At 68.4% G+C, this 222,647-nt stretch carries 216 protein-coding genes, 3 tRNA genes and 4 pseudogenes (1 of these 223 running past the window's edge); 130 read left to right on the forward strand and 93 right to left on the reverse strand.

Annotation, left to right across the window (positions count from 1 at the left end; translation table 11 throughout):
* Positions 1-6 precede the first annotated feature (6 nt).
* The 9 genes and pseudogenes from ASE43_RS22420 to ASE43_RS00035 all read left to right on the forward strand — a co-directional run.
* Positions 7-716, forward strand: a pseudogene (locus ASE43_RS22420) (hypothetical protein); the annotation flags it as partial.
* Positions 717-758: 42 nt separating this feature from the next.
* Positions 759-1,607, forward strand: a pseudogene (locus tag ASE43_RS22425) (hypothetical protein); the annotation flags it as partial.
* A 124-nt stretch (positions 1,608-1,731) separates the two neighbouring features.
* A pseudogene (locus tag ASE43_RS22050) lies at positions 1,732-2,220 on the forward strand (hypothetical protein); the annotation flags it as partial.
* A gap of 1 nt (position 2,221) precedes the next feature.
* Positions 2,222-2,647 (forward strand): annotated as a pseudogene (locus tag ASE43_RS22430) (RHS repeat-associated core domain-containing protein); the annotation flags it as partial.
* A 560-nt stretch (positions 2,648-3,207) separates the two neighbouring features.
* Positions 3,208-3,555, forward strand: coding sequence for a hypothetical protein (locus ASE43_RS22055; RefSeq protein WP_162258731.1), 348 nt, complete (start codon positions 3,208-3,210; stop codon positions 3,553-3,555).
* Between the two features lie 191 nt (positions 3,556-3,746).
* Positions 3,747-4,859, forward strand: coding sequence for a lysozyme inhibitor LprI family protein (locus tag ASE43_RS00020; protein WP_157499589.1), 1,113 nt, complete (start codon positions 3,747-3,749; stop codon positions 4,857-4,859).
* A 66-nt stretch (positions 4,860-4,925) separates the two neighbouring features.
* The gene (locus ASE43_RS00025) at positions 4,926-6,569 is read left to right on the forward strand and encodes a peptidoglycan-binding protein (RefSeq protein WP_082607011.1); all 1,644 of its coding nucleotides are present in this window, start codon (positions 4,926-4,928) and stop codon (positions 6,567-6,569) included.
* Positions 6,570-6,722: 153 nt separating this feature from the next.
* Positions 6,723-7,289, forward strand: coding sequence for a hypothetical protein (locus ASE43_RS00030; RefSeq protein ID WP_057159045.1), 567 nt, complete (start codon positions 6,723-6,725; stop codon positions 7,287-7,289).
* A 100-nt stretch (positions 7,290-7,389) separates the two neighbouring features.
* Positions 7,390-7,782 (forward strand): GFA family protein, encoded by a 393-nt coding sequence (locus ASE43_RS00035; protein WP_057159047.1) that lies wholly within the window; start codon positions 7,390-7,392, stop codon positions 7,780-7,782.
* Between the two features lie 60 nt (positions 7,783-7,842).
* Here ASE43_RS00035 and ASE43_RS00040 read toward each other — a convergent pair whose 3' ends face one another.
* From ASE43_RS00040 to ASE43_RS00050, 3 genes are all read right to left on the reverse strand, one after another.
* Entirely contained in the window at positions 7,843-8,520 is a 678-nt protein-coding gene (locus ASE43_RS00040) for a DUF2306 domain-containing protein (RefSeq protein WP_162258732.1), read from the reverse strand.
* 266 nt (positions 8,521-8,786) lie between these two features.
* The gene (locus tag ASE43_RS00045; RefSeq protein WP_057159050.1) at positions 8,787-9,407 is read right to left on the reverse strand and encodes an FMN-binding negative transcriptional regulator; all 621 of its coding nucleotides are present in this window, start codon (positions 9,405-9,407) and stop codon (positions 8,787-8,789) included.
* A 60-nt stretch (positions 9,408-9,467) separates the two neighbouring features.
* A complete protein-coding gene (locus ASE43_RS00050) occupies positions 9,468-9,824 on the reverse strand; it encodes a hypothetical protein (RefSeq protein WP_056173983.1) in 357 nt (118 codons plus the stop codon).
* Between the two features lie 207 nt (positions 9,825-10,031).
* Between ASE43_RS00050 and ASE43_RS00055 the strand changes: the two genes are divergently transcribed.
* Together ASE43_RS00055 and ASE43_RS00060 are read left to right on the forward strand one after the other, a co-directional pair.
* Positions 10,032-10,280 carry a hypothetical protein gene (locus tag ASE43_RS00055; RefSeq protein WP_157499590.1) on the forward strand — a complete coding sequence of 83 codons (249 nt, stop codon included), beginning with the start codon at positions 10,032-10,034 and terminating at the stop codon, positions 10,278-10,280.
* A 153-nt stretch (positions 10,281-10,433) separates the two neighbouring features.
* The gene (locus tag ASE43_RS00060) at positions 10,434-10,622 is read left to right on the forward strand and encodes a hypothetical protein (RefSeq protein WP_056173991.1); all 189 of its coding nucleotides are present in this window, start codon (positions 10,434-10,436) and stop codon (positions 10,620-10,622) included.
* Positions 10,623-10,683: 61 nt separating this feature from the next.
* Here ASE43_RS00060 and ASE43_RS00065 read toward each other — a convergent pair whose 3' ends face one another.
* Genes ASE43_RS00065 through ASE43_RS00075 form a run of 3 tightly spaced genes read right to left on the reverse strand, consistent with a single transcriptional unit; the run spans position 10,684 to position 11,879 of the window.
* The gene (locus ASE43_RS00065; protein WP_057159053.1) at positions 10,684-11,139 is read right to left on the reverse strand and encodes a hypothetical protein; all 456 of its coding nucleotides are present in this window, start codon (positions 11,137-11,139) and stop codon (positions 10,684-10,686) included.
* Positions 11,140-11,143: 4 nt separating this feature from the next.
* Positions 11,144-11,365: a helix-turn-helix transcriptional regulator gene (locus ASE43_RS00070; RefSeq protein WP_056173998.1), complete on the reverse strand. Its 222-nt coding sequence runs from the start codon at positions 11,363-11,365 to the stop codon at positions 11,144-11,146.
* Position 11,366: 1 nt separating this feature from the next.
* Positions 11,367-11,879 carry a DUF2975 domain-containing protein gene (locus tag ASE43_RS00075; RefSeq protein WP_057159054.1) on the reverse strand — a complete coding sequence of 171 codons (513 nt, stop codon included), beginning with the start codon at positions 11,877-11,879 and terminating at the stop codon, positions 11,367-11,369.
* Between the two features lie 369 nt (positions 11,880-12,248).
* Here ASE43_RS00075 and ASE43_RS00080 point away from each other — a divergent pair, with 369 nt between their 5' ends.
* From ASE43_RS00080 to ASE43_RS00095, 4 genes are read left to right on the forward strand one after another with little or no spacing between them, the layout of a single operon-like run.
* On the forward strand, positions 12,249-13,436 hold the full coding sequence (locus ASE43_RS00080; protein WP_057159784.1) for an efflux RND transporter periplasmic adaptor subunit: 1,188 nt from the start codon (positions 12,249-12,251) through the stop codon (positions 13,434-13,436).
* A gap of 12 nt (positions 13,437-13,448) precedes the next feature.
* Positions 13,449-16,643, forward strand: coding sequence for an efflux RND transporter permease subunit (locus ASE43_RS00085; protein WP_056174002.1), 3,195 nt, complete (start codon positions 13,449-13,451; stop codon positions 16,641-16,643).
* Positions 16,636-18,075 carry an efflux transporter outer membrane subunit gene (locus tag ASE43_RS00090; protein ID WP_057159056.1) on the forward strand — a complete coding sequence of 480 codons (1,440 nt, stop codon included), beginning with the start codon at positions 16,636-16,638 and terminating at the stop codon, positions 18,073-18,075. Before ASE43_RS00085 ends, ASE43_RS00090 begins: the two co-directional genes overlap by 8 nt.
* Positions 18,072-18,689, forward strand: coding sequence for a TetR/AcrR family transcriptional regulator (locus ASE43_RS00095; protein WP_056174008.1), 618 nt, complete (start codon positions 18,072-18,074; stop codon positions 18,687-18,689). The genes ASE43_RS00090 and ASE43_RS00095 overlap by 4 nt, the downstream gene beginning before the upstream one ends.
* Positions 18,690-18,798: 109 nt before the next feature.
* Here the strand turns inward: ASE43_RS00095 and ASE43_RS00100 are convergent, their stop codons facing one another.
* A complete protein-coding gene (locus ASE43_RS00100) occupies positions 18,799-19,641 on the reverse strand; it encodes an MnmC family methyltransferase (RefSeq protein ID WP_057159785.1) in 843 nt (280 codons plus the stop codon).
* A 163-nt stretch (positions 19,642-19,804) separates the two neighbouring features.
* Positions 19,805-20,380 (reverse strand): hypothetical protein, encoded by a 576-nt coding sequence (locus ASE43_RS00105; protein WP_057159058.1) that lies wholly within the window; start codon positions 20,378-20,380, stop codon positions 19,805-19,807.
* A gap of 52 nt (positions 20,381-20,432) precedes the next feature.
* On the opposite strand from ASE43_RS00105, the gene ASE43_RS00110 reads away from it, so the two are divergent.
* On the forward strand, positions 20,433-20,855 hold the full coding sequence (locus tag ASE43_RS00110; RefSeq protein WP_057159059.1) for a helix-turn-helix domain-containing protein: 423 nt from the start codon (positions 20,433-20,435) through the stop codon (positions 20,853-20,855).
* A gap of 127 nt (positions 20,856-20,982) precedes the next feature.
* Here ASE43_RS00110 and ASE43_RS00115 read toward each other — a convergent pair whose 3' ends face one another.
* From ASE43_RS00115 to ASE43_RS00135, 5 genes are all read right to left on the reverse strand, one after another.
* Positions 20,983-21,903 (reverse strand): sialate O-acetylesterase, encoded by a 921-nt coding sequence (locus ASE43_RS00115; protein WP_082607013.1) that lies wholly within the window; start codon positions 21,901-21,903, stop codon positions 20,983-20,985.
* Positions 21,904-21,989: 86 nt separating this feature from the next.
* A complete protein-coding gene (locus ASE43_RS00120; protein ID WP_057159061.1) occupies positions 21,990-23,711 on the reverse strand; it encodes a sialate O-acetylesterase in 1,722 nt (573 codons plus the stop codon).
* Between the two features lie 137 nt (positions 23,712-23,848).
* Positions 23,849-24,802: a sialate O-acetylesterase gene (locus tag ASE43_RS00125; RefSeq protein ID WP_057159062.1), complete on the reverse strand. Its 954-nt coding sequence runs from the start codon at positions 24,800-24,802 to the stop codon at positions 23,849-23,851.
* A gap of 566 nt (positions 24,803-25,368) precedes the next feature.
* Positions 25,369-25,719: a hypothetical protein gene (locus tag ASE43_RS00130; RefSeq protein ID WP_057159063.1), complete on the reverse strand. Its 351-nt coding sequence runs from the start codon at positions 25,717-25,719 to the stop codon at positions 25,369-25,371.
* A gap of 154 nt (positions 25,720-25,873) precedes the next feature.
* The gene (locus tag ASE43_RS00135; RefSeq protein ID WP_056174026.1) at positions 25,874-26,104 is read right to left on the reverse strand and encodes a DUF4287 domain-containing protein; all 231 of its coding nucleotides are present in this window, start codon (positions 26,102-26,104) and stop codon (positions 25,874-25,876) included.
* A 286-nt stretch (positions 26,105-26,390) separates the two neighbouring features.
* Between ASE43_RS00135 and ASE43_RS00140 the strand changes: the two genes are divergently transcribed.
* The 3 genes from ASE43_RS00140 to ASE43_RS00150 all read left to right on the forward strand — a co-directional run bounded on the left by ASE43_RS00140 (position 26,391) and on the right by ASE43_RS00150 (position 28,100).
* Complete coding sequence (locus tag ASE43_RS00140) at positions 26,391-27,311, forward strand: M14 family metallocarboxypeptidase (protein ID WP_057159064.1); 921 nt, start codon at positions 26,391-26,393, stop codon at positions 27,309-27,311.
* Between the two features lie 166 nt (positions 27,312-27,477).
* A complete protein-coding gene (locus tag ASE43_RS00145; RefSeq protein WP_057159065.1) occupies positions 27,478-27,912 on the forward strand; it encodes a hypothetical protein in 435 nt (144 codons plus the stop codon).
* Complete coding sequence (locus ASE43_RS00150; protein ID WP_057159066.1) at positions 27,909-28,100, forward strand: hypothetical protein; 192 nt, start codon at positions 27,909-27,911, stop codon at positions 28,098-28,100. Before ASE43_RS00145 ends, ASE43_RS00150 begins: the two co-directional genes overlap by 4 nt.
* 301 nt (positions 28,101-28,401) lie before the next feature.
* Here ASE43_RS00150 and ASE43_RS00155 read toward each other — a convergent pair whose 3' ends face one another.
* Together ASE43_RS00155 and ASE43_RS00160 are read right to left on the reverse strand one after the other, a co-directional pair.
* The gene (locus tag ASE43_RS00155; RefSeq protein WP_057159067.1) at positions 28,402-29,514 is read right to left on the reverse strand and encodes an alpha/beta hydrolase; all 1,113 of its coding nucleotides are present in this window, start codon (positions 29,512-29,514) and stop codon (positions 28,402-28,404) included.
* Between the two features lie 197 nt (positions 29,515-29,711).
* Positions 29,712-30,911: a lipase gene (locus ASE43_RS00160; protein WP_162258733.1), complete on the reverse strand. Its 1,200-nt coding sequence runs from the start codon at positions 30,909-30,911 to the stop codon at positions 29,712-29,714.
* Positions 30,912-31,084: 173 nt separating this feature from the next.
* Here ASE43_RS00160 and ASE43_RS00165 point away from each other — a divergent pair, with 173 nt between their 5' ends.
* From ASE43_RS00165 to ASE43_RS00175, 3 genes are all read left to right on the forward strand, one after another.
* Positions 31,085-31,270, forward strand: a complete 186-nt coding sequence (locus ASE43_RS00165) for a hypothetical protein (RefSeq protein ID WP_057159069.1) — start codon at positions 31,085-31,087, stop codon at positions 31,268-31,270.
* Positions 31,271-31,411: 141 nt separating this feature from the next.
* Positions 31,412-33,961 (forward strand): MAC/perforin domain-containing protein, encoded by a 2,550-nt coding sequence (locus ASE43_RS00170; RefSeq protein WP_057159070.1) that lies wholly within the window; start codon positions 31,412-31,414, stop codon positions 33,959-33,961.
* 176 nt (positions 33,962-34,137) lie between these two features.
* A complete protein-coding gene (locus tag ASE43_RS00175) occupies positions 34,138-35,595 on the forward strand; it encodes a hypothetical protein (protein ID WP_057159071.1) in 1,458 nt (485 codons plus the stop codon).
* Between the two features lie 13 nt (positions 35,596-35,608).
* On the opposite strand, the gene ASE43_RS00180 is transcribed toward ASE43_RS00175, so the two are convergent.
* Entirely contained in the window at positions 35,609-36,439 is an 831-nt protein-coding gene (locus ASE43_RS00180) for an alpha/beta hydrolase (RefSeq protein WP_057159072.1), read from the reverse strand.
* A 186-nt stretch (positions 36,440-36,625) separates the two neighbouring features.
* On the opposite strand from ASE43_RS00180, the gene ASE43_RS00185 reads away from it, so the two are divergent.
* Together ASE43_RS00185 and ASE43_RS00190 are read left to right on the forward strand one after the other, a co-directional pair.
* A complete protein-coding gene (locus tag ASE43_RS00185) occupies positions 36,626-37,486 on the forward strand; it encodes a restriction endonuclease (RefSeq protein WP_162258734.1) in 861 nt (286 codons plus the stop codon).
* A 42-nt stretch (positions 37,487-37,528) separates the two neighbouring features.
* A complete protein-coding gene (locus tag ASE43_RS00190; RefSeq protein ID WP_157499591.1) occupies positions 37,529-38,464 on the forward strand; it encodes a lipase family protein in 936 nt (311 codons plus the stop codon).
* 111 nt (positions 38,465-38,575) lie between these two features.
* Here the strand turns inward: ASE43_RS00190 and ASE43_RS00195 are convergent, their stop codons facing one another.
* The 3 genes from ASE43_RS00195 to ASE43_RS00205 all read right to left on the reverse strand — a co-directional run bounded on the left by ASE43_RS00195 (position 38,576) and on the right by ASE43_RS00205 (position 40,922).
* Positions 38,576-39,085: a hypothetical protein gene (locus tag ASE43_RS00195; RefSeq protein ID WP_057159075.1), complete on the reverse strand. Its 510-nt coding sequence runs from the start codon at positions 39,083-39,085 to the stop codon at positions 38,576-38,578.
* 201 nt (positions 39,086-39,286) lie between these two features.
* Positions 39,287-40,333: a pyridoxal-phosphate dependent enzyme gene (locus ASE43_RS00200; RefSeq protein WP_057159076.1), complete on the reverse strand. Its 1,047-nt coding sequence runs from the start codon at positions 40,331-40,333 to the stop codon at positions 39,287-39,289.
* Between the two features lie 112 nt (positions 40,334-40,445).
* Positions 40,446-40,922 (reverse strand): Lrp/AsnC family transcriptional regulator, encoded by a 477-nt coding sequence (locus ASE43_RS00205; RefSeq protein ID WP_056174057.1) that lies wholly within the window; start codon positions 40,920-40,922, stop codon positions 40,446-40,448.
* 116 nt (positions 40,923-41,038) lie between these two features.
* On the opposite strand from ASE43_RS00205, the gene ASE43_RS00210 reads away from it, so the two are divergent.
* Both ASE43_RS00210 and ASE43_RS00215 read left to right on the forward strand, forming a co-directional pair.
* Entirely contained in the window at positions 41,039-42,481 is a 1,443-nt protein-coding gene (locus ASE43_RS00210; RefSeq protein ID WP_057159077.1) for a M20/M25/M40 family metallo-hydrolase, read from the forward strand.
* 28 nt (positions 42,482-42,509) lie between these two features.
* Entirely contained in the window at positions 42,510-43,127 is a 618-nt protein-coding gene (locus tag ASE43_RS00215; RefSeq protein ID WP_056174061.1) for a glutathione S-transferase, read from the forward strand.
* 48 nt (positions 43,128-43,175) lie between these two features.
* Here ASE43_RS00215 and ASE43_RS00220 read toward each other — a convergent pair whose 3' ends face one another.
* From ASE43_RS00220 to ASE43_RS00230, 3 genes are read right to left on the reverse strand one after another with little or no spacing between them, the layout of a single operon-like run.
* A complete protein-coding gene (locus ASE43_RS00220) occupies positions 43,176-43,763 on the reverse strand; it encodes a hypothetical protein (RefSeq protein WP_057159078.1) in 588 nt (195 codons plus the stop codon).
* Between the two features lie 22 nt (positions 43,764-43,785).
* The gene (locus tag ASE43_RS00225; protein ID WP_057159079.1) at positions 43,786-45,243 is read right to left on the reverse strand and encodes a DUF2235 domain-containing protein; all 1,458 of its coding nucleotides are present in this window, start codon (positions 45,241-45,243) and stop codon (positions 43,786-43,788) included.
* 12 nt (positions 45,244-45,255) lie between these two features.
* On the reverse strand, positions 45,256-45,780 hold the full coding sequence (locus ASE43_RS00230) for a hypothetical protein (RefSeq protein WP_057159080.1): 525 nt from the start codon (positions 45,778-45,780) through the stop codon (positions 45,256-45,258).
* 429 nt (positions 45,781-46,209) lie between these two features.
* Between ASE43_RS00230 and ASE43_RS00235 the strand changes: the two genes are divergently transcribed.
* The 7 genes from ASE43_RS00235 to ASE43_RS00265 all read left to right on the forward strand — a co-directional run bounded on the left by ASE43_RS00235 (position 46,210) and on the right by ASE43_RS00265 (position 52,932).
* On the forward strand, positions 46,210-46,476 hold the full coding sequence (locus tag ASE43_RS00235; protein ID WP_056174068.1) for a DksA/TraR family C4-type zinc finger protein: 267 nt from the start codon (positions 46,210-46,212) through the stop codon (positions 46,474-46,476).
* Positions 46,477-46,677: 201 nt separating this feature from the next.
* The gene (locus ASE43_RS00240) at positions 46,678-47,163 is read left to right on the forward strand and encodes a hypothetical protein (RefSeq protein ID WP_057159081.1); all 486 of its coding nucleotides are present in this window, start codon (positions 46,678-46,680) and stop codon (positions 47,161-47,163) included.
* A gap of 164 nt (positions 47,164-47,327) precedes the next feature.
* The gene (locus ASE43_RS00245) at positions 47,328-48,380 is read left to right on the forward strand and encodes a hypothetical protein (protein ID WP_057159082.1); all 1,053 of its coding nucleotides are present in this window, start codon (positions 47,328-47,330) and stop codon (positions 48,378-48,380) included.
* 16 nt (positions 48,381-48,396) lie between these two features.
* Positions 48,397-49,521 (forward strand): hypothetical protein, encoded by a 1,125-nt coding sequence (locus tag ASE43_RS00250; RefSeq protein ID WP_157498949.1) that lies wholly within the window; start codon positions 48,397-48,399, stop codon positions 49,519-49,521.
* 46 nt (positions 49,522-49,567) lie between these two features.
* Positions 49,568-50,236, forward strand: a complete 669-nt coding sequence (locus ASE43_RS00255; protein WP_057159083.1) for a hypothetical protein — start codon at positions 49,568-49,570, stop codon at positions 50,234-50,236.
* Between the two features lie 117 nt (positions 50,237-50,353).
* A complete protein-coding gene (locus ASE43_RS00260) occupies positions 50,354-50,725 on the forward strand; it encodes a hypothetical protein (RefSeq protein WP_057159084.1) in 372 nt (123 codons plus the stop codon).
* The gene (locus ASE43_RS00265; RefSeq protein WP_157499592.1) at positions 50,722-52,932 is read left to right on the forward strand and encodes a hypothetical protein; all 2,211 of its coding nucleotides are present in this window, start codon (positions 50,722-50,724) and stop codon (positions 52,930-52,932) included. Before ASE43_RS00260 ends, ASE43_RS00265 begins: the two co-directional genes overlap by 4 nt.
* A 12-nt stretch (positions 52,933-52,944) precedes the next feature.
* Here ASE43_RS00265 and ASE43_RS00270 read toward each other — a convergent pair whose 3' ends face one another.
* Complete coding sequence (locus ASE43_RS00270) at positions 52,945-53,187, reverse strand: hypothetical protein (RefSeq protein ID WP_157489246.1); 243 nt, start codon at positions 53,185-53,187, stop codon at positions 52,945-52,947.
* A 143-nt stretch (positions 53,188-53,330) separates the two neighbouring features.
* Positions 53,331-53,654, reverse strand: a complete 324-nt coding sequence (locus ASE43_RS00275; RefSeq protein WP_057159087.1) for a hypothetical protein — start codon at positions 53,652-53,654, stop codon at positions 53,331-53,333.
* Between the two features lie 379 nt (positions 53,655-54,033).
* Between ASE43_RS00275 and ASE43_RS00280 the strand changes: the two genes are divergently transcribed.
* The 4 genes from ASE43_RS00280 (at position 54,034) to ASE43_RS00295 (ending at position 59,515) form a co-directional block, all read left to right on the forward strand.
* Entirely contained in the window at positions 54,034-55,176 is a 1,143-nt protein-coding gene (locus ASE43_RS00280; protein WP_057159088.1) for an acyltransferase, read from the forward strand.
* Between the two features lie 83 nt (positions 55,177-55,259).
* Complete coding sequence (locus ASE43_RS00285; RefSeq protein WP_057159089.1) at positions 55,260-57,809, forward strand: S9 family peptidase; 2,550 nt, start codon at positions 55,260-55,262, stop codon at positions 57,807-57,809.
* Between the two features lie 237 nt (positions 57,810-58,046).
* A complete protein-coding gene (locus tag ASE43_RS00290; protein WP_235568617.1) occupies positions 58,047-58,787 on the forward strand; it encodes an alpha/beta hydrolase-fold protein in 741 nt (246 codons plus the stop codon).
* A gap of 8 nt (positions 58,788-58,795) precedes the next feature.
* Positions 58,796-59,515 carry a hypothetical protein gene (locus tag ASE43_RS00295; protein WP_235568618.1) on the forward strand — a complete coding sequence of 240 codons (720 nt, stop codon included), beginning with the start codon at positions 58,796-58,798 and terminating at the stop codon, positions 59,513-59,515.
* A 79-nt stretch (positions 59,516-59,594) separates the two neighbouring features.
* Here the strand turns inward: ASE43_RS00295 and ASE43_RS00300 are convergent, their stop codons facing one another.
* The 6 genes from ASE43_RS00300 to ASE43_RS00325 form a co-directional block, all read right to left on the reverse strand.
* Positions 59,595-60,878: an RNA polymerase sigma factor gene (locus tag ASE43_RS00300; RefSeq protein ID WP_056174089.1), complete on the reverse strand. Its 1,284-nt coding sequence runs from the start codon at positions 60,876-60,878 to the stop codon at positions 59,595-59,597.
* Between the two features lie 29 nt (positions 60,879-60,907).
* Entirely contained in the window at positions 60,908-61,432 is a 525-nt protein-coding gene (locus ASE43_RS00305) for an SRPBCC family protein (RefSeq protein WP_057159090.1), read from the reverse strand.
* Positions 61,433-61,447: 15 nt separating this feature from the next.
* Complete coding sequence (locus ASE43_RS00310; RefSeq protein ID WP_057159091.1) at positions 61,448-61,870, reverse strand: YciI family protein; 423 nt, start codon at positions 61,868-61,870, stop codon at positions 61,448-61,450.
* Between the two features lie 150 nt (positions 61,871-62,020).
* Positions 62,021-62,440 (reverse strand): VOC family protein, encoded by a 420-nt coding sequence (locus ASE43_RS00315; RefSeq protein WP_057159092.1) that lies wholly within the window; start codon positions 62,438-62,440, stop codon positions 62,021-62,023.
* Positions 62,441-62,466: 26 nt separating this feature from the next.
* A complete protein-coding gene (locus ASE43_RS00320) occupies positions 62,467-62,817 on the reverse strand; it encodes a YciI family protein (protein WP_056174097.1) in 351 nt (116 codons plus the stop codon).
* Positions 62,818-62,924: 107 nt separating this feature from the next.
* Positions 62,925-63,350 carry a YciI family protein gene (locus ASE43_RS00325; protein ID WP_056174099.1) on the reverse strand — a complete coding sequence of 142 codons (426 nt, stop codon included), beginning with the start codon at positions 63,348-63,350 and terminating at the stop codon, positions 62,925-62,927.
* A gap of 196 nt (positions 63,351-63,546) precedes the next feature.
* On the opposite strand from ASE43_RS00325, the gene ASE43_RS00330 reads away from it, so the two are divergent.
* From ASE43_RS00330 to ASE43_RS00350, 5 genes are all read left to right on the forward strand, one after another.
* On the forward strand, positions 63,547-64,125 hold the full coding sequence (locus ASE43_RS00330) for a YceI family protein (RefSeq protein WP_056174101.1): 579 nt from the start codon (positions 63,547-63,549) through the stop codon (positions 64,123-64,125).
* Between the two features lie 41 nt (positions 64,126-64,166).
* Positions 64,167-64,646, forward strand: a complete 480-nt coding sequence (locus tag ASE43_RS00335; protein ID WP_162250608.1) for a DUF1579 domain-containing protein — start codon at positions 64,167-64,169, stop codon at positions 64,644-64,646.
* A 96-nt stretch (positions 64,647-64,742) separates the two neighbouring features.
* Positions 64,743-66,164 (forward strand): M20/M25/M40 family metallo-hydrolase, encoded by a 1,422-nt coding sequence (locus ASE43_RS00340; RefSeq protein WP_057159093.1) that lies wholly within the window; start codon positions 64,743-64,745, stop codon positions 66,162-66,164.
* 67 nt (positions 66,165-66,231) lie between these two features.
* Positions 66,232-66,489, forward strand: a complete 258-nt coding sequence (locus tag ASE43_RS00345; RefSeq protein ID WP_057159094.1) for a hypothetical protein — start codon at positions 66,232-66,234, stop codon at positions 66,487-66,489.
* An 88-nt stretch (positions 66,490-66,577) separates the two neighbouring features.
* Complete coding sequence (locus ASE43_RS00350; protein WP_056174109.1) at positions 66,578-66,922, forward strand: RidA family protein; 345 nt, start codon at positions 66,578-66,580, stop codon at positions 66,920-66,922.
* Between the two features lie 26 nt (positions 66,923-66,948).
* On the opposite strand, the gene ASE43_RS00355 is transcribed toward ASE43_RS00350, so the two are convergent.
* Positions 66,949-67,743, reverse strand: a complete 795-nt coding sequence (locus ASE43_RS00355; protein ID WP_082576242.1) for a type 1 glutamine amidotransferase — start codon at positions 67,741-67,743, stop codon at positions 66,949-66,951.
* A 23-nt stretch (positions 67,744-67,766) separates the two neighbouring features.
* Positions 67,767-68,900 (reverse strand): carboxylate-amine ligase, encoded by a 1,134-nt coding sequence (locus tag ASE43_RS00360; protein WP_057159095.1) that lies wholly within the window; start codon positions 68,898-68,900, stop codon positions 67,767-67,769.
* A gap of 135 nt (positions 68,901-69,035) precedes the next feature.
* Between ASE43_RS00360 and ASE43_RS00365 the strand changes: the two genes are divergently transcribed.
* Entirely contained in the window at positions 69,036-69,401 is a 366-nt protein-coding gene (locus ASE43_RS00365; protein WP_056174112.1) for a DUF6164 family protein, read from the forward strand.
* 47 nt (positions 69,402-69,448) lie between these two features.
* Here the strand turns inward: ASE43_RS00365 and ASE43_RS00370 are convergent, their stop codons facing one another.
* Positions 69,449-69,964 (reverse strand): M48 family metallopeptidase, encoded by a 516-nt coding sequence (locus ASE43_RS00370; RefSeq protein WP_056174114.1) that lies wholly within the window; start codon positions 69,962-69,964, stop codon positions 69,449-69,451.
* A gap of 277 nt (positions 69,965-70,241) precedes the next feature.
* Here ASE43_RS00370 and ASE43_RS00375 point away from each other — a divergent pair, with 277 nt between their 5' ends.
* Both ASE43_RS00375 and ASE43_RS00380 read left to right on the forward strand, forming a co-directional pair.
* Positions 70,242-71,132, forward strand: a complete 891-nt coding sequence (locus ASE43_RS00375) for a hypothetical protein (protein WP_157499593.1) — start codon at positions 70,242-70,244, stop codon at positions 71,130-71,132.
* Positions 71,116-71,589 (forward strand): hypothetical protein, encoded by a 474-nt coding sequence (locus tag ASE43_RS00380; RefSeq protein ID WP_157489247.1) that lies wholly within the window; start codon positions 71,116-71,118, stop codon positions 71,587-71,589. Before ASE43_RS00375 ends, ASE43_RS00380 begins: the two co-directional genes overlap by 17 nt.
* Before the next feature lie 141 nt (positions 71,590-71,730).
* Here the strand turns inward: ASE43_RS00380 and ASE43_RS00385 are convergent, their stop codons facing one another.
* A complete protein-coding gene (locus ASE43_RS00385) occupies positions 71,731-72,069 on the reverse strand; it encodes a hypothetical protein (RefSeq protein WP_056174119.1) in 339 nt (112 codons plus the stop codon).
* A 317-nt stretch (positions 72,070-72,386) separates the two neighbouring features.
* Between ASE43_RS00385 and ASE43_RS00390 the strand changes: the two genes are divergently transcribed.
* Complete coding sequence (locus ASE43_RS00390; protein ID WP_057159099.1) at positions 72,387-73,298, forward strand: sel1 repeat family protein; 912 nt, start codon at positions 72,387-72,389, stop codon at positions 73,296-73,298.
* A gap of 40 nt (positions 73,299-73,338) precedes the next feature.
* Entirely contained in the window at positions 73,339-73,749 is a 411-nt protein-coding gene (locus ASE43_RS00395) for a hypothetical protein (protein ID WP_057159100.1), read from the forward strand.
* 132 nt (positions 73,750-73,881) lie between these two features.
* On the opposite strand, the gene ASE43_RS22850 is transcribed toward ASE43_RS00395, so the two are convergent.
* Positions 73,882-75,702 carry a PHB depolymerase family esterase gene (locus tag ASE43_RS22850; RefSeq protein WP_057159102.1) on the reverse strand — a complete coding sequence of 607 codons (1,821 nt, stop codon included), beginning with the start codon at positions 75,700-75,702 and terminating at the stop codon, positions 73,882-73,884.
* A gap of 224 nt (positions 75,703-75,926) precedes the next feature.
* Here ASE43_RS22850 and ASE43_RS00405 point away from each other — a divergent pair, with 224 nt between their 5' ends.
* Entirely contained in the window at positions 75,927-77,138 is a 1,212-nt protein-coding gene (locus tag ASE43_RS00405; protein WP_057159103.1) for a glycosyltransferase, read from the forward strand.
* A gap of 414 nt (positions 77,139-77,552) precedes the next feature.
* On the opposite strand, the gene ASE43_RS00410 is transcribed toward ASE43_RS00405, so the two are convergent.
* Both ASE43_RS00410 and ASE43_RS00415 read right to left on the reverse strand, forming a co-directional pair.
* On the reverse strand, positions 77,553-78,956 hold the full coding sequence (locus ASE43_RS00410; RefSeq protein ID WP_082607017.1) for an MFS transporter: 1,404 nt from the start codon (positions 78,954-78,956) through the stop codon (positions 77,553-77,555).
* Complete coding sequence (locus ASE43_RS00415) at positions 78,953-79,999, reverse strand: NADP-dependent oxidoreductase (protein ID WP_200956175.1); 1,047 nt, start codon at positions 79,997-79,999, stop codon at positions 78,953-78,955. Before ASE43_RS00415 ends, ASE43_RS00410 begins: the two co-directional genes overlap by 4 nt.
* A 63-nt stretch (positions 80,000-80,062) precedes the next feature.
* Between ASE43_RS00415 and soxR the strand changes: the two genes are divergently transcribed.
* The 3 genes from soxR (at position 80,063) to ASE43_RS00430 (ending at position 81,602) form a co-directional block, all read left to right on the forward strand.
* Positions 80,063-80,512 carry a redox-sensitive transcriptional activator SoxR gene (gene soxR, locus ASE43_RS00420; protein ID WP_057159105.1) on the forward strand — a complete coding sequence of 150 codons (450 nt, stop codon included), beginning with the start codon at positions 80,063-80,065 and terminating at the stop codon, positions 80,510-80,512.
* A gap of 206 nt (positions 80,513-80,718) precedes the next feature.
* On the forward strand, positions 80,719-81,228 hold the full coding sequence (locus tag ASE43_RS00425; RefSeq protein WP_056174131.1) for a DUF1993 domain-containing protein: 510 nt from the start codon (positions 80,719-80,721) through the stop codon (positions 81,226-81,228).
* Between the two features lie 77 nt (positions 81,229-81,305).
* Complete coding sequence (locus ASE43_RS00430; RefSeq protein ID WP_056174133.1) at positions 81,306-81,602, forward strand: hypothetical protein; 297 nt, start codon at positions 81,306-81,308, stop codon at positions 81,600-81,602.
* 133 nt (positions 81,603-81,735) lie between these two features.
* Here ASE43_RS00430 and ASE43_RS00435 read toward each other — a convergent pair whose 3' ends face one another.
* The 5 genes from ASE43_RS00435 to ASE43_RS22060 all read right to left on the reverse strand — a co-directional run bounded on the left by ASE43_RS00435 (position 81,736) and on the right by ASE43_RS22060 (position 84,409).
* A complete protein-coding gene (locus ASE43_RS00435; RefSeq protein ID WP_057159107.1) occupies positions 81,736-82,299 on the reverse strand; it encodes a GNAT family N-acetyltransferase in 564 nt (187 codons plus the stop codon).
* Between the two features lie 4 nt (positions 82,300-82,303).
* Positions 82,304-82,837: a tail fiber protein gene (locus tag ASE43_RS00440; RefSeq protein WP_056174136.1), complete on the reverse strand. Its 534-nt coding sequence runs from the start codon at positions 82,835-82,837 to the stop codon at positions 82,304-82,306.
* Positions 82,838-82,872: 35 nt separating this feature from the next.
* Complete coding sequence (locus ASE43_RS00445) at positions 82,873-83,403, reverse strand: tail fiber protein (RefSeq protein WP_056174138.1); 531 nt, start codon at positions 83,401-83,403, stop codon at positions 82,873-82,875.
* A gap of 27 nt (positions 83,404-83,430) precedes the next feature.
* The gene (locus tag ASE43_RS00450) at positions 83,431-83,955 is read right to left on the reverse strand and encodes a tail fiber protein (RefSeq protein ID WP_056174140.1); all 525 of its coding nucleotides are present in this window, start codon (positions 83,953-83,955) and stop codon (positions 83,431-83,433) included.
* A 298-nt stretch (positions 83,956-84,253) separates the two neighbouring features.
* The gene (locus ASE43_RS22060) at positions 84,254-84,409 is read right to left on the reverse strand and encodes a hypothetical protein (protein ID WP_162250609.1); all 156 of its coding nucleotides are present in this window, start codon (positions 84,407-84,409) and stop codon (positions 84,254-84,256) included.
* Here ASE43_RS22060 and ASE43_RS00455 point away from each other — a divergent pair.
* From ASE43_RS00455 to ASE43_RS00480, 6 genes are all read left to right on the forward strand, one after another.
* Entirely contained in the window at positions 84,408-90,926 is a 6,519-nt protein-coding gene (locus ASE43_RS00455; protein WP_057159109.1) for a putative Ig domain-containing protein, read from the forward strand. The two genes, ASE43_RS22060 and ASE43_RS00455, sit on opposite strands and share 2 nt — an antisense overlap.
* 138 nt (positions 90,927-91,064) lie before the next feature.
* Positions 91,065-91,433 carry an excalibur calcium-binding domain-containing protein gene (locus tag ASE43_RS00460; protein WP_157499595.1) on the forward strand — a complete coding sequence of 123 codons (369 nt, stop codon included), beginning with the start codon at positions 91,065-91,067 and terminating at the stop codon, positions 91,431-91,433.
* A 146-nt stretch (positions 91,434-91,579) separates the two neighbouring features.
* Positions 91,580-92,203: a hypothetical protein gene (locus ASE43_RS00465; RefSeq protein WP_157489251.1), complete on the forward strand. Its 624-nt coding sequence runs from the start codon at positions 91,580-91,582 to the stop codon at positions 92,201-92,203.
* 704 nt (positions 92,204-92,907) lie between these two features.
* Entirely contained in the window at positions 92,908-93,648 is a 741-nt protein-coding gene (locus tag ASE43_RS00470; RefSeq protein WP_057159111.1) for a sulfurtransferase, read from the forward strand.
* 187 nt (positions 93,649-93,835) lie between these two features.
* Complete coding sequence (locus tag ASE43_RS00475; protein ID WP_157499596.1) at positions 93,836-94,465, forward strand: hypothetical protein; 630 nt, start codon at positions 93,836-93,838, stop codon at positions 94,463-94,465.
* Entirely contained in the window at positions 94,462-95,322 is an 861-nt protein-coding gene (locus ASE43_RS00480) for a GDSL-type esterase/lipase family protein (RefSeq protein WP_057159115.1), read from the forward strand. The genes ASE43_RS00475 and ASE43_RS00480 overlap by 4 nt, the downstream gene beginning before the upstream one ends.
* Positions 95,323-95,512: 190 nt before the next feature.
* Here the strand turns inward: ASE43_RS00480 and ASE43_RS00485 are convergent, their stop codons facing one another.
* Positions 95,513-96,757, reverse strand: coding sequence for a TIGR03862 family flavoprotein (locus ASE43_RS00485; RefSeq protein WP_057159116.1), 1,245 nt, complete (start codon positions 96,755-96,757; stop codon positions 95,513-95,515).
* A 150-nt stretch (positions 96,758-96,907) separates the two neighbouring features.
* Here ASE43_RS00485 and ASE43_RS00490 point away from each other — a divergent pair, with 150 nt between their 5' ends.
* From ASE43_RS00490 to ASE43_RS00505, 5 genes are all read left to right on the forward strand, one after another.
* Complete coding sequence (locus tag ASE43_RS00490; RefSeq protein ID WP_057159117.1) at positions 96,908-98,527, forward strand: serine hydrolase; 1,620 nt, start codon at positions 96,908-96,910, stop codon at positions 98,525-98,527.
* A gap of 69 nt (positions 98,528-98,596) precedes the next feature.
* Complete coding sequence (locus ASE43_RS21460; RefSeq protein WP_157489253.1) at positions 98,597-98,749, forward strand: hypothetical protein; 153 nt, start codon at positions 98,597-98,599, stop codon at positions 98,747-98,749.
* A gap of 16 nt (positions 98,750-98,765) precedes the next feature.
* Positions 98,766-100,031 (forward strand): threonine synthase, encoded by a 1,266-nt coding sequence (locus tag ASE43_RS00495; protein ID WP_057159118.1) that lies wholly within the window; start codon positions 98,766-98,768, stop codon positions 100,029-100,031.
* Positions 100,032-100,053: 22 nt separating this feature from the next.
* Positions 100,054-100,512 (forward strand): hypothetical protein, encoded by a 459-nt coding sequence (locus tag ASE43_RS00500; RefSeq protein WP_056174159.1) that lies wholly within the window; start codon positions 100,054-100,056, stop codon positions 100,510-100,512.
* A gap of 235 nt (positions 100,513-100,747) precedes the next feature.
* The gene (locus ASE43_RS00505) at positions 100,748-101,746 is read left to right on the forward strand and encodes an LLM class flavin-dependent oxidoreductase (RefSeq protein ID WP_056174161.1); all 999 of its coding nucleotides are present in this window, start codon (positions 100,748-100,750) and stop codon (positions 101,744-101,746) included.
* Positions 101,747-101,763: 17 nt separating this feature from the next.
* Here the strand turns inward: ASE43_RS00505 and ASE43_RS00510 are convergent, their stop codons facing one another.
* The 7 genes from ASE43_RS00510 to ASE43_RS00540 form a co-directional block, all read right to left on the reverse strand.
* Positions 101,764-102,249 (reverse strand): FKBP-type peptidyl-prolyl cis-trans isomerase, encoded by a 486-nt coding sequence (locus tag ASE43_RS00510; protein WP_057159797.1) that lies wholly within the window; start codon positions 102,247-102,249, stop codon positions 101,764-101,766.
* A gap of 60 nt (positions 102,250-102,309) precedes the next feature.
* Positions 102,310-103,101, reverse strand: coding sequence for an SDR family oxidoreductase (locus ASE43_RS00515; RefSeq protein ID WP_057159119.1), 792 nt, complete (start codon positions 103,099-103,101; stop codon positions 102,310-102,312).
* A gap of 45 nt (positions 103,102-103,146) precedes the next feature.
* Positions 103,147-103,575 (reverse strand): SRPBCC domain-containing protein, encoded by a 429-nt coding sequence (locus tag ASE43_RS00520; protein WP_057159120.1) that lies wholly within the window; start codon positions 103,573-103,575, stop codon positions 103,147-103,149.
* Between the two features lie 28 nt (positions 103,576-103,603).
* The gene (locus ASE43_RS00525) at positions 103,604-104,125 is read right to left on the reverse strand and encodes an SRPBCC family protein (RefSeq protein ID WP_057159121.1); all 522 of its coding nucleotides are present in this window, start codon (positions 104,123-104,125) and stop codon (positions 103,604-103,606) included.
* Positions 104,126-104,146: 21 nt separating this feature from the next.
* Complete coding sequence (locus tag ASE43_RS00530; protein WP_057159122.1) at positions 104,147-104,593, reverse strand: SRPBCC domain-containing protein; 447 nt, start codon at positions 104,591-104,593, stop codon at positions 104,147-104,149.
* Positions 104,590-104,958 (reverse strand): metalloregulator ArsR/SmtB family transcription factor, encoded by a 369-nt coding sequence (locus tag ASE43_RS00535; protein ID WP_057159123.1) that lies wholly within the window; start codon positions 104,956-104,958, stop codon positions 104,590-104,592. Before ASE43_RS00535 ends, ASE43_RS00530 begins: the two co-directional genes overlap by 4 nt.
* 255 nt (positions 104,959-105,213) lie before the next feature.
* Positions 105,214-106,056 carry a helix-turn-helix transcriptional regulator gene (locus tag ASE43_RS00540; protein ID WP_157498964.1) on the reverse strand — a complete coding sequence of 281 codons (843 nt, stop codon included), beginning with the start codon at positions 106,054-106,056 and terminating at the stop codon, positions 105,214-105,216.
* A 92-nt stretch (positions 106,057-106,148) separates the two neighbouring features.
* On the opposite strand from ASE43_RS00540, the gene ASE43_RS00545 reads away from it, so the two are divergent.
* Positions 106,149-106,553, forward strand: coding sequence for a hypothetical protein (locus tag ASE43_RS00545; protein ID WP_056174173.1), 405 nt, complete (start codon positions 106,149-106,151; stop codon positions 106,551-106,553).
* A gap of 288 nt (positions 106,554-106,841) precedes the next feature.
* On the opposite strand, the gene ASE43_RS00550 is transcribed toward ASE43_RS00545, so the two are convergent.
* Positions 106,842-108,029, reverse strand: coding sequence for an NAD(P)/FAD-dependent oxidoreductase (locus ASE43_RS00550; protein WP_057159124.1), 1,188 nt, complete (start codon positions 108,027-108,029; stop codon positions 106,842-106,844).
* 4 nt (positions 108,030-108,033) lie between these two features.
* Positions 108,034-108,591: a YaeQ family protein gene (locus tag ASE43_RS00555; protein WP_056174177.1), complete on the reverse strand. Its 558-nt coding sequence runs from the start codon at positions 108,589-108,591 to the stop codon at positions 108,034-108,036.
* 90 nt (positions 108,592-108,681) lie between these two features.
* Here ASE43_RS00555 and ASE43_RS00560 point away from each other — a divergent pair, with 90 nt between their 5' ends.
* On the forward strand, positions 108,682-109,569 hold the full coding sequence (locus ASE43_RS00560; protein WP_057159125.1) for a pseudouridine synthase: 888 nt from the start codon (positions 108,682-108,684) through the stop codon (positions 109,567-109,569).
* A 120-nt stretch (positions 109,570-109,689) separates the two neighbouring features.
* Here ASE43_RS00560 and ASE43_RS00565 read toward each other — a convergent pair whose 3' ends face one another.
* The 5 genes from ASE43_RS00565 to ASE43_RS22210 all read right to left on the reverse strand — a co-directional run bounded on the left by ASE43_RS00565 (position 109,690) and on the right by ASE43_RS22210 (position 115,574).
* Positions 109,690-110,445, reverse strand: a complete 756-nt coding sequence (locus tag ASE43_RS00565) for a gamma-glutamyl-gamma-aminobutyrate hydrolase family protein (RefSeq protein WP_056174181.1) — start codon at positions 110,443-110,445, stop codon at positions 109,690-109,692.
* 559 nt (positions 110,446-111,004) lie between these two features.
* Positions 111,005-113,086, reverse strand: coding sequence for a DEAD/DEAH box helicase (locus ASE43_RS00570; protein ID WP_082607020.1), 2,082 nt, complete (start codon positions 113,084-113,086; stop codon positions 111,005-111,007).
* Between the two features lie 306 nt (positions 113,087-113,392).
* Positions 113,393-114,745: an amidohydrolase family protein gene (locus ASE43_RS00575; RefSeq protein WP_200956182.1), complete on the reverse strand. Its 1,353-nt coding sequence runs from the start codon at positions 114,743-114,745 to the stop codon at positions 113,393-113,395.
* A gap of 52 nt (positions 114,746-114,797) precedes the next feature.
* Positions 114,798-115,286, reverse strand: coding sequence for a YaiI/YqxD family protein (locus tag ASE43_RS00580; protein WP_057159126.1), 489 nt, complete (start codon positions 115,284-115,286; stop codon positions 114,798-114,800).
* Positions 115,287-115,415: 129 nt separating this feature from the next.
* Positions 115,416-115,574 (reverse strand): hypothetical protein, encoded by a 159-nt coding sequence (locus ASE43_RS22210; RefSeq protein WP_200943932.1) that lies wholly within the window; start codon positions 115,572-115,574, stop codon positions 115,416-115,418.
* A 115-nt stretch (positions 115,575-115,689) separates the two neighbouring features.
* Between ASE43_RS22210 and ASE43_RS00585 the strand changes: the two genes are divergently transcribed.
* From ASE43_RS00585 to ASE43_RS00625, 9 genes are all read left to right on the forward strand, one after another.
* A complete protein-coding gene (locus tag ASE43_RS00585) occupies positions 115,690-116,367 on the forward strand; it encodes a glutathione S-transferase (protein WP_057159801.1) in 678 nt (225 codons plus the stop codon).
* A gap of 1 nt (position 116,368) precedes the next feature.
* A complete protein-coding gene (locus tag ASE43_RS00590) occupies positions 116,369-117,925 on the forward strand; it encodes a YdiU family protein (protein WP_057159127.1) in 1,557 nt (518 codons plus the stop codon).
* Positions 117,926-118,832: 907 nt separating this feature from the next.
* A complete protein-coding gene (locus tag ASE43_RS00595; protein WP_057159128.1) occupies positions 118,833-120,737 on the forward strand; it encodes an ATP-binding cassette domain-containing protein in 1,905 nt (634 codons plus the stop codon).
* A 114-nt stretch (positions 120,738-120,851) separates the two neighbouring features.
* Complete coding sequence (locus ASE43_RS00600; protein WP_057159129.1) at positions 120,852-121,415, forward strand: hypothetical protein; 564 nt, start codon at positions 120,852-120,854, stop codon at positions 121,413-121,415.
* On the forward strand, positions 121,412-122,119 hold the full coding sequence (locus ASE43_RS00605) for a helix-turn-helix domain-containing protein (protein WP_057159130.1): 708 nt from the start codon (positions 121,412-121,414) through the stop codon (positions 122,117-122,119). The genes ASE43_RS00600 and ASE43_RS00605 overlap by 4 nt, the downstream gene beginning before the upstream one ends.
* Before the next feature lie 40 nt (positions 122,120-122,159).
* Positions 122,160-123,260: a hypothetical protein gene (locus ASE43_RS00610; protein WP_057159131.1), complete on the forward strand. Its 1,101-nt coding sequence runs from the start codon at positions 122,160-122,162 to the stop codon at positions 123,258-123,260.
* A gap of 31 nt (positions 123,261-123,291) precedes the next feature.
* Positions 123,292-123,888: an RNA 2',3'-cyclic phosphodiesterase gene (thpR, locus tag ASE43_RS00615; protein ID WP_057159132.1), complete on the forward strand. Its 597-nt coding sequence runs from the start codon at positions 123,292-123,294 to the stop codon at positions 123,886-123,888.
* Complete coding sequence (locus ASE43_RS00620) at positions 123,885-124,271, forward strand: hypothetical protein (RefSeq protein WP_057159133.1); 387 nt, start codon at positions 123,885-123,887, stop codon at positions 124,269-124,271. The genes thpR and ASE43_RS00620 overlap by 4 nt, the downstream gene beginning before the upstream one ends.
* A 25-nt stretch (positions 124,272-124,296) precedes the next feature.
* Positions 124,297-124,905 carry a YdeI/OmpD-associated family protein gene (locus ASE43_RS00625; protein ID WP_057159134.1) on the forward strand — a complete coding sequence of 203 codons (609 nt, stop codon included), beginning with the start codon at positions 124,297-124,299 and terminating at the stop codon, positions 124,903-124,905.
* Positions 124,906-124,965: 60 nt separating this feature from the next.
* Here ASE43_RS00625 and ASE43_RS00630 read toward each other — a convergent pair whose 3' ends face one another.
* Together ASE43_RS00630 and ASE43_RS00635 are read right to left on the reverse strand one after the other, a co-directional pair.
* On the reverse strand, positions 124,966-125,760 hold the full coding sequence (locus tag ASE43_RS00630) for an endonuclease/exonuclease/phosphatase family protein (protein ID WP_162258736.1): 795 nt from the start codon (positions 125,758-125,760) through the stop codon (positions 124,966-124,968).
* Between the two features lie 92 nt (positions 125,761-125,852).
* Entirely contained in the window at positions 125,853-127,649 is a 1,797-nt protein-coding gene (locus tag ASE43_RS00635; RefSeq protein ID WP_200956183.1) for a M14 family metallopeptidase, read from the reverse strand.
* Between the two features lie 152 nt (positions 127,650-127,801).
* On the opposite strand from ASE43_RS00635, the gene ASE43_RS00640 reads away from it, so the two are divergent.
* The 3 genes from ASE43_RS00640 (at position 127,802) to ASE43_RS00650 (ending at position 130,837) form a co-directional block, all read left to right on the forward strand.
* Positions 127,802-128,428: a glutathione S-transferase gene (locus tag ASE43_RS00640; RefSeq protein WP_057159137.1), complete on the forward strand. Its 627-nt coding sequence runs from the start codon at positions 127,802-127,804 to the stop codon at positions 128,426-128,428.
* Between the two features lie 153 nt (positions 128,429-128,581).
* Entirely contained in the window at positions 128,582-130,210 is a 1,629-nt protein-coding gene (locus ASE43_RS00645; RefSeq protein WP_056174209.1) for an oligopeptide:H+ symporter, read from the forward strand.
* 24 nt (positions 130,211-130,234) lie between these two features.
* Positions 130,235-130,837, forward strand: a complete 603-nt coding sequence (locus ASE43_RS00650) for a rhomboid family intramembrane serine protease (protein WP_056174211.1) — start codon at positions 130,235-130,237, stop codon at positions 130,835-130,837.
* A 25-nt stretch (positions 130,838-130,862) separates the two neighbouring features.
* Here the strand turns inward: ASE43_RS00650 and ASE43_RS00655 are convergent, their stop codons facing one another.
* Positions 130,863-131,060 (reverse strand): hypothetical protein, encoded by a 198-nt coding sequence (locus ASE43_RS00655; RefSeq protein ID WP_157499598.1) that lies wholly within the window; start codon positions 131,058-131,060, stop codon positions 130,863-130,865.
* Positions 131,061-131,318: 258 nt separating this feature from the next.
* Between ASE43_RS00655 and ASE43_RS22445 the strand changes: the two genes are divergently transcribed.
* From ASE43_RS22445 to cfa, 5 genes are all read left to right on the forward strand, one after another.
* Entirely contained in the window at positions 131,319-132,329 is a 1,011-nt protein-coding gene (locus ASE43_RS22445; protein ID WP_057159139.1) for a hypothetical protein, read from the forward strand.
* Positions 132,330-132,388: 59 nt separating this feature from the next.
* The gene (locus tag ASE43_RS00665; protein WP_057159140.1) at positions 132,389-132,661 is read left to right on the forward strand and encodes a GNAT family N-acetyltransferase; all 273 of its coding nucleotides are present in this window, start codon (positions 132,389-132,391) and stop codon (positions 132,659-132,661) included.
* A gap of 79 nt (positions 132,662-132,740) precedes the next feature.
* Positions 132,741-133,454, forward strand: coding sequence for a pseudouridine synthase (locus ASE43_RS00670; RefSeq protein WP_056174219.1), 714 nt, complete (start codon positions 132,741-132,743; stop codon positions 133,452-133,454).
* A 95-nt stretch (positions 133,455-133,549) separates the two neighbouring features.
* Positions 133,550-134,383, forward strand: a complete 834-nt coding sequence (locus ASE43_RS00675; RefSeq protein ID WP_200943934.1) for a DUF3298 and DUF4163 domain-containing protein — start codon at positions 133,550-133,552, stop codon at positions 134,381-134,383.
* A gap of 122 nt (positions 134,384-134,505) precedes the next feature.
* Positions 134,506-135,666, forward strand: a complete 1,161-nt coding sequence (cfa, locus tag ASE43_RS00680; RefSeq protein ID WP_057159141.1) for a cyclopropane fatty acyl phospholipid synthase — start codon at positions 134,506-134,508, stop codon at positions 135,664-135,666.
* Positions 135,667-135,771: 105 nt separating this feature from the next.
* Here the strand turns inward: cfa and ASE43_RS00685 are convergent, their stop codons facing one another.
* Positions 135,772-137,211 carry an amino acid permease gene (locus ASE43_RS00685; protein WP_056174223.1) on the reverse strand — a complete coding sequence of 480 codons (1,440 nt, stop codon included), beginning with the start codon at positions 137,209-137,211 and terminating at the stop codon, positions 135,772-135,774.
* A gap of 158 nt (positions 137,212-137,369) precedes the next feature.
* Here ASE43_RS00685 and ASE43_RS00690 point away from each other — a divergent pair, with 158 nt between their 5' ends.
* The 3 genes from ASE43_RS00690 to ASE43_RS00700 all read left to right on the forward strand — a co-directional run bounded on the left by ASE43_RS00690 (position 137,370) and on the right by ASE43_RS00700 (position 140,353).
* The gene (locus ASE43_RS00690; RefSeq protein ID WP_200943935.1) at positions 137,370-138,431 is read left to right on the forward strand and encodes a hypothetical protein; all 1,062 of its coding nucleotides are present in this window, start codon (positions 137,370-137,372) and stop codon (positions 138,429-138,431) included.
* A gap of 81 nt (positions 138,432-138,512) precedes the next feature.
* Positions 138,513-138,818 (forward strand): hypothetical protein, encoded by a 306-nt coding sequence (locus tag ASE43_RS00695; RefSeq protein ID WP_056174225.1) that lies wholly within the window; start codon positions 138,513-138,515, stop codon positions 138,816-138,818.
* A 221-nt stretch (positions 138,819-139,039) separates the two neighbouring features.
* Positions 139,040-140,353, forward strand: coding sequence for a glycerophosphodiester phosphodiesterase family protein (locus tag ASE43_RS00700; RefSeq protein WP_200956184.1), 1,314 nt, complete (start codon positions 139,040-139,042; stop codon positions 140,351-140,353).
* 271 nt (positions 140,354-140,624) lie between these two features.
* On the opposite strand, the gene ASE43_RS00705 is transcribed toward ASE43_RS00700, so the two are convergent.
* Both ASE43_RS00705 and ASE43_RS00710 read right to left on the reverse strand, forming a co-directional pair.
* On the reverse strand, positions 140,625-141,476 hold the full coding sequence (locus tag ASE43_RS00705) for an NAD-dependent protein deacetylase (protein ID WP_056176520.1): 852 nt from the start codon (positions 141,474-141,476) through the stop codon (positions 140,625-140,627).
* 443 nt (positions 141,477-141,919) lie between these two features.
* On the reverse strand, positions 141,920-144,124 hold the full coding sequence (locus ASE43_RS00710) for a M3 family metallopeptidase (RefSeq protein ID WP_057159142.1): 2,205 nt from the start codon (positions 144,122-144,124) through the stop codon (positions 141,920-141,922).
* A gap of 512 nt (positions 144,125-144,636) precedes the next feature.
* On the opposite strand from ASE43_RS00710, the gene ASE43_RS00715 reads away from it, so the two are divergent.
* The 3 genes from ASE43_RS00715 to ASE43_RS00725 all read left to right on the forward strand — a co-directional run bounded on the left by ASE43_RS00715 (position 144,637) and on the right by ASE43_RS00725 (position 150,432).
* Complete coding sequence (locus tag ASE43_RS00715) at positions 144,637-146,721, forward strand: amidohydrolase family protein (protein WP_235568619.1); 2,085 nt, start codon at positions 144,637-144,639, stop codon at positions 146,719-146,721.
* A 723-nt stretch (positions 146,722-147,444) separates the two neighbouring features.
* Positions 147,445-149,733 carry a TonB-dependent receptor gene (locus ASE43_RS00720; RefSeq protein WP_057159144.1) on the forward strand — a complete coding sequence of 763 codons (2,289 nt, stop codon included), beginning with the start codon at positions 147,445-147,447 and terminating at the stop codon, positions 149,731-149,733.
* 216 nt (positions 149,734-149,949) lie between these two features.
* Complete coding sequence (locus tag ASE43_RS00725; RefSeq protein WP_057159145.1) at positions 149,950-150,432, forward strand: glutathione peroxidase; 483 nt, start codon at positions 149,950-149,952, stop codon at positions 150,430-150,432.
* 294 nt (positions 150,433-150,726) lie between these two features.
* Here the strand turns inward: ASE43_RS00725 and ASE43_RS00730 are convergent, their stop codons facing one another.
* Positions 150,727-151,923: an acyltransferase family protein gene (locus ASE43_RS00730; protein ID WP_057159146.1), complete on the reverse strand. Its 1,197-nt coding sequence runs from the start codon at positions 151,921-151,923 to the stop codon at positions 150,727-150,729.
* 154 nt (positions 151,924-152,077) lie between these two features.
* Between ASE43_RS00730 and ASE43_RS00735 the strand changes: the two genes are divergently transcribed.
* A complete protein-coding gene (locus tag ASE43_RS00735; RefSeq protein WP_082607022.1) occupies positions 152,078-153,013 on the forward strand; it encodes a LytTR family DNA-binding domain-containing protein in 936 nt (311 codons plus the stop codon).
* Positions 153,014-153,019: 6 nt separating this feature from the next.
* Here ASE43_RS00735 and ASE43_RS00740 read toward each other — a convergent pair whose 3' ends face one another.
* From ASE43_RS00740 to ASE43_RS00755, 4 genes are all read right to left on the reverse strand, one after another.
* Positions 153,020-153,619, reverse strand: a complete 600-nt coding sequence (locus ASE43_RS00740) for a TlpA disulfide reductase family protein (RefSeq protein ID WP_057159147.1) — start codon at positions 153,617-153,619, stop codon at positions 153,020-153,022.
* Complete coding sequence (locus ASE43_RS00745; RefSeq protein ID WP_057159148.1) at positions 153,616-154,425, reverse strand: ferredoxin--NADP reductase; 810 nt, start codon at positions 154,423-154,425, stop codon at positions 153,616-153,618. Before ASE43_RS00745 ends, ASE43_RS00740 begins: the two co-directional genes overlap by 4 nt.
* 87 nt (positions 154,426-154,512) lie before the next feature.
* The gene (locus ASE43_RS00750) at positions 154,513-155,313 is read right to left on the reverse strand and encodes a hypothetical protein (RefSeq protein ID WP_057159149.1); all 801 of its coding nucleotides are present in this window, start codon (positions 155,311-155,313) and stop codon (positions 154,513-154,515) included.
* Entirely contained in the window at positions 155,310-155,933 is a 624-nt protein-coding gene (locus ASE43_RS00755; RefSeq protein ID WP_057159150.1) for a hypothetical protein, read from the reverse strand. Before ASE43_RS00755 ends, ASE43_RS00750 begins: the two co-directional genes overlap by 4 nt.
* Positions 155,934-156,111: 178 nt before the next feature.
* Here ASE43_RS00755 and ASE43_RS00760 point away from each other — a divergent pair, with 178 nt between their 5' ends.
* Positions 156,112-158,511: a Tex family protein gene (locus ASE43_RS00760; protein WP_056174244.1), complete on the forward strand. Its 2,400-nt coding sequence runs from the start codon at positions 156,112-156,114 to the stop codon at positions 158,509-158,511.
* A 237-nt stretch (positions 158,512-158,748) separates the two neighbouring features.
* On the opposite strand, the gene ASE43_RS00765 is transcribed toward ASE43_RS00760, so the two are convergent.
* From ASE43_RS00765 to ASE43_RS00780, 4 genes are all read right to left on the reverse strand, one after another.
* Positions 158,749-159,945, reverse strand: coding sequence for a PQQ-dependent sugar dehydrogenase (locus ASE43_RS00765; protein ID WP_057159151.1), 1,197 nt, complete (start codon positions 159,943-159,945; stop codon positions 158,749-158,751).
* A gap of 13 nt (positions 159,946-159,958) precedes the next feature.
* Positions 159,959-161,899 carry an ABC transporter ATP-binding protein gene (locus ASE43_RS00770; RefSeq protein WP_082607023.1) on the reverse strand — a complete coding sequence of 647 codons (1,941 nt, stop codon included), beginning with the start codon at positions 161,897-161,899 and terminating at the stop codon, positions 159,959-159,961.
* 49 nt (positions 161,900-161,948) lie between these two features.
* Positions 161,949-162,506 carry a demethoxyubiquinone hydroxylase family protein gene (locus tag ASE43_RS00775; RefSeq protein ID WP_162258737.1) on the reverse strand — a complete coding sequence of 186 codons (558 nt, stop codon included), beginning with the start codon at positions 162,504-162,506 and terminating at the stop codon, positions 161,949-161,951.
* Positions 162,507-162,585: 79 nt separating this feature from the next.
* Positions 162,586-163,299, reverse strand: a complete 714-nt coding sequence (locus ASE43_RS00780) for an alpha/beta fold hydrolase (RefSeq protein ID WP_057159153.1) — start codon at positions 163,297-163,299, stop codon at positions 162,586-162,588.
* Positions 163,300-163,501: 202 nt separating this feature from the next.
* Between ASE43_RS00780 and ASE43_RS00785 the strand changes: the two genes are divergently transcribed.
* Positions 163,502-164,338, forward strand: coding sequence for a hypothetical protein (locus tag ASE43_RS00785; protein WP_057159154.1), 837 nt, complete (start codon positions 163,502-163,504; stop codon positions 164,336-164,338).
* A 23-nt stretch (positions 164,339-164,361) separates the two neighbouring features.
* Here the strand turns inward: ASE43_RS00785 and ASE43_RS00790 are convergent, their stop codons facing one another.
* The gene (locus ASE43_RS00790; RefSeq protein ID WP_057159155.1) at positions 164,362-166,209 is read right to left on the reverse strand and encodes a serine hydrolase domain-containing protein; all 1,848 of its coding nucleotides are present in this window, start codon (positions 166,207-166,209) and stop codon (positions 164,362-164,364) included.
* Between the two features lie 191 nt (positions 166,210-166,400).
* Between ASE43_RS00790 and ASE43_RS00795 the strand changes: the two genes are divergently transcribed.
* The gene (locus ASE43_RS00795; protein WP_235567137.1) at positions 166,401-167,960 is read left to right on the forward strand and encodes a fumarate hydratase; all 1,560 of its coding nucleotides are present in this window, start codon (positions 166,401-166,403) and stop codon (positions 167,958-167,960) included.
* 147 nt (positions 167,961-168,107) lie between these two features.
* Here the strand turns inward: ASE43_RS00795 and ASE43_RS00800 are convergent, their stop codons facing one another.
* The 4 genes from ASE43_RS00800 to ASE43_RS00815 all read right to left on the reverse strand — a co-directional run bounded on the left by ASE43_RS00800 (position 168,108) and on the right by ASE43_RS00815 (position 172,221).
* Positions 168,108-169,229, reverse strand: coding sequence for a sterol desaturase family protein (locus ASE43_RS00800; protein ID WP_057159156.1), 1,122 nt, complete (start codon positions 169,227-169,229; stop codon positions 168,108-168,110).
* 112 nt (positions 169,230-169,341) lie between these two features.
* Entirely contained in the window at positions 169,342-170,298 is a 957-nt protein-coding gene (locus tag ASE43_RS00805; protein WP_057159157.1) for a patatin-like phospholipase family protein, read from the reverse strand.
* Positions 170,299-170,394: 96 nt separating this feature from the next.
* Entirely contained in the window at positions 170,395-171,591 is a 1,197-nt protein-coding gene (locus tag ASE43_RS00810) for a phospholipase A (protein WP_056174260.1), read from the reverse strand.
* A 141-nt stretch (positions 171,592-171,732) separates the two neighbouring features.
* Positions 171,733-172,221 (reverse strand): DUF456 domain-containing protein, encoded by a 489-nt coding sequence (locus tag ASE43_RS00815; protein WP_056174262.1) that lies wholly within the window; start codon positions 172,219-172,221, stop codon positions 171,733-171,735.
* Positions 172,222-172,437: 216 nt separating this feature from the next.
* Between ASE43_RS00815 and ASE43_RS00820 the strand changes: the two genes are divergently transcribed.
* Positions 172,438-172,647, forward strand: coding sequence for a cold-shock protein (locus tag ASE43_RS00820; RefSeq protein WP_055906256.1), 210 nt, complete (start codon positions 172,438-172,440; stop codon positions 172,645-172,647).
* 226 nt (positions 172,648-172,873) lie between these two features.
* On the opposite strand, the gene ASE43_RS00825 is transcribed toward ASE43_RS00820, so the two are convergent.
* The 3 genes from ASE43_RS00825 to ASE43_RS00835 form a co-directional block, all read right to left on the reverse strand.
* The gene (locus tag ASE43_RS00825; protein WP_056174265.1) at positions 172,874-173,995 is read right to left on the reverse strand and encodes a M35 family metallo-endopeptidase; all 1,122 of its coding nucleotides are present in this window, start codon (positions 173,993-173,995) and stop codon (positions 172,874-172,876) included.
* A gap of 248 nt (positions 173,996-174,243) precedes the next feature.
* Positions 174,244-174,723, reverse strand: a complete 480-nt coding sequence (locus ASE43_RS00830) for a glycine zipper 2TM domain-containing protein (protein WP_056174267.1) — start codon at positions 174,721-174,723, stop codon at positions 174,244-174,246.
* A gap of 140 nt (positions 174,724-174,863) precedes the next feature.
* Entirely contained in the window at positions 174,864-175,316 is a 453-nt protein-coding gene (locus tag ASE43_RS00835; RefSeq protein WP_056174270.1) for a hypothetical protein, read from the reverse strand.
* A 108-nt stretch (positions 175,317-175,424) separates the two neighbouring features.
* On the opposite strand from ASE43_RS00835, the gene ASE43_RS00840 reads away from it, so the two are divergent.
* The gene (locus ASE43_RS00840; protein ID WP_157499675.1) at positions 175,425-176,222 is read left to right on the forward strand and encodes a tRNA threonylcarbamoyladenosine dehydratase; all 798 of its coding nucleotides are present in this window, start codon (positions 175,425-175,427) and stop codon (positions 176,220-176,222) included.
* A gap of 156 nt (positions 176,223-176,378) precedes the next feature.
* Here ASE43_RS00840 and ASE43_RS00845 read toward each other — a convergent pair whose 3' ends face one another.
* Complete coding sequence (locus tag ASE43_RS00845; RefSeq protein WP_157499599.1) at positions 176,379-177,161, reverse strand: TatD family hydrolase; 783 nt, start codon at positions 177,159-177,161, stop codon at positions 176,379-176,381.
* Positions 177,162-177,164: 3 nt separating this feature from the next.
* Positions 177,165-177,383, reverse strand: coding sequence for a DUF6116 family protein (locus ASE43_RS00850; RefSeq protein WP_056174275.1), 219 nt, complete (start codon positions 177,381-177,383; stop codon positions 177,165-177,167).
* A 180-nt stretch (positions 177,384-177,563) separates the two neighbouring features.
* Between ASE43_RS00850 and ASE43_RS00855 the strand changes: the two genes are divergently transcribed.
* The 5 genes from ASE43_RS00855 to ASE43_RS00875 all read left to right on the forward strand — a co-directional run bounded on the left by ASE43_RS00855 (position 177,564) and on the right by ASE43_RS00875 (position 183,536).
* A complete protein-coding gene (locus tag ASE43_RS00855) occupies positions 177,564-178,385 on the forward strand; it encodes a glycine zipper 2TM domain-containing protein (protein WP_056174277.1) in 822 nt (273 codons plus the stop codon).
* 222 nt (positions 178,386-178,607) lie between these two features.
* Positions 178,608-179,771 (forward strand): acyl-CoA dehydrogenase family protein, encoded by a 1,164-nt coding sequence (locus ASE43_RS00860; protein ID WP_056174279.1) that lies wholly within the window; start codon positions 178,608-178,610, stop codon positions 179,769-179,771.
* 183 nt (positions 179,772-179,954) lie between these two features.
* Entirely contained in the window at positions 179,955-180,512 is a 558-nt protein-coding gene (locus ASE43_RS00865; protein ID WP_057159159.1) for a GNAT family N-acetyltransferase, read from the forward strand.
* Positions 180,509-181,150, forward strand: coding sequence for a glutathione S-transferase family protein (locus ASE43_RS00870; RefSeq protein WP_057159810.1), 642 nt, complete (start codon positions 180,509-180,511; stop codon positions 181,148-181,150). Before ASE43_RS00865 ends, ASE43_RS00870 begins: the two co-directional genes overlap by 4 nt.
* A 70-nt stretch (positions 181,151-181,220) precedes the next feature.
* On the forward strand, positions 181,221-183,536 hold the full coding sequence (locus ASE43_RS00875; RefSeq protein WP_057159160.1) for a thiamine pyrophosphate-dependent enzyme: 2,316 nt from the start codon (positions 181,221-181,223) through the stop codon (positions 183,534-183,536).
* 186 nt (positions 183,537-183,722) lie between these two features.
* Here the strand turns inward: ASE43_RS00875 and ASE43_RS00880 are convergent, their stop codons facing one another.
* The gene (locus tag ASE43_RS00880; RefSeq protein WP_057159161.1) at positions 183,723-184,604 is read right to left on the reverse strand and encodes a folate-binding protein YgfZ; all 882 of its coding nucleotides are present in this window, start codon (positions 184,602-184,604) and stop codon (positions 183,723-183,725) included.
* Positions 184,605-184,633: 29 nt separating this feature from the next.
* On the opposite strand from ASE43_RS00880, the gene ASE43_RS20960 reads away from it, so the two are divergent.
* From ASE43_RS20960 to lolD, 13 genes are all read left to right on the forward strand, one after another.
* Positions 184,634-184,810: a DUF1674 domain-containing protein gene (locus ASE43_RS20960; protein ID WP_082576252.1), complete on the forward strand. Its 177-nt coding sequence runs from the start codon at positions 184,634-184,636 to the stop codon at positions 184,808-184,810.
* 78 nt (positions 184,811-184,888) lie between these two features.
* On the forward strand, positions 184,889-185,284 hold the full coding sequence (sdhC, locus tag ASE43_RS00885) for a succinate dehydrogenase, cytochrome b556 subunit (RefSeq protein WP_056174288.1): 396 nt from the start codon (positions 184,889-184,891) through the stop codon (positions 185,282-185,284).
* Positions 185,281-185,673 (forward strand): succinate dehydrogenase, hydrophobic membrane anchor protein, encoded by a 393-nt coding sequence (sdhD, locus tag ASE43_RS00890; protein WP_057159162.1) that lies wholly within the window; start codon positions 185,281-185,283, stop codon positions 185,671-185,673. The genes sdhC and sdhD overlap by 4 nt, the downstream gene beginning before the upstream one ends.
* Positions 185,674-185,714: 41 nt before the next feature.
* A complete protein-coding gene (gene sdhA, locus ASE43_RS00895; protein ID WP_056176540.1) occupies positions 185,715-187,469 on the forward strand; it encodes a succinate dehydrogenase flavoprotein subunit in 1,755 nt (584 codons plus the stop codon).
* An 81-nt stretch (positions 187,470-187,550) separates the two neighbouring features.
* Positions 187,551-188,333, forward strand: coding sequence for a succinate dehydrogenase iron-sulfur subunit (locus ASE43_RS00900; RefSeq protein WP_056174292.1), 783 nt, complete (start codon positions 187,551-187,553; stop codon positions 188,331-188,333).
* Positions 188,334-188,453: 120 nt separating this feature from the next.
* Entirely contained in the window at positions 188,454-188,876 is a 423-nt protein-coding gene (locus tag ASE43_RS00905) for an MAPEG family protein (protein WP_057159163.1), read from the forward strand.
* Positions 188,873-189,568, forward strand: a complete 696-nt coding sequence (locus ASE43_RS00910; RefSeq protein ID WP_157499600.1) for a hypothetical protein — start codon at positions 188,873-188,875, stop codon at positions 189,566-189,568. Before ASE43_RS00905 ends, ASE43_RS00910 begins: the two co-directional genes overlap by 4 nt.
* Positions 189,561-190,283, forward strand: coding sequence for a hypothetical protein (locus ASE43_RS00915; protein ID WP_057159165.1), 723 nt, complete (start codon positions 189,561-189,563; stop codon positions 190,281-190,283). Before ASE43_RS00910 ends, ASE43_RS00915 begins: the two co-directional genes overlap by 8 nt.
* Complete coding sequence (locus tag ASE43_RS00920; protein ID WP_057159166.1) at positions 190,270-191,040, forward strand: hypothetical protein; 771 nt, start codon at positions 190,270-190,272, stop codon at positions 191,038-191,040. The genes ASE43_RS00915 and ASE43_RS00920 overlap by 14 nt, the downstream gene beginning before the upstream one ends.
* Positions 191,033-191,281 carry a succinate dehydrogenase assembly factor 2 gene (locus tag ASE43_RS00925; protein WP_056174303.1) on the forward strand — a complete coding sequence of 83 codons (249 nt, stop codon included), beginning with the start codon at positions 191,033-191,035 and terminating at the stop codon, positions 191,279-191,281. Before ASE43_RS00920 ends, ASE43_RS00925 begins: the two co-directional genes overlap by 8 nt.
* A gap of 97 nt (positions 191,282-191,378) precedes the next feature.
* Positions 191,379-191,666, forward strand: coding sequence for a hypothetical protein (locus ASE43_RS00930; RefSeq protein ID WP_157499601.1), 288 nt, complete (start codon positions 191,379-191,381; stop codon positions 191,664-191,666).
* Between the two features lie 18 nt (positions 191,667-191,684).
* The gene (locus tag ASE43_RS00935) at positions 191,685-192,929 is read left to right on the forward strand and encodes a lipoprotein-releasing ABC transporter permease subunit (RefSeq protein ID WP_056174306.1); all 1,245 of its coding nucleotides are present in this window, start codon (positions 191,685-191,687) and stop codon (positions 192,927-192,929) included.
* A gap of 13 nt (positions 192,930-192,942) precedes the next feature.
* Complete coding sequence (lolD, locus tag ASE43_RS00940) at positions 192,943-193,641, forward strand: lipoprotein-releasing ABC transporter ATP-binding protein LolD (protein WP_091634392.1); 699 nt, start codon at positions 192,943-192,945, stop codon at positions 193,639-193,641.
* 37 nt (positions 193,642-193,678) lie between these two features.
* Here the strand turns inward: lolD and ASE43_RS00945 are convergent, their stop codons facing one another.
* The 3 genes from ASE43_RS00945 to ASE43_RS21470 form a co-directional block, all read right to left on the reverse strand.
* Entirely contained in the window at positions 193,679-193,933 is a 255-nt protein-coding gene (locus tag ASE43_RS00945; protein ID WP_082607025.1) for a CPCC family cysteine-rich protein, read from the reverse strand.
* Between the two features lie 34 nt (positions 193,934-193,967).
* A complete protein-coding gene (locus ASE43_RS00950) occupies positions 193,968-194,387 on the reverse strand; it encodes a hypothetical protein (RefSeq protein ID WP_057159168.1) in 420 nt (139 codons plus the stop codon).
* 121 nt (positions 194,388-194,508) lie between these two features.
* Complete coding sequence (locus ASE43_RS21470; protein WP_157499602.1) at positions 194,509-195,108, reverse strand: hypothetical protein; 600 nt, start codon at positions 195,106-195,108, stop codon at positions 194,509-194,511.
* Between the two features lie 245 nt (positions 195,109-195,353).
* Here ASE43_RS21470 and ASE43_RS00960 point away from each other — a divergent pair, with 245 nt between their 5' ends.
* The 16 genes from ASE43_RS00960 (at position 195,354) to ASE43_RS01035 (ending at position 214,597) form a co-directional block, all read left to right on the forward strand.
* Positions 195,354-197,741, forward strand: a complete 2,388-nt coding sequence (locus ASE43_RS00960; RefSeq protein WP_082607026.1) for a DNA internalization-related competence protein ComEC/Rec2 — start codon at positions 195,354-195,356, stop codon at positions 197,739-197,741.
* Between the two features lie 28 nt (positions 197,742-197,769).
* Positions 197,770-198,438: a MotA/TolQ/ExbB proton channel family protein gene (locus ASE43_RS00965; RefSeq protein ID WP_057159170.1), complete on the forward strand. Its 669-nt coding sequence runs from the start codon at positions 197,770-197,772 to the stop codon at positions 198,436-198,438.
* A gap of 12 nt (positions 198,439-198,450) precedes the next feature.
* Positions 198,451-198,900 (forward strand): biopolymer transporter ExbD, encoded by a 450-nt coding sequence (locus ASE43_RS00970; protein WP_056174316.1) that lies wholly within the window; start codon positions 198,451-198,453, stop codon positions 198,898-198,900.
* Positions 198,897-200,645 (forward strand): lipid A export permease/ATP-binding protein MsbA, encoded by a 1,749-nt coding sequence (gene msbA, locus ASE43_RS00975; protein WP_056174318.1) that lies wholly within the window; start codon positions 198,897-198,899, stop codon positions 200,643-200,645. The genes ASE43_RS00970 and msbA overlap by 4 nt, the downstream gene beginning before the upstream one ends.
* A 3-nt stretch (positions 200,646-200,648) precedes the next feature.
* Complete coding sequence (lpxK, locus tag ASE43_RS00980; protein WP_057159171.1) at positions 200,649-201,668, forward strand: tetraacyldisaccharide 4'-kinase; 1,020 nt, start codon at positions 200,649-200,651, stop codon at positions 201,666-201,668.
* 216 nt (positions 201,669-201,884) lie between these two features.
* Positions 201,885-202,652 (forward strand): 3-deoxy-manno-octulosonate cytidylyltransferase, encoded by a 768-nt coding sequence (gene kdsB / locus ASE43_RS00985; protein WP_057159172.1) that lies wholly within the window; start codon positions 201,885-201,887, stop codon positions 202,650-202,652.
* A 3-nt stretch (positions 202,653-202,655) separates the two neighbouring features.
* Positions 202,656-203,138, forward strand: a complete 483-nt coding sequence (locus ASE43_RS00990) for a low molecular weight protein-tyrosine-phosphatase (protein ID WP_056174325.1) — start codon at positions 202,656-202,658, stop codon at positions 203,136-203,138.
* 287 nt (positions 203,139-203,425) lie between these two features.
* The gene (gene uvrC, locus ASE43_RS00995) at positions 203,426-205,318 is read left to right on the forward strand and encodes an excinuclease ABC subunit UvrC (RefSeq protein WP_057159816.1); all 1,893 of its coding nucleotides are present in this window, start codon (positions 203,426-203,428) and stop codon (positions 205,316-205,318) included.
* Positions 205,315-205,890 (forward strand): CDP-diacylglycerol--glycerol-3-phosphate 3-phosphatidyltransferase, encoded by a 576-nt coding sequence (gene pgsA, locus ASE43_RS01000; protein ID WP_056174327.1) that lies wholly within the window; start codon positions 205,315-205,317, stop codon positions 205,888-205,890. The genes uvrC and pgsA overlap by 4 nt, the downstream gene beginning before the upstream one ends.
* A 128-nt stretch (positions 205,891-206,018) precedes the next feature.
* Positions 206,019-206,094 (forward strand) — tRNA-Gly (locus ASE43_RS01005).
* 119 nt (positions 206,095-206,213) lie between these two features.
* Positions 206,214-206,287 (forward strand) — tRNA-Cys (locus ASE43_RS01010).
* Positions 206,288-206,586: 299 nt separating this feature from the next.
* A tRNA-Leu gene (locus tag ASE43_RS01015) sits at positions 206,587-206,673 on the forward strand.
* Positions 206,674-207,045: 372 nt separating this feature from the next.
* A complete protein-coding gene (locus ASE43_RS01020; RefSeq protein WP_162258738.1) occupies positions 207,046-212,067 on the forward strand; it encodes an RHS repeat-associated core domain-containing protein in 5,022 nt (1,673 codons plus the stop codon).
* 184 nt (positions 212,068-212,251) lie between these two features.
* Positions 212,252-213,355 carry a histidine kinase gene (locus ASE43_RS01025; protein WP_056174331.1) on the forward strand — a complete coding sequence of 368 codons (1,104 nt, stop codon included), beginning with the start codon at positions 212,252-212,254 and terminating at the stop codon, positions 213,353-213,355.
* Complete coding sequence (locus ASE43_RS22065) at positions 213,352-214,077, forward strand: LytTR family DNA-binding domain-containing protein (protein ID WP_056174333.1); 726 nt, start codon at positions 213,352-213,354, stop codon at positions 214,075-214,077. The genes ASE43_RS01025 and ASE43_RS22065 overlap by 4 nt, the downstream gene beginning before the upstream one ends.
* 145 nt (positions 214,078-214,222) lie before the next feature.
* Positions 214,223-214,597: a hypothetical protein gene (locus ASE43_RS01035; RefSeq protein WP_057159174.1), complete on the forward strand. Its 375-nt coding sequence runs from the start codon at positions 214,223-214,225 to the stop codon at positions 214,595-214,597.
* A 31-nt stretch (positions 214,598-214,628) separates the two neighbouring features.
* Here the strand turns inward: ASE43_RS01035 and ASE43_RS01040 are convergent, their stop codons facing one another.
* From ASE43_RS01040 to ASE43_RS01065, 6 genes are all read right to left on the reverse strand, one after another.
* Positions 214,629-215,108 (reverse strand): MgtC/SapB family protein, encoded by a 480-nt coding sequence (locus ASE43_RS01040; RefSeq protein ID WP_235568620.1) that lies wholly within the window; start codon positions 215,106-215,108, stop codon positions 214,629-214,631.
* 16 nt (positions 215,109-215,124) lie between these two features.
* The gene (locus ASE43_RS01045) at positions 215,125-215,838 is read right to left on the reverse strand and encodes a hypothetical protein (RefSeq protein WP_057159175.1); all 714 of its coding nucleotides are present in this window, start codon (positions 215,836-215,838) and stop codon (positions 215,125-215,127) included.
* A 131-nt stretch (positions 215,839-215,969) separates the two neighbouring features.
* Positions 215,970-216,851 carry a Ku protein gene (locus tag ASE43_RS01050; RefSeq protein WP_057159176.1) on the reverse strand — a complete coding sequence of 294 codons (882 nt, stop codon included), beginning with the start codon at positions 216,849-216,851 and terminating at the stop codon, positions 215,970-215,972.
* Between the two features lie 105 nt (positions 216,852-216,956).
* The gene (ligD, locus tag ASE43_RS01055) at positions 216,957-219,515 is read right to left on the reverse strand and encodes a DNA ligase D (protein ID WP_057159177.1); all 2,559 of its coding nucleotides are present in this window, start codon (positions 219,513-219,515) and stop codon (positions 216,957-216,959) included.
* 72 nt (positions 219,516-219,587) lie between these two features.
* Positions 219,588-219,821 (reverse strand): hypothetical protein, encoded by a 234-nt coding sequence (locus ASE43_RS01060; protein ID WP_057159178.1) that lies wholly within the window; start codon positions 219,819-219,821, stop codon positions 219,588-219,590.
* A gap of 167 nt (positions 219,822-219,988) precedes the next feature.
* On the reverse strand, positions 219,989-220,432 hold the full coding sequence (locus tag ASE43_RS01065; protein WP_057159179.1) for a fasciclin domain-containing protein: 444 nt from the start codon (positions 220,430-220,432) through the stop codon (positions 219,989-219,991).
* 592 nt (positions 220,433-221,024) lie between these two features.
* On the opposite strand from ASE43_RS01065, the gene ASE43_RS01070 reads away from it, so the two are divergent.
* The 3 genes from ASE43_RS01070 (at position 221,025) to ASE43_RS01080 (ending at position 222,029) form a co-directional block, all read left to right on the forward strand.
* Positions 221,025-221,357, forward strand: coding sequence for a hypothetical protein (locus tag ASE43_RS01070; RefSeq protein WP_057159180.1), 333 nt, complete (start codon positions 221,025-221,027; stop codon positions 221,355-221,357).
* Positions 221,351-221,623 (forward strand): hypothetical protein, encoded by a 273-nt coding sequence (locus tag ASE43_RS01075; RefSeq protein WP_057159181.1) that lies wholly within the window; start codon positions 221,351-221,353, stop codon positions 221,621-221,623. The genes ASE43_RS01070 and ASE43_RS01075 overlap by 7 nt, the downstream gene beginning before the upstream one ends.
* Positions 221,624-221,690: 67 nt before the next feature.
* Positions 221,691-222,029, forward strand: a complete 339-nt coding sequence (locus tag ASE43_RS01080) for a hypothetical protein (RefSeq protein ID WP_056174353.1) — start codon at positions 221,691-221,693, stop codon at positions 222,027-222,029.
* Positions 222,030-222,039: 10 nt separating this feature from the next.
* Here ASE43_RS01080 and ASE43_RS01085 read toward each other — a convergent pair whose 3' ends face one another.
* Positions 222,040-222,647, reverse strand: partial view of a LytTR family DNA-binding domain-containing protein gene (locus ASE43_RS01085; protein WP_056174355.1) — the 3' portion only. It continues 169 nt past the right edge of the window; only the last 608 of its 777 coding nucleotides appear in the window; its start codon lies beyond the right edge, outside the window; the stop codon is at positions 222,040-222,042.

Consider the following 222,647-nt stretch of genomic DNA (forward strand, 5'->3'; position numbering starts at 1 on the left):
GTCCAACTGACCTATTCGCCGGTGCCCGGCAACGTCGGTCATGCCAGTACTCCAGCCACCTGYCCGCATCGCAAAGGCGACCTGTGGAAGGTCACCAACGCGCTGGGCCAAGTCACGGAAACCCTGGCTTACGACGGCGCCGGTCGTCCGCTGTCGGTCAAAGACCCCAACGGCGTTGTCACCGACCTGGAGTACCACCCGCGCGGTTGGATGACCGCGCAAAAGGTCCGCGGCCCCAACGCCGGCAGCGAAACCGACGACGCGATCACCCGCTACGAGTACACGCCCACCGGCCTCGTCAACAAGATCACCCAGCGCGACGGCAGCTACACCACCTTCGGTTACGACGCCGCGCACCGCCTGACCACGGTCACCGATAACGCCGGCAACCAGATCGTCTACACCCTGGACAACGCTGGCCAGCGCACCAAGGAAGACACCAAGGACAGCGGCGGCGTGCTGCTGCGCACCTTGTCGCGCGTCTACAATCAGCTCGGCCAGCTCAGCACCGGCAAGGACGCCTACAACCACGCCACTGGCTACGTCTACGACGCCGCTGGCAACCTAGACACCGTCACCGATGCGTTGAGCACGGTCACCGACAACAATTACGACCCGCTGGGCCGTCTGGTGAAGACCCTGCAGGACACCGCCGGGATCAACGCCCAGACCCAGTTCCAGTACGACGCGCTGGACCGCCTGACCCAGGTCACCGANGCACGGTCACCGACAACAATTACGACCCGCTGGGCCGTCTGGTGAAGACCCTGCAGGACACCGCCGGGATCAACGCCCAGACCCAGTTCCAGTACGACGCGCTGGACCGCCTGACCCAGGTCACCGACCCCAAGGGCCTGAACACCCAGTACCARTACAACGGCCTGGGCGACCTGACCCAGCTGACCAGCCCGGACACCGGCATCACCGGCTACACCTACGACAGCGCCGGCAACCGCGCCACCCAGACCGACGCCCGCAACGAGACGGCCACCTACAGCTACGACGCACTCAACCGCGTCGTCGGCATCGCCTACAGCGACACCGCGCTCAACGTCGGCTACACCTACGACACCACCCAGGCCGTCTGCCAGAGCGGTGAGACCTTCAGCGCCGGCCGCCTGACCCGCATGGACGACGGCAGCGGAAACACCCGCTACTGCTACGACCGCCGTGGCAACGTGGTGCGCAAGGTCCAGACCACCAATGGGCAGGTGTTCACCCTGGTCTACGGCTACACCCTGGCCAACCAGCTCTCCTCGGTCACCTATCCCAGCGGAATGCGGGTGGATTACACCCACAACGCCCTGGGCCAGCCCAGCGGCGTAACGGTGACCCAGCCAGGCCAGGCCCCGCAGGTCCTGCTGACCAGCGTCACCTACTACCCCTTCGGCCCGGCGGCCGAGCTGGAGTACGGCGACGGCCGCCGCCTCAAGCGCACCCACAACCAGAACTACCAGCCGGGCGTAATCGAAGACGTGGGCCCGGACGGCCTGTCCCTGGGCTACGAGTTCGACGCGGTTGGCAACCTGATCAAGCTGCGCAAGGGCGACCAGTCCGAACCGCCGCTGCGCGCTTACGCCTACGACAAGCTCGGCCGCCTGACCGAANTTCGACGCGGTTGGCAACCTGATCAAGCTGCGCAAGGGCGACCAGTCCGAACCGCCGCTGCGCGCTTACGCCTACGACAAGCTCGGCCGCCTGACCGAAGCCCGCGACGGCACGACCAATGCCTTGCTGCAGGGCTACACCTACGACGCTACCGGCAACCGCACTAGCAAGACCGATGCCGGCGCTACGCAGACCTATACCTACCCGAGCACCAATCACCGTCTGTCGCAGGTCGGCGCCACGGCCCGGACGTACGACGCCGTGGGCAACACGGCAGCTATTGGAGGCACCGCCAAAGAGTTCATTTACACCGCGGCCAATCGTATGGGCCAGGTGAAGCAGGGCGGCAGCGCGGTGATGAACTACGCCTATAACGGCAAGGGCGAGCAGACGCGGCGTTACCCGACCACGACGTCAACGGCGCAGACCTATGCGAGCTACGACGAGGCGGGCCATACGGTTGGCGTGTACGACCACACCGGCACCCGAATCCAGGAAGTCATCTGGCTGGGCGGTCTGCCGGTTGGTGTGATCGACACGAACAATCTGCATTACGTCCAAGCCGACCATCTGGGCACGCCGCGCAATGTGATCGATCCGGTGGCGGAGAAGNTTCCGGCGTCGCTTCGCGCGCGCAGCAGTAGATGGTGACGAAGTCATCTGGCTGGGCGGTCTGCCGGTTGGTGTGATCGACACGAACAATCTGCATTACGTCCAAGCCGACCATCTGGGCACGCCGCGCAATGTGATCGATCCGCTCGCAGAGAAGTCGGTATGGAGCTGGCAGTTGGGTAATGAGGCGTTCGGCGACAGCGCACCGAATCAGGACCCGGATAACAACGGCACTGCGTTCGTGTTCGATCTGCGGTTCCCCGGGCAGCGTTACGACAGCGCAAGCGGACTCAACTACAACTACTTTCGTGATTATGAGGCCGAGACCGGGCGCTATGCAGAGGCTGACCCTATCGGTCTGAATGGTGGTATTTCGGTCTTCGCTTATGGTTGGAGCTCGCCCTTAAGGCAGACTGACCCAAGTGGATTATTCAGCTTTGGATCATCCTGCGATACCACGCAAAGACTCATCATCATTGCTAACATAAATATGTTGATTACTGACCTCTACAAGAGGATCCGAGATAAGGGCTCCGCGTGTGATCACGGGAAGTGTGATCTAGAGCTCGTCCAGAAGGTGCTAAATTTTATTGCAAATGAGGCGGTGTACAGTTGCAATCTGTCGGATAAGAATCCAAGAGGTCCCTGCGCGTTCCAGAACGGAGTGAAGCAAAGCTTCCGTCCGGGCTATCTCTCAAGCCCGCCGAATCCGGCGTGGTTGACGGATCCGAACGAGGTGTGCGGATGCATTCGTGGAACGATTTTCCATGAGGCCGCCCATTATGTGGACGAGCAAGGGGATGAGAATGAGTATGCTCGGAAGGAGACCAGGAAATGCGTCGATTGTGCGCCAAATGTGAGAGACGACCGAGCGCCGTTATGGTGAGGGTTATCGCACTGCTAACGTTTCTATTTTCTTTCCCCACATTGGCGGCGAGGCCTCCGATAGGAACCGATTGTCTTGCTCACGCAGCAGATGAAATAGTGGTGGCTCGCTTCCTGGGTAGTGAAGATGACGCGATATACGCAGATAAATTTAGTGACCTTTATCTGGGTAAATTTGCGCGCTTGGGTAGTTTCAAGGGGGGCGATGGTGAGCAAGGCGGTGATGAGTTCGAGTTGCTTTGGCGCAAAGGCGTTTCCGAGCAGCCTGTATTCAAAGTAAATTCTGTTTATCTTATTTATTTGGGTCAGAGTGACATAGGGCCGTACGTTTTGTATGGATCTCGCGGGGCGAGAGAGATAAAGGGAAGCACGTTGCCGGAAATAAAGTCTTTGCGCGAGGCATTAAGGAGGAGGAGTCCTCCGCACTGCGATGAAATGAGAGGCGGTTGATGAGTCTGCCGGGCCGAATGCTTCACTAGCTGGGGCTCTCTGCGAAACAGGGGCACTTTCCGAACTAAAGAAAAAGGTCGGGGCCTGTAAGGACGTTCGCTAAGGCGCGAATACCATCTTCCCCAGCCCCGCCCACTGCGGTATAAGCCCAACTAACCCTCTCTTCTACCCCCAAGTTTAGAAAGGCAGGCATGGCTCGTTACAAGGACGATCGGGCGCAGCGCCGTCGGCGCAGCCGTACTTTCATGCTCAGCGCGGTGCTGTTGGCTGCGCTGTCGGGCTGCCAAGGCCCGGCCCAGTCGCAGCCTGCAGCCGACCCAGCCGTGTCGGCCCCGGTCGAGACCGCTTCGCCTGCGGTGCCCGCCACTCCGGCCGTCGCCCCCGCGCCGGCGGACGCACCGCCTCCGCAGGGCAGCCGCAAGTACCGCGATTGCCTGACCGCCGCCCGCGACGACGCCCAGGCCCACGCGCGTTGCCTGGACGACGAGCTGGCCTATCAGGCCCGCGCGCTAGACCAACTGCTGCAAGAACGCACGGCCACGCTGGCCGGCGCGCAGCGCGATGCGCTGCTGGCGCAACAGGCCGCGTGGCAGGGTGAGACCGACCGCGCGTGCGGTGCCGTGGCCACGGGCCCGGCGCCGGCCCATGCCGACGGCGGGCGCTGCCGGCTGCAACGCACCATCGCGCGCTTCGACGTGCTGGCCGACGATGCGCCCGCCGCGGCGCAGGGGCTGACGGCCCAGGGCGTGCCCGATGCGCAAGGCGCGCTGCGTCTGCAGCTGGGCGACGCCGCTATCGCGCTGCACTCGGGCGGGTGCAGTGGGCAGGGGCGGGTGGTGTGCAAGCAGCCCAGCGTGCAGATCATCGCGCCGGGCTTGGCCGGGCCGCAAACGCTGACGCCGGTGCAGGTGGTAGTGGCCGCGCCGTCGGCCTCGGGCAGCACCGGCTATCGCGGGCCGCTGGCCGCAGGCTTCGCCGACGGTTGGCACAGCTTCGCGCTGTCGGACCTCAACGCCGACGGGCATGAGGATCTGATGGTGTGGTCCGGCATGGACGGTAGCTACGGCGATCCCTCCTACACCTATTATCTGTACGACGTCGGCAGTCGGCGCCTGGTGGAAAGCCGTGCGTTGGCGGATTTAGTGCGCGGGAGCTCGGTATCGCGCATCGCCGATGGACGGCTGTACGTGTGGTCCCGCAGCGGCGCCTGCGAGCGCGGCGAGCAAACCATCGACGCGCGCGCCGGTACGCCCAAGGTCGTGGAACGCAAGCAATACAACACTTGCACCAAAAACGCCCCATAACACGGGCCGGGGCCGCGCACGACGCGCGGCCCCCAGGAGTTCAAAGACACAAGGAGATAGGACGTCATGAGCGATGGATACGGGCGCAGTGCCGCTTCCCCCATTACCCGCGATCAGGCGGTGCGCCTGATCGTGCAAACCTGCTTGAACGAGGGCGTGACCGACCAGCGCCAGATCGCCTATGTGCTGGCGACCGCCGAGCACGAAAGCCTCAACTTCACCAAGCCTGAGGAAGACTACGGCCGCCAGCAGGCCGCGCGCCTGGGCTACCAGGGCGGCGAGGAGTACTTCGGCCGCGGCTACGCGCACCTCACCCATCGCGACAACTACCAACGCCTGGGCGACGCGCTGGGGCGCGGCAGCGAGCTGGCGGACACCCCCGCCTTGGCCGCCGATCCGCAAACCGCCTCGCGCGTGCTGGTGATCGGCATGCGCGACGGCCTGTTCACCGAGCGCCGGCTGGACCAATACGTCAACGCCAACAGCACCGACTACGACGGTGCGCGCGCCATCGTCAACGGCAGCGACCGCGCCGCCCACATCGCCGGGCTGGCGCGCGGCTGGGAGGGCCAGGTCGCCGACCTGGTGACCTCCGTGCAGCGCGATGGCGTGGACCTCGCGCCGGTGGCACCGGCGCCCGCCGCTGACGCCGTTTTGCGCAACGGCGACGCCAACGCCCGCGCATTCGAAATGCAGCAGTACCTGGCGGCGCTGAACGTGCGTGGCACCAACGGTCAAGCGATTTCCCCGGACGGCGATTTCGGTCCGTCCACCGCGCAAGCCGTGCGCAACTACCAGCGCGACGCCGGCATCACCCCGCAGACCGGCACCGTCGACCAGGCGCTGATGGACCGCATGCGCGGCGAAGTGCTGCAGGCCGACCCCAACTTCCGCCTCAAGAGCATCACCGACCTCTACGGGCCCTTGAACGACCGCGTGTTGAACACTGGCGACCGCGGCGATCCGGTCGCCGACCTGCAGGGCCAGCTGCGCGGCCTGGGCTATCGCGACAACGACGGTCTGCTGGACGTGACCCGCCGCTACGACGCCAACACCCAGGCGGCCGTGCGCCGGTTCCAGCGCGACGAAAACATCGAGCCCGCCAACGGCATCGCCGACGAGCGCACCCGCGACGCGATCAACGCCCGTGCGGTGGAGCGCGGTCTGCCCGAAGCGGCCGAAGCCGTGCGCCGCCGCCAGGAAAGCGCCGCCGCGCCCGACCCGCAGGCGCCGGCCCAGCAAGCGCCCGGTGCCGCCCCCGTCGCGCCGCCAGCACAGCCGCCCGGCGACCAGCGCCAAGGTGCGGTCCAACCCACCGGCGGCGCGCAAAGCACCTATGCCTCGATGTTTCCGCAGGTGCTGGACCACGTGCACGGCGTCGAACGCGAACGCGGCATCCCCGCCGGTCAACACAGCGCCAACCTCGCCGGCGTGCTGACCGTGGCCAGCCTGCGCGCGGATATCAACCCCGACCGCGTGGAGTTGAACAACGACGGCTCGCGTGCCCGCGCCGTCGAAGTCAGCCGCGTCAACGACCACCCCGCGTTCAACCGCAGCACCGAAGCCGTCCACACCGCCGCCGCGGTCGCCGTCCCGCAGCGCCAGAGCGCCGAGGAAGGCGAGCGCGTGGTGGCCGAGCGCGAACTGGCGCAACGCACGGCGACTCAGAATCAGACCCAGACGCAGGGCTCGGGCATGAGGATGGCCTAGCCTGGGCGGAGCACGCTGCCCGAATCGCGCCCCTGTAGCCGACGCTGCCGCCCGCGGATGCGGTGCGTCGTGCGTTGAGCCGGTGACGCGGCCTCGCGGCGGCGCGCTACAGTCGCGGGCGTGTGCCCTCATCGGATCAAGGAGCGCCGTCTCATGGAAGATGCCACGCGCAAGTCGCTGCGTTTCGCAGCGGTGTTTCTAACCGGCAGCCTGTTGCTCTCGATGACCGTCTTGGCGAATCCGCCCGAGGACAGTCCCACCGCGCACTGGTATGCGCAGACCTACGGCGTGTCCATCGCCGAAGCCGAGCGCCGCACCATGCGCGAGCTCGAGATCGGCAAGCTGGGACAGCGCATCGAGGCCGAACGGCCGGACACGTTCGCCGGGCTGTACATCGAGCACCGGCCGACCTATCGCGTGGTGGTGCGCTTCACCGGCGACGCCAAGGCGCAGCTCGCCGCCTACAGCGACGATCCTCTGTTCGTGGCGGAAACCGCGCCACGGTCGCTACAAGTCCTGCTCAGCACCCAGCAACTACTGACTCAGCGCCTGCACGAGGCGGGCATCGAGTTTCTGTCCGAAACCGACCTTAAGACTTCACATGTCGACATCTTCGTGCGCGACGTGGAGCAAGCCGCCGCGTGCCTGGCGGACCTGCCGGTGATGAAGGAAGGCTTCGTCCGGATACACAAGACGAGCGGATTCATCGAGCCGACCTAAGCCGCCGGGTGCGGATCCCGGGCCGATACGCGTGGACACGCGCTTGACTCCGCCGGCGTTACCGTCGGCTGTGGCCGATCTGGCTTAGAGGAGGTGCGCCATGGAGCGAATCACCGGCAGTTGCCTGTGCGGCGACGTCCGATTGGTGGCCTCGGGACGCCCCTACCGGGTCGGCCTGTGCCACTGCCTCGATTGCCGCAAGCACTCCGGCTCCGTGTTTCACGGCTCCGCGATCTTCCCCGAGGACGCGGTGACGGTGGCCGGCGAAACGCGCGACTACGCCGGACGCCACTTCTGCCCGCGCTGCGGCTCATCGGTGTTCGCGCGCATGGGCGATGAGATCGAGGTGAGCCTGGGCGCTCTGGATGTTCCCGATCGGCTGACGCCGACTTACGAGAACTGGACGATCCGCCGCGAGTCCTGGTTGCCGGCGTTTCCGTTCAAGCGGTATTACGAGCGGGATCGCGAGGGCACGGGGCGCTCGGAGGAGTAGGGCGCGCGGGCACCGCTACTCGGGCACGTGCCTGATCCCGTGCAGTGCCTGGAACCTTACTTATGCCAATTCGGCTTGAGGTGTCTGTGTGCGACGTGCCCAGCGCGCTATGGCGGACATCAGCTCGTAGACCAGCAGCGGCGCGGCCCAGCTCAGCCACAGCAGCGTCGGGATCAGCACCGCCGGATGCGCCAGCGTCATCATGCCCGGCACCTGGATCGACAAGCGGAACACCATCGGCGCCAGGGTGACGATGTAGTTGCGCAGCATCCAGCGCCTGTGGTCCTGCGTGCGGCCGGCGCGGATCGCGATATAGCCGGGCAGGGCGGTGCACAGCCAAGCCAGCGCAGTCGCGGCGAACGCGGCCTGCAGGGCGAAACCGCCGGGCGTGGTGGCGATCAGGCCGGCGGCGCCGACGCAGGCGACCAGCATTGCGCTCAGGTATACGCGGCCGGTCCAGCGGTGCGCGCGCGGGTAGGCATTGCGCAGGCGCGTGATGAACTGCCACGGCCCCAGCAGCGCAGTGAGCGTGCCGCCGGCCAAGTGCGTCCATAGCCAGGCCCGCCGCGACCAGAACATGCCGTAGGCGTTAGGGTCTTGCGCTGCGTACTTGTGGAAGGTGCCCCACAGGAAGTGCAGCACCACGGCTACCGCGAGCAGCCACAACGCGGCCCACGCGACGCGGCGGGCCACGATCGCGGCGGTGACTGAACCTGCTGCACGGCTGGATGGGGCCATGGTGCCCTCGCTGGCGGTAAGTCGGTTAGTGCTTGCTGCCCGAATCATAGCCCGCGTGCCTGTGGGTTCCGGGGCGTCGGCGTTCGCTTCAGCGCATCTCGCGCACGGTCCATCGACGCAGCGGTGCGTTAGCGCCTACGGGCTGGCCGGCGTGGATATTTCGATGCGGCTGATCGCTAGACCTGGGTGAAGTACCCCCAAGGCTGCGCTCCCGCACACGAGTACGTCGGTGCGCGGGTTCCGCCGTGCGGCGGATCGCACTCTGCTCAATCGACCGAAACGCCGGCCCTCAGCATGGCCTCCAGCAACGGCCGCTGTTGCTCCCGTTCCAGGCCGGCGAGGATCTCCGCGAGATCGCCCGGCCGCTCGTTCTGGCCGAGCTTGAACTTGGCGTAGGCCGCGATCACGCGCGCGCGGAAGGCGACCACGTACGGAGCCAGCTTGGCGTAGCGCGCGCCCATGTCGGCGACCGCCCAGGCGTTCGGGCGACCGCGCTCCATGTGGTCGACCAGGCGGTTCAGTGCATTCTGGGTAGCTTCGTCGCTGTCGTCGAACTCGACTTCGATCTCCAGTTGCACGCTTTCGTAGTTCCAGGTCGGCGCCTGGGTGCGGTCGCTCAGCCACGAGGGCGAGATGTAGCCGTGCGCGCCCTGGAACACCGCCAAGGCGTGCGGCTGCTGGCGCAGCAGGTCGGTATGCGGATGGGTGCGCGGCACATGGCCCAGGAGGCTGAGCTCGCCGTCGGCGCCGCGGTCCAGCAATAGCGGTACCGGCGTGGCCAGCGGCGCGCCGTCGGTGGAACTGATCACCAGCGCGAAGGGGTGCGCGGCGATCATGTTGTCGACGTCGGCGAGGGAGGCGGGCTTGTAGACGGGATGGGTGTTCATGCGCTTGGGGCGTCGGTGCGATCGGCAATTCTAGGAGCAAACCGGCGGCGCGGATGCCCGCTACTGCACGAAGATCAGCAACACGCCGCACGGGTCCCAGACATGCAGCACGCTGGAGTCGTCCACCGGTTCGGGCGGCATGTAGCGCGCCGGCGCATAGCGGCCGCTGGCCACGACCTCCTTGGCGCGCTGGTGCCAGGCTTCGATGTCCGGCACGCCGATCACCATCATGAAGTTCTCGGCCCAGTCCTTGACGTAGTAGTTCTGCAGCCGGAAGCGCTGCCCGTTCATCTCGAAGTCGGCAGTGCCGCCCCAGCCCTCGGACAGGGCGAACCCCATGGCCTGGTAGAAGCCTTTGGACACTTCGAAGTCCTGGGCGGGGACGTAGGCCTTGAGGTCGGTGATGCTTAAGGACATCTCTGTCGCTCCTGAGACAGGATCTGATGCCGATGGCTCGCTTTCGAGCGCTATTCAACCATCTCCCACATCCGATTGCGTAGTTGCGCTACGTCCCTGTCCAACGCGCGAGGCCATCGGCTTTACGGTTCGATTACCCGCCTTTCACGGTCCCCTCCACGCGTCATGCTCGAATGCGCGCGTCCACTCGGGCACGGGAGAACTAGCATGAGGAAATACTCGATAACGACAGCACTGGCGCTGCTGTTGATCTGCGGATCCGCCTTCGCGACGGTGGTGACCGTTAGCGGCCACGGGCAGAGCTACGATCCGGGCATCGCCCTGGCGGATGCGCGCGCGGATGCGAATGCCCAATGCATCGCGCAAGGCGGCACGCCGCTGGAAGAGATCTACAACCACGTCACCCGCGCCAACCTGTGGCTGGCGAGTTCGATCTGGCGTTGCGACGTACCTTGACGCGGGCGTTGCAGCCCGCCGCTCCGCGCGCATGGACGGCTAACGTTCGGTAACCGTGAAGAGCGGCGAGCAAGCGCTAGACCCTGCCTTAACCGCCCAGCACGCAGCGTGCAGATTAGCCGGACCCCACCCGGCGCTTACGAGGCGATCGATATGGGCAAGGACACCAGCAAGCAAGGCGGCGAAGGCCCGCCGGACGGGCAAGGTCATCAGCCGCTGCCTGGCGAAAACCCGAATTCCGGTGAAGGGCATGCGCGCCGCAAGCACGTTCAGAACGCGGACCTGCCGGAGGGCGAAGGGCATCAGCCGTTGCCGGGCGAGGATCCGCCGTCGAAGGACTAGCCCTGAGCGTTATCGGCGCTGCACGAGCGCAGCGCCGACGCTTCGATGTGCAGTCGCGGTGTTAGCTGCTAGCGGCACGCAGCGATTCGACTGCGTTCTTCGGCCAAGCGAAATAGGTCCGCCACGCGTAGCCCCACGGCACCACCAAGGCCAGCAGCGGCAGCGCCAAAAACGAAGCCGCGACTTCGCCGGTGGGCGTGCCCCACAAGGTCCCGGCCTGCCACAGCGGGTAGGCGATGAAGGCCAGCCACACTGTCTTGTAGCCGACGGTGAAGAACATCAGCGGCAACCAGCGCAGCGGACGCAGCAGGCCGAACAGGGCGAGCGCGGGGTAGGTGGCCCACACGGCGAACGCGACCGCGCGCACCGGATCCCAGGGGCCTTCGTGGGTTAGCAACGCGCTCCATGCGGTGGGCGTGACGAACACCAGCATCAGCAGGAAGAACAGGCGTAGGCCCCAGAGCTGGATCGGGCGCACGCCTTCGTGGCGCGGGTCGGGTGCGAACGGATTGCGCATGGCGTCAGTCCTCGGAGGGCAGGCTGGGATCGAACGCGAGCAGGTCGCCGGGTTGGCATTCCAGCACCGCGCAGATCGCTTCGAGCGTGGAGAAGCGGATGGCTTTGGCCTTGCCGGTTTTGAGGATCGACAGGTTGGCCAGGGTGATGTCGATGCGCGAAGCGAGCTCGGTGAGGGTCATGCGGCGCGCGTGCAGTTGCTCGTCCAGGCGGACCACGATCGCCATGTCACACCGTTCCTTCGAGATCGGCGCGCATGCGGGCACCGCGGGCGAACACGCCGGACAGCACGAACAGCAGCAGCACCGCCAGCCAGGGCGCGAAGGAGAAGGCTTCGATGCGGCCGGGTTCCCACACGGCGGCGGCGATCGCGGCCACGATCAGGCGCAGCACTTCCAGCGCGACCACGCTCCAGGCGATCCAGTCCAGGCGGCGGACGTTGGCGAGGATGAAGGGATCGCCATTGCGCACGGTATCGACGATGGCCAGCAGCCGGCGCAGCACGGTGTGCACGATCACCGCGCTGGCGATGCCGACCATGACGATGCCGCGCAGCCCGTAGGAGGCCTGCGGGTACTTCGCGACCAGGTCGAAGCCCAGGGCGCGTTCGGGCCAGCCGTTCATCAGGAAGCTGGCGCTCAGCAGCGCGGCCAGGCAGCCCAGGTAGATCAGGTTCAAGACGGTCAGGCCTTGGATGACGGGGCGGGAGATGGCCAGGGCGCGGGCGGAGGTGCGGTTCATGGGGGTACTCCATGCCTTGTTATCGTGAAGCGATAATGAGCATATCGTTTAACGATAAAAATAGGCCGAAAGGCATGGGCGCGACTGGGCAGGCGAGCGCTGACGTTGCGAATGCCCCACGGAAAAGCCGCCAGAGACAGACTTCGGCCCGGCTGCCGACGGCTTTGCGATTGTTGGCTGTTCGCCTCAGCCCTGCATAAGGGCACAGGAATTGCCGGCCAAAAGGCACTCAAATCGGCGCGAAGCCGGGCGAGGGCGCTTGACCCCGCCCGCCAAAGAAAAGAGAATGATCGTTCATTCTACGATGTGACCGCGGTCTGTCCGACCGCAATAACGACCTGAGGCTCCCCCATGCCGTCGCGCAAGTCCATGACCCATAACGCTATTTCCCGCGTCCCCGCAGTACTCACCGTGGCCGTGCTGGCGCTGTCCCTGGCCGCCTGCGGCAAGGGCGGCGAGCCGCAGGGCGGTCCCGGCGGCCAGAAGGGCCAGGTCACCGTGGTGACCCTGAAGCCCGAGACCGTCACCCTGACCCGCGAACTGCCGGGCCGCACCAGCGCCTCGCTGGTTGCCGAGGTGCGGCCGCAGGTCAGCGGCATCGTCGAACAGCGCCTCTTCGTCGAAGGCGGATTGGTGCGCGCCGGCCAGCCGCTGTATCAGCTGGACGACAAGACCTACGCCGCCGATCTGGAAACCGCCAAGGCCACGCTCGCGCGCGGCGAGGCGGCCTTGAACTCGGCGCGTTTGAACGCGCAGCGCTCCAGCGACCTGGTCAAGATCGACGCGGTCAGCAAGCAGGACGACGAAACCGCGGTCGCCACGCTCAAGCAGAGCCAGGCCGATGTGGCCTCGGGCCGCGCGGCGGTGCAAAGCGCCGGCGTCGTGCTGGCACGCGCGCGCATCACCTCGCCGATCAGCGGCCGCATCGGCAAGTCGGCGGTGACCCAGGGTGCTCTGGTCACGGCCAATCAGGCCGATGCCCTGGCGGTGGTGCAGCAACTCGATCCGGTGCACGTCGACATCAGCCAGTCCAGCGCCGAATTGCTGGCGCTGCGCAAGCAGATCGCCGCCGGCACGCTCACCGAGGCCAACACGCCGGTGACGATCCTGTTGGAGGACGGCAGCCAGTACCCGCTGCAAGGCAAGCTCGCGTTCTCGGAAGTCACCGTGGACGAAGGCACCGGCAGCTTCCTGCTGCGCGTGGTGGTGCCCAACCCCGACAACCTGCTGATGCCCGGCATGTACGTGCGCGCGCTGATCGGCACCGGCGTGCGCCAGAACGCGCTGCTGGTTCCGCAGCAGGGCATCAACCGCGACCCGAAGGGCAATGCGACTGCGATGGTCGTCAACGCCAAGGGCCAGGTCGAGCCGCGCGAAGTCCAGGTCAGTCAGGCCATCGGCGACAAGTGGCTGGTCGAAGGCGGCCTGAAGGCCGGCGACAAGGTGATCGTCGAGGGCCTGCAGAAGATCGGTCCCGGCATGCCGGTCGACGCGACCGAGAAGGGCGCCGCCCCGGCCAAGCCGGCCGCGGCCCCCGCCGCCGCGCCGAAGCAGTAATCGGAGAAATTCATGGCACGGTTCTTTATCGATCGCCCGATCTTTGCCTGGGTCCTGGCGATCATCATCATGTTGGGTGGCGCGATCGCGATCACCCAGCTGCCGATCTCGCAGTACCCGACCATCGCGCCGCCGACCGTATCGGTGAACGCGTCCTACCCCGGCGCTTCCGCTAAAGCCGTCGAAAACTCGGTGACCCAGATCATCGAGCAGAACATGAAGGGCATCGACGGCCTGATGTACATGTCGGCGACCAGTTCGTCCGACGGTCAGTCCGGCGTGACCCTGACCTTCGAAAGCGGCGTCGACCCCGACATCGCCCAGGTGCAGGTGCAGAACAAGCTGCAGCTGGCCACGCCCTTGCTGCCGCAGATCGTGCAGCAGCAGGGCGTCAGCGTGTCCAAGGCGAACTCGTCGTTCCTGCAGGTCATCGGCTTCGTGTCCGAGGACGGCAGCATGAACGGCGCCGACATCGCCGACTATGTGGCCGCCAATCTGGTCGATCCGCTGGCGCGCGTCGACGGCGTCGGCAGCACCCAGCTGTTCGGCACCAAGTACGCGATGCGCATCTGGCTGGATCCGGACAAGCTCAACACCTACAAGCTGACCCCGACCGACGTCATCACCGCCCTGCGGGCGCAGAACGCGCAGGTCGCGGTCGGCCAGCTCGGCGGCACGCCGTCGGTGAAGGGCCAGCAGCTCAACGCCACCATCACCGCGCAGGACCGTCTGCAGACCGCCGAACAGTTCCAGAACATCGTGGTGCGTTCCAATAGCAGCGGCGCGGTGCTGAAGCTGCGCGACGTCGCGCGCGTCGAACTGGGCCAGGAGGACTACAGCACCATCGCCCGCTTCAACGGCAAGCCGGCCACCGGCATCGCGATCTCGCTGGCGACCGGCGCCAACGCGCTGGCCACCGCGCAGGCGGTGCAGGCCGAACTGGAGCAGCTCAAGCCCTCGTTCCCCAAGGGCTTGAAGGCGGTGACGCCGTTCGACACCACGCCGTTCGTGCGCGTGGCGATCGAGGAAGTGATCAAGACCCTGCTCGAAGCGATCGTGCTGGTGTTCCTGGTGATGTACCTGTTCCTGCAGAACTTCCGCGCCACCCTGATCCCGACGATCGCGGTGCCGGTGGTGCTGTTGGGCACCTTCGGCCTGCTGGCGCTGTTCGGCTACTCGGTCAATATGCTGACCATGTTCGCGGTGGTGCTGGCGATCGGTTTGCTGGTGGACGACGCCATCGTCGTGGTCGAGAACGTCGAGCGCGTGATGAGCGAGGAAGGGCTGTCGCCGGTCGAGGCCACGCGCAAATCGATGGACCAGATCACCGGCGCCCTGATCGGCATCGGCCTGGTGCTGTCGGCGGTGTTCGTGCCCATGGCGTTCCTGGGCGGCGCCACCGGCGTCATCTATCGTCAGTTCTCGGTGACCATCGTTTCGGCGATGGCGCTATCGGTGCTGGTCGCGATCGTGCTGACCCCGGCGCTGTGCGCGACCATGCTCAAGCCCATCGCGAAGGGCCAGCACGCGTCCGACAAGGGCTTCTTCGGCTGGTTCAACAAGAAGTTCGACGCCGGCAACAGCAAGTACCAGGGCGTGGTGCGCGGCATCGTCACCCGTTCGGGCCGCTTCATGATGGTGTTCGTCGCGATGGCGGTGCTGATGGGTGTGATGTTCTTTCGCCTGCCGTCCTCGTTCCTGCCGCAGGAGGATCAGGGCTTCCTGTTCACCATCGTGCAGGCGCCGGTCGGCGCGACTCAGGAGCGCACCGGCGAGGTGCTCAAGAAGGTCGAGGAGCAGTTCCTGTCCGACAAGGCCGTGGATTCGCTGTTCACCGTGCAAGGCTTCAGCTTCGCCGGTAACGGCCAGAACGCCGGCATGGCGTTCTCGCAGCTCAAGCCGTGGGAAGAACGTGCGGCCACCTGGGGCGACCGCTGGCGCTGGCTGACCAGCTTCGGCAAGACCCCGATGCCGGACAACAGCGTCAACGGCGTGGTCGGGCGTGCGATGGGCAGCTTCATGCAGATCAAGGACGCGTTCGTGTTCGCGCTGGCGCCGCCGGCGGTGTTCGAACTGGGCAACTCCAACGGCTTCGTGTTTTACCTGAAGGACAACGCCGGTTTGGGCCACGACGCCCTGGTCGCCGCGCGCAACCAGTTCCTCGGCATGGCCGCACAAAACGAGGCGATGCAGAACGTGCGACCCAATGGCATGGAAGACACGCCGCAGTTCCGCGTCGACGTCGACAACCAGAAGGCTTCGGCGCTGGGTCTGAACATCGCCGACATCAACTCCACCCTGCAGGCGGCCTGGGGCGGTCAGTACATCGACGATTTCGTCGACCGCGGCCGGGTCAAGCGCGTCTACATCCAGGCCGACGCGCCGTTCCGCATGGTGCCCAGCGACTTCAACCGCTGGTACGTGCGCAACGACAAGGGCGAGATGGTGCCGTTCTCGGCGTTCGCGACCACGCGCTGGGAATACGGTTCGCCGCGACTGGAGCGTTACAACGGCGTATCGGCGCTGGAAATCAACGGCGAAGCCAAGCCGGGCGTGAGCTCGGGCCAGGCCATGGCCGAGGTCGAGAAGCTGGTGGCTCAGCTGCCGGCGGGCATTGGCCTGGAATGGACGGGGCTGTCGTTCCAGGAGCGTCAGGCCGGCGCGCAGACGCCGCTGCTGTACACGCTGTCGCTGCTGATCGTGTTCCTGTGCCTGGCGGCGATGTACGAGAGTTGGGCGATTCCGACCTCGGTGCTGCTGATCGCGCCGATGGGCATCCTGGGTACGGTGCTGGCCACGTGGCTGCGCGGCATGGAGCGCGACGTCTACTTCCAGGTGGCGATGCTCACTACCGTGGGCTTGTCGAGCAAGAACGCGATCCTGATCGTCGAGTTCGCCAAGGAGAATCTGAAGAACGGCATGGATCTGATCGGCGCCACCCTGGCCGCGGTGCGCGACCGTCTGCGCCCGATCATCATGACCTCGCTGGCCTTCGGCCTGGGCGTGTTGCCGCTGGCCCTGGCCACCGGCGCGGGTTCCGGCGCGCAGCGCGCGATCGGTACCGGCGTGCTCGGCGGCATGGTGGTGGGCACCTTCCTGGGCATCTTCTTCGTCCCGCTGTTCTTCGTGGTGGTCGAGAAATTGTTCGTGAGGAAGAAGCACGCGCCCGCTGCGCAGGCTACGGAAGGAGTGCAGAGCCATGAATAAGCTGTCGATCCATGCGCTGGCGCTGGCGATTACGCTGGCGACCGCCGGCTGCGTGAGCCTGGCGCCGAAACTGCCGGTCGCCGACGCGGCGATCCCGGGCGAGTGGCCGTTGCCGCCGACCACCCAGGCTTTCGCCGGCGCCGCGCCGGCGGGCGAGGCCACCGAGGCGGTCTCCACCGCCGCGGTGGCCGACATAGGCTGGCGCGATTTCTTCGTCGACCAGAACCTGCAGACCCTGATCGGTCGCGCGCTGGAGAACAACCGCGATCTGCGCGTGGCCGTGCTGAACGTGGAGAAGGCGCGCGCGCAGTACCGCATCCAGCGCGCCGACCGCGTCCCGGCGGTCGGCGTCAGTGCGCAGCTACAGCGCACCGGTGGCGACAATCAGGCGGTCAGCGATCAGTACACCGCCGGGGTGGGCATCACCAACTTCGAACTGGATCTGTTCGGTCGCGTGCGCAACCTGAGCCAGTCGGCGTTGCAGCGCTACTTCGCCGAGGAGGAGGCGCGCCGCGGCGCGCAGCTGAGCCTGATCGCCGAGGTCGCCAACGCCTACCTGACCCTGGCCGCCGACCGCGAGCTGCAGTCGGTGTCCGAGGCGACCTTGAAGAACCAGCAGTCGGCCTACGACCTGACCGTGAAGCGGCGCGAGCTGGGCGCGGTGTCGGGCCTGGAAGTCAGCCAGGCGCGCACCCAGGTCGAGCAGGCGCGCGCGGACGCGGCGCGCTATGCGGGGCAGGTGGCCCAGGACATCAACGCGCTGAATCTCCTGGTCGGCGAGCCGGTCGATCCGTCGTTGCTGCCGCAGCGCTTGAGCGATGAGGTGAGCGGCATCGCGGCCCTGCCGTCCGGTCTGCCGTCGGAGGTGCTGTTGCGCCGTCCCGACGTGCTGCAGGCCGAGCACACGCTGCGCGCGGCCAACGCCAACATCGGCGCCGCGCGCGCGGCGTTCTTCCCGTCGATCAGCCTGACCGGCTTGTTCGGCAGCGCCAGCACCGAGCTGTCGGGGCTGTTCGATGCCAACACGCGCGCCTGGTCGGTCAACCCGGTGATCAACATCCCGATCTTCCAGGGCGGCAAGCTGCGCGCGGGCCTGGATTCGGCGAAGGCCGATCAGCAGATCGCCCTGGCGCAGTACGAGAAGGCGATCCAAGCCGGTTTCCGCGACGTCGCCGACGCCCTGGCGCTGACCCAGACCCTGGCCCAACAGCGCGAGGCGCAGCAGGCGCTGGTGGAAGCCGCGGCGCGCGCGGACCAGCTCTCGACCGCGCGCTACAAGGCCGGTCGCGACAGCTACCTCAATCAGCTCGATGCTCAGCGCACGCTGTACGGCGCGCAGCAGGGCCTGGTGAGCACGCGCTTGAGCGAACAGGTCAACCGGGTGACGCTCTACAAAGTCCTTGGAGGTGGCTGGAACGAGCGCAGCCAATGAGCACTCCCAAGCGTACCGTCAAAGCCGAGGAGCGCGCGCTGGCGCAGCGCGAGCGGATACTGGTTGCCGCGCAGAAATGCTTCGTGATGCATGGCTTCCATGCTGCGAGCATGGCCAACATCGCCGAGACGGCCGGCATGAGCGCCGGCCTGATCTATCGCTACTTCAAGGCCAAGAACGACATCATCCTGGCCATCATCGAGCGTCAGCTCGAAGAAGCCAGGGCCGATGTGGCCAAGCTGCATGCGAGCAGCGATCTGGTCGGCGGCATCGCCGAAGTGTTTCAGCAGTGGCAGGCCAACGATCCCAGCATCACCAATGCGGCGCTGTTTCTGGAGCTTACCGCCGAGGCCACGCGCGATCCCGAGATCGCCGCGGCCACGCATGCCTCCGACAAGGTGTTCCGCGCCGATCTGGCGGCGTGGTTCGCGCGCAGTTGCGAGCAGGGCGGCCTGGGCGTGCCCGAGTGCGAGGTCGAAACCCGGGTGTTGATCCTGCAGTCGCTGATCGAGGGCCTGGCGATGCGTTCGATCGCGCAGCCGGACCTGAGCGTGGCGCAGGTGAGGGTGGCGCTGGAGCGGGTCCTGCCGGGGTTGCTGTCGACCACGGATTGAACGGCCGGCGCCGCGGCGCCGACGAATTGCTTTAAGACGGCCGCCTTCGGGCGGCTGTCTTGTCTGTGGGGCTGCAATCGCGCGCGCGATGTTCGCGCCGTCGTCAGGCTCAGCGCTTGCTCGCCAACACCCCATCCAGCGCCAGCTGCGCCTTGAAGCCCGCCTTGTCCAGGCGCTTGGCGACTTCGCGCGGCACGTCGCGGCCGCTGGTGAGCTTGTTCGGACTGCCGGTGTAGTGGAACAGACGGCCCCCGCGGCGCAGCACGCGCGCGAGGTGGTCGTAGAAAGTTTGCGAGTACAACTCGCCGGCGATGCCGAAGCGCGGTGGATCGTGGAGCAGAGCGTCCACCGAGGCGTCGCCGATCTGCGCGATCGCTTTCGACACGTCGGCATGGGTGAGCTGCAGACGGCCGCCGCTGCTGGGCGCGTCGGGGTCGGGCGACCAGGGGTTGAGCGTGCGTAGCCACAGCACGCTCTCGTTCTTCTCGAAGGACTGGATGCGCGCGGCGCCGGCCTCCAGGCAGCAGGCGGCGAAGTAGCCCAGGCCGCCGCAGGTATCCAGCACCGCTTTGCCGCGCGGTTCGACCAGCGCGACCTTGCGCTGCGCGTCGTCGACAGGCGAGGTCTTGGCCGTGGGCAGCATCTTGATGCCGTCGATCTCGAAAGTAGGCGCGCCCCATTCGGTCGGCACCAGCTTGATCAGCGAGCCGGCGTAGCGCGATACCGCCGCGTAGTCCTCGCCGTCCCAGTAGTAGATGGTGCGGTCCTTGAGCGTATCCGGGTAGGGATAGGCCTGGTCGCGCCAGTGCCAGGCGTCCGCTTCCAGCCGCGTCTCCTGGTTCGATCGACCCAGATCCAGCGAGTCGGTCCACGCGCCGGCCTTGGCGTCGCGTGCGGCCAGCAAAGCATCGGCGACGGGGCGGGTGAGCAGGGGACCTGAGTAATGGGACACGGCGGGCGGCATCTCGGAGGGCGCGATGGTGAGCGCATGCATCCGGAGCGATCGGGAGCAGTGCGGCTTGGAGCTGCGGATCGTACCGCGCGCCAACGCCCTTGTGAGCCTAGACGAGTTCGTCGACGCCGCTATCCGCGTGCCAGCGGCGTGGGGGCCGTCTTCATGGGGACGCGCGGATGCGCGTGTCGATGGCGATCCAGTTGGTTTCCCAGGTCCGGCCGCCGTCGCCGGAGTAGGCCTGCTCGAAGCGCGCCGAATCGGGCGTGATGTCGGAGATCACGAAGCGCACCAGGATCGCGCGGCCATCCAGGTCCTCCGGGCCGTAGAACTCGCCGCGCCCGTTCTGGAATCCGCCGTACAGCGGACGGGTCAGCATGCCGTTGCCGGCGCTGGCGTAGTTGATGTTCCACTGCCGCGTCTGCGGGTTGTACAGGCGCAGGCTGGTGCCGTGGATGCGTCCGCTGGGGCCTTCGATGCGCAACTCGACTAGGTTGGCGCGATCGTCCAGCACGCCGCTCACCACGCTGGTGCCCGTGTACTCCACCCAGTCCTGCGATCCCGATAAGGGGCGCGTCAGCCGGCGCACCTGGGTCTTCCAGGTGCCGAACTCCCAGTCGAAATCGTGCTGGCCGTCGCGCTGCGCGGTCGCGGCCTGCGGCGGTTGCGCGGACGCCGTCATCGCCAGCAGGGCCAGCAGGCAGGCGCCGTGGCGCCAGTGTCGCAGGGCGTTTTGCATCGCGGGGCTCCGTTTCGCATGATGGCGCACAGATTGCGAGCGCGAGGCGGCCATGAACAAGAACGCACCTGCAGGTAACCGTGCCCGGCCCAATCCGCTGGAAGGCTGCCCGCTCGCGGCGGCGTTCGCCGCCATCGGCGGCAAATGGAAGCTGACGATTCTGTACTGGCTGGCCCACGGCGAACTGCATTTCGCCGGCCTGACGCGCCGGGTCGCGCCGATCTCGCACAAGGTGCTGGCGCAGCAACTGCGCGAACTCGAGGCCGACGGCATCGTGGAGCGCACCCCGACCGGCACGCCACCCGCGCCAGTGATCTATCAACTCACCGCGTACGGCCAGACGCTGCTGCCGCTTATCGAGGGCGTGCGGGTTTGGGGCGAGGGGCATTTGCAGCGGAAATCCGCATCGCCCGTTGCCGCGGAGGGCCTGGCCTGCGGCGTGGCCATCGAGCCGCGCGGTGAGGCGCATTCGTGACCCTCAAAGCGGTGTCGCGATCGAGGTCGGGGACCGCTACGGCGACGGTAATGTCGTATCCGTAGCGGTTGAGTCCGCAAAGCAAGCCATCGCAGCTGGCTTCGCGGCCCAGACGCTTCGTCGGAACTCAGAACTGCCCCAAGCCCCACGCGTCGTACAGCGCCTGCAAGGCGAAGCGCTGGCCCAAGGTGACCTGGCCCCGGGCGGTGTAATGCATGGGGTCGTTGTTGTAGGCCTCCAGGTCGCGGCCGTTGACCAGGTAGACATTCGGATCGGCGTCGGCAACGGCTTGCTGCGCGTTCCAGATGTGCTGGCGATAGGTCCACACCGGCGTGTCGCGGATGGTGGCGACGTAGAAATCCAGATTCGGCTTGTTGAGCTGGGTCCTCAAGGTCGCGATCAGGCGTTCTAGATTGGCCTGGTAGTGCTGGGCGTACTTGATGTCGCCCGAATCGCTTTCGCCCTGCATCCAGAACACGCCCTGGATATCCAGCGCGATGCCGCCTGCGGCCATGGCTTGGGTGGCGTGGTTGATGGTGTTGATCAGATAGTCGTAACGGTTGATGCCGGGATCGGTCGGGTCCCAATCCACCGCGAGCAAAGTTCCGCCCTTGCTGTACTTGATGATCGCGATCGGCTCCTTCAGGTGCGCGGCGATCTCGCGGCCGATTCCCAGCTCGGGCCCGAACATGTTGTTGCGGTAGAGCGAATGTTCGTATCCGCTGCCGTAGGCGGGGCGCATCGCATCCCAACCCGGGCCGACGCCGCTGTCCGGATGGCCCTTGTAGATCAAGACCTGGTTGTAGTCGCTGTCCCAATGGCCGAAGCCGATGGTGTAGAGGTCCTGCTGCGGATTCAGGCCGTTGGCCGGGTTGTTTCTGCGAACGCCGGTGCCTTCGGCATTGGACTGTCCGGCGACGATGTAGGTGCGCAGGGTCGGCATCGGGGCTTGCTGGGCCTGTGCGCTGGAACTGCCACCGAACACGCACAGGGCGAGCATGAGGCCGACACAGCGACGGATGCGCTTGCGAGAGCTGGAGTGCGACATGCGGGTTGTCCTCTTTGGGGCGCGGACGCTAGCCGGTCATTACGATCGGCTAGCGTCCGCGCCGGGGTCGAAGTGGCTAGCCGGCCTTACCAGGGGACCTGGCCCAGGCCCCAGGCGGTGTAGAGCCCTTGCAGCGCGAACCGATTGCCCAGCGTGACCTGGCCTGCCGCGGTGTAATGAGCGGGATCGTTGTCGTAGGCCTGCAGATCGCGGCCGCTGACCCAATTGACGTTGGGGTCGGCGTCGGCGACGGCCTGCTGCGCATTCCAGATCATCTGACGGTAGGTCCAATGCGGCGTATCGCGGATGGTGGCGAGGTGGAAGGGCAGTTGCGGCTTGCCGAGTTGCGTCCTCAAGATCGCGATGAACTGCTTGAGATTCGCCTCGTAGGCCTGCGCATACGGCAAGGCGATGGAATCGCTTTCGCCCTGCATCCAGAACACGCCCTGGATATCCAGTTCGACACCGGCGGCCTCGGCGGCGGCGGTCGCGTTGGCGATGGCGACCAGCAAATGGTCGTACTGGTTGGTGCCCGGATCGGCGGGGTTCCAGTCCACCGCCAGGGTGGTGCTGCCCTTGGATTGCTTGATCAGTACGATCTGTTCTTCGAGGTAGTGGGCCATGCTGCGCGCGATGCCCAGCTCGGGGCCGAACAGGTGATAGTTGAGCGGATTGCTTTCGTGCCCGAGGCCGTAGGTCGCGCGCATCACGTCCAGGCGTTGACCGACACCGCTGTCCGGATGGCCTTTGTAGATTAGGGTCTGGCTGTAGGTGGTGTCGTAGTGGCCGAATCCGATGGTGTACAAATCCTGCTTCGGATTCAGGCCATAAGCCGCGGCGTTTCTGCTGATGCCGACACCCTCGGCATTGGATTGTCCGGCCACGATGTAGGCGCGCAGCGTCTTGACCTGGCCCTTGCCCCAGGCCGCGTACAGCGCCTGCCGTGCGAAACGCTGGCCCAGGGTGACCTCGCCCCTGGCGGTGTAGTGGGCGATGTCGTCGTTATAGGTTTCCAGGTCTTTGCCATGGACCAGATAGGCGTTCGGATCTGCGTCGGCCACGGCCTGTTGCGCATCCCAGATGAGCTGCCGATGCGTCCATAGCGGCAGATCCTTCAGGGTGGCGATGTGGAACGCCAGGTTCGGCTTGTTGAGCCGGGTCCTGAGCGCGGCGATCAGGCGTTCGAGATTTGCTTTGTAGTTCTGCGAATCGGCCAGGCTCCACGAGTCGCTTTCGCCCTGCGTCCAGAACACGCCCTGGATGTCCAGGGTGATGCCGGCGGGCGCGATCGCCTGCTTGGCGTTTTCGATGGTCGCGATCAGCTTGTCGTAGCAGTTGATCGCCGGGTCGTCGGGGTTCCAGAACTGCGCCAGCGAGGTGCCGCCCTGGCCGTATTTGATGATCGCGATCTGCTCGTTCAAATGCGTGGCGACTTCGTGCCCGATCGCGAGTTCGGGGCCGAACTGGTTGTTCAGATGCCTTGCTTGGTCGTAGCCGCCGCCGTAGGCCGGGCGCATGTTGTCCCAGCCGGGGCCGACGCCCGTGTCGGTATGGCCCTTATAGATCAAGGCCTGCGGGAAGTCGGCGTACCAATGGCTGTAGCCGATGGTGTTGAGATCCTGTTCGGGATTCCGGCCGCCGGGGTTCTTGCGGGTGCCGCCGCCTTCGGAGTTGGATTGCCCGGCGACGATGTAGGCGCGGATGGTTCGGGTTTGCGCTTGCGCGGCCAGACTGGCGCACAGCACGAATAGCACCAGCAGCAGGCTGCAGGCGCGGCGGATGCTGCTTGGCGTGTTGGGATGGAACATAGGGAGCCCCCCGAGGGTGAAGTGCGTGCGCTACGGAAACTGCCGGTGATCGGATGGGCCTCGTTGCAGAGGCCCCGGACCGCGCCGAGCCCGTTGCGAGATGGATCGCGTTTCGGGCCAAGGCGGCGCGGATGCATTTACCAGGCGACTTGGCCCAGTCCCCAGACGTCGTACAGCGCTTGCAAGGCGAAGCGCTGGCCCAACGAGACCTGGCCGCGGGCGGTGTAGTGGATGGGATCGCTGGTGTAGGTCTCCAGGTCCCGGCCGTGGACCAGATAGACGTTCGGATCGGCGTCGGCCACCGTTTGTTGCGCGTTCCAGATCTGCTGCCGATACGTCAGGTACGGCGTGTCCTTGATGGTGGCGACGTAGACGTCCAACTGCGGCTTGTTGAGGTCTCGCCGCAAGGCGGCGACGAACTTCTTGAGATTCGCTTCGTAGGCCTGCGCGCGCGCCTGGTCGATCGAATCGGCCTCGCCCTGCATCCAGAACACCCCCTGGATATCCAGGGCGATGTTGGCGGGGGCGATCGCATTTTTGCCGTTGTTAACCGCCGCCAGCAGGTGGTCGTAAAGATTCTGAGCCGGATCGTCCGGGTCCCACATCGAGATGGGCGAGCCGCCGAGGGTGTACTTGATGATCGCGATCCGCTCGCCCAGGTGGGTGGACACTTCGCGACCGATGGCCAGTTCCGGACCGAACATGTTGTTGTGGTGCAGGTATTGCTCGTAGTAGTAGCCGTAGTGGGGGCGCATCGCATCCCACCCCGGTGCGACACCGGTGGAGGGGTGGGCTTTGTAGATCAGCGCCTGGTCGGTGGTGCTGTCCCAGCCGCCGAAGCCGATGGTGTACAGGTCCTGCTTGGGAACGACGCTGTTGATGTAGCGGTCCTGGTCGGTGTTGTTCTTCGCGGAGAGGGCGATGTTGCGGATGCCGAAGCCTTCGGCATTGGATTGCCCGGCCACGATGTAAGTGCGCAGCGTCACGACCGGGGCTTGCGCGTGAGCGCCCAGGCTGGCGCCCAGGACGCAGAGCGACAGCAGCAAACCGGAGAGGCGGCGGGCGCGGGTTGCGGCGGTGCGTAGCGGCATGTCGTGGCTCCTTGGTGCGTGTAGGCGGGCGGGGCGGTGCGAGGCGGGAGGGGCCGGTTACGGCGGATGCGAAACCTGTTTTCCAATCGGAGAATATGGGCCCGTCATAAAGCTCCCGAGCGGCGTCGAGCCAATCGTCTTGGGGGTCCTGTGGGGTACTGCGCGAAACGCTTGCCTGCGGCTGTGCCAGCGGGCTGGAGCGAGTCGGTCCGCGTCCGGCGGATGGGATCGACGCTAGGAATGCCCGCCCGGACTGTCAAGCCGAAATGGACCGGTGTTCTTCCTGAGTGTTTTCCCTAGGCGTATGATTTTTATAGCTATTCAGGGTGGTTGCGCGGCCGCAATTCAGACCAAAGTATCAGGATCGGATAGCCAATTTCCGCAGTCGAAAATGACGCCGCCGAGTCGAATGCGCGGCGGCCTCGCGCTGCGCACGAAGACCGGTTCACAGAATGCGTGCTGACGGTCTGCGCAATCGGCGCCTAAGAAATGCTGGCGCACCACCGACTGCGCGTAGACGCCCAGGGGCGCCCGCGCAGTCCGCGGTGCGTGGGGGTGGAACTGGATTACATGCCTGGAATCGGCAGGCACTCCATGACCTCGACGCCGTCGCCGGGGAAGATCGCGAAGTGCGGATGGTTCTCGAACAGCTTGGCGGCGTCGTCCTGCGACTCGGCGCGCACCACGGTGTAGGCGGCCATGGCGTTGCGGATGTCGGCAATGCCGTCGCTGGTGATGCGCTTGGTTTTTCCCAGCGGGGCGCCGTGGTCGACGATGGCGTCGGCGTTGCGGGTCACCCATTCCTGCCAGGCCTGCATGCCGGCTTGCTCGCGCGCCGCGCGCGTGGCCTCGTCCAAGGTTTTCCAGACGTCCATCGAGGCGGGGGATCCGGTAAAGATCGCCAGATAAGTCTTCATCGCTTACTCCTGTGAGGGTGAGGGATCCACGGTGGGCTCGGGCCCGCCGTGGCGAGGTGAAAGATCGCTGGATCGCCAGCGGGGCGGGCTGCGTTCAAGCGCACCGCGCGAATGACGGATTTTTGGAATGCACCGCTTGGAGCGTTATTCGCGGCTATTTGTCGCCTTCCTTCTTCATGCCCTTTAGCAGCGCCACGATCGCCATCGAATGGCCATGCCCCAGGTCGAAGTCCTGCTTCAGCCAGGCGATGATGTCGCCGGGTTTGACCCCCGGCAGCAAGCCCTTGGGACCCGCATAGCCCTTCTTGGCGGCCAATGCACGGAAGTCGGCCGGGCTCTTGCCGGTCTTGGTCTGGATGTTGTCGAGATAGGCCTGGAAGGACATGGGTGGGCTCCTGGATGGTGGGCGAGCGTGCGAGATCGTGGGCGATTCGGCCGCTCTTACTTGAGACGACGAACCAGGGCGGGCCAAATCGACATGGCGCGCGAACTTTTTTCGACCGGTCGAGGCGGAGCGGACCGCCCTCCCTCAGCCGGCCCGGTTCCAGGCGTGCGACGGCTGCCGCGAAACGCATCGAGCGAGCCGCGAACAACCCGTTGCCGACAGGCTGAGCGGCGGCGCGATGCTAAAATGTCGGCCTTCCCAGCCAGCCTTCGGAGCGAGCGACGCGATGACCGCCACAGCCTTCTATCCCATCGGTACCCCCGGCCAGGCTTGGGGCGCCGCAGAAGTCGCCCAGTGGCGCTCGCGACAGGTTCGCCATCGCAGCTATGCGGACGATGTGCTGAGCAAGATCGATGCGCTGCGCTCGCGGTTCGACGTGCTGGAGTACGGTCGCCTGGACTACGCGCCCGACAGCTACCCGCTGTTCGCGATCAAGAGCCGCGACTGGCAGGAGGGCCTGCCCACCGCGCTGGTGACCGGCGGCGTGCACGGCTACGAGACCAGCGGCGTGCACGGTGCGCTGGAATTCGTCGACCGCCACGCGGCGGACTACGCCGGCCGCGCCAATCTGCTGATCGCGCCCTGCATCAGCCCTTGGGCCTACGAGCGCATTCACCGCTGGAATCCGCAGGCGATCGATCCCAACCGCTCCTTCCGCGAGGACAGCCCGGCGCCGGAGTCGGCCGCGCTGATGCGTCTGGTCGCGCCGCTGAGCGACGGCGTGCTGGTGCATATCGATCTGCACGAAACCACCGACAGCGACGAGTCCGAATTCCGCCCTGCCCTGGCCGCGCGCGACGGCAAGCCGTTCGAACCCGGCGAAATCCCCGACGGCTTCTATCTGGTCGACGATGCGCAGGCGCCGCAGCCCGCGTTCCAGCAGGCGGTGATCGCGGCGGTGGCCAAGGTCACCCACATCGCGCCGGCCGACGACAAGGGCGAGATCATCGGCTCGACCGTGGTCGCCCCGGGCGTGATCAACTACGCGCTGCGCCCGCTGGGCCTGTGCGCCGGCGTCACCGACGCGCGCTACCGCACCACCACCGAGGTCTATCCCGACAGCCCGCGCGCCACGCCCGAGCAGTGCAACACGGCGCAGGCGACCGCGGTGTGCGCGGCGATCGATTACGCGCTGGCGCATCCTTGATCGCAGGCACCCACGATTCGGCTTGAGGACTCGATCGAAAGGCCGCTGACCAGCGGCCTTTCTTTTTGCCCTCGCGACTGATTTCAACGCGGTTTGCGGCCAAGGTGGACGCGCCTCGGCGGGCTCTGCTATCAATGCGCCAGACCGTGGGCCTGGGGGAGGCCGAATGGATCCGAAGCTGCAACAACTGGTGGCGCGCACCAATCTGGACGAACTGCTCGCACCGCCCGCGCAGGCAGTCGATCTCAATCAACCCGTGGCGCCGCCCGCATCCGCGCCCATGGAACCGGCACGCTCCACCTCCGATCCGTTCCAGGTCAGCTTCGCCACCACCGACGTCATCGGCAAGCTGCACGACGGCGGCAGGAGTTCGGGCGTGCGCTGGTTCGCGCTGGTGTTCCTGGGCGGACCGATGCTGATCTTCGGCCTGAGCCTGCTGTACCTGACCTGGTACGACCCGCAGTTGCAGATCTTCAAGATCCCCAACGACGTCGGCTCGGCCTTGAAGGCGTTGTTCGGTACGGTGGCCGGGCTGGCGTTCAGCGGTTTTTGGCCCTACGTCATTTTTCGGCGCAGGCCTGCATCGACGGACAAGGCGTGAGGCGGCTCGCGCTGGTCGCCGTGCTCGGCCTGAGTGTGGCCAACGTCTCCGCACAGGAACGCGTATCCGAGTCGCCCGAGTCGCTGGTGCGCGAATACACGCGCGCCGTGCAAAGCGCCATTCTCAAGCGTTGGACGCGACCGCAGTCGGCGGCCGTCGGTCAGCATTGCGTTTTGGACGTGCGCTAGCTCCCCGGCGGCATCGTCGCGAGCGTGGACGTGGCGTCGGACTGCGAGTACGACGCGGCCGGCAGGCAGTCCATCATGGCCGCCACGCTGAAGGCGCAGCTGCTGCCGTACGCGGGCTACGAAAGCGTGTTCCATCGTCGCTTGATCCTGAAATTCGTCGTTCAGGATTCCGTGCCATAGAAGGGCGGGGCCGTTCATTCGGGACAGGGTGACGACTGTTTAACGATGGGCTTGGGTTTGCCCAAATGAAAGCGGAGACGCTCGCATCCGAACGTCTCCGCACTTCAATCTTGCTCGAGTGTCAACGCTTGTCGCCGGCGCCCTCGTCGGTCAGCGGCCGCACGTAGGTGAGCAGACTGGTCAGCAGCTTGCCGGGTTCCTCCCAGGGCACCATGTGCGAGGAGTGTTCGAACCAGACGCCTTGCTTGTAGGGCGCCTTGACCTGGGCCAGCCAGGCATCGGTGGGTTCCGATGGCGTGGTGTAGTCGTGGCGGCCCATGAACATCAGGACCGGAATCGGGAACTCGCGCACCTGGCTCATGTTCACGGCCAGGAACTCGGGCAGCAGGCGGCCCAGCGAGAACACGTTGCCTTCGTCCACGGCGGCGCGGTCGCAATCGTCGTAATCCGGCGATAGCAGCGGCGCGCGGTAGTAGTAGAGCGAACTGTCGCGGTAGGCGCTCAGGCCGCCGTAGTGCTGGGCCCATTTGCGTGCGGCGATGATGCGTTCGCGGGTGATGGGCTGGTCGCCGGGGTAGGGGGCGATAGCCTGCATTTCCTTGATCGCCTCCTGGTTGCCCTCGGCGGTGGCCTGGCGCAGGCCGTGGTCGAAGCTGATGCGCTCGTTCTCGCGTACGTTGATGACCTGGCCGATGCCGATGTAGGCGTAGAACAGGTCCGGTCGCTTCAACGCCGCCTGCATGCCGACGATCGTGCCCCAGCTATGGCCCATCAGCACCAGCTTGCGCTTGCCGTAGCGCTTGCGCAGGTGCTCGGCCACCTCGATGGCGTCGTCGACGTAGCGTTCGATGTGCAGGGTGTCGGCGTAATCGTTCGGGTCCTGCTGGGTGTAGGTCTTGCCGGCGCCGCGCTGGTCCCAGTTGACCACCGTGAAGTATTCCTCGAGCGGGCGCTGGAACTGCCACATGCCCGGAATCAGCGGCGAGGCGGGTCCGCCGTGTACGAGCAGGATCATGGGGTTAGCTTTGTCCTGGCCGCGCACGTTCACCCATTGCTCGATGCCGCCGGCCTTCACGGCGTAGGCCTCCTGCACGCCATCGGGATTTAGGATGCGGCCCAGGTCCTGGATGACGAGGCGGGCGTCCGCGTACTTGGAGGTGTCCTTGCATTCGGCCGCCTGAGCGACCGGACTCAGGAGCAGCGACAAGGCGAGCAGCAGCGACAGTGTTTTCATAGGCGGGCCTCATGCGTGGAAACGGAACGCGCGGCCGCACGATGTACTGGACTGAGGCGACGGGTGCAAGACCGGCCGCTCGTATCTGTGCGGTTACCGATACAGATACGGAGAAGGCGGGCACGGTTGCGCCGATGCGTCGTCCGCTCGCGGCCGACGCATCGGGAGAGCGAGGGGCGCCCGCGCGCCCGCTGGGGTCAGCGGTTCACCGACGGCCCGTTCACGCCGACATAGCCGTTCGCGCAGCCTGTGGTGCACGTGGTCGCCAGCATGTTGTAGACGATGCGGCCGGCATTGCTCTTGGAGCGGAAGTGGCCGACGCCGTTGCTGGTGTCGCCGCCGCCGGCGTTGTAGGGGCTGCCGTCCGACCAGTCCCAGTCGTAGGCATAGGCGCTGCTGCCGGTGCCGATGTCGACCTGCGCTTTGACGTTGCTGGCGGCATTGAATAAGGCGCCTGAGCTGCAGCCACTCGAGTAGCTGGTAGTGAAGCAATGGACCTGGTCGTAGAGGCCGCCGGTGATGGTGTAGAACGAGATCGTGCTGAGCAGGGTCGGCATCGCGCGCAGGCTGTTGCTGCCGCTGCCGGTCCAACGGTTGTAGCCGTAGTAGACCGCGCCGCTGCTGGGATAGAGGCCGAAGGTGTAGTAGTCGTAAGGGAAGATGTAGGCCTCGGCGTTGCAGGTCGGCGCGTAGGGCGACTGGTAGCCCGTGCTCAGACAGGTCTGCAGGCCGCGCAAGCCTCCGCCGATGTTGACGAAGCGGCGTACGCTGCCCTGATAGCCGTAGTAGCGCAGCATGGCCAGGCTCATCGACGAGCCCAGCGAGTGGGCGACGATATCGACCTGGCTGCGGCCGGTGTAGGCCTTCACTTTGTCGATGAAGGTTTTGAGGATCTGGTACTTGGCCGGCTCGTGGTAGTTGTACTGCGGCGTCGCGCGCTCGTCTGCGTCCAGGTAGGTCACACCGAACAGTTCGCAATCGTTGTAGCCGCGCGCCTTGAGTTCGTCGTAGATGGAGTTGGCCGGCGTGGTGTAGCCGGCGACGGCGGCGGGTGGCATGTCGAAACTGATCGCGCTGTCGCCGTTGCCGGCGATGAACACCACCGGCGTGCGCGTGGCCACGCAGCTGCCGCCGCCGAAACCGCCGCTGCCCACGCCCGGGCTGAATCCGCCCGCGTACTGACTGGCCGTGCCCAGGCAGGTGTAGCCGTTGTTGCTGCCGCAATCCAGGGCTTGTGCGGTCGCCGGTGCGAGCAGGGCCGCGCCGCCGAGCGCCGGTAGCAGCGCCGCCAGGGCCAAGCCGGACAGGCGGGCGCGAGTGAGGGTGGATGTCAGGGCCGCGGCGGCGCACGACCGGGTAATACCGGAGCCAACGAACTTCAGCGTGCTGCGAAACATGAGTGCCCTCCCCAGGGTGCCAGTTCGATCACAACGAAAGCCGGATCGGACGATGGTGAACCTGCGGGACAGGGCTTGGGTATTGCACCTATGGGCAATGCCGGGCCCTAGGACGCTCGCAATGACCTGCATTCATCGGTCAGCTCGAATCGGGCCTGCCGCAGCTACTGCCGATGGTGTGGGACGAGACGCTCGAGGTGCCTCAGGTCCCCAGCAAGGAGGTGGCGCGCCTGCAGGTAGGCGGAACGACTCTGACTTTTCCCGGTCGCGTATGGAAGCAGGAGGGCGGTTATGCCTATCTCTACAACAAGGATGGCGGCATCACCGTCGTCGCCACGCAGGCGCTTCCGGTCAGATGAAGTTTGGCGTCTGAACCAGCTGCACCAAGACGGCATGGCTATGGGCATCGTCGCGGTTCACGCCCGCGGCGGCGCGACGTTCGTAACTGAAGAGGTGCGCAATCGCGTGCCGCCGCTTCACTCACGAATCGAGCGATTTCCATGCCCACTCCCGCCAAGAAGACCGACGAGGCCCAGCTCGAGGATTACCTCAAGTCGCTGGGCCTGAAGAACCAGATCAAGGTCATCAAGGCCTACGGCATCGATTCGCTGGAGTTCCTCAAGGCGGTCTGCGCCAATTCGGCCGAGCGCAAGGCATTGGCGCAGCAGATCCGCGGCGACAATCCGGATGGGCCGGCGCGGATCGCGGCGGGCATCGTCGAGAAGCTGACCGCCAAACAGGTGCAGACGCGTATCGACCAGTTGGCCAGCGAGACCGAGGAATCCGGCAGCGCGAACTTCGACCAGAAGAAGCAGCAGCTGGCCGACGCGATCGAGGCGGTAGAGAAGCTGCGCAAGGAGACCGCCGACGCGGCCGCCGCCGACCGCGAGGCCGCGACCAAGCAGGCTCAGGCACAGCTCGATCGGATCCTGGCCAAGGTCAACGCCAAGGACCTGCTCAAGGGCGGCGAGACCAGCTTCGCGACCATCGCCAGCGCCACCGCGCTGATGGAACGCATCCAGGAGGGCCTGCAGAGCAAGATCGCCGACAGCCTCTACAGTTACCTCGATCAGCGCCCGCGCAGCATCGCCGAACTGCTGGAGGAGAACCAGTTGCTGCGCGGCTACTGCGCCAGCGCAGCCGGTCTGGCGCGTGCCAGCGGTTCCAACCTGCTCGACATGGCCGCGCTGCTAGGCAAGCCGGCGCCTATCCAGACCCAGGATTTCGAGTTCAGCAGCGAGGCCGCCTACAGCGAGGCCTCGCAACAGTTCGAGACCTCGGCCAGCTCCTACGCCACCGCCAACAGCGCGCGCGGCGCGATGTTCGTGGGTACCGGCATCGGCGCGGCCAGCCTGATGGTGCAGTACGCGACCGCCGGCCAGCGCCAGCGCGACGAGGCCGCGATGAAGCGCTCGCAGAAGGCGACCAAGCTGCGCGTGCACTACCAATGGGCGCCGCAGGCGACCCTGACCCTGCCCAGCAACCGCTTCGCGCTGAGCGAGGACGCACTGGGCGCCCTGCGCGCGATCGAGGCCGCGCAGCCCGCACAGAAGGCCGCGGCGGCGGCCGAGTTCCTGCGCAGCTTCGGCAGCCATGTGTTCTGCACCGCGGTGCTGGGCGGCTGGTACAAGCACGTGGCCAAGGCCAGCTGCAGTTCCTCCGAACAGATGAGGACCCTGGACGAAGCCCTGTCCACAGCGACCAACTGGGCGGTTTCGGCGTCGGCATCCTACGTGGGCCTGAGCGGCGCGGGCTCGGTGTCTAGCGCGCACGCCGGCGGCGTCAGCGCCGCGCGCGCGACCTCGACCGCGATGTCGTGCGTGGTCAAGGAGCAGCAGGTGTCGGTGGCGACCAGCGTGTTCGGCGGCCTGCCGGAGCTGCCCAGCGACCTGTGGCTGACCAGCGTCAAGGCCAACGCGCATTGGCAGGTGATCGACCGCAGCGACGAACAGCCGGTGTGGAAGATCGTGGGCCTGCTGTCGGCGAAGACGCTGGGCTTCGATCGCAAGGCCATGGCCGAGCTGTTGGAGCGGGCCTGGGTCAACGAGGTGTTCATCCCCTCGATCGCCGACGCCAAGGTGCGCGAGGCGATGCGGCCGAAGGCGCTGGCGAGCGCCGCCGCGCTGACCGAGGCGCTGCTGGCGCTGACCCGGCCGCCGACCATGCGACTGACGGTGATCCAGCGCCGCTGGGACCAGGCCGAGCAGCACTTCGGCCAGGAGGTCGCGTTGCCCAAAGGCTACAAGATCCTCGCTGGCGGCGTGTCCGCGGTGACTCAGGCGGCCGGCAACTTCGTCGTCGCCAGCTATCCCAAAGTCAGCGGGCAGGGCGCGGATCAGCGTTGGAGCTGGTGTGCGCGCATGAAGGACATCAAGCATGTGTCCAAAGTCCGACATGCGCTCACCATCGTGGCCTTGTACGACCCCGACGACGTATGGGACGTGCAGATCTTCGTCAAGGAGGCGACCGCGCACAAGACCCTGCACGAGATCGCGCTGCAGCCGCCGGGCGACTTCCTGCTGACCGGCTGCGGCGGCGAGGTCGACGTGTTCTCGGTGGCCGCGCTGAAGGCCTGCGGCTTCGCCCAGCTGGACGGCAAGCCGCCTGCCGCGACCGAGCACCGGTGCCAGGTGGTGGTGCGCACGACCGATCTGGTGCTGGCCTGCCCGCACACGGCCAAGGCTTATGCGATCGGCGTACGCGCGCGCGCCGGCACCGCCCTGGACGCCGACTACCAGTACCACCGCTTCGGCGCCACCAGCAATCACGACCACACCGTCACCCACGCGTTGCATCCGGGCGGCGACGAGAGCAAGCGCAGCGTGATGATCGCCGGTGGCGCCTGCCTGACCGACGCCGACATGCACCACGGCCTGACCGGTTCGCGCCCGGTGGTCTCCGATGCCTGGCGTGGCGGCGCGGCTCAGGTTTATGGCTGGCTGGCGACCAGCAAGGATCACGAGATCAAGCAGACCAGCGCGATGACCTTGTACACGCTGGGTCTGTCGAACGTCGACATCGTGTGGGAGGCCGAACCCGCGGGCAGCTGACGGCTCGTAACGCAGCCGTGGCGGTTGCGCGCAGCGCCGGGCAACCCGGCATTCTGGCCAGCGCCGGCGCGCGCCGCATCGCCGAAAACGGGTAGGACGCGCGCGCTCGCGCGCGTCGTCGCGGCGCTATCCTGGCGCGCAAACGGGGCCAACCCGGCGCGATCAAGGACGAAGTCGTGAACGACGAACGCAGCGGTCGTGAGGAGGCGGAGGCGCGGTCCGCTGACGCCAACCTGCAGGCCTACCTCGCCGAGGCGAGACGTTTGTTCGAGCGCGAAATCCTGCCGCGCTGGGTGACGGCCGACAACGTCTGGCGCAGCGCCTGGGCGATGGACGGCATCCTCGACTATTTCCTGGTCAGCGGCGCCGACAGCGCGCCCTACGGCGACGCCGCGCTGGGCGCGCTGGACCCGACCCAGCTGGGCAACTGGTGGGACGACTTCGGTTGGATCGGTATCGCCGCGTTGCGTGCCGCCGAGCAGGGTTTCGCGCCGCAACGCCGTGACGATTTCCTCAAGATCGCGATCAACGCCTGGGCTTACATGTACGGCCCGGGCTGGTCCACGCAGGCCGGTGCCGCGATCTATCCGTTCCGGGACTTGCCGGGCTGGGCGAGCTTCGCCAGTGAGCACGCGAACAACATCGGCGCGCCCAACGTCGGCAAGCGCATCGGCCAGACACGTCCGAATCCGCAGCCGCCGTTGCCGCCGAATGCGTGGATGATGCCGCGCCGGATTCCCGGCGGCGCGTGGAACTCGCCGATCACCTTGGACGCCTACCCGGACCCGGTGCCGACGCGTCAAACCGAGTGGTGGCGCAGCTACCTCAACCCGGTGCAGAACACTGTCACCAACGGTTTGTATGCGCTGTTGAGCCTGCGCCTGCATCGCGCCTCGCAGAACCCCGCGTTCGCGCAGGTGTTCCGCGCCAGCAACTTGAACACATCGGCCTGCAGGGTCGCCTGGACCGAACAGATCGGCTGGTTCAACCAATGGATGACAGGCACGCCGCAGCCCGACCAGTCCTTGTTGATGTCCTTGCCGTCGGGCGTGCTGGTGCGCGAGCGCGTGTCCACGTTCCAGCCGGTCGGGCCAAACGCGCAGCTCTATTGGGACGCGATGTACCGCAGCAGCCTGGCCTGGACCGGCGATCAGGGCCTGCTATTGGGCGCCTTGCGCGAGGCGCAGGCGGTCTGGCCCGGCGGTGTCGCGCCGCCCAAGGTGCTGAGCCTGTATCCGGCTTTGATCGAGGGCGTGTTCAAGAACGCCTACCAGCCGCGCAGCTACGGCTCGGTGTCCGGCAGTTTTCCGATGCCGTGGTTGGACACCTCCTCACCCAGCCCGTATTACGCGCCGTCGCCCGGCAACGACGACGGCGACTACCAGACCGGGGTGGGCGTGTTCATGCGTTATCTGCTGCAGGCCTGGCGCGCCAAGCCGACCCTGGTGCAGGGTTATCGCGCGCAAATTCTGGCCAACGCCGACGCCATCGTGCAGCCCGGTTTCGGCGAGCAAGCCTATCCGGGCGGCGCCTGCGATGCGTTCACGCCGAGGCAGGGCAGCATCGCCGATACGATGACGGCCTACGTCAATCGGCTGTCGGTGCTGGTGCTGGCGATCGCGATGGGGCGCTGACGCAGCGCCTGGATCACAGCGACGCCAGGAAGGCTTCCATCTGGGCCGTGTAGTCGCCGGGCAAGCCCAGATCTGCGTTGATCTGCGCGTGGTTCAGATCCACTGGCAGCACGGTCGCGCGAGCGCCCAATGCGACCGCGCGGCGGGCGAACCCCTCGGCTTGCGCGCAGGACAGGCGACGCTGGCTGGAGCACACCAGCAGCATCGGCGCGGGTGCGCTGCGCAGTTGCAGGGTGGGCGAAGCCCGGCGCCAATAGGCGGGATCGCGGCCGAAGGCCTGGTCGTAGAGCGGCAGGTGCGGCCGGCGCATCAGGGCATCGACGTCGTACGCGGCGCTGTCCAGCGCCACGGTGCCGCGCCAAGGCTTGGCGCCTTGAGCCCGCACGATATCGGGCGCGGCGGCGAGCAGGGCGACCAAGTGCGCGCCAGCGGAATGGCCCATCAGCGCCACCCGCGCCGGGTCGCCGCCCCAGTTGGGGGCTTCCTTCTGCACATAGGCCAGAGCGCGCGCCACGTCTTCGGCCTGACTCAGCGGATCGGCCCCCGGCAGCAGGCGGTAATCGATGGAGACGAATATCCTGCCGTTGGCCAGGGCGTGCTCGGCCTTGTTGCCGACCACGCCGCGCGCGTCCTTGCTGCCGATCCGCCAGCCGCCGCCATGGACCATCACGACGATCGGCGCCTTGCGCGCCCGCGCCGGACGGTACACATCCAGGCGCTGAGCGGGATCGGTGCCGTAGCTGAGATCCGGCAGGTCGGCGCGCGGAGGGCCGGCGACGGAGGCAGTGGCGACCGCGACGAGCAATAAGGCTAGCGTGGCCAGACGGGTCGGGCTGAGGCGCATGGTGATCGGGTCCTGGGGCTTTGCTCGTCCAACGCGCCGCCGGGCGCTCGGATGACAAAACGCCACAGGGCTGCGCACCCAGCTTGCGGTCCGGACCAGCAACGAACGCGGCGGCGCGATACTCTGGACGGGCGGATGCGGCTCTACGCCCGTCGGCATGCACGGATGCGGTCCGAGAGGGGGCTCATGAGCGGACTCAAGCCAGTAACGCAACGCTATAGCGACGCCTTGTCCCGCTTGCGGTGGGACCAGTTCGAGGCCTTGCTGGCGGCGTACTACCGTGGCCAAGGCTATCTGGTCGATCACGTGGGCACGGGCGCTACCGGTGCCCGTTTCGACGGCGGCATCGATCTCAAATTGCGTCGCGACGATGCCTACCTTCTAGTCCAGTGCAAGCACTGGAATGCCAATCAGGTCACCCACAATGCGGTGCACGAACTGCTGGGCTTGATGGTCAACGAGGGCGCCACCGGTGCGATCCTGATATCCAGCGGGGAGTTCACGCGCGCCGCGCGGGACGCGGCTATGCGTCAAGGGCATGTGCAATTGATCGATGGCGCGGCCCTGCGCCCGATGTTGGCGCCGTTGCTGGAAGCCGCGAACCTCTTGTCGACGCAGGCTGGCGCGTCGTCGCCCGACTCCGCTGACGGCTGGGGCGATGATCCGGTCGCGGCGTTGTCCGGGCCGCCATCGCCGCGTACTCCATCGCGGGTACGTAGCGGATCGGTGCCGCGCCAGAGCAACGCAGGCTGGTGGATCGTAGCCGTGGTGGGCACTCTGGCTTTCGTGCTGCTGGTGCGTCTGTTGCTGGGACGAACGGAGTGGAGCGCCGGGCCTAGCGCCGAGCCATCCGAGCGCCAGTCCGAGGCCAGCGTGCCAGCCGAGCCGATAGCGGAATCCGAACCGGTGGTCATCGAGTGGCCGGCCGAGCAGGGTGCGCCGCCCGTGGAAGCCCCGAAGCCGCAAACCGAGGCCGATCTGCGCGAATCGCAACGCAAGGCCGACGAGGCCATGAAGGTCATCGAAGCCACGACTCCGGAAATGTAATTGCCTGATTTTCGCCACTATCCCATCACAAGGACGGATGCCGTGAACCAGAGTCTCAGTACCCCGACCCAGCCCACGCTCGACGACAGCCTTACGATCGCGTTGGCCATCGCCTCCAAGGCCGCTTACGACTATTACAGCGGCACACCGTTCATTTCGCCGCAGGGCTACGATCAGATCGACGCCTGGACCGGCTGGGACGCGTTCCTGTTCACCGGGTCGGAGGAGAAGTATGGCTTGGTGTTCCAGTCCATCGTGGACCCCGGGACTTTCATCTTCGCGTTCCGCGGCACCGACTCGGACATGGACGCGTACGAGGACGTGCATTTCCTGACCGAGGACTTCGTGCCCAGCCGCGGCGGCATCAGCCCCGCGCCGCGTGTGGCCTCGGGGTTTTACGGCATCTACGACGGCAGGGGCGACGGCATGAGCCAGTCGATGCGCGAGCAGTTGTTCTCGCTGATCGACCAGTACCAGCCCCAGCAGCTCTACGTCACCGGGCACAGCTTGGGCGCGGCATTGAGCCAATTGTTCAGCCTGGACCTGGCGATCAGTCAGCCGATCGCATCGACCAACATCAACTTCTCCAGTCCGATGGTCGGGATCGACAGCTGGCAGACCGCTTACAACGGCATGATCCCGGCCAGCGACAGCATCCGCGTCTACAACTATTGGGACTACGTGCCCTCGCTGCCGCCGTCGGATGTCGGTTACGCAGCGGTCGGCAGCGGCTTCCGTACCGCCTTCTACGTGCAGGGCGAGTGGTACCCGCATGTGCTGTCGCGCCATTCCATCGTCAATCTGACCACGGTGTTGAGCCACGCCCTGGCGCAGAGCCCGCAGCAATGGGTCGGCACCTTCGCGGATTATGTGGACGCGTCGCTGACCATGGTCAGCACGGCGCCGCCGATGGGTGCGGACGTGCCGTGGGCCGATCGCGTCGGCGGTTACATGGCCTCGGAGAGCGCTCTGCGCTGATGTCGCCCTCGTCGGCGGCCAGGGTGTTCGCCAGGGCGGTACGAGAGAACGGCTACGCAGCAAGGGCGGCCTCGCCGCCACCCTTGCTGCGAGCCTTACTGCGAGGAGCGATTACGGCAGCGGCGTGCCCTGATCGGCGATCGCCAGCCACTTGCCGCGGTCGTAGGTGTAGGTGACCCCGGTCAGCGCGCGCGAGCGGAAGCCGATGCGCGGGATCTCGTACACGGTTTCGTACAGGATGAAGGCGGAGCTGCAGCCGTCGACCACGCGATAGCGCTCGGTCCAGCTCCAGCGAGCTTCGCGGTTGCTGAAGTGGCCGGTGAATGCGTTCATGATCGCGTCGATGCCGATCAGGGTGGTGCCACTGCCGAACACCGTGATCGCGCGCTCGTCGTGCACGGCGCGGAAGGTTTCGGCGTCGTAGTCGCGGAAGGATTCCATGTCCATGCGCTGCGCGACTTCGAACTGGCGGGCGCAGATGCGGGTGATGATGTTGTCCTTCCAATCCATGCCGACATGGTGCGCATCGCCGGCAACGGCGCTGGCGGAAGAGCACAGGGTGATCAGCGTGGCGGTGACCAGGGTCGACAGCGGGGCTAGACGGAACGTGCGGGTCTTCATGGTGAGTACCTCCTTGTGGTGGGCACGGCGGACCTTAGGCCCGATGCCTGCCGACTTGGAGTGCCAATTAACCTGCGGCGGAGAGGGCCAATTCGCCGGCCACGGTCCGCGTACGCCGCGCGGCGGGCAGGATCGATCCGAATGGAAGGCACGATCTGTACGCGGCGTCCCGAGCTCGAGCCAAGTAAGCGCCGCCGAGGTTCAGTCCCGCGGTTGTTCGGTGGCGATCAGCAGGATCGTGCTTGCGGCGGACAGGCCGAGCGCGCTGCGGGCGCGGTCGTCGACCGTGGCTTGCAGCAATCCGGCCAGGCCGGCGGCTCCGGAAGGACTGGTGCGCGGACCGCCATGTTCATGCAGGCAGGCGGCCGCGTTGACCAAGGCTGACTCGTCGACGGCGATGGCGGCCGCGCCGTGGTCTCGCAGCACGCGCAGGGCGGGCGCCGATGCCAGGCCGCAGAAAAGCATTTCGGCGCTGGTGCGCAGGTCGCCGGGGATGCGCGACGGCGCGCCTTGCGACAGCGCATGCGCCACGCAGGCGGCCGCCTCGGGTTCCACCACGACCAGGCCCGCGGGCTGGGCGAGACGGTCGTGCAGGCCTTGCGCGACCGCGGCGGCGAGGCCGCCGACCCCGGCCTGGACGAAGGCGTGACTGATGCGGCCATCGCCGTGTTCGTGCAACTGCGCGCGCAGTTCGTCGACCAGCAGGCCGTAGCCGGCCATCACGTCGCGTACGACCGGGTCGTTCGGATCTTCGCTGGTGTCCGCGATCAACAGCCCGTCGCCCCGCAGCGCGGCGGTCTGGGCGGCATCGACGGCGTCGTCGTAGGTGCCGTGGACGCGCACGACCAGGGCGCCCAAGCGGGCGATGCGACGGGCGCGGCCGGCGTCTACGTCGGCGGGCAGATAGACCGAAGCGCCGGCACCCGCACGCGCCGCCGCGGCGGCCACGGCCAGGCCGTGGTTGCCGTCGCTGGCGCAGAGCAGGCGATAGGTGCCGGTCGCCTGCTTGCGCGTCTCCAGCTCGCGCAGCGAGGACGCGCCGATCGCGCGTGCCAGTGCGCGCAAGCCGGCGTACATGCCGCCCAATGCCTTGAAGTTGCCCAGCGGGCGCTGGCCCTCGCATTTGACCAGCACCTGGGCGACGCCGGTGTGGCGGGCGAGCGCGGGCAGGGCGATCAACGGGGTGGGACGGTAGTCGTCCCAGAGTTCGGCGATGTTCCAGTGCGTGGCGTCGGTGTCGGAGTTCATGCCGACAGTCTGCGCTCCGCGTGCGCGGCCTGGCCGCGTTGTGGGCGCGCGGATGCGGGAAAAACGCGCGCAAGCATCCGGCGACGCCAGCATCCGGCGCCGCGCCCGTGCCTCATTCGTCTTCGTCCAACGGTATCGGAATCGTCAGCCCGCGCTTGACCACGCCCAGGGCGACATTGGTGGTGAAGCGCTTCACGTTCGGGTTGTCGCCGACCAGTCGCGCCATCAGGGCGTCGTAGGTCTCGGTGTCGGGCGCGGTGATGATCAGCACGAAGTCGGCCTCGCCGGTGACGTAGAAGGCCTGCTGCACGTGTTCCTGCGCAGCCAGCCATTGCCGCAACTGGGCCAGCAGTTCGGGGCGTTCGCGTTCGACCTGCAACGAGACCACGAAGAAAGTCGGGCGCCCGACCTTCCTGGGGTCGACCACCGCTGCGTCGCGCACGATCACCCCTTGTTCGCGCAGGCGCCGCAGCCGGCGTTGCACCGCCGATGGCGACAGGAACACCTGTTCGGCCAGGCGCTCGGCGGTCTGGCCGGCATCGTCCTGGACCAGGTTCAGGAGTTGGCGATCGAATCGGTCTAGAGACATGCGGGGCTCCGGAGCTTGCCGACAACGCGGAAAAAAAGCGCGGGACTATGCCGGTTCGCGGTAAAACCGCGGGGCTGCGCTCCTAGGATGCTAGCTCCAAAACACAGACCCGGGCCATGGATTTTTCCGCATTGCAGCGTTTCATCGCCCACCGCTGGCAGGACGACCTGTTGCCGGTGCTGAGCGACTACATCGCCATTCCCTGCCAGTCCCCGGCTTTCGAGCCCGACTGGGCCGAACGCGGACATATGCAGCGCGCGGTGACATTGATGATCGACTGGGCGCGCGAACGCCTGGCGCAAGTACCGGGCGCGCGCGTCGAGGTCGTGACGTTGGCGGGACGCACGCCGGTGATCTACATCGAGATTCCCGGCGAAGGCGCGGCGCCGGTTTTGATCTACGGGCACCTGGACAAGCAACCGCCGATGACGGGCTGGACCCACGGACGCGATGCCTGGACGCCGTCTCTGGAGGGTGAGCGGCTCTACGGCCGCGGCGGCGCCGACGACGGTTACGCGGTCTTCGCCGCGATCCTGGCGATCCAGGCCTTGCGCGCGCAGGGGCTGACGCATGCGCCCTGCGCGATCCTGATCGAAGCCTGCGAAGAATCCGGCAGCGGCGATCTGCCTTACTACGTCGAATATCTGGCGCCGCGGATGGGGTCGCCCGCGGTGGTGGTCGCCTTGGACGCCGGCTGCGGCAACTATGAGCAACTGTGGCTGACCACCTCCTTGCGCGGTCAGGTCGCGGGCGCCTTGAGCGTGCGCGTGCTGGAAGAGGGCGTGCATTCGGGCGATGCCTCGGGCGTGGTGGCCTCGTCGTTCCGGATCGCGCGGATGCTGCTGTCGCGCTTGGAGGATCCCGGCAGCGGCGAGATCGCCAGCCCGTTCCACGCCCCGATTCCGCCTTCGCGTCGTGCGCAGGCGCGGATCGCGGCGCGCGCCCTCGGCGACGGCTTGCATGCGCAGCTGCCGCTGCATCCGGGCATGCGCCCCGTGCATGCCGACGCCGCCGAGGTGTTGCTCAATCGCGCCTGGCGGCCGCAGTTGGCGATCACCGGCCTGGACGGCCTGCCCGCGGTGGCCGATGCGGCGGCGGTGATGCAGCCGGCGACGACGCTGAAGCTCAGCCTGCGTCTTCCACCGACGCTGGACGCGCAGGCCGCGGCCGGGCGATTGAAGGCGCTGCTGGAATCCGAGCCGCCCTACGGCAGCGAGGTCGCGTTTCGCATCGACATGGTGTCGCAGGGCTGGCATGCGCCCGAGACCGCGCCCTGGCTGAGCGCCAGTTTGGAGCGGGCCTCGCAGGCCAGCTTCGGTGCCGGCCTGGCCTTGATCGGCGGCGGTGGCGGCATCCCGTTCCTGGCGATGCTGGGCGAGCGCTTTCCATCGGCGCAGTTCGTGGTCACCGGGGTGCTGGGTCCGCAATCGAACGCGCACGGTCCCAACGAGTTTCTGCATCTGCCGACCGCGCAACGGATCACCGCGGTGGTCGCGCAATTGCTGCACGATGCCCGCCTGGCCCACGTCGACGGTCCGGCATCGCAGCCAAGCGTCTAAGCGTTTCCTTCCTCTTCAAGGTCCTGCCATGAAACTGCTCTATCAAACCCATTCCCCGTACGCGCGCAAGGCGCTGGTGTTCGCGCACGAGGCTGGCATCGCCGACCGCATCGAGGTCGTGCACCACGAAACCAGCCCGACCTTGCGCAACGAAGCGGTCTACGCCGCCAACCCGTTGGGCAAGGTGCCGGTGCTGCTGCGCCCGGGCCTGCCGGCCCTGTTCGATTCCGACGTGATCTGCGCCTATCTGGACACGCTGCACGCGGGCCCGCGCTTGATTCCCGACCAAGGCGAAGCGCGCTGGCAGGCCCTGCGCGTTCAGGCGATCGCGCAAGGCCTGGGCGACGCCGGCATCAAGGTGCGTTGGGAGACGGTGCGGCGGCCGGAAGCGCTGCGCTATCCGGCGCTGTGCGAGGGCTATACGGAGAAGCTGGTGACCAGCTACGACTGGCTGGAAAGCGAGCTCGATACCGACGGCGCGTTGCATGTCGGCCATATCGCGCTGGCGACCGCGCTGAGTTGGCTGGAATTCCGCGCGCTGCCGGATTTTCGCGCGGGGCGTCCGCGCCTGAGCGCCTGGTTCGATGCCTTCCAGGCGCGGCCCTCGATGCGGGCGACGCCGTTGTCGGGCGAGACCCACGACTGAGTCTCGGGGGTAGGCAGGGCGGTCGCCTGGCGCCGCCCTGGGTCGGGCTTACTGCTCCAGCAGCAGGTACTCGCCCTTGGGCCCGTAGCGTTTGGCGTTCGCGTCCACGCGCGCGCACAGCGCCTGGCCGCAACGGCTGAGCGCACCGGACTTGGTCGCGCGCAGGATGTCGCTGGCGAATTCGGCGCGTTTGACTTCGCGACCGCTCTGCCAGATCAGATAACCCGCGCCGCTGGCGGCGAGCAGGGCGCCCAGACCCAGGCCGATCAGGCCGGTCCAGATCAGCGACTTCTGTTCGCGCTTGAGCTCGCGTCGTTGGTCGTCCAACTGCTGCAGGGTCTTCTCGGCATTACGCGAGACCTCGCGCAGCGCCGCGGCGGTGTTCTGCAACTGCTGGCCGTACTGCGCCGAGGCCGCGCCCACGCCCAGCTCGATGGCGTCGCGGGTCTGCTCGCCGACGCTGGCGACCAGATCGCGGGTCAGCAACTGGGCGTTGGTCTCCCAGACGTCGGCGGTGCGCTTGAGTTCGGTCGCGCTTTGGGTGAAGCGTTCGGTGGCCTTGTCGCAGACCACCTCGAACATCTTGGCGACGCCCATCAGCTGGACGGCGAACAACTCCAGATCCTGTTTCTCCATCGTGCGCTTTCTCGTCCTGCTGTCAGAGCCGCGGCGTCATGCGGCGTTCGGGGCCTTCGTGGCCGTTCGGCGGCAACGTGGGCGGCGTGGGCGTCGTGGGGTCGGCCGGCCGGTCCTGCTGGCGCTCGGGCGGTGCGGCCGCGGCCTGGGCTTGTTCGCCGCCGCGGCGTTGCAGGTGCTGGCCCTGCTCGGAGGCCAGAAAGCTGCCGCCGACCGCGCGCGCGCCGTCGACGTCGCCGTTCACCGCGGCCTGGCCCAGGCGCTGGAACAGCGCGCGGGTGTCCGCGGCGGCGATCGGCGCGGGCTCGGCATTGAGGCGCGGCTCGGGCGAGGGCCGCTCCGGCGGCACCGGCCCGATCGCGACCGGGCGCTGCGGGAAGCGCCCGTTCATGACCTCGTCGCGCGCCTCGTTGTTGTGCTGATCGGCCACGCGCTTGTCCCGTGTCAGCTGGGTCATGCGGTCGCGCTGGCCGTCCTTGTCGAAGTCGGAGGTGCGGTAGAACCACTGGTGCTCTTCGGAGCGGTGGACGACGTTCATCTCCGGCGCGGTGGGCACCGGGCGTTTGGCCAGGAAAGGTTGGTCGCTGAGCGAGTTGAGGTAATCGACCATCAGATTGCCGCTGCGCACCGACAGGCCGTTGAGCGCATAGCTGCCGCCGATGTCGCTGTGGGCGCCGCCGACGGTGACGTTGAGGAAGCGGCCGTTCTCGCTCACGCCCGGGTCCAGCACGCTGGTGGACTTGAACAGGTTGCGGCGTTCGTCTTCGGCGGTGATCTGAAAGCCCGACAGCACCGACGGCGGTTGGCGGCGGTCGTGCTTGCGCGGTTCGCCGGTGCCGACCGGATCGAACAGGGCCACGGCCTGCGGCACTTCGTGCGCCGGCACCAAGGGCTCGCCGGTGTAATGCACGCCCTTGAGCTTGCCGAACAGGTTGCGATCCTCCACGCGCTCTTTCGGGTCGCCGATGCCGCGCTCGTCGACCAGGCGGGTGAAGCCCGCCGCCTGTTCCGCGCCGCGGCTGAAGCCCAGGCTGACCACGCGGATCTCCGCCTCCGGATCCTCGGCCAGCCACTTCTTGCTCTGGGTGGTGAGGCGCACGTACATCTCTTCGACGCGGTCGTCGTAGGTGCCGCCGGTCATGCTGTCCAGACCGCTCTTGATCGCGCCGTCCTGGGTGCCGGGGCCTTCCATGTAGTCGACGCGGATGTTGGACATGCCGCGGCTGTTGGCCGCGGCGGTCTGACGCACCACGTCGGCGATGTTGGTGTGGTTGGTCGGCGCGTCCTTGAGCATGCTGTTGCCGGTGCCGTCGAAGGCGGCGATGAACAGCCGCTCGTGCGGGTTCGAGCTGTGCAGCAGCACCGGCGTGGACAAACGCGACAGCGCCTCGCTGGCCTGCTCGTAGCTGGCCAGGTCGTGCGCGTCGGCGGGGTAGGTGCTGACCCCGTCCGGGCCTTTTTTCTTTTTGTCGTCCGTCATCGCACTACTCCTTTAGTACGTATGGCTGAACACCAGGACCGGATCGTTGCGGAAGTCGCTGTGTTTGTTGCCGGGTATCTGCAGCTCGCGGGTATGGACCATGGCGCGCATGTAGACGTTGACGGTGCGGTCGTTGATCTCGATCAGGATCTCCGGGTCCTCGGCGATCACGCCGGATCCGGCGAGCTCGGCGCTGGGCACGTTATGGCGGATCACGCGGTCTTCGAACAGGCCGGGGATGTCGATCGTGGCCTCGTGCGCGCTGCCGTCCTTGGACCGCCAGCTCAGCTGCGCCGGGCCGGGGAAGTTGCGGATCGCGGCCCAGGGCGCGGCGATGTGCTTGCGGTAGTCGGTGCCCAGCGAGGCCGAGGACGGCGTCTTGGTCTCATCGGAATCGCGCAGGGCGTATTCGCCGTTGTAGAGCACGCTGCAGCCGAAGGTGTCGTAGGCCGCGGCGCCGAAATCGTGCTGGGCGAAGGTCAACGGCCGGCTGGCGTCGGTCTTGTTGGGCGCGACGTAGGCAGGTTGGGTGGACATGGCGGGTTGGCATCCTGTTACGAATAGGACGGAAAGCGCGAGCGCGCGGGCCAGTGCGGCCAGACGCGTACGAGGGGATGGCATCGGAATGCCGCGGCGGGCGGCGCGGGGCGAGGCGCGGTCCGGATCGGGACCGTCGTGGCGGCCGGGAGCGCTGGCGGATCCGCGAGAGCGGGGCGCCGAGCCCTGACCTGACTTTGGATCCATTCCCCTCCTCCCCTGGAGACCGTCGCCGCGGTCCATCGCCGGCATGAGCATCGCCCGATGGTAGCGCAGGCACGCTACCGACACACGCCGCCGTATCGTGAGAGGAGACGCAGGTCCGCTTGCGCGGTCGCGGCCGCGCCCGGGAGGCCGGTCCAGGGTCGAGCAGCGCTCAGCTGCGCTCGGCTATGCTGTTTGTCCCTTCCACCGCACCCGGAGGCGGCCATGGCAACCGGCTGGGCAGGCGACGGCGCCGTGCAGGACCAGATCGACGCCACCATCAAGGACGCGATCAAGCGCGCCCGCGACCAACTTCCGCAGGGCCCCGGTCTGGAGCGCTGCGAAGAATGCGACACGCCCATCCCCGAAGCGCGGCGCAAGGCGATCCCGGGCGTGCGTCTGTGCGTGAGCTGCCAGGAAGCGCACGACCGCGAGCAGGGCGCGGCCAGCGGCTACAACCGACGCGGCAGCAAGGACAGTCAGCTGCGCTGAGATCGCCTGCGCGCGCCGCGCCGTGGCGAGCGGGGTGCGGATGATCGGGTTCTCCATCCAGGACTGCGGCGGCCTGCCACGGATGCCGCCAGACGCGTTGCGGCGACAGCCGCGCGCCGTCGAACCCCTGCCTTCGGCACATACGCGCGCGCCGATCGGCCCCTATGATCCGGCCACCATCCGAACGCGGGGAGTTCCGGCATGTCCTCCAGTCTCAATCACACCTCGCGCTCGCCTGCTTGGGCGCAGGTGCTGCTGGGCGGCCTGCTCGTGGCCTTGGGCGACATGAGCTTCGCGGCCACGCTGTGGTTCGGCTGGGACGCGGCTGGCATGGTGCGTCTGTTCCAGACCATCGCGGTGGGCGTGCTGGGGCCGGCCAGTTTCGACGGTGGCCTGCAATCGGCCGGGTTGGGCGTGTTGTTGCATGTGTTCATGGCGACCCTGTTCGTGCTGATCTACACCCTGGTCGCGCGCCGCTACACCGGACTGCTGTCGCGCATCTGGACCTACGGCCTTCCCTACGGCGTGGTCCTGTACCTGGTGATGAATTTCGTGGTGCTGCCGCTGTCGCGCGTCAACGCCACGCCATCGCTGAAGCATCCGGACTGGATCGCCTGGAGCGTGCTCGCGCACATGCTGTTCGGGGTGATCTGCGTGGTGTTCGCCAGGCGTGCGCTGCGGCGTTGATGCGCCGAACCGGTTAGGCGCAATGGCGGCGCCTTGCGCTTGTAACGTTCATGGCGTTCCGACACCATCCGCGTGAAGTTTCGATCGTCGCGATAGCCGGCGCTTTCGTTGCCGGCGCCGTGCGCCGATAGCGAGCCGAGCCGGCCGCGTTCACAGGGGAAAGCATGAAATTGGCAAACAAGACGCGCGCGGCCCTGCTGGCCGGCGTGCTGCTGGCGTGTTCGTCGGGTGCCGGTCTGGCCCAGAGCTTGCCCGTCTCGCCCGCGGCCCAGTACCAGCCCCGCAGCGAACGCGGCGCGCTGGTGGCCGGCATCGTGCGCCGTTGGGCCGGCCATGTGCAACGCGTCTACGGCACGCCGCCGCAGCGCTGGGCGCAGACGATGGGCCCGACCTTCGCGCGCGCGCCGTTGGTCAATCTCAAGCGCGCGGCGTCGATGCCGGACTACGAGGCGATGATGGCGGCGGTTAGCGAGCCGTTTCCGCACATCGCCGAGACGGCGGCGAAGGCGCCGCCGGTTTCGGTGAAGGCCTTTTATCCGCAGACCGACCGGCTGCTCTACACCATGCTGTCGCCGTGTCGCCTGGCCGATACCCGTACGGTTGCGCGTCGTCTGTACGCGGGCGAGGCGCGCGTGTTCAACACCGATACCATGCTGACGCAGCAGGGCGGCGCCAACGGCGGCTGTGGCCTGCCCAGCGATGCCTCGGCGGTGACGCTCAACATCACCGTGGTCGACCCGGGCACCGCCGGCTACCTCACCGTGTATCCGACCGGCGGCGTTCGTCCGCTCGCTTCCAGCTTGAACTACCGCAATGGCGACATCGTCGGCAATGAAATCATCGCCCGCATCGGCGGCGACAACCTGCCCAGCTTCACGCTGTACAGCTATGCGGCGGCGGACGTGGTGATCGATGTGGCCGGCTACTTCAGCCCGACCAAGAACGAACCGTTGAACTGCACCACGGTTTACTCCTTGAACGTCACTATCCCGCCGGGCGGCACCGATGCGGCGATCACGCCGGCGTGTCCGGCCGGTTCCACCCTCAGCGGCGGCGGCTGCAGCTCGGTCGATCTGTACCCCTCGATCAACGGCGTGTACTTCCATAGTTTCGGACCGCGCGCGGACGGGCGTTACGCTTGCTACGCGCGCAACCGCGCAACCACTAGCGACAAGATCACGGCCTCGGGCATGTGCTGTCGCGTGCCCAGTCGCTGAGCCTGGGATCGCGATCGTGAAGACTCCGATGAAGAAGGCGGCCCTGGCGCTGGCGTTGTTGCTGCCCGCGGGCTTGATGTTCGCGATCGCGGCGCCGCGCGCGCTAGGCGCGTTGCGCGGCGAGACCCGTGCGGTCGCGCAGGCCGGGAGCGCGGCGGCTGCGGCCTCGGTGAGCGAGGCGCCGACGCGACAGGCCGGCGAGCGCCTGCTGCAGCTATGGGCGCCGCATGTACAGCAGGTGTACGGCACGACGCCGCAGGCCTGGGCGCGGGCGATGCGTCCCACCCTCGCGCGTCTAAGCGAACGCGATTTGCGGCGCGCCGCAGCCATGCCCAGTTTCGACGCGATGATGGCTGCCTTGACCCCGCAGCCGGCGCTCGACATACCCGCGCCCTCGGCCTGGGACGCGCGCAAGGCCGGTGCGGCCGCGTTGCTGGAGACGACGTCGGCGCAACTGGTCTACAACATGCTCTCTCCTTGTCGCCTGTCGGACACCCGTCTGAACGGCGCGCGCCTGGTGGCGACTGGGCAACTGCACCTGAAAACCGCCGGCGCCGACCTGAGCGCGCAAGGCGGGCACCCGGCCGGCTGCGCGATTCCCGTCGATGCGCGCGCCGTGGTGGTCAATGTGGTCGCGGTGAATCCGGCTCAGGCCGGTTACCTCACCGTGTTCCCTTACGGCACGCAGTTGCCGGTCGCGTCCAGCCTCAACTATCGCGCTACCGACATCGCCGGCAACGAGATCATCGCCAAGCAAGGCGCCGACCCGGCCCAGCCCTCGTTGTCGGTGTTCTCTTCGGCGGCCACCGACCTGGTTGTGGACGTCGTCGGTTACTTCGGCGATGCGCCCAAGGTCGGCATGGCTTGCGAGCAGGTGGTGCAGGTCTACGACATGGAACCTAGTCGTTACGGCAGCAAGGGCGCGCAATGCCCTTACCTGACGCCCGACAGCGGCTCGCGCGGCACCGCGATGGGCGGTGGCTGCCGTTGGCTGGAGAACGCGGCCGGCGATCCCGAGCCCGGACAGGTGAACGGCAGGCCGAGTAGAGACACCTACTACTGCGACGCGGACAACAGCGGCCGGCAGGTAACGCGCAGCTTCGAAGTCACCGCGACCTGCTGCTGGGTGGCGTCGCAGTAAACTTGGGGCTTACCATCGGAGGCGCCCGAACCGGAGCTGTCACCGCATGAACCCGCCCCGTCATCCCGGCGCGCGCAGCGCCGGCCGTCGCCGTATCGCGCGGCCTTCGCGCCGCGCCGAAGCGCGCGCCCAGCGACTGATGCCGGGCGAACTGGCCTGGTACGCGACCGGACGCTTTTACCTGGACAACGACAACCGCCTGGCCGACTTCGGCTATTTCCTGCATCTGTCCGGCATCGACGCGCCGCTGTTCGACGGCGCGCAAAGCGACACCACCGCGCATTTCACTTTCGCCGCGCGTCCCTTCGAAGCCGGCAGCGTGGTCAACGGCGCCTTGAGCCTGGGGCTGGACCCGGTCGGCGAGTTCTCGGTGTACCTGCAACGCGAACCGGCGGCGAGCTTCGACGACCCAGCCTCGTTCGCCCAGGGCGAATGCATCGCGACGCTGCGCAGGACCGGGCTGGTCGTGGGCACCACCGTGGAGCAGGGCATCGGCCCGGCGCAGACGCCGTTGTTGGCGTCGAACGTGTTCTCGGCCTGGCTGCTGGAAAGCCGCGCCTTCGAGTTCGGCGGGCGCCGCTACGATCTGGCCCAGATCCTGGGCGCCGGCGTGACCCAGTTCGGCACCGCCGCCGCGACTTCGGCGCCGGTGCCGGCCGGCTACAAGCTGGCGGTGCCGTTCACCGGCTCGGCCCTGGCTTTGGGACCGAAGTAGCCTCGGCCGGCGACGCCCGCTTCATGTCCTGATTGCCGCGCGGAGCGCGTTGGTGATCGATGGCGCCGGGAACGGCGCGACGCGGGCTGTCGGCCCGCCATCACAGGGAGTGAGGCCATGAAGAAGGCGTTCGGGCTGTTGTTGATAGCGCTGCTGGGCCTGCTCGGTTACTGGTTCTGGCGCGGGTCCGCATCGCGGCCCGAGCCTTCGCCGGCTTCGGTATCGACGTCGGTCATCGCGGGCGCGGACGGCGCCAGTGCGCCCTTGGCGCCAGGCTGGCCGCAGGGCGACGCGCTGCGGGTGGCGCTGAAGCCCGATCCCGGCGCAGTGTCGCTGAGCAAGGCTTTATACCGCGACGGCGACGAGGTGTTGGAGCAGCGTTGGCCCGACGGCAGCAGCGAGCGTTGGTGGCATCCGCCGTCCGCACCCTCGCGCTACATCGGCCGCGACGGTCGCGAGACGGTGGCCGGCGCCGGAGGGGCGCCATGAGCGCGGGGGCGAGCGCCATGCGCACCTTGCTGCTGGCGGTGCTGGCGGTGCTGGCGTTGGCCTGCGTGCCTGCCTATGCACAGGTGCAATGCCCGTCGCCGCGCGCGGCCGGCGATCCGCTACGCAAGATCAACGAAGGCTTCACCCAGAACGTCACCGAACCGTTGATCCGCGCCAATGCGGGCGGCCTGGGGCCGGTGCTGTGGACCTACATCGCCGGCCAGGCGCGTGCGGAAAGCCTCGGTGGCAAAGTCGACAAGGCCGGCAACCACACGGTCAAGCCGGGCAATAATCTTTGGAACGTGCAGAAGGACGCCAAGCCGGGCTGCGCGCAGACCACCATCGTCAACTGCAAGGTCAGCAATCAGGCCAAGCCCCTGGCCGCGTCCAAGGCCGACGCGCTGAAATCGCCCGTGGCCACGCCGTGCTGGATGGAGAACGGCCAGTCGATGCAGGCGGTAACGGTGTGCTTCCCCTCCTATCCGACCCTGAAAGACGCCGCCAACGAATACTTGGCGTTCCGGCCCTCCTATACCGAAAAGCTCAAGGCCATGGCCCAGGCCGGCACGCCGGGCATAGACGAATTCCTCCAGCATCTGGGGGCGACCGGCTGGTCCTCGCGCATGCGCGCTGACCCGGACAAATACAAGAAGGAAACCCGCGACAACATCGAAGAAGCCCTGCGCGGCATCGCTGAACGCCGCGACACCACCGAGCGCGAACTGGCGCAGAACCAGCAGGCGATCGCGGCCTGGTGCGGGGAGGCCAACGGCGCCGACGACCCGGCCCGGCGCGAGGCCCTGAAACAGCAACAGGACGCCCTGCTGGAACGGGTGGCGCTGTACGACCAGGTCTGTCTGCGGCCTTCGGCCAACGGAAGCGCCACGCCCGCGCCCACGCCCACGCGCAACTCCGCGATCGACGAATGCCGCAAGCCGACCGCCGCGGCCCCCGCGACGCCGCCGACCGTGCCGGCTTCGACGGGTGGCCCCGATGGGCATGGCAGCAAGCACGGCGGTGGCGCGGTCGGCGAGCCGCATTACATCGTACCCAGCGGCGCGGTGTTCAGCACCCAGCGCGCGGGTGAGTTCTGGTTGCTGCGCAGCACGCGCGGCGTCCAGATCCAGGTGCGCCAGGAGCCCTGGCACGGCAGCGACTCGGTGGCCGCGGTCACCGCGGTGGCGATACGCGCCGGCGCGCGCCGCGTCGGCGTCTATGCCGACGGCGTGCGCGTGGACGGTCGTCCCCTGCAGTGGCAGGGCGCTTTCGTCCAGCACGATCTGGGCGACGGCCATGCGCTGGGCGTGTGGGGTGCGTCGACTCGGCCGGAGGTGATCGCGCTGATGTGGGCCGACGGCAGCAGCCTGCGCGTGGTTCATCACGGCAGTTGGCTGGACCTCGACTACCGGCTGATGCGCGGCGTTGATACCGCCGGGGACGCGGGGCTGATCGGGCGCGCCGACGACGATCCCCGTCATGATTTCGTGTCGCGTTCCGGGGTAGCGCTTTCGCAGCCCGACACGGCCGGTATCGACGGCTTCGTGCAGAGTTGGCGCATCGGCGCCGACGAGTCGCTGTTCGATTACGCACCCGGCCGCAACGCGGCCAGCTACGCCCTGCGCGACTTCCCGCGCATGCCCGCGGCGCCGACGGCCGCCGCGCTGGCGCAGGCACGCGAGGCCTGCGCCGCCGCCGGGGTGGCCGCGCTACTGCTGGACGCCTGCGCCTTCGATCTGGCGGTCACCGGCGAGCGCGGTTTCCTGAGTTCGCATCAACTCGGTTCGCGGGCGCTGGGCCGGATCGCCAAACCCGAGGCGGCGGCCGCACGCGAGACCGGGCCGAGCGTGTTCTTCGAGGCGCGATGGACGCCGGACATGGATCGGGCCGAGGCGCTGGCGAACGGCAACACCCGCAACGTGGCGGTAGCGGCCGGACAACGCACCACGTATCTGATCGACATCGTCAAGCCCGATGTCGGCGACCTGTTCGTGCTGTCGCATCAGATGACCTGCATCGGCGACCCCTACGACGGAGAGTCCCCAGGCTATCAACTGTTCGATGCCCGCGGCCGCGCCTTGTCCAAGGCCCTGGCGATCTGCTCGGACCTGTACTCGGGGCCGATACGCCCGGGCAAGTACTACCTGGTGCTGGTCGGCGCCGCGTCCGGCGCCCCGGTCGAGGTGAAGTTCGAAGCCTTCCACAACTGACGGCGGTGGCCGTCAGCGCCGCGTTTGTTCGGCGGTGCAGCGCGGGCAGGCCTGGGCCGGTGCGTAATGGCGCTGCGCGATGTGCAAGGCATCGCGCGCCTGCGCGAACTCGCCCAGGTGGATCCGATACAAGGGCAGGCGCGGGCAGCCCAGCGCATGCACTTCGTAGGTGCCGTTGGGCTGCGGCGTCCGGTTGAGGTAGTAGCTGGGCATGCGGGCGGCGGCGCGGATTCGACCGCCTACTGTGCGAGGCATGCGTCTCGCCGGCTGCGACGGCGCGATCGAGGGGGCAGGTGTGAGTGTTGAGAAGTGAGAAGTGAGAAGTGAACAGGCAAAGAGGCTGTACTCACTTCCCAACGCTCACTCCTGCTTCACTGGATATGCTGCGGCGACGCGGCTCAGTCGCCACCGCCTCCACCGTCTCCGCCGCCGCCATCCCCGCCGCAGTCGCCGCCGCCGCTGTCGGCGTCGTTGGCGCTGCAGTCGCGATTGTCGTCGTTGCTGTTGCTGGACGAGTTCCAGTCGCTGCTGGAGCTGTTGCTCCAGCTGCTGCCGCCGTCGTAGCCCGAGCCGGTGTCCGCGGCAAGGGGGGCGTTGCGTCGAGCGCTGTTGACGACCAACACGCCCACGATCAGCACCGCCACGCCGATCAACCAATGACTGGCCAGGGCGAGCAGGGCGCCTGCGACGATCGCCACGAATCCCACGAGCATCCGCTGCATCGGTGTCTCCCCTCCGATCCGGCACGGGCCGCGGGCGCGCCGCGGTTGCGCGCATTGTCCACGGTTTTGTGTCGCCGGTGGTACAGGCCGACGGGCTCTTTTGGCCCCGCGGCGGGGCGGCGGGCCGGTCCCATATAGGGCCGCCAGGCGACGCGGCCGCCTCGGCGCCCAGCGCTGGGTCGCGCCGTCGCGGCAGCGCGTTGCGCCGCCGCCGCAACGACTCGGCGCAAGGCCATCGCGAGGGATAGGCAGGACCCCGCCGCGGTTCTATGCTGACGCTGCGGACGCAGCCAGTGGTCGCGACGGCGCCCGCATCCCCCAACCCCTTCCACTGTCGAGCGCCGCGGTCGCTGCGCTCGCGACGCTATACGAGTACTCGATGGGTCGTCTTCCCGGTCTGGATCTGCTGCGCGCCATCGCCATCGTCTGGGTGATGCTGTTCCATTCCTATCTGGTCGGCGGACTGGGCGAGTTCTGGCAGGCCGGGGTCACGCATGGCTGGATGGGCGTGGACCTGTTCTTCGTGCTCAGCGGTTATCTGATCGGCGGCCAGTTGCTCAAGCCCTTGAGTCAGGGCCAACCGTTCCGCCCCGGCGACTTCTACCTGCGCCGCGCGTTCCGCGTGCTGCCCGCGTTCCTGGCGGTGCTGGCGCTGTACTTCACCGTACCGGGCTTCCGCGAGGCTCCCGGCATCCAGCCGTTGTGGCAGTTCCTCACTTTCACCTTGAACCTGCTGATCGATTACCAGCACAACAAGGCCTTCTCGCACGCCTGGTCGTTGTGCGTGGAGGAGCATTTCTACCTGGTGTTCCCCTGGCTGGCGTGGTGGATGACGCGGCGCCCCTCGACGGCCAAGTTCCTGAGCGTTTGCGCCGCGGTCCTGATCGCCGGGCTGGCGCTGCGCGGCTACGTCTGGCTGTACGAAATGGCCCCGGTGCGCGGCCTGGAGACCGCCGAACGCAGCTTCGGCCAACGCTTCGTCGAGGACATCTACTACCCGACCTGGATGCGCCTGGACGGCCTGCTCTGCGGCGTGGTGCTGGCCAGCATCCAGGTCTACCGCCCGCAGCTGTGGGCTGGTCTGCAGCGCCGCGCCAACTTGCTGCTGATCGCCGGCCTGGCCGTGGTCGCCGTGGCGATCGCTTTGTTCAACGAGCGCACCGCCTTGCTGCCGACCGTGATCGGCTACCCGCTGCTGTCGATCGGCCTGGCCTTGCTGGTCGCCGCCGGCGCCAGCACCAGCGGCTGGCTCGGCCGCTGGCGCGTGCCCGGCGCGGGCTGGATCGCGCTGACCTCGTTCAGCTTGTACCTGATCCACAAGCCGGTGTTCCGCCTGGTGGAGACCCATTTGGGTGCGCAGTTGGAGGGGAAGGGGGTGCTGGCGTTTGCGGTGTACGCGGTAGCGACCTTGGCGGCCGGCGCCTTGCTGCATTACGCGGTCGAGCGGCCGTTTCTGCAGTTGCGGGCGCGTTGGTTGCGGCGCGAGGCGCGCGCTCCGGCCGCGATTGCTCCTGCCGGCTGAGCCGGGCCCTGGGCTATGCTTCGATGAGGGGTGGTAGCGGATATACGCGTGGATAGGGGGCGCCCGTTGGGGCGTGGGTAGCGATGGCGAAACTGGCGGATGGCCGCGGCAGCGGTCGGGTGAAGACGCACGGCCCGCGGCGGGCATGGAAATGGGGCGCGTGCTGGCTGGCGGCCCTGCTGTTGATGTCGCTGGCGCTGGACGCTGCGGCGATGCGCAAGATCGATCCGGGCGAAGCGCCCAAGCTGGCGCCGGACGAAGGCCTGCTGGTGCTGGTGGTGGATACCAGCGTTTACGTCAGCAGCGTGCACGTGCGCGAGGCCGGGCATGGCCCGACCGAGGGTGTGCTCAACCGCATGGAAGGGGGCCGCAACCTGCAGTTGTACGCGCTGAAGGCGGGCGAGTACGAGTGGGCCGAGGTCAATCTCTATGGCGGCGACTATCACGCGCGCTACTCGATCACCGATCCGGAATACCGCTTCAAGGTCGAAGCCGGAAAGCTTAACTACGGCGGCGATCTGGTGCTGCGCGCGACCGGCTTTCTGCGCATCTTCATGCACGTCTCGAACCGCTCCTTGCCGGTGATCGACTGGCTGGAAGCTCAGCATCCGGCCGTTTACGCGCAACATGGCCTGTCCTTCGTCGGGCGCTATCCGGACCCGTTCCCCGCTTTGTATCGGAGCGCGCGCGCATCCAATTCCGAAGCGCCGGCCAAGCTCAACGTCGGCCGCGAGCCGCCCAAGCCCGGGACGCTGCCGATTCCGGTCGAACAGATGTGGAAGCCCGGCCGTGTGGTCGATGTCGCGCTCAATCCCGGCGGAGACCTGTTGGCCGAGGTGGTGCGCGAAGGCGAGGACCGTTACGGGCTGGAGTTGATCGACCTGGTCGCCGGCAGCGTGCAACGCCTCACCACCCGCAAGGAGGCCATCGACTCGCTGGCGTGGGACAGCGATCGCATCCTGCTCGCCGGCAATGGCAGCGGCAACTACACCGTGGCCCGGATCGGCGAGGCCAAGGATGGAAAGCGCGCCGCGCAAGTGCTGGCATTGGAAGGCAAGGGCGCCATAGTCGATCTGCTGCCCGATGAGCCCGGCGCGATCCTGTTCGAGGGCTACGACAGCCGTGGCACCCTGGTGGTGCATCGCATCGACTTGACCGTCGGCGATCGAGACATCCGCAGTTTCTCCACTGCCGCTTCGCGCGACCGGCTCAACAAAGGCATGAGCAACGACCTGGGCTGGTACGCAGACGGGCAGGGCCGGCTGCGCGCGGCGATCGTCAAGCGCGATGAGCGCATGGTGCTGCTGCACGGCATCGCCGGGCAGTATCAGGAAGTGCTGGAGCTGGGCAAGGAGGGTGGGTTCCAGCCCTTGGCGCTATCCTTCGACGGCGACCTGATCTATGGGCTCAGCGACGAGGGCCGCGATCAGCGCGACCTGGTGGTGTTCGATCCGGCGACGAAGAAGATCGAGCGCACCTTGTTCAGCAAACCGGGCGTGGACGTGGCGGCGCCGGTGCTGGATCGCCGGCGCGAGCCGGTGGCGGCGCGCTACTACCAATCGGGCCGTCTGGTCACCGAGTACTTCGACGAGAAGGACCGCGCGCTGGGCGCGACCCTGCAGGCGGCATACCCCGGCCGCACCGTCGCCGTGATCGACCGCAGCCTGGACGGCAAGCAGCTGATTCTGTGGGTAGACGGCAGCGATCGCCCGCCGCAGATCTACCACATGGACGTCGCCGCCAAGCGTGCCTCATTGATCGATGAAGTGATGCCTTGGCTGGCGGAGAAGCGCTTCGCGCCCGCGAAGGTGCTGTCGGTGAAGGGCAGCGATGGGCTCACGATCGAGGCCTTCCTGACCTTGCCCGAGGCACCTGGCAAGCGGCCGATGGTGGTTTTGCCGCACGGCGGCCCGGTCGGGGTCGGCGACCGCCTGCATTTCGATCGCCAAGTGCAGTACCTGGCGTCGCTGGGCTATGCGGTGTTGCAGGTGAACTTCCGCGGCTCCGACGGCTATGGCAAGGCCTTTCGCGAGGCCGGCCACCGCAACTACGGAAAGATGATCGAAGACGACATCGACGCGGCCGTACGCAGCGCGATCGCGTCCTACCCCATCGACGGGACCCGGATGTGCATGGTCGGCGCCAGTTACGGCGGCTATTCGGGCCTGGTGTCGGCCATGCGCTGGCCTGGGCGTTTCCGTTGCGTGGTGTCGATCTCCGGCGTCAGCGATCGCGCCTTGTTCTTCACCGCCAGCGACAGCGCGCGCTCGGCCAAGACCCGCGCCTTGATGGAGCGCATCATTGGCGACCCGAACAAGGACCTGGCCGAGATGGAAGCGACCTCGCCACTGTACAACCTGGACAAGCTGCAGCTGCCGATCATGCTGGTCCACGGCCGCGAGGACCTGCGCGTGGATTTCGAGCACACCCGTCGCCTGGTGCGCATGCTCAATCTCAAGGGGCGCCAGCCGGTGGTGCTGGCGTTCCCGAACGAGGGCCACAGCTTCGATCAGCCTTTGGCGTTGGAGATCACCTGGTCGGGCATCGCGGGCTTTTTGCGCGAGCATCTGGACGGCGCCGCGGCGCCCAAGACGGATCCCGCCGGCACCGCTCCCGCTGCGGCGACGCAATGAGGCCGCAACCCGTGCGCATGGCGCGGCGCATGCCTGTCGCCGGGCGGGTGCGTCGATAATCGCGCGATCCGCTCTCGTGCCTGTCGCCGAGGCCGATCAATCTCAACGGGGCACTGCATGCATACGCTTTTGAAGATGATGACGACTGGTTGCTTGGCGGTCTGTGTCTGCGCCTCCGCGCTGGCTGCGGAACCGGCCGTCGTCGCCGAGCCCGTGCCCGCGCACGAGAGCTTCACCATGGACACCTCGGTGCCGAAGGAAACGCGGCGCATCAACGTCTATACGCCGCCGGGTTACGACGCGGCCAGGGGGACGCGCTATCCGGTGCTGTACATGCTCGACGGCGGCTTGCAGGAGGATTTTCCGCATGTGGCCAGCAGTGTCGATGCGGCGATCCGCGCCGGGGAGATGCGGCCTGTGCTGGTGGTCGGCATCGAGAACACCCAACGGCGGCGCGACATGACCGGTCCAACGACGTTCGCCGAGGATCGCAAGATCGCGCCGGTGGTGGGCGGCTCGGCGCAGTTCCGTGCCTACATCGCCGACGAGCTGATGCCCTTGATCCGCAAGCGCTATCGGGCAAGCGATGAGACCGGCATCATCGGCGAGTCGCTGGCGGGGTTGTTCGTGGTCGAGACCTTCTTCGAGCAGCCCAAGCTATTCGATGTCTATATCGCGTTGAGTCCCAGCCTGTGGTGGAACCAGGATGCGTTGGTGCAGGCCGCGGAGCCGCGTTTGAAGGCGGGCGGGTTCGGGCGACGGACCTTGCTGTTGTCGTCGGCCAACGAAGACAACATCGCGCCGCAGACCGCGCGCTTGGCCGATGCGCTGCGCGCGGTCGCGCCCAAGGGACTGACCTGGCGCTACGATCCGCGGCCCGACCTGCGGCACAGCACCATCTACCGCGCCCTGTCGCCGCAGTTGCTGCGCGATGCGTTTCCGCCCGAGACTGGCGCGGGCTCGCGGCAGGCGAAGTGAGGAACGGGATGGATCATCGGCGGATACTGATCGGTTTGGGGTTGGCCGGCCTGATGTGCGGGGTGTCGGCCTTGGCCGCGCCGCCGAAGTCCGCGGCCGCATCGGCGGTGCTGCCCTTGAACGCCAAGGTCGAAGGCCTGGGCTATGCCGAGCTCAGCGCGCACTGGTGGCGCTGGACCGATCGCTTTCCGGGCGGGATGGAGCCTTATCGCGATCCCGACGGCCGCTGGTGCAAGATCGCGCAGTCTGGGCCGGTGTGGTTTCTGGCCGGCACCGACGGCAGCGAGAACGTGCAGCGGCGCTGTTCGGTGCCGGTCGACAAGCATGTGTTCCTGCCGATCATCAATCTGTACCAGCGCAGCCGCTATCCGGTTCCGGCCAGGCTCAAGCCGGCGCACTGCAAGTCGCTGCTGGACGGACTGGCCCTGAGCAACGACGCGCTGCGCAGCGCGGTGGTGCTGATCGACGGCGTGCGGGTGGCCGATCCCAAGCGCTATCGGGTCCGCACCGAACGTTGTTTCGACGCCTTCGGCGAGGACGATGGCAGCGGCGCCACGGTGATCGCCGCCAGCGACGGTTACTGGCTGTTGCTGCCGCCGATGACGCCGGGTCGCCACACCCTGGTGGTCGGCGCGAACTACGGGCGCGGCGCCGAGGACGACGACGGCTACGGCAACATGGTGCAGAACTTCGAGTACGTGCTGGACGTGGGCGGCCCCACTTACTGAGGCCTGGCGCGTCGCATCCACACGCTCTGCGCTCTGCTTGACCTATGCCGCGTGCGCTTCAGCGCCAGCGCGGCGCGCTTCAATCCCGCTTGATCGTCGCGATGCTGCGCGCGCAGGCCGCCGCACGTTCGGTCAAAAACTCGCGCTCGCGCGCATTGCGGGTCAGCAAGGCCGCGCGTTTGAATTCGGCATGCGCCTCGCCGTAGCGGCCGAGCTTGGCGAGGAAGTCGCCGCGTACGCTGGGCAGCAGGTGGTAGGTCTTCATCGACGGTTCGTCGAGCAGGGTGTCGGCCAGTTCCAGACCGGCGGCGGGGCCGAAGGCCATGGCCAGGGCGACGGCGCGGTTGAGTTCGACCACGGGCGAGGGTGCGAGCTGGGCGAGGGCGTCGTAGAGCGCGGCGATGCGCGCCCAGTCGGTCTCGTCGGCGGTGCGCGCGCGGGCGTGGCAGGCGGCGATCGCGGCTTGTAGGGCGTAAGGGCCGCGTGCGCCGCCGAGTTTTTCGGCGCGCTCCAGCGCGGTCAGGCCGCGCCGGATCAGGACCTGGTCCCAGCGTGCGCGGTCCTGGTCCAGCAGCAGCACCGGCGTGCCGGCGGCGTCGACGCGGGCACGGGCGCGCGAGGCCTGGATTTCCATCAGCGCGGCCAGGCCGTGCACTTCGGGTTCGCGCGGCACCAGCTCGGCGACGATGCGGCCCAGGCGCAGCGCTTCCTCGCACAGCGCCGGGCGCATCCAGTCGTCGCCGGCGGTGGCCGAATAGCCTTCGTTGAAGATCAGGTAGATCACCGCCAGCACCGAGGCCAGACGTTCGGCGAGTTCGTCGCCGCGCGGCACTTCGAAGGGCACGCGCGCTTCGGCCAGGGTGCGCTTGGCGCGCACGATGCGCTGGGCCACGGTCGGTTCCGGCACCAGGAACGCGCGCGCGATCTCGTCGGTAGTGAGGCCGCCGAGCAGGCGCAGGGTCAGGGCGACGCGCGCCTCGGTCGACAGCACCGGGTGGCAGGCGGTGAACACGAGCCGCAGCAGGTCGTCGCCGATGTCGTCGTCGATGGCCGCCTCGAACGCGGCTTCGGCGTCGTCCTGCCAGTCCTCCAGTTCGTAGCCCAGCTCCTCGTACTTGCGCTGCTGCAGTTTGCTGCGGCGCAGGCGGTCGATCGCGCGGTGCTTGGCGGTGGCCATCAGCCAGGCGCCCGGATTGTCGGGCACGCCGGTCTCGGGCCAGCGCTCCAGCGCCGCGACCAGGGCATCCTGGGCGAGTTCTTCGGCCAGGCCGACATCGCGCACCATGCGCGCCAGGCCGGCGATCAGGCGTGGCGATTCGATCCTCCAGACGGCATCGATGGCGCGGTGGGTGTCGGTGGTCATGCGGTCCGTCTTCGTGATGGCGGTAGGGCTTACTTTTCGGACAGAGCCTTGAGCGAGGCCAGGCCAGTCTCGAAATCGCGTCCGATCATACGGTCCATATTGAAGAAAACGCCCATGAGTTTGGTCATGTAGGCGGCCGGGCCCTGCATGGTCCAGGTCACCCGGGTGGCGTCGGCCTGCGCGACCGCGGCGAACTCGGCGATGTTGTGGCTGACGAAGGGCTTGCTGAAGTCGAGCTGGATGGTGGTGCGGTCCGTGCGGGTGTCGGTGATTTCCATGCGGCCGGCACCGGCCTTGCCTTTGCCCTCCCAGGCGTAGGTCGCGCCGCGTCCGCTGGCGGCACCGCCGATCTCGCGGCGCATGTCGGGCTCGAGCTTTTCGTAAGGCGACCAGTCGCGCCAACGGCGGAAGTCGTTGACGTGGGCGAGGATGGTTTCGGCGGGGGCGTGGATGACCAGGCTGCGTTCGATGTGCAGCGTGCTCGGCCGGGTGGCGGCATAGATCAGCACGGCGACCACGATCAGGGCGAGCAGGGACAGGGTGAGTGCGAGCATGAGGGTGGTTCCGGTTTAGTTGCGCTGGCCGATGCCGGTCTGCATCTCGCGCAGGCCGGAGGCGGCTTCCTGTACGTCGGCGGGGAAATCGGCCAGTTCCTGGACCTGGCGGATCTCGATGGTTTCGTTGTCCGAGCCCGGGCAACGCCGGGCCCAGGCGATCGCTTCCTCGCGCGAGGCGACGTCGATCATCCAGTAACCGCCCAACACTTCCTTGGCCTCGCTGAAGGGACCATCGGTGACCTTGGGCTTGCCGCCGGCGAAGGACACGCGCGCGCCCATCGACGGCGGATGCAGCCCGTCCAGCGCGATCAGCACGCCGGCCCGCTGCAGGGCCTGGTTGTACTCCATCATCGCCGCGACGCGGTCGGTGGGCGGGGAGGTGCCGGGCTCGGCTTGTTCGTAGCCCTGGGGAATCATCAACATCATGAAGCGCATGGTGCGGCTCCGGTGGTGGCGGAAAAGCGGGGCGTCGAGCGACGTGGCAAGGCTACGCCGCGCGCCAGGGGGAGGGGTATTCGTGGGCGAGGGCCGCGCGTACGCGGTGCGAATGCGGGAGCGCGACGGCTCCCGCGTTCGCAAGGCCGCTCAGGCGGTCTTTTCGCAGTTGATCAGCCAGCTCACGCCATAGGCATCGGTCACGCAGCCGAAGCGTTCGGCCCAGAAGGTCTGCTGCAACGGCATGGTGATCTGTCCGCCTTCCGACAAGCCCTGAATGATGCGTTCGGCATCGGCGGCGGAGTCGAGGTTGAGCGAGATCGACATGCCCTTGATGCCCTGGTACGGATACTCGGGCGTCACGTCGGAGGCCATCAGCACCCAATCCTTGGCGGCCAGGCGCACGTGCATGACTTTGTTCTTGTCGGCGGCGGACATGCCTTCGCAGCTGCCGTCCGGCGCCTCGCCGTAGCGCAGCAGCAGTTCGATCTTGCCGCCCAGCAGTTCGGCGTAACGGTGGAAGGCTTGTTCGGCGTTGCCGTCGTAGCTCAGGTAGGGACTCAGGTACATGGTGGGCTCCGGTGTGGGTGGGGGGATCAGGGGCAGCCGGCGTCGCCTTCGGCGATGCGATGGATCTGGCTGGTGCCGTCGCCGGCGATCTCCAGGAAACGCCGGGTCTGTTCGATCGCCGCCGCGGTGGATTCGGCTTCGATCAGGGCGTAGCCGGCGATCACTTCCTTGGCCTCGGCGTAGGGGCCGTCGGTGACGGTGATGCGGCCCGCAGTCAGGCTGACGCGCGCGCTGCCCTGTGCGAGCAGACCGCCGGTGTGCAGCAGGCTGCCGTCCTTGAAGCCTTGTTCGATCAGGGCGCCCATGCGCTGTTGCTGCTCCGGGCCGAAATCGGCGGGCTTGGTCGGGTCGGGGGTGTAGATGGTCAGGAACTTCATCGCGTGCTCCGTGGCGGTGATGCGGGTTGGGTTTCGACGCTGTATGGGAGTGCGACGAACGGGGGCGGGCGGAATCGACAAGCGCGCCGAATCGATTTCGTCGCGCATCAGTGGCGGGCGGCGCTCTCGGCGCGCAGGCGCTGTTCCTGCTCGCGCAGTTCGGGGGTGAGTTCGGCGCCGAAGTCCTCGGCCTCGAAGACCTGGCGAATCTCGATCTCCGATTCGTCCTCGCAGGGATTGGGGCAACGCTTCACCCACTCGATCGCTTCTTCCTTGGATTTGACCTGGATCAGCCAGAAGCCGCCGATCATTTCCTTGGTTTCCGGGAACGGGCCGTCGATCACGCTGCGCCGCTTGCCGAAGAAACGCACGCGCGCGCCCTTGGAAGAGGGGTGCAGGCCTTCGCCGGCCAGCAGCACGCCGGCCTTGACCAGTTCCTCGTTGTACTTGCCCATCGCGGTCAGCAGTTCTTCGCTGGGCATTTCGCCGGCTTCGCTGGCGGCGTTGGATTTGACTATCACCATGAATCGCATCGTCGTGTCTCCGGGTCGAGTGAGGAGCGTCGTCCGCGTTCGGCGGTGGTTTGACGGCGCTCTTACCCAAGACGACGAACGCAGGCGCGCGGAATCGACAAGGAGTGCGAAATAAATTCCCAATCGGCGCGGTTGCCCCTGGGCGGGGCCTGGTGCTAGCGTGCCGGCTCACGCCACGGACCCTAAGGCCGCCCCGATGAAGTCGCTCAAGTATCTGATCCCGCTCGCTTTTCTGGCCAGCACCGCGGCGGTCGCCGCGCCCGAGACCTACGAGATCGACCCCTCGCACACCTATCCCAGCTTCGAGGCCTCGCACATGGGCGTGTCGCTGTGGCGCGGCAAGTTCAATTCCTCCAGCGGCCAGGTCGTGCTGGACAAGGCCAAGGGCGCGGGCACGGTCGAGGTGACGGTGGACGTCAACAGCATCGACTTCGGCCACGACAAAATGAATGAGCACGCGCGTGGCGCGGATCTGTTCGATGTCGCCAAGTACCCGACCGCCACCTACAAGGGCAAGCTCGAGGGCTTCGTCGACGGCAATCCGACCAAGGTCGTCGGCGAGCTCACCTTGCACGGGGTGACCAAGCCGCTGGAACTGAAGATCAATTCCTTCAAGTGCATCCCGCATCCGATGCTCAAGCGCGAGCTGTGCGGCGCCGATGCGCTGGCCACCTTCCAGCGCGACGCGTTCGGCATCTCCGCCGGCAAGGACTGGGGCTTCAGCATGGACGTGACCCTGCGCATCCAGGTCGAAGCGGTGGCCAAGGCCAAGTAAGCGCGGCCCGCCTCGATGCCTACCGTGCCAGGAGCATGAGCATGAACAACGAACCGCAAGCCGAACACCGCTGGCTGCATCGTCTGGTCGGCGAATGGGAAGGCGATGGCGAGATGCCGGCGGCGCCCGGCGAAGCGGCCACCACCTGGCGCTCGCTACAGAGCGTGCGCAAGATCGGCGAGCTGTGGATCCAGTGCGAGGCGCGCATCCAGATGGCGGACGGCGGCGCGGACATCATGCAGATCACCCTGGGCTACGACACGGCCCAGGGCCATTACGTGGGCGTGTTCGCCGGCAGCATGATGTCCAACCTGTGGATCTACCAGGGCAAGGTCGAGGCCGACGGGCGCACGCTTACGCTCGATACCGAGGGTCCGGACTTCGGCAGCGGGCAGACCCGCAGGTTCCAGGACATAGTCGAGCTTATCGACGACGACCGCCACGAGCTGCGTTCGCGCATGCTTGGCGACGACGGCCAATGGCAACCGGTGATGACGGTGCGTTACCGGCGCACCGGCTGAGCGCCTTTCGCGGCCGCGACTGCGGTCGCGACCGCGGCACTTGTCAGCGCCGCGGCCGGGCGGCAGTGTCGGGGCTTTGCACAGGAGAATCCCGGCATGTCGCGTGCGCTATCGGCCTTGAGCCTCGTTGCGGCGATCGCCGCGTCCTTGTGGTCCGGCGCCAGCCTGGCCGCGCCGGCGGCCGACGAGGCCGCGTTCCGCGCCTTGTATCGCGAACTGGTCGAGATCAACACCACCCGTTCGGTCGGCAGTTGCACGCGCGCGGCGCAGGCGATGCAGGCGCGCCTGCTCGCGGCGGGCTTGCCGGCGCAAGACGCGCGCATCCTGGCGCCGGCCGACCGACCGCAGGACGGCGCCCTGGTCGCGGTGCTGCGCGGCCGCGAGCGCACGCTCAAGCCGCTGTTGCTGCTGGCGCATATCGACGTGGTCGAGGCCCGGCGCGAGGATTGGGAACGCGATCCCTTCACCCTGGTCGAAGAGGACGGCTGGTTCTACGCGCGCGGCGCCAGCGACGACAAGGCCATGGCCGCGATCTTCACCGACAGCCTGGTGCGCTATCGCCAGGCCGGTTACGTGCCGCGCCGCGACATCAAACTGGCCCTGACCTGCGGCGAGGAAACCCCGGACGTGTTCAACAGCGTCAAGTGGCTGATGCAGACCCAGCCCGAGACGCTGGCCGCCGGTTTCGCGCTCAACGAAGGCGCCGGTGGCGAGCTGCGCGACGGCAAGCCGCTGGCCTTGCAGATCCAGGCCGGCGAGAAGGTCTATCAGGATTTCGAGCTGAGCGCCCGCGACGGCGGCGGCCACAGCTCGCGCCCGACCCGCGACAACCCGATCACGCGCATGGCTGTCGGCCTGGAGCGGTTGGGCGCGTATCGCTTCCCGATCGCCCTCAACGCGGCCACGCGCGCCTACTTCGAGGCCCAGGCCGGCCTGTCGGCCCCGGCGATCGCGGCCGTCATGCGCGCGGTGCTGGCCGATGGGTCCGACGAGAAAGCGGCCGAACGTCTGTGGGCGATCAATCCCGGCTGGAACAGTTCCTTGCGCACCACCTGCGTGGTCACCCAGATCGAGGGCGGACACGCGCCCAACGCGCTGCCGCAGCAGGTGCGCGCCAACGTCAACTGCCGGATCCTGCCCGGCGTGCCGGTCGAGGAAGTGCGTCAGACCCTGGTGCGCGTGCTCGGCGACGAACGCATCGCGGTGGCCGCGCACGGCGAGCCGGGCATGGCCACCAGCGTGCCGCCGTTGTCGCCGCGCATCCTCGGCCCGGTACGCGAGGTCGCCGACACGATCTGGCCTGGGGTGGCGATCGTGCCGACCATGGCCACCGGCGCCACCGACGGCCGCTTCCTCAACGCCGCCGGCATTCCGACCTACGGTTTGTCCGGGCTGTTCCACGATGCCGAAGGCAGCCGCGCGCACGGGCTCAACGAACGCATCCGGGTGCGCTCGCTGCTGGACGGGCGGCGTTTCCTGCACGAGATCGTGCGCCGTTACGCCGACGCCGCGGATTGAACGGCACGCCGGTACGCGATGCCCGGCCAGGGCTGGGTGCCCCGGCCGGCGACCACAGGGGACGTCCATGGAAATCCTGCTGCACACCACCGAACTCGGCGACGGCGCGACCGTGGCCAACGCCAGCGTCGACGATTTCGCCGAGCTCATCGCGCAAACCTCGCACCTGGGTCTGGTGCATTACATCGTCTACGACGAGCGCGACGTCCGCCTGGTCGCCAGCAGCGATCCGGGCATCGCGGCGAAAATCGCGCAGTCGGACGTGCCGGACAACCTGCTGAGCTTGCTGAGCGCGTTGCGGGCCGCCGGCGCCTGCGCGTCCTAGCCCAACGCACGCTTCGCCGCCGCGCGCGCCGGTGCTATCGGTGCGCCTCGGGCGATAATGCCCGCCTCCCCAGCGAACGAGGTGCAGCATGATCCAGCGTTTCGAGGTCGGTCCGCGGATGTCGGAGATGGCCGTGCACAACGGCACGGTGTACCTGGCCGGCCAGATCGCCGACGACGAACATGCCGATATCGGCGAGCAGACCCGCCAGGTGCTGGCGGCGATCGACGCCCTGTTGGCCCAGGCCGGCAGCGACAAGTCGCGCATCCTGCGCGCGCAGATCTATCTGGCCGACATCGGCGATTTCGCCGGCATGAACGCGGTCTGGGACCAGTGGGTGGTGGCCGGCCGCACGCCGCCGCGCGCGACCGTGCAGGCGGCGTTGGCGAATCCGAACTGGAAGATCGAGATCGTGGTGACCGCGGCGGTCTGAGGGGTTTCGCGTCGCGACGTTGAGGCTTAGCCCTCGTCGCGACGCCCGGCCTCGGCCGCGGCCAGGAACGCATCCAGCAGCGGCCGTCCGGGCATCAGGTCCGGAAAGCGCGCGTCGTGGAACTCCGGATGCCATTGCACGCCGACCACGAAGGCGGCCTCGGGCGCGCGCACGCACTCGGGGATGCCGTCCTCGGACCAGGCCTCGACCTCCAGGCCTTCGCCGAGCCGACGGATGCCCTGGTGATGGATGGAATTCACCCGCGTGCCTTCCTGCGGCGGATACAGACCGGCCAGCCAGCCATCGGCCTGCACGCGCAGCGGGTGGGCGTGCTCGTCGTAGCGATCGGGCAGGTAGTGCACGCTGCGGGTGGCGCCGCCGGCGACCAGGTCCTGATACAAGCTGCCGCCATAGGCCACGTTGATCAGCTGCATGCCGCGGCACACGCCCAGCACCGGCTTGCCGGCGGCGACGAAGGCGCGCAGCAGCGACAGCTCGAAGCGGTCGCGGTCCGGATCGGTGCTTTGCAGCATCTCGCTGGGCTGTTCGCCGTAAGCGACCGGGTCGATGTCGGCGCCGCCTTGCAGGATCAGGCCGTCGAAGGAGTGCGCGTACTCGCGCACCGACAGGTCGCTGCGCTGGACGTCGCCGTGCGGGTCGACGGTGGGGATCATCGCCACCAGCGCGCCGGCCGACATCACCCAGTGCGCCATCGACTGCTCCAGGTATTGCAAGGTCTTGTTGCGGAAGCCGTACTGCGCCGGCAGGTTGCGCATCAGCCGCGGCGACAGGCCGATCATCAGTTTGCGCGGAGTGGACATGGACGGCCTCGTGGGATGAGCGATCAGTCGGCGACGACGGTGGCCGCGCGCAACCAGTCGACCACCGCGTCCAGCGAGGCCACCCGGCCCAGGCCGCGTTCGCGCTGCTCGCGGTACAGGGCCAACTGCACATGCGCGCTGCTGCCTTCGGCGATGATCGCATCCAGCGGCGCCAGCGCGTCGGCGCAGTCCAGGGCGCGGATGTCGTCGGCGCACAGCGCGCGCAGGCGCGTGAGCGCTTGCGGCAGCGGCTCGGGTTCGGCGCCGCTTTCGTCGAAGAACTTGGCCTCGGTGCCGAAGCGCTTGGCGCGCCAGCGGTTCTCGTCGATCACGCGCCGGGTCAGGGCGCTGCGCGGCGGGTCGTCCTGCGGGGTGCGCACCAGGTAGCGCAGCAGGCAGCGGTACAGCGCGGCGATCGCCAGCGCGTCGCGCACCCGCGTGCAGCAGTCGGCGATGCGCAGCTCCAGGGTGGGGTAGCGCAGCGAGGGCCGGATGCCCCACCACAGCGAGCGCGCGTCGTTGATCGCGTTGACCCGGGTGAGCAAGGCGGCGAAGGCGTCGTACTCGGCCTCGTCGGCGAAGAAATCCGGGATGCCGGTGCGCGGCCATTCGTCGTACACCGCCTGGCGATAGCTGAGCAGGCCGGTGCGCGAACGGTTCCAGAACGGCGAGGAGGTCGACAGGGCCAGGAACAGCGGCAGCCAGGGCATGGCCCGGTTCATCACCCGCACCCGGTCCACGCCCGGCGGCAGCTGCACGTGCACGTGCAAGCCGCAGACCAGGCTGCGGCGGGCGACGATCTGGAAGTCCTCCATCATGCGCCGGTAGCGCGAACGCGGGCTGCGCTCCTGTTCGCGCCATACGCCCAGGGGGTGGGTGCCGGCCGCGACCAAGCCCAGGTCGAAACGCGCGGCCACCTGCGACAGGCTGGCGCGCAGATCGGTGAGGCAGCGCTGCGCATGAGCTGCGTCGCGCAGGATCGGGCTGGAGATCTCGATCTGCGATTGCAGCATTTCGTTGGCGACCGAGTCGCCGAGTTCGCGCCGCGCCTGCTTGAGCAGTTCGGCCGGCACCCGCGTGGCCAGGCCATGCGCGTCGGGACGCACCAGGAAATACTCCTCCTCGATGCCGTAGGTGTAGTCGTGGGCCTCGCTCACGCGCGGCGACCGCGCGGCGGGAACGGAACGATGGGGTGGCGTCGGCGCATGCGGCGCTCCTTGCGATCGCGGGAACGTTCAAGGTAACGCGGGCGATGTAAGCGCCAGTTGAAGACGACGCGCTATCATCGCGGTATGTCGAAATTACTGCTTAACCTGCGCCAGGTGCCCGACGACGAGGTCGCCGACGTGCGCGCGATGCTGGACGCGCACCGCATCGAGTACTACGAGACCCAGCCCAGCCGCTGGGGCATTTCCTATGGCGGCATCTGGATCGCCTCCGACGCCGACGAGACCGCCGCGCGCGCGCTGATGGCGCAGTACCAGGCCGGGCGTCAGGCGCGCGCGCGCGCCGAGCACGCGGCCGCGCAACGCGACGGCAGCGCCGAAACCTTTTCCGGGATCGTGCGCCGCGAGCCGTTGCGGGTGCTGGCGATCGTCGCCGCGATCGTGGCCCTGCTGGCGGTACTGGCTTTGCCGGCCTGGTTGCTGCGGCCCTGAGCCTGCCGCCGTGGGCGCGCGCCGCGCGCATGCGGCCTTAGGCGTGCTCAGCCTTGCGATGCCGCTGCGGCGCCTTCCAGGTCCAGCGAGGTGAGGTAGAGGCGCAGATCGAACTCGAGCTGGTGGTAATCCGGCTCCATGTGCGTGCACAACTGATAGAACGCGCGGTTGTGCTCGCTTTCCTTCAGGTGCGCCAGTTCGTGCACCACGATCATCTTCAGGAACTCCGCCGGCGCGTCGCGGAACACGCTGGCGATGCGGATCTCGCGGCTGGCCTTGAGCCGCCCGCCTTGCACGCGCGAGATCGCGGTGTGCGTACCCAGGGCCTGGCCGATCACCTGCAGGCGATTGTCGTAGATCACCTTGTGCAGCGGCTCGGCCTTGCGCAGATAGCGGGCCTTGAGCTCGGTTGTGTACTCGTACAACGCGCGGTCGCTGCGGACCTCGTGCGCCTGGGCGTAGCGCTGGCGCAGCACCTCGCCCAATCGGCCTTGCGCGAGCAACTCGCGCACGCGCGCCAGCACGGGTTCGGGATAGCCGTTGAGATAGGTCAGTCGCTGCATCGCTAGACGATACGGCAGGCGCGATGCGCAGCGGCCAGCGCATGCGGTCGCCGACGAAACGCAGACGCAGATTCTGCGCACTGCATCACCTAATGAAATGCCTTCGATGCGTGCAAAGCGCGCCGTTCTATGTAGCAACTTAAAATTGGTATTGATTATCAATTTAGGATTGTGTTTTATCTTCAGGCAACTCGAAGTGGCGCGTTTCTCCAATGCGAACTGGCGAGCGCATGCCGGCGATGGCCGGAGACGAACAAGACGGCGTAGGAGCGAAGGAATGCAATCCAATCAGCGCCGGTCGCGTACTGCGATCGTGCTCATAGTCTTGGTGACGGTGGGTCTGGTGGCGGGCTGGTGGTGGAGCCGGCGTGGACAGGATGCGACGCCCATCGCGCAATGGGCCGCTCCTGCACCCGCGCCGATCGCAGGTGTCGACCCGCCGGCCGACCTCGTCGGCGGTGATCCCGCTGGCGATATCGCGCGGGCACGCCGTCCCGGCGCGGCGCGACGGGACCTGAGCACCGAGCGCAGTTACGACCTGCCGCGCGGTCGCGCGCTGGACGTGATCGCAGCCCTGCAGCCGCGTGCCGAGGCCGGCGACAACGACGCGGCGTTCTATCTGTTTCTCAAGATCGAGGGCTGTCGTTACCAGCTCTATCACAGCGGCGACAACAACCGTCCGGCACCGATCAGCGGCGACAGTGTCGAGTCGCAATTGATCGCGCGCACGTCACCGGATTGCCACGGGCTGACGCCCGAGCACTACCGGAACAACCTGCGTTGGCTGGAGCAGGCCGCCGACAGCGGATTGATCATGGCGCAGCTCAGCTACGCCGGAAATGCCGAGGCCGTGGTCGGGAATTCCTCGCAGATGCTGGCGAACCCCGAAAAGGTCATCGCCTACCGGCGCAAGGCAATGGGCTACCTGCATCGTGCGGCTGCCAACGGCAGCGTCGGTGCCCTGCACAGCCTCGGCGATGCTTACCACTACGGCGTGCTAGCCCCGCGCGACCCGGCTCGCGCCTACGCCTATGCCTACGCGGAAAGCCTGGCCTTGCCGCAGTACGGGCAGTTCCGTCTGGGCAACTACGCGAAACAACTCGATCCCTCACAACTGGCTGCGGCCACTCAACAAGGAAGGAGAATTTACGATGCGTGCTGCAAATAAACACAAGGTGTGGCTCGTCGCTGCGCTGGCGATACCGCTACTGGCTGCGGGTACTTGGCTGGTGGCAGCTGAACGCGGGCCTTTCGAATGCGACAACGGCTGTCAGATCGGCTATCCCAAACCCGATCCCGCCACCTTGGACTACATCGAACGCATGAAGCCCTTGTTCAATCGATGGTTCGGCGATGTGTTCTGGAACAAGGGCGACATCTACATCGTCTGCAATGCGACTTATTGCGCGAAGTACTACATCACCGACGACTTCGGCATCTTCGGTACCAACGACGGACGCATGGAGCGCGAAGGCGGCGACAGCGGTAGCGGCAATGCCAGCGGCGGTGGCGAAGCCGGCGGCCAGGGTGGCTACAACCCGGGTTGGGACGGCGGTGGCGGTGGCAGCACGGGCGGCGGTACCGGCACGGTGTACGTCGGCGATCCGCAGACGGTGCAGGAGTGATCCTGGGGCGGCGTCCGTATCGCACGGACGTCGCTTTGGGCCGGTTGTTCCGCACGAACGCAACGCCGCCGCGGCTGACGGGCGATCGGCTCGCCAGCTGCGGCCCAGAGGTGCCACGGCCGAGTCGGTTAGCTCAAGGCATCACGTACTCCACCCGCAACTTCGCGCTCGCGCCGCGATCGATCCACAAATAGTTCGTCGCGTCTGCGGGCTGGCGTAGCGCAGGCGTAGCTGGGTGCGGCTGTCGCGGTTGATCGCGGCCAAGCCGGCGGCGTCGAAGGCGGTGCTGGTCTGGCTACTGCCTGAGTCGTAGATCGCCTTGTGCGGCGGCTCGGTATTGCGCAGGTAACGGGCCTTGGGCTCGGTTGCGTATTCGTACAGCGCGTGGTCGCCGCGGACCTCGTGCGCCTGGGCGTGGCGCTGGCGCAGCATCTCGCCCAATCGGCCTTGCGCGAGCAACTCGCGCACACGCGCCAGCAAGGTTCGGGATAGCCGTTGAGATAGGTCGGTCGCTGCAACGATAGACGCACGGCAGGCGCGATGCGCAGCGGCCAGCGTGCGTGCTAGCTCCTCCTACAAGCACGCAAATCATGAGTATTCCATCGTCGTACGAGGTGCCTTCGGTGTGTGCAAAACACGCCGTGACTTCTATCGCAACTTCAATTTGGAATTGATTTTCATATCAGGACTATGTTTTTCTTTTCGTCAAATGGCGGGCTCATTTGTCGAATGCGAGCTGGCGAAAGCATGCCGGCCTTCTCGCCGGCGACCTAGATGGAACGAAAAGGAGCGAAGGGATGCAGTCCAAGCGCGGGTCGCGCATCGCGATCGTGATGGCGTTGTTGCTGGCCGTGGGGCTGGGTGCGGGCTGGTGGTGGAGCCGGCGTGCGCCGGAACCGGATGCGGCCGGGCCGATGGCCAGCGCCGGACCCGCCGAGCCGCCGGCGACGGCGACGGCGACGGTAGCGGCGGCGCACGAGCGCGACGTCGATGGACCGGCCGCCGAGCTGCTGCGGGCGCGAGCGCCGAACACTGTGCCTCGGGTATCGACTTTCACTCGCAGCTACGACCCGCCGCCCGGACGCGCGGTGGACGTGGTGGCGGCCCTGCAGCCGAGAGCAGAGGCGGGCGACAACGAGGCCGCCTTCTATCTGTTCGTCAAAGTCGAAGGCTGTCGCTACGCGCTCTATCACGGCGCCAGCAGCGGCGCGCGACCCGCGCCCGTGCGCGGCGACGATGTCGAAACGCAGTTGATCGCGCGTACGCCCACGCAATGCCACGGCCTCACCCCCGATCAATACCGGAACAACGTGCGCTGGCTGGAGCAGGCCGCCGACAGCGGCATCGCCATGGCCCAGCTCAGCTATGCACGGAATGCGGAAGCGGTGATCGGCAACTCCTCTCAGATGCTTTCCGATCCTGAGAAGGTCATCGCTTACAGGCGCAAAGCCATGCACTACATGCAGCGGGCCGCGGCTGGCGGGAGCATCGAAGGGCTGACGAGTCTCAGCGATGCCTATACCTACGGCGTGATCACCCGACGAGATCCTGTGCGTGCCTATGCGTACTACCACGCGGTAGGGCTGGCCGACCCACGCTTTATCAGTGAAAGGCGGATGAGTGCCCACGCCAGTCAATTAACTCCTGAGCAACTGGCACTCGCGACTCTACAAGGAAGGAGGATCTATGATGCGTGCTGCAAACAGTAAAAAATGGCTGATAGCTGGCTTGGTGGTTCCGGTTTTGGTCATGAGTGCTTGGCTGGTCGCGGCCGAACGTGGGCCCTTCATTTGCGACAATGGCTGTCAGATCGCCCACCCCGTGCCGGACGGCGCGACCGCGAAATATGTGGAGCAGATGAAGCCCTTGTTCAACCAATGGTTCGGCGACATGTTTTGGAACAAAGGCGACATCTACATCATCTGCAATCCGACGCATTGCGCGAAGTACTTCATCACGGACGACTTCGGCCTGTTCGGCACGAATGATGGACGCATGGAGCGCGTAGGTGGCGACAGCGGTAGCGGCAATGCCAGCGGCGGTGGCGAAGCCGGCGGCCAGGGCGGCTACAACCCGGGTTGGGACGGCGGTGGCGGTGGCGGCACGGGCGGCGGTACCGGCACGGTGTATGTGGGCGATCCGCAGACGGTGCAGGAGTGATCGTGGGCGACGCCCGTGTCATGGGGCGTCGCTTTCCGGCTTGTCGTTCCACCAGAACGCCATGCATGAGTGGCTGGCAGGCAATCGATCCGTCAGCTGCGATCCGCATGCAGTGCGACCGGCCCGATGAGTTCAGGGCATCACATACTCCACCCGCAACTTCGCGCCCACGCCGCGATCGATCCACAGATAGTTCGTCGCCGTCTGCGGGCTGGCGTAGCGCAGGCGCAGTTGGGTGCGGCCGCCGCGATTGATCGCGGCCAAGCCGGCGGCGTCGAAGGCGGTGCTGGTCTGGCTGCCGCCGGTGAAGGGCGGTAGCTGAGCGACCGCGGTGGCGCTCGCGGCGGCGGCGTAGTCGGCGGCCTCGATGGTGCAGGCGCCGTAGCAGCCGTTGCGTACGTCGATCAGCAGGGTATTGCCGGCCGGGTTGCTCCAGGGGTCGCCGTAGGCGCTGCGGTAGACCACGCTGAGGGTGGCGGAAACGACTGTGGCGCCGTCGGGAATCGCGGCGGTATCGAAGGACAGCAGGCTGCGGTTGTACTTGCCATCGGAGCCGCGGCCGGAGGCCAGGCCATAGGTCGCTTCCAGGGTGCCGACGACGGGCGCGCCGCCGTTGGCGTCGGCTTTGACGTAGCCGTCGTTGGCGTCTTCGTTGTCGAAGCTCAGCACGCCGCCGCCGCCGGTACCGCCGCTGACACTGACACCGACCGCGGCGGAGCTGCCGACGTTGCCGGCCAGGTCGTAGGCGCGCGCCTGCAGGCTATGCGCGCCGTTGCTGCTGTTGGCGCTGTTCCACGTGCCCGTATACGGCGCGCTCGCGTCGTTGGCGATCAGGTTGCCGTCGAGCAGGAACTCGACCCGGTCCACACCGACGTCGTCGCTGGCATCGGCGCTGAGGGCGACGTTGCCGCTGACGGCGGCGCCGTCGGCAGGCGCGGTCAGCACGACCTGCGGCGCGATGCCGTCCAGGTTGTCCAGGCCCCAGAAGCGCGCGATGTAATAACTAGAGCAAATGTTGACGTCGAGGATGTAGGCGCCGGCGGTGCCGCATTGGCTTTCGCCGCTGCCGGGATCGACCGGGGTGCCGTGGCCCATGCCGGCGATCGTGTAGGTTTCGACCAGGGCGCGGCCGGCAGCGTCGCGGTAGACCTGGTGCGGATAGCCGGCGACCGTGTCCTGCACCTCCGGGATCTGGTCGATGCCGTGCACGTTGGTCCATTGCTGCAGGATTTCGGTCTGATTGGCCGGGCGCACGGTGTAGTCGGCGTCGCCGTGCCAGATCGAGACGATGGGCCAGGGGCCGGCGTGGGGGCTGGCGGCGCGCACCTTGTCGCCCCATTGCGCGGGCGTGAGGTCGCTGCCGGGGTTCATGCAGCCGAAGGCCGCGCTCTGGCTGGTCGCGCAGCGGTAGGGGATGCCGGCGACGATGGCGCCGCCGGCGAACACGTCGGGATAGGTGGCGAGCATCGCCGAGGTCATCGCGCCGCCCGCGGACAAGCCGGTGACATAGACGCGGTCGGCGGCGCTGGCGTGGTCGCTGCGCATGCGGTCGACCATTTGCTTGATCGACAGCGCTTCGCCTTGGCCGCGGGCGATGTCGCCGCTTTCGAACCAGTTGAAGCAACTGCTGGAATTGTTGCCGCTTTGCTGTTGCGGCAGCAGCAGCGCGAACTGCCAGCGCTGGGCCAGCAGCTCCCAGCCGGTTTCGGCGTCGTAGCTGGCCGCGCTTTGGGCGCAGCCGTGCAGGGCGACCACCAGCGGCGCGTTGGCGGGCAGGCCCGGCGGCACGTACTTGAACATGCGCAGGTTGCCGGGGTTGCTGCCGAAGCCGGTGACTTCGGTCAGGGCCAGGGCGGGCGTGCTGATGGCGAGCGCGAACAGACCGGCCAGGGCGACCGGCAGGAAACGGCGGCGACGTGCGGGCGTTGTGGCGGTGCGAGACGGGACAGTCATGCGGTCGACTCCTTCGGACGAGGATCCTGCGGGTGACGCGGAACGGGCGGCGACGTGGTTCCCCGGATGCGCCCGATGCCGGCGGAGTAGGCCATGCCGACAGGCGGCTCACCATCGTCCGATGGGGCAAGCTGCGCTGCAGCATCGAGCGCGAAGGCGGTCGCCGGCCGCCGGTTCAGGCCGCCGCCATAAATCCGTCATCGCCTCGCCATAGTCTGGTGGCCATGAACATCCTGATGCTGTCCGACGTGTATTTCCCGCGGGTCAACGGCGTCTCGACGTCGATCCGCACCTTCGCCCAGTCGCTGGCGCGCATGGGCCACGCGGTGACCCTGGTGGTGCCGGACTACGGCCCCGGCAGCGGCCAGGAGCAGCACGACGGTCACGGCGAGTTCGAGATCCTGCGGCTGCCGTCGCGGGTGATCTTCTTCGATCCGGAGGACCGTTTGATCCGCGCCTCCGCGCTGCGCGAGGTGGCCGAGACCTTGGCGGCTCGCGATTGGGACGTGATCCACATCCACACGCCGTTCCGCGCCCACAGCCTGGGCGTGCGCCTGGCGCGGCGGATCGGGCGGCCGACGGTGGAGACCTACCACACCTATTTCGAAGAATACGTGGGCCACTACCTGCCGTGGCTGCCCGCGCCGCTGCTGCGCGCGTTCGCGCGGCGCGCCTCGCGCTCGCTGTGCCATGGCGTGGATCATTTGATCGTACCGACCGCGCAGATGGAGGACGTGCTGGACCGCTACGGCATCACCACGCCGTCGACGGTGCTGCCGACCGGCATCGACCTGGGCGAATTCGCGCGCGGCGACGGGGCGCGCTTCCGCGCCGAGCACGGCATCGCGCCGCAGCGGCCGACCCTGGTGACGGTGAGCCGGCTGGCGGTCGAGAAGAACATCGCCTTCCTGTTGCGGGTGGCCAAGCGGCTGGTCGCGGAGTTTCCGGAGCTGTTGTTCCTGATCGCGGGCGAAGGCCCGGACGCCGAACGTCTTAAGCGGCTCAGCGTCGAATTGAAGTTGCAGGACCATGTGCGTTTCTTCGGCAATCTCGACCGCCGCACCACCTTGCTCGACGCCTATCGCGCCGGCGACGTGTTCGTGTTCGCCTCGCCCACCGAAACGCAGGGCCTGGTGCTGATCGAGGCGATGGCGCTGGGCGTGCCGATCGTATCGACGGCGGTGATGGGCACGGCCACGGTCCTGCGCGACGTGCGCAGCGCGGTGGTCAGCGCCGAGGACGAGGCCGCGTTCGCGGGCCATGTCGCCGACGTGCTGCGCTCGCCGGAGACGCGTGCCGCCTTGTCGGCCGCGGGGCCGCAGGACGCGCGCGCCTGGAGCACCGACGGGCTGATGGAGCAGGTGGTCGCCTTGTACGAGCAACTCGCGCGCCCGCGCGCCGTCGCGACGCCGATGACCGTGGAAGCCAGTTCGTAAACCCATCGCCGCGCAGGCGGTAAGCCACAGACGCGCCGCATCGCATTTCCACGAGCGAACGCAATGAAGCCGATGCGGTTATCACCGCATCCTACGGCTAATGCGCAGCGTTCTCGTAGGATGCGGTAAGCCGCAGGCGCACCGCATCGCATCGCATCTCCACAAGCGAACGGGATGAAGCCGATGCGGTTATCACCGCATCCTACGGTTTACGCGCAGCGCTCTCGTAGGATGCGGTAAGCCGCAGGCGCACCGCATCGCAACTCCACAAGCGAACGGGATGAAGCCGATGCGGTTATCACCGCATCCTACGGCTAATGCACAGCGTTCTCGTAGGATGCGGTAAGCCAAAGGCGCACCGCATCGCATCTCCACGCACGAACGCGACGGAGCCGATGCGGTGGCTGCAGCCGCCTACGGCTGCACCCGCCGCGCCAGCAGCGCGCCGAGCACGGCCAGCGCCAGCGAAATCGCGAACCCGGCCAGATAGGCGCCGGCGTGGCCGTGCGGCAACAAGGCCGCGAACAGCGAGCCGCCGATCGCCAGGACGCTGGCTGTGAACAGCGCGTCGCACAGCTGCAGTGCCGAGGAGTTGAGCCCTTGCTGCGCCGGTGGCGACAGCTCCAGCGTCAGCACCGACAGGCTGGGGAAGGTCACGCCCATGCCCAAGCCGGCCAGTACCCAGCCCGACACGCCGACGGCGGTGGGCACCGTCGGCACGAGTATCGCGACGATGGCCGCGATGCCGATCGCGATGAGGCTCATGCCGATCTGCAGTAGACGCGCCGGGGCGTAGCGCTGCACCGGACGTCCGCGATACCAGGAGCCCGTCGACCAACCGACCGCGCCGACGGTAAGCGCGAGCCCCGCCGCGGTCGGCGACCAGCCACGCTCATGCGAGAGCAGCAGCGGCAGGAACACCTCGGTGCCGAAGAACGCCGACGAGGCGATGCCGCGCAGCGCGATCACGGTCGGCAGGCCGCGCGCGGCGCGCAAGGTGCCGGTCGGCAGCAGGCGCAGCGCGCACACCACCAGGCCGAGCGCGGCCAATGCGAGCAGGACGGCCGCGAGCGCGCCGCGTTGCTGGCCGGCGATATGCAACAGCAGCGCACTGGCGGCGGCGCCGATCGCCCAGGGCATGCGCGCGGGCGTGGCGGCGTCGGAGGCGTCGGCGTGTTCGGGCGCGCCCAGATCGCGTACCGCGGGCAAGACCAGCGCCGCCGCGGCCAGCGCGATCAACGGCACCGACAGAAACACCCAGCGCCAACCCCAGTGTTCGACGATGGCGCCGCTGATCGCCGGTCCGATCACCGCCGGCACCACCCAGGCCGCGGCGAAGGCGGCGAAGATGCGCGGGCGCAGCGCTTGCGGATACTTGCGGCCGACCACCACGTAGAGCGCGACCGACATCAGTCCGCCGCCGAAACCTTGCACCACGCGGCCCAGCAGCAGCCACGCCATCGACGGCGCCAGGCCCGCCAACAACAGACCGATCGCGAACCAGACGATGCCCTGGCGCAGCGGCGCGGCCGGGCCGCGCGTATCCGCCCAGCGTCCTGCCGCGACCATGCCGACCACGCTGGCCGCCAGCGCGCCGCCGAAGGCGAGCGCGTACAGCGGCAGGCCGTTCAGCGCTTCGGCCACGGTCGGCATCGCGGTTGCGACCGCCAGCGCCTCGAAGGCGGCAAGCGCGACCAGGGCGATGGCGCCGACGGTGAGCGCGCGGTAGCGGCGATCGAACAGGCCGGCCGCGGCGCCGTCGGCGTCGTGCGCGCGCAAGGGCGCGAGAGCGTCGGCCGCGCTGTCGGCCTCGCTCATGGCCCGAAGCCGCTGTCGCCGGTCTGGTAGACCATCAGCACCACCTTGCCGCGGCCGTGGCCGGTCTCGACGTCGCGGTGCGCGACCGCGGCGTGCGCGAGCGGGTAGATCTCCCGCACGTGCACGTGCAGGCGGCCGTGTTCGTACAGCTCGACCAGCTGGCGCAGGCGGTCGCGGTCGCATTCGCCGCGCAGGCGCAGCACGCCGTGTTCGCGCGCGCCGTCGGCGTCGACCAGGGTGCCGATGCGTTCGCGCGCGGCGCCCAGCGCCAGCGAGGCGGCGATCGCGCCGCGCCCGGCCGCGTCCAATGCCGCGCTCACGCCTTGCGGCGCGAGCTCGCGCACGCGCGCGACCAGGCCTTCGCCGTACAGCACCGGTTCGACACCCAGGGTGCGCAGGTAGGCATGGTTCTCGCGGCTGGCGCTGCCGATCACGCGCGCGCCGGCCAGGCGCGCAAGCTGGACCGCGATCGAACCCACGCCGCCGGCCGCGCCGTGCACCAGCAGGGTGTCGCCGCGGCCGACGTTGAGCGCGCGCAAAGCGACCTGGGCGGTCTGGCCGGAGGCCGAGAGCGCGCCGGCGACCGCCCAGGACATCATCGGCGGCTTGGCCACGACTTGCGCGGCGGGCACGGCCAGGACCTCGGCGTAGGCGCCGCCGTCGCACCAGCCCAGCACTTCCTGGCCGTGGTAGTAGCCGCGCACGCCGTCGCCGATCTGGTCGACGACGCCGGCGAATTCGTAGCCCAGTCGTTGCGGGAAGGCGGCGTCGGCGTCGATGCCGCGGCGCGCGAACTCGCCGTTGCGGCGCGCGATGTCGGCCGGCTGCACGCCGGCCGCGCGTACGCGCACGCGCAGCTCGCCGCGCGCCGCATTGGGCATCGCCAGCGCGGTGGGATAGAGCACGTCGGGCGAACCGTAGCGATCGAAATGCACGGCTTGCATCAGGCCGTCGTCGCCGTCGTCGAGGGCGAGGTCGGCGTCGCGATCGAGGTGAGCGCCGGAGCGGTCGAGGTCGTCCTCGCGCGCGTTGCGATTGTCCATGGCTTGACCGTAAAGAGGGGGGAGATCCAGGATAGGACCTGAACTTAAGTTGAGGTCAAGCCCATGGGTGCGGCTACCGAACTGAGCGTGGGGCAGATGGCGCAGCGTAGCGGGGTGGCGGTGTCGACGCTGCATTTCTACGAGGCCAAAGGCTTGATCCACAGCCAACGCACGGCCGGCAACCAGCGCCGTTACGGGCGCGACATGCTGCGCCGGATCGCGATCATTCGGGTCGCCCAGCGCGTGGGCATGCCGCTGGCGACGATCCTGGAGGCATTCTCGACGCTGCCCGACGGACGCACGCCCACGCGCAAGGACTGGGAGCGCCTGTCGACGATCTGGCGCGAGGAACTGGACGAGCGCATCCAGAAACTGAGCCAGATGCGCGACACCCTGGACGACTGCATCGGCTGCGGCTGCCTGTCGATCGATCGCTGCCGCCTGGCCAACCCAGGCGACGTGCTGGCCGAGGACGGGCAGGGGGCGCAGCGTTGGGAGCATGCGGGGGAGTAACGGGCAACTTCCCCCTTTGGAAAGTGGACATCGAGGGGGATTTGCTTTACCACCGCCGCGTAGGCGATCCGCCCACGCTTAGACGCACTCGCCCCAGGCGCGCATCCCATACGCCACCGCCCGCAGGACGCATCGATCCACGGTTGCGCGCGTGGTCGGACGCCGGAGGCGGCGTACCATGTGCGATTCACCCCACGAGTCCCGCCATGACCGTTTCCATGCACGCCGCCTCCGTTCCCGTGTTCAAGCAGTTTCTCGGCAGCCTCAGCGCGCTGCTGGACAAGGCCCAGGCCTATGCGGCCGAGAAGAAGGTCGACCCGGAGGTGCTGCTGCAGTCGCGTCTGTACCCGGATATGTTCCCGCTGCTGCGTCAGGTCCAGATCGCCTGCGACTTCGCCAAGGGCGTGAGCGCGCGCCTGGCCGACGCGGAGGTGCCGGTGTACGACGACTCCGAGCGCACGTTCGAACAGCTGCAGGCGCTGGTCGCCAAGACCACGGCCTTCATCGACAGCCTGGAGCCGGTGCTGTTCGACGGCGCCCATGAGCGCGAAGTGGTGCTGCGCCCGGGTACGCCCAAGGAGCGCCGTCTTATCGGCCACGACTACCTGCTGCACTACGGCCTGCCGCAGTTCCAGTTCCACGTCGTCACCGCCTACGCGATCCTGCGCCACAACGGCGTCGAGGTCGGCAAGCGCGATTACATGGGTCAGTACTGAGCCCTGCGCGCGCCGCGCGCGCTTGCATCGCGCGCGCGGCGCGGCGACCATGGTTCCCAGGTTTTAGGGGAACCCGCATGGAACTGCTGACGCTGGATCATTTCGCCCGCCACGTGAACGAGACCTTCTCGGCGGCCTTGAACGACGGCGAGGTGCCGTTCGTCCTGGTCGAGGCGCGGGCGCTGAACCCCCAGCAGGTCATGCCGGGGGCTGCGCGCGCGCCGTTCTCGCTGTTGTTCCGCAATACCTCCTCGTTCCTGTTCCCGCAGCAGACCTATCTGATGCGTCACGACAGCGTGGGCGAGATCGGGATCATGCTGGTGCCGGTCGCGCGCGAGCGCGAGGGCTTTCTGTATCAGGCGATATTCAACTGAGCGCGCACCGGCCCGCGGTCCGTTTGGCGGCTGGGTGATCCCAACCTGATTCAAGCGCTCCTGCGTGCGGCGCGGATCGTGCCGGCGTGGACGCGGCTTACGCCGCTCCTTCCCCTTAAACGGATCGCCGGCGTCAGGGCGCCGGCCAGCGCATGCGGCGGTGGGCGCCGCTGTCTTCGGTCTGGACGAAGCCCAGGCGCCGGTATAGGCGCAGCGCGCCCGCGTTGTCGGAGGCCACGTGCAGATGCAGGCCGCGGCCCAGCGCGGCGGCGTCGCGCTGGCTGTGCTCGATCAGCGCGCTGGCGATGCCTTGGCCGCGCGCGGCGGTCAGCAGGCTGATATCGACGATCAGATGATCCGGTGCGCGTCGTTGCAGGTAGTAGCGGCCGACGGGGGCGCCGTCGCGTTCGATCGCGAGGAAGTCGGCGTCGGCGTAGTGCAGCAGATAGTGCTGATGCTGGAGTGCGAACTGGCTGTCGAGGAAGGCGCGCTTGGCCTCGTCGGGCCAGGGGATGGGAGCGAGTTCCTCGGCGCGGGTGCTGGCGTAGAGCGTGCGCAGCCAGGGCAGATCGTCGTCGCGTGCGGGGCGCAATGCGAACCCGCGCTCGCTCAGGAGCGCGGGTGTCGCCAGACGGTCGTCGCGGCCTTGCGGATCGTCGCTGCGCGGAAACGGCAGCAGCCGCGATGGCGCCTGCATGGCCTCAGGGGAAGCTGGGGAAAATGCCCTGCAACGCGATGCAGAAGTTCGACGCGAGGTAGGGCTGACGGTTCTCGTGCGGCTGGCCGCCGCCGGCCGGACCGCACATGGTCGGGGCGAACTGCACGTTCGGCTGCAGCCCGCCGATGAACGGGTTGCTCGAGGTCGGGATACCCAGGTAGTTGCCGGGGGCCGGCGCACTGGTGCGCAAGGTGCCGGTAGGTTGGTTGTAGGCGGTCAGCGTATGGCTGTGTCCCGGCATTTCGCCCTGCTGCAGGGTCACGCTGTTGGAACCGAAGGTCTCGCCCATGCTGCGCGGGGTCAGGCCTTGGCCTTGGCCTTGGTTGCAGGCGGTGCGGTTGACGAAGTTGGGCAGCTGGAACGTGGTGGTGCCGTTGCCGCCGTAGTTGGTGCCCAGCAGCGAGAACAGCGCGGTGTTCTGCTGAATGGCCAGGGTGGCGCCGTTGCAAGAGGCCCAGCCGCGCGGTGCGAAATTGAATCCGAACAGCTGGATTTCGCCGATGAAAGGTTCGGTCATGGTGATGTCCTCGAATGATGGTCCGCGGCGGCCGCTCAGCTCTGCGACGGGTAGACGCCGGCCCAGGCGATGCAGTACCCCACCGTCAGGGTGGGCATCAGGTTGGCGTGCGGCTGGGTGTTGCCGCTGATCGAGACCGCGGCCGGCGCAAGCGCGGCGCCGGTGGCGCCGGTGATATCGGTGACGTACATGGTGTCGCCCGCCACCGCGCCCGGCTGCACCGTCACGCCGACCGCGCCGGTGGTGGCCGCGGCCGTAGTGGCCATCAGCGCGTGGTTATGGCTGGGCAGTTGCTGGCTGATCAGGGTCACGCTCTCGCTGCCGGACATCTGGCCGATCACATAGGTGCTCAGGCCCGGGCCGGTGCCCTGGTGGATCGGCGCGCGACCGCGCAGGTCGGGCACGGCGAAGGTGCTCTGGCCGTCGCCGCCGTAGATCGTGCCGAGCAGGGTGTACAGCACTTCGTACTCGCTGATGGGCTTCAACGAACCGTCGCAGCTGAACCAGCCGTTGGGCACGCGGCCGAAGCCGAACATACGGATTTCTCCGACGTAAGGGGTGCTCATAGGGAACTCCTGTAGATGGCTAGGGCGTCAGTTGCGCGACGGGAAGATGCCGGCCAGCGCGATCACGAAATTGATCGTGGTGTAGGGCTGCATGTTGCTGTGCGGCTGGTTGTTGCCCGTCATGCCGATGCCTTGCAGCGCGACCTGGGCACCCGTGGAGGGGGCGAAGGTGAAGGCGCTGTTGGTGCCGTACAGGGCGTTGGTCGGGTTGCGGACCGCGCTCGCGGTCGTGTTGCCGGCCACCATGTGGTTGTGCGTCGGCATCTGCGTGGTGAGCAGGGTGACGTTCTCGACACCGCCGGTTTCGCCCTGTTGATAGGGCGCCGGATTCCAGCCGCCATCGACCGAGTTGCCGAAGCCCACCGGGGTGCGCGACTGCATGTTGGGCAGCTGGAAGTTGGTGGTGCCGTTGCCGCCGTAGGTGGTGCCGAGCAAGGAGAACAGCGCTTGGTTCTGGGCGATCGGCAGCAGCTGCCCATTGCAAAGGGCAAAGCCCTTGGGCGCGAACTGGAACCCCGTGAGCATAATCTGCCCGAGGAAGACTTCGGTCATACCTTTCCCCCCAAAGGATGGTGGCACCGGACGTCATGTCCGGCGCGGTGGCTACTCTCGCTCACAGCCCGTACGCCGTACAAGCTAATTTTTTGTGGCGGTGCAGCATATAAATCTGTGAAGTGGGTGGCACTTTATTTGCTGGCCGATTCCTGATTGAATGGGGGAGAGCAGTTCGCAAGGGGTGCGGCTCGGGCGTAGGCCCGGTGTCCGCGGACAGGGATTCGAGTCTCGCCGGACGGTTCGACAGCCAGCGGCCGATCGAGCTCGTGTGGTGTCAACAGGGGCAGAACATGCATCAGTTTTCAGCGCATAGCGTGGAGACGCCGCGTGCGCCTTCGCACGTCTTCTTTTCCTGGTTTTCATGGCTCGCGATAGCGCTGCTGTGCCTGGCCAGCGCATGGCCGCAGCGGGCGATGGCGGCGCCATCCACGTTCTGCCCGACCTTGAGCATGTCGGTCGCGCACAGCGGCTCGCAGACCATCAACATCAACAACTGCCATGGCGGCTTCGGCATCACCGCCGGCACCGCGACCACGCCGCACGGCACCCGCATCGTCGGCGCGCAATCGCCTGGCAACATCCCGCTGACCTATTCGCACAACGGCGATAGCGCGACCACCGACACCTTCACCCTGCAGGACGATTTCGGCGGCGACATCGTCGTCACCGTGGCCATCGGCCCGGCCTCGACCATCGTGATCGGCCCGGCCACCATCAGCCTGACCGCGGGTGTGCCGTTCAGCACCACCCTGACCGCGACCGGCGGCACCGGGTCCTACACGTACACGCTCGACAGCGGCGTGCTGCCGGCCGGCCTCACGCTGAGCGGCGCCGTGATCAGCGGCACGCCGACCCAGCGCGGTCCGCACAGCTTCTCGATCCGCGCCACCGACAGCGCCAGCGTCAGCGGCGTCAAGACCTACACCCCCAACGTCGCCAACCCGACCCTGCAGATCGTGCCGTCCACGCCGCCGAACGCGGCGCAGGGCTTCCCGTATTCGGTGACCTTCAGCACCAATGGCGGCGTCAGCCCGTACACCTATGCGCATGAGGTCGTTTCCGGCCCGCTGCCGCCAGGCCTGAGCCTGAGCGGCGCGACCCTGAGCGGCACGCCGACCGCCCTGGGCACCTTTACCTTCGGCATCCGCGTCACCGACAGCAGCACCGGCGTGGGCTCCTACTTCGAAGTCGAGACCGTCACCCTGACCGTGGTGGTCGCGCCGACCATCGTGGTCAACCCGGCCACCATTCCGGGCGCGACCGTGGGCGCGGCGTACAGCCAGACCTTCACCGGCAGCGGCGGCACCGCGCCTTACGGCTTCGCGATCACCGCCGGCGCCTTGCCGGCCGGCTTGAGCCTCAACACCACCTCCGGCGCCCTGACCGGCACGCCGACCGCGGCCGGCACCTTCAACTTCACGGTGCGAGCGACCGACGCCAACAACTTCTCGGGCACCCGCGCCTACACCCTGGTGGTGGCAGCGCCGACGACCGTGATCGCGCCGACCACCTTGCCCAACGGCACGGTCGCGGCGGCCTACAGCCAGGCCATCACCGCCAGCGGCGGCATCGCGCCGTACAGCTATGCGATCACCGCGGGCGCGTTGCCCGCAGGCCTGACGCTGAGCGGTACCGGCACGCTGAGCGGCACGCCCACGGCGGGCGGCACCTTCAACTTCACCGTCACCGCCACCGGCAGCAGCACCGGCACCGGCGCGCCGCATACCGGTTCGCGCGCTTACTCGCTGGTGATCGCCGCACCGACCATCTTGCTGCCGGCGACCACGCTGGCCAACGGCACCCAGAACGTCGCCTACAGCGCCACGCTCAATCCGGCCAGCGGCGGCACCGCGCCGTATGCCTACGCCGTCACCGCAGGCGCCTTGCCGCCGGGCATCGCCCTGAGCAGCAGCACCGGCGCGCTGTCCGGCACGCCGACCGCCGCGGGCACGTTCAACTTCGCCGTGACCGCGACCGACAGCAGCACCGGCACCGGCCCTTACAGCTCGGCGCCGCGTGGCTACACGCTGCAGATCGTCAACATCCCGCCGGTGGCCAACCCGGTCTCGGCGACGGTGGCCTACAACAGCAGCGCCAACCCGATCACGCTGAGCATCACCGGCGGCGTTCCGACCTCGGTGGCGATCGGCACGGCGGCCGCGCACGGCACCGCGATCGCCAGCGGCACCACGATCAGCTACACGCCGGTCGCCGGTTACGCCGGTCCGGACAGCTTCACCTACACCGCGACCAACAGCGCCGGCACTTCGGCGCCGGCCACGGTGACCATCACCGTCGGCAACCCGACCATCACCGTGACCGCGGGCGGCCCGCTGACCGCGCAGATCGGCGTCGCTTACAGCCAGACCTTCAGCTGGAACGGCGGCACCCAACCGTTCGTCGGCTATGCCGTCACCGGCATGCCGCCGGGCCTGCTCATCACCGGCAACACCGCCAACAGCGTGACCGTGTCTGGCACGCCGACCGCGGCGGGCTCGTTCGCGCTCAACGCCAGCGCCACCGATTCCAGCACCGGCAACGGTCCGTTCACCGTCGGCCAGGCCTTCACCCTGACCGTGAGCGCGCCCACGCTGAGCATGACGCCGGCGGCCGGTACCTTGAACGCGACTTACGCTGCGGCGTATAGCCAGACCTTCGTCGCCAGCGGTGGCACGCCGGCCTACACCTATACGGTGTCGGCGGGCGCCTTGCCGGCCGGCCTGAGTCTGGACGCCAACACCGGCGTGCTCTCGGGTACGCCGACCGTCACCGGTCTGTTCACCTTCTCGGTGCGGGCGACCGATAGCTCCACCGGCGCCGGCGCACCGTTCGCGCGCACGCAGAACTATGTGCTGCAGGTGGCCGCGCCGACGATCACGATCACGCCGGCCACCGTGCCGGGCGCGCAGATCGGCATCGCCTACAGCCAGGCCGTGAGCGCGGCGGGCGGCATCGCGCCGTACACCTACGCGGTCACCGCCGGCGCCTTGCCGGCCGGCATCAGCCTGAGCGCCACCGGCACCCTCAGTGGCACGCCGACCGCGGGCGGTACCTTCAACTTCACCGTCACCGCCACCGACAACCACTCGCAGAGCGGTTCGCGCGCCTACAGCCTGACCGTGAGCGCGGCGACCATCACCGTCGCCCCGGCGACCCTGCCCAACGGCGGCGTGGCCCAGGCCTACAGCCAGACCATCACCGCCTCGGGCGGTACCGCCGGCTACAGCTTCGCCGTCACCGCCGGCGCCTTGCCGGCCGGCCTGAGCCTGGCCAGCAACGGCACGCTGAGCGGCACGCCGACGGCGGGCGGTACTTTCAATTTCACCGTTACCGCGACCGACAGCAGCACCGGCAGCGGCCCGTACACGGGCTCGAACTCCTACACGCTGTTGATCACGGCCGCGACGGTGATCCTGCCGCCGACGACCCTGCCGAACGCGACCGTGACCAACGCTTACGGCGTGGCCGTGACCGGCGCCACCGGTGGCGTCTCGCCGTACACCTACGCGCTGGTCAGCGGCGCGCTGCCGCCTGGCCTGTCGATCGGCAGTTCCGGTGGCATCACCGGCACGCCGACCGCGCCGGGCACCTACAACTTCAACCTGACCGCGACCGACAGCAGCACCGGCAGCGGCCCGTACACGTCGGCGCCGCAGAGCTACACCCTGCTGGTCAACGACATCGTGCCGGTGGCCAACCCGGTCTCGGCGACGGTGGCCTACGACAGCAGCGCCAACCCGATCACGCTGAACATCACCGGCGGCGTTCCGTCCTCGGTGGCGGTGGCGGCAGCGGCGGCGCATGGCACGGCGACGGCCAGCGGCACCACGATCACTTACACGCCGACCGCCGGCTACGCCGGTCCGGACAGCTTCACCTACACCGCGACCAACAGCGCCGGCACTTCGGCGCCGGCCACGGTGACCATCACCGTTTCGAACCCGACCATCACCGTGACCGCGGGCGGTCCGCTGACGGCGCAGGTCGGCGGTGCCTATAGCCAGACCTTCACCTGGAACGGCGGCACTCAGCCGTTCTCCGGCTACAACGTCACCAACCTGCCGGCGGGCCTGAGCATCACCGGCACCACCGCCAACAGCGTGACCGTATCGGGCACGCCGACCGCGGCGGGTTCGTTCGCGCTCAACGCCAGCGCCACCGACTCCAGCACCGGCAACGGTCCGTTCACCGTCGGCCAGGCCTTCACCCTGACCGTGGGCGCGCCGACGCTGAGCATGACGCCGGCCGCCGGCAACCTGCCGATGAACTACGGCGTCGCCACGACGATCAACTTCGCCGCCAGCGGCGGCACCGGTCCGTACAGCTTCTCGCTGGCCTCCGGCTCGCTGCCGGTCGGGGTGAGCTTCAGCTCGGCCGGCGTGCTCAGCGGTACGCCGACCGTGCCGGGCAACTACAACGTGAGCGTTCGAGTCACCGACGCCAGCACCGGCGTGGGCGCACCGTTCGCGCTGCAGCAGAACTACACCATCGTCGTAGCGACTCCGGCGATCGCGATCGATCCGCCGAGCCTGCCCAACGGCAGCGCGGCCGTCGCCTACAGCGCCCAGCTCAGCTCCACCGGCGGTGTCGCGCCGTACAGCTACTCGCTGCTCAGCGGTGCGCTGCCGATCGGCATGAGCTTCACCTCGGCCGGCGCGTTCTCCGGCATCCCGCGTTCGGACGGCAACTTCAGCATCACCGTGCAGTCCACCGACAGCAACGGCCAGACCGGCAGCCGCGTGTACACCTTCACCATCGCCCCGGCGACGGTGACGATCTCGCCGGCGACCCTGCCGGGCGGCACCGTCGGGGTGGCGTACAACCAGAGCCTGAGCAGCAGTGGCGGCATCGCGCCGTACACCTACTCGATCGTCTCGGGCAACCTGCCGGTCGGTCTGGCCTTCAGCTCGGCCGGCGTGCTCAGCGGCACCCCGACCACTGCCGGCAGCTACACCGCCGCGATCCGCTCCACCGACGATGCCGGCTACAACACCACGGTGAACTACACCATCGTGATCGCCGACGCCGTGCCGGTGGCCAACAACGACACCGCCACGACCCTGGCGCAGCAGCCGGTGACCATCGCCGTCACCGCCAACGACACCGGCATGATCACGTCCATCGCGATCGCCTCGGCGCCGGCGCACGGCACCGCGACGGTCAGCGGACTGAACATCGTCTACACCCCGGCCACCGCGTACTTCGGTCCGGATACGCTGACCTACACCGCGATCGGCCCGGGCGGCACGTCGGCTCCGGCCACGGTCTCGATCACGGTCACGCCGCTGCCGGTTCCGGTCGGACAGCCGCGCACCGCGACCACGCTGGCCGGCCAGCCGGTGACCATCGACACCACGGTCGGCGCCACCGGTAGTCCGTACACCGGCGTCACCATCGTGACCGCGCCGGCCACGGGCACCACCACCGTGGCGGGTACCAACATCACCTACACGCCGCCGGCCAGCGCCTCGGGCTCGGTCTCGATCGTCTACACCTTGAACAACGCCTTCGGCCCCTCGGCACCGATCACCTCGACGGTCACGGTCAATCCGTTGCCGGTCGCGGTGTCGCGCCGGGTCGCCGCGATCGCCGGCACGCCGGTCACGGTCGAGCTCACCACCGGCGCGACCGGTGGGCCGTTCACCGCCGCCAACCTGGTCTCGCTGACGCCGGCCAGCGCCGGCACCGCGACCATCGCGTCCTCCGGCAGCGGCGCCAGCGCGAGCTACCGCCTGACCTTCACCCCGGCGGCTTCGTTCTCGGGCACGGCCACGGCCACGTTCACGCTGAGCAACGCCTACGCGACCTCGGCCCCGGCGACCATCGACTTCGACGTCGCCGGCCGTCCGGATCCGACCCAGGATGCGGAAGTCATGGGCCTGCTCGGTGCGCAGACCTCGGCCGCGCGCCGCTTCGCCACCTCGCAGATCGGCAACTTCCAGCAGCGCATGGAGGGCATGCACGGCGGCAACGGCGACGGCGCCCGCTTCCAGAACCGGATCAGCTTCGGCGTGGATCGCCGTTGCGCCGACGACGTGCGCCGCACGCCGGGCAGCGACTGCCGTCAGGTCGCCACCCGCGACGAGGCCGCGCCGGTGGAAACCGCTGCGCCTGCGTCCGGCGGCGGTGATGCGAGCTCGTTCACCATCTGGACCGGTGGCGCGCTCAACAGCGGCGACCGCGACAGCCGTTCGGGCAGTGCCGGGTTCGACTTCGAGACCACCGGCATCAGCGCCGGCATCGACACCCGCGTCAACGATGCGTTCGCGATCGGCGGCGGTATCGGCTACGGTCGCGACAACACCGACATCGGCCGCAACGGCACCCGCAGCGACGCCAAGAGCTACACGCTGGCGATGTACGGCAGCTACCACCCGGGCGAGACCTTCTTCCTCGACGGTCTGCTCGGCTACCAGTGGATGTCGTTCGACTCGCGCCGCTACGTGATCGCCAACGGCGGCCGCGTGCGCGGCGAGCGCGACGGCAAGCAGTGGTTCGCCTCGTTCTCGGCCGGCGGCGACTACCAGCGCGACCGCCTGCACATCTCGCCCTACGCCCGCGTCGATATCGCACGCGCGCGCCTGGACGGGTACACCGAGCAGGGCGACGCGGTGTATGCGCTGCGTTACCAGGATCAGGACGTCGATACCACCACGGCCAGCCTCGGCCTGCGGCTCGACTACAAGATCCCGGTCAGCTACGGCACCTTCTCGCCGCAGCTGCGCTTCGAGTACCAGCACGATTTCCAGGACGACAGCGCGGTCACCATGAACTACGCCGACCTGCTGTCCGGTCCGTTCTATCGGGCCGAGATCGAAGGGCTGGAGCGCAACCGGTTCGTGTTCGGACTGGGCGCGATCCTGCACACCGAGCGCGATTTCACTCTGCGCTTCGAGTACCGCGGTCTGTTCGGTAGCGATGACGACAGCGACCATGGCGTCCTGCTGAACCTGGAGAAGAAGTACTGATCGAGCAGGCGGAGGCGGCGACACCGCTTCCGCCTGTTCTCAGGAACGCCGGCGCGACGTCACCGTGAACGTCGCGCCGGCACTTTATTCCGGCGCCTCCGGCCCGAACGGGCCGGGGGCGCGCTGACGGAGGCGTGCATGCGCTGGCGGTCGTGGGGCTGGGTGGTGATGCTGGCGGTGCTAGGCGCACCGACGGCGCACGCGCACGGCGGCGGTCTCAACCGCGACGGCTGCCACAACGACCGCCGCAACGGCGGTTATCACTGCCACCGCGGGGCGCCCGCGACGCGAGCGCAGGCGCGGTCCTCGTACTCGGCTTCCGATGCCAACGCCTACGTCCCCGCGCGTGCGCAACGCTACGCGCCGGCATCCGGCTCGGCCTACCGCAATTGCACCGAAGCGCGCGCGGCGGGCGCCGCGCCGGTACGTCGCGGCGATCCCGGCTACGGCCCGCATCTGGACCGCGACAACGACGGCATCGGCTGCGAGCCGTATCGCGGCCGCTAAGCGATCCCTGCCTGGGCCAGGATGAGCGGGCACCGTGGGGCAGGGCATGGCCGGTCCGTGCCGGCTTGGACGCGACCTTGCCGATACGCGCGCCGCCGCCGCGTTCGGTGCCAAGATGCGCGCAGGTTCCCCTAACCGTGCCGCCGATGTCGCCTGCATTGCCCGTCGATCTGCCCATCGCCTTGCCGCCCGAACTCTGGGCCGAGCTGGAAGCCGCCTACGCGACGCCGCCGCGGGCGTACCACAACTTCGATCACGTGCGCGAAGTGCTGCGCCACTACGGCGAGGTCGCGGCCGGGCCGGGCTGGCAGCAGCCGGTCGAGGTGGCGCTGGCGGTGCTGTACCACGACGCGATCTACCAGGCCGGACGGCGCGACAACGAGGCGCGTTCGGCCGAACTGGCGGCGGCGCACATCGCGCGCTATCTGCCGGAGGCGGGCATCGAGGTGCGGCGGGTGGTCGAGTTGATCGATCTCACCGCGCGTCATGGGCAGATCGATCCGAGCCAGGTCGACGAGGAGGCGGCGTTGTTCCTGGATGGCGACATGGCCATCCTGGGGGCGCCGCCGGAGGCGTTCGACGCTTACGACCGCGGTATCGCGTCGGAGTATCGCGGGCACGTGCCGGGGCCGTTGTTCCGGCTCAATCGGCGCCGTTTCCTCAAGGGGCTGCTCAAGCGCGAGCGCATCTATCTGAGCGAGTTTTACCACCAGCGTTACGACGCGGCGGCGCGCAACAATTTGCGGCGGGCGATTACGACTAAGCGCTAGGGCGCCTGGCTCGGCGCTTGATTGTCGGCCGATTTGATATTCAGTGCTTTGGGTCTGGCTCCCTCCTTTGGAAAAGGATGAAGCCGTGCGGCTTACGAATCGCAGGTTCGTGCACGGGTGAACGCCAGCAGGCTCTTGCTCCTAGCTCCCTCCTTTGTAAAAGGAGGGTTGGGGAGGATTTGCTGTCGCTCTGCTTTCGTTTTTTCTGACCAAAGGTCAAAGGCTTCCGCCTGCTGCGCATTCGGGTCACTTTCTCTTGCTAACCCAAGAGAAAGTAACCAAAGAGAAGGGTTAGCGTGACCAACCCTCCCTTGCGAGTGCGGTGCGTGCGCCGGGATTTTTCGAATGGACGTCCCTGTCCATTCGAAAAACGGCGCGCGTCCTGCGCGCCGCCCTTCGGGTCTACGGTTGTCTGTGTGAGTACGGTGCTTTTGGACTTCAATGCAACGACAACGACAACGACAACGACAACCGCAACCGCAACCGCAACCGCAACCGCAACCGCAACCGCAACCGCAACCGCAACCGCAACCGCAACGGCCACGGCCACGGCAACGGCAACGGCAACGACAACGGTAGTGCGTGGGCCTTCGTGAAGATGGGGCAGGTACCGCGGGCGGCGGCCGCTCGCGCCAGCGCATTAATGCGCCAGCCCAGCCGGGGCCCTGCCGGCGTCCGGTCGCCGGCCCGGGTAAAATGCCCGCATGTTGCTCAATATCGCCGCCTACCACTTCGTCCCCGTCGACGACGCCGATGCCCTGGCCGTGCGTCTGCGCGCGAGCGCCGAGGCCGCGGACCTGCGCGGGACGGTGCTGGTGGCGGAGGAGGGGCTGAATCTGTTCCTGGCCGGTAGCGAGGACGCGATCGGGGCGTTCCTGGCCGAGCTGCGCGCCGATCCGCGCTTCGCCGGGCTTGCGGTCAAGGCCAGTTACAGCCGTGCCCAGCCGTTCGCGCGGCTCAAGGTCAAGCGCAAGCGCGAGATCGTGACCTTCCGGCGCGAGGACAGCGCGCCGCTGAGCCGGCGCGCGCCGGCGGTGACGCCCGAGCGCCTCGCCCAATGGCTGGACCAAGGCCACGACGACGCCGGCCGCCAGGTCGTGCTGCTGGATACCCGCAACCGCGAGGAGGTCGGCTACGGCAGCTTCGCCGGCGCCCTGACCCTGCCCATCGACAATTTCGTCGACCTGCCCGAGGCCCTGGCCCCGCACCGCGAGGCGTTGGCCGAGGCCACCGTGGTCAGCTTCTGCACCGGCGGCATCCGTTGCGAGAAGGCGGCTTTGTGGCTGCGCGACGACGGCATGGACAACCTGCTGCAGCTCGAGGGCGGGATCCTGGGTTACTTCGAACGCGTCGGCGGCGCCCACTACGAAGGCCGCTGCTTCGTGTTCGACGAGCGCGTCGCGCTGGACCCGGAACTGCGTCCACTGGTCGACGCCGCGGCCTGAAACGCAGGCCCGGGCTGCGCCATCGGCGCCCCGAAAACGGTATTGTTCGGTCCAAGGACAGGGGAACGTTAGCCGAACCGTAAACCGGGCGGGCGATCCCATTCAGACAAATCAAGGGGTTACCTGAGGCGACGCGGCCGCTATGATCGACGGTCGTCTCTTCCAGCCCCCGTACGAAGGACCCCTGATGCGTCGAATCCAAACTCTTTCCGCCCTTCGTTCCGCCTGGCCGCTAGGCCTGGCGCTGTGTGCGTTCGCCCTGAGCGCCTGCCAGCCGCAGGCTCCGGCCAACGCCGCCGCGCCCGAATCCACCACCGCCGCGCCGCCGCCGGCCATGCCCTCGCCGGACCCGAACGCGGCCCCGGTCGAGCGCGCCGCGCCGCCGCTGATCAAGCCCGTCGCCCTGGGCGAGTTCGAACCCGGCAATCCCGTCGCCAGCGCCGCCACCGGCAAGCTCAGCATCGAGGATGCCACCCTCAAGGGCGCCAACGGCGCCAGCTTCGGCACCGAGCGCGTCGCCCTGGTCACCGGCGGCGACGAGTACAGCGCCGGCGCCACCTATGCCGCCTCGATGCAGATCGACGCCAGCCAACCGGTCGAGCTGCGCCACGTGGTCGAACAAACCCCGCCCACCGATCAGCCCGGCAACGCCTTCTGCGGCGGCACGCCCACCGCCTATATCGCCCTGGCCAAGGTCGGCGAAGGCGAGCGCGAGGTCGTCAAGGTGCTCGCCCTGCAGGGTCAAGATTTGCCCGCGCCCGGCGCCAAGGGCGTGAGCGTGTGCGCCACCACCAGCTACCTGGTCGCCAGCCGATGACATCCACGCCGCGTACGACTCCGCAACGCCTGCTGGGCCTGGCCTGGTCGGGCCCGCTCGCCCTGATCCTGTGTTGCGCGAACGCCTACGCGGCGCCGATGCCCATGCAGCCGCCGACCCTGCGCGTGGCCGGCGACAGCGCGATGGCCAACCGCCGTCCCGAACAGCGCCCGGCCACCGGCTGGGGCGAGTCCTTGCCGATGCTGCTGCGCGGCGACGTGGTGCAGTACGAGAACCGCGCCGCCGACGGCCGCAGCAGTCGCCGTTATCTGGAAGAAGGGCTGTGGTCGAAGCTGATGACCGCGACCAAGTCCGGCGACGTGGTGTTCATCGCTTTCGGCCAGGACGACGCCTCCAAGCGGCCGGAGCGCTACACCGCGCCGGAAGCGTTCCGCGCCAATCTCGAGCGCTTCGTCGACGAAGCGCGCATGCGCGGCGCCACCCCGGTGCTGCTGACCCAGGTCGCGCAGCCGGACTTCCGCTCCGGCGGCCTGCGTACCGACAACACGCCGTATGCCGACGTCGTGCGCGCGATCGCGGTGCAGCGCCAGGTTCCGCTGATGGACATGCAGCGCGCCAGCGAAGCGCTGCTGCGCGAGGCCGGGTCCGAGGGCGCCAAGACGCTGTTCGTGTACGACAGCGAATACGAGCTGGTGTACGCCAACCGCAACACCCGCTACGTGCTGCCGGTCGACGATGAGGCTTCGCCGACGGCCTGCGGCGCGGCCAGGATCGCCCAGCGCGCGGCCATGCTGATGCGTGCCGGCGGCCTGGAAGCCTGGTTGGAGGACGCGCCCACCATCGAGCAGCGCGTGAACCAGGTCTGCAATGCCCAGCGCGATGCCTTGACGCGCTGAGGCGGCGCGCGCCGCGGCGCGCGATTTTCCGAGGTCCCGCAAACGGCCGCCTGCGCGGCCGTTTTGTTGAGCCGTCGGAACAAATCCTGCGGCTTCGACCTCTGCCTCCCAGACGGATGCGCTATCCGGCCTTGTCGGGGTAGAAGCGGCTCGCTGCTGCTAGCCGAAGCGGTGTCGCGTTCGCGGTCGCTCACCGGCCGCGCAAATACGCCACCGCCGCGCGTCCCGCGATCAAGCCGCTGGCGTAGCAGGCGGTCAGCAGATAGCCGCCGGTCGGGGCTTCCCAATCCAGCATTTCGCCCGCGCAGTAGGTGCCGGGCAGGGCGCGCAGCTGCAGTTGCTCGTCCATCGCCTCCAGGCGCACGCCGCCAGCGCTGCTGATGGCCTCGGCGATCGGGCGCGCGCGCAGCAGGCGCAAAGGCAGGCGCTTGATCGCCTCCGCGATGCGCGCGGGATCCTGCTTGGCCTGCGCATCCAGCACCTCGTGCAAGAGCGCCGCCTTGACGCCGCTGAGGCCGGTCTGGCGGCGCAGGTGTTCGCCGAAGCTGCGGCCCGCGCGCGGGCGCGCGAGCTCGGATTGCAGACGTTCGCGTTCGCGGCCGGGCGCGAGATCCAGCCACAGCGATGCCGCGCCCTCGCGCGCGATGGTCTCGCGCAGCTCGGCCGACAGCGCGTAAATCAGGCTGCCCTCGATCCCGTGCGCGGTCGCCACGCACTCGCCCTGCAGCGCGTGTTCGCGGCCGTCGGCATCGCGCCAGTGCGCGATCACCGGCTTCAGCGGCGCGCCGGCGTGACGCTGGGCGAAATGCTCGCTCCAGGCGATGTCGAAACCGCAGTTCGACGGCTGCAGCGGCGCCACCTCGACGCCGCGCTGCGCCAGCCACGGCGCCCAGGCGCCATCGGAGCCCAACTCGGGCCAGCTGCCGCCGCCCAGCGCGAGCACACAGGCGCGCGCCTGTACGCGGTGCTCGCCGTCGGGCGTGGCGAAGCGCAGCGCGCCGTCCTCGCTCCAGCCCAGCCAACGGTGCTGGACGTGGAAGCGCACGCCGTCCTCGCGCAGGCGCCGCACCCAGCCGCGCAACAGCGGCGCGGCCTTGCGATCGACCGGGAACACGCGGTCGGAGCTGCCCACATAGGTCTCCACGCCATGCCCGCGCGCCCAGGCGCGCAGGTCCTGGGCGTCGAACTCGTCCAGCCAGCGCGCGATCTGCGGCGCGCGTTCGCGATAGCGCGCGTCGAAGCCCGGGCGCGGCTCGGCATGGGTGAGATTGAGCCCGCCCTTGCCGGCGATCAGGAACTTGCGCCCGACCGAACCCTTGCCCTCGTAGAGATCGACCTCGACCCCGGCCGCGCGCGCGACCTCAGCCGCCATCAGGCCAGCGGGACCGCCGCCGACGATGGCCAGGCCGGGCAACAGGGTGGGGGCATCGCTCATCGGTTCGCGGCCGGCGCCGTCGTGTACGGCGCGCCATTATGAGGCCGCGCTCGCGCTGCGAGGCCGGGCGCCCATGACCATCGTGCCGGGTCGCGGCGGCCGGCTTCGGGTATCGTCGGGCGTCACCCCTGATCGGCGGAGTTGCGAACGATGCGATCCACGTCCCTGGCCACGCGCGGCGCCGGCCTCTTGTTCGGCGCGCTGCTGGCCTGCCAGGCCCTGGCCGCGCCGCCCGCGCCGGAACTGCCGGCGCAACTGCAGGACTTCGATGCCTACGTCGAAGGCGTGCGCCAGCGTTTCGACGTGCCGGGTATCGCGGTCGCGATCGTCAAGGACGGCCAGATCGTGCTCGAGCGCGGCTACGGTCTGCGCCAGCTCGACCGTCCCGAGAAGGTCGACGCGCGCACCCTGTTCGCGATCGCCTCCAACACCAAGGCCTTTACCTCGGCCTCGCTGTCGATTCTGGCCGACGAGGGCAAGCTCAGCCTGGACGACCGCGTGATCGACCACCTGCCGTGGTTCCGCATGGCCGACCCCTACGTCACCCGCGAGATGCGCGTACGCGACCTGCTGGCGCACCGCAGCGGCCTGGGCCTGGGCGCGGGCGATCTGCTGTATTGGCCCGGCACCGACTACAGCACCCTGGAAGTCGCCCAGCGCCTGCGCGATGTCCCGCTCAGCGGCAGCTTCCGCGGCCAGTACGCTTACGACAACATCCTGTACGGCGTCGCCCAACTGGTGATCGAGCAGGCCAGCGGGCAGAGCTACGAACGCTTCCTGCGCAGCCGCATCCTCGATCCCTTGGGCATGCGCGACACCCGCTACAACAGCGACGCGCTCAAGCCCGGCGACAACGTCGCCACCGGCTACGCCAAGGCCGACTTCAAGGACCTGCAACCGGCCCCGCGCATGGCCTGGGGCAACGTCTCCGGCGCCGGCGGCCTGTACTCCAGCGTGCACGACATGAGCCAGTGGCTGCGCATGCAGCTGGACGGCGGCGCGTACACCGACGCCGGCGGCAAACCGCAGCGCTTGTTCAGCGCGCAGCGCCAGAAAGCGATGTGGTCCATCGTCACGCCGATGCCGATCAGCGAGCCCTCCGTGCCAGCGCTGGCACCGGTGCGTCCCAACTTCCTCGGCTACGGCGAAGGCTGGCAGCTGTCGGACTACCGCGGCCGCAAGCTGGTCTGGCACACCGGCGGCTGGCCGGGCATGGTCTCGCGCGTGACCCTGGTGCCGGAGCACAAGCTGGGCATCGTGGTGCTGACCAGCGCCGAGCTGCCGGGCGCGTTCCAGGCGGTGACCCTGCGTGCGCTCGACGCCTATCTCGACGGCCCGCGCACCGACTGGACGGCGGCTTATGGCGCGGCGCTGGACAAGTCGCTGGCCAAATCCGACGACGACTGGAAGCAGCACCAGGCCGCGCGCGTGCCCAACACCCAGCCCTCGCTTGCGCTGGCCAAATACGCCGCGACCTACCGCGACCCCTGGTACGGCGATGTGGTGATCGAACAGCAGGGCGGCAAGCTGCGCATGCGTTTCGCGCGCAGCGAAGCGCTGGTCGGCGAACTGCAGCACTGGCAGCACGACAGCTTCATCGTGCGCTGGGACCAGCGCTGGCTCAACGCCGACGCCTTCGTCGATTTCTCGCTGAGCGCCGACGGCGCGGTGCGCGAAGTGCGCATGGAGTCGGTGTCGCCTAACACCGATTTCAGTTTCGATTTCCACGATCTGCGCCTGACGCCGGTGCCGGCCAAGGGCGGCGGTTGAGCGCCGGCTGCTAAGCTCGAAGCCACAAGCGCGGCGCCGCTGCCGGCGCCCGCACCGAAGGAGCGAACGATGAGTTGGATGGCCATAGGAATCGTGATCGTCGCGGGCTATCTCGCGTTCAAGGCGGTCAAGCTGGTGTTCAAGCTGTTGCTGTGGGCCGTGGTGCTGGGCGGCCTGTACTGGCTGGCCGCGCCGGCGCTGGGCTGGCCCTTGCCGTTCTGAGCCGGAGCCGCGCCGCATGTCCTATGTGAGGTGTCTGCGCGGTCTGGGTTCGGGCATCGAGTACTCCGCCGACACGGCGATGAATCTCGATCCGGTCGACGGCCGCCCGGTGGAGATGTTGCTCGACCTGGAGCGCCTGGCCGCGCAGCGACCGAACGCGGCCTGGTACGACCCGCGCCGCCGCGACCTCTGGCGCTTCGGCGCGCTGATGGCGCTGGACGCGTCCGATCCCGAGGACGCGCGCCATATCGTCGCGCTGGGCGAGGGGCACACGCCCTTGCTCGACTACTCGGCGCATCCGATCGCGCGCGCGGCCGGTATCTCGCTGTGGTTGAAGGACGAAGGCCGCGCGCACCCCGGCTACGGCGCCAATCCGACCCAGAGCTTCAAGGACCGCGGCATGGCCATGGTGGTCGCGCAGGCGCGCCGCCTGGGCCTGCGCAAGCTGGCGGTGCCGACCCAGGGCAATGCCGGCGATTCGCTGCTGCGCTATGCGCTGGCCGGCGGGCTGTCGGTGGCGATCGCGATGCCGCCGGATACGCCGATGCCGATTCTGGGCAACGTCGCCGCGGCCGCGCAGCGCGACCCCGAGCGCGTGCGCCTGGAACTGGTCGGCCCGACCATCCGCGAAGCCGGCGCGCTGCTGAAGGAGCGCTACTTGCCGCAAGGCTATTTTTCGGTGGCCACGTTCCAGGAACCGGGCTGGCGCATCGAAGGCAAGAAATCCCTGGGCCTGGAACTGGCCGAACCCGGGCCCGGATCGACGCGCTGGTCGCTGCCCGATGCGGTGATCTATCCCACCGGCGGCGGCACCGGCGTGCTCGGCATGTGGAAGGCCTGGGACGAGCTGCAGGCGCTGGGCCTGATCGACGCGCGCCGTCCGCGCATGCTGTGCGTGCAAAGCGCGGCCACGCCGCCGCTGGTGCGCGCCTTCGATGCCGGCGCGGCCGACACTCAAGCGGTCGCGGCGGGGCAGACGCTGGCGTTCGGGCTCAACGTGCCCGGCGGCGTCGGCCACTTCCGCGTTCTGGAAATTCTGCGCGCCAGCGGCGGCGCCGCGGTCGCGATGGAGGAGCGCGACAGCATGGCCGAGTTCGCGCGCCTATGGCGCGAGCCGGTCGGCGGCGGCGCGCCGGCCTGGATCGCGCCGGAAGGCGCGGCCTGTCTGGCCGCGCTGCCACAGCTGATCGAACGCGGCCTGATCGCGCGTGGCCAGCGCGTGGTCGCGGTGAATACCGGTTCGGCGGAGAAGTACCTGCCGGACCTGCGTCATCTGATCTGACCTCAAGCCCGCAGGAGCGGACATGGACACCGACAACCACGAGTGGTGGCAGGACACCCAGGACATCGAGCGCTGCGTGCGCGCGGTTTACGCTTGCATCTCCGGCCCGGCCGGCGCCCCGCGCGACTGGGCGCGCTTTCGCTATCTGCAGCACCCGAACGCGCGCAGCCTGCGCACCGTGGTCGAGGCCGACGGCAGTACCCACGCGATGGTGTTCGACGTCGACAGCTACATCGCCAACGTCGAGGCCTTCTTCGCCCAGAACGACTTCTTCGAAGTCGAGATCGACCGCCGCGTGCAGCGCTTCGGCCAGGTCGCGCACGTGTGGAGCCTGTACGAGGCGCGCCCGACCGCGGACTCGCCTGTGCTGCTCAAGCGCGGCGCCAACAGCGTGCAGCTCTGCCACGAACACGGGCGCTGGTGGGTGTTCAGCACGATCTGGGACAACGAGCGCGAGGGGCTTAAGTTCGATCTTTGGTGAGGGCGAAAGCAAATCCCCCCCAGCCCCCCTTTTTCAAAGGGGGGAGACAGGCCGTTTTTCACGAGTGCGTGCCGTTCCCCTTCGAGCGCGTGCAGTTCCCCCCTTTGCAAAAGGGGGGCTAGGGGGGATTTGCTCTTAAGCAACGCCACCCCCGCAACACTGCGTACCCCCGACGCGCTCGCAATCGTGCGCAGGCGCCCCCAGCTTCATAGGGACGCCATCGCCGCGAGCGCCCATGATTCCCTTTTCCGTACTCGACCTGGCCCCGGTCACCGAAGGCAGCGACGCCGCCCAGGCCTTCGCGCACAGCCTCGAGCTGGCCCAACATGCCGAGCGCCTGGGCTACCGGCGCTACTGGCTAGCCGAACACCACAACATGCCCGGCATCGCCAGCGCCGCGACCGCGGTGTTGATCGGGCATATCGCCGGCGGTACTTCGACCATCCGGGTCGGCGCCGGCGGCATCATGCTGCCCAACCATTCGCCGCTGCAGGTGGCCGAGCAGTTCGGCACCCTGGCGTCGCTGTATCCCGATCGCATCGATCTGGGCCTGGGCCGCGCGCCCGGCACCGATCAGGCCACCGCGCGCGCCTTGCGCCGCTATTTCGACGGCGCCGACAGCTTTCCGCAGGACGTCGCCGAGCTGCTGCAGTACTTCGAGCCGGTGCGGCCCGGCCAGGCGGTGCGTGCGGTGCCGGGCGCGGGGCTGCGGGTGCCGGTGTGGCTGCTGGGCTCCAGCCTGTTCGGCGCGCAGCTGGCCGCGCAGTTGGGCCTGCCGTACGCGTTCGCCTCGCACTTCGCGCCCGATGCGATGGACGAGGCGCTGGCGATCTATCGGCGCGAGTTCCGGCCCTCGGCGGCCTGGCCGCGTCCGCATGCGCTGCTGGCCTTGAACGTGGTCGCCGCCGAAACCGACGCGCAGGCGCGGCGCTTGTTCACCACCCAGCAGCAGAGTTTCGTCAACCTGCGGCGCGGCCAACCCGGCCTGATTCCGCCGCCGATCGACGACATCGACGCCTACTGGACGCCGGCCGAACGCTCAGGCGTGGAGCGCGCGCTGGCCTGTGCGGTGGTCGGCGACCCCGATAGCGTGCGCGAGGGCATCGCCGCCTTCATCGAGCGCCATCGTCCCGACGAGTTGATGCTGACCGCCAACGTGTACGAGCACGCGGCGCGGCTGCGCTCGTTCGAGCTGGCCGCGCAGGCGCGCGCGCAGTTGGCGCAGCGCGCCTGACGCGCGACAGGCTTGCCTCAGCGCGAGCCCGGCACGTGCTCGCGCACGCCCAGCAACTCGACCTCGAACACCATCGACGCGTCCGGCGGAATCACGCCGCCGCCCGCGCCGTCGGCGCCGTAGCCGTATTCCGGTGGCAGCATCAGCACGCGCTTGCCGCCGACCTGCATGCCGGCGATGCCTTCGTCCCAGCCGCGTACCACACGGCCGGCGCCGAGCAGGAACGAGAACGGCTTGCCGCGATCGACCGAGCTGTCGAACTTGCGGCCGCGCTTGTCGGCGGCCTTTTCGTCGTAGAGCCAACCGGTGTAGTGCACGCTCACGTCCTGGCCGCTGCGCGCGGCCGGGCCGGTGCCGGGGCGCTCGTCTATCCATTCGAAACGTTGCACGCGTCCGCCGCTGGCGGGTTCGGCTTCGCGGCGGGCGCAGCCGCCGAGCAGGAGCGTGCCCGACAGCAGCGCGCCGCAGACGAGGGTGACGAGGGTGACGAGGGTTCGGCGCATCGGGTTCATCCCTGAGGGCGTGGCGGTGACGACGCCCAGGATAGCGGACCCGGCGCGCGCTCAGTCGACCAGCGCGCCGCAGCTGAGATTGGCGACGGCTCCGGTCATGGCGCCGGCGCGGTCGGAGGCGACGAAGGCGGCGTAGTCGGCGACCTGGGCCAGGGTCGGCAGGCGGCCGAGCAGGGTGCCGGTGCGCGCGGCCTCGTCGAGCATGGCCTCGATCGACACGCCGGCGCGGCGCGCGCTTTCGGCGAAGACCTCGTGCGCGTGCGAGGCCGGTTGCGCGTCGGGTATCGCGTGCGGACGCAGGCAGACCGCGCGGATACCGGACGCGCCCAGTTCGGCGGCGAGCAGGCGTGTGAAGGCCTCGATCGCCGCGCAGGTCACGCCGTAGCCGAGGAAGCCCACGCCGCTCATGCGCGAGCCCGGCGTGGACAGGGTCAGGATCGCGCCGCCGCCGCGCATGTGGCGCGCCGCCGCCTGGGCGGTGATGAAGTTGCTGCGCGTGTAGGCCTCGATCGGGTGCAGATAGTCCGACAGCGTCAGCTCGGCGAAGGGCACGCCCTGCACGTGGGGGACGCCGATCGCGTTGAGGGCGATGTCGATGCCGCCCGCGTCCGCGGCGACCGCGGCGGCATGCGCCTGCACCGCGGCTTCGTCCAGCGCGTCCACGGTCGCGATCTCGGCGTGGCCGCCGCCGCCGGCGATATCGGCGGCCACGCGTGCGAGTTTGTCGCGACCGCGACCGGCCAGATAGACGCGCGCGCCTTCGCGGGCGAAGGCACGCGCGACCGCGCCGCCGATGGCGCCGCCGCCGCCGTGGATCAGCGCCACTTTGTGTTCGAGCAGCATCGGGAACTCCTGGGTCAGGGCAGGGTGGCGGCGGTCGCCGCGAGATCAGAATCTGCGTCGCTGAAAGGGCAGGCCGACGCCTTCCTCGCAGTAGGACTTGAGGCTGTACAGGAACATCGCCCAGTTGTAGTTGCACCAGCGATAGAACTCGGTGACCTCGCGCCAACCTTCATGGCGCAGCACCACCGCGGTGTTTCCCTCGCGCGCTTCCAGGTCGAAGCTGATCTGGGTGCCGATCCATTGCGGATCCGAATCCAGGCAGCGCCAGGCCAGGCGGCTGCGCGGCAGCCATTCGGTGATCTTGACTCGCACCAGGCCGGCCTCGCCGAAGCGGAATTCGTTGACCGCGCCCTGCACCGCCTGCACGGTCAGGTCGTCGGTCCAGACTTCGGCCAGGCCGCGTTCGCTGGTCAGCGCGTCGTAGACCTGCGCCGGCGATGCGTTCACGTATTGGATGTGTTCGATGGCGGCCATGGCCGGCTCCTGTCGCGGATGCGAGGGCTCATTCCTTGGGGATCTGCCGTTCGTACTCCGCCTCGATCGCGGAGTGCTTGGACCAGAAATGGCTGGGGGTGCGGCCCTCCAACAGGTCCAGCAGCAGATCGAGGTGGCTGTGCCAGCCGCCGGCGACGCTGACCATTTCGCCGCGGTTGGGCAGACGGCGGTGGGTGACCACCAGCAGCACGCGGTCCTGCTTCGGGGTCAGCTCGAACACCACTTCCGATTCGCCGTCCCAGGTGTAGCTGAGCCGATGCGGCGGATCGCAGTCGATCACCCGGCCTTCGCTGCGGTACTCCTCGTGGTCGGCGTACTTGGCCGGGGTCGGGTCGTCGTTGGTCAGTTCGGCGTTGCGGAACACGTGTTCGACGCGGCCGCCGGGGCGCAGTTCGATCTCGCCCGCGGCCATCCAGGTGCGGCGCTTTTCGGATTCCGTGAGGTAGCTCCACAGCCGTTCGATCGGGCCGGGCATCAGGCGTTCGATGCGCACGGTGTCGGGGGCGGTGACGATGCCGTAGTCGCTCATGGTGGGGCTCCTGGAGAATGTTCAGTGGGGGGCGTGCGACAGCTGCTCGGCCAGCGAGGCGAGGATGTGCTGCCAGCCCGTTTCGGTGCGCTGCGCGTACGGCGCGTATTCGGCCGCCATTTCGTGGGTGAGGCGGAGTTCGCAGCCGCTGCCGATGGGCGCGATCTCGACGGTGATGCGGTCGCCGTCCGCGGCCGGATCCAGGGCCAGGGTGAACACCAGCCGGCGCGGGCGATCGATCTCGAGATAACGGCCGTAGTGCGCGGCGTCGCCGTCCTCGCGGGTTTCGACGATGACGTAGCCGCCGCCGACGCGCGCGTCGATCTCGACCCGCTGCATGCGTCCGTTCGCGGTCGCGTAGAGGAAGCGCGCGGCCATGCGCGGATCCAGCCAGGCGTCGAACACGCGTTCGGGCGAGGCCTCGAAGCGGCGCGCGACGCGCACGACGATGGGGGAGGTCGGGCTCATCGTTTGCTCCTGGGTTTGCGCGCGGCCGCGATGGCGCGATCCTCGGCCTGCAGCAGCGCGTCGAGGGCGTCGAGGCGTTCGTTCCAGAACCGTTCGTAGTGGCGCATCCACTCCATGCCGCCGTGCATGGGGCGCGCATCGAGGCGGCAGACGTGGGTGCGGCCCTGGACTTCGCGCTGGACCAGGCCGGCGCGCTCCAGCACCTTGATGTGCTTGGAGGCCGCGGCCAGCGACATTTCGAACGGCGCGGCCAGTTCGCCGACGCTGCAGGGCTGGCGCGACAAGCTGCGCAGCATCGCGCGCCGGGTCGGGTCGGCAAGGGCGTGGAACACGGCGTCCAGGCGTTCGGGTTTATTCTCAACCATAAAGTTGAATATCCTCCGGCCGGGAGCGATTGTCAACCATTCGGTAAAATATCGAGCGACCCCAGCAAGGCGTCCTGCAAGGCGGATGGCGTCTAAAAGTGGCTGCGCAGCGCAGCCTAGAAGCAAATACACGTCGCCGGCGGGCGTGCGCTGGCGCTGCTTAGCCGCCCCTGGCTGCGCGTGACCAGCGGCGCACCGCTGGCCGTGCTGGATTGCCAGAGCCGGGTCGGCGCGGTCTGGCGCTGCGGCGGCGCTCTAGCCGGCCTGGCTTTCGGCGGCCTGCAGCGCGCGCAGCGCGTTGGCGGTGGCGGCGTCGGCGGGAAAGAAGGATTCGATCGCCAGTTCCGCCAGGGTCACGTCCATCGGCGTGCCGAACACGGTGGTGGTGCTGATGTAGGCGTGCTCGCCGCCGTCGGGGCTGCGCAAGCGCAGCGGCACCGCGACGCTGAGCGTGGTGGGCAGTTCGACCTCGTCGGCATCCGCGCAAGGGTAGGCGGCGAGTTCATCGTGCAGCTCGCTCAGCACCGGATCGCCGGTGGCGTCGGCCTGATGGCGTAGGCGATGCAGCAAGTGCGCGCGCCACTGCGCGAGGTTGACGATCAGCGGCGCCAGGCCGCGCGGGTGCAGGCTCAGGCGCAAAACGTTGATCGGCGGCTGCAGCAGGTCGGTGGGGATGCCTTCGAGCATGCGTTCGACGGCGCGGTTGGCCGCCAGCAGGTTCCAGTGGCGGTCGATGGCCAGCGCGGGGTAGGGCTCGTGGCCGTGCAGCACCAGTTGGATCGCCGCATGCGCTTCGTGCAGTGCGGGATCGTCCAGCGAGCGCTGCGCGTACATCGGCGCCAGCCCGGCTGCGGTCATCAACTGGTTGCGCTCGCGCAAGGGCACGTCGAGGCGGTCGGCCAGGCGCAGCAGCATCGCCCGGCTTGGCAGCGAGCGCCCGGTCTCGATGAAGCTGACGTGGCGGGTGGAGATGTCGGCCATGCCGGCCAAATCCAATTGGGTCAGGCGGCGGCGCTGGCGCCAGTCGCGCAATTGTTCGCCTACGGGTCGGGTCGCGTTCATGGCCGAACGATAGCCCAGGGCGGCGGGTTCGGACATGACCTCGCAGGTAATCGACCGGCGGCGAGCGCTGGGTTGAGATGGCGTCGAACCCAACCGACCGACATCTCCGACAGAACCAGGAGCAACTCATGAGCGCCATCGTCCGATCCTCCCAGTCCCAACTGCTGCGCCGCGCGATCCAGCTCGACGCCATCGCCACCGCGGCCATGGCCGCGCTGCTGATCGCGGCCGCCGCGCCCTTGTCTCAGTGGCTGCACTTGCCGCAGAACCTGTTGTTGGGCGCGGGCCTGGTACTGGTGCCCTACGTGGCCTTCCTGGGCTGGCTACTCAGCCGCGAGCGCATCTCCGCGCCCCAGGCCTGGTCGGTGATCGCGATCAACGCCTGCTGGACGATCGACAGCGCGATCCTGCTGCTCAGCGGCTGGGTCTCGCCGAACGCGCTGGGCTTAGCCTTCGTGATCGTGCAGGCGCTGGCGGTGGCGGCGTTCGCCGAGCTGCAGTACTTCGGCCTGCGCAAGCAGCAGCGTGGCTGAGCGGGCCCGGATCTACCTTTGCCTGTAGTAGCGGCGCAAGCCGCGACCGCGCCACTTCGCTTGCGGCGATGGCGCGGTCAAAGGGACGGATGACGGTCGCGGCTCGCGCGGCTCCACCCCCAAAGCGCAGCGCCCTTTGCTTGCTGTGGGAGCGGCGTGAGCCGCGAAGGATGTGTCAGATCGAGACGAGATTCGGCATCTCGGTGCTTCGATCGCGGCTCACGCCGCTCCCACAGAAGGCAGAGCTCTGCTCCCACAGCGAGCGCGGAGCCGGTAGCGGCCTTCAGCTCAGACCGCGATACCTGCCGCGTGTCCCGAGGCCCAGGCCCACTGGAAGTTGTAGCCGCCCAGCCAGCCGGTCACGTCGACCACTTCGCCGACGAAATGCAGGCCCGCTACGCGCCGCGATTCCATGGTGCTGGAGGACAACTCGTCGGTGTCGACGCCGCCCAGGGTGACCTCGGCGGTGCGGTAGCCCTCGGTGCCGCTGGCCACCAGGGCCCAGTCCTGCAGCGTCGCCGCCAGCTGCTTCAACTCCGGCGGCGTGTACTGCTTCATCGGCTTGTTGCTCAGCCACAGCTCGCACAGGCGCTGGGCGAAACGTCGCGGCATCGCATCCGACAGCACGGTCTTGAGTTCGGCCGCCGGGCGTTCCAGTTGCTGCGCGCGCAGCCAGGCCGCGGCGTCCTGGCCCGGCAGCAGGTCCAGGCGCAAGTCGTCGCCGGGCTGCCAGTAGGACGAGATCTGCAGGATCGCCGGGCCGCTGACGCCGCGGTGGGTGATCAGCATCTGGTTGCTGAAGCTGCGGCCGTTGCAACGCGCGGTCACCGGCAGGGCGACGCCGCTGAGGTCGGCCAGGCGTTCCTGATGCTTGCCGCTGAGGGTCAGCGGCACCAGGCCCGCGCGCGTGGGCAGCACGCTATGGCCGAACTGGCGGGCGAGTTCGTAGCCGAAACCGGTGGCCCCCATGCTGGGGATCGACAGCGCGCCGGTGGCGATCACCAGCCGCGGTGCCGCGAACGCGCCGCGCGTGGTGTGCAGGCGGAACGGCGCCTCGCCCTCGGCGTGCAGCACGCGCTCGACGCTGCATGAGGTCTCGATGCGCACGCCCGTGTCCGCGCATTCGTCCAGCAGCATCTTGACGATCAGCTTGGACGACACGTCGCAGAACAGTTGGCCGAGTTCCTTCTCGTGGTAGGCGATGCTGTGGCGTTCGACCAGGTCCACGAAATCGGCCGGCGTGTAGCGCGCCAGCGCCGATTTGCAGTAATGCGGATTGGCCGAGATGAAGTTGGCCGGGCCGGTGCCGGTGTTGGTGAAGTTGCAGCGGCCGCCGCCCGACATCAGGATCTTCTTGCCGACCCGATTGGCGTGCTCCACCACCAGCACGCGCTTGCCGCGCTGGCCGGCGGTCAGCGCGCACATCAGGCCGGCCGCGCCGCCGCCTACGATCAGGACGTCGTAAAGCTCCGCCATGCGTTCAAGCGGCCTGCGTGCCCACGCCCTGGCGCACCGACGGCGTCAGCGTGAGCGCGACGCGGTCGTTGCTGAGCGCGACTTCACCGTCCTGGATCTGGCAGTCCAGGCGGAAGCTGCGTTCGACCATCGCCGCCATCGCCTCGACCGCGTCGCTGTCGATGTCCAGCACGGTGAGGTTCTTCAGGCGGCGCAGAATGGCGACGTTCTTGTCCCACCAGATGTCGGCCGCGCGACCGCCGTAATTCACCACCACCACCTGGCGCGCGCGTCCGCAGGCCTTGCGGATGCGCGACTCGTCCGGCTGGCCGACGTCGATCCACAGCTCGATGTCGCCGGTGTAGTCGCGCAGGGCGAGATCGGGCTCGTCCTCGCTGCTCAGGCCCGGGCCGAATTCCAGGCGCTCGTGCGCGTTCAGGGCGAAGGCGAGCATGCGCACCATCAGCCGCTGTTGGGTTTCCGAGGGGTGCTGGGCCAGGGTCAGGGCGTGGGCGGCGTAGTAATGCCGGTCCATGTCGCTGATTTGCAGTTCGATCTTGACGATGGTGGCGTTGGGCGCCATGGACGGACCTGCGGAGTGAAAAACAGCGCGCATTCTAGGCCCTGCGCGCCGGCGCCGCCTGAGCGGGGCCGGCTGGGCGAGAATGCGCGCATGCCCGTACCCCCCTTCCAGCCGCTCGACGGCGTCGCCGCCAGTCGCCTGCAACTGCCGCCGGGCCCCTGGGCGACCGTGCTGGACGGCCTGTGCGCGCGCTTCCCGGCGATCGCCCGCGCGCAGTGGCGCGAGCGCTTCGCGCGCGGGCGCGTGCTGGATGCGCAGGGCCGGGCGCTGGCGGAGGACGCGCCGTACCGGGTCGGCGCCGAGATCCGCTACTTCCGCGAGGTCGCCGCCGAGGCCGAGATCCCGTTCGAGGAACGCGTGCTGTACGCCGACGCCCATCTGCTGGTGGTCGACAAGCCGCATTTCCTGCCGGTGGTGCCGTCCGGCGGTTATGTCAGCCAGACGCTGCTGGCGCGGCTGACGCGCCGTTACGGCAGCGCCGAATTGGCGCCCTTGCACCGCCTGGATCGGGCTACCGCCGGGCTGGTGCTGTTCTCGGTCGATCCGCGCACGCGCTCGGCTTATCAGGCGCTGTTTCGCGAGCGCCGCATCGTCAAACGCTACGAGGCGCTGGCCGCGCCCTTGCCGCAATGGGCGTTTCCGCTGGAGCGGGCCAGCCGGCTGGAGCCAGGCGATCCCTTCTTCCTGATGCGCGAAGCCGAAGGCGCGCCCAACAGCCTGACCCGGATCGAGGTGCTGGCGCGCGGCGACGCGCATTGGCGCTACGGGCTGGAACCGGTGAGCGGCCGCAAGCACCAGCTGCGCGTGCACATGGCGGCGCTGGGCGCACCCATCCTCAACGATCCGTTCTATCCCTTGCCGGCCGAGCGCACGGCCGACGATTACGCCCGGCCCTTGAAGCTGCTGGCGCGGTCGCTGGCGTTCGTCGATCCGGTGGATGGCAGCCAGCGGCGCTACGAAAGCGGCCTGTCGCTCTAGCGCTGCGAATCGCAGGGCAGGAACGGCGCGAACCGCGACTGCCATCCATCGCCTACCGCGCTGGCGTCGTCGGCAGGGCGACGCGGTCGCGGCTCGCGCCGCTCCTACCCCATCGCCGGTTCACACCCACTCGCGCGAGGGCAGGGTGTAGCGGCGCTGCGGGCGGCCGACCAGGTCCAGGAAGTTGTTGAACACCGCGTCGGCGCGCTGCTGCATGCCGGCGATGTGTTCGGCGGTGTGGGCGCGGATCGCGGCCTCGCTGGTGCCGTGGCCCAGTTCTTCCAGTTCCCGCCGGTAGACCGGATTGGCCAGCCAGCGCTCGATCAACGGCACGTCCATTTCCAGATGGAACTGGAAGCCGTAGGCGTTGTCGCCCCAGCGAAACGCCTGCTGTTCGCAGCTGTCGGTGCGCGCAAGATGGGTCGCGCCTTGCGGGACCTCGAAGCTGTAGCGATGCCATTGGAACACCGGAGCGCTCTCGGCCAACGGCGCCAGCACCGCGTCGTCGCGGCCCGGTTCGGTCGCGTGCAGCGGATACCAGCCGATCTCGGGCTGATGGTGGCGCCGCACCGGCGCGCCCAGCACATGCGCGAGCAACTGCGCGCCCAGGCAGATGCCCAGGATCGGTTTGCCCTGTTCCAGCATGCGTTCGATCGCGAGCAGCTCGGTGCGCAGGTGCGGGCGCTGGGCCTGGTCTTCGACGTTCATCGGCCCACCGAGCACGATCAGGCCGCGGTAGCGGTCGACATTGGGCTGAGCGTCGGGATCGCGATCGAAGTTGGTGAACCGGATGCGGTGCCCGCGACGACGGATCAGCGGGTCCAGCGTGCCCAGCGGCTCGGCGGCGACGTGTTGGAAAACCAGGATGCGGGGCATGGGGGACGAGGCGGCGGCTTACCTCACGACTATGCCAAAGCCGGGGCGTGCGTAGCGAGACTTGGCTTATGACGATTGGTTCGCTGAAGGCGGCGGGGGGCTGAGGACGCCTCAAGCTTGCGCCGGCGCTTCGGGGACGCGCGCCCTCATYCGCCCTTCGGGCACCTTCTCCCGCAAGCGGKAGAAGGGAYCGCTAAGGTCGCCTGTTTGCGTTAGCCCCTCTCCCGCTTGCGGGAGAGGGGTTGGGGTGAGGGCACGCGCAGCATCAACTTGCGCCGCCGCTTTGGATTCGCGCGCCCTCATCCGCCCTTCGGGCACCTTCTCCCGCAAGCGGKAGAAGGGAYMGCYAAGGTCGCCTGCTGGCTTTAGCCCCTCTCCCGCAAGCGGGAGAGGGGTTGGAGTGAGGGCACGCGCAGCATCAACTAGCGCCGCCGCTTTGGATTCGCGCGCCCTCATCCGCCCTTCGGGCACCTTCTCCCGCAAACGGGAGAAGGGACAGCCAAGGTCGTCTGTTTGCGTTAGCCACTCTCCCGCAAGCGGGATAAGGGAGCCAGCCGCCTCAGCGCGGATCGCGCGGCTTGAACGGCTTACGGGGACCGGCGCCGTGCGGCTTGCCGCCGGCGGGACGCGGGCCGCCTGGGCCGCGCGCACCGGGGCCGCCAGGGCCGCCCGGACGACGGCTGCGGCCGCCCTCGGTGTCGCCGGGGCCGGCGCGCTGGATGCGCAGCGGCTGGCCGGCCACACGCACCTTCTTCAGGTGCTCCATCAGTTCGCGCGGCATGCCTTCCGGCAAATCGACCAGGGTGTAGTCGTCGCGGATGTCGATGCGGCCGATGTAGCGGCTTTCCAGGTCGGCCTCGTTGGCGATCGCGCCGACGATGTTGCCCGGCTGCACGCCATGGCTATGGCCGACCTCGATACGGAAGGTCTCCATGCCGACCTCGGGACCGGCCTGCGGCGGACGCGGGGCGCGCTCGCGCTCCGCGCGCGGCGCGGGCGCTTCGTCGTCGAAGAAGGACTCGGCGGCATTGACCGAACGCGGCGCGGGCGGGGTGAACTGGCGGGTCTCGTGGCGGTGCGCGGGCGGCGCCTCGTCGCGCGGCGCGTAGCTGCGCTCTTGGGCCGGACGCGGCGCGTCGGCGCGCGGATGCTCGCGGCGGTGGGCGCCGGCGTTGGAGGCGTTGTCGCGCTCGACGAATTTGCGCGTGGCCGCGCCGCGGTGTTCGCGCGGCCCCTCGCGCTCTTCGCGCTGGTAGCGTTGCGCCGGCGGCGGGGTCAGCAGCAGCGGGTTGTCGCCCTGCACCAGCTTGGCCAGGGCCGCGGCGATCTCCACCGCGGGCACGTTCTTCTCGCGCTCGTAGCGCTCGACCATGTCGCGGAACAGGCTCAGGTCGCTGCTTTCCAGCGCATCGCTGATGCGGCCGAGGAAGCGAGTGACCCGCTGCTCGTTGACGGTCTCGACGCTGGGCAGCTCCATCGGTTCGATCGGCTGGCGGGTGGCGCGTTCGATCGCGCGCAGCATGCCGCGCTCGCGCGGGGTCACGAACAGGATCGCTTCGCCCTTGCGCCCGGCGCGGCCGGTGCGGCCGATGCGGTGGACGTAGCTTTCGGTGTCGTAGGGGATGTCGTAGTTCAGCACGTGGCTGATGCGGTCCACGTCCAGGCCGCGCGCGGCCACGTCGGTGGCGACCAGGACGTCGATCTTGCCGTCCTTGAGGTTCTGGATGGTCTTCTCGCGCTGCGCCTGCTGCACGTCGCCGTTGATCGCGGCGGCCGAAATGCCCCTGGCGGACAGTTTCTCGGCCAGTTCCTCGGTGCCCAGCTTGGTGCGCGAGAACACGATCATGGCGTCGAAGGTCTCGGCCTCCAGGATCCGGGTCAGCGCATCGAGCTTGTGCACGCCGCTGACCGACCAGTAACGCTGGCGGATGTTGGCCGCGGTGGTGGTCTTGGCCTTGATCGCGATCTCGACCGGCTCTTTCAGATAGGTCTGGGCGATGCGCTTGATCGGCGCCGGCATGGTCGCCGAGAACAGCGCGACCTGGCGCGATTCCGGGGTCTTCTTGAGCACGCTCTCGACGTCGTCGATGAAGCCCATGCGCAGCATTTCGTCGGCTTCGTCCAGCACCAGGCAGCGCAGCTCGGACAGGTCCAGGGTGCCGCGGTCGAGGTGGTCGATGACCCGGCCCGGGGTGCCGACCACCACGTGCACGCCGCGCTTGAGCGCCTGCAGCTGCGGGTAGTAGCTCTGGCCGCCGTAGATCGGCAGTACGTGGAAACCGGGCAGGTGCACGGCGTATTTTTGGAAGGCCTCGGCGACCTGGATCGCCAGTTCGCGCGTCGGCGCCAGCACCAGGGCCTGCGGCTTGAACTGCTTGGGATCGATCTGGGCCAGGATCGGCAGCGCGAACGCGGCGGTCTTGCCGGTACCGGTCTGGGCCTGGCCCAGCACGTCGCGGCCTTCCAGCAGCGGCGGGATGGTGGCGGCCTGGATCGGCGAGGGCGACTCGTAGCCGACGTCGGACAGCGCGCGCAGCAGCGGCTCGGACAGGGCGAGGTCGGTGAACTTCAGCGACGGCGCCTCGACGGAACTGGCGGGGTCGGAAGGGGCGGAACTGGAACTGGGCGTCTCGGCGCTCATGGGGCGGCTCGGCAGCGCCGGCGGAGGCCGGTCGGAAGACCGCCTAGTGTACCGGACCCGGGTGGAGCACTGGCTCAGCGGCGCGGAAACCGCCTGGAAATGCGTGGTTTTCCGGGCCTGGCTGCGGTCTGCGCGCTGAATCGTCGTTCAGTTCTCTCCTTTGGAAAAGGGGGCTGGGGGGGATTTGCGCGAAGGCGATCGGCTGCGTCCGCTTACAAAGCGAAAGCAAATCTCCCCAACCCCTCTTTTTCAAAGAGGGGAGACGGGCCAAAGATGGGGAGGGCTGCGGTGAGCGATATCCGCGCCTCAGCGCGCCCGGACGTCCTTCTCGACCCGGCCGTCCTTCATCACCCACTCGACCCGCTTGAGCACGGTCACGTCCTGCAGCGGGTCGCCCGATACCGCGATCAGGTCGGCGCGCTTGCCCGGTTCCAGGCTGCCGACCTGGTCGGACAGGCCCAGCAGGTCGGCGGCGTTCACGGTCGCGGCCTGGATCGCCTGCGGCGCGGTCATGCCGTGGGCGACCATGAGCTCGAATTCGTCGGCGTTGCGGCCGTGCAGGCTGACGCCGGCGTCGGTGCCGAAGGCGATCTTCACGCCCGCCGGCACGGCCGCTTCCAGGGCCTTGCCAGTGATGCCTATGCGCCATTCGATCTTGGCCCGGACTTCGCCGGTATAGGCCTGCGGGTTCTTGGCCAGACGCTCCTTGTAGCCGTTCACCGTGGACAGCGTGGGCACGTAGTAGGCGCCGGTCTTGCGGAACAGGGCGATGTCCTCGCGGTCGAGCAGGGTGCCGTGCTCGATCGAATCCGCGCCCGCGCGCAGCGCGACCGCGATGCCGTCGGCGCCGTGCGCGTGCACCGCGACCTTCTTGCGGTACAGGTGCGCGGTTTCGACGATGGCGCGCGCCTCGTCGTCGAACATCTGCTGGCCCAGGCCGGCGCCGATGCGGCTGTTGACGCCGCCGGTGGTGGCGATCTTGATCACGTCGACGCCGCGCGCGATCTGCCGGCGCACCGCGCGCCGGCAATCGTCGGCGCCGTCGCAGGTGTTGCCGTGCACGTCCAGCGCGGCATGCAGGTCCTCGCGGAAGCCCAGGGTCGGGTCCATGTGGCCGGCGGTGGTCGAGATCGCTGAACCGGCGTCGAGGATGCGCGGCCCAGGCAGCTTGCCGGCCGCGACCGCGTCGCGCAGGGCCAGGGTCACGCCGTCGCTGTCGCCGAGGTTGCGCACCGTGGTGAAGCCGGCATGCAGGGTCTTGCGCGCGTTGACCGCGGCCTCGAAGGCGTGGTCGGCGACGCTGCCGGAGACGCTGTCGAGCTGGCCTTCGACGCCGGCCTTGTCCGACACCAAGTGCACGTGGCAGTCGATCAGGCCCGGCAGCACGTAGCGGTCGCGCAGGTCCAGCACGGTCGCGTCGGCGGGCACGCCGGCGAACGCGGACGCATCCTGGTAGCCGTCGCGCACCGCTTCCACGCGCCCGGCGCGCAGCAGCAGGGTACTGGCGCCGCGCGGCGCCTGGCCGGGACGGTCGAGCAGGCGGCCGGCATGGACCAGGGTCCAGTCGGCGTTCTGCGCGGACGCCGCCATCGGCAGGCAGGCCAGCAACGCGGGCAGGCACCAGGCGGGCAGGGCGGGGCGGCGCGGGTTCGGGGTCATCGTCGGGCTCGGCTGGACGCGAAGCCCCGAGCATACCCGCGCGCGCCGGGCTTCAAACGCGACTTCGCGCCAGCCAACGATCGAGTTGGTTGGCGAAGGCCTGGCGATCGCGCGCATGGAACACCGGCGGGCCGCCGGTCTGCACGCCGGCGCCGCGCAGTTCGTCCATGAAATTGCGCATCGACAGGCGCTGGGCGATGTTGTCGGCGGTGTAGAGGTCGCCGCGCGGATTCAGCGCGACCGCGTGTTTTTCCAGCACCAGCGCGGCCAGCGGGATGTCCTGGGTGACCACCAGGTCGCCAGCGGCCACGCGCTGCACGATCTCGTTGTCGGCCACGTCCAGGCCGGACGGCACCTGGATCGCGCGCACGTAGCGCGAACCGGGCGTGCGCAGCCACTGGTTGGCGACCAGGGTGACCTGGATGCGCGCGCGTTCGGCGGCGCGGAACAGGATCTCGCGGATCACGCCGGGGCAGGCATCGGCATCGACCCAGATCTGCGGGGCAGGCGGCTGCGCGGCAGGGACGGGGGCTTCGGTCATCGGAAGGGGGTTCGCGGGCACGGCCGTGACGGCTGCGCCGGGGGGAGGCGGGGCGGACAGCGGGGTCCGCGCGCCTGCACTGGCTGGGGCGGGGCGGGCGACTGGCGTCGCCTCGGCCCGGGGCAGGGCTCAGCCGTTGCTGCGTTCGTCGTCGCGGGGGCTGCCGCTGGGATCGGCCGGCGCGCCGGTGTCCTTGGCTGCGGCCTTCTTGGCCGCCTTTTCGTCCTGCTTCTTCTTCTTGGCGATCTCGCGCTGGCGCTTCTCGAACGAGTAATTGGGCTTGGCCATGTATGGCGATCTCGATGGGGAATGCCACCAGTCTAGGCCATGCGCGGCCCCGGAGCCGAATCGCCGAACCGCCGCGACCGCTACCATGGGCCCGGACCCCACCGCCCAGGCCGTCATGATCCGCGTCCACCATCTGAACAATTCGCGCTCGCAGCGCGTGCTCTGGCTGCTGGAAGAGCTGGAACTGCCCTACGAGGTCGTGCGCTACCAGCGCGACGCCCAGACCCTGCTGGCGCCGCCGGAACTGCGCCGGATCCACCCGCTGGGCAAATCGCCGGTGCTGGAGGACGGCGAGCGGGTCCTGGCCGAGTCGGCCGCGATCCTGGAATACCTGGCCGAGCGCTACGACGGCGAGCATCGCTACAGCCCGCCGCCGGCGCCGCTGGACGCGCCCGAGCGCCTGCGCTGCCGCTACTGGCTGCATTACGCCGAGGGTTCGGCGATGCCGCCGCTGCTGCTGAGCCTGGTGTTCGCGCGCCTGAAGCGCGCGCCGATGCCGTTCTTCGCCAAGCCGGTGGCGCGCGGGATCGCCGACAAGGCCATGGCCAGCTTCGTCGGACCGCAGCTCAAGCTGCACCTGGACTACATCGAGGCCGAGCTGGGCCGCCACGCCTGGTTCGCGGGCGAGCGCTTCGGCATCGCCGACATCCAGATGAGCTTCCCGGTCGAAGCCGCGGTCGCGCGCGCGGGTGGCGATCGTCCGCACATGCAGGCGTTCCTCGAACGCATCCACGCCCGGCCCGCGTACCAGCGCGCGCTGGAGCGCGGCGGTCCCTTCGACGTGCTGGGCTGAGATGCTGGCTTTCGACTTCGACAACGCCTTAATCCGCGAACTGCCCGCCGACCCCGAAACGGGGCCAGGCGTGCGCCAGGTGCAGGGCGCCTTGTATTCGCGCGTGCAGCCGACCCCGGTGGCGGCGCCGCGCCTGCTCGCGTACTCGGCCGAGATGGCCGCGCGCCTGGGTCTGGACGAGGCCGCGCTGCGCTCGCCGGAGTTTGCCCAGGTGTTCGCCGGCAACGCCCTGCTGCCCGGCATGCAGCCGTTCGCGTCGAATTACGGCGGGCATCAGTTCGGGCATTGGGCGGGGCAGTTGGGCGACGGTCGCGCGATCAGCCTGGGCGAGGTCGTCAACGCCGCCGGCGAGCGCTGGGAGCTGCAGCTCAAGGGCGCCGGCCCGACCCCGTACTCGCGCACGGCCGATGGCCGCGCGGTGCTGCGCTCCTCGGTGCGCGAATTTCTGTGCAGCGAGGCCATGCATCACCTGGGCGTGCCGACCACGCGCGCGCTCAGCCTGATCGGCACCGGCGAGAACGTGGTGCGCGACATGTTCTACGACGGCCACCCCAAGGCCGAACCCGGCGCGGTGGTATGCCGGGTCGCGCCTTCGTTCCTGCGTTTCGGGCATTTCGAATTGCCGGCCTCGCGCGGCGACAACGAATTGCTGCGGCGCCTGGTGGATTTCTGCATCGGCCGCGACTACCCGCAGCTGACGGGCGGCGGCGAAGCGCTGTACGCGGCCTGGTTCGCCCAGGTCTGCGAGCGCACCGCGATCACCATGGCGCATTGGATGCGGGTCGGTTTCGTGCACGGGGTGATGAACACCGACAACCTGTCCATCCTCGGCCTGACCATCGATTACGGCCCTTATGGCTGGATCGACGACTACGATCCGGACTGGACCCCCAACACCACCGACGCCGGCGGCCGCCGCTACCGTTATGGCGCGCAGCCGCAGGTGGCGTACTGGAATCTGTCGCGTCTGGCCGGCGCGCTGTCGCCGCTGTTCGCCGACGTGGCGCCGCTGCAGGATGGCCTGCGCCGCTACGTCGAGGCCTGGAACGCGGCCGAGCGCGACACGGTCGCGCGCAAGCTCGGCCTGCGCGAGTGCGGCGATGAGGACCTGGCGCTGATGGACGCGCTGCGCGAACTGATGCGTGCGGCCGAGATCGACATGACCTTGTGGTTCCGCGCCTTGTCGGACTGGGACGCCGAGGCCGGCCTGCAGCCGTTCGCGGACGCGTTCTACGACCCGGCCAAGCGCGCTGAGCACGAACCGGCGCTGCTGGCCTGGCTGGCCCGCTACCGCACGCGCCTGGCCGAGGACGCGCTGCCCGCGCCCGAGCGCCGGGCGCGCATGCGCGCGAGCAACCCGCGCTATGTGCTGCGCAATTACCTGGCCCAGCAGGCGATCGACCGCGCCGAGCAGGGCGATCCGGACGGCGTGACCGAGTTGCTGGAGGTGATGCGCCGACCCTACGAGGACCAGCCCGGCCGCGAGGCCTATGCGCAACGTCGCCCCGACTGGGCGCGCGATCGCGCCGGCTGCTCGATGCTGTCCTGCAGCTCCTGAGATCGGGCGCCGTCGCGGCGGCGACAGTCGGCTCGACGGCGGCGCAAGCCGCCGCTCTCACAGGAAGCAGGGGCGCGGTTTTGCGAGTGGTCGCGCGCGCTCGAGGTCTCGGGTAGGAGCGGCGCAAGCCGCGACGCGCGAACTCGAAGGCCAGCGACGTTGGGGGGTGGGTGACGTGGTCGCGGCTTGCGCCGCTCCTACCCCTAGGCTCGGTAGATCAGCGCCTGCTCTCTGTGGGAGCGGCGTAAGCCGCGATTCGTCAGGTGGGCGCCGGTGGCGCTGGAGCGCGCAGCGGCGCGATCGCGGCTTACGCCGCTCCCACAGGAAGCAGGGGCGCGGCCTTGCGAGTGGGCGCGCGCGATCAAGGTCTCGGGGTAGGAGCGGCGTAAGCCGCGATTCGTCAGGTGGCGCCGGTGGCGCTGGGGTGCGCGGCGGCGCGATCGCGGCTTACGCCGCTCCCACAGGAAGCGGGGCGCGGCGGTCTTGCGAGGGCTTGCGCCGCTGCTATTCCGAGGCGTGGGGCATGCCGACGAATAGCGTCAGCGGGCTCGGTGGCTGGGCCCGGCTTGCCCGAGGCTCCTGAAGCACGCCCGCGCACAGGCGCGGGCGGCGGGGTGGATCGGCGATCCGGCCGGCCGCATAGGGCCGGCGAAGCGCGCGATCAGGTCGGCGCAAAGCCCTTGGTGGCCTTCTTTTCGTTCTTCTCGGCGCGCTTTTCCTTGATCGTCTTGGTCGGTTTCTTCTTGGTTTCTTTCTTGCGGTCCAAGCCCTTGCTCATGGCAGGCTCCTCGATTCGGTGGTGGCGGCCGCAGCACCATGCCGGCGGCGAGGCGCCAGTATGCGCCGTGCCGGCATCCGGCGCGCGCCCGGACGGCGCCGGGGCGCGTGCCCCGGCTACAATGGTCGGATGCCTTTGATCACCGTTCAGAACGTCGACTACAGCGTCGGCGGCCCGCTCCTGCTCGAAAACGTCGAACTGTCCATCGAACCGGGCGAACGCATCGCCCTGATCGGTCGCAACGGCGCGGGCAAGTCCACGCTCATGAAACTGCTGGCCGGAGAAATCCAGCCCGACGACGGCCGCATCCTGGTCGACGGCGGCCGCCGCGACGGCAATACCCGCATCGCCCGGCTCGAGCAGGAAGTCCCGCCCGGCGCCAACGGCACCGTCTTCGACGTGGTCGCCGACGGCCTGGGCGAGCTCGGCCATTGGTTGGCCGAATACCACCATCTGACCCACGCCGACCACTACGACGCCGATGCGGTCGCCGCGGTCCAGACCAAGATCGAGGCCGCCCACGGCTGGGGCCTGGATCAGCGCGTCACCGAGACCCTGGCCCGGCTCGACCTGGACGGCGAGGTCGAATTCTCCGGCCTGTCCGGCGGCATGAAGCGGCGCGTGCTGCTGGCGCGCGCGCTGGTCTCCGCGCCGGACCTGCTGCTGCTGGACGAGCCCACCAACCACCTCGACATCGAAGCCATCGACTGGCTGGAACAGTTCCTCAAGTCCTGGCAGGGCGCGCTGGTGTTCGTGACCCACGACCGCCGCTTCCTGCGTGCGCTGGCGACCCGCATCGTCGAGATCGACCGCGGCCAGGTCACCAGTTGGCCCGGCGACTGGGACAACTACGTGCGTCGCCGCGAGGAACGCCTGAACGCCGAGGCGCAGGAGAACGCGCGCTTCGACAAGCTGCTGGCGCAGGAAGAGGTCTGGATCCGCCAGGGCATCAAGGCCCGGCGCACCCGCGACGAAGGCCGCGTGCGCCGTCTCAAGGCGATGCGCAACGAGCGCGCCGCGCGCCGCGACCTGACCGGCAACGTGCGCATGGACTTCGCCCAGAACGAAGCCTCCGGCCGCAAGGTCGTGGAGACCAAGTCGGTGTCGTTCGATTTCGGCGGCAAGCCGCTGCTGCGCGACGTGTCGACCACGATCTTCCGCGGCGACCGGATCGGCCTGATCGGGCCCAACGGCAGCGGCAAGACCACCCTGCTCAAGATCCTGCTCGGCGATCTGCAGCCCAAGGCCGGCGAAGTGCGCGAAGGCAGCAAACTGCAGGTCGCCTACTTCGACCAGTACCGCGCGACCCTGCGCGAGGACTGGAACGCGATCGAGAACGTGGCCGAAGGCCGCGAGTTCGTCGAGGTCGGCGGCAAGAGCAAGCACGTGATCGGCTATCTGCAAGATTTCCTGTTCACCCCCGAACGCGCGCGCGCGCCGATCACGCGCTTGTCCGGCGGCGAGCGCAACCGCCTGCTGCTGGCCAAGCTGTTCGCGCAGCCGTCCAACCTGCTGGTGATGGACGAACCGACCAACGATCTGGACGTGGAAACGCTGGAGCTGCTGGAGGAATTGCTGGGCGATTACCCCGGCACCCTGCTGCTGGTCAGCCACGACCGCGACTTCCTCGACAACGTGGTGACCTCGACCCTGGTGATGGAAGGCGAGGGCCGGGTCGGCGAGTACGTGGGCGGCTACACCGATTGGCTGCGGCAGCGGCCGGTGACCTCGGTCGGCGCGGCCAAGCCCGCCGCGGGCGCGCCCAGCGCGGGCAAGCCGGAGCCGGCCAAGGCCGAAGCCGTGGCGCCGGCGGCCAAGCGCAAGCTCAGCTACAAGGAAACGCGCGAGCTGGAGCAGTTGCCGCTGCGCATCGAGCAACTGGAAACGCGCCTGGCCGAACTGACCGAACAGATGAACGAGCCGGCGTTCTACCAACGCGACAGCGCCGCGATCAACGCCCACAACGCGACCCTGGCGCAGGCCCAGGCGGAGTTGGACGCGGCATACGCGCGCTGGAGCGAACTGGACGCCTGAGGCCGCGCCGCCCCCCAACTTCCGTCGCTTGCGCGGCGGCCGCGGCGCGGTTCCTAATCGCCGCAACGGCCGGTCGCGGCCTGGCGAAGGGGGACGGCTATGGTGAGGATCGCAATGGCATGCGCCGCGGCGCTGCTGCTGGGCGTTGGTGGCACGGCCACGGCCGCGGTCAAGGACGTCGCCGCCAATGGCTTCAGCATCGAGAACGAACAGGTCGTGCCCGTCGACCAGGCCACGGCCTGGAAGGCGCTGGTCGGCGAGGTCGATCGCTGGTGGCCGAAGGATCACACCTGGTGGGGCAAGGCGTCGCGGCTGTCGATCGAGCCGCGTGCGGGCGGTTGCTTCTGCGAGATCGGTCTGGACGGGCAGCAGCAGGCGCTGCACATGACCGTGAGCTTCGTCGATCCCGGCAAGACCCTGCGCCTGCTCGGCGGGCTGGGCCCGCTGCAGGGCATGGGCTTGAACGGCGCGATGGAGTTCCGGCTGGCGCCCGCCGACGGCGGCGGCACCCGCATCACCCTGGCCTACCGCGCCGGCGGCTACACGCCGGACGACCTGAGCAAGTTCGTGCCGGTGATCGACAAGGTCCAGGGCTTGCAGTTGGGCGGTTTGGCCGACTACCTGCGCAAACCCGAAGCGCGCGGCGGCGCGAACGGCGCCCAGGAGCCGCCTCGTTGAATCCGATCGGCAGCGCCTACCGCACCCGTCACGAACGCGGCGCGACCTTGGCGACCCATCGCCACAGCGCGCCTTACGTCGCGCTGGTGCTGGACGGCGACTACACCGAAGCCAGTCTCGACGGCCCACTGCCGTGCCGGCCCGGCACCCTGGTGCTGCACCCGGCGTTTCACGCCCACGGCGACCGTTTCGGCGGCTTGGGCGCCAGCGCGATCAATATCGAACTCGCGCCCGGCGCGTTCGAGTTGGCCGCCAGCGCCTGGGAAGTGCACGACTTGCGCGAGGCGGTGGAAGTGTTCGAGCGTTGCCCGCAGCGCCTGTCGGAATTGCTGGCCTGCGCGCGCCCGCAGGCCGCGCCGGAGCTGCCCGACTGGCAGGGCGAACTGTTGCGCGGCATGGCCGAGTCCGAACACGAGATCGCCGTGCTCGCGCGCGGGCTCGGGGTCTCGGCCGAACACGCCAGCCGCGCGCTGAGCCGCAGCTACGGCATGTCGCCGCGCGCCCTGCGCCGCGAAGCGCGCTGGCGCCACGCCCTGCAACTGCTGGGCGGCGCGCTGCCGCTGGCCGAGGTGGCCGCGGCCGCGGGATTCGCCGATCAAAGCCACCTGCACCGCATCGTGGTCGCGCATGCCGGCTGCACGCCGGCGCGGCTGCGCCGCCAGATCAAGTACGTACAAGACCGGCGGCTCGCCATCGCGGCCTAATGGCTCCAACGCGCATCCCCCGCGCTCTGGAGTCTTCGCCATGAAACCTTCCCTGTCGTCCGCCGCGATCGCCGCGCCGCTGCTGCTGGCCTGGGTGCTGGGCGGTGCTGCCGCTCCGCCGGCGCCGTTGCCGGAAACCAGCGGCCCGCTCGCCGTCAAGGCGGTCAGCGACGCTTTGGGCGCCTCCCTGCGCGCCGACGTGCCGACCGCGCTCACCGCCTTGAAGGCGGCGCCGGTCGAGCAGTTCAACGCCAAGGACGCAGCCTTCCGCAGCTGCATGCTGGATCGTCACGAGCGTCGTTCGCCGCCGCCGCCCTCGGCCGCCGAGGTCCGCGATCCCTACGCCCGGCGCGTGCTCGAGATCTATCAGCGCTACTGGTGGCTCGCGGTGCGCAATCCGGCCCAGCGTCCGGCCGAGGATGCCAAGCTCAAGGCCGACTTGGCCGCGACGATCGGCGAGAAACCGCCGGCCGACGGCGACGAGGCATTCGATGCGTTGACCGAACGCATCAACGTGAAACTGCGCGCCAGCGGTTTGCATCCTCTGCAGGGCCGCACCCCGCCGCTGTACGACCTGTTCCTGTGGAGCGAGCAGGAGGAGCAGGACCACGTCGTCGCGCTGCCCGGCGGCGAACAGCAACCGGTCAAGGTGTTCGTGATGGACGGCTGGCTCAGCCGCGGCTGGAGCAATTACACCGCCTGCAATCAGACCGGTGCGGCCGGCTGGGCCAATCCCGAGGGGCTGTACGCGGTGCGCGCGGCCTACGGCGATCTCAAGGGCGAGGACTTCCAGGTCAGTTTCCTAGGCCACGAGTCCCAGCACTACGCCGACCTGAAGCGCTGGCCCGACATGCCGCCGTGGACGCTGGAGTACCGCGCCAAGCTGGTCGAGCTGGCCAAGGCCGACGTCACCCGGATCAAGCTGCTCGACCGCTTCTACCGCAGCCAGGACGACGAGCCCGATCATCCGCATCCGTACGCGAACAAGCGCGTGATCGCCGACATGTTGGCCAAGCTGGGTCTGCCGGCCAACGCCGACTTGCGTCAGTCCGATCCCGAAGCGCTGCGCCGCGCCGCGCGCGAGGCGCTGATCGAGGACACCCGCAAGCGCGAGGCCGAATCGCCGGCGCCGAAGGGCTGAGATCGCCGCGCGCGGGCGCTACACTGACGGCATGCAACAAGACTCCTTGTTCGGCCCGGCGCCCGCGGCGCGTTCCGATATCCATCGTTTGTTCTTCGCGCTGATGCCGGACACGGCCACGCGCGAGCGCATCGCCGGCCTCGCGCCGGCCTTGCGCCAGCGGTACCAGGGCGGCGGGCGCCTGATCGGCGCTCACCGCTATCACCTGACCCTGCAGTTCCTCGGCGATTTCGGCGCGCTGCCGCAGGCCATCGCCGAACGCGCCGCCACGGCCGCGCAGACCCTGCGCCTGCCCGCGTTCGAGCTGTCCCTGGACCGCGCCGGCAGCTTTCGCAACCACGCCATTCCGTGGTGGCTGGGTTGCGAGCACCCCGCGCCGGGCCTGACCGAGTTGTGGGAGCGTCTGGGCGTGGCCCTGGCCAAGGCCGGCGTGCGCATCGAATCCGGCCATCGCGCGCATGCGCCGCACGTGACCATCCTGCGCGATGCCGAACGCGCGCTGGCGCCGACGCCGATCGAACCGATCGCGTGGCGGGTGGACCGCTTCGTGCTGGTGCATAGCCTGTTGGCCGCGCAAGGACAGAGTCGCTACGACATCTTGGGCGAGTGGCCGCTCGCGGACGCATGAAGACGCTGGCGCTCGCCTTGCTCGCGGTCGCGACGCTGTCGGCCTGCGGCGCGGACGAAACCTTGCAAGGCCATTGGGTGGTGGACCTGGACGCGACCGTCGCCGAGGCGCGTCGGGGCGGCCGCAGCGAGCGCGAGATCGCGTTTCTGCGCGAGCTCTACGGCCGCGGCCTGCTGGAGATCACCGACGACGCCCTGGTGATGCGCGTGCTCGGCGTGCCCGACGCGGTGGCGCGCAACTACCGCGAGCTCGAGCGCGACGGCGACTGCCACCGTCTGCAGGTGCAGGGCAGCGCGCCCAGTCACCGCTACTGCCTGCGCGACGGCCGCTTGATCGTCGACGATCCCGGTGCCACGCTCAGCCTGGTGTTCAAGCGCCAGTGAGCCACGCCGGCCCCGGGAGCCCGTCATGCCCCAGCACGACCCACGCATCGACGCTTACATCGCCCAGGCCGCCGAGTTCGCCCGGCCCATCCTCGAACAGGTACGCGGCGTGGTGCATAAGGCCTGCCCGGAGGTCGAGGAAACCCTGAAGTGGGGCATGCCCAGTTTCGTCTACCACGGCCGGATCCTGTGCGGCATGGCCGCGTTCAAGCAGCACGCCAGCTTCGGTTTCTGGCAGGGCGCCCACATCGTCGGGCCGGATGGTCGCAAGGGCGAGGAGGGGATGGGCCAGTTCGGGCGGCTGACCCGGCTCGCCGATCTGCCGGGCAAGCGCGAGCTAGGCGGCTACGTGAAGCAGGCGATGGCCCTGATCGACGCGGGCGTGAAGCGGCCCACGACCAAGAGCGCGCAACCCAAGCCGCCGCTGGCGGTGCCCGAGGACCTTGTGGCGGCACTGAAGAAGAACGCCCCGGCGCGCAAGACCTTCGAGGCCTTCCCACCCAGCCACAGACGCGAGTACGTGGAGTGGATCGTCGAAGCCAAGCGCGAGGCGACCCGGCTCAAGCGCGTGCAGCAGGCCGTGGAATGGCTGGCCGAAGGCAAGCACCGCAACTGGAAGTACATGCAGCGCTGAGCGGCGCCCGCTGGGTCCGCGCGTCGGTCGCTGCGCGGCGGTCGCGTCGAGGCGTATCCGTCACGGAGCGGTCGGCGGCGTCATGCGCAGCACGGCATGCAGGCCGTAGTGGTCCGACGCCCACACGCCGTCCGCATCCGGTGCGTCGAACAGAATCTCGGCCTGGCTGGGCGCGAACGCGTCGGGCTGGTACCAGACATGGTCGATGCGCAGCGGCGCGTACTGATTGAGGTTGAGCGTGCTGTGCTCGCGGGCGTCGTCGGCGATGCCCGGATGCAGCGCGCCGTAGACGTTGCGGAAGCGGCGGCCGAACTCGGCGAACTCGGGCGCGTGCTCGGGGGCGTTGAAATCGCCGGCGACCAGGCTGGGCGCGCCGCCGGCCGTGGCGTCGATGTAGGCCAGCAGATCGTCGATCTGGCGCCGACGGATCGCGCCGCCTTCGGGCTTGTAGTGCAGGTGAGTGGCGTAGACGTTGACTACGCGTCCGTTCACCTCGACGCGGGCGTGGGCGACGGTGCGGTAATCGTCGGCGGGCTGCAAGGGCTTCCAATCGAAGGCCAGCAGCGGGCGACGGCTCAGGATCGCGTTGCCGTAGCGGCGCGCCACGTCGGTGGCGTCCACCGAAACGAAGTAGGCGCGGTAGCCCAGCGCATCGGCCAGGGTCTGGGCCTGGTTGGGCAGGGTCTGGTGCTGCAGCACTTCCTGCAGCGCGATCACGTCGGGTTGCAGGCGGCGCAGCTCGGCCACGATCTGGCGCTGGCGCGCCGGCCAGTCGCTCTTGTCGTGCCAGAGATTGAGGGTAACGACCGAAAGCCCGCCGTCGGCGGGTGCCGCTTGCGGTTCGGCGGCCGGCAATGGCGCAGCCGCCAGCATCGCCAGCAGGGCGACGCCGCCCAGCAGCCGCGCGGCCAGGCGCCGCGACGCCGGCCCGCCGATCGTCCGCGCGCTCAGCGCGGCACCGTCGCGATGCGCAGCACCGGATACAGGCGGTAGCTGTCGTCCCAGGACGAGTGGCGGCGGTAGAAGAACTCCAGGCGCGCCTGCGCATCCTTGGCGAAGGCCGGGTCGGATTTCAGCTTCTGCTCGAACGCGGCCTTGAGCTTGGGATCGGCGGCGAGCATCTCGCGCGCGACTTCCTCGGCCACGTAGTCCTCCATGTACTCCTTGCGCTCGAAGGCGTTGTTGAACTCGCCCCAGGCCGCCAACGCGTCCGGCGCCTGCGGTTCCAGCAGGGCCATGGCCAGGCGCGCCTTGGGCTGGGCGATCGGCACGAACAGGGCGCCGGCGCCGACGTTGCGCAGTTCCGGCTTCCACTCGCCGGTGGCGGTGAGGCGTTGGTGGCCTTCCACCGACTGCGCGCCGAACTCGGCCTTGTCGGCGCGGAAGGTTTCGACCCGCGCCTTGGGCAGCGCGCCGTCGAGGCGACGGTAGGCGATGCCGTGCTGGTCGAGCTTGGCCGCGACCCAGGCCGCGTGCGCGGCCGGCACCAGGTAGCCGCCGCGCGGCGCCTTGACCGTGAGGCTGGGCTGGACGTCGTCCTTCATCGGGATGTTCCAGACCTGGGGCGTGGTCTCGTCGTAGCGCGTCATCAGCGCGCCGGAGATCTCCGAGGGCGTGCGCGTGTAGGCGTAGCCGCGGAAGGCGACAGTGCGGGTCTTGGGGCCGGCCTTGTAGTCCAGCGCCACCGGCTGACCGCCGAGCTTGGTTGCGCGCTGATCGGCGGCGGCGGTTTCGCGCTGCCAGGCCGCGCCCTGCGCGCCGACCAGTTCCATCAGCGCGACCACGGTGTTGCGGGTGATGCGCACGCGGGTCGGGTAGTCCTTCCAGGAATGGGTTTCGACCAGCATGGCCAGGCGGTTGCGCAGTTGGAAATAGCCGTGCGAGAAGCGCGGCGGAGCGACGCCGTCCTCGAAGCCGGAGCTGGGATCGTCGTTCTGCACGAACGAGGGGTAGTAGGGCAGCGGCAGCGAACCCTGCGCGGCCAGGCGCTGGATCACGCCGTCGCGCAGCGCGGTGCCGGCCTTGCGCAATGCGGCGTCGCCCGACTTCACCGGCTCGACCTGGATCGACACGTCGTGCTCGAACTTGGCGCCGTCGGTCACGTGCAGATCGACGTAGACCAGCGGGTCCCAGGCGTCGACCAGCTTGAGCATGGACTGCATCTCGATGCTGTCGGCCTTGAGGTAGTCGCGGTTGAGGTTGTAGTTCTGGGCGGTGGTGCGCCAGCCCATTTCCTCGGGGCCGCGCTGGTTGGGGCGGTTCCAGCGCGCGAAGCGCTCGTGGCCGTCGACGTTGAACACCGGCACGAACAGCAGCACCTGCCTGGCCAGCGCGCCGGGCGCGGCGGCGCCGTCCAGGGCCTCGCGCAGGGCCAGGAAACCGGCGTCCTTGCCGTCGATCTCGCCGGAATGGATGCCGCCCTGGACCAGCATCACCGGCAGGTTCTTGGCCTTGGCCGCCTGCGGGGTGAACGCGCCGGCCGGCGACACGATCAACACCTTCATCGGCCGGCCCTCGGGCGAGGTGCCGAAATCGGCGCAGCGCACCGCGTCCGGATAACGCAGCGCATAGGCCTCGCACAGCGAGATCACTTCGTCGTAGCGGCCGGTCTTGGTGAAGCCGCTGCGCTCGGCGACGGTGCTTAGCGAGGTGTCGGCGGCGGCGACGGGCAGGGCGCTGGCGAGCAGCGCGGCGAGCAAGAGCGTGCGGGTCATGCGGGGTCTCTCTCCCAGGTCTGCCCGCATGGTAACGGAGCCTCCGGGCCAAGGCTGTGCACGGTTGGCACACTGCTGACAAGCGGCGTCAGCACATTCGAAACGCAATGCGCGCGCTCCACGCGGCAGCGTACGGGCCGGGGCCTGGCTTAAACTGCCCGACCGTTTCCAGGGATGTCCGCATGTACGCGCTCTACTACTCTCCCGGCGCCGCCAGTCTGGTCGTGCATTGGCTGCTGATCGAACTGGATCAGCCGCACGAATTGCGTCTGACCGACATCGACAGCGGCGCGCACAAGCGCGCGGACTATCTGGCCCTGAATCCGGCCGGCCGGATTCCGACCCTGCTGGTCGACGGCCAGCCGCTGCACGAGACCTGCGGCCTGTTGCTGCTGCTCGGCGACCGCCATCCCGAGTCCGGCTTCGCGCCCGCGCCCAGCGATCCGCGCCGCGGCGCTTACTACCAGTGGATGCTGTACCTGGCCAACGCGGTGCAATCGCCGCTGCGGTTGTGGTGGTACCCGGGCGACGTCGGCGCCGATCCCGAGGCCGTGCGCGCGGGCGTGCGCGAGCGCGTCGAGGCGGCCTGGCAGCACATCGACGCGCACCTGGCCGCGCATGGCCCCTATCTGCTGGGCGAGGGCCCGGGCATCGCCGATTTCTACCTGACCATGCTGATGCGCTGGACCCGCAACATGCCGCGCCCCGGCCACGACTGGCCGCACTTGGGCGAGCTGGCCCGACGCATGAAGGCGCGGCCCTCGTTCCGCACCTTGTACGAGCGCGAAGGCCTGAGCGAATGGGCTTGATCGCCTAGGCCCCAGCGGCGCCCCGGCTGTGCCGTATCTGGCCGCCGGCGACGCCGGCACGGGCTCCCGGCCGAGCGGCCGATGCGGCCCCCGGCGGCCCGGCCGCGACGATCGGTTAGGCTTAGCGGACCGCAACCGCAGGACCGCCCGTAGATGAGCCAAGCTGCCACCGCCCGCGCCGATTCGCAGGGGCGCATGCCCCGCCAGATCGCCTACATCATCGGCAACGAGGCGGCCGAGCGCTTCAGCTTCTACGGCATGCGCAACATCCTGACCTCGTTCCTGGTCGGGACCCTGTTGCTGGCGTCCACCTCCGACCTGGCCGAGCGCGAGCACCTGGCCAAGGAGGTGTTCCACAGCTTCATGATCGGCACCTACTTCTTCCCCTTGCTGGGCGGCTGGCTGGCCGACCGCTATTTCGGCAAATACAACACCGTCATCTGGTTCTCGCTGATCTACTGCGCCGGCCATGCCTGCCTGGCGCTGTTCGAGCACAGCCAGACCGGCTTCTACACCGGTTTGTTCCTGATCGCGTTCGGCGCCGGCGGCATAAAACCCCTGGTGGTGTCCTTCGTCGGCGACCAGTTCGACCAGAGCAACAAGGCCAAGGCCAAGCTGGTGTTCGACGCGTTCTACTGGACGATCAACTTCGGCTCGCTGTTCGCGTCCTTGCTGATGCCGATCTTCCTGCGCGAGTACGGCCCCAGCGTCGCCTTCGGCATCCCCGGCGCGCTGATGTTCCTGGCCACCCTGATCTTCTGGCTCGGCCGCCACCGCTACGTGCGCGTGCCGCCGACCCGCGACACGCCCGATCCCGATTCGTTCTTCAACGTCGCCCGCACCGCTCTGACCACGTCGGCGCCGGGGCAGGGCAACCCCGGCGCGATCGTCGCCTGCCTGGGCGTGGCCCTGGCGCTGGCCGCGGCCTCGCTGAGCTTCGTGCCGGCGATGGGCTTCGTCAAAAGCGTGTGCCTGGCGCTGGGCCTGCTGATCGGCTTCGGCGGCTACGGCATCTCGCTGCAGCTGGACCGCGCGCGCGGCAAGCATTCGGCGGTGGCGGTGGACGGCGTGCGCGCGGTGCTGCGCATCGTGATCGTGTTCGCCCTGGTCACCCCGTTCTGGTCGCTGTTCGACCAGAAGGCCTCGACCTGGGTGCTGCAGGGCCAGAAGATGGTGGTGCCCACCGACCTGTGGTGGTGGCCGACCTGGCTGATCTCCGGCGAAGGCGGCGCGCGCGCCGCGGCCTCGCAGATGCAGGCGATCAATCCGCTGCTGGTGATGCTGCTGATCCCGTTCAACAACCTGGTGCTGTACCCGGCGCTGCGCCGGGTCGGCCTCAACCCGACGCCGCTGCGGCGCATGGGCTTCGGCATCGCGATCTCCGGCCTGTCCTGGATCGTCGCGGCGGTGCTGCAGCTGTACCTGGACGCCGGGCACCCGATGTCGCTGTCCTGGCAGATCCTGCCCTACGTCCTGCTGACCCTGGGCGAGGTGCTGGTGTCGGCGACCGCGCTGGAGTTCGCCTACAGCCAGGCGCCGCAGTCGATGAAGGGCGTGATCATGGCGCTGTGGTATCTCACCAGCACCTTCGGCAACCTGTGGGTGATGCTGACCAACGCGGCGGTGCGCAACGCCTCGGTGACCGCTCACATCGCCGGCACGGGCCTGAGCGAAAATGCCTTCCTGATGTTCTTCTTCGCCGGATTCGCCTTCGTTGCGGCGGCCGCGTTCGGGCTATACGCGCGGCGCTATCCGATGCAGGACCATTACCGAGCCGCCTGACGTAACGCCGCGAGACCCGACCCGATGCTGACCTATGTACTGATCGCCGCGACCGTGCTGGTGTCTTGGCTGGCGTTCGATAACCCCAAGGCGAAGCAGCGCCTGCTGTTGTGGCCGCCCGCGGTGGAGCGGCATCGTCAGTACGACCGGCTGCTCACCCATGGCTTCGTCCACGCCGATTGGCAGCACCTGCTGTTCAACATGCTGACCTTGTATTTCTTCGGTCTCAGGGTCGAGGATGCCATGACCCAGTCGGTGGGTCCCGTCGTGTTCGTGCTCTTCTATCTGTCGGCGATCGTGGTCGCGATCCTACCCAGCTACCTGCGCCATCGGCGCGATGCCGGCTACAGCAGCCTGGGCGCTTCGGGTGGCGTGTCGGCGGTGCTGTTCGCCGGAATCCTGCTGCAGCCCTGGACGCTGGTCTTCATTCCGATCCCGATGCCGGCGATCGTGTACGCGGTCGCATACGTGGCCTATTCGTTCTGGATGGACAAGCGCGGCGGCGACGGCATCAACCACAGCGCCCATCTGTCGGGCGCGATCTACGGCGTGTTGTTCATGCTGCTGATGGATCCGCGCGTGGGCCCGTCCTTCCTGCAGCAGCTGAGCAACCCTCAGTTCCGCTGATCGCGCCCTTCCCCTAAGACGGGGGTCAGGCGGCCCAGCGGCTCTCGATGCGGGGCAGGGCGTCCAGTTCCGGAATGGTCTCGCCGTAGGCTTCGGCCAGGCGGCCGTAGATGGCGGCGTCGAGCTGCATCAGCTCCTGGGCATCGCCTTCGCCGGTGCGCACCAGGTCGTACATGCGGGTGACCAAAGCGTCGTCGCTGACGGTATTCATGGGTAGGTTCATGGACATGCGCCTTCTCCTCTCACTTTCCCTTTCTGGTAACGGAAAGAACGCAGAAACCATGCCAGCGTTTGTGGCGGCTATCACCCGGAAAATGTGACGTACGGTGTCAACGCTGGCCGTTCAGGGCCGGTCGGGGCTGACGCGCTGGGGCGGCCGGGCGGGGCGTCGCTCACCCGGCTTGAATGCCCTGCGTGTTACCACCGGTACAGCGGTGGCACCGCGCCGCCGCCCCCTCGGAGACGCCACAGGAGGCAAGGCATGGCGACCAAGAAAGCCGCCAAGACCGTCAAGAAGGCGCCCGCCCGCAAGGCGGCGGCCAAGAAAACGGTACGCAAGACCGCCGCGCGCAAGGTGCCGGCCCGTAAGACCGCGAAGAAGGCGGCCAAGAAGACGACCCAGCAGGTCGTCAAGAAAGCGGTCAAGCAGGCCGCGAAGAAGGCGGTGAAGAAGGCCGCGAAGAAGACCGCGAAGCCGGCGGCCAAGAAGGTCGCGGCCAAGCAGGCGGCGAAGAAGGTCGTCAAGCGCAGCGCGGGCAAGGTCGCCACGGCGCGGCCGTCGGCCAAGCCGGCGCCGGCCAAGAAAGTCGTCAAGCCGGTCGTGGCCAAGAAGACCGCCGCCAAGTCCGCGTCCGCGAAGCCGGCCGTCGCCAAGCAGCCGGTGGCCGTGCCGCGGCCCGCCGTCGTCCGGCCCACGCCGCAACGCAGCCCGGTGGCTGCGCCGCGGCCCGCCGTCGTCCGGCCCACGCCGCAACGCAGCCCGGTGGCTGCGCCGGCCCAATCCAAGCCCACGCGCGCCGCGCCGGCGGCCAAGGCCGCCGCGAAGCCGCGCGCCGAGCCAGCGGTCACCGCACCCGCCGCGACCTCGGCCGTTGCCGTGCCGGCGCTGGGCGCAGCCAAGCCGGCCGCGCGCACGCCGGTCGGGAAACCGATGGCGGCCTCCGCGCCGGTGCCGGCGGCCGCGCAGCGCAGCGCCGCCGCGCAGGCCAAGGAGGCTGCAGCGGAGGCCGAACGCAGCCGCCCGATCACCCCCGAGCAGGCCCTGGCCAATACCCGCCAATTGTTGGAGGCCAAGCAGGAACACGACCGCCAGCCGCCGCCCTGGCAGCACCTGGATCCGCAGCACGGCCAGGCCCCGCAGCAGGGCAGCGAGTCGCCGGGCGCCGCCGCCAAGGCCGAGGAACTGCACGCCGCCGAGAGCCGCATGCAGGCGATCCAGGGCAGCATCGGCACCCAGGATCGACGCAACCAGGGCAAGCGCGATAATCGCTGACCCGAGCACCGCGCCGGGCCCGCCATGCGCGGGCCCGGCGCCCCCCACCAGGAACCGCCATGCCCGATATCCACCACGACGCTCCCAGCGGCCGCTTCTCGACCACGGTCGACGGCGAGCTCGCCTACCTGGACACCCGCCTGGACGGCCACCATCTGGTGATTACCCACACCTGGGTGCCGGAAGTGATCGGCGGGCGCGGCATCGCCGGCGGTCTGGTCCGGGCGGCGTTCGAACATGCCCGTGCCGCTGGCCTCAAGGTCCGGCCGGCCTGCTCATACGCGGCGGCCTGGATCGAGCGCCATCCTGAATTTTCCGACCTGCTGGGCTGAGCCCGACGCTGCACCGCGGCCCAAGGTGTGACAGCATGCGCGCCCGTCCCAGACCGGCGCGCCCCGCGTCCGATTCCGCATGCGCCTGAACAAACACATCAGCGACACCGGCCACTGCTCGCGCCGCGAGGCCGACCGCCTCATCGCCGAGGGCCGGGTGGCCGTGAACGGCGTGCGCGCCCGGATCGGCGCCGAGGTCGGCGAGGACGACGAGGTCCTGGTCGACGGCCAGAAGCTGCGCACCCGCGTGGCCATCAAGGGCCAGCGCCAGCACGTCTACATCGCCCTCAACAAGCCGACCGGGGTGACCTGCACCACCGAGTCCACGGTCAAGGGCAACATCGTCGACTTCGTCGGCCACGAGCGCCGGATCTTCCCGATCGGGCGCCTGGACAAGGAGTCCGAGGGCCTGATCCTGCTGACCAGCAACGGCGACATCGTCAACGAGATCCTGCGCGCCGAGAACAAGCTGGAGAAGGAATACCTGGTGGCGGTGAACCACGAGGTCACCCCCGAGTTCCTGCGCGGCATGAGCCGCGGCGTGCCGATCCACGGCCAGACCACGCTGCCGTGCAAGACCGGCAAGCTCAACCGTTTCGGTTTCCGGATCGTGCTGGTGCAGGGCTTGAACCGGCAGATCCGCTTGATGGCCGAGCACTTCGGTTTCCGGGTCAAGCAGCTGATGCGGGTGCGCATCGGTAACGTCAAATTGGCATACCTCAAGCCCGGCCAGTGGCGCAATCTGACCGACGCCGAACTGCAGGGGCTGCTGCCGCACCGCAGCCAGTGGTGATCGGCCGCCGCGCTTAGCGCGAATTCGGCGGGCTTGTGCATGCGGGCATCACGGTTTCGACGATAATGTCCGCGGGAACACCAAAGGATTGCCCCATGAAGTCCGTTATCGCCCGGCGCGCCGTCGCCGTCACTGTGCTTTGTCTGGCCATGGCCGCGTGCAAGCGCGAGGCCGCCGCCCCGACCACGGCCGCCGCGCCGGGCACGACGCCCGCGGCCGCCACGCCCGCGGCCGTGCCTGCGGTCGAACTCAAGGACGTGGTCGAGACCACGCCCGACTACATCATCGGCATCAGCTACCAGACCCCGGCGGCCAAGTACCCGGGCCTGGCGGCCGAGCTCAAGCGCTATGCCGACGCCGCGCGCACCGACCTGATCGAAGCCGCGCAGGCGCGCAAGAAGGGCGAGGGCAGCGCGCCCTACGACCTGTCGCTGAACTTCACCGAGGTGCTGGATTCGCCGACCCTGGTGGCGGTGGCCGCCGAGGGCAGCAGCTACACCGGCGGCGCCCACGGCTCGCCGCTGATCGCGCGCTTCGTGTGGCTGCCGCAGCAGAACCAGATGCTCAAGGCCACCGACCTGGTGCCGGACAAGAAGGGCTGGGATGCGATTTCGCGCTACGTGCGCGAGCAACTGCATTCGGCGTTGTCGCAGCGCGTCGACGCCGACGACCTGGCCCCGGCCGAGCGCGCCGAGGTGGTCGAAAGCGCCGGCCGCATGATCGACGACGGCACCGACGCCGACCCAGCCAACTTCGCTCTGTTCGAGCCGGTGGTCGCGCCGGACGGCAAGCTGAGCGCATTGCGCTTCGTGTTCGCGCCCTACGAGGTCGGTCCGTACTCCGACGGCACCCAGACCGTGGAAGTGCCGGCCAGCGTGCTGCTGCCCTACGTGGCACCGACGTACAAGGCGCTGTTCGCGGGAAGCTAGGAACGAGTAGCGAGTAACTAGCAACTAGTGGCGATAGGTGGGAGTAATCACACAGGCACGGCCTTTACTCGTTCCTGTTTAATCTCCACTCGTTGCTAGCTTTCAGCTGGATCGGAGCCACCATGCCCGCCACCTTGCGCAATCGGGTCGTCGCTCTATTGGCGCTAGCCGACGTCCAGGTCGATGGCGACCGTCCCTGGGACATCCAGGTCGACGACGAGCATTTCTATTCGCGCGTGATCGCGCAGGGTTCGCTCGGCCTGGGCGAGTCCTACATGGACGGCTGGTGGCGCTGCGCATCGCTGGACGGGATGCTGTACCGGCTGCTGCGCGCGCATGTGGACGAACGCGTGCACGGCTGGAGCGCGTTGTTCGACGGCCTGCGCGCGCACCTGATCAATCTGCAAAGCCGCAAGCGCGCGTTCGCGGTGGGCGAGCGTCATTACGACCTGGGCAACGACCTCTACCGCGCCATGCTGGGGCGGCGCATGGTCTACAGCTGCGGCTACTGGCGCGATCGCGGGGGCGCGCCGCTGCAGGACCTGGACCTGGCCCAGGAGGCCAAGCTGGACCTGGTCTGCCGCAAGCTCGGTCTGGCGCCGGGCATGCGCGTGCTCGACATCGGTTGCGGCTGGGGTGAGGGTCTGAAGTTCGCCGCCGAACGCTACGGCGTGAGCGGCGTGGGCGTGACCATCTCGCGCGAACAGGCCGAGTACGCGCGCGAGCTGTGCGCCGGGCTGCCGGTGGAGATCGCGCTGCAGGACTACCGCGATCTGCAGGGCGATGCGCTGGGCGGCGGCCGCGCCGACGGCCGTTTCGACCGGGTGTTCTCGCTGGGCATGTTCGAGCACGTCGGCGTGCGCAACTACGCGATCTATTTCGACGCCGCGCGGCGCGCGCTCAAACCCGACGGCCTGTTCCTGCTGCACACCATCGGCGGCAACCATTCGGTCACCCATACCGATCCCTGGATCGGCAAGTACATCTTCCCGAATTCCATGCTGCCCTCGGCGCGCCAGATCGCCGAAGCGGTCGAGCAGCGCTTCGTGATCGAGGACTGGCATAACTTCAGCGCCGACTACGACCTGACCTTGCAGGCCTGGCGCGCCAACGTCGAGCGCGCCTGGCCGGAGCTGGACGCGCGCTACGACGAACGCTTCCGGCGCATGTGGCGCTTCTACCTGGCTGGCGCCATGGCCAGCTTCCGCAGCCGCCACGCCCAGTTGTGGCAGCTGGTGCTGTCGCCGGAGGGCGTGCCGGGCGGCTACGTCGCGCCTCGCTGAAGGCGAGGAGTGAGCGTAGAGGAGTGAGAAGTGAGCGTAATGCTTTTGCTCACTTCTCACTTCTCACTTCTCACTTCTCACTTCTCACTTCTCGCTTCTCGCTTCTTACTTCTGCTCCAACGCCAGCTTGCTGTGCCGAATGCCGTAGCCGAAATACACCAGCAGGCCCAGCGACAGCCAGATCAAGAAGATCAGCCAGGTGATCGCCTGCAACTCGGACAGCAGCCAGATCGAGAAGGCGATGCCGATGATCGGGATCAGCGGGACTAGCGGAGTGCGGAAGGAGCGCTCCAGGTTCGGCTTGCGCACGCGCAGCAGCCACACCGAGGCGCAGATCACGATGAAGGCCGAGAGCACGCCGATGTTGACCAGCTTGGCGACCTCGCCGATCGGCAGCAGGCCGGCGACCAGGGCGGTGAACACGCCCAGCACCACGGTCGGGCGGTGCGGCGTGCCATAGCGCGGGTGGATCTTGGCGAACCAGGCCGGCAGCAGGCCGTCGCGCGACAGCGAGAACCAGATCCGCGCCGCGCCCAGCATGAAGGCGAACAGCACGCTGGCGATACCGACCACGGCCGAGAAGGCGATGGTCTTGGCGATCCAGGGCAGGCCCAGCGCCGCGAACGCGTCCGACACCGGCGCATCGCCGCCCAGGGTGGAGTAATGGGCGATGCCGGTCAGCACCAGCGAGACCGCCAGGTACAGGATCATCGACACGCCCAGCGACAGCAGCACCGCGCGCGGCAGATCGCGCTGCGGGTTCTTGGATTCCTCGGCCGCCGTGGTCAGGGTGTCGTAGCCGAACACCGCGAAGAACACCACCGCCGCGGCGGTACCGACGCCGGCGAAACCGAAGTGGCCGACGCCGTCGGCGCCTATCACGCGCTCGGGAATAAACGGCGTCCAGTTGGCGGTGTCGATGTAGAACACGCCCACGCCGATCACCAGCAGCACCGCCAGCACCTTGATCGCCACGATCAGGGTGTTGAAGCGCGCGCCCCATTCGGTGCGGAACACCAGCAGGGCCGAGACGGCCAAGGTGACGGCGGCCGCGATCACGTTGAACACGCGGCCTTCGCCGGTGCCGATCGCGCCCTGCGCCCACACCGGCAAATGGATGCCCATGCCTTCCAGCAGCACCTGCACGTAGCCGGACCAGCCTATCGCCACCACCGCCACGATCAGCGCGTACTCCAGCAACAGGTCCCAGCCGATCAGCCAGGCCGGCAGTTCGCCCAGGGTCGCGTAGCTATAGGTGTAGGCGCTGCCGGTGACCGGGATCATGCCGGCGAACTCGGCGTAGCACAGCGCCGCGGCGGCGCTGGCGATGCCCGCGATCAGGAACGACAGCGCGACCGCGGGGCCGGCGTTCTCGGCGGCCTGATGGCCGGCCAGCACGAACACGCCGACGCCGATGATGCCGCCGATGCCGATCGCGGTGAGCTGCCACAGGCCCAGCACGCGCCGGAAATCCGATCGCTTGCCGATATCGGCCTGAAGTTGCTCCACCGACTTGTGCCGCAAGATACGCGCCAACAGGCTCATCCGCTGTCCTCCCCAGTGATCGCCGCATCATAGCCGCTGTCGCCCCGGACGGTGGCGCATGGGCGGTTCGATACGGCCAGAGCCCGCGCGTCACAGCCGCGTCGCCGCCGCGTTTTTCCTGTCACCACGCCAACAGGCGCACCACAGGAGAGATTCGAATGAGTATCCGCTGGAACCGCACCTTTTCCGACCTGATCCGGCGCAGTCGTCCGGCGTATTGGGGCAACTGGGCGCTCAATGCGCAGATTCGGCCCGGCGCGGTGGGCATCGTCGATGCCGAAACCGGCGACTTCCGCCTGGTCCGGGAGCAGCTGCCCAATGTCGAGCTGCTGCACACGGCGACTTCGAGCTCCTGGCAGCTGATGTCCGAGCGCGTCTCGCGCACCGAGGCCAGCGTCGACGTGAGCGCCGAGGCCACCGATCCGGATTCGGGCATCAAGGGCGAGGCCGGGCTGGAGGTGAGCTGGTCGATGGCCAACAGCAACTCGATCGCCTCGGAGTTCTCGCTGCGCCAGGAGTCCTTCCTGCGCGATCTCACGGTGGTCGAGCGCAGCGTCGATTGGCTGGCCGAGCAGGCGCAGTCGGTCGGCTTCGGCGGCAACGGCCAGATCGCCCAGGGCTTCGGCGTGGTCACCAATGTGATCTTCGCCAACAGCGGCCTCAATGTGGGCTCGCAGTCCAGCGACGCTTCGTTCTCGATCGCCGGCCGCGCCAGCGCGGTCCAGGAGATGCTGGGCGGCGCCAGCGGCAAGGGCTCGTTCAGCTCGATCCGCAAGGCCCGCGACGTCGACCGCCACCTGTGGCCGGATCAGGCCAACACCCGTCCGGTCGAGCCGGTGCCGATCGCGTACTCGTTCGCGTCCTTCGACGGCCGCCTGCTGATGCCCAACTGGATCGGCAAGCTCGGCGGCTTCCAGATCTTCTTCAACAACCGTCCGGGCAGCACCTACATCACCCGCATCCTGCTGACCTACAACACGCCCAGCGGCCCGCGCCGCGAGCAGTTCGAGATCAGCGGCGGGCTGTCGCGCACGATCGGCAACATCCCGCTCGACGCCACCGACCTCAACCTCGACGTGACCTTCGTCGGCATGATCAATTCCGATCGTTACCGCCGCCATTGGGCGCGCCCGCTGGGGCAGTGGTTGACCGGCCAGCGCCATGTCGAGATGTCGGGCGTGTGGCCCGGCGCCACCCACTTCTCGGTGCTCGAAGAGTGATCGCCGCCGCGGTCGCCCCGGCGGCCGCGGCTTACTCCGCCCACATCCGCGCAAGGGCGCCGCGCGCCCGGAGCCACCCGTATGACTTACACCTACGTCAACGAAATCAGCGCCAAGAAGATCTCCAAGCTCGGCGATCCGGTCACCGCCGAGGCCCGGCTGCAGGCCATCGACACCCTGTGCACCGAGACCGAGCCCACCGAAGGCGATCAGGTCAACCAGTGGCTGCTGGTGCTGAAGCAGAACGGGATCGTCGCCCAGAAATGGAAGAGCAGCCTCAACGGCATCGAGATCTATCCCGGCGGCAAGCGCAGCGAGGACCGTCTGGCGATCACCGTGGCCGACGGCACGGTGACCGCGGTCAACGCCTGGATCAGCGAACACTGAGGAACGCGCGGCCCGGCGCGAGGCCGGGCCGCAGGGGCAGGGCCGTCCGCGTGCGCAGGCGTTGTCGCCGCCGGCGCGCGCGGCCGGCGCGGAATGCGCCGGCGGTCGCAGTCCGGCGATCGCGGGCATGGACGGTCAAGTGCGCGCAATGTTCGGCCGCGAGCATGGCGGTGCCGGCACGCAGGGGCGCCGGTCTTCCCCCACGCCCGAGGTTGTCCGCCATGACCCCGCATTGCACTAAGCTGGCCCGACTGTTCGGCGCCGTGCTGTTGGCCGCCGTCAGCGCCGCCGCCTGCGCCGAGATGCCCACCGTGACCGACCGCTCGCCCGACCGCGCCGCCGACCGGCACGCGCCCGACCGCCACGGCCTGATCGTGATCGGCCACCGCGGCGCCAGCGGCTACCGCCCCGAACACACGCTGGAGTCCTACCGCCTCGCGATCCGCATGGGCGCCGACTTCATCGAGCCCGACCTGGTCGCGACCCGCGACGGCGTGCTGGTCGCGCGCCACGAGAACGAGATCTCCGGCACCACCGACGTCGCCGCGCATCCCGAGTTCGCCTCGCGTCGCGTCACCAAGACCATCGACGGTGTCGCCGTGACCGGCTGGTTCACCGAGGATTTCACCCTCGCCGAGCTCAAGACCCTGCGCGCCAAGGAGCGCATCCCGGCGATCCGTCCGGCCAACACGCGCTTCGACGGCATGTACCAAATCCCGACCTTCGCCGAGGTGGTGCGCCTGGCCCAGCGCGAGAGCCGCGGCGGCCGCCGCATCGGCATTTATCCGGAAACCAAGCACCCGACCTATTTCGCCCACGAAGGCCGCCGCATCGACGGCACCCCGATCGCGACCTCGCTGGGCGCCAAGCTGATCGAAACCCTGGTGACGGAAGGCTTCACCGATCCGCGCCGCGTCTATATCCAAAGCTTCGAGATCGAGAACCTGATCGAGCTCAAGACCCGGATCATGCCGCGCGCCGGCGTCGACCTGCCGCTGGTGCAGCTGTACGAGGACTTCCAGAGCCGGCGCCCGTACGATCTGGCGTATCACGTCGCGCGCGGCGACGATCTGGGCGCGATCTATGGCGACTTGAACCAGCAGATCGAAGGCGGGCTCGGCGCGAACACGCGCTATGCCGACTTCGCCACCGAGCCGGCGCTGCGCTGGATGAAGGGGCATTACGCCAGCGGCGTCGGCCCGTCCAAGAGCAGCCTGTTGCCGCGCCTGGCACTGGACCCGAAAGTCGACGCCGACGGCGACGGCAAGGCCGAGTTGGGCACGCGCAATACCGGCGTGGTCCATCCCATGCTGGCTTGGGCGCTGAAGGCCGGTTTGGTCGTGCATCCGTATACGGTGCGCGCCGAGGAAGCGTTCCTGAGCCAGGGCCCGAACGGCATCGCCCAGACCGCGCTGGCCGAAGCCGTGCAGCTATACGGCCTGGGCGTGCAGGGCTTCTTCATCGACCAGCCCGACATCGGCGTGGCCGCGCGCGACATCTTCCTCGACCTGCATCGTCCACTGCGCGAGCGGTGAGGGCGGCGCGAACCACCGCGCGGCTTCAGTCGAGGCGGCGGCTCGCTCCTCGGTGCTTGCGCCGCACCGGACCCGACGTGGTCGCGGCACGCGCCGCTCCTACTCCTAGGCGGGGGCGGCTCCGCGTTGCAGGCTTTCTGTGGGAGCGGCGTAAGCCGCGATAGCGCAACTACCGCCACCAGCGCAGTTGTACGCATGACGCGATCGCGGCTTACGCCGCTCCCACAGGAGGCAAAAGGGCGGGCTATTGGCGCGAGGCGCGAGTACAGCGTCACGCCGCCAGCGCGAGATCCAAGGTCGCCGCGCAATCGGCTTCCAGCTTCAAGGTCGCGATGTCGTCGGCGCGGGTCACGCCGCGGTTGAGCAGGGCCAGCGGCAGCCCGGCCTCGCGCGCCGCGCGCGCGAAGCGGAAGCCGGAATACACCATCAGCGACGAGCCCACCACCAGCATCGCATCCGAGGCCTGCAGGGCTTCGTGGGCGGCGGCGACGCGCGCGCGCGGCACGTTCTCGCCGAAGAACACCACGTCGGGCTTGAGCAGGCCCGCGCAGACCTCGCAGCGCGGCGGCACGAAATCCTCGAAGCGTACGTCTTCCAGATCGGCGTCGCCGTCGGGCGCGCTGCGCGCGCTCAACGCGGTCCATTCGGGATTGTTCGCCGCCAACTCCTCCTGCACCGCCGCGCGCGAGCGTCGCGCGCCGCAATCCAGGCAGACCGCCTCGTCCAGACGGCCGTGCAGATCGATCACGTCGGTACTGCCCGCGCGCTGGTGCAGGCCGTCGACATTCTGCGTCAGCAGCCGCGACAGCCCGCCGCGCGCCTGCCAGCGCGCGAGCGCGGCGTGGCCCGCATTCGGCTGCGCGCGCGCGAACCAGGGCCAGCCGACAAAACTGCGCGCCCAATAGCGCGCCCGCGTCGCCGCCTCGCCGACGAAAGCCTGATAGGTGACCGGCGGCTTGCGCTGCCATTGGCCGTCTTCGCCGCGGTAATGCGGTATCCCCGAGCCGGTGCTGACGCCGGCGCCGGTAAGCACGAACACGCGACGATGTCCGTCCAGCCAATCGCGCAGCGCCTGTGCGGCCGCGTGCGGGTCGTGGCGGTCGGAGTCGGGTAGGGTGGTCATGGCGTCCATTCTAGAGCGCTGGGCCGGATCGCTTCGCTGCCGCGGAAAGCAAATCTCCCCTAACCCCTCTTTTTCAAAGAGGGGGATCGTGTCGGAAAGGAGCCGCTCCGACTCACCACGCCCGCATTTGCCTCTAGCCTCCCCTTTGAAAAAAGGGAGATTGAGGGGGATTTGCTCCCCCGAGTCCGCAGCCACCACGCACTGGAACGCCGGCTCGGACCGCTTCGCTGCGGCGGAAAGCAAATCTCCCCTAACCCCTCTTTTTCAAAGGAGGGGGACCGTGTCGGAAAGGAACCGTTGCGACGCAACGCCGCCGCATTTGCTTTCAGCCTCCCCCTTTGAAAAAGGGGGATTGAGGGGGATTTGCTCTTCACCTTCCTGACGACCGCCCAAAAAAAACCGCCCGGATCGCTCCGGGCGGTTGCGGTGCGTAAACCGGAGGATTACTCCTTGGAGCCGGTCTTGACCGGGCTGCCGCCGGCCGGCGCGGTCAGGCCGCGGCGCTCCAACAGCGGCTGGATCTGCGGCTCGTGGCCGGAGAAGTCTCGGAACAGCTGCAGCGCGTCCTTGCTACCGCCCTGCGAGAGCAAGGTGGCGCGGAAGCGGTCGCCGTTCTCGCGGGTCAGGCCGCCGTGCTCCTTGATCCACTTGACCGTGTTCGCGTCCAGCACTTCCGACCAGATGTAGGCGTAGTAGCCGGCCGCGTAGCCGCCCATGATGTGGCTGAAGTACGGGGTCTTGTAGCGCGGCGGGACCGGCGCGTAGCTGACGCCGTCCTTCTGCAGCGCCGCCGCTTCGAAGGCCATCACGTCCTTGGCCGCCGGGACCTGGTCCGGGCTGCCGATCTGGTGCCAGTTCTGGTCCAGCATCGCCGCGCCGAGGTACTCGGTGGTGGTGAAGCCCTGGTTGAACTTGGACGAGGCCAACACCTTGTCCAACAGCGCCTGCGGCATCGGCTCGCCGGTCTGGTAGTGCTTGGCGTAGTTGGCCAGGATCGACGGCCAGTCGGCCCACATCTCGTTGACCTGCGACGGGAACTCGACGAAGTCGCGCGGCACATTGGTGCCGGAGAAGTAGGGATACTTCACGTTCGAGAACATGCCGTGCAGGGCATGGCCGAACTCATGGAACATGGTGGTGACCTCGTCCCAGGTCATCAGGGTCGGCTTGCCGGCCGGCGGCTTCGGGATGTTGAGGTGGTTGGCCACCACCGGCAGCGTGCCGTACAACTGCGACTGGTCGACGTAGGAGTTCATCCAGGCGCCGCCGCGCTTGCTGTCGCGGGCATACATGTCGGCGATGAAGATCGCCAATTGCTTGCCGTTGGCGTCGAACACGTCGTACACGGCGGTGTCGGGGTGGTACAGCGGCAGGTCGGTGCGGCGCTTGAACTTCAGGCCGTAGAGCTGGCCGGCGGCGTAGAACACGCCGTTCTCCAGCACGTTGTTCATCTCGAAGTACGGCTTGAGCTGCGCTTCGTCGAAGGCGTACTTCTCCTGGCGCACCTTCTCGGCGTAGTAGGCCCAATCCCAGGGCTCAAGCTTGAACGAGGGCTGGCCCTTGGCGGCCTGCTCCTTGTCGATCATGGTCTGCAGATCGGCGGCTTCGAGCTTGGCGTTGGCGACCGCGGCCGGGGCGAGCTGGCCCAGCATGTCGTTGACCGCCTTCGGGGTCTTGGCGGTCTCGTCCTCGAGCACGAACGCGGCGTAGTTCGGGTAGCCCATCATCTTCGCGCGCTCGGCGCGCAGCTTGACGACCTGGGCGACGATGGCGGTGTTGTCGAACTCGTTGCCGCGGCTGCCGCGTGCGACCGAGGCGCGATACAGCTTCTCGCGCAGGGCGCGGTTGTCCAGGTCGGTTTCCGGCGGCTGGCCGGTGGTGTTGAGCAGGGTCAGCACGTACTTGCCGTCGAGCTTGCGCGTCTTGGCCGCTTCGGCCGCGGCGGCGATGCGCTCGTCGGACAGGCCTGCCAGCTCTTCCTTGGTGTCGACGGTGATCGCCGAGGCGTTGACCTCGCCCAGCACGTTCTGGCTGAACTTGGCACCCAGCCCGGCGAGTTCGGCGTTCATCTCCTTGAGCTTGGCCTTGTCGGCCTCGGACAGGTTGGCGCCGCTGCGTACGAAGTCGGTGTAGTAGCGCTCGATCAGGCGCACGCCCTGAGCGTCGAGGCCGAGCGAGTCGCGGGTTTCGTGAAGCTTCTTGATGCGTGCAAACAGCTTCGGGTTCAGCGAAATCGCGTCGCGGTGCGCCGACAGCTTCGGCGCGTATTCGGCCTGCAGCTTCTCGCGGGTCGGGTTGGTGTCGGTGCCGACCAGGTTGTAGAACACCGAAGTCGAGCGGCCGAGAATGCGGCCGGACTGCTCCAGCGCGATGATGGTGTTGTCGAAGGTCGGCGCGTCGGGGTTATTGGCGATCGCCTCGACTTCCTTGATCTGGTCGGCCATGCCGCGATCGAAGGCCGGCGCGAAATCGCTGTCCTTGATCTTGTCGAACTGCGGATACTGCAGCGGCAGCGGGCTCTGAGCGTAGAACGGGTTGGCGGTTTGCGCGCTCACGGCGGTGTCGGCCTTTTTAGCGGGGGACGCGGCATACGTGGGGGCGGTGACGCTCAATGCCACGGCCAGCGCCAGGGCGAGGGGGTGCTTCATCGGACGGACCTTGTCGAAAGGAACCCTGAAGCCTACCGGATGGGGTCTGCGCCGACGTATGACTAAAGGCATGGTTGCCGCGGGCCGGCCGCTGCGGCAAGGCCGAACGCCTGGTCGGAAGCTGCCTGAACCGGCGACTTCAGGCACATACGCGCCGGGGGCCCTGGCTTACACTGCCGGGCACGCACAGGCCGGGGCAGGGCGCATGGGACAGCGCAACGAGAGGCGTGGATCGCGGCATTCCCATCGCCGGGGCCGGGTATGAACCCGCCGCCGGTACGCGTCTTCACCTGCTCGGCGCACCTCGCCGACCGCCGTGCGCGTCCGCATTCCATGCCTACCCGGGCTTGCGCATCGAAAGCCGGCATTGCGATCCAGGCCGCCGCGGCGTCGCAGATGCCGGCGGAGACGCCGTCATGATCCCCACACCTAAAACGCGCGCGGTCACATCCGCGGCCGCGCCCGCGTCTTTTACCCACCTCCCCGAGACGAGCGAAACGACGATGACCTTTGTGCTTACGACGTCCGCGATCCCCCATCCGATCCGTCCGCGCCGCGCCTTGGCCCGCCTGGCCTTGGGGCTGTGCCTGAGCGCCTGCTTCGTCAGCAGCGTGCTGGCGGCCGAGACCACGCGTTACCTGGCCCTGGTCGACGGCGGCAAACAGGCCGGCCATCAGACCGTGACCCGCGCCGACGACGGCAGCATCGCCGTCGACTTCATCTTCAAGGACAACGGCCGCGGCCCCGAACTCAAAGAGACCTACACCCTCGCCGCCGACGGCACCTACCAGACCTACGCGGTCAAGGGCACCTCGACCTTCGGCGCGCCGGTGGACGAGAGCTTCTCGATCGCCGACGGCAAGGCCAAGTGGAAATCCACGTCCGACCAGGGCGAGCAGGCCGCCGCGGCGGGCGCGCTGTACTCGCCGCTGGGCGGCACCCCGGCCGGTTTCAGCGTCGCCCTGGCCGCGCTGAGCAAGCGCAGCGACGGCAAGCTGCCGTTGATCCCCAGCGGCAATCTGACCGTGCGCAAGGTCGGCGAAGCCGAGGTCGTGCGCGACGGCAAGAAGCAGAAGGTGCAGCTGGTCGCGATGACCGGCGTCGGCCTCACCCCGACCTTCGCCTGGGCCACCCAGGGCGAGAATCCGCGCTTGTTCGCCTACATCTTCCCGGGCTTCCTGCAGTTGATCGAGGAGGGCTGGCAGGGCAACGCCGACGCCTTGGAAACCCAGCAGAAAGTCGCCGAGGGCGAGGCCCTGGTCGATCTGCGCAAGCGCCTGGGCCATCCCATCGCCGGCAGCACCCTGATCCGCAACGCGCGCGTGTTCGACAGCGAGCACGCCAAGCTCGGCCCGGCCTCCGACGTGCTGCTGCGCGACGGCCGCATCGTCTCGGTCGAGGCCGGCGGCGCCACCAAGGTCAAGGCCGACCGCACGATCGACGCCGGCGGCAAGGTGCTGTTGCCCGGCCTGTTCGACATGCACGGCCACGTCGGCCGCTGGGACGGCGGGCTCAACCTCGCCGCCGGCGTCACCACCGTGCGCGACATGGGCAACGACAACGCCACCTTGCAGCAGATCCTGGGCGAAATCCGCGAGGGCAAGCTGATGTCGCCGGACGTGGTGCCGGCCGGCTTCATCGAGGGCGAGAGCAACTTCTCGGCGCGCAACGGCTTCGTGATCAAAGACCTGGACGGCGCCAAGAAAGCGGTGGACTGGTACGCCGAGCACGGCTATCCGCAGGTCAAGATCTACAACTCCTTCCCCAAGGACCTGCTGCGCGACACCGCCGCCTACGCCCACAGCAAGGGCCTGCGCGTAAGCGGCCACGTGCCCGCCTTCATGCGCGCCCAGGACGTGGTGGAGCAGGGCTACGACGAGATCCAGCACATCAATCAGGTGCTGCTGAACTTCTTCGTCGACGACAAGACCGACACCCGCACCCTGACCCGGTTCTACCTGGTCGCCGACAAGACCGCCGACCTGGATTTCGATTCCAAGCCGGTCCAGGACTTCATCGCGCTGCTGGCCAAGAAGCAGACCGTGATCGATCCCACCCTGACCACCTTCGATTTCCTGCGTCAGCGGCCGGGCGAACTGTCGCAGGCCTACGCCGCGGTCGCCGCGCATCTGCCGCCGGACCTGCAGCGCGGCCTGCGCGTGGCCGAGATGAACATCCCCGACGACGCCACCGCCGCGCGCTACAACAAGTCCTACGGGAAGCTGGTCGAGTTCGTCGGCCGCCTGTACAAGGCCGGCGTGCCGATCGTGGCCGGCACCGACGCGATCCCGGGCTTCACCCTGCAGCGCGAACTCGAGCTGTACGTGCAGGCCGGCATGACCCCGTCGCAGGCGCTGCAGATCGCGACCTGGAACGGCGCCAAGTACTCGCGCACCCTGGAAGACCGCGGTTCGATCGCGCCGGGCAAGCGCGCCGACCTGATCCTGATCGACGGCGATCCGACCGCCAACATCGCCGACATCCGCAAGGTCGCGCTGGTGCTCAAGGGCGAGGTCGCCTACTACCCCAGCGAGATCGACGAAGCGCTGGGCATCAAGCCGTTCGCGGCGCCGGTGAAGGTCGGCGGCGCGCAGTAAGCGCAAGCGAATGGACCGTCGCCGACACGGCGGCGGTCCATTCCACCGGCCCCGCTTTGGGGTAGCAGCGGCGTAAGCCGCGACCGCGCCACCGCGACTGCCCGCGCAATCGCGACTCACGTCGCTCCCACAGACAGCGGTCGCGTCCGTGCCCGGCTCCGGGCCTAAAGGTAGGAGCGGCGCAGGCCGCGACCGCGCCGTTTCCGTTGCGGCGTCAGCTTCGTTTAGCGATTCGGGAGTCGGTGACCGCGGCTTTTTAAGGTCTGCCGAGCCCGCCACGGCCCGTGCTTGCACGCGCCGCTTCGTCGGCCCGTTCGGTGGCACGCGCGATTCGACCGGCGTCGGCCCGGTGGTTCGCGGTTGCGGCTCGCGCCGCTCCTAGCCGAGCAGGGCCAGGATTTATACGTATAAATTCAGTTATTTCATTTAGTTGCGCGATTTTTATCGCGTAGTCTTGCAAGCGCGACTTGGCCGAAACATGTGCCAAATCCATGCCTAAACGCATACCGCCGAGTACGGGCTCTTTAATGCTTTGGTAACATTCGCGTGTCAAAGAGCCGCCACCGGCGCGGGCAGGTCCGCGCTACGGCCGTCAGGGGACGGTCGGACCGACGTAGCAGTCGTCCCGTCGCCGAGCCGCATGCCAGGCGCATGCATCGCCCGGCTTCTTACGAACCCAGGCCGCCCCGATCCGGGCCGCCGCTTTCATCGAGACCCCCCGCCATGCGTCAGCACGTCCGTGCTCCCCGCAGCCATGCCCTGGCCATCGCCGTCGCGATCAGCCTGACTTCCGCCGCCGCTTTCGCGCAGGACGCGCCCGCCGCCGCCACCGAGACGGCGCCCGCCGCCGAATCCGACGCCAAGACCCTGGACGCGCTGATGGTCACCGCGCAGCGCCGCGTCGAACGCGCCAAGGACGTGCCGATGGCGCTCACCACCGTCGACGCCGAGAAGCTGCACGTGCTCGGTTCCGGCGGCGGCGACATCCGCTTCCTGTCCGGCCGTCTGCCCAGCCTGAACATCGAGTCCTCGTTCGGCCGTGCCTTCCCGCGCTTCTACATCCGCGGCCTGGGCAACACCGACTTCGACCTCAACGCCTCGCAGCCGGTCTCGCTGGTGTACGACGACATCGTGTTGGAGAACCCGCTGCTGAAGGGCTTCCCGGTGTTCGATATGGAGAACGTCGAACTGCTGCGCGGCCCGCAGGGCACGCTGTTCGGCCGTAACACCCCCGCCGGCGTAGTCAAGTTCGAATCGGCCAAGCCGACCCGCGAGCTGGAAGGCTACGGCCAGGTCGCCTACGGCAGCCACGGCACCACCAATATCGAAGGCGCGATCAGCGGCCCGCTGGGCCCGAACTGGTCGGCGCGCGCCTCGGTGCTGTACCAGCGCCGCGACGAGTGGGTGACCAACACCAACCCGAACGCCCGCACCAATCCCAAGCTGGAAGGCTACGACGAGTCGGCCGCGCGCCTGCAGCTGCAGTACGACGGCAGCGAGACCTTCCACGCCCTGTTCAACGTGCACGCGCGCCATCTCAACGGCACCGCGCGCCTGTTCCGCGCCAACATCTTCAAGCCGGGCACCAACGACCTGGTCGCCGGTTTCGACGACGACAAGATCGCGATCGACGGCCGCAACTTCCAGCAGCTCGACACCTTCGGCGCCAGCGCCCGCCTGAGCTGGGACTTCGGCAACGACCTCACCCTGTACTCGATCACCGGTTACGAGTCGGCCGACTCGCTCAGCCGCGGCGACATCGACGGTGGCGTGGGTGCGGCCTTCCTGCCGACCGGCAGCTACCCGGGCGTGATTCCGTTCACCGCCGAATCCGCCGACGGTCTGCCCGATCACCGCCAGTGGACCCAGGAATTCCGCCTGGAGTCCAACTACAGCGGCCCGTTGAACTGGCAGGCCGGCCTGTTCTATTTCGACGAAGACATCACCGTCGACAGCTTCAACTACGACACTCTGGGCGGCGGCGTGCAGGCCGGCTGGGCGCAGCAGAAGCAGCGCAACAAGGCCTGGGCGGCCTACGGCTCGCTGGACTACGCGGTGACCGACAAGCTGACCCTGCGCGGCGGTCTGCGCTACACCCAGGACAAGAAGGACTTCACCGCCAGCGTGCTGCAGAGCGCGCCGTTCGGTGCGCCGGTGTCGGGCCCGTTCCCGGTCCACACCGACGTCGACGACGTCAGTTGGGACGCCAGCGCGGTCTATCAGGTCACCCCGGACGTGAACCTGTATGCGCGCGTGGCCAAGGGCTTCCGCGCGCCGTCGATCCAGGGCCGTTTGCTGTTCCAGGTGCCGCCGCAGCCGTCGGTCGCCGACGCCGAAAAGGTCATTTCCTACGAAGCCGGCGTCAAGGCAGATCTGTGGGACAAGCGCGCACGCCTGGGCTTCGCGGTGTTCCATTACAACGTCGACAACCAGCAGCTCAACGCCGTTGGCGGCGCCGCCAACCAGACCATCCTGCTCAACGCCGACAAGACCGTGGGTCAGGGCTTCGAGCTGGATTTCGACGCCTACGTCACCGATAACCTGATGATCACCCTCGGCGCCAGCTACAACGACACCGAGATCCAGGACGCCAACCTCGCCGTCGCTCCCTGCGGCAGCGGCATGTGCACGGTGACCGACCCGGTGGTCGGCGGCCTGGCCCGCATCGACGGCAACCCGCTGCCGCAGGCCCCGAAGTGGGTCTACAACCTGACCGCGCGCTACTCGCTGCCGGTCGGCGACGGCGGCGAGTTCTTCGTCTACACCGACTGGGCCTACCGCAGCGAAGTGAACTTCTTCCTCTACGAGGCCAAGGAGTTCCGCGGCAAGGCCCTGGTCGAAGGCGGCCTGCGCGTGGGTTACGGCTGGCAAAACGGCAAGTACGAAGTGGCGCTGTACGGCCGCAACATCCTCGACAAGGTGCAGGCGGTCGGCGCGATCGACTTCAACAACCTGACCGGCTTCGTCAACGAGCCGCGCATCGTGGGCGTGGAGTTCAAGGCCGGCTTCTGAGGCCGGGCAGGGCGGCCCGCCGCCTGCCATCGCAATACCGGACGGCCCGCCTCGCGCGGGCCGTTTTTTTATGCGAAAGAGAGGAGTAAGTAGTGAGAAGTGAGTAAAAGCGGGGCTTGCTCCGGCTCACTTCTCACTCCTCCCCGCTCACTTCTATTTCCGTACCCTCGGAACGCGCTATCGTCTCCCAATCCCCGCCGCCCCGCCGGAGCGACCATGACCACCGCCTACGACTTCACCGCCACCGACATCGACGGCCAGCCGCGCTCGCTGGACGAGTATCGCGGCAAGGTGCTGCTGATCGTCAACGTCGCCTCGCAATGCGGCTTCACACCGCAGTACACCGGCCTGGAACAGTTGGAGCGCAAGTTCAAGGAGCGGGGCTTCGAAGTGCTGGGCTTCCCCTGCGACCAGTTCGGCCACCAGGAGCCGGGCAACGAAGCCGAGATCAAGGAATTCTGCTCGCTGACCTACGACGTGAGCTTCCCCCTGTACGCCAAGGTCGACGTCAACGGCGCCCAGGCGCATCCGCTGTGGAAGTGGCTGAAGGACGAGAAGGGCGGTTTCCTCGGCATCGACGCGATCAAATGGAACTTCAGCAAGTTCCTGGTCGGCCGCGACGGCAAGGTCATCAAGCGCTACGCCCCGACCGACAAGCCCGAGTCGATCGCGTCGGATATCGAGAAGGCGCTGGCCTGAGCCGTTGGCGCTCTGGCTTTGGGGTAGGAGCGGCGTGAGCCGCGACCGCGCAATCGCCAATGCCCGCGCCGCTTCGCTCGAGTCGATACCGAGACGCGACGCCCTCGTTCTGTGTGGGAGCGGCGTCATCCGCGATAGCGACACCGCGAGGTCCTGCGTTGCTCCACGGAACGCAACGAACCGCCAATCGTTGCTTGCGCCGCATCGGCGTTTGCGCGATCGCGGCTGACGCCGCTCCCACAGGAAGCGGCGTCGCTTTAGGTCCTTAAGCGCAGCGCGATGGCGCGAGAGCCCTCAAGCCGCGTCGTTCGCCGCCTGCAACCCCGTCGCCGCGATCGCCTGGCGGCGCGGCTGGACCCGCGCCTTGAGCCCGAAGCACGGCCGCAGCAGCGGCACCCGGCGAATGATCGCGTGCAGCCCCCAGCAGCCCAGCACCGTGCCCACCACCACGATGACCGGCTCGCTCACTGGGCCCAGGTGCAGCGGCAGGATCCAGTACGCGATAAGCACGATCAGGCTCTGGTGCAGCACGTACCAAGGATAGACCGCCTCGTTGGCCCAGGGCAGCCAGCGGAACGGGCGATTGAGCAGGGCATGGCCCCAGCCCAGGATCGCGGAAATAGCGAACCAGATGTACAGATTGCGTAGCAGCCACACGCTGTTCTGCAGCAGGTCCGGAATCTGGTCGGGCAGCACCAGCACCAGGGTCAGGTAGAAGCCGAACAGGCCCAGGGCCAGGCTCAGGGTCCACTTGCGCAGCCGCACCAGCTCGTTCCACAAACCGCTGTCGTTACCCAGCCAATAGCCGTACAGGAACACGCTGAAATAGATCGCGTGGCGGTACCAGTCGTGGATCAGGTCGCCGGTTTCCTCGAAGTGCGGCTGCAGCAGCATGGTCGCCAGGGCCAGCGGTAGGGCCGGCAGGATCACCAGCTTCCAGCCACGCAAGCCCGTCGCCAAAGCGTGCAGGCGCCGGCCCAGACCGTTGCGGAACAGCGGCAGCAGGGCGGCCAGGGCGAGGGTGTAGACCCACAGATAGGCCAGGTACCACAGGTGGTTCCAGGTGAAGCCGTACTCCCAGCCGTCGAAGGCGTCCTTGGGCCAGGGCTGGAACTGGTAGTAGCGCAACAGGAAGTCGACGAAACCCGGCTCGACCAGACCGTTGGCCACGCCCTGGGCGTAGGGCTGGATCGGCACCACCACCAGGCAGCCGAAGGTCAGCGGCAACAGCAGGCGCCAGCTGCGCTGGATCACGAAGCGGCCCAGCGAGGTGCCGCGCAACAGGAAGTGCACCGACAGACCCGAGATCAGGAAGATCAGGTCCATGCGCCAGCGGTTCATGAACAGCATCGGGATCTGCAGCGGTTCCGACAGATGGGTGCTTTTCAGATGCCAGTCCCACTCGGCGACGTAGAGCATGGCGCAGTGGTAGAGGATCAGCAGGGCGAAGGCGATCGCGCGCAGGGCGTCGATGTCGTGGCGGCGTTGCATGGTCGGTCCGCGGCAGTGAAGGTGCGCCCAGCCTTGCCGCGAGCGGCGCCGCGCGCAGCGCTCAGGTGACCGTTGGCGGGCCGGCAGGGACGAATCGCGGGCCCTGGGGACGGCCGGTTGCCGCGCGCGTGCCCGCACAGGCGAGAATGCGCGCATGAATTACGAACCGACCGCGGCCAGGACGGCCGACGCCGACACCGCCATCCCGCCGGCCCAGCCGGTCGCCCCGCTCAGCGCCTGGGACCGCTACCAGCCCTGGCGGCGCACCGCCGAGGTCGCGAGCTGGGTGCTGCTGTTCGCGGCCAACGCGATCGGCGGCACCCTGACCACCATCATCGACATCCATCGGGTCGGCTTGGACATCCCCGACTGGGCGCCCGCGATCTGGGAGGCGACCAGCTGCCTGGTCGCGCTGTGCCTGGTGCCGGCCCTGGTCTGGTACACCCGCCGGATCCCGTTTCATATCGACAGCTGGCGACGGGCGCTGGCGCTGCACCTGCTGGGCAGCGTGGTCTGGTCGTTGCTGCACGTGAGCCTGATGGTCGGCCTGCGCAAGCTGATCTATGCCGGGCTGGGCGAGTCCTACGATTTCGGTTCCTGGGGCATGGGGCTGGTCTACGAGTATCTGAAAGACGTGCGCTCCTACGTCTACATGGTGTTGTGGATCGAGGGCTACCGCCTGCTGATGCGGCGTTGGCAGGGCGAGGCCAGTCTGCTGGCGCCGCCCGACGACCTGCCCGAGCCGGCCACGCCCGAGCGCCCGGAGCGCTTCCTGGTGCGCAAACTGGGCAAGGAATTCCTGATCGCGGCCGGCGAGGTCGAATGGCTGCAGGCCTCGTCCAACTACGTGAACCTGCACTTGCGCGGCCGCGACTATCCGCTGCGCACCACCATGGCCACCATCGAGGCCCAGCTCGACCCGGCGCGCTTCGTGCGCGTGCACCGTTCTTATATGGTCAATCTGGACTGCGTGGGCGAGATCGAGCCGCTGGAAAGCGGCGACGCGCGCATCACCATGCGCGACGGCACCCGCATCCCGTGCAGCCGGCGCTACCGCGGTGTGCTGCGCCAGGACCGGCGCGCGGCCTGAGCCGTCTCAGTCGCGGCCGGCCTGCGCGGCCGGCGGCGGCAGCAGGGCGTGCAGCTCGCGCACCAGGCGCTCGACCTTCTGCGGGGTGTAGCCGCGCTGCACGTGCGCGATCCGGCCGCGAGTGTCGATCAGGAAGGCGTTGGGGACCGCGCGCACCCGGTAGTAGCGCGCGACCGTGCCCGGGTCGCGCAGCGTCAACAGGTCCAGGCCGGGGTTCTGGCGCAGGAAGGCCTCGTAGTCGCGCTGCGGTTCGGCGTAGTTGATCGCGACGATCTGCAGGCGCTCGCGGCCGAATCCGGTCTGCAGCGCCGACAGCTGCGGCAGCTCGCGCCGGCATTGCTCGCACCAGCCGGCCCAGAACACCACCAGCACCACCTTGCCGCGGTAGTGGCTGACCTGGATCGACTTACCGTCGCGGTCCAGCCCCAGCCAGTCGGGCGGCAGGTCGCCGACCTGCGGGCCCTGCGCGGTCGCGCTCGCCGGTGTGGCGTCGCCCGTCGCGGCCTGCGCCGGCAGCAGCGCCGCGCCGCACAGCAGCGCCAGCATCGTTGTGAACAGCCAGCTCCGCAGCGTATGGGGCAGCGGCGAGGGCGGGCGCGCGCTCATTTCTCGACGAACGCGCGCTCGTACACGTACTGGCCGGGGACGCCGATACGCGGCGCCGCGCCGAAGCCGCGGCTGTCCAGCAGTTCGCGGAAATCGGCCAGCATCTGCGGGCTGCCGCAGATCATGGCGCGGTCGTGTTCGGCCGCCAGCGGCTCGATCCCGAGCTGCTCCATCATGCGTCCCGTGGCCATCATTTCGGTCAGGCGCCCGCGCTGGTCGCGGCCGGCGAAATCGAAGCCCTCGCGGCTCACCGCCGGGTAGTACAGCAGTTTGGCCGCGATCTGCTCGCCCATGAATTCGTGCTTGGGCAGCTCGTTGACGATGTAATCGCGGTAGGCCAGGTCTTGCGCGCTGCGCACGCCGTGGCACAGGATCACGCGCTCGAAGCGTTCGTAGGTCTCCGGATCCTTGATGATCGACAGCCACGGCGCGAAGCCGGTGCCGGTGCCCAACAGATACAGATTGCGGCCCGGGTGCAGGTCGTGGATCAGCAGGGTGCCGGTGGGCTTGCGGCCGATCAGCACCTCATCGCCGGGACGGATTTCCTTCAGGCGCGAGGTCAACGGCCCGTTGGGCACCTTGATGCTGAAGAACTCCAGCTGTTCTTCCCAGTTAGCGCTGGCGATCGAATACGCGCGCAGCAACGGCTTGGACGAACCGTCCGCCTGCGGCACCTGCAGTCCGATCATCACGAACTGGCCGTTGTCGAAGCGGAATCCGTCGTCGCGGGTGGTGGTGAAGCTGAAGTAGTCGTCGGTCCAGTGACGGACGTCCAGCACCGTCTCGGTGCCAAAAGCGGAGGACATGCGGGGCAGGGGTGTGGAGCTGGGAGCGCATTGTAGCCGATTGATGAGATTGACTCTCATCTGTCGCACGACGGCCGTGGCAGCGGTTCAGACCGCCGCCACCATGTCGGCGGCCAGCGCGGCGATGGTCTCCGGGCCCGCCCAGGCGGGATCGAGTTCTCTGCCGATCCGGGGGTAGGCGCCGATCCGATAGGCACGGCCGAAATTGAGGGCCCCCTCGCTGAAGCCTTCGTAGCAGACCATCGCGTGACGGCTGCCGGGCGGGTTGGCGGGCAGATAGGGCTGTTGCGTCGCGGGCCAGGCATTGAGCGATATGTCGAAGCGAGTGGCGACGGCCTGGCGCGCGATACCGATCGCGACATCGGTCGCGTGGCATTTGAGCTCCAGCGCCATCAACGCCGGCATCCTATGACCGCCCTCGGTGGCGCCGCCTGCGGCGATACGCGCACGTTCCTCGTCCACGGCGCCCGGGCGCAGCAGGGCGATATCGAATTCGTGCCCGACACCGCTGCGACCGGTGAACGTGAGCGAGTTGTGCAGTTGCGCGATCGGCTGCGCGTTCCGGTAGAGGGCGATGTACCCCGGACTGTTGGTGCCCGCGCCGAGCAGGCCGGGGCTGCCGCGAAACACCGCACGGTCGCTACTCTTGGCCGCAGCGCCGGAGCCGAGATGCCAATGGGCGTGGTACGACGCCAGCGAACGGGTTTTCAGTTCATCCACCAACGCGGCCGAGAACGCCAGCATCACCCAGGCTTCGTAGCACTTGCCCTTCTCGTGGTTCTTGTTGCTGTGGCGCAGATGGCTATCCTTCACGTGCGCGCCCAGCGCGTCGGCGATCCGGCTGACTTCCGCGATGGCCTGGTCGATGTCGAAGGCGACCTTGCTCATAGGTTCATGCCCCGGTCGTAGCGGGCTTCGTCGTCCGGATCGACGTCGGGCTCGAGGTCGGCTTCGCGGTAGTAGTCGGGCTCGATCTCCACCAGCATCGCTTCCTGTTCGAGCGGCTGTATCCAGGTATCCGCATCGGCGCCGTAGGCGACGACCGTCGATTCGAAACTGGCGGCCACCGCCGCGCCCCCGGGGCTTCCGCCCTGGTCGGGTTCGCGCAGGGGGTTGCCGGCGCCGGATTCGGGGTCGTCGGGAGTGAACTGGGCGAGGATGCGGCGCAATTGCCACGCGAGCCGCTCGATCAGGGGTTCCAGCTCGACGCGCTGTTCGATCACGCGCTCGTGGACCAGGCGTTGCGAAGGCGCCTCGGCGCTGGCGACGAACATCCGCTCCCAGTGCATGCCGACCGGTTCGGCCAGACGCGCGGCGATATCCCATTGCATGCGGATCGGCAGCACCAGCATCGTCTCGATCGAGCGCGCCACGAACGCGGTCGCCTGGGCCGTGTCGACCGCGAAATCCTGCAAGCGCAGACGCGCGCGGATGTCGATGGCCGTGACCGGAAAAGGATCGGAAATGGCCCGCAGCAGCGCCAGGGCCGGGGGCAGGGCGGTCGCCATGGTTCGCTCCGTGAACGCAGCCAGCGGTTCGCGCGATATAGCACGAATCCCGCGGCAGCGGCGACGGCGCGGAAACGACCCCGCTTCCGCGCCCGCTGTCAACGGGTTTCCCCTGCCGCCCGGCGTTGCGACAATCGGTCCAGCCCGCAGCTAGCGGGTGCCAGACCGATTGGAAGCAATGCAAGACACGACCTCGAAGTCCGCACCGCAGATCGCCGAACAGATCGCACGCACCATCGCCGCCGAGATCGGCGCGCAACCGGCCCAGGCCCGCTCCGCCATCGCCCTGCTCGACGAGGGCGCGACGGTGCCGTTCATCGCGCGCTACCGCAAGGAAGTCACCGGCGGGCTGGACGACACCCAGTTGCGCGATCTCGAGGGCCGCCTGCGTTATCTGCGCGAGCTCGAGGACCGCCGCGCCGCGGTGCTGGAGAGCATCGCCGAACAAGGCAAGCTCACCGACGCGTTGCGCGCCGACATCGAGGCCGCCGACAGCAAGGCGCGCCTGGAAGATCTGTACCTGCCGTACAAGCCCAAGCGCCGCACCAAGGCCCAGATCGCGCGCGAGGCCGGCCTGGAGCCGCTCGCCGACGGACTGCTCGCCGACCCGACCCTGCAGCCCGAGGTCTACGCCGCCGAATTCGTCAGCGAGGAAAAACAGGTCGCCGACGTCAAGGCCGCGCTGGACGGCGCGCGCGCGATCCTGATGGAGCGCTGGGGCGAGGACGCCGCGCTGGTCGGCGAGCTGCGCACCTGGCTGCACCAGACCGGCGTGATCCGTGCGCGCGTGGTCGAGGGCAAGGAGAACGAGGGCGCCAAGTACCGCGACTACTTCGACCACGCCGAAGCGCTGGCCAAGATTCCCTCGCACCGCCTGCTGGCGCTGTTCCGCGCGCGCCGCGAGGAAGTGCTGTACCTGGATCTGGAACCCACCACCGATCCCGCTGCCGGCCACGCTTACGGCGAAGGCCGCGTCGCCTTGCATGCCGGTGTCGCCGACCGCGGCCGCGCCGGCGACCGCTGGCTGCTCGACGCCTGCCGCATGACCTGGCGCGCCAAGCTGCACCTGCACCTGCTGCTGGACCTGTTCGGGCAGGCGCGCGAGAAGGCCGAGGCCGAAGCCATCGACGTGTTCGGCGACAACCTCAAGGATCTGTTGTTGGCCGCACCGGCCGGCCCGCGCGCGGTGCTCGGACTGGACCCGGGCCTGCGCACCGGCGTCAAGGTCGCGGTGGTCGACGCCACCGGCAAACTGGTCGCCCACGACACCATCTACCCGCACGAACCGCGCAAGCAGTGGGACCAGTCGCTGCACACCCTGCGCGCGCTGTGCGCCAAGCATGCGGTCGAACTGATCTCGATCGGCAACGGCACCGCCTCGCGCGAAACCGACAAACTGGCCGGCGATCTGATCAAGCTGGCGCCCGAGCTGAAGCTGACCAAGATCGTGGTCAGCGAGGCCGGCGCGTCGGTGTACTCGGCTTCCGAGTTCGCATCCAAGGAATTTCCGGACCTGGACGTGAGCATCCGCGGCGCGGTCTCGATCGCGCGGCGGCTGCAGGATCCGCTGGCCGAGCTGGTCAAGATCGAGCCCAAGGCGATCGGCGTTGGCCAGTACCAGCACGACGTCGACCAGTACCGCCTCGCGCGCGCGCTGGACGCGCGCGTCGAGGACTGCGTGAACGCGGTCGGCGTGTACGTGAACACCGCGTCGGCCGCGCTGCTCGCGCGCGTGTCGGGCCTGTCCAGCACGGTCGCCGAGAACATCGTGCGTCACCGCGACGAGAACGGTCCCTTCGCCTCGCGCAAGGCCTTGTTGAAAGTGCCGCGCCTGGGCGACAAGACGTTCGAGCAGTGCGCGGGCTTCCTGCGCATCGTCGACGGCGATCAGCCGCTGGACGCCTCGGCGGTGCACCCCGAGGCTTATCCCGTGGTCGAGCGCATCGTCCAGCAGTGCGGCCGCGAGGTGAAGCAACTGCTGGGCGACCCGCAGTTCGTGCGCGGGCTCAAGGCCGAGCAGTACACCGACGACACCTTCGGCCTGCCGACGGTGCGCGACATCCTCAAGGAAATGGAAAAACCCGGCCGCGATCCGCGTCCCGAGTTCAAGGCCGCGCGTTTCGCCGACGGCGTCGAGGATCTCAAGGACCTCAAGGTCGGCATGATCCTGGAGGGCGTGATCAGCAACGTCGCCGCATTCGGTGCCTTCGTCGATATCGGTGTGCACCAGGACGGCCTGATCCATATCTCGGCGCTGTCGGACAAGTACATCAAGGACCCGCGCGAGGCGGTCAAGGCCGGCGACGTGGTCAAGGTGCGGGTGCTGGAAGTCGACATCGCGCGCAAGCGCATCGCACTCACCCGACGCCTCGATGACGCGGTGCCGGCGCCGCGTCCGCCGGGCAGCGGCGATCGCGCCGGCGCGGATCGCGGTGGTCCGCGCGGCGGCGATGGCGGCCGTGGCGGACGTCGCGAGCCGCCCGCCCGCGGCGGTTCGTTCGCGCCGGCGGGCAAGGGCAATGCGCCGATGGGCGGGGCGTTGGCTGATGCGTTCGCGCGGGCTAAGCAGAAGAACTGATCCCACGATGCCCATGCCGCGTAGGGTGGTCCCAAAGCCATCCCTCGCGCCTGTTTTTGCTCGTCATCCCCGCGAAGGCGGGGATCCAGCGACTTTAGGGCGCCGCAGCCCCACGTCATTGGCCTCGACCGTAGGATGCGGTGAGCCCTAGGCGAACCGCATCGTCGCGTAATCGCACGTCGCCACGGCAACACGGCAACACGGCTATCGCCGCGTTGCCTCGCAACGCAGCTCTACTCAGCCGCCAGCCTTCCCCGGCGGATCCAAGCGCAACAACTTGCCGTCCTTCTCGTCGGTCAGCACATAGACCTTGCCGTCCGCGCCAACACGCACGTCGCGGATGCGCAAGCCGAGCTCCTTGAGCAGGCGCTCTTCCTTGACGATCTTGTCGCCATCCAGCGTGAGGCGGATCAGGTTGCCGTCGGCGAGCGCGCCCAGGAACAGGCTGTCGTTCCAGGGCGAGTCGGGGCGGCCGGTATAGAAGGCCATGCCAGACAGCCCCGGCGATTTCGCCCACACGTGGTACGGCGATTCCATGCCGGGCTTGCTCTTGCCCTCGGCTTCCGAGATCGGCAGGCCGCTGTAGTCGATGCCATTGGTGATAATGGGCCAGCCGTAATTCTTGGTCGGCTCGGGCAGATTGATCTCGTCGCCGCCGCGCGGGCCGTGCTCGGCTTCCCACAGCTTGCCGCTGCGCGGATCCAGCGCCAGCGACTGCATGTTGCGATGGCCGTAGCTCCAGATCTCGGCGCGCGCATCGCTGCGGCCGACATAGGGATTGTCGGTCGGCACGCTCCCGTCCAGGTTCAGGCGCACCAGCTTGCCCTGCAGCATCTTCAGATCCTGCGAGGCCATGCGCTCCTGGCGCTCGCCTTGGGTGATGAAGACATGCCCGTGGCCGTCGAAGGCGATGCGCGAACCGAAGTGGTTAGGCCCGACCAGCTTGGGCTGCTGGCGGTAGATCACTTCGACCTCGCTCAGGCCGGTATCGCCCAGCGTCGCCGTGGCGACCGCGGTGCCGGCGCTGCCGTTGGGGCCCGGCTCGGCGAAACTGAGGTAGATACGCTTGCTGCTGGCGAAGTCCGGCGCCAGCACCACGTCGAGCAGGCCGCCCTGGCCCTCGGCCCAGACTTGCGGCACGTTGGCCAGCGGCGCCGAGATCGCGCCGTCCGCGCCGATCCGGCGCAAACGCCCCGGCCGTTCGGTGACCAGGAAGCCGCCGTCGGGCAGCAGCGCCACGCTCCAGGGCTGCTCCAGGCCGTGGGCGATCTCGGTGACCTGGATCGGCCCGCGTTCGCTGGCCAGTTGCTGGGCTTTCTGCTGCGCCGGCGCGGGCCGCGCCGCGGCGCTGTCCTGGGCCGGGGTCTTGTCGCAGGCGACCAGGGCGCAAGCGAGGGCAAGGGCGAGCGCGATGCTGCGGTGACGGACAACCATGCGGGGAATCTCCTTAGCGATAACCGGCGGCTTGCAATTCGAACAGTTCGGCGTAGCGCCCGCCTTGCGCGAGCAGCTCGGTATGGGTGCCGCTGGCCTCGAGTCGGCCTTCGGCGAGCACCAGGATACGATCGGCCATGCGCACGCTGCTGAAGCGGTGGGAGATCAGCACCGCGGTGCGGTCGTCCGACAACTCCTTGAAGCGCTGGAATACCTCGAACTCCGAACGCGCGTCCAGGGCCGCGGTCGGTTCGTCCAGGATCATGACCTGGGCATCGCGCATGTAGGCGCGCGCGATCGCGATCTTCTGCCACTGCCCGCCGGAGAGGTCGACGCCGGTCTTGAAGCGGCGCCCGATCTGCTGGTCGTAGCCCTGCGGCAGCGATTCGATGACCTGGTCGGCCATGGCGCGCCGGGCCGCGTTGCGGATGCGTTCCTCGTCGTGCATGGCGTCGATCTGGCCGACGCCGATGTTCTCGCCGGCGGTGAGGTGGTAGCGCACGAAGTCCTGGAAGATAACGCCGATGTTGGCACGCAGCTCGTCCAGGTCGTATTCGCGCAGGTCGCGGCCGTCGAGCAGGATGCGGCCTTCGTCGGGGTCGTACAGGCGTGCCAGCAATTTGACCAGGGTGGTCTTGCCGGCGCCGTTCTCGCCGACCAGGGCCAGCACTTCACCCGCGCGCAGTTCGAAATTCAGCCCGCGCAGCGCCCAGCGCTCGGCATCGGGATAGCGGAAGCCGACGTTCTCGAACGCGAAGCCGCGCGCAATCGGGCGCGGTACCGGCAGCGGATCGGCGGGCGAGACGATCTCCGGTTCGATCTCGAAGAACGAGAACAGGTCGTCCAGATACAGGGCCTGGCCGGCCACCTGCGAGAACCCCACCAACAGACCTTCCAGCAGCTGGCGCAGGCGCCGGAAGCTGCCGGCCAGGAAGGTCAGGTCGCCGATGCTGAAATCGCCCTTGACCGTGCGCCAGGCGATGTAGGCGTAGGCGACGTAGTAGCCCAGCGTGCCCAGCGCCGCCAGCAGCGTGCCCCAGAACGCGCGCCGCCGCGCCAGCGAACGGTTGGCCTTGAAGAACTTGTCCGCCAGCTCGCGGTACTTGGCGATCAGATAACGGTGAAGATTGAAGATCTTCACCTCCTTGGCGGTCTCGACGCTGGCGCCCATCTGGCGCACGTACTCGAGTTGGCGGCGCTCGGGCGTCCAGGCGAAGTTGAGCGAATAACCCAAGGCGTTGAAATGCGCCTCGCCGACGAAGGCCGGGATCAGCGCCACCGCCAGCAGCAGGATCAGCCAGGGCGCGTACACCAGCAAGCCGATCGCGAAGCTGATCACCGTGATCGTGTCCTGGACCTGGCCGAACAACTGGCTCATCAGGTTCATGCGCCCCATGGTCTGGCGACGCGCGCGGTCCAGCTTGTCCTGCAGGTCGGGGTCCTCGAAGTCCTCCAGGTCCAAGGTCGCGGCGTGCTCCATCAGGCGCACGCTGGTGGCGTTGGTGAACAATTCCGACAGCAGCGAATCGCCGTAGCTGATCAGGCGGCCGAGCAGGTCCGAGCCGATCGCCAGCCCGAACTCCAGCGCCAGCAGGCCGAGCAGGGTGGTGAGCTGTCCGCCGTCGAGCGCGGCGCGCACCGATTCGAACTCGACGCCGGCCGCGACCAGGCGCACCGCCTCGTCGATGATGAGCTTGCCGACGTACAGGGTCGCGACCGGCAGGAACGCGCGCACCAAACGCAGGCCCAGCGTAATCAGAGTCAGGCTACGGCTGGTCTGCCATATCTGGCGCAGGAACGGCGGCAGATTGCGCAGCGCGTCGAAACGCTCGCGCAGGCTGGGCTTGCCGCTCGATCGGCCGGCGTTGCGGCCGGGCGTGCTCTGTCCAGGAGCGTTCTGGCCAGGTGCGCTCGGGTCGGAGGCGGGCGGGGCGGCGTCGGCGGGCGAGGGCATGGCCGGATTGTGCCTGGGCTGCGCTAGAGGGCCGTGAAAGCGACGCGGCTCACAGGCGCATACCCAGCCGGATCACCGCTTCGGTGGAGGCCGCGACCACCGCATCGATGCCGCGGGTGAGCGCATCGTCGCGGCCGACGCGCTCGGCGGCGACGTTGCGGTGCTCGAGTTCGTCGTGCACGATCGAGGCCACCGCGGCGTGCGCATCCGGATCGCTATGCGCCATGTGGGCGAGCTGTTCCTCTAGATGGCGGTTGACCACGGTCTCGATCGAGCGCGTGCAGGCCATGACCGCGCGCTCGCCCAGCAGGGCGGTGATCAGGCCCAAGGCATATCCGCCGACGCCGCACCACAGGAAGCTGCGGCAACGGCGGATGCCGCGCGCGGCGAGGATGTCGTCGAAGGTGGCTAGATGGCGGCGCTCGTGACTGAGGAAGTCTTCCAACAGGCCAACCGAGGGGCGGCCCAGGCAGCGCCCGACCAGGATCTGGGCGCGATAGATCTGGATCGCGCCGAACTCGCCGGCGTGATCCACGCGCAGGTAGCGCGCAGCCAGCGACGGCGTCGGGATCGGTGTGGGCAATGCGGAGTCCAGGCTGTGCGTCATCGCGGCGGCATCGAGGTGGAGGCCTGCATGCAGCATAGCCGCGACGAAGCCCGCCGGCGCCGCCGCGAGCGGTTCGCCCTCAAGCCGCGGCGCGCTCCGCGGGGCAGGCCAGCGCGATCGCGGTCAGGCGTTCGGCCAGCTGCGCCGGCGCCGACAGCATGGCCAGATGGCCGGCGTCGAGGTCGTGCACCCGCGCCTGCGGCAGGCGCGCGATCATCGCGTCCTGGCGCGCCGGCAGCAGGCTGCGGTCGCGCAACAAGCGCAGATAGGTCGCGGCCGCGCGCACCGGCTGCGCGCATGTGGGCGTGAGGTAGAGGCCAGGGAACTCGGCTTGGTAGCGCGAGACCACCAGGGCCGCGCTGGCCTCGTCGAGGTCGTTGCACAGTTCCTTGCGGATCATCGCCGGCCCGGGCGCGAGCCCGTCGCGGTTGAAGCGGAACAACAGGCGCAGCAGGGTGCGTTCGACCGTGCCCAGCGCATCGACGAAGGCGCCGCCCGGCGGCGGCACCACCGCGGCCAGATAGAGGGCATGGCGCAGACGCGCGCCCAGGCCCGCGGCCAGCTCCGGCATCAGCACGCCGGCCAGCGAGTGCGCGACGATCGTCACCTCGTCGAGGCCGCGACGGTCCAGTTCGGCTATCAGCGCCCGTGCGCAGCGCTCCGGCGTCGCGTCGGCGTGCCGACCCGCGATATCCAGCGCGATCGCGGGGACCGCCATGCGTTCGATCACGCGATCCCAGACCCAGGCGCCGACGCCGGCGCCATGCAGCAGGACGGTGGTGGGGGTGGACATGCGGCGGTGCCTCGGCGATGGCGGGAATGGCCTCAGGCTAAGGCGCGCGGCTGCCAGCTTTTGTCAGCAGCGCCACCGCCACGGCGCACGGCGCCGGGTTTTTCTTGACGGCGCAGGAGCGCGCGCCGAACAATCACGCGGCGAATCGGCGCAATCCCGTACCGCGCGCCGGCGTCGCGACTACGTCACTATCAGGGGAACCATGAGAATTCTTGCGTCTGCGCTGATCCTCGCGATCGGCTTCGCCAGCGCGCCTGCGGGCGCGCGCAAGCTCCAGTACGCGCTGCCGCCCGCGGCCTCGGCAGCGGGCGAGGTGCGACTGGTCGAAGGCGAGCGCGGTGCGCTGCCGCCGGAGGTTTCCGGCGTCGCCTATCTCGACGAGGCGCGCAGCGTCGGCTACCGCCAGGACTTCGGCGGCATGGGCGTGGCCGGCGGCCTGCTGCTCGGCCCGTTCGGCGCGGGCGCCAACGCCCTCGCGATCCAGAAGAACACCGCGCGCGAGGCCGAGGCCCTGCGCGGCAAGCTCGGCTTCGCGCCGGATGCGCTGCTGCTGGCCGCATTGACGGCGATGCCGGCGAGCGCGTCGGCCAGCCGCGAGGCCAAGCTGCGGCCTAGCCTCTACCTGACCCGCGACAAGCAGGAGCGCCTGATCTTCTGGACCATCGTCGATGTCGACCTGGACGGTTGGCGCGGACGCTATTCGCGCGTGCTGCCGGCGCGTGTCGCCTCGGCGGCGGTCGTGGCCGGCCTGCCGGAAGCGGAACGCGCGGTGCTGGAAACCCAGCTGCGCGACTCCTACATCGAGACCTTGAAGGTGCTGCAGCTCGATCTGGAAGGACGAGCCGGCGAATTCGCCAAGATGAAGGTCGAGGTGGAAGCGCTGGCGCCGCGCTTCCATGCCGCTGTGAAGTACGAGTTCGTGCGTCGCGACGAGACCCACACCCTGATCCGTGCGCTGGCGCCGTCGACGGTGCAGGCCGCGGGCCTGGGCTTCTCCGGTGTGCTGATCGTTCCGAATTCGGAAGCGCTGGTGAAGTAATCCGGTGCCGGGCCTGGCTTCGCTCAGGCCCACAACCGTAGCGGCCACAGCCCCCAGGCCGCCAGCACCAGCGTCCATTGCAGCAGTGCGAGCATCGCCACCGCATCCAGCTCCGCCACGATGCCCGCCGGTCGCAAGCGCAGATGGCGCCACAGGCCGAACAGCAGCGCGCCGGGCAGGGCGCAGGCGACCGCGGTGAGCAGGCCGCTGCCGAAGGTGAGGTCGCCCAGTTGCAGGAACGACTGGCGATAGAAGAACGGCAGCGGCAGCAGCAAGGCCAACGTCGCCAGCCACGGCGCGAAGACGGGGTCGCGTCGGCGCAAGCGGCGCAGCGCGGCGCGCAGGCTGCCGCCCAGCATCAACCACAGCAGGCCCAGGCCTCCCGCGGCCAGGCTGGCCCACAGCGCCAGCAGTTTCCACAGCGCGATGCGCTGGTAGCTCTGGGTGCCGGTGGTGAGTACCTGAGCGCCGTCGGCAGCGGTGAGCAGCGCGTGCGAAGCCCGGGTTCGACCTTCGGCGCGGAACAGGGCACCGCCCAGCGGCGTCAGCGCGGTCGGCTGGCCCTGGAACGGCAGCAGGCGCAGGCCGTCGCCTTCGCGGCGCAGCCGGACGAACCCCAGCGTGGTGTCCAGCCAGGCGAAGCTGGCGAAGCGATTGGGCGCGGGCACGTAATAGCCTTCCCACGCCGGCAGCGACAGCGCGCTGCGCCGCTTCGCAGCGAGCGTCGGCGCAGGCAGGTCCAGGGCCTGGATCAGGGTCCGGTCCAGCGCACCGGCGTCGGCGGTTTCGCTGTCGGTGTTGGTGGTGTGAAAGAACGCGCGCTGCTGCTGCGGAAACACGCACAGCATCGCCCGGTAGCCGATCGTGCTGCCGCCGTGGCAGTGCCCGAAAACGCCGTGGCGGTCGCGTGCGAACAGGCCCAGGGCATAGCCGACGCCGAGTCCAGCATTCGCCCCTTCGGTGCCGGTGGGGCGGCCCATGCCGCGCAGCAGCGTCGGGTCGATGAAGGGCGCGCCGCCGACGCGGCCGTCGCTCATCAGGAAGCGCGCGAACCGCGCCATGTCGGCGGCGGTGGTGCTGAACTGCCCGGCAGGCCGCAGATAGATCGGCACGATCGGATGCGCGCTGCCATCGTCGAAATGGCCCATCGCCAGGCGCGGATCGCGGTGCTGGTCCGTGTAGGCGAAGCTGCTGTCGCGCATGCCCAGCGCCTGCAGCAGTTCGCGGTCCAGATACGCTTCGTAGCGCTGACCGACCGTGGCCTCCACCACCATGCCCAGCAGGGTGTAGCTGCTATTGGAGTAGGACATGCGCGTGCCGGGCCGCGAGCGCACGCGCAGGCGGCCGTCTTCGCGCGCGAACGCCAGCGCGAGCGGCGTGTCGGGCGTGGGCTTGCGGCTGAACACCTGACTGAAGCGCGCGTCGTCGAGGCCGGCGCTTTGGTCGAGCAGATGGCGCAGGCGCACCGGATCGGTCGCGGCCCAAGGGTTGTCGAAGGCGATGCCGGGCAGCAATTCGGTCACCGGCTGGTCCAGGCGCAGCCGGCCCTGGCTGACCAGCCGCAACACGCCGGTGGCGAGCATGGTCTTGGCGATCGAGCCGACCAGCACCCGATCCTCGGCGCGCAGCGGCGTACCGGTGCGGGCGTCCTTGAGACCGGCCGCGCCGATCCGCACGCGCTGCGGTTCGACCAGCGCCCAGGTCGCGCCGGTCAGGCCCTGTTGCCGCAAGGTAGTGGCGACGTCCGGCTCCGGCGCGGCCACCCCGGGGACGGCGGCGAACAGGTGGGCGGGCAGGATCAGCAGCGCGAGCAGGCAGGCACGCCAGGCGGCGGATGCGCGTTTGCGGGCGATCGTCGAGGTTCTTGCCAAAGCTGCACCAGCGAATCGGAAGGGTGGCAGTGTGCGCGAGCGGCGCAAACGCGCCCCGTGGCCAAGGTCACGGGGCCTTCCCGCACGGAGCGGCGGCGGCGCGGTCCCGGCCCGGGATGCTCGGCGGCCGCAGGCGGCGCGACATGCCGGGCGAGTAGAATAGCCGTCCCCACCGCCAGCTTAAGCCCGCCGTGACCGCCAGCCCGTCCCCCGCCGCCTCCAGCGGCCCAGTCGTCATCCGCCAGGACGACCTGATCCAGTCCATCGCCGATGGCCTGCAGTACATCAGCTACTACCACCCGGTCGACTACATCAAGAATCTCGCCGCCGCTTACGAGCGCGAGGAGAGCGTCGCCGCCAAGGACGCGATCGCCCAGATCCTGATCAATTCGCGCATGTGCGCGGAGGGCCACCGGCCGATCTGCCAGGACACCGGCATCGTCACCGTGTTCCTGGAAATCGGCATGGACGTGCGCTGGGACGGCGCCACCATGGGCGTGGAGGACATGGTCAACGAGGGCGTGCGTCGCGCCTACAACCACCCCGACAACAAGCTGCGCGCGAGCGTGCTGGCCGATCCGGCCGGCAAACGCAGCAACACCAAGGACAACACCCCGGCCGTCGTCAACGTGAAGGTCGTGCCGGGCAATACGGTCGACGTGATCGTCGCGGCCAAGGGCGGCGGTTCGGAAGCCAAGTCCAAGTTCGCGATGCTCAACCCCTCCGATTCCATCGTCGATTGGGTACTCAAGACCGTGCCGACCATGGGCGCGGGCTGGTGCCCGCCGGGCATGCTCGGCATCGGCATCGGCGGCACCGCCGAGAAGGCGATGTTGCTGGCCAAGGAATCGCTGATGGAGCCGATCGACATCACCGAGCTGCAGGCGCGCGGCGCCAGCAACCGCGCCGAAGAGCTGCGCCTGGAGCTGTACGAGAAGGTCAACGCGCTGGGCATCGGCGCGCAGGGCCTGGGCGGCCTGACCACGGTGCTGGACATCAAGGTCAAGGATTACCCGACCCACGCGGCCAATCTGCCGGTGGCGATGATTCCGAACTGCGCCGCCACCCGCCACGCCCACTTCACCCTCGACGGCAGCGGCCCGGTGATGCTGGATCCGCCCTCGCTGGAAGACTGGCCGAAGCTGACCTACGACGCCTCCAAGGGCCGTCGCGTCGATCTGGACACGGTCACGCCGGAAGACGTGGCGAGCTGGAAGCCGGGCGAAGTGCTGCTGCTCAACGGCAAGCTGCTGACCGGGCGCGACGCCGCGCACAAGCGCATGGTCGACATGCTCAACAAGGGCGAGCCCTTGCCGGTCGATTTCAAGGGCCGCTTCATCTACTACGTCGGCCCGGTCGATCCGGTGCGCGACGAAGTCGTCGGCCCGGCCGGTCCGACCACGGCCACGCGCATGGACAAGTTCACCGAGCAGGTGCTGGCGCAGACCGGCCTGCTGGGCATGGTCGGCAAGGCCGAACGCGGCCCGGTCGCGATCGAGGCGATCAAGAAGCACCGCTCGGTGTATCTGATGGCGGTCGGCGGCGCGGCCTACCTGGTGTCGAAGGCGATCAAGGCCTCGCGCGTGGTCGGGTTCGCCGACCTTGGCATGGAAGCGATCTACGAATTCACCGTGCAGGATATGCCGGTCACGGTGGCGGTCGACAGCGCCGGCGAGTCGGTGCACAAGACCGGCCCGAAAGAATGGCAGGCGCGGATCGGCAAGATCCCGGTCGTGGTCGAGCCGGCCTGAGCGCCGGACCCGTCGTCCTCGCAACGCCCGGCCCGCGCCGGGCGTTGCGCTTTATGAGCGCAGATTCGCCTTGGGGGAGGAGCGGCGTCGGCCGCGACCGCGCAACTCAGGCATCGACGAACCCGGCCGCTGCCGGCGCATGCGCCGTCACGCCACGTGGTCGTCGTAATGCTTGCCCTTGCGGAACGGCATCAGGTGCTGCTCGACGATGCCGCGTGGCACGCTCTCCAGCTTCATCACCCCGTACTCCTGCGGCCAGGCGTCGCGATCGCGCGGCAGCTTGAAGGTGCCCATCAGCATGTCCACCAGCGGCAGGTGGATGGCGTAGTTCACGTCGATGTAGTCGTACTGCCGGGCGTGGTGCCAGTGGTGGTAGCGCGGCAGCACCAGCAGGTACTCCAGCCAGCCGAAGCGGATGCCGAGATTGGCGTGCGCCAGCACTGCTTGCAGACCCACCAGAATGACGTAGGCGTTCACCGCGGGGGTGGAAAAGCCCAGGATCAGCAGCGGCAGCAGCACCGCGCTGCGGGTCAGCACGATCTCGACGAAATGGATGCGCGAGCCCGCCAGCCAGTCCATCTCGCGGCTGGAATGGTGCACGGCATGGAAGCGCCAGAGCCAGGGGATGTTGTGATACGCGCGGTGCAGCAGCGCCTGCGCCAGATCGGCGATGAACACCGCGATCAGGAATTGCGCCCACACCGGCAAGGACTGGATCGCGGCTTTCAGGCCGGGAAAGACCGCCAGCCCGGCGATGGTCGAGGTCGACGCCGTGACCAGGATCAGGATGAACTGCACCAGTACATGGCTCATGAAAAAGTAGGCCACGTCGGTGCGCCAGCCACGCCGCAGCGGCGAGACCCGGCGGCGTCCCAGGTAGTGTTCCAACGGCACGAACACCAGCGCCGAGAAGAACAGCGAGATCACGAACCAGTCCAGCCCCAGCGAATACGGCGTCTGGCCGATCGCGTCGAATTGCACGTTGCTGCCGCCCAGCAGCACCGCCAGGGTCGCGCCGCCGACGCCGAGCATGGCCACGCGCCTATTGCGGTCGCGCAGGATCGCCACGGTGCCCAGCACGAACGCCGCCACCAGGCCCACCAGCAGCAGGTGGCGGGCGAAGGTCTCGTTGTAGACCGCGCGGAATTCCTTGCTGGTCAACAACTCGGGAAAGTGGAAGCACCACACCGCCATCAGGCTGAGCAGGCCCAGCAGGGCCGAGGCGTAGGCGAAAAACGAACGGCGGGGGCGGGTGGCGGTCGACGTCATGTCTGCGAGCGGGGTACACCGCGAGGCGGCGGCACGCCTAGCCTAACGCCTGCGCGCGCCGGTCCGCACGGCCTTGCCCGCCAAGCCGATACGACCGGCCGCAGGTGCGGGCCTACAGCTGCCGCGCCAGCTCCGCCAGCATCTGCTGGGTGTCCGCCTTGGCCAGATACTCCTTGGCCATGAACTCCAGCGCGATCAGGTTGGTCGAGCTGGTGTCGTCCAGATCGTCCAGGCCGATGTGCAGGTGCTCCTGCATGCGGAAGTAGCCGTCGCCGACCAGTTGCCGGGCGATGTAGTCGACCGAGTCGGTGCTGCCGTCGAACAGCACGTCGATGATCGGCACCGCCCATTCCAGCGCGCCCCACTCGCGCGCCGAGGCCAGCGAGATGCTGCGCGTGCGCTCGCCGGTGCCGACCGACAGCACCACCAGGTCGCGGCTGTTGTCGACCTGGGCGTCCTTGCGCAGGGCCTCGGCGATCGCGCAGGCGGTGGGGTTGTTGGCGACCACGCCGCCGTCGATCAGGGCGCAGTCGCGGCCCTCTATCTTCATCGCATGCGCGGGGAAATAGGTCGGCGCCGCCGACGAGGCGCGGCAGACCTCCCACAGCGGCAGGTCGCGGTGTTTGGCGTTGAAGCTCTTGAACATCACCGGCGTGCGCGACACGGTGTCGTAGGCGGTGATCAGCAGCGGCACCTGGGCATCGCCCAGGGTGGCGTCGCCGAACACCTGTTTCAGCACCTGCTCCAAACCCTTGGCGTCGTACTTGGGCGCCGACACGCCGGTCGACAGCAGGCTGCCGGCGCGCGTCCACAGGCGCCCGGCGATGCCCGGGAAAATGGCGTGGCGGTGATCGCGGTAGAGGTCGGCCATCTTGATCGGGGCCAGGCCGATCGCCAGGCCCGAGGCGACGATGGCGCCGGTGGAACTGCCCGCGAGCAGGTCGAAGGCCTGCGGCAATCCGGGCTTGCCGGCCTGGGCCAGCGCCTGTTCGACGCCGCCCAGCCACAGGCAGCTGACCAGTCCGCGGATGCCGCCGCCGTCCAGCGACAGAATGCGGCGCATTTTCATGGGGAGTCTCGCGCGTGCGTGGGGTAGGTCGAGCCTACCCCAGCGTAGTCGCGCGGTTTGCGAACGGGCGGGGCCCGTCTTGCGCGTTTCGTGCGCTCAGTACCATTCCAGCAGCGATACGCCCAGGCCGATGTAGGTCGCGCGATGGTTGTAGTCGATCAGGCTCTCGCCGTAACCATCGAAGATCTGCAGGCGGCCGCGCAGCGAATTGTGGATCGGAAACGCCCAGTCGAACTGGACCGCGCCGTGCGAGCGGTCGCCGCCGCGCAGCGAATGCCGCGCCATCAGGCTGAACTCGTGGCCGCCGCGGCGGTGGACCAGGGTCATGTCGCCGCGACCGATGTAGTCCTCGATATCCGGATTGTCGTCGTCGTTGCCGTCGGAGATGCGCCACCACGGCCGCAGGGTCAGCGCCCAGTCCTCGCGGTCCAGGCCGATGTTGGCGATCACCCGATTCCAGCTGCGCGAGAGCGGATCGGCGCGGCCGTTGGACTGGTGGTTGAGGCCGATCGCGGCCATGCGCCCGTTCCAGCCGCCGATGCGGTAGTTGTTGCGGAATACCAGCAGCACTTCCGGCTCGTAGTTGGTCTCGCGGAACGGCCGCGAGTTGTCGGCGTTGTAGACCTGCCAGCGCGAGCTCTGGGTGTAGCCCATCCAGATGTCGCCGTTGTCGCCGAACAGGTTCTCTACCGCCTTGGTCTTGAAGCTCAGCTGGAACTTGGCCTCGACGCTGTCCAGCGCTTGCGGGGTCGGGACCTGGTTGCGCGGGTTGGGCGAGTAGGGCTGTTCGTTGATGTCGCTGGTCCAGAACGCCGGCAACAGATACACCGGCTTGTAGGCGCGGAAGTTGAACACGCCCAGCTTGGAGTCCTTGGCCAGTTCCCAGCGGCTGTCGAGCAGGCCGCCCTTGCCGGCGTTGGCGATCGCGCTGTCCAACGGCGCCTCGCTGGAATACAGGTCGTTGCGGCGGCGCTGGCTTTCGGCTTCGACCGGCGGCGCCTTGCCTTCGATCTGGTCGGCCAGTTCCAGATTGCGCTGGATCGCCTTGGCTTCCTTGGCCGCCACGTCGGCGGCGCGGGTGTCCGGGGCCTGCCGGTTGAGCGCCTTGTCGTAACAGGCCAGGCGATCGGCGTCGCCGGCGATCGCGGTGCAGGCCTCGGGCGTGGCCGGGGCCGGCACCGGTTGCGCCGACGCGGCCAAGGGCGCCGCGGCCGCCAGCGCCCACAGCAGCGGGCGGACCGCGGCGTGGGCGTTGGGGCGGGAGCGGGCGGGACGGTTCGCGGCTGAACGCATGTGCGGGTTCCATGATCGAAGCGATTACGCAGACAGTGTGTCTTCCACTGCCTGCGGTTTCCAGTTTTCATGAGTTCGAGCTTCAGCCGCGCTTTTAGTATCCAAGCCGGCCTCCCGCGAAACTCGCTAGTAACTATCGGCCTAGAAAATCCAGGCCGCGGCGAATAGCGCGAGCATCGCGAATGCGAGGCCGAGTTTCAGCACCGTGCCGATCAGAATGCCGACCCAGGTGCCGACCCCGACCTTGGTCGCCTGACCGAGCTGACGGCTATGGATCAGCTCGCCGACCAGAGCGCCGACGAAGGGGCCGGCAAACAGGCCGATCGGGCCGCCCACGAACAGACCGCCGAAGGTGCCTACCACGGCGCCGATCAGGGCCAGCTTGCTGGCGCCGACGCGCTTGGCGCCCATCGCCGTGGCCAGGAAATCCACGGCCAGCGATACCAGGGTCAACAGCCCCAGCACGGTCAGCATGATCCAGCCGACCTGTTCGAATTTGCCGGCCCAGGCGGCCAGCAGCATGCCGGCGAAAACCAGCGGCAAACCCGGCAGTGCCGGCAGTACCGTACCGGCGATTCCGACCAGGATCAGCAGCCCGGCCAGTACGTAATAAACAGTCGTGAAATCCATCCAGAACCCCCGTCCGGACAGGCTGTCCGGGCTGTTTGCATTTTGCCCCATAGCGGGGTAAGTTGCGGGCGCTGTGTTTGCCAAGGGTCACCGTGAATCGTGGCCCGATGCGGTTGATCCTCGATCCGCTACATCGTTGCACCTCGCTTCCTCCTTGCAACCAGCACGCAGCGCGAGCTGCGGTTAAACAACCAACGTTTCAAGGAGCAAGTAAAAATGTCGAACCGTGAATTCGGTACCGTCAAGTGGTTCAACGATGCCAAGGGCTTCGGCTTCATCAGCCGCGAGAACGGCGAGGACGTGTTCGTGCACTTCCGTGCGATCCAGTCCCAGGGCTTCAAGAGCCTGAAGGAAGGCCAGAAGGTCTCCTTCACCGTCGTGCAGGGCCAGAAGGGTCTGCAGGCCGACGCCGTCGAACCGCTGTAAGGCAACACCCCTGATCGAAGCGTCGCCGCAAGGGGGCGTTCAGGACCTGAAAAACCCGGCGCGAGCCGGGTTTTTCTTTTTTCGGGATTTATTCTCGGCGTGTATCTGCGGCCGACGCCCACTCGCCCGCTAAAGTTTCTAAAACTTGCGATTTCGAAACATAAAGAAAGCGGCCCGTCGAAACGGACCGCTTTCCGGTATCGCCGCGTCGTTGGATAGTCGACGCTTAGTTCTGGAACGGGGTGTTCTCGGCGAAGTACTCGTGGTTGTCGGCATTATCCAACGCGTTGGTCGGATTGCTGATCGCCAGATTCTTGGCGCCGGTCTGGCCGTAGACGTGATCGTCGGTGCCGGCGACCGCGTTGAAGTGGCTCATCTCGTGGATCAGGGTGCCGGCCTTGGAGTCGGTGCCGGTCAGCGGTGCGTTCCAGAACGCCTTGCACACGTAGATCTGGTAAGGCTGGTTCGGATACACGTAGGCGTAGGCGCTGCTGGTGCAGCCGCAGTTGATGGTGATCTGGCCGCTGTTCTGGTCCATCGCCGCGTCGATCGAGACGAAGTGCTGGCGCGCGGTGCTGTAGCGCGACGAGGTGTAGGCGCCGAACCAGGTGGTGTAGCGCGCGCCGACGGTGCCGCCGTTTAGATAGCCCTTGGCGTTCTCGGAGTAGTTGCGCGCCGCGGTCACGGCCTGCCCTGCGGTGGTGATGCGTGCGCTGGTGCAGCCGACGTAGTTGACGCCGTTGACCACCTGCAAGGGGCCGACCGGCTTGGCCGCCGCGCTCACGCGCTGCGCGGCGTCGAGCTTGGCGCCGCCGTCCAGCCACAGACGCAAGGGCGCGCTGCGCGCGCTCATCGGCAGGCCGTTGGCCTGGTTGAGCAGCTTGCGGTCGTCGGTGGAGGCGAACTGCAGCGGGGCGTTGTAGGTGACGGTGTAGTCGCCGGCCTGCGAGAGGTCGTAGGCCGAGGCCAGGTCGACCACCACGCGGTAGGTTTCGCCCGGACGCAGGATCGTGAAGTCGGCCGCCTGCGGCGCGCCACGCTTGATCATCGGGCCCTGGTAGTCGAGCTTGACGCCGTCGACGCTGACTTCGAACAGATTGGCATCCAGCACTTCGGTCGGCAGCTGCCACTTGGGCAGGCGCACGGTGCGGCGGCTGGTGTTGGTGACCGCGATTTCGACCGCGCCCTGCAGCGCGCCGGCGTCGGCGCTGAGCGCCTGGGCGCCGCCGTCGAAGGCGTTGATGCTCACGCGCAGCGGATTGGTCGGGGCGGCGGGGCCGGCGGCGGTGGCCGCGGCGATGGCGCCGGCCAGAACGGCGGTGCCGGACACGAGGTGCAATAGCTTCATTCGACTGGTCTCCATGTCTTGGGTAGGCGAGGCCCGCGGGGGCGGACCTGCCGACACTAATCCTCTACGCAGGCGTTGGGCGCGCTCGGCCACGACCGCGTCGCGACGCAATCGTGACTGCCGTTGCAGTGTGGCGATCGGCTGCCGATGCTGCTGTGCAGCATCGAGGTGGGCGTCGTGCTAGCGCTTCAGGCGCAAAAAAGGCGGCCCGCCGTAGCGGGCCGCCTTCGTGTTCGCGACGCCGGGGCTCAGCGCACCGAGGCGCGGCCGTTGTAGACGCGTACGTAGCTGCCTTCGCGAATGCCGCCCAGATCGTTCTGGGTGACCACCGTGGTGCGGCCGTCGTCCATGCGTACGTAGACGTTGAAACGGCCGCCGTCGGTGCGGTTCTGGATCGCATTGCCGGCGATCGCGCCGCCGACCGCGCCGGCCACCGCGGCGACGTTCTGGTTGCCCTTGCTGCCGCCGGTGTGGGACGAGATTTCATGGCCGGCGACCGCGCCGACGATACCGCCGAGCACGGCGCCGGTCTTGCTGGGCGCGGAGCCGCCGGCCAGCTGCTCGATCCGGGTCACGGTGCCGCAGTCGTAGCAGTTGGCCGGGGCATTGCCGTAGCTGGGCTGCGGGTTGCCGTAACCGGAGGAGTAGCCCGGTCCCGTGGCGCAACCGGCCAAGGCCAGGGTGGCGGCCGCGGCGATGCCGAGCAGACGTAGATTCTGGGTATTCATTCGGATCTCCTGCGGATGGAGGGGCGAGTGGCGTACCTCGCCACGCGCCCTCCAAACTAGGCGGCTCCGCGTGAACAGCCGATCAACCGTTCCTGTGCCGCGACGCGATGTTCAGCTTGCGGCGGGGCTGGCGGCCTCGCTCAGCCCTTGAAGTCCTGGTGACAGGCGCCGCAGGCATCCTGGATCTGCTTGTTCATCGTGCCTACGCCCGCGCAATTGAGCGGCGGACTCGCCAGCGCGCTGTCCAGGGTCGCGCGGAATTTGCTCGCGTGGCCAGTGAAACGGGCGTCGTCCTTGAGGTCGGGGAAGGCCCATTCCAGGTCGTCGCCGGTGGTGCGCAGCGCCTTGACGTGGGGCAGGGTGTCGGTGGCCGCGCAGCGGTTCTCCTGCACCCGGCTCTCCAACTGCTTCAGGTGCCAGGCCTGCACGTGCATCACGCTGTCGGGGAAGGGGTCCTGGCGCGCCTGCCACGCGCGCATCAGCATCACCGTGCCGATCGCGCCCATGACCAGGCCGATCAGGAACAGGAACAGGTACTTCCTGCCGTTGCCCTTACGCGGGGCGGCGACGGTGTTGGGCTGGGTATCGTTCATTGCCTGGCCTCCATCCAAGATGGCCGAACCTTAGCACGCAGCGTTGCGCGTTCCGCCATCAGGCCCGACGCGGCGCGCCCGTACAATGCGCGCATGAGCGAAAACACCCTGGCGCCCGCATGGCGGGAGCGCTTCGCCGGCATCGACCGGCTTTACGGCACCGGCACCGTCGCCCGGCTGTCCCGCTGCCGCGTCGCCGTGGTCGGGATGGGCGGCGTGGGCTCGTGGGCGGTGGAGGCCCTGGCGCGCAGCGGCGTCGGCCATCTGACCCTGATCGATGCAGACGATTTGTGCCTTTCCAACACCAATCGGCAGTTGCCGGCCATGGACGGCCACTACGGCCGCCCCAAGGTCGAGGTCATGGCCGAGCGTTGCCGCGCGATCAATCCGGAAATCGGCCTGGACGCGGTGCAGAGCTTTCTGACCCCGTCCAATCTGGACGAACTGCTGGACCGCGACTACGACCTGGTGCTGGACGCCTGCGACAGTTTCCGCAGCAAGGTCGAGTTGATCGCCTGGTGTCGCCGCCGCAAGCGGCCGGTGATCGCGGTGGGTTCCGCTGGCGGGCGCACCGACGCGACCCTGGTGCGCGTGCGCGACCTGTCGCGCACCGAGCACGACGCGATGCTGGCCCTGATCCGCAAGAAGCTGCGCGGCGAGTTCAACTTCCCCAAAAATCCGGACCGCTACTTCGGCGTCTCGGCGATCTACTCGCTGGAGAACGTCAAGTATCCGCAGGCCGACGGCACCGTCTGCGGCCTGCGCCCCAAGCTGGACGCGGACGCCGCGCTCAAGCTCGACTGCGGCGCCGGCCTGGGCGCGGCCACCCATATCACCGGCGCCTTCGCGTTCGCGGCGGTGGGGCGGGCGTTGGAGATATTGCTGAAGCCCAAGCCGGCGTCTTAGCGCCGCTTGCTCGGGTAGGAGCGGCGCAAGCCGCGACCGTGACATAGCGCTTGCCGCGCGAGTCACAACGATTTCGAGTGACCGCGATGGCGTCGGCTTATGCGGTGGCGCGGTCGCGGCTTGCGCCGCTCCTACCCCAAGGCGGCCGCGATCGCCTTATCCGACGCTTGCGGCGGGCAAGCGAAACAACCGCTCCGCATTCGCGCAGGTCGCGCGCGCGAGTTCGTCGGCATCGATCCCGCGCAAGCCCGCGATGGTGTCGCGCACCGTCGCCAATCGTGCCGGCTCGTTGCGTTGCCCGCGGATGCCCGCGTCGGGCTGGTCGGGTGCGTCGGTTTCCAGCAGCAGGTGCTCGATCGGCATGCTCGCCGCCAGCCTACGCAAACGATTCGCGCGTTCGTAGGTGACCGGCCCGCCCAGACCCAGCAGGAAGCCGGCCTTCCACAACTGCCGCGCCTGTTCCTCGCTGCCCGAATAGCTGTGCACCACGCCGCGCAGCGGGCCGCAGCGGCGGATCGCCGCGATCACCGCGTCCACCGCGCGCCGCGCATGCACGATCACCGGCAGATCGAAGTCGCGCGCCAGCCGCAGCTGACCGTCGAAGTACAGCGACTGCGCTTGCGGGTCCAGGTCTTCGACGAAGTAGTCCAGCCCGCATTCGCCGACCGCCAGCGGGCGCTCGCGCTCGATCCAGTCGCCGAGTTCGCGCAGGTGCTCGGGCCGGTGCGACGCCAGATACATCGGATGCAGCCCGTAGGCCGGATACAGCCCCGGATCGCGCGCGCAGACCTCGCGCAGCTTGGGCCAGCCGGCGGCATCGACCGCCGGCACCACCTGCCGGGTCACCCCGGCGGCGCGTGCGCGCGCCACGACTCGATCGCGGTCGGGGTCGAACTCGGCCGCGTCCAGATGACTGTGGCTGTCGACCAGCGCCACCACGGTTCAGCGCGCGGGCGGGGCGGGCGGCTCCAGCGGCGCTTTGCGCTTCTTCCAGTTGGCCAGCAGCAAGGTGCCCAGGCCCAGCAGCAATTCGTCCGCGAACGGCACCAGGTCCGGGATCACCAGATCCAGGCCGAACAGGACCGCGGTCAGCATGAACAGCCGCGGATAACTCAGGCGTCCGAGGAAGCCCATCAAAGGAGCGAGCAGGGGATTGGCCATGGACTCACCAGGGGTGTGACACGCGTTGCAAACACGCTAGCACGTCGTCGCGACGGGTTCATGCAGGGGACAGTTTTGCCGATTTCAATAGGTGCTCGTTCAGGTTTCGAGTGGTGCAATGGCGCCGTCCACACCCGCGGCTCGTCCCGCACCAATTCGCTTCACTGCAGGAGGCTCACGATGAACAAGAACATGTTGGCTGTAGCGCTCGCTTCGCTGCTCGTAGGCGGCGTCGCCGTCGCCGCGTTCCAGAGCTTCCGTGGCAACGGCTCGGCCGCCCCGACCACGGCGCTGACCAGCGCCGACGCCGCGGCTGCCGCCGAGGGCGACATCGCCGCGAACGGCGCGATCGCCACCACCGCCAAGCCGGAAGTCGATTACGCCGACGTCGTCAACGTCAAGCCGATCAACCAGAAGGAAAAGCTGTACGCCACCGTGATCGGCACCGACCCGGTGCGCGAGACCAGCACCGCCTCGACCCCGCGCGAAGTCTGCGAGGACGTGGTCGTGCAGGAGCGCCTGCCCGAGCGCGACGGCAACGTCGGCGGCACGGTCGCCGGCGCCCTGATCGGCGGCCTGGTCGGCAACCAGATCGGCGGCGGCAACGGCAAGAAGGCGGCGACCGTGGCCGGCGCCGCCGCCGGCGGCTACATCGGCAACCGCGTCGACCGCAACCACGTCGGCGGCAAGGTCGTGAACCGCACCGAGCGCCAGTGCCACACCGTGTCGGAGACCTCGCAGTCCACCCGCGTGGTCGCCTACAACGTGACCTACCGCAATCCCGACGGCACCACCGGCACCATGCGCACCGGCAGCAAGCCGGGCAACCGCATCGCCCTGGGCGACGAGAACAAGGTGGTCGGCTACGACGTGACCTACCGTTACCAGGGCCAGGAGCAGACCGTGCGCATGGACGAGCGTCCGGGCCAGCAGTTGCCGGTGATCGACGGCAAGGTCGTGACCCAGACCGCCTCGGCCGGCGCGGGCAACGAACGCGGCTGAGTGCGCGCGCGGGCATGGCCCGCGGCCATCCAGCGCAACCGAACGGGGCCGGCTATCCGGCCCCGTTTCTTTTTGGGTGCACTGTATCGGCGCAGCGCTAGCGCCGACCGGCCTGATAACGCTTACATGCGGGCTTGAGCGCGCGCAGCGCGGGTTTACCCCGGACCGGGCGCGGCCAGTACAATGGCGGTCTTTCCGTTCCTACGGTCTCCTGAGCGCGCCATGGCCCTGCATCCCTACGATCTGTACGACGTCCGTTCCCTGCTCACCGAAGAGGAGCGCGCCGTCCAGGACACCGTGGCCCGCTTCACCGACGAGCGCGTGATCCCGATCATCGGCGACGCCTTCGACCAGGGCCGTTTCCCCAAGGAACTGGTGTCGGAGATCGCCGACCTCGGCCTGCTGGGCTCCTCGCTGCCCGAGCAATACGGCTGCGCCGGCCTCAACGCGGTCAGTTACGGCCTGATCTGCCAGGAACTCGAGCGCGGCGACAGCGGCATTCGCAGTTTCGTCAGCGTGCAGTCCTCGCTGTGCATGTACCCGATCTACGCCTACGGCAGCGAAGAGCAGCGCCAGCGCTGGCTGCCGGGCATGGCCCGCGGCGAGATCATCGGCTGCTTCGGCCTCACCGAGCCGCACGGCGGTTCCGATCCGGCCAACATGAAGACCCACGCCAAGAAGGACGGCGGCGACTGGGTGCTCAACGGCTCCAAAATGTGGATCACCAACGGCAACCTGGCCGACATCGCGATCGTCTGGGCGCAGACCGAGGACGGCATCCAGGGCTTCGTGGTCGAGAAGGGCATGGCCGGTTTCGCGGCCCAGGAAATCAAGCACAAGATGAGCCTGCGCGCGTCGGTGACCTCGTCGCTGTTCTTCGACAACGTGCGCGTGCCCGAGGCCAACCGCCTGCCCAACGTGAAGGGCCTCAAGGGCCCGCTGGGCTGCCTGACCCAGGCCCGCTACGGCATCACCTGGGGCCCGATCGGCGCGGCCATCGCCTGCCTGGACGAGGCCTTGAACTACAGCAAGGAACGCATCCTGTTCGACCGTCCGGTCGCGGCGACCCAGTCGGCGCAGATCAAGATGGCCGAGATGGCGCGCCGCATCACCCTGGCGCAGTTGCTGGTGGTCCAGCTCGGCCGCCTCAAGGACGCCGGCCAGATGCAGCCCACCCAGGTCTCGCTGGCCAAGTGGAACAACTGCCGGATGGCCATCGACATCGCGCGCGAATGCCGCGACCTGCTCGGCGGCGCCGGCATCACCACCGAGCACGCCGCGATCCGACACGCGCTGAACCTGGAGTCGGTGATCACCTACGAAGGCACCGAGACGATTCACCAGTTGGTGGTCGGTCGCGAGCTGACGGGCATCAACGCGTTCTAACGAGTTTCCCTGCTCCCGCGGCGCGGGAGAAGGTGGCCCGCAGGGCCGGATGAGGGCCCGCGCCAAGGCAACGACGGCGCAAGTCGCAAGCTTAGGAGCGGCCTCACCCCAACCCCTCTCCCGGCAAGAGAGGGGCTTGCATACCGCTAGCGATGGCACGCTCAGCAGGAGAGCCGATCCGTGATGACCATCCCCGACATCGAACTGGAAACGCCGCGGTTGCTACTGCGCCCGCCGCGCTTGGACGATTTCGAGGATTGGGCGGCCTTCATGGCCGGCGGCGGCGACTATCTGCGCTACCTCGGCGGGCCGCAGGCGCGCTCGCCGGCCTGGCGTTCGCTGATGTCGGTGATCGGCTCCTGGGCGGCGATGGGCTACGGCTTCTTCTCGGTGTTCGAGAAATCCTCCGGGCGCTGGATCGGCCGGCTCGGCCCGTGGCAGCCCGAGGGCTGGCCCGGTCCCGAAGTGGGTTGGGGCATCATCGAAAGCGAAGGCGGCAAGGGCTATGCGACCGAAGGCGCGACCGCGGCCATCGACTGGGCCTTCGAGCACCTGGGCTGGAGCGAAGTGATCCACAGCATCGACACCGGCAACCTCGGCTCCAAGGGCGTGGCCGCCAAGCTGGGCTCGCGCTACCTGCGCCAGGACCGTCTGCCGGCGCCGTTCGACGACAAGGACATCGAGATCTGGGGCCAGAGCCGCGAGCAATGGCGCGCGCGTCGCGCGCAGGCGCCGGCATGATCGCGATCCACGGTTTCTCGCCCTCGGGCAACTGCCACAAGCTCAAGCTGTTGCTGGAGCAACTGGGCCAGCCGTATCGCTGGGTCGAGGTCGACAGCAGCCGCGGCCAGACCCGCACGCCGCAGTTCCTGGCCTTGAATCCGAACGGCAAGGTACCGGTGATCGAACTCGAGGACGGGCGCACGCTCAGCGAGTCGAACGCGATCCTGTACTACCTGGCCGACGGCACGTCGTTCCTGTCCGACGACAGGTGGGAGCGCGCGCAGACCTTGAGCTGGATGAACTTCGAGCAATACAGCCACGAACCCTATGTCGCGGTCGCGCGTTTCATCGCCGGCTGGACGCCGCTGGAGTCGCCGCGGCGCGCCGAACTGCCGCGCCTGCGCGAACGTTCGCACGCGGCCCTGCAGGTGATGGAAACCCACCTGCGCGAGCACGACTGGTTCAGCGCCGGGCGCTACGGCATCGCCGATATCGCCTTGTTCGCCTACACCGATGTCGCCGGCCACGGCGGCGTCGATCTCACGCCGTACCCGGCGCTGCGGTCCTGGCTGGCGCGCGTGCGCGCGACGCCGGGCTTCGTCGCCTTGCCCGAGCCCGACGCGGTCGCCGCCGAGCTCATCGCGCAGACCCCATGAACACGATCCGCGACTAAACGACCCGATTCCCCCTACGACTAGCCGGCCCCCGGGGCGGCGGAGCCTCACGATGTCAGCGCAAGCGCAGTCTTCGATCTTCAGCAGCGTCCCCCACTTCAATGCCGTGCCCAGCCCGATCCCGGCACGCATGAAGGGCCTCAACCGGGCCGAGATCTGCGACCTCAACTTCGTCGAGTTCGTCAAAGCCTGGAGCGGCCACGCCGACGCGCGCCCGGCCGCCCACGAGGCGGTGCTGGACGGCAGCGCGCTGGACGCGCAAGGCTTTCGCGAGCTGTTCGAATCGCAGCTGATCAGCCGCCATCTGGATCTAATGGCGCGCGTGCTGCGCGTGCAGAACAAGGTCTTCTACACCATCGGCTCCAGCGGCCACGAAGGCAACGCGATGGTCGCCCGCCTGACCCGCCATACCGATCCGGCCTTCCTGCATTACCGCAGCGGCGGCTTCATGGCCGAGCGCTTCCGCAAGCTGCCGGGCATGGACCCGGTGATGGACTCGGCGCTGTCGTTCGCGGCCAGCAAGGACGATCCGGCTTCCGGCGGCCGTCACAAGGTCTGGGGCAGCAAGCCCTTGTGGGTGCTGCCGCAGACCTCGACCATCGCCTCGCACCTGCCCAAGGCGCTGGGCACGGCGGTGGCGATCGAAACCGGTCGCCGCCTCGGCCATGCGCTGCCGATCCCCGACGACAGCATCGCGATCTGCTCTTTCGGCGATGCCTCGGCCAATCACGCCACCGCCCAGACCGCGTTCAACGCCGCGGCCTGGACCGCCTACCAGAAGCTGCCGGCGCCGGTGCTGTTCGTGTGCGAGGACAACGGCATCGGCATCTCGGTGAAAACCCCGGGCGGCTGGATCGGCAATCGCTTCCGCAACATGGACGGCCTGGACTATTTCGCCGCCGACGGCCTCGACCTGGCCAGCGGCTACGCCGACGTGCAGCGCGCGGTCGAGCATTGCCGCCGCAGCCGCCGCCCGACCTTCCTGCACCTGCGCACCACCCGCATCATGGGCCACGCCGGCACCGACTTCGAGATCGAATGGCGTTCGATCGAGGAACTGTGCGCGGTCGAAGCCAGCGACCCGTTGCTGCGGTCGGCGGCGATCGCGCTGGAGTCGGGCCTGATGTCGCGCGACGAAGTGCTCGAACTCTACGAGGCCACGCGCAAGCGCTGCTTCGCCGCGGCCGAGGAAGCCGACCGCCGGCCCAAGCTCGACCAACTCGCCGAAGTGATCGCGCCGCTGGCGCCGTACACGCCGGCCGCGGTCGCGCAGGAAGCCCAGCGCGCCGATTACGCGCCGCGCCGCCTGGAGGTGTTCGGCGGCGAGGCCAAGCTGCCCGAGAACCAGCCGCCGCGGCATCTGGCGATCCAGATCAACAACGCCCTGCACGACATCTTCGCCAAGTACCCCGAGACCCTGCTGTTCGGCGAGGACGTGGCCCAGAAGGGCGGCGTCTACACCGTCACCAAGGGCCTGCAGAAGGCCTTCGGCCCGCGCCGCGTGTTCAACACGCTGCTCGACGAAACCATGATCCTGGGCATGGCCCAGGGCTTCGCCAACGTCGGACTGCTGCCGATCCCCGAGATCCAGTACCTGGCGTATTTTCACAACGCCTGCGACCAGATCCGCGGCGAAGCGGCCTCGCTGCAGTTCTTCAGCAACAACCAGTACCGCAATCCGATGGTGGTGCGCATCGCCGGCCTGGGCTACCAGCGCGGTTTCGGCGGCCACTTCCACAACGACAACTCGATCACCGCACTGCGCGACATTCCGGGCCTGGTGGTCGGCTGCCCCTCGCGCGGCGACGACGCCGCCACCATGCTGCGCACCCTGACCGCGCTGGCCAAGGTCGACGGGCGCGTGGCGGTGTTCCTGGAGCCGATCGCGCTGTACATGACCAAGGATCTGTACGAGCCGGGCGACGGCGCCTGGCTGACCGCGTACCCGCAACCCGACCAGGCGATGACGCTGGGCGAGGGCCGGGTGTACGGGGAGGGCGAGGATCTGGTGATCTTCAGCTACGGCAACGGCGTGCCGATGAGCCTGCGCGCCGCGCGCGCGATCGAGGCCAAGCACGGCTGGAAGACCCGTGTGGTCGATCTGCGCTGGCTGGTGCCGCTCAACGACGCCTATATCGCCGAGCAGGCGCGCACCGCCAAGCGCATCATCGTGGTCGACGAAGGGCGGCGCAGCGCCGGCGTGGGCGAGGGCGTGATCACCGCGATCGCTGAGGGCGGCTACGGCGGGCGTCCGTTCCAACGCGTGGTCGGCGTGGACACCTACACCCCGCTCGCGGGCGCGGCCTTCCTGGTGATTCCGGGCGAGGACGACATCGTGGCCGCGGCGGACACGCTGGCCGCGGGCTGAGGCATCGGTGGGCGGAGCGACTCGCTCCGTCCGCTAGCGTCAGCGCTTGGGTGCAAGAGCGGCGTCCCGCAGGGATTTCCTACGCTCACAAGCCGCGACCTTGAGGCATAGCATCGCCGCCACACGCGGCGGCGCGGTCGCGGCTTGCGCCGCCTCTACCGGAGGTTGCCGCGCGGCATTGGGCGGCTAGCGCGCCAAGCCGTCCAGCAATGCGATCTCGGCCACCGCATGGCCGTCCAGGCTGAGTCCGCCTTCCGCACGCTCCAACGGCGCGACCGCGAGGGCCAAGTGGCGGTCGCCTGCGCTGGCGCTGGCCGCGATCGTGCCCAGCACCGCATCGTGCGAGCGCAGCTCGGCGCCGACCGCCACCGAGTGCGGCGATTCGATCAGCGCCAGCCCACGTTTGGCCTTGCCCAGGAAATGCGTGCGCGCCACGATCTCCTGGCCCGGATAACAGCCCTTCTTGACGCTGAAGGCGCGCAGGCGCTCCAGCGAGAGCTGCTGCGGGGTCCATTGTTCGATCTGGGACGGGCCCAGCCGGGGCAGGCCGTGGCGCAGGTCGTCCAGGGCCCAGCGCGCGGCCTGGACGGGGTCTTCGGCGCCCGCCGCCTGCGCGGGTGCGATGCGCAGCGCGCGCGCGTCGCCGTCGCCGTCGCCGCGATAGTCCAGTTCCACGCCCGTCGTCTCCTCGCCGGCCAGGGTCGCACCCACGGCCGCCTGCGGCGCAGCGTAGTGCCCGAACGCGCGCAGATCGTCGCGTACGACGATGGTCGTCTTGCTTCTGAACAAGAAGCGTTTCAGCGCAGTTACGACCGATTCCGGGTCGGCATCGGGCAACAGCAGCCAAATCCGTTCATCGGCCAGACGCAGTAAAGCCATCAGCGCGATGACCCGTCCTTTGGGCGTCAACCAGCCGCTCCACTGCCACTGGCCGGAGGCCAAGGCGTTGACATCGTTCATGAACTGCGCCTGCGCGAACGTCGCCGCGTCGCGGCCGGAAAGCTCGATCACGCGGTGGCCGGGCAGGGCGAATGCCTGTCCGGACGAAGGCTGCGGGTTGTCATGCATGGGGGCGGGACTTAAGATTTAACGCTGTGATGATAGGCGAAACCACCCCGGAAGCAGCGCCCGACCCCCAGGTCCAGGCTCCGACGACTTCCGTTCCGGCCACCGGCAGCGATGCGCCACCGGGCAAGGAGTACGGCGGTCGCGAGGGTCCGGAACCGACCCGTTACGGCGACTGGGAAAAAAACGGCCGCTGCATCGACTTCTAGCTACGCCCCGCCTTCACGACACCTCACCGATCCTTCCTGCCACGCGGCGCCGCCGCCCAGCCGAGACAGCCATCGCTCATGGCGAACCGCGAACGCCCCTTGTCACCGCATCTGCAGGTCTACGCCTGGCAGATCCAAATGGTGACCTCGATCGTGCACCGGGCCACCGGTGTCATCCTTGCCATCGGCGGTCTCCTGATCGCCTGGGCGCTGGTCGCGCTGGCGGCCGGTCCCGAAGCCTGGGCCCAGTTCACCGCCTGCGCGCGCTCGCCGCTGGGCTTCCTGATCCTGTTCGGCTGGACCTGGGCCTTCGCCTACCACCTGATCAACGGCATCCGTCACCTGGTCCAGGACGCCGGCTACGCCTACCGCGTGGCGAGCTTCGTGCGCAACGGCTGGATCAGCGTGATCGGCAGCCTGGTGCTGACCGCCATTATCTGGTTGGTCGCGATGATGCAGCGGGGTGGCGCATGAGCGGCCGCGGCAAATTGCGCAATCCGCTCAAGACCGCGCGCGGTCTGGGCTCGGCGAAGGACGGCACCCATCACTTCGTGGTCCAGCGCGTCACCGCGATCGCGCTGATCTTCCTGAGCCTGTACGTGCTCGGCCTGGTGATCTCCTGGATCGGCGGCGACTACGCCTCGGTGCGCGCCTCGGTCGCCAATCCCTGCAACGCCGTGCTGCTGGTGGCGTTCCTGGTCGCGATGTTCTGGCACGCCAAGCTCGGCCTGCAGGTGATCATCGAGGATTACGTGAGCCACCACGGGCTGGCGCTGGCATCGCAGCTGGCCGTCGTTTTCATTTGCGTCCTCGCTGCGCTCGCTAGCGTGCTCGCCGTTATCCGCATCGCGCTGGGAGCCTGACCGTGGCCGCTGCTTACAAGATTCAAGAACACAAGTTCGACATGATCGTGGTCGGCGCCGGCGGCGCCGGCCTGCGCGCCACCTTCGGCCTGGCCCAGAAGGGCTTGAAGACCGCCTGCATCACCAAGGTGTTCCCGACCCGCTCGCACACCGTCGCCGCCCAGGGCGGCATCTCGGCCGCGCTCGCCAACATGGGCGAGGACGACTGGCGCTACCACTTCTTCGATACCGTCAAGGGTTCGGATTGGCTGGGCGATCAGGACGCGATCGAGTACATGTGCAAAGAGGCCATTCCGGCCATCATCGAACTCGAACACCAGGGCGTGCCGTTCTCGCGCACCGAAGAGGGCAAGATCTACCAGCGCCCGTTCGGCGGCATGACCACCAAGTACGGCGAAGGCCCGCCGGCCCAGCGCACCTGCGCCGCCGCCGACCGCACCGGCCACGCCATCCTGCACACCCTGTACCAGCAGTCGCTGGCGCACGACGCGCAGTTCTTCATCGAATACTTCGCGCTCGACCTGATCATGGACGCCGACGGCGCCTGCCGCGGCGTGCTCGCCCTGGACATGGCCGAGGGCACGCTGCACCTGTTCCGCGCCCAGGGCACGGTGCTGGCGACCGGCGGCTACGGCCGCGCCTATTTCTCCGCGACCTCGGCGCATACCTGCACCGGCGACGGCGGCGGCATGGCGCTGCGCGCCGGCCTGGGCCTGCAGGACATGGAGTTCGTGCAGTTCCACCCGACCGGCATCTACGGCGCCGGCTGCCTGATCACCGAAGGCGTGCGAGGCGAGGGCGGCATCCTGCGCAACAGCAATGGCGAGCGCTTCATGGAGCGCTACGCGCCCAGCGTGAAGGACCTGGCGCCGCGCGACATGGTCAGCCGTTCGATGACCATCGAGATCCGCGAAGGCCGCGGCGTCGGCGAGCACAAGGACCACATCCTGCTCGACCTGACCCACCTGGGCCCGGAAGTGATCCACGAAAAGCTGCCGGGCATCGCCGAGTCGGCGCGCATCTTCGCCAACGTCGACGTCGAGAAGGAGCCGATCCCGGTCATTCCGACCGTCCACTACAACATGGGCGGCATCCCGACCAACTACCACGGCGAAGTCGTGCAGTTGAAGAACGGCAACCCCGATGCGGTGGTGCCGGGCCTGTACGCGATCGGCGAAGCGGCCTGCGTGTCGGTGCACGGCGCCAACCGCCTGGGTTCCAACTCGCTGCTGGACCTGGTGGTGTTCGGCCGCGCGGTCGCCAACCGCTGCGCCGAGACCGTCAAGCCCGACGCGCCGCAGCCGCGTCTGGCCGCGGACGCCTGCGACGTCGCCTTGGCGCGCCTGGACAAGCTGCGCAACGCCAACGGCGGCACGCCCACCGCGGTCATCCGCGACAAGATGCAGCGCACCATGCAGGCCGACGCCGCGGTGTTCCGCACCGGCGAGACGCTCAGCGACGGCGTGCGCAAGATCCGCGAGATCCACGCTTCGTTCGCCGACGTCAAGGTCAGCGACCGTTCGCTGATCTGGAACTCGGACCTGATCGAGACTTACGAGCTGTCCAACCTGCTCGGTCAGGCCCTGGCTACCATCGTCTCGGCCGAGAACCGCACCGAGTCGCGCGGCGCCCACGCCCGCGAGGACTTCCCGACGCGCAACGACGAGCAGTGGCAGAAGCACACGCTGTGCTACGTCGATGAGAGCGGCAAGACCAGCATCGACTATCGCCCGGTGCACAACTACACGCTCACCGACGACGTCGCCTACGTCCCGCCCAAGGAGCGTAAGTACTGATCGGCCCACACGGCGCGCGCCGCAATGCGCGCCGGCACCGCACCCGACCCCAGTACCGACGCTAGCCGAGAGATTGCCAGCATGGCCGAATTCGCCCTACCGAAGAACTCGCAGATCCAGAAGGGCCGCCATTGGGCGACGCCGGGCGCCAAGCAGCCGCGCACCTTCAAGGTCTACCGCTGGAACCCCGACGACGGCATGAACCCGCGCGTGGACACCTACGAGGTGGACTTGGCGACCTGCGGCCCGATGGTTCTCGACGCCTTGATCAAGATCAAGAACGAGATCGATCCGACCCTGACGTTCCGCCGCTCCTGCCGCGAGGGCATCTGCGGTTCCTGCGCGATGAACATCGACGGCACCAACACCCTGGCCTGCACGCGCGCGATCGCGGACTGCGGCAAGGCCGAGGTGCCGATCTATCCGCTGCCGCATATGGACGTGGTCAAGGATCTGGTGCCGGACCTGACCCACTTCTATGCCCAGTACGCCTCGATCAAGCCCTGGCTGCGCACCCAGAGCGCGACCCCGTCCGATCGCGAGCGCCTGCAGTCGCCGGAAGACCGCAAGAAGCTCGACGGCCTGTACGAGTGCATCCTGTGCGCCTGCTGCTCGACCAGCTGCCCCAGCTACTGGTGGAACGGCGATCGTTACCTCGGCCCGGCGATCCTGCTGCAGGCCTACCGCTGGATCGTCGACTCGCGCGACGAGGACACCGGTGCGCGCCTGGACGACCTGGAAGATCCGTTCAAGCTCTACCGCTGCCACACCATCATGAACTGCGCGCGCACCTGCCCGAAGGGTCTGAACCCCGCGCAGGCGATCGGCGAGATCAAGAAGCTGATGCTGGCGCGTCGCGTCTAAACGCGACGCTAGCGGCCTGTTCGCGGCGACCTGCCCTCCCTCCCGCCTGCGGGGCGAGGGCAGCGCAGCTCCGCGAGCCCGGCTACCATCCCCATCTAGCCCGACACCGACAGGCGAGCGATGGACCCCAAGCAGTTGTTCCTGCCCGCCGCCGCGATGGCGGTGCTGACCTGCCTGGTCTGGATCCGTCTGTATGTGGTCCGTATCGGCCAGATGCGGCGCGAGCGCATCCACCCGCAGGCGGTGGCGACCTCGGCCCAGGCCAGCGCCCGGCTCACTCAGAGCGCGGCCGCCGACAATTTCCGCAACCTGTTCGAACTGCCGGTGCTGCTGTACCTGGCGCTGACCGTGGCGGCCATGACCTCGCTGGGCGATCGGGTCGTATTGAGCCTGGCCTGGAGCTTCGTGGCGCTGCGCGTCGCCCACAGCGCCATCCATTGCGGCTACAACCGGGTCATGCACCGATTCGCGGTCTATGTCGCCGGCGCCGTGGCGTTGTGGTCACTGTGGGCTTATCTGGCCTGGGGGCTGTTGCGCGCATGAAGACTTCGATCCCCAGTTCGGATGCGGGCGCGATGTCGTCGCGACCTGGCCCTGGCTGGCGCGGAGGGTGGCTGGCGCTTGCCCTGGGCGCAGCGCTCTGGAGCCTGGCTGCTCCGGCCGCCGACAACGCCCAAACCGATAGGCTGGCGCTGGCGCGCGAGTATGTCGCCAACGCCAAGCCGCACGGCTTCCTCGATCATCTGCCGCCGCCCGATCCGGACGCCGACGCCGATCGGCTGCGGCTCGCGCGCGCGGTGCGCGCCATGCCGCGCGAGGTCCTGGCGCAATCCCTGGCGGTGGCCCTGGCCGAATGCGCCAGCCTCGAACAACTGCGCGAGGCCGCGGCCTACGCCCGATCCGACGCCGGCCGTTTCGCGGCCGACTGCTTCGCGCGCATGCCATTCGCCGGAGCGCGCGGCGAGGGCTGCTTCGGCAGCGACGAGGACCAGCAGCCCTTGTTCGCGCAGGTGGTGGCAGCCCAGTCGGGCGTGCCTGGGCAGGTGTACCAATTGGCGGCGCAGGGCATGCAGGGCGCCATCGCCGATGCGCTGCGCGCCCTGATGGCCAGCGACGACGATACCCGCCGTTTTTTCGACGATTACTGCGCTCGCCAACCGCAAGCCGGTCCATGTCCATCCTTGCGCCCGCCCAGCGGGGCGACGCCCACCGCCGAGAGCCGCATCCATGACTGACCGTACCCAGCCACGCCGCCCGCGCACGCGTCGCGCCAGGATCGCGCTGTCGAGTCTGCTGGCGCTGGCGCTGGCGCTGCCGTGGTCGCTGTCGGCCGCGCCTGCGGAGGCGACGGCCGAGCGGTTGGGCGTGGCGCGCGACTACGTCGTGAGCGCGCGCTTCGTCGACCTGCTGGACGGCATGATCAACTACATGGCGGCCAATCCCGCCGCTCCGGAAAGCGCGGACGACCTGGCCATGAAGCGCCGCATCGTGCGCGATATGTCGCGCGATGTCATCGCCGATTCGTTGGCGCGCTCGCTTGCGGCCAATGCGTCGCTCGACGTGTTGAAGGCCGGTCTGGCCCACGCCAGGAGCGATATCGGCCGGCTCGAGTTCGGTTGCATGTCGCGCTGGCCGCAGCCGGCCGAGGGCTACCAAGCCTGTCTCGAGGCCGGCGCCAGCAAGGCCCAAATCCTGCGCATGGCCGAGCACGGCGAAACCGAATCCGGCTGGCCCCTGGTCAACAAGTTGCTCAAGGGCGATGCCATCGTCACTGCTTTGAATGCCTCCACCCGCGACCTGGCCTCGCGCGACTCCGAAATCGCCGCGCAGCTGGCCGACTACTGCAAGCGCAAGCCGAGCGAGGGCATGTGCGGATACAGCGCGGACGCCACCGCCGAGCAGGCTACAAGCGCGGATGGCGCGGCGGGAGACGACGATGAGCGGCCTTGAGGGCGACGCCATGGCCGCGGTGCGGGCGCACGGCGCGCGCGCCGTCTCGGCTGCCGACACCTGGGCCGCGTCCGCGATGGTTCGAGGCTCCCGGCCACGGTCCTCGCGCACGCTGCGCAACGTCACGATGCGATTCGTCCTCGCGGGCGTTTTGACGGGCTGGGCCGGTAGCGTCTGTGCGGCCGAGCCCGCCGCCGCCGACGAGCGCCTAAGCCTGGCGCGCGACTACGTGGCCACGGGCCGGGTGCTGGCGCTGTTCGATCGCATGGTCTCGGCCGACCCGCCGGCCGACCCCGATGACCGTATGCTCACGCGCATCCTGCGCGATGCGCCGCGCGAGGTCATGAACGAAACCCTGGCCCAGGGCTTGGCCAAGACGGCGAGCGTGGCCCAGTTGCGCGAGGCCTTGGACTACGTCCGCTCGGACGCGGGGCGCTTCGAGTCCGAATGTTACGCGCGCTGGCGCCTGGAGGCTGGGCAGCCGCCCAACTGCTTCAAGGACGACGTCGACAACAAGTTCTTCCCAAAGATCGTCAAGGCGAATCTCGGCGCGCCGGGTGAAGTTCGCGTCCTGGCGGTGGAGCCGATGGAAACCGCGCTATGGGACGCACTGCAAGTGCTGAAGGCGCGCGACGCGGAGGTCGCCCGCTTCATGGTCGATTACTGCAGCCGTAACCCAGACATCGGTTTATGCGTGGGGCCGGGCAAAGGGACCGAAGCGAAGGCGGCACCGAGCCAGGAGACCGGTCATGACTGACGACGTCGAACTGCGGCGCCTGCGCTGGCGCAGCCGCCGCGGCATGCGCGAGCTGGATCAGCTGTTCGGCCGCTACCTCGACCGCGCCTGGGCGCAGGATTCCGAAGCCCAGCGCGGCGTTTTCCTACGCTTGCTGGATTGCGAGGACGATAAGCTCTGGCGCTGGTTCATGGGCTACGACGCTTGTCCCGATGCCGAACTCGACGCGCTCATCCAACGCATCCGCGCCATGCCGGCTTGAATGGCGGCCCTCGCGCGGGCTCGCCTGCGCGCTGGTCGCGATCGGGCTGCTCGCCGCCGGTGCGGTCCTGAGCAGCGAATTGCCGGCGCCGGGGTCGTTGCCCTTGGCCGCGGGCGCCGCGCTCTACGGCGCCTGGCTGGCGCGGCGGGAGCTGCGCAGCGCGCCGCAGCAACTGGTCGTATCGGCCGACGCGGTCTCCCTGGACGGCGCGCCCCTGGACCAGCCGGCCCTGCAATGGCGCGGTCCGCTGGCGTTTCTGCGCTATCGCGACGGCTCCGGCCGGCTCCGGTACCGGATCTGGTGGCCCGACACCCTGGATTCCACCGGCCGTCGTGAACTGCGGCTGGCTTGGCCGGTCCAAACGCCTACGCCCGATTCGCTTTAGATGGCACCATAGCCGGATATGTTCAAACCTATTCCTGTCGCCATCGGCCTGCGCTACCTGCGCGCCAAGCGCCGCAACGGCTTCATCTCCTTCATCTCGCTGGCCTCGATCGCGGGCATCGCCCTGGGCGTGACCGCCCTGATCACCACCCTGGCGGTGATGAGCGGCTTCCAGCGCGAAATCCGCGACCGCATGCTGCAGATGGCCGCGCACGCCACCGTCAGTGCCTACGGCGAGCCGCTCACCGACTGGCAGCGCGCCGTCGACGCCGCCATCGCCGACAAGCGCGTGGCCGGCGCGGCGCCCTACATCGAGAAGGAGACCCTGCTGTCCGGCGCGCGCAACCAGCCCGCGATGGTGCGCGGCGTGCTGCCGGCCGAGGAGGGCAAGGTTTCGGTGCTGGCCGAGAAGATGGTCCAGGGCAAGCTCGATTCGCTTACCCCCGGCAGCTACAACATCGTGCTCGGCAAGGAACTGGCGGCGTGGCTGGGCGTCGGGGTCGGCGACAGCGTGGTGATGATGACCTCCGACTTCCGCAGCACCCCGATGGGCGCGCTGCCGCAGCTCAAGCGCTTCACCGTCAGCGGCATCTTCGAGGCCGGCTACAACGAGTTCGACAAGGGCCTGGCGGTGGTCAACCTGCGCGACATCCAGCGCGTGCTGCGCATGGGCGACGGCGTCACCGGGGTGCGCCTGAGGCTGCACGACATGGATCTGGCCTGGGACGTGGCGCGCGATCTCGCGATCGGCCTGGGCGGGCCCTACAACGTCAGCGACTGGACCAGCGACAACGCCAATATGTTCCGCGCGCTGAAGATGGAAAAAACCATCATGGCGATCCTGCTGTCGCTGATCATCGCGATGGGCGCGTTTAACCTGGTGTCCTCGCAGGTGATGCTGGTCACCGACAAGCAAGCCGACATCGCGATCCTGCGCACCCTGGGCCTGACCCCGCGCGGGGTGATGCAGGTGTTCGTGGTGCAGGGCACCCTGATCGGCGTGATCGGCACCGTGCTGGGCGTGATCGGCGGCATCGTCCTCACCCTCAACCTCGAACACATCCTCAAGGCCATCGAGAAGGTGCTGGGCGTGCAGTTGTTGCCCGAGGACGTCTACTACATCACCGGCCTGCCCACCGACCTGCAATCCGGCGACGTGGTCGCGATCGCCGCGGTCGCGCTGGCGATGGCCTTCGTCGCCACCATCTATCCCGCCTGGCGCGCCGCGCGCACGGCTCCGGCGGAGGCGCTGCGCTATGAGTAATCCGCAAGCCGAAATGGCCGACGACGCGGTGATCCGCTGCTCCGGCCTGGCCATGACCTACGCCGAGGGCAAGATGCGCACGCCGGTGTTCGACGGCCTGGACCTGGCGGTGGAGCGCGGCGAGACCGTCGCCATCCTCGGCGCGTCCGGCGCCGGCAAGAGCACCCTGCTGCATTTGCTCGGCGGTCTCGACACCCCGACCGCGGGCGAGGTCTTCGTCGCCGGGCGGCGCATGAACGCCTTGTCCGACGCCGCCCGCGGCGCGCTGCGCAACCAGGCGCTGGGCTTCGTCTATCAGTTCCACCACCTGCTGCCCGAGTTCACCGCGCTGGAGAACGTGATGCTGCCGGTGCTGTTGGCTGGCGCGGCCGTGCCCGACGCCAGCCAGCGCGCCAAGGCGCTGCTGGAATCGGTCGGCCTGGGCCATCGTCTCGAACACAAGCCCGGCGAGCTGTCCGGCGGCGAGCGCCAGCGCGCCGCGGTCGCGCGCGCCCTGGTCAACAAGCCCGCCTGCGTGCTCGGCGACGAGCCCACCGGCAACCTGGACGAGAAGACCGCCGCGACCGTGTTCGAGCTCATGCTGGCGTTGAATCGCGAGCAGGGCACCAGCCTGGTCCTGGTCACCCACGACCGCCGCCTCGCGCGTCGCCTGGATCGCGTGCTGGAGCTGCACGAAGGCAAGCTACGCCAGCTGGCGGCCAGCGAGGTCTGATCGCGCATAGGTCCGGTCCGCCGGACCTGAGCTTCGCTCAGATTTCTTCGGGGCGCGGCGCGCGCACGCGCGGCAGGAAGCGCCTGTGGCAGGCGCCGAACAGCCCATAATTGAGCCTGGCCAGGCTCAAGCTGAGCTCGCCATTCGGCCCGCCGCGGACCTCATCGGCGTCGGTGTCGTCCTGGCCGTCGTCCTCCCAGCAGCACACCGCGCAGATCTCGTAAGCGCGACGCTCATCCAAGGTTTTGCAGCCGCAGCAAGGGCAGCGCAGCGCTAACTCGTTTGCGGCCATGCGGGTGACCTGGGCTCTGCGCGTGTGTTGGATTCTAGCTGTCCGTGTCCCGCCGGTGCTCCAGGGCGTTCATCGCCGCGCCGGCGCCCACGAAGGCCAGCAGGCCCGCCAGCACCAGTTCCCAGGCTTCGCTACCGGCGATGCCGTTCCTGACGAAGAAGATCGCGCCGCCGATGCAGAACAGCAGCAGTACCAGGTCGGCCCAGGGCAGGGGCTTGCGGCCTTGCCCGGACTGCTCGCCGTACACCCGATCCATCCGTCGCCCGACCGCGGCCCGCACCCGATTCGTGCGCTCGTCCGTCTCGCCGAACATGTGCCTCGACTTTTCGAGGATATCCAGGTCGAGCTTGATCTTGTCGCGGCGCGACTTGGTGCGCAGCTGGTGCAGCCATGCGATCGCGCCGCCCAGCAGGGCCAGCGCGGAGAGAATCGCTTCCATGTTGACGTCGGACAAAGGGCCTCCTCGATGCTGCGCGCTTATCAAGCGGAATTGTCGGCGAGGTCGGCGCGACCCTGTCGCCGCGGAGCGGTATTCGAATCTTCGGTTTGCCGTCGCCGACGGGTGGCCTGCGCGCTCATATCTCGTAGCGATAGTGGCAGGACATCTTGATATCGCGCACGTAGTCGTCGTAGAGGTAGCTGGCGCCGGCGTCCGCATGGCGCGAGGGGCGCAGCGCGGTCAGTTTCGCGACGAAGCGGGCGTCGGTGCCGTAGGGCAGAGGCGTGGCTTTCACCGTGGCGGGAATGGCATACAGCGTGGTCTCGAACCCGCGCGACCTGATGTTCAGCGCGAACACGCCCTCCGCCAGGGACTCGATCACCGTGGTTTCGGAGCCCGCGTCGCTGAGCGTGTAACGATGCTCGCGGCTGGAAACCACCAGGGACAGGGTTTCCTCGCTCGCCGGAATCGTGCCGTCGAGCTGCATGCTCGAGCCCTTGGTCAGCGGCGTGCAGGTCAGGCTGGCGGGGGCGGAGCCGGCGTGGGCTTGGCTGTGGAAGCAAGATGCAAGTATCGAAAGCGCCAGTACGGTTCTGAGATGCACGACGAGGTCCTTGGAAAGCGAGTCTGCCTGTTTGGTAGCGGCCCGGCCGGCTCGAATGTTCAAATTGGATGAGACGCGTCCGCGGTGCCGTGCCAGAGCGCGCCCTTGCGGCGGCAGATCGAACAGTTGCACTCGATCGCGTACTTCACTTCGCCGTCGAGCTCGAAGCTACGCGGCCGCAATGGCAGGAACCGCGATAGGTCTGCTGCATGGCGTCTTATCTCCTTGGCAGCCTGCTCGCGCCCATGGCGATCATACGGCCGCTCCGATGTCGCCGGCATTCGGATTAATCCTAGGCCGCATCGGGTGTAGCGCCGATAGTGGCGCGCCAGGCGGCTTCCTAAGCTGGACGCACACGATTCGGTGCGGGCGGGGCGATGGCGAAGGGCGTCGAGATCAAGGCAACGACGGTGGCGGCTTTCGGTCCGGCGGCCGCGATCAGCTTGCTGGGCGGTACCGCGGTCAGTCTCGCGGCCCCCGTTCTGTCGCCGGTTCTGTTGCTGTTGCCCCTGCTCGTGGTCGGCGCGTGGGTTTGGCGCCGCTGCGGTCGCGCGTGGCGCCTGCTCGGGGTTGTCCTGGTGGGGTTCGCCTGGACCGGGCTGCACGCGGGCTACGCCTTGTCCCGGCAGCTGCCGCCGGAGTGGGAACGGCGGCAGGCGACGGTGTCCGGTCGCATCGTCGAAATGCCGGTGCATGAAGTCAGGCGCACGCGCTTCGCGTTCCGCGTCGATGGCGGCGACGATCAGCCGGCGCCCTTGCGCGGGCGGCTGCTGCGCCTGTCGTGGTACAGCGAGGATCGCGTCGAGCGCGAGCGGTTGCGCGCGGGCCAGCGCTGGCGCTGGAAGCTGCGGCTGCGCGCACCGCGCGGCCTGCGCAATCCGGGCGGTGCCGACGCCGAGAAGTACGCGCTAATGCAGGGTCTGAGCGCGAACGGCTATCTGGTCGCCGCCGAGCAAGCGCAACTGTTGGCGCCGGCGAGCGGGCTGGAGGCCTTGCGCGAACGCCTGTCGGATCGCATCCGCGACGCGGTCGCGGCGCCCTCGTCGCGCTACGTGCGCGCGCTCGCGTTGGGCGACACCCGCGCCTTGGACGAGCGCGACTGGGAGGTGTTGCGCGCGAACGGACTCACCCACCTGATCGCGATCTCCGGTTTCCACGTCGGCCTGGTCGCGGGCTTCCTCGCCTTGATCGTGCGCGGCGTGTGGCGCCTGCGGCCGGGGTTGGCGCGGCGTTGGCCGCGGCCGATCGCCGCGGCCTCGGCGGCCGCCGCCGGTGCCTTGCTGTACGCCGCGCTGGCGGGGTTCGCGTTGCCCACGGTGCGTACCCTGCTGATGATCGCGGTGGTCGCCGGCGTGCGTCTGTCGCGGCGGCCGTTCGAGGGCGCCGCGGCGCTGGCCCTGGCCGCGATCGCGGTCCTGCTGGTGGATCCGCTGGCGGTGCTGGGTGCGGGCTTCTGGCTGAGCTTTCTCGGGGTGGCCTGGCTGCTGTGGTGCCTGCCACGCAGCGGGCCGCGGCCTTCGCTGCTGCGCGAGTTCCTGTCGGCGCAGGGCGTGGCCACCCTGGGTCTGCTGCCGGCCTGCGTGGCGCTGTTCGGCCAGGCCTCCTTGGCGGGCCCGCTCGCGAACCTGCTCGCCGTGCCTTGGTGGAGCCTGGTGGTGGTGCCGCTGGCCTTGATCGGCACCGGGCTGGATCTGCTGTGGACGGGAGCGGGCGAGGGTGCCTGGTGCCTGGCGGCGCTCTGCTTCGACCTGAGTTGGCCCTGCTTCGAGCGCCTGGCCACGGGCGGCCTGGCGTTGTGGTGGTTGCCGCAGGCGCCATGGTTCGCCCTGCCGCTGGCCCTGCTCGGAGCGTTCTGGCTGTTGCTGCCGCGCGGGGTGCCCGGCAAGCCCTTGGCCCTGCTGCTGTGGCTGCCGTTGCTGTGGCCGGACCGGAACCTGCCGCAGCCCGGCGAGGCCGAGTTGACCGTGATCGACGTCGGCCAAGGGCTGTCGGTGCACGTGCGTACCGCGCGCCACGAGCTGCTGTACGACTTCGGGCCGGCCGTGGTCGACGGCTACGACGCCGGCGAACGCGCGGTGCTGCCGACCCTGCGCGCGCTGGGTGTGCGCTCGCTGGACCGGCTGGTGGTCAGCCATGCCGACAACGATCACGCGGGCGGGCTGGAGGCGGTGGCGCGGGCCTACCCTGGCGACGACCGGCGCGCACCAGAAGGTGCCGGAATCGCGCTGGCCCGGGCCTGCGTGGCCGGCGAGGCCTGGACCTGGGACGGGGTGCGCTTCCGCTTCCTGCACCCGCCGCCGTATTTCCCTTATCTGCGCAACGAGTCCAGTTGCGTGCTGCGCATCGACACCGCGCATGGCGCGGTGCTGCTGACCGGCGACATCGGTGAGGTGGTCGAGCGCGATCTGGTCCGTCGCGATCGCGAGAGCGGCCGCCGCGACCTGCGCGCCGATGTGGTCCTGGTTCCCCATCACGGCAGCCGGGGCTCGTCGGATCCGGCCTTCGTGGCTGCCACCGGCGCCCGCCACGCCCTGATCTCCAGCGGCTACGGCAACCGCTATGGGCACCCCAAGCCGCAGGTGCTGACGCGCTGGCGCGCGGCCGGCGCCAGCGTCTGGGACACCAGCCGCGGCGGGGCCCTGCGACTGCGGCTCGCGGCGGAGGGGCTCAAGCTGGAAACGCGACGCCAGGCACATCCGAGGCTGTGGGACGCGGCCAGGCGGGTGGAGGCCGCGCCGCCTGGGCTATCCTATCGGCCAGATTGACGCGGCCGAATGGGCCGGAGGTTCGCGAGTGCTGGAACTGATCAAGGCCGGCGGTTGGCCGATGATCCCGCTGTTGCTGCTGTCGGCCGTCGCGCTGGCGATCATCATCGAGCGGTTGTGGACGTTGCGGCGCAAGGCCGTGCTGCCGCCCGAACTGGGCAAGGAAGTCCGTGCCTGGGCCGGTCGCGGCAAGCTGGACCCGGCCCACATCGAATCCCTGCGTGCGACCTCGCCGCTGGGCGCGCTGCTGGCCGCGGCCCTGGACGTGCGCGGTCGCCCGCGCGACGAGATCCGCGAGCGCATCGAGGACGTGGGCCGCCACCTGGTCCACCGCATGGAGCGCTACCTCAACACCCTCGGCACGATCTCGGCCGCCGGTCCGCTGCTGGGCCTGTTCGGCACCGTGGTCGGCATGATCCAGATGTTCCTGGGCATCCTCGATCACGGCATCGGCGACGTGAACCAGCTCGCCGGCGGCATCGGCAAGGCCCTGGTCTGCACCGCGGCCGGCATGATCGTGGCGATCCCGGCGCTGATCGCGCACCGCTGGTTCCGCGGCCGCATCGCCGAGTACATCGTGGCGATGGAGCACGAAGCGATCCAGCTGCTGGACACCCTGGACCCGCGCACGCCCGCGCGCCCGGTCGCGGCCACGCCGGCGGCGCCGGCGTCGGCGCAGCAGCAGGCCGCGAGCTGAGGCAGGGCCGGCATGCGCATACGCGACCACCGCGCCGACGACGAGCCGGAGATCAACCTGGTCCCGTTGATCGACGTGATCCTGGTGCTGATCATCTTCTTCGTGGTCACCGCCACCTTCGACGCGCGTTCGGTGCTCAAGCTGGAGCTGCCGCGCGCCAGCGGCGAGCCGGTCAGCGACGCGTCCAAGGCGCTGATCGTGTTGGTCAACGCCGATGGCCGCTATTTCGTCGACGATCGTGAAGTGCTGCGCGACGATCTGGAATCGCTGAAGACCACCATCGCCGAGGTCGCCGGCAGCGACCGCGAGCGCCCGGTGATGCTGCGCGCCGACGCGCGCACGCCCTACCAGGCGGTGGTGACCGTATACGACGCCCTTGGCCAGCTCGGCTTTCGCCGCATCATGAGCGCGACCGCGCCGCCGGCCGGCACGGGCGCCGCGCCCAGCGAGGGCAAGCGGTGACCGCCCAGGTATCGCCCTGGCAGACCTACCGCCGCCTGCTCGGCTTCGCCCGTCCCTACGGCGGGCTGTTGTGGCTGGCCCTGATCGGCATGCTGGTCGAGGCCGCCGCGGCCGGCATCTTCACCACCTTGATGACGCCGATCATCAATCTGACCTTCATCGAGAAGGAAAAGAACCTCAGCACCCTGTTGCCGCTGGCGATCGTCGGCCTGTTCCTGCTGCGCGGCGTGGCCGGCTACGTCACCGACTACCACATGGCCAAGGCCGGCCGCAGCATCGCGCGCGACCTGCGCGTGAACGTGCTGGGCAAGTACCTGCGCCTGCCGGGCCTGCGCTTCGACACCGAGCCGGTGCCGTCGATGCTGGTGCGCCTGGGCTCGGACAGCGATCAGGTCGCGCAGGCCGCGGTCGACGCGATGAAGGTGATGCTGCAGCAGAGCTTTCAGGCCATCGCGCTGCTGGGCGCGATGCTGTTCGCGAGCTGGCAGGTGACCCTGGCGGTGCTGTTGATGGCGCCGCCGCTGGCCTTCGTGATGGACAAGATCGGCCGCCGCTACCGCCGCATCAGCCATCGCATCCAGGAGAGCGCGGGCGCGTTGCTGCAGTCGGCCGACCAGGCACTGGGCAACCACCAGGAGGTCAAGGTCTACGGCGCCCAGGATGTCGAGTTGGCGCGCTACGGCGCGATCGCCGACAACCACCTCAAGTTGAGCATGAAGGTCGAGTCCACGCGCTCCATCGCCTCGGCGATGGTGCAGCTGATGGGCGCGGTCGGCCTGGCGCTGTTGCTGTTCGTGGCCGGGCGCGAAGCCCTGGCCGGGCGCCTGGACGCGGGCAAGTTCGTGACCCTGATGACCTCGATGATCGCGATCATCCCGGCCCTGCGTCAGCTCACCAACGTGCAGAACATGCTGCAACGGGGCGTGGCCTCGGCCGAGCGCCTGTTCTCGGTACTGGACGCCGACGACGAACCCGACAACGGCAGCCGTCCGCTCACCCGCGCGCGCGGCGAGCTCGAGTTCCGCGATGTGGTCGCGCGCTATCCGGGCCAGAAGGACCCGGCGCTGGCCGACATCAGTTTCAGCGCCCGGCCCGGCACGGTCACCGCCATCGTCGGCCGCTCCGGCAGCGGCAAATCGACCCTGATCAAGCTGATTCCGCGTTTCTACGAGCCTGAATCCGGCCAGATCCTGCTCGACGGCCATCCGCTGCAGGACTACCGCTTGGCCGACCTGCGCCGTCAGATCGCCCTGGTCGGCCAGCAGGTGATGCTGTTCGACGGCACCGTGGCCGCCAACGTCGCCTACGGCGAATTGCAGGAAGCCGCGCCCGAAGGCCTGGAGCGCGCGGTGCGCGGCGCCAATGCGATGGAATTCGTCGAGCGCTTGTCCGAGGGCGTCCAGACCCACATCGGCGCCAAGGGCGGCAAGCTCTCCGGCGGCCAGCGCCAGCGTCTGGCGATCGCGCGCGCGATGCTCAAGGACGCGCCGATTTTGATCCTCGACGAGGCCACCGCGGCGCTGGACACCGAATCCGAACGCCTGGTGCAGGACGCCCTCGACCGGCTGATGCCCGACCGCACCACCCTGGTGATCGCGCACCGGCTCTCGACCATCGAGCACGCCGACCAGGTGCTGGTGCTGGACCAGGGCCGCATCGTCGAGCGCGGCAGCCATGCACAGTTGCTGGAGCAGGGCGGCCTGTACGCGCACCTGCACCGCATGCAGTTCCGCGAGGCGGAGTAGGGCATGGCCGGCGGTTCCCACGAACGCCGCGCGCGCCTGCCGGCGTACTGGTACGGCGACGCGCCGATTCCGCTCGGCGCACGCCTGCTGTCGGCGCTATACGGCAGCGTCAGCGGCTTGCGCCGCGGCCTGTACCTGAAGGGCTGGCTGCGTCGCCGCCATCCCGGCGTGCCGGTGATCGTGGTCGGCAACATCACCGCCGGTGGCGCCGGCAAGACCCCGATGACGATCGCCCTGGTCGAGCGCCTGCGCGCCGAGGGCTGGAACCCGGGCGTCGCCAGCCGCGGCTACGGCCGCGAGCGTGCGGCGCAGCCGATGTGGGTCGAGGCCGCCACCGATCCCGCCTTGGGCGGCGACGAACCGGTCCTGATCGCCATGCGCACCGGCGTCAAAGTGCGCGTCGACCGCGACCGCGTCGCGGCCGCGCGCGCGCTGGTCGAGGCCGGCTGCGACGTGGTGGTCTGCGACGACGGACTGCAGCATTACCGACTGGCGCGCGACATCGAGATCGAGGTGGTCGACGGCCGTCGCCGCTACGGCAACGCGCAACTGCTGCCCGCCGGCCCGCTGCGCGAGCTGCCCGAGCGCGCCGCGCGTTGCGACTTCCGCGTGGTCAACGGCGGCGAGACCGGCTTCGGCGAATGGCCGATGCGCCTGGTCGCCGACCAGGCCCAGCCGGTGCTGGGCGGGCGCGGGCGCAAGCTCAGCGCCTATTCCGGCCAGCGCGTGCATGCCGTTGCCGGCATCGGCGATCCCGAGCGCTACTTCGCCATGCTGCGCGGCTTCGGCATCGCCTTGGTCCCGCACGCGTTTCCCGACCACCATCGCTACAGCGCCGCCGATTTCGAGTTCGGCAGCCAACTGCCGGTGCTGATGACCGAGAAGGACGCGGTCAAGCTGGTCGGCGTGGGCGAGGGCTCCTTCGTCACCGAGCAGTTCTTCAGCGTGCCGGTCCGCACCGAACTGCCCGAGGCTTTCTGGGTGTCGTTGCTGGCCAAGCTGGCGGCATTGAAAGGGCGCTAGCGGCCGCGATGCGGGCCGCATCGAACACAAATCCTGCCGCAGGCGTGAAGCACCGGCTCTTACGCTGATCGGTCGGTATTCGGCGGGCCGGGGCGGGCATGCCGGAGCGGGCCGCAACGCGCATCCTCGAGCTCCGCCGTAAGATGAGACAGGCTGCGGTTTCGCCCTGCGCCGTCAGCCCACACCCCCGCGGCCCGTCCGCGAAACGGAAATCCCATGTCCCAGGACTTCGTCGTCGCCATTCCCGCCCGTTACGCCGCCACGCGTCTGCCCGGCAAGCCGCTGCGCCTGCTCGCCGGCGAGCCGCTGGTGCTGCACGTCGCGCGTCGCGCGCTCGCGGCCGGTGCGCGCGAGGTGTGGGTAGCGGCCGACGACGCTCGCATCGCGCAGGCCCTGCGCGACAGCGGCGTGCAGGTGGCGATGACTTCGACCGAACACGCCTCCGGCACCGATCGCCTGGCCGAATGCGCGCGCATCGCCGGCTGGTCGGACGACACCGTGGTGGTCAACCTGCAAGGCGACGAGCCGTTCGCGCCGGCCGCGGGCGTGCGCGCCTGCGCCGAGGCGCTGCGCGCGAGCGGCGCGGAGATGTCGACCCTGGCCGCGCCGGTGACCGAAGTCGAAACCCTGCTCGATCCCAATGCGGTCAAGCTGGTGCGCGCGGGCAACGGCGACGCGCTGTATTTCAGTCGCGCGCCGATCCCGTGGCCGCGCGACGAGTTCGCGCGCGAGCGCGATCGCATGCCCGAGCACGGGCAGTGGCTACGCCACATCGGCATTTACGGCTACCGCGCCGGATTCCTGCAGCGCTTCGCGGCGATGCCGCCGGGGCGGCTGGAGCGGATCGAATCGCTGGAGCAGCTGCGCGTGCTCGAGGCCGGGCACCGCATCGCGGTCGCGCTTACGCCCGAACCGTTTCCGCCCGGCGTGGACACCCCGGAAGACCTCGCGCGCGCCGAGTCGCGCCTGGCTCAGGACGCCTGAGCGGTGCGCCTGCTGGTGGTCTGCCTGGGCAACATCTGCCGCTCGCCGGTGGCCGAAGGCGTGCTGCGCGCGCGTATCGCCGCCTCGACGTTGGCCGGCCAGGTCGAACTGGATTCGGCCGGCACCGGCGACTGGCACGTGGGCCAGCCGCCGGACCGGCGCGCGATCGCCAACGCGGCCGAGCACGGCATCGACATCGCCGGCCTGCGCGCGCGCCAGCTGCAGGCCGCCGACTACCGCGACTTCGACTGGTTGCTGTGCGCCGACCGCGCCAACCTGCGCGACGTGCAGGCGCGCGCGCCGCGCGGCGCGCGTGCGCAGGCGGCCTTGCTGCTGGATTGGACCGGCGTTGAAAGCCAGGGCGAGGTGCCCGATCCCTACACCGGCGGTCCCGCCCAGTTCGAACACGTGTTCGGCCTGCTGGACCGCGCCGCCGACGGCGCGATCGCGCGCCTGCGCGAGGAATTGGGGTTGCGCGGGCGCTAGCGCAAATCCCCCTAATCCCCCTTTGCTGCCCCCACCGCGAAAAGGGGAGAACACCAGCGCTTGTTCCCCCCTTTGCAAAAGGGGGGCTAGGGGGGATTTGCTTCACCAGTCCGCAACCCCCATTCCAGCGCCGCCGTCTTGCCTTCACGCATAATCGGCCCAATCCAGTAGCCGATGTTCGCGACCGTGACCGCCCGCACCCCGCCTATCGTTCCGCTCGCCGCGCGCTTCGGCGGCTCGGGCGCGGCCGCGCGCGCATGCCGCCCGAGCGCGACGGAGCGGGCCGCATGAGCGCGTCGCCGCCGCCGTTCGACGGCAAGTCCTTCGTCAAGTCCTTGAGTACGGCGCCCGGCGTCTACCGGATGATCGGCGCCGACGACGGCGTGCTCTACGTGGGCAAGGCCGGCGCGCTCAAGAACCGCGTCTCCAGCTATTTCAACGCCACGCCGAAGTCGGCCCGGATCATGTCCATGCTGGCGCAGACCGCGCGCATGGAGGTCACGGTCACCCGCACCGAGGCCGAAGCGCTGATCCTGGAAAACCAGCTGATCAAATCGCTGAAGCCGCGCTACAACGTGCTGCTGCGCGACGACAAGAGCTATCCCTATGTGCTGATGACCCAGGAGGCCTGGCCGCGCATCGCCATGCACCGCGGCCCGCGCGCGATCCCGGGGCGGTATTTCGGCCCCTACGCCAGCGTCGGCGCGGTGCGCGACAGCCTGAACCTGATGCACAAGCTGTTCCGCCTGCGCAGTTGCGAGGACAGCGTGTTCCGCAATCGCTCGCGGCCCTGCCTGCAGCACCAGATCGGCCGTTGCAGCGCGCCCTGCGTGGGCCTGGTCGCCGCGCGCGACTACGCCGAGAGCGTGCGCCGCGCCGGGCTGCTGCTGGACGGCCGCAGCGACGAGCTCACCGACGAACTCGGCAGCGCCATGGAGGCCGCCAGCGCGCGCCTGGATTTCGAGGAGGCCGCGCGCATGCGCGACCTGGTCACCTCGATCCGCACCCTGCAGGCGCGTCAGTACGTCGACGGCCGCGCCGCCGACCTGGACGTGCTGGCGGTGGCGATGCAGGGCGTGGCCGCCTGCGTGCTGCTGCTGGCCTTCCGCGACGGCCGCAATCTCGGCACCCGCGCCTTCTATCCCAAGACCAACGGCAGCGACAACGCCGAAGAAGTGCTGGCCGCGTTCGTGTCGCAGTACTACGCCGAGCAGACCCCGCCGCGCGAGATCGTGCTCGATCGCGACATCCCGGATCGCGAGCTGTTGGAGCAGGCCCTGTCGGCCGCCGGCGAGCGCAAGGTCCAGATCCGCAGCAACGTACGCGGCGAGCGCGCTGGCTACCTCGATCTGGCGCGCCGCAATGCCGAGCTGTCGCTGGCCGCCGAGCGCACCAGCCACGCCGCCCAGCACGCGCGCGCCGAGGCCCTGCGCGAGATGCTGGGCATGGCGGCGATCCCGACCCGGATCGAATGCTTCGACATCAGCCACACCATGGGCGAGGCCACGGTGGCCTCGTGCGTGGTGTTCGATGCCGAAGGCCCAGTACGCGGCCAGTATCGCCGCTACAACATCGCCGGCATCGTCGAGGGCGACGACTACGCGGCGATGAACCAGGCGATCGAGCGGCGCTTCCGGCGCGCGGTCGAAGAGAACGGCGTGATGCCGGACCTGCTGCTGATCGACGGCGGTGCGGGGCAGGTCGCGCAGGCGCGCGCGGCCCTGGACGAACTCGGGGTCGAGGGCGTGATCCTGGTCGGCGTGGCCAAGGGCCCGGCGCGCCGCCCCGGCGACGAGGAACTGCTGCTGCCGGACGGCCGGGTGCTGCACCCGGGCGCGGAGTCGCCGGCCCTGCAACTGGTCCAGCAGGTCCGCGACGAGGCCCACCGTTTCGCCATCACCGGCCACCGCGGCCGCCGCCAGAAGGCGCGCAATACCAGCCGGCTGGAGGACATCCCGGGCATCGGCCCGCGCCGCCGCGCCAGCCTGCTGCGCCACTTCGGCGGCCTGGGCGGGCTGAAAGCGGCCGGAATCGAGGAAATTTCGCGGGTCGAGGGCGTCAATGCCGCCCTGGCCGAGCGCATCTATGCGACCCTGCACGGGCTGGAGGCGCCGGATGCCGGCGCCCCGGTCAAGGCCAACCCGAAAGCGGCCAACGGCGGCACGCGGAGCGAAGGATGAAGTTGACGATACCCACCATGCTCACCCTGGCGCGGATCGTGCTGATCCCGGTACTGGTGGTGGTGTTCTATCTGCCGTTCCAGTGGACCAACTTCGCCGCGGCCTTCATCTTCGCGTTCGCGTCCGTCACCGACTGGCTCGACGGCTGGATCGCGCGCCGCTACAACCAGTACTCGGCCTTCGGCGCTTTTCTCGATCCGGTCGCCGACAAACTCATGGTCGCCGTGGCGCTGCTGCTGATCGTGCAGAAGCACCCGACGGTGTGGATGACGCTGTGGGCGGCGGTGATCGTGGGCCGCGAAATCGCGGTGTCCGCGCTGCGCGAATGGATGGCCGAACTGGGCCAGCGCGCGGCGGTGAAAGTGGCCTCGATCGGCAAGATCAAGACCATCGTGCAGATGGTCGCGCTGGTATGCCTTTTGTATCAAGAACCTGTATTCGGTTTGCCGATCTTCCGCATCGGCGAATGGCTGCTGGCCGGCGCCGCGCTGCTGACTTTGTGGTCGGGGCTAGCGTATTTGCGCGCGGCATGGCCTATAATGCGCGAGGACGCGAAGGGCCCCTCGGGCTGATCGCGGTATCCGTCTCCAGGGCACTGGGGGCCGGATGCACCGGGGCTGAAGCCCGGGTCCGGGGCTGTAAGGAAAACGAAATTGGGTGTTGACAGTTTTGTTTCCATGCCTAAAATGTTGGTTCCTCTGCGGGAATAGCTCAGTTGGTAGAGCACTACCTTGCCAAGGTAGATGTCGCGAGTTCGAGTCTCGTTTCCCGCTCCAAATTCGAGGAGTCATCCTCAGGAACAAAGCCCCGCATGCGGGGTTTTGTTTTTTCGGCGATAGCCCACGCGCGACGTGTGCAATCGCCACCGCAAGCGGTATGCTTGCGACCAGTCACCGGCCTCGTGGCAGAGTGGTGATGCACCGGATTGCAAATCCGTTTACAGCGGTTCGATTCCGCTCGAGGCCTCCAATTTCGGACCCTGCTTGCAGGGTCTGGCTTTATCGGAACTCCGAAGCCCCGCGCAAGCGGGGCTTTCTTTTTGGCGCGTCGCCGCGACGACCCGCGCGGTCCCCTTTGAATCGGGTGATGGCGCGCGTTTACGAACCGCAGGTTCGCACGCGACCGAACGCCAATGGCCTGCGCGCGCCGGCCGGACCGATCGAGGGGGCACTGTTGCGCATCCTCGCCGATGCCGACCCGCAGCCACCGCAGCCACTTTCCAGACCGGCGGCGCCGTGTCGTAAGCTATCGCCGCAGTCGCAACCCAGGCCCGGGTGGCGAAATCGGTAGACGCATCGGACTTAAAATCCGCCGGCCGCAAGGCCATGCCGGTTCGAGTCCGGCCCCGGGCACCATTCCCTGATTCGGGCGATCCGCCCATAGCCGCCTTCGGCGCGCCCTTGGCTGCGCCGCAAGAGGCGACCCGCGCGCTCTGTACGCGTTTGCCCTTAGCGAGGGTCGCCGTGGCCCGTGGCCCGCGGCGATTCCGCACGGTCGCGTACGTTCGCGTACCCATTCGTGCGCTTCGCCCCTGCGTCGTTGTCGCGGCGGCGGCCTTGGCATTGACTGAGTGTGGGGACTCCCGTGGTCGAACCCGTGTCGCGCGCCTGGCTGGCGTCGCGCCCGGGCGGGCGCCGCTGGAGATCGAGCCCACATCGCACAGCCCCGAGCGTCGGGGCGGGGTCAGGAGGCCGCATATGCGTGCTGTTGCAACTAGGCTGTCGTTGTTGAGATTGATCGCCGGATCGGGCGCGGTTCGAACGCCGAACCGCACGCTCGCATCCTTGCTCTGCCTGATGGCGCTGGCGGGTTTGTGCTTCGCGCCGGGCCTGAGCGCGCAGACGGCGAGGACCGAAGTGGAGGATTACGACAACGCCATCAAGGGCGCCCAGAGCCTGAGTCGCTCCGGCCCCGATCAGTTCGGCGAATCCGTCGATCTCAAGGACGGCGCCACCGCGTTCGACGCGACCGATATCGAATTGCGCACCAACAGCGGCCTGCCGCTGGCGGTGAAGCGTTCGCTGCGCATCAACACCCGGGACGCCGGCCAGTACGCCGATCCGGCCAGCGACGGCGAGTTGTTCGGCAACTGGCAACTCGACGTGCCCTACATTTCCGGCATATTCGACGAGCGCACCGGCTGGGTGTCCAGCATGCCCAATGGGCAGCAGCGATGCAGCATCTCCGGATGGGGAGCGGCCGGCCCGCCGGCGGTCAAGAGCGCCTACACGTCCTGGAATACCTACTACCTGCCGGAGGAGTACTGGAGCGGCAACAACGTCAATATTCCGGATGTCGGCCGCTATCCCTTGCTGTATCTGCCGCCCGATCGCTCGCGTCCCAGCGATGGCCGCGCCTACTACTGGACCACGCGCGGCGATTGGCGCGTGGCCTGCGTCCCGACGCTGAAGAACGGCACCGGCGAGGGCTTCCTGATCGTCCTGCCCGACGGGACCCGATACACCTTCGATTGGATCTCCTCGCGCAAGTCGGCGCCGCTCAAGAGCAGCAACTGCGTGTCGACCGCGTTGTACGAAAGCCTGTTCGCGCAGCGCCCGTCGGCGCCGGTGACCACCCAGTTCGGGCGTCCGCCGCTGACCTGGGAGAGCGGCTTCAATACCCATTACGCGCACGCGTTCGAGGGCGGGGGCGGTTCGCTGGGAGGTTGCGCCCTGAGCAAGCAGGTCGTCGTCAACCGACGCGAGTACTTCCTGCACGCGACCAAGGTCGAAGACCGCTTCGGCAACTGGATCGCGTACCAGTACGACCCGGCGCGGCCGCGGCGCTTGACCTCGATCACGTCCAACGACGGCGTGTCGGTGTCGTTCCAGTACGGCGCCAACGGCAAGATCGTGTCGGCCACGACCGGCGATCGCAGTTGGCAGTACCAGTACGCCGATGCCGGCGGTCGCGCGCTGGCCGCGGTGGAGCAGCCCGACGGCGGCCGCTGGACGTATCAGTACGGCGACCTCGAGCGCATGCTCAATCCGGAGAATCAACGGGTCGTGTGGATCGATTGCGACCCCGTCATCCTGGCCGACGCGACCCAGTCGGTGACGATCGGGCATCCCGCCGGCGCCAAGGGCGTCTTCACCTTCAAGACCTTGCTGCACGGCACCGACCGCACCCCGGGGTCGTGCTCGGTTCCCAATCCGAACCGTCCGCTGCAGGTCGATCTCAGTCCGAACCTGATGGCCTACAAGGTCGCCTCGTTGATATCCAAGCAGGTCAGCGGCCCGGGTCTGGCCCCGATGACGTGGAGCTATCAGTACCAGCCCAGTTGGAGCTGGAACCCGACCGGTTATTCCGACGACTGCACTTGGGCCGGCGCTAGCTGCAACGCGACCTCGTCCACCCAGGTCGTGGGCCCGGATGGAACCGTCACGCGTTCGACCTTCGGAAACGACTACTACCGCAGCGCGGGGCAATTGCTGCGCGTGGATGTCGTCAGCAACGGCACGGTCCTGCGCAGCGTCGCCCACACCTACATGGCCGACGCCAACGGGCAGGCGTATCCGGACCGCGTGGGCTGGGACCCGAACCTCACCAACAACCGCTTCGCGACCGAGCGCCTGCATCCCCTGCGCGCCACCTCGATCACGCAGGACGGGGCTACGTTCGCGTGGGAAGTGGAGGCCTGTGCCGGCGCGGCTTACTGCTTCGACGGCTACGCACGGCCCACGGTGGTCAAGAAGCACAGCAGCCTGGGCTACAGCAAGCGCGAGGAGATCGCTTACCACGACAATCCGGCGCTGTGGGTGCTGGGCCAGATGCGTCGGCGCGCCGACCTGGGCACCGGCATGCTCGAATTGGATATCCGCTACAACGACCGTGCCTTGCCCGCCGAGGTCTATTCGTTCGGAGCGCTGCAAAGCTCCATGACCTACGCGGCCGACGGCAGCCTGGCCGCCAGCTCGGACGGGCGCGGCAACACCACCTCTTTCGAGAACTATCACCGCGGCATTCCGCGCCTGACCCGTTACCCCGCGACGCCCGAGGCGCCGTCGGGCGCCGTTAAATCGGTCTCCGTCGACGACAACGGACGGATAGCCTCGTTGACCGACGAGGTCGGCGCGAAGACCTGCTATGGCTACGACGCGATGGGGCGGCTGGCCAGCATCACGTATCCGTCCGAGACCGCGCTCGGCGTCTGCGACGCCTCGCGTTGGCAGCCGGTCACGCTGGCACTTCAGTATGTCGATTCGGAGGAGCACGGAATCGCGGCGGGCCACTGGCGCCTGGCCAGACGCATCGGCGCGAATGCGCACATCAATACCTACTACGACGGACTCGCGCAGCCGCTGCTCGAAGCGTCCATGGACGCCAACGACATCGCCGGCACCCTCAAGCAGGTGGTCAAGCGTTACGACGCCGACGGGCGCAAGACGTTCGAGTCCTATCCGACCCGAGGCGTAGTTGGTTTCGCCGACGTGATCGAGGGCACGCGTACCTACTACGACGCCCTGAGTCGCGTCACCAAGGTGGAACAGCACAGCGAGCACGGCCTGCTGACCACGGTGACGGAGTATTTGTCCGGCTTGCAGACGCGGGTCACCAACCCCCGCGGCGCGCAAATCAGCAACCGCTACATGGCCTGGGAGCAGCCGCGCTACGACCTTCCGGTGCAGAGCCTGCAGCCGGAGGGCAAGGTCGTGGAAATCTCGCGCCACGCGCAATTCGGCTGGCCGCTGCAGCTCAAGCAGCGCAGCGCCGATAACACGCTGCAGGCCAGCCGCTACTACGCCTACGACGGCAATGCGCGGCTGTGCAAGACGGTCGAGCCCGAAACCGGCGCGACGGTGATGGGCTACGACGCCAGCGGCAATCTGGCCTGGTCCGCATCGGGCCTGGACGCGACCGCCTTCGGCCCGTCCTACGACTGCCAGCACGTCGCTGCATGGAACGCGGGGCGTCTGGCGCTGCGTAGTTACGATGCGCGCAATCGGCTGTCGCGTTTGAGCTTCCTGGGCGACGGTCGCGGCAACCAGGTGTGGACCTACACCCAGGACGGGCTGCCGGCCAGCATCACGGCCTACAACGAGCCCAACGACGCGGCCCCGGTCGTGACCGGCTACACCTACAACAACCGGCGCCTGTTGGAAGGCGAATCGTTGACCCAGCCCGGCTGGTACACCTGGGGCGTCGGCTATCACTACGACGCCCGCGGCCATATGGATTGGCAGACCTATCCGGGCGGAGTGGCGATCGACTACGCCCCGAACGCGCTGGGTCAGGCGACCAAGGCCGGCCCGTTCGCCCGCGGCGCCAGCTACCACCCGAACGGCGCCCTCAAGCAGTTCACCTACGGCAACGGTCTCGTCTACACGATGACCCAGAACGCGAGGCAGCTGCCGCAACGCATCGCCAGCAGCGCAGGCGTGCTGGACCTGGGTTACCACTTCGACCAGAACGGCAATGTCACCCAGATGGTCGATGGCCTGCGAGGCGACCATTACGGGCGTTGGATGAGTTACGACGGTCTGGATCGTCTGACCGACGCCGGCTCGTGTTCCTTCGGTGGCGACTGCTGGCATCGCTTCGGTTACGACGCGCTGGACAACATGAAGTCGTGGAAGCTGGCGGGCGTCAAGGACCATGCCGAGTATCTGTACGACGGTCGCAATCGCCTGACCAATGTCCGCAACAGCGCGGGCGCCTCGGTGATCGGTCTGGGCTACGACCTCCACGGCAACCTTCAGAACAAGAATGGGCAGGGCTACGAGTTCGACAGCGGCAACCGCCTGCGCGCCGTGACCGGAAAGGAGTACTACCGTTACGACGGCCTGGGGCGCCGGGTGACGAGCTGGCGTCCCGCGGCTCCGGACGGCGCCGATCTGCTGATGTCGCAGTACGGCCTGAAGGGGAAGCTGCTGTTCCAGCACGAGACCGGCAAGCTGGATAACTCGTATATCTATCTCGGCGACCAACTGGTGGCCACGCTGGACAGCGCGAGCCAGGCCAAGTACCGGCATACCGACGCACTGGGCAGTCCGGTAGCGACGACCAATCAGGCCGGAGCGGTGATCGAGCGTCAGGAGTACGAACCTTACGGCGCGATCGTCGGTCAGCCCAGTCCCAACGGCTTGGGCTACACCGGTCATCACATGGATGGCGCCACCGGCCTCACCTACATGCAGCAGCGCTACTACGACGCGCAGTTGGGTAGCTTTCTGAGCGTGGATCCGATCGCCGCGAACGCGACCTCGGGCGACGGCTTCAATCGGTACCGGTATGCCGACGGCAATCCCTACCGGTTCGTGGATCCGGACGGGCGTCAGGCCAGGAACGCGCCCGTGGTGCCGACTCCACCGCCGCCGCCGCCGCCGGCTGCGGATGAGGTTCCCATTCTCGAGACCATTCATGTTTTCGCTCCGAAGCCGGTGCCTGCGCGCGGGACCGTTCGGAATCCGCCCATGGGTCAGATGTCCGACAAGCAGGCCGAGTGGTACATGAGGAGGAGGGTGTCGGCGGACTTCCTGTTCACGACATTGCCTGCCCAGGCTGGCGCGGACTGCGCCGTCCGGGGCTGCGTCAAGTCGGTGACGAAGGCCTACAAAGCCGCACGAGACGTAGCCATAAGCGGGGCAGCGGGAATGGCGACCGTCGGCAATATCGAAGTGCCGACGGATGCGGAGATCGATGCCCATTACGCCAAGCCCTGGATGGAGAGGAACGGGGTGGATCTGCTGAAGCTGGAGAAGAAGCTGACGGGAATAGCGGAGAGCGTCTGGAAAGCCATGCAGGAATGAGGGTTCGATACCGGAGCCCCCGGTCTTTATAGTGGTGTCTCGAACCAGCCAGCCGCAGTGCTGGCTGGTTCGTGTCCGCATAGGCGGATATCGCGCCCAGGGGCACGGATGCCGGTTGTTTCCCCGTGTGCGGTGTGGTTCTTCGTATTGAAGTATCGGCGACCCCCTATCGGTATCCGTCCCTATGTCTAAGCGCAATCTATCGGTCTTCTGGATCGTCTTTTTTTGGTGGGCCGCTTGCTCGCTGGTCCTAAGCGGCCAGACCGTGCGGATGAACCAAGCGCTGGGCACGCCCGTCAGTTGGGCCGAGTCCCTGGTCAGCACCTACGCGGGCTGGATGACCTGGGTGCCCCTGACGCTGGGCCTGTACTGGCTGATTCGGCGCTACCCCATCGAGCGCGGTCGGGTCCTGCGCTCGGGGCTGGTGATGGCGGCGGCCGTGGCGGTGATCGTGTTTCTGCGCGCCGTCTACGTCTACTCCACCGACTCGATCTTCGACTGGTACGGCGACAAACCGCTGCCCGATTTCGGTGGCGTGTTGTTGGCCAGCGTGGACAGCAACTTCTTGATGTCCTGGATCGTGGTCGGCATGGTGCACGCCCTGGTCTTCTACGAACGCATACGCGAACGCGAGAAAAAGGTGGCGGAGCTGGAAACCAGCCTGGCGACGACGCGGTTGGATGTGTTGCGGGCCCAGCTCAATCCGCACTTCCTGTTCAACGCCTTGAACTCGGTGGCGGAGATGGTCCATCGCGATGCCGAGCAGGCCGATCGCATGTTGGTATCGCTGTCGTCGCTGTTGCGCGACAGCCTGGCCTTGGATCGAGGGCAGCAGCGGCCCTTGCGCGAGGAGCTCGCATTGGTGCGCCATTACCTGATGATAGAGGCTATACGGCTCGGCGATCGCTTGCGCGTCGAGTGGCAGGTCGCCGCCGATTGCCTGGAGGTGCCGGTGCCGGCGCTGATTCTGCAACCGCTGGTGGAGAACGCCATCATTCATGGCATCGCGCGCCGGCGCACGGCCGGCACCCTGCGCTTGAGCGCGAGAATCGTCGGCCGACAACTGCTGCTGGAGGTCGAGAACAGCGCCGCGCCGCAGACGGACGTGGTTCCGGGCACGGGTATCGGTTTGCAGAGTACCCGCAGCCGCCTGCAGTTGCTGTACGGGGCGGAGGCGGGTCTGAGCCAGGCCGTTACCGATTCCGGGCGTTATCTGATGCGCCTGAACATCCCGGCTGTGCGGATGGATCGGGTCGCGAAGCCGAGCCTGCGCGAGGCGTTCTCGTGACCGCTCTACGCGTGGCCATCGTCGACGACGAGCCGCTGGCGCGCGCGCGCCTGCGCCGTCTGCTGGGGAAAGTGGGCAACGGTTCGCTGGAAGTGGTGGCCGAATGCGTCGACGCCGAGGAACTGATCGCGATCGCCGACAGCGCCAGGCTGGACGTGCTGTTCCTGGATATCGAGATGCCCGGGGTGGGCGGGTTCGGCGCGCTGGCGCGCTGGCAGGGGCCGCGGCCGCAGGTGGTATTCGTCACCGCGTATCCGCAACACGGCGTGCGTGCTTTCGATGCGCGCGCCACCGACTACCTGATGAAGCCGGTTTCGGCCGAGCGGTTACGCGACACCCTCAAGCGCGTGCGCGAAAGCATGCCGGCGCTGGCTGCATCGGCGCAGGTCCCGGGCGAGGGAAAACGCTTGTCGCTGCAGGTCGGTCAGCGCACCCACCTGGTGCCGGTCGATCAGATCGATCTGGTGCTGGCCCAGGGCAATTACCTGGATGTGCATGCCGCCGGCGCCGTATACACGGTTCGCGGCACCCTGACCGAGTTCCACGGCGGTCTGGAAGCGCAGCGCTTCGTGCGCGTGCATCGCTCGGCGGTGGTGCGCATCGCCGCGGTCCGCGAGATCCGCCCGATCGGTTCCGGGCGCTTCCGTATCAGCTTGTGGGGCGGCCAGCATCTGCATTCCGGCCGTCACTACCGCGACCAGGTGCACGATCTGATCGGTTGACGATGCCGAGGGCGGCGCAGCGCCGCTCCCTGTCACGGCGAGAGTGCGGTTCGTCGACGCGGTAATGGCGTTCGTCCCCGACGCGCGCGCAGCGAAGGCCGTATGCGTTCTGATCGAGTCTCTTCCATTCGCTACGGAGCGAGACATGAGCATAGGCAACAAACCGTCGGCCCAGTTCGGCATCGCGGCGATCGCGGCGTCGGCGCTGCTGTCGGCCTGCGCGTCCTTCGCGGTCAGCGACGACGCGCTGGTCCAGCGCACGGGCTTCGCCTTGGGCATGGAGCCGGGCGAGTTCACCATTTCCAATCGCATGGACGAGGGCACCACCACGCGCTACCAGGTCAAGGCGAGCGGCGGGCGCACATTCAACTGCTTCGTCGGGGGTTCGGTGTCGGTGCTGGGGAAATCGGTGTCCGAAGCGGTATGCACCGAAACCGGCAAGGGCGCGGGGCAGTCGGCTCCCAAGTCTCAGCGCTCCGGCACCTGCAACGCGCTGCTGAAAGCCGCGGGCAAATGCTGAGGCGGCCGCAAGGATGCGCGGCAGGCCTGATCTAGCGGTCGGGCCGCTCGTCGTGCGTCTTGGCGCGGCGTTCCAGGACGTTGAGCACGGTCAGTACCAGCAAGGTCAATAGGGTCGCGGCGAAGGCAAGGGCGTGGTAGCCGAAGCCGCAGGCGACGCCGATCACGGCCACCATCAGCAGCGAAGCGGCGGTGGTGATGCCGGCGACCGCCTGGCCGCGGCGGTGCGAGAAGATCGTGCCGGCGCCGATGAAGGCCACACCCGCGACGACCGCTTCGACCAGACGCAGAGGGTCGGTGCTGATCCGGCCAGGCGGCGCCAGGTTGGCGTCGGCCAGGCTGAGCTGACCGATACCGATCAGCAAGGCGGATGCGCTCGCGACCAGCATGTGGGTGCGAAAGCCGGCGGGGCGATCCTTCAACTCGCGCTCCAGGCCGATCAAGCCGCCCAGCGCCATGGCGTAACCGGTGTCGACGATCACCCACAGCTGGTCCATCCAATCCATGCTCATTCGCGCTCCTCGCGTTTCATGTGGCCGCTTCGATCCGGTAGGGGCGGCTGATGCGATGCGGCTGCGCCAGCGAGGCGGCCGCCAGCGCGCCGTACGCGCGCACCGCGTCGATGCGCAACTCGTTCAAGGCCGGTGGTTCGCCGACGACCAGCGCCGACATCAGCAGGTGCGGATCGTCGGCATGCGGGCTGACCCAGCCGGCGATGCCGGCGACCGGTTCGTCCTCGCCCATGTCCCAGAAGCAGCCGGTCACGGTGTGCAGCCGGCGATGCGCCACGACCGTGGTTGGCGACGTGGCGGCATCGGCGCGGTACTGCGCCGCACCGATCAGCAACACGGTGCGGGCGGCGGCCGCGCAGGTGAGGTAGTCGGCCCAGGTGTGCAGGGGCACCTGCGCGATCGGCCCGTAGTGATGCAGGGCGAGGAAGGCATGCAAGCAATGCTCCACCAAGGCGGTCGCGCCGCGGCGATCGAGCTGGATCGCCGTGGACAGCAGGGCCTGGCGACGGTAAGGCGGCGCATTGCGTTGCCTTACCGCCTGACGGAAGCAGGCGCCGACCTCGGCAACGATGTCGACCTGCAGGGACGCGAGCGCGTCCAGGGCCCGCGCCTGCGGCGGGCCGCGTGCGGGGCGGGCCTGGCGAGCCTCCAGGCCCGCGAGCAGGAGCAGCTCGGGGACCGGTGGATAGTATTCGCGGCTGGCCAGCCGCAGGGCGGCGTCGATGGACATCGGAAGGTGGACTCGGCGTGTGTGACTGTCCAATACGCCTGCACGAGTCAAGCGCGCGTCATCTGCGCCCGCGCGTATTGACCCCGTCGTCACCGACGTGAACCGTTCGCCGTCGGCGATATGCACCTCGTTCAAGAGGCTCGCTTGCTGGCCCGACGCTTGCTCGCCTTCGCCGCCTTCTTGACGGGGGCGGCCTTCTTCGCCGCGGGCGTGCGCTTCTTGGATTTCAGGCTTTGCTCCAGCAGGGCCATGAAGTCGACCACGTTGGTCGCCGCGTGCTCGTGCTCGGCCGGCTCGTCGACGATCTTGGTGGTCTTGCCCTTCGATTTGATGCGCTTTTGGATGATCGCCGACAGGCGCTTGCGGAACTCGTCGTGGTAGCCGTCCGGCTTCCATTGCGAGGTCATGGATTCGATCAGCTGCTTGGCCATGGTCAGTTCCTTGGGCGCGATGCGGTAGCGACCGGTGGCGGCGTGCGGCAGCTTGTATTCCTCTGGGTCGACCAGCTCCTGCGGATAGCGCAACAACATCAGGATCAACGCGTCGCCCTCCGGAATCAGCGCGCACAGATACTCGCGCGTGCGGATCACCACTCGCGCCACTCCGACCTTGTCGGTCTCCTTCAGGGTTTCGCGCAGCAGCACGTAGCCTTTTTCGGCCTTCTTGCCGGGCACCAGCACGTAGGGCTTCTCGAAGTAGCGCGTGCCGATTTCCGCGCGGCCCACGAACGCTTCCACGTCGATGGATTCGTGGGTCTCGGGCGCGGCCGCGGCGATGTCCTCCTTCTCGATCACGACATAACTGCCCTTGTCGTATTCGAAGGCCTTGACGATGTCCTTCCAGGGCACTTCCTCGCCGGTGTCCGCGTTCACGCGCTCGAAGCGGATCGGTTTCTTGTCGCGCGAGTCGAGCATGCGGAAGCTCAGGTCGGTGCGGCGCTCGCCGGACATCAGCGATACCGGGACATTGAGCAAACCGAACGAGAGGGTGCCGGTCCAGATGGGGCGTGCCATGGCGTTTTCCTTGCGTAGACGAGACGAAGGCGTTAGGCCGGACGATACGAGCGCCCGCGTTAACGCCGTTTCATCGGGCTGAAGGCGCGCCGAACGCGCCTCGGCTCAGGCCCGCCTGTGCCGCGCGAGCAGGGCATCGACCCCATTCAGGTCCTGCGACACGCGCTCGATGCCGTCCCAGGGATGGGCCTTGAGGCGCTTGAGGCGTCGCAGCGCGGAATCGATGTCGAAGGCATCGCCGGCCTTGACGCGCCCCAGTTCCTCCCAGCGCAGCGGCATCGCCACCGGCGCGCCTGCGCGCGCGCGTAGCGAGAACGAGGCCACGCTGGTGGCACCGCGGCCGTTGCGCAGATAGTCGATGAAGATCTTGTTGCGGCGGAATTTCTTGGCCGCCGACGCCACGTAGTTGAGCGGTTCCGCCGCCGCCATGGATTCGGCGAAACCGTGGGCGAAGGGTTTCACCTGCGACCAGTCGCAGGCCGGGGCCAAGGGCACCACCACGTGCAGACCCTTGCCGCCGGAGGTGCGCACGTAGCTGCGCAGTTCCAATGCCTCCAGCAGCGTGCGGATCTTGCGCGCCGCGGCGACGGTATCGGACCAGGTTACGCCCGGTCCCGGGTCCAGATCGAAGACCATGCGGTCGGCGCGGTCCGGCGCGTCGGCGAGCGCGCCCCAGGGATGGAACTCCAGCGCATTGAACTGCACCAGCTCCATCAGGCCGGGCGCGTCGCGGATCACCAGATAGTCGGCGCGCGCGCCGGACTCCTCTTTCAGCGCCACCGCGTCGACGCGTTCCAGGCCGGCGATGCGGTGCTTCTGGAAAAAGCACGGCCGCGCCGTGCCCTGGGTGCAGCGGATCACCGAGACCGGACGATCGACCAGTTCCGGCAACAGCCAATCCATCACGGCCTGGTAGTAGTCGGCCACGTCCTGTTTGGTGGTGCCGCGATCGGGATAGACGACGCGATTGGGACTGGTGAGCTGCATCTGTGTCTCCGGTGGCGCGGTTTTGTCCTGTGCGGCGGCGCGCTTGCGTGGCGAAGTCGGCGCCGCCGGCTTCGCGCGCGGGCGATCGGAATCGACGAGGTCCGCCGGCGCCTTATCCGAACGCAGGCCCTTGAGCGAGGGCTGGCGTAGCAGGCCGTAGCCGCCGTAACCGCGGTAGTAGACCTCGACCACCGCGCGCGGCTCGAACCAGCGCGCGCCGCGCAGATCGGTGCTGTGCGGCGGCACGTGCACGCTGGGGCTGTCCTGCGCGTCGCGTGCGAGCAGCGGCGCGAGTTGTCGGATCAAGCCTTCAGAGAATCCGGTGCCGACGCGACCCGCATATACCCAGCCGTGGCGCGCGTCCGGGCGCGCCAACAGCAGCGCGCCGAAGCCCTGACGCCGGCCCTTGGGCGCGGTGTAGCCGACCACCGCGAACTCGTCGCTGCTCAAGCGTTTGGTCTTGCGCCAGTCGTCGCTGCGGCCGGCGTGATAGTGGCCGTCGGCACGCTTGGAGATGATGCCTTCGTAGTGTCGGTCGGCGGCCAACTCATAGGCGGTTTCGCCGTCGCCTGCGATGTGCGAACTCAGGCCCAGCCGTGCGGGCGGCGGCTCGAGCAAGCGCGCAAGCAGGCGCTTGCGGTCGAGCAGGGTGGCCTTGCGCAGGTCGACGCCTTCCAGATGCGGCAGGTCGAACAGCATCAGGGTGAGCGCACCGGTCCTCTCGCCGGACAAAATGCCTTGCAGGAGATTGAAATCCGCCTTGGTGCCGGCGCCGGCGATCAGCTCGCCGTCGAGCTGGGCCTGCTTCAGCCGCAAGGACGCCAGCGCCGAGACGATGTCCGGCAGGCGCTGCGTCCATTCCAAGCCGCTGCGCGACCACAGCCGGACCCTGCCGTCGACCACCGTCGTCAGCAGGCGGTAGCCGTCCCATTTGAGCTCGTGCACCCAGCCGTCGCCCGCGGGCGGTCGCTCGTGCAGACGCGCGAGCTGGGCTTCGAAGGCCTGGTCGCGGATGCGGGCTTTCGTGGCGCCGACGATCGCCAGCGCCCGCGCGCCCCAGTCGATGCGACGGCGGCGCGACGGCGCGGCGATTTCGCTCAGGCGGCGTTTGCTCGCCTTGCCGGTGCCGGCGCGCCTGCGGTCCGCGGCGGGCGCGGGCGTGACGTCGCCCAGCAGGTCGTCGGCCTCCAGGGCGCTGGCGTATTCGTCGGCTTCCTTGAACAGCAGCCATTGCGGTTGCCGCGCCGGCTTGCCGGATCGGACCAAGTGCCAGGCGCCCTTGAGTTTGCGGCCGTGCAAGGCGAAGCGCAGGTGGCCCTTGGCCAGTTGCGTCTCCACGTCGTCGTCGGTGGTCCATGCGCCGTGGTCGAATTGGGCGACGTGGCCGGCGCCGTACTCGCCTTCGGGAATGGCGCCTTCGAACGCGGCATAGCGCAGTGGATGATCCTCGACCTCCACGGCCATGCGCTTGATCTTGGGGTCGTAGGACGGCCCTTTGGGCACGGCCCAGCTTTTCAGCACGTCGCCTACCTGCAGGCGGAAGTCGTAGTGGCGACGGCCGGCGTGGTGCAGTTGCACGACGAACTGCGGTCGATCGCCGTGCCGCGGTCCCGTCTTCGCAACCGGCTCCCGGGTCTTGTCGAAGCGCCGTTTGCGCTGGTACTCGCTCAGACTCATTGCGGCGTCCGCTCGCAGGCGCCGGGCGATACGCTGGGCGGCGGACGAGTGGCCATGGCGCGATCCGGGCCTCTAGCTCTCGCTTATCAGGGAGAGCAGGGGCCGTCGGCCCATACGGCTCGACAGCAGCGCCTTGAGCGGATCCAGGCTCACGTTTTCGTAGGCGTAGGCCGTAATGTTGTGGCGCCCGTGGTAGTACTCGTAGCGCCGGCTGTCCTGGCTGCGGCGGATGCAGCCGACCCTCTTGCCGTCGCAGTACACGTCGATGGCATCCGCGCTCGATCCTTTGCGGAACGTGACTTGCATAAGTCTGCTCCCGAGACGTATCGCGATCGGATGGTGCGCACCGGCGCGTGCACAGCGCGTCAGCAAGGCCGATCCAGTCGAAACCCTGAACGGCCGATATCCCGTCGATCTCGACGCGCAGCGCGGCGACGGGACGCGAGCCCCGCCGCCGCGCCGTCGGCGGCGTCCTACTGCTGGGTCGGAATGTTGACCTTGTCGATGCCGTGGAGGACGCCGTTGCTGGAGCCTATGTCGGCCGCGGTGATGCGTGCGCCGTCGATGCTGACCGTGTCGTCGAGCACGGCGATCGGCGCCGATTGGCCGTTCACGGTTCTGGCGTTTTCCCACTGGCCGATATCGGCCACCAGCCTGCGTCCGCTGACGACGTGGTAGTTCAGCAGCGAGGTCAGCTCTTGCTTGTTCTCGGGCTTGAACAGGCGCTCCAGATCGCTGGCTGGCAGCTTCTCGAAGGCTGCGTCGGTGGGCGCGAAGAGGGTGTACGGACCTACGCTGCGCAGGATGTCGCTCATGCCGGCGCGATCGATCGCCTGACCGAAGGTCTTGAACGAGCCGTGGGCGGCGGCGGTATCGACCAGGTTCTGGCTGTTGGGCGCGCGGTTGTCGGGATTCATGCGATGAGTGCCTTTGAGTGCGATCCGCACGAGGGCGGAATCGGGAACGGCCGTGGCCGCGACTCCCGCGTCGGCAGGAGGTCGAAAGGCTCAGTGCGGATGGGGAGGGAAGCGTGCTGCGCGGCTGAGTGGCCGTTACGACCTTGCGTCGTAGTGCCGCCGGAGCATGCGCGCGTCGGCGTTACTGATTCGTGATCGCAGGCGGGGTCCTGCTCAGGCGCCGTTTCGCGCGCGATGCGGGCCTCATTCGGCGCTCTCGCATCGCCGACCGCCGGTCCGAAACTTCAACGCCGCAGGCCGGTTGGTGCTAGTTTGAAGCTGCCTTCAAGGGCTGCGGCACAGCATGTGCTACGGGATCTTGTCCGCTCCAGCGAGACGATCTCATGAATCCGGTCAAGCGTCACCGCGTCGTCCGTCACTCAGCTGCGGCTGCGGGCGAGTCCGACCCGTATTCCCGTCCCGCCATCGAATCGGCGGAGAACGAGGGCTGGCCCCCACGATGGTTGGGTGCGCAGCTGGTTCAGATCCTGCATGCGGTGCCGGGCCCGCGGCCGGGTGGGCGTTGGCCGCGCAAGCAAACCGCGCCCAGCCCATGAGCAGCGGCCCGACCCTATGCGCCCTGGTTTTCTTCGTGTCGGCCATGCTGCTGGAAAGCGCGGTGTCGCTGCGTTTTCTGCTGCGCCTGAAGCGCAAACATCCCAAGCAATGGGCACACGCGGCGCAGCCGCCGTTGTGGCAGGACCGTACGCTGTTCAGCGCACGTGAGACCATGCTCTATCTGAAGGACCACGCCTTCGTTTCCAGTCGGGATTCCAGCGGCATCCGCTATTGCGAACGCAATCGCGCGGCGATGCTGGCGGCCTACTGGATCACGGCCGTGGCCGGCGTGGCGTTCCTGGTCAGCGTGGCGACGAACGGATGGTAGGGCGCGCCACCGAAACCGCTGCGAGCGGCAGGACCAGCAATGGCCGCCTGTTCGAGCGCTATCGCGGGGTGGCCTATGAGATCGGCATCGCCGGGCACCGCGGCGGCCGCTTCGATCCCCAGGCCTGGGTGGCGGGCAGCGCGATCGGTATCGTCGGCGCCGGCGCCGGAACCTATGCCCTGGCGCTGGCCGACATCCGCGCCAGGGTCGAGATCCGGATTGGGCGGATGCTGCTTGGACTGGAATGCGCGGGCGAACCCCTGTAAACCGGAGTGTGGCGATGCGGCGATCCAACACCCATTCCTACGCAATCTCGGCCAAGAGGGGCTAGCCATGTTTCAGAAGAACGACGGCGAGTTTCAATTCGCCTTCGCGGGCTACGGGTCCTCGCGCGAGGACAAGCTCGCGCCGATGGTCGAAGTCGGCGATCAGGTCATATTGCGCGTCGACGCGGGCGACGAGCTCGATCACCAGTTGATCGTGCGGGTGCGCACCGCCGCGCCCGGACAGGACTATCTGGGCGCGGTCGAAGGCTTCGAGGAACTGTCCGAGCGCGTGGCGGGTTTCCCGCGCGGGCAGATGGTCCGGTTCGCTCACGACGAGATCCATTTCTGCGACAAGTCGGGGATGCGCTCGCCGGATCGAGGACCCAACAAGCGCGAGCGGGCCTAGGACGGCTCGCTCACTCCTGGCGCGTCGTCGCCAGGCGCAGGAAGGCTTCGTGCTGGTAGCGGCTCATGCGCAGCTGCTGGCCGGTGTCCATGGTGACCACGTGGTGGCCGTTGAACCAGGGATGGATGGCCTGGACGCGGCGCACGTTGACGATCGCCGAGCGGTGGACGCGGGCGAAGTGGCGCGGGTCCAGGCGCGCGGCCAGCGCGGCCATGGTCTCGCGCAACTCGTGCACGCGATCGGCCAGGTGGATCTCCACGAGGTTGCGACTGGCCTTGATCCAGACGATGTCCTCGACCGGGATGAAGACCAGGCGTTCGTCCACGCGCACCGGGATGCGCTCCAGGTAGTCGTCGCGGCGGCGCAGCGCTTCCAGCGCCTGCAGGATCTGCGCGGAGGGCAGGGCGCCACCGTCGGCGGCCGCGTTCAGGCGCGCCTTCGCGCGCTGGAGGGTGGCGGCGAAGCGCTCGCGGCTGAAGGGTTTGACCAGGTAGTCGACCGCGTTGGCTTCGAAGGCGCGCACCGCGTATTGCTCGTAGGCGGTGACGAAGATCGTCGCCGGCATGCGTTCGGCGCCGATCGCGGCGACCACCTCCATGCCGGTCATCGCCGGCATCT

Source organism: Lysobacter sp. Root983, from assembly GCF_001429345.1.
GTDB lineage: Bacteria > Pseudomonadota > Gammaproteobacteria > Xanthomonadales > Xanthomonadaceae > Lysobacter.

Excerpts from the sequence above, each read along its gene's own strand:
- ASE43_RS00205 (WP_056174057.1), bottom strand. The coding sequence starts at position 40,922 with ATGTCTCTAGACCGATTCGATCGCCAACTCCTGAACCTGGTCCAGGAC.
- ASE43_RS00725 (WP_057159145.1), top strand. The coding sequence starts at position 149,950 with ATGACCACCGCCTACGACTTCACCGCCACCGACATCGACGGCCAGCCG.
- ASE43_RS00620 (WP_057159133.1), top strand. The coding sequence starts at position 123,885 with ATGAAGACGCTGGCGCTCGCCTTGCTCGCGGTCGCGACGCTGTCGGCC.
- ASE43_RS01035 (WP_057159174.1), top strand. The coding sequence starts at position 214,223 with ATGAGCATAGGCAACAAACCGTCGGCCCAGTTCGGCATCGCGGCGATC.
- ASE43_RS00760 (WP_056174244.1), top strand. The coding sequence starts at position 156,112 with ATGCAAGACACGACCTCGAAGTCCGCACCGCAGATCGCCGAACAGATC.
- ASE43_RS00140 (WP_057159064.1), top strand. The coding sequence starts at position 26,391 with ATGACCGCCACAGCCTTCTATCCCATCGGTACCCCCGGCCAGGCTTGG.
- ASE43_RS00040 (WP_162258732.1), bottom strand. The coding sequence starts at position 8,520 with ATGGCCCCATCCAGCCGTGCAGCAGGTTCAGTCACCGCCGCGATCGTG.
- ASE43_RS00070 (WP_056173998.1), bottom strand. The coding sequence starts at position 11,365 with ATGGCGATCGTGGTCCGCCTGGACGAGCAACTGCACGCGCGCCGCATG.
- ASE43_RS00380 (WP_157489247.1), top strand. The coding sequence starts at position 71,116 with ATGCGTGCTGCAAATAAACACAAGGTGTGGCTCGTCGCTGCGCTGGCG.
- ASE43_RS22850 (WP_057159102.1), bottom strand. The coding sequence starts at position 75,702 with ATGACTGTCCCGTCTCGCACCGCCACAACGCCCGCACGTCGCCGCCGT.
- ASE43_RS00880 (WP_057159161.1), bottom strand. The coding sequence starts at position 184,604 with ATGCATGACAACCCGCAGCCTTCGTCCGGACAGGCATTCGCCCTGCCC.
- ASE43_RS00345 (WP_057159094.1), top strand. The coding sequence starts at position 66,232 with ATGGAAATCCTGCTGCACACCACCGAACTCGGCGACGGCGCGACCGTG.
- ASE43_RS00945 (WP_082607025.1), bottom strand. The coding sequence starts at position 193,933 with ATGGCCGCAAACGAGTTAGCGCTGCGCTGCCCTTGCTGCGGCTGCAAA.
- ASE43_RS00575 (WP_200956182.1), bottom strand. The coding sequence starts at position 114,745 with ATGACCCCGAACCCGCGCCGCCCCGCCCTGCCCGCCTGGTGCCTGCCC.
- ASE43_RS00355 (WP_082576242.1), bottom strand. The coding sequence starts at position 67,743 with ATGTCCACTCCGCGCAAACTGATGATCGGCCTGTCGCCGCGGCTGATG.
- ASE43_RS00120 (WP_057159061.1), bottom strand. The coding sequence starts at position 23,711 with ATGTTCCATCCCAACACGCCAAGCAGCATCCGCCGCGCCTGCAGCCTG.
- ASE43_RS00415 (WP_200956175.1), bottom strand. The coding sequence starts at position 79,999 with ATGGACAATCGCAACGCGCGCGAGGACGACCTCGACCGCTCCGGCGCT.
- ASE43_RS00645 (WP_056174209.1), top strand. The coding sequence starts at position 128,582 with ATGAGCCAAGCTGCCACCGCCCGCGCCGATTCGCAGGGGCGCATGCCC.
- ASE43_RS00180 (WP_057159072.1), bottom strand. The coding sequence starts at position 36,439 with ATGCGCCTCAGCCCGACCCGTCTGGCCACGCTAGCCTTATTGCTCGTC.
- ASE43_RS00505 (WP_056174161.1), top strand. The coding sequence starts at position 100,748 with ATGATTCCCTTTTCCGTACTCGACCTGGCCCCGGTCACCGAAGGCAGC.
- ASE43_RS00780 (WP_057159153.1), bottom strand. The coding sequence starts at position 163,299 with ATGTCCACCCCCACCACCGTCCTGCTGCATGGCGCCGGCGTCGGCGCC.
- ASE43_RS00300 (WP_056174089.1), bottom strand. The coding sequence starts at position 60,878 with ATGACCACCGACACCCACCGCGCCATCGATGCCGTCTGGAGGATCGAA.
- ASE43_RS00270 (WP_157489246.1), bottom strand. The coding sequence starts at position 53,187 with ATGCCTCGCACAGTAGGCGGTCGAATCCGCGCCGCCGCCCGCATGCCC.
- ASE43_RS00465 (WP_157489251.1), top strand. The coding sequence starts at position 91,580 with ATGTCGCCTGCATTGCCCGTCGATCTGCCCATCGCCTTGCCGCCCGAA.
- ASE43_RS00305 (WP_057159090.1), bottom strand. The coding sequence starts at position 61,432 with ATGCTCGCACTCACCCTGTCCCTGCTCGCCCTGATCGTGGTCGCCGTG.
- ASE43_RS01040 (WP_235568620.1), bottom strand. The coding sequence starts at position 215,108 with ATGAGCATGGATTGGATGGACCAGCTGTGGGTGATCGTCGACACCGGT.
- ASE43_RS00545 (WP_056174173.1), top strand. The coding sequence starts at position 106,149 with ATGAGCGCCATCGTCCGATCCTCCCAGTCCCAACTGCTGCGCCGCGCG.
- ASE43_RS00730 (WP_057159146.1), bottom strand. The coding sequence starts at position 151,923 with ATGCAACGCCGCCACGACATCGACGCCCTGCGCGCGATCGCCTTCGCC.
- ASE43_RS00870 (WP_057159810.1), top strand. The coding sequence starts at position 180,509 with ATGATCGCGATCCACGGTTTCTCGCCCTCGGGCAACTGCCACAAGCTC.
- ASE43_RS00765 (WP_057159151.1), bottom strand. The coding sequence starts at position 159,945 with ATGGTTGTCCGTCACCGCAGCATCGCGCTCGCCCTTGCCCTCGCTTGC.
- ASE43_RS00365 (WP_056174112.1), top strand. The coding sequence starts at position 69,036 with ATGTCGAAATTACTGCTTAACCTGCGCCAGGTGCCCGACGACGAGGTC.
- ASE43_RS00830 (WP_056174267.1), bottom strand. The coding sequence starts at position 174,723 with ATGAATACCCAGAATCTACGTCTGCTCGGCATCGCCGCGGCCGCCACC.
- ASE43_RS00570 (WP_082607020.1), bottom strand. The coding sequence starts at position 113,086 with ATGAGCGCCGAGACGCCCAGTTCCAGTTCCGCCCCTTCCGACCCCGCC.
- ASE43_RS00295 (WP_235568618.1), top strand. The coding sequence starts at position 58,796 with ATGGATCATCGGCGGATACTGATCGGTTTGGGGTTGGCCGGCCTGATG.
- ASE43_RS00315 (WP_057159092.1), bottom strand. The coding sequence starts at position 62,440 with ATGTACCTGAGTCCCTACCTGAGCTACGACGGCAACGCCGAACAAGCC.
- ASE43_RS00290 (WP_235568617.1), top strand. The coding sequence starts at position 58,047 with ATGGACACCTCGGTGCCGAAGGAAACGCGGCGCATCAACGTCTATACG.
- ASE43_RS00935 (WP_056174306.1), top strand. The coding sequence starts at position 191,685 with ATGTTCAAACCTATTCCTGTCGCCATCGGCCTGCGCTACCTGCGCGCC.
- ASE43_RS00395 (WP_057159100.1), top strand. The coding sequence starts at position 73,339 with ATGAGTGCTTGGCTGGTCGCGGCCGAACGTGGGCCCTTCATTTGCGAC.
- ASE43_RS00635 (WP_200956183.1), bottom strand. The coding sequence starts at position 127,649 with ATGCGGGCAGACCTGGGAGAGAGACCCCGCATGACCCGCACGCTCTTG.
- ASE43_RS00555 (WP_056174177.1), bottom strand. The coding sequence starts at position 108,591 with ATGGCGCCCAACGCCACCATCGTCAAGATCGAACTGCAAATCAGCGAC.
- ASE43_RS00475 (WP_157499596.1), top strand. The coding sequence starts at position 93,836 with ATGCGTCGAATCCAAACTCTTTCCGCCCTTCGTTCCGCCTGGCCGCTA.
- ASE43_RS00690 (WP_200943935.1), top strand. The coding sequence starts at position 137,370 with ATGAGTATCCGCTGGAACCGCACCTTTTCCGACCTGATCCGGCGCAGT.
- ASE43_RS00480 (WP_057159115.1), top strand. The coding sequence starts at position 94,462 with ATGACATCCACGCCGCGTACGACTCCGCAACGCCTGCTGGGCCTGGCC.
- ASE43_RS00085 (WP_056174002.1), top strand. The coding sequence starts at position 13,449 with ATGGCACGGTTCTTTATCGATCGCCCGATCTTTGCCTGGGTCCTGGCG.
- ASE43_RS00075 (WP_057159054.1), bottom strand. The coding sequence starts at position 11,879 with ATGAACCGCACCTCCGCCCGCGCCCTGGCCATCTCCCGCCCCGTCATC.
- ASE43_RS00045 (WP_057159050.1), bottom strand. The coding sequence starts at position 9,407 with ATGAACACCCATCCCGTCTACAAGCCCGCCTCCCTCGCCGACGTCGAC.
- ASE43_RS00055 (WP_157499590.1), top strand. The coding sequence starts at position 10,032 with ATGAGGAAATACTCGATAACGACAGCACTGGCGCTGCTGTTGATCTGC.
- ASE43_RS01080 (WP_056174353.1), top strand. The coding sequence starts at position 221,691 with ATGTTTCAGAAGAACGACGGCGAGTTTCAATTCGCCTTCGCGGGCTAC.
- ASE43_RS00155 (WP_057159067.1), bottom strand. The coding sequence starts at position 29,514 with ATGAAAACACTGTCGCTGCTGCTCGCCTTGTCGCTGCTCCTGAGTCCG.
- ASE43_RS00435 (WP_057159107.1), bottom strand. The coding sequence starts at position 82,299 with ATGCAGGCGCCATCGCGGCTGCTGCCGTTTCCGCGCAGCGACGATCCG.
- ASE43_RS00445 (WP_056174138.1), bottom strand. The coding sequence starts at position 83,403 with ATGAGCACCCCTTACGTCGGAGAAATCCGTATGTTCGGCTTCGGCCGC.
- ASE43_RS00225 (WP_057159079.1), bottom strand. The coding sequence starts at position 45,243 with ATGACGGACGACAAAAAGAAAAAAGGCCCGGACGGGGTCAGCACCTAC.
- ASE43_RS00735 (WP_082607022.1), top strand. The coding sequence starts at position 152,078 with ATGAATTACGAACCGACCGCGGCCAGGACGGCCGACGCCGACACCGCC.
- ASE43_RS00565 (WP_056174181.1), bottom strand. The coding sequence starts at position 110,445 with ATGCCCCGCATCCTGGTTTTCCAACACGTCGCCGCCGAGCCGCTGGGC.
- ASE43_RS00530 (WP_057159122.1), bottom strand. The coding sequence starts at position 104,593 with ATGAGCCCGACCTCCCCCATCGTCGTGCGCGTCGCGCGCCGCTTCGAG.
- ASE43_RS00405 (WP_057159103.1), top strand. The coding sequence starts at position 75,927 with ATGAACATCCTGATGCTGTCCGACGTGTATTTCCCGCGGGTCAACGGC.
- ASE43_RS00485 (WP_057159116.1), bottom strand. The coding sequence starts at position 96,757 with ATGAGCGATGCCCCCACCCTGTTGCCCGGCCTGGCCATCGTCGGCGGC.
- ASE43_RS00145 (WP_057159065.1), top strand. The coding sequence starts at position 27,478 with ATGGATCCGAAGCTGCAACAACTGGTGGCGCGCACCAATCTGGACGAA.
- ASE43_RS00835 (WP_056174270.1), bottom strand. The coding sequence starts at position 175,316 with ATGAACGATACCCAGCCCAACACCGTCGCCGCCCCGCGTAAGGGCAAC.
- pgsA (WP_056174327.1), top strand. The coding sequence starts at position 205,315 with ATGAAGTTGACGATACCCACCATGCTCACCCTGGCGCGGATCGTGCTG.
- ASE43_RS00820 (WP_055906256.1), top strand. The coding sequence starts at position 172,438 with ATGTCGAACCGTGAATTCGGTACCGTCAAGTGGTTCAACGATGCCAAG.
- ASE43_RS00745 (WP_057159148.1), bottom strand. The coding sequence starts at position 154,425 with ATGTCCTCCGCTTTTGGCACCGAGACGGTGCTGGACGTCCGTCACTGG.
- ASE43_RS00920 (WP_057159166.1), top strand. The coding sequence starts at position 190,270 with ATGAGCGGCCTTGAGGGCGACGCCATGGCCGCGGTGCGGGCGCACGGC.
- ASE43_RS00370 (WP_056174114.1), bottom strand. The coding sequence starts at position 69,964 with ATGCAGCGACTGACCTATCTCAACGGCTATCCCGAACCCGTGCTGGCG.
- ASE43_RS00775 (WP_162258737.1), bottom strand. The coding sequence starts at position 162,506 with ATGACGCACAGCCTGGACTCCGCATTGCCCACACCGATCCCGACGCCG.
- thpR (WP_057159132.1), top strand. The coding sequence starts at position 123,292 with ATGCAACAAGACTCCTTGTTCGGCCCGGCGCCCGCGGCGCGTTCCGAT.
- ASE43_RS00165 (WP_057159069.1), top strand. The coding sequence starts at position 31,085 with ATGGTGTGGGACGAGACGCTCGAGGTGCCTCAGGTCCCCAGCAAGGAG.
- ASE43_RS00855 (WP_056174277.1), top strand. The coding sequence starts at position 177,564 with ATGAACAAGAACATGTTGGCTGTAGCGCTCGCTTCGCTGCTCGTAGGC.
- ASE43_RS00850 (WP_056174275.1), bottom strand. The coding sequence starts at position 177,383 with ATGGCCAATCCCCTGCTCGCTCCTTTGATGGGCTTCCTCGGACGCCTG.
- ASE43_RS01075 (WP_057159181.1), top strand. The coding sequence starts at position 221,351 with ATGGTAGGGCGCGCCACCGAAACCGCTGCGAGCGGCAGGACCAGCAAT.
- ASE43_RS00720 (WP_057159144.1), top strand. The coding sequence starts at position 147,445 with ATGCGTCAGCACGTCCGTGCTCCCCGCAGCCATGCCCTGGCCATCGCC.
- ASE43_RS00410 (WP_082607017.1), bottom strand. The coding sequence starts at position 78,956 with ATGAGCGAGGCCGACAGCGCGGCCGACGCTCTCGCGCCCTTGCGCGCG.
- sdhC (WP_056174288.1), top strand. The coding sequence starts at position 184,889 with ATGGCGAACCGCGAACGCCCCTTGTCACCGCATCTGCAGGTCTACGCC.
- ASE43_RS00520 (WP_057159120.1), bottom strand. The coding sequence starts at position 103,575 with ATGGCCGCCATCGAACACATCCAATACGTGAACGCATCGCCGGCGCAG.
- ASE43_RS00030 (WP_057159045.1), top strand. The coding sequence starts at position 6,723 with ATGGAAGATGCCACGCGCAAGTCGCTGCGTTTCGCAGCGGTGTTTCTA.
- ASE43_RS22445 (WP_057159139.1), top strand. The coding sequence starts at position 131,319 with ATGGCGACCAAGAAAGCCGCCAAGACCGTCAAGAAGGCGCCCGCCCGC.
- ASE43_RS00710 (WP_057159142.1), bottom strand. The coding sequence starts at position 144,124 with ATGAAGCACCCCCTCGCCCTGGCGCTGGCCGTGGCATTGAGCGTCACC.
- ASE43_RS00320 (WP_056174097.1), bottom strand. The coding sequence starts at position 62,817 with ATGAAGTTCCTGACCATCTACACCCCCGACCCGACCAAGCCCGCCGAT.
- ASE43_RS00560 (WP_057159125.1), top strand. The coding sequence starts at position 108,682 with ATGCCCGTACCCCCCTTCCAGCCGCTCGACGGCGTCGCCGCCAGTCGC.
- ASE43_RS01060 (WP_057159178.1), bottom strand. The coding sequence starts at position 219,821 with ATGCAAGTCACGTTCCGCAAAGGATCGAGCGCGGATGCCATCGACGTG.
- ASE43_RS00425 (WP_056174131.1), top strand. The coding sequence starts at position 80,719 with ATGACCGTTTCCATGCACGCCGCCTCCGTTCCCGTGTTCAAGCAGTTT.
- ASE43_RS00335 (WP_162250608.1), top strand. The coding sequence starts at position 64,167 with ATGAACAACGAACCGCAAGCCGAACACCGCTGGCTGCATCGTCTGGTC.
- ASE43_RS00215 (WP_056174061.1), top strand. The coding sequence starts at position 42,510 with ATGAAACTGCTCTATCAAACCCATTCCCCGTACGCGCGCAAGGCGCTG.
- ASE43_RS00500 (WP_056174159.1), top strand. The coding sequence starts at position 100,054 with ATGGACACCGACAACCACGAGTGGTGGCAGGACACCCAGGACATCGAG.
- ASE43_RS00865 (WP_057159159.1), top strand. The coding sequence starts at position 179,955 with ATGACCATCCCCGACATCGAACTGGAAACGCCGCGGTTGCTACTGCGC.
- ASE43_RS00375 (WP_157499593.1), top strand. The coding sequence starts at position 70,242 with ATGCAATCCAATCAGCGCCGGTCGCGTACTGCGATCGTGCTCATAGTC.
- ASE43_RS00125 (WP_057159062.1), bottom strand. The coding sequence starts at position 24,802 with ATGCCGCTACGCACCGCCGCAACCCGCGCCCGCCGCCTCTCCGGTTTG.
- ASE43_RS00440 (WP_056174136.1), bottom strand. The coding sequence starts at position 82,837 with ATGACCGAACCTTTCATCGGCGAAATCCAGCTGTTCGGATTCAATTTC.
- ASE43_RS00260 (WP_057159084.1), top strand. The coding sequence starts at position 50,354 with ATGAAGAAGGCGTTCGGGCTGTTGTTGATAGCGCTGCTGGGCCTGCTC.
- sdhA (WP_056176540.1), top strand. The coding sequence starts at position 185,715 with ATGATCGTGGTCGGCGCCGGCGGCGCCGGCCTGCGCGCCACCTTCGGC.
- ASE43_RS00785 (WP_057159154.1), top strand. The coding sequence starts at position 163,502 with ATGAGAATTCTTGCGTCTGCGCTGATCCTCGCGATCGGCTTCGCCAGC.
- ASE43_RS00160 (WP_162258733.1), bottom strand. The coding sequence starts at position 30,911 with ATGTTTCGCAGCACGCTGAAGTTCGTTGGCTCCGGTATTACCCGGTCG.
- ASE43_RS00325 (WP_056174099.1), bottom strand. The coding sequence starts at position 63,350 with ATGCGATTCATGGTGATAGTCAAATCCAACGCCGCCAGCGAAGCCGGC.
- ASE43_RS00200 (WP_057159076.1), bottom strand. The coding sequence starts at position 40,333 with ATGAACTCCGACACCGACGCCACGCACTGGAACATCGCCGAACTCTGG.
- ASE43_RS00640 (WP_057159137.1), top strand. The coding sequence starts at position 127,802 with ATGTACGCGCTCTACTACTCTCCCGGCGCCGCCAGTCTGGTCGTGCAT.
- ASE43_RS00910 (WP_157499600.1), top strand. The coding sequence starts at position 188,873 with ATGAAGACTTCGATCCCCAGTTCGGATGCGGGCGCGATGTCGTCGCGA.
- ASE43_RS00670 (WP_056174219.1), top strand. The coding sequence starts at position 132,741 with ATGCGCCTGAACAAACACATCAGCGACACCGGCCACTGCTCGCGCCGC.
- ASE43_RS01065 (WP_057159179.1), bottom strand. The coding sequence starts at position 220,432 with ATGAATCCCGACAACCGCGCGCCCAACAGCCAGAACCTGGTCGATACC.
- ASE43_RS00665 (WP_057159140.1), top strand. The coding sequence starts at position 132,389 with ATGCCCGATATCCACCACGACGCTCCCAGCGGCCGCTTCTCGACCACG.
- ASE43_RS00625 (WP_057159134.1), top strand. The coding sequence starts at position 124,297 with ATGCCCCAGCACGACCCACGCATCGACGCTTACATCGCCCAGGCCGCC.
- sdhD (WP_057159162.1), top strand. The coding sequence starts at position 185,281 with ATGAGCGGCCGCGGCAAATTGCGCAATCCGCTCAAGACCGCGCGCGGT.
- ASE43_RS00495 (WP_057159118.1), top strand. The coding sequence starts at position 98,766 with ATGTCCTATGTGAGGTGTCTGCGCGGTCTGGGTTCGGGCATCGAGTAC.
- ASE43_RS00490 (WP_057159117.1), top strand. The coding sequence starts at position 96,908 with ATGCGATCCACGTCCCTGGCCACGCGCGGCGCCGGCCTCTTGTTCGGC.
- ASE43_RS00235 (WP_056174068.1), top strand. The coding sequence starts at position 46,210 with ATGGCAACCGGCTGGGCAGGCGACGGCGCCGTGCAGGACCAGATCGAC.
- ASE43_RS00695 (WP_056174225.1), top strand. The coding sequence starts at position 138,513 with ATGACTTACACCTACGTCAACGAAATCAGCGCCAAGAAGATCTCCAAG.
- ASE43_RS00960 (WP_082607026.1), top strand. The coding sequence starts at position 195,354 with ATGGCGAAGGGCGTCGAGATCAAGGCAACGACGGTGGCGGCTTTCGGT.
- ASE43_RS00220 (WP_057159078.1), bottom strand. The coding sequence starts at position 43,763 with ATGGAGAAACAGGATCTGGAGTTGTTCGCCGTCCAGCTGATGGGCGTC.
- ASE43_RS00245 (WP_057159082.1), top strand. The coding sequence starts at position 47,328 with ATGAAATTGGCAAACAAGACGCGCGCGGCCCTGCTGGCCGGCGTGCTG.
- ligD (WP_057159177.1), bottom strand. The coding sequence starts at position 219,515 with ATGAGTCTGAGCGAGTACCAGCGCAAACGGCGCTTCGACAAGACCCGG.
- ASE43_RS00460 (WP_157499595.1), top strand. The coding sequence starts at position 91,065 with ATGCGCTGGCGGTCGTGGGGCTGGGTGGTGATGCTGGCGGTGCTAGGC.
- ASE43_RS00060 (WP_056173991.1), top strand. The coding sequence starts at position 10,434 with ATGGGCAAGGACACCAGCAAGCAAGGCGGCGAAGGCCCGCCGGACGGG.
- ASE43_RS00515 (WP_057159119.1), bottom strand. The coding sequence starts at position 103,101 with ATGCTGCTCGAACACAAAGTGGCGCTGATCCACGGCGGCGGCGGCGCC.
- ASE43_RS00170 (WP_057159070.1), top strand. The coding sequence starts at position 31,412 with ATGCCCACTCCCGCCAAGAAGACCGACGAGGCCCAGCTCGAGGATTAC.
- ASE43_RS00755 (WP_057159150.1), bottom strand. The coding sequence starts at position 155,933 with ATGGCGACCGCCCTGCCCCCGGCCCTGGCGCTGCTGCGGGCCATTTCC.
- ASE43_RS00065 (WP_057159053.1), bottom strand. The coding sequence starts at position 11,139 with ATGCGCAATCCGTTCGCACCCGACCCGCGCCACGAAGGCGTGCGCCCG.
- ASE43_RS00275 (WP_057159087.1), bottom strand. The coding sequence starts at position 53,654 with ATGCAGCGGATGCTCGTGGGATTCGTGGCGATCGTCGCAGGCGCCCTG.
- ASE43_RS00350 (WP_056174109.1), top strand. The coding sequence starts at position 66,578 with ATGATCCAGCGTTTCGAGGTCGGTCCGCGGATGTCGGAGATGGCCGTG.
- ASE43_RS00595 (WP_057159128.1), top strand. The coding sequence starts at position 118,833 with ATGCCTTTGATCACCGTTCAGAACGTCGACTACAGCGTCGGCGGCCCG.
- ASE43_RS01050 (WP_057159176.1), bottom strand. The coding sequence starts at position 216,851 with ATGGCACGCCCCATCTGGACCGGCACCCTCTCGTTCGGTTTGCTCAAT.
- ASE43_RS00825 (WP_056174265.1), bottom strand. The coding sequence starts at position 173,995 with ATGAAGCTATTGCACCTCGTGTCCGGCACCGCCGTTCTGGCCGGCGCC.
- ASE43_RS00535 (WP_057159123.1), bottom strand. The coding sequence starts at position 104,958 with ATGGTTGAGAATAAACCCGAACGCCTGGACGCCGTGTTCCACGCCCTT.
- ASE43_RS00035 (WP_057159047.1), top strand. The coding sequence starts at position 7,390 with ATGGAGCGAATCACCGGCAGTTGCCTGTGCGGCGACGTCCGATTGGTG.
- ASE43_RS00280 (WP_057159088.1), top strand. The coding sequence starts at position 54,034 with ATGGGTCGTCTTCCCGGTCTGGATCTGCTGCGCGCCATCGCCATCGTC.
- ASE43_RS00390 (WP_057159099.1), top strand. The coding sequence starts at position 72,387 with ATGCAGTCCAAGCGCGGGTCGCGCATCGCGATCGTGATGGCGTTGTTG.
- ASE43_RS00455 (WP_057159109.1), top strand. The coding sequence starts at position 84,408 with ATGTCGGTCGCGCACAGCGGCTCGCAGACCATCAACATCAACAACTGC.
- ASE43_RS00655 (WP_157499598.1), bottom strand. The coding sequence starts at position 131,060 with ATGAACCTACCCATGAATACCGTCAGCGACGACGCTTTGGTCACCCGC.
- ASE43_RS00860 (WP_056174279.1), top strand. The coding sequence starts at position 178,608 with ATGGCCCTGCATCCCTACGATCTGTACGACGTCCGTTCCCTGCTCACC.
- ASE43_RS00590 (WP_057159127.1), top strand. The coding sequence starts at position 116,369 with ATGCTGGCTTTCGACTTCGACAACGCCTTAATCCGCGAACTGCCCGCC.
- ASE43_RS00330 (WP_056174101.1), top strand. The coding sequence starts at position 63,547 with ATGAAGTCGCTCAAGTATCTGATCCCGCTCGCTTTTCTGGCCAGCACC.
- ASE43_RS01070 (WP_057159180.1), top strand. The coding sequence starts at position 221,025 with ATGAGCAGCGGCCCGACCCTATGCGCCCTGGTTTTCTTCGTGTCGGCC.
- ASE43_RS00090 (WP_057159056.1), top strand. The coding sequence starts at position 16,636 with ATGAATAAGCTGTCGATCCATGCGCTGGCGCTGGCGATTACGCTGGCG.
- ASE43_RS00255 (WP_057159083.1), top strand. The coding sequence starts at position 49,568 with ATGAACCCGCCCCGTCATCCCGGCGCGCGCAGCGCCGGCCGTCGCCGT.
- ASE43_RS00905 (WP_057159163.1), top strand. The coding sequence starts at position 188,454 with ATGGACCCCAAGCAGTTGTTCCTGCCCGCCGCCGCGATGGCGGTGCTG.
- ASE43_RS00610 (WP_057159131.1), top strand. The coding sequence starts at position 122,160 with ATGAAACCTTCCCTGTCGTCCGCCGCGATCGCCGCGCCGCTGCTGCTG.
- ASE43_RS00185 (WP_162258734.1), top strand. The coding sequence starts at position 36,626 with ATGAGCGGACTCAAGCCAGTAACGCAACGCTATAGCGACGCCTTGTCC.
- ASE43_RS00195 (WP_057159075.1), bottom strand. The coding sequence starts at position 39,085 with ATGAAGACCCGCACGTTCCGTCTAGCCCCGCTGTCGACCCTGGTCACC.
- ASE43_RS00105 (WP_057159058.1), bottom strand. The coding sequence starts at position 20,380 with ATGCAAAACGCCCTGCGACACTGGCGCCACGGCGCCTGCCTGCTGGCC.
- ASE43_RS00805 (WP_057159157.1), bottom strand. The coding sequence starts at position 170,298 with ATGAAAATGCGCCGCATTCTGTCGCTGGACGGCGGCGGCATCCGCGGA.
- ASE43_RS00525 (WP_057159121.1), bottom strand. The coding sequence starts at position 104,125 with ATGAGCGACTACGGCATCGTCACCGCCCCCGACACCGTGCGCATCGAA.
- kdsB (WP_057159172.1), top strand. The coding sequence starts at position 201,885 with ATGTCCCAGGACTTCGTCGTCGCCATTCCCGCCCGTTACGCCGCCACG.
- ASE43_RS00285 (WP_057159089.1), top strand. The coding sequence starts at position 55,260 with ATGGCGAAACTGGCGGATGGCCGCGGCAGCGGTCGGGTGAAGACGCAC.
- ASE43_RS00110 (WP_057159059.1), top strand. The coding sequence starts at position 20,433 with ATGAACAAGAACGCACCTGCAGGTAACCGTGCCCGGCCCAATCCGCTG.
- lolD (WP_091634392.1), top strand. The coding sequence starts at position 192,943 with ATGGCCGACGACGCGGTGATCCGCTGCTCCGGCCTGGCCATGACCTAC.
- ASE43_RS00095 (WP_056174008.1), top strand. The coding sequence starts at position 18,072 with ATGAGCACTCCCAAGCGTACCGTCAAAGCCGAGGAGCGCGCGCTGGCG.
- ASE43_RS00450 (WP_056174140.1), bottom strand. The coding sequence starts at position 83,955 with ATGACCGAAGTCTTCCTCGGGCAGATTATGCTCACGGGGTTCCAGTTC.
- ASE43_RS00800 (WP_057159156.1), bottom strand. The coding sequence starts at position 169,229 with ATGACGTCGACCGCCACCCGCCCCCGCCGTTCGTTTTTCGCCTACGCC.
- ASE43_RS00750 (WP_057159149.1), bottom strand. The coding sequence starts at position 155,313 with ATGAGCAAGGTCGCCTTCGACATCGACCAGGCCATCGCGGAAGTCAGC.
- ASE43_RS00510 (WP_057159797.1), bottom strand. The coding sequence starts at position 102,249 with ATGCGCCGAACCCTCGTCACCCTCGTCACCCTCGTCTGCGGCGCGCTG.
- ASE43_RS00050 (WP_056173983.1), bottom strand. The coding sequence starts at position 9,824 with ATGTCCTTAAGCATCACCGACCTCAAGGCCTACGTCCCCGCCCAGGAC.
- ASE43_RS20960 (WP_082576252.1), top strand. The coding sequence starts at position 184,634 with ATGATAGGCGAAACCACCCCGGAAGCAGCGCCCGACCCCCAGGTCCAG.
- ASE43_RS00230 (WP_057159080.1), bottom strand. The coding sequence starts at position 45,780 with ATGTCCACCCAACCTGCCTACGTCGCGCCCAACAAGACCGACGCCAGC.
- ASE43_RS00240 (WP_057159081.1), top strand. The coding sequence starts at position 46,678 with ATGTCCTCCAGTCTCAATCACACCTCGCGCTCGCCTGCTTGGGCGCAG.
- ASE43_RS00430 (WP_056174133.1), top strand. The coding sequence starts at position 81,306 with ATGGAACTGCTGACGCTGGATCATTTCGCCCGCCACGTGAACGAGACC.
- ASE43_RS00025 (WP_082607011.1), top strand. The coding sequence starts at position 4,926 with ATGAGCGATGGATACGGGCGCAGTGCCGCTTCCCCCATTACCCGCGAT.
- ASE43_RS00540 (WP_157498964.1), bottom strand. The coding sequence starts at position 106,056 with ATGTCCGAACCCGCCGCCCTGGGCTATCGTTCGGCCATGAACGCGACC.
- ASE43_RS00740 (WP_057159147.1), bottom strand. The coding sequence starts at position 153,619 with ATGAGCGCGCGCCCGCCCTCGCCGCTGCCCCATACGCTGCGGAGCTGG.
- ASE43_RS00705 (WP_056176520.1), bottom strand. The coding sequence starts at position 141,476 with ATGACCACCCTACCCGACTCCGACCGCCACGACCCGCACGCGGCCGCA.
- ASE43_RS00810 (WP_056174260.1), bottom strand. The coding sequence starts at position 171,591 with ATGCGTTCAGCCGCGAACCGTCCCGCCCGCTCCCGCCCCAACGCCCAC.
- ASE43_RS00210 (WP_057159077.1), top strand. The coding sequence starts at position 41,039 with ATGGATTTTTCCGCATTGCAGCGTTTCATCGCCCACCGCTGGCAGGAC.
- ASE43_RS00130 (WP_057159063.1), bottom strand. The coding sequence starts at position 25,719 with ATGAAGACTTATCTGGCGATCTTTACCGGATCCCCCGCCTCGATGGAC.
- ASE43_RS00600 (WP_057159129.1), top strand. The coding sequence starts at position 120,852 with ATGGCATGCGCCGCGGCGCTGCTGCTGGGCGTTGGTGGCACGGCCACG.
- ASE43_RS00340 (WP_057159093.1), top strand. The coding sequence starts at position 64,743 with ATGTCGCGTGCGCTATCGGCCTTGAGCCTCGTTGCGGCGATCGCCGCG.
- ASE43_RS00115 (WP_082607013.1), bottom strand. The coding sequence starts at position 21,903 with ATGTCGCACTCCAGCTCTCGCAAGCGCATCCGTCGCTGTGTCGGCCTC.
- ASE43_RS00815 (WP_056174262.1), bottom strand. The coding sequence starts at position 172,221 with ATGGATTTCACGACTGTTTATTACGTACTGGCCGGGCTGCTGATCCTG.
- ASE43_RS00135 (WP_056174026.1), bottom strand. The coding sequence starts at position 26,104 with ATGTCCTTCCAGGCCTATCTCGACAACATCCAGACCAAGACCGGCAAG.
- ASE43_RS00020 (WP_157499589.1), top strand. The coding sequence starts at position 3,747 with ATGGCTCGTTACAAGGACGATCGGGCGCAGCGCCGTCGGCGCAGCCGT.
- ASE43_RS21460 (WP_157489253.1), top strand. The coding sequence starts at position 98,597 with ATGAGTTGGATGGCCATAGGAATCGTGATCGTCGCGGGCTATCTCGCG.
- ASE43_RS00900 (WP_056174292.1), top strand. The coding sequence starts at position 187,551 with ATGGCCGAATTCGCCCTACCGAAGAACTCGCAGATCCAGAAGGGCCGC.
- ASE43_RS22210 (WP_200943932.1), bottom strand. The coding sequence starts at position 115,574 with ATGGCCAAGCCCAATTACTCGTTCGAGAAGCGCCAGCGCGAGATCGCC.
- ASE43_RS22060 (WP_162250609.1), bottom strand. The coding sequence starts at position 84,409 with ATGCTCAAGGTCGGGCAGAACGTGGATGGCGCCGCCATCGCCCGCTGC.
- ASE43_RS00770 (WP_082607023.1), bottom strand. The coding sequence starts at position 161,899 with ATGCCCTCGCCCGCCGACGCCGCCCCGCCCGCCTCCGACCCGAGCGCA.
- ASE43_RS00685 (WP_056174223.1), bottom strand. The coding sequence starts at position 137,211 with ATGAGCCTGTTGGCGCGTATCTTGCGGCACAAGTCGGTGGAGCAACTT.
- ASE43_RS00310 (WP_057159091.1), bottom strand. The coding sequence starts at position 61,870 with ATGCGCTTCATGATGTTGATGATTCCCCAGGGCTACGAACAAGCCGAG.
- ASE43_RS00925 (WP_056174303.1), top strand. The coding sequence starts at position 191,033 with ATGACTGACGACGTCGAACTGCGGCGCCTGCGCTGGCGCAGCCGCCGC.
- ASE43_RS00265 (WP_157499592.1), top strand. The coding sequence starts at position 50,722 with ATGAGCGCGGGGGCGAGCGCCATGCGCACCTTGCTGCTGGCGGTGCTG.
- lpxK (WP_057159171.1), top strand. The coding sequence starts at position 200,649 with ATGGCCGGCGGTTCCCACGAACGCCGCGCGCGCCTGCCGGCGTACTGG.
- ASE43_RS00700 (WP_200956184.1), top strand. The coding sequence starts at position 139,040 with ATGACCCCGCATTGCACTAAGCTGGCCCGACTGTTCGGCGCCGTGCTG.
- ASE43_RS00080 (WP_057159784.1), top strand. The coding sequence starts at position 12,249 with ATGACCCATAACGCTATTTCCCGCGTCCCCGCAGTACTCACCGTGGCC.
- ASE43_RS01025 (WP_056174331.1), top strand. The coding sequence starts at position 212,252 with ATGTCTAAGCGCAATCTATCGGTCTTCTGGATCGTCTTTTTTTGGTGG.
- ASE43_RS00915 (WP_057159165.1), top strand. The coding sequence starts at position 189,561 with ATGACTGACCGTACCCAGCCACGCCGCCCGCGCACGCGTCGCGCCAGG.
- ASE43_RS01045 (WP_057159175.1), bottom strand. The coding sequence starts at position 215,838 with ATGTCCATCGACGCCGCCCTGCGGCTGGCCAGCCGCGAATACTATCCA.
- ASE43_RS00675 (WP_200943934.1), top strand. The coding sequence starts at position 133,550 with ATGAAGTCCGTTATCGCCCGGCGCGCCGTCGCCGTCACTGTGCTTTGT.
- ASE43_RS00875 (WP_057159160.1), top strand. The coding sequence starts at position 181,221 with ATGTCAGCGCAAGCGCAGTCTTCGATCTTCAGCAGCGTCCCCCACTTC.
- ASE43_RS00970 (WP_056174316.1), top strand. The coding sequence starts at position 198,451 with ATGCGCATACGCGACCACCGCGCCGACGACGAGCCGGAGATCAACCTG.
- soxR (WP_057159105.1), top strand. The coding sequence starts at position 80,063 with ATGGGTGCGGCTACCGAACTGAGCGTGGGGCAGATGGCGCAGCGTAGC.
- ASE43_RS00550 (WP_057159124.1), bottom strand. The coding sequence starts at position 108,029 with ATGGCGGAGCTTTACGACGTCCTGATCGTAGGCGGCGGCGCGGCCGGC.
- ASE43_RS00585 (WP_057159801.1), top strand. The coding sequence starts at position 115,690 with ATGATCCGCGTCCACCATCTGAACAATTCGCGCTCGCAGCGCGTGCTC.
- ASE43_RS00470 (WP_057159111.1), top strand. The coding sequence starts at position 92,908 with ATGTTGCTCAATATCGCCGCCTACCACTTCGTCCCCGTCGACGACGCC.
- uvrC (WP_057159816.1), top strand. The coding sequence starts at position 203,426 with ATGAGCGCGTCGCCGCCGCCGTTCGACGGCAAGTCCTTCGTCAAGTCC.
- cfa (WP_057159141.1), top strand. The coding sequence starts at position 134,506 with ATGCCCGCCACCTTGCGCAATCGGGTCGTCGCTCTATTGGCGCTAGCC.
- ASE43_RS00650 (WP_056174211.1), top strand. The coding sequence starts at position 130,235 with ATGCTGACCTATGTACTGATCGCCGCGACCGTGCTGGTGTCTTGGCTG.
- ASE43_RS00580 (WP_057159126.1), bottom strand. The coding sequence starts at position 115,286 with ATGACCGAAGCCCCCGTCCCTGCCGCGCAGCCGCCTGCCCCGCAGATC.